Source organism: Sphingomonas sp. YR710 (assembly GCF_900101455.1).
Taxonomy (GTDB): domain Bacteria; phylum Pseudomonadota; class Alphaproteobacteria; order Sphingomonadales; family Sphingomonadaceae; genus Rhizorhabdus.
In genome coordinates this window covers 1-229979 of sequence record NZ_FMZJ01000004.1, presented here as the reverse complement: position 1 = coordinate 229979, position 229979 = coordinate 1, and the positions used below count along the sequence as shown (strand labels likewise).

The 229979-nt window shown below is 62.2% G+C and carries 204 protein-coding genes and 2 tRNA genes (1 of these 206 running past the window's edge); 114 read left to right on the top strand and 92 right to left on the bottom strand.

The window, feature by feature from the left end; translation table 11 throughout:
• The 3 genes from BLS13_RS07170 to BLS13_RS07160 form a co-directional block, all read left to right on the top strand.
• On the top strand, positions 1-363 hold the 3' portion of the coding sequence (locus BLS13_RS07170) for an LLM class F420-dependent oxidoreductase (protein WP_093450945.1). Its footprint begins 519 nt before the window's first position; only the last 363 of its 882 coding nucleotides appear in the window; its start codon lies beyond the left edge, outside the window; it ends in the stop codon at positions 361-363.
• A gap of 136 nt (positions 364-499) precedes the next feature.
• Entirely contained in the window at positions 500-1264 is a 765-nt protein-coding gene (locus BLS13_RS07165) for an SDR family NAD(P)-dependent oxidoreductase (RefSeq protein ID WP_176943472.1), read from the top strand.
• Positions 1264-1611, top strand: coding sequence for a nuclear transport factor 2 family protein (locus BLS13_RS07160; protein WP_093450942.1), 348 nt, complete (start codon positions 1264-1266; stop codon positions 1609-1611). Before BLS13_RS07165 ends, BLS13_RS07160 begins: the two co-directional genes overlap by 1 nt.
• A gap of 133 nt (positions 1612-1744) precedes the next feature.
• On the opposite strand, the gene BLS13_RS07155 is transcribed toward BLS13_RS07160, so the two are convergent.
• From BLS13_RS07155 to BLS13_RS07140, 4 genes are all read right to left on the bottom strand, one after another.
• Entirely contained in the window at positions 1745-1999 is a 255-nt protein-coding gene (locus tag BLS13_RS07155; protein ID WP_093450941.1) for a hypothetical protein, read from the bottom strand.
• Positions 2000-2104: 105 nt separating this feature from the next.
• Positions 2105-2653, bottom strand: a complete 549-nt coding sequence (locus tag BLS13_RS07150; protein WP_093451040.1) for an NADPH-dependent FMN reductase — start codon at positions 2651-2653, stop codon at positions 2105-2107.
• A gap of 40 nt (positions 2654-2693) precedes the next feature.
• A complete protein-coding gene (locus BLS13_RS07145) occupies positions 2694-4235 on the bottom strand; it encodes an amidase (RefSeq protein ID WP_256325748.1) in 1542 nt (513 codons plus the stop codon).
• A 107-nt stretch (positions 4236-4342) separates the two neighbouring features.
• Complete coding sequence (locus tag BLS13_RS07140; protein ID WP_093450939.1) at positions 4343-4522, bottom strand: hypothetical protein; 180 nt, start codon at positions 4520-4522, stop codon at positions 4343-4345.
• A gap of 170 nt (positions 4523-4692) precedes the next feature.
• Here BLS13_RS07140 and BLS13_RS07135 point away from each other — a divergent pair, with 170 nt between their 5' ends.
• The 12 genes from BLS13_RS07135 to queE all read left to right on the top strand — a co-directional run bounded on the left by BLS13_RS07135 (position 4693) and on the right by queE (position 15439).
• Entirely contained in the window at positions 4693-5175 is a 483-nt protein-coding gene (locus BLS13_RS07135) for a GNAT family N-acetyltransferase (protein WP_093450938.1), read from the top strand.
• A gap of 33 nt (positions 5176-5208) precedes the next feature.
• Positions 5209-5763, top strand: coding sequence for a DUF4337 domain-containing protein (locus BLS13_RS07130; RefSeq protein ID WP_093450937.1), 555 nt, complete (start codon positions 5209-5211; stop codon positions 5761-5763).
• A gap of 52 nt (positions 5764-5815) precedes the next feature.
• Positions 5816-7135 (top strand): thymidine phosphorylase, encoded by a 1320-nt coding sequence (deoA, locus tag BLS13_RS07125; protein WP_093450935.1) that lies wholly within the window; start codon positions 5816-5818, stop codon positions 7133-7135.
• A 162-nt stretch (positions 7136-7297) separates the two neighbouring features.
• Positions 7298-8038 carry a pyrimidine utilization protein B gene (gene rutB, locus BLS13_RS07120; RefSeq protein WP_093450933.1) on the top strand — a complete coding sequence of 247 codons (741 nt, stop codon included), beginning with the start codon at positions 7298-7300 and terminating at the stop codon, positions 8036-8038.
• A gap of 2 nt (positions 8039-8040) precedes the next feature.
• Positions 8041-8427, top strand: coding sequence for a pyrimidine utilization protein C (gene rutC, locus BLS13_RS07115; RefSeq protein WP_093450931.1), 387 nt, complete (start codon positions 8041-8043; stop codon positions 8425-8427).
• A 3-nt stretch (positions 8428-8430) separates the two neighbouring features.
• Entirely contained in the window at positions 8431-9234 is an 804-nt protein-coding gene (gene rutD / locus BLS13_RS07110; RefSeq protein ID WP_093450929.1) for a pyrimidine utilization protein D, read from the top strand.
• Position 9235: 1 nt separating this feature from the next.
• On the top strand, positions 9236-10300 hold the full coding sequence (gene rutA, locus BLS13_RS07105; RefSeq protein WP_093450927.1) for a pyrimidine utilization protein A: 1065 nt from the start codon (positions 9236-9238) through the stop codon (positions 10298-10300).
• A gap of 377 nt (positions 10301-10677) precedes the next feature.
• Positions 10678-11820, top strand: coding sequence for a glycosyltransferase family 2 protein (locus tag BLS13_RS07100; RefSeq protein WP_093450926.1), 1143 nt, complete (start codon positions 10678-10680; stop codon positions 11818-11820).
• A gap of 55 nt (positions 11821-11875) precedes the next feature.
• Entirely contained in the window at positions 11876-13339 is a 1464-nt protein-coding gene (locus tag BLS13_RS07095) for an ArnT family glycosyltransferase (protein WP_176943471.1), read from the top strand.
• A 152-nt stretch (positions 13340-13491) separates the two neighbouring features.
• Positions 13492-13926, top strand: a complete 435-nt coding sequence (locus BLS13_RS07090) for a DUF3617 domain-containing protein (RefSeq protein ID WP_093450923.1) — start codon at positions 13492-13494, stop codon at positions 13924-13926.
• 185 nt (positions 13927-14111) lie between these two features.
• Positions 14112-14810, top strand: a complete 699-nt coding sequence (gene queC, locus BLS13_RS07085; protein ID WP_093450922.1) for a 7-cyano-7-deazaguanine synthase QueC — start codon at positions 14112-14114, stop codon at positions 14808-14810.
• Entirely contained in the window at positions 14810-15439 is a 630-nt protein-coding gene (gene queE / locus BLS13_RS07080; RefSeq protein ID WP_093450921.1) for a 7-carboxy-7-deazaguanine synthase, read from the top strand. The genes queC and queE overlap by 1 nt, the downstream gene beginning before the upstream one ends.
• Before the next feature lie 49 nt (positions 15440-15488).
• On the opposite strand, the gene argC is transcribed toward queE, so the two are convergent.
• From argC to serS, 8 genes are all read right to left on the bottom strand, one after another.
• Positions 15489-16430: an N-acetyl-gamma-glutamyl-phosphate reductase gene (argC, locus tag BLS13_RS07075; protein WP_093450920.1), complete on the bottom strand. Its 942-nt coding sequence runs from the start codon at positions 16428-16430 to the stop codon at positions 15489-15491.
• Positions 16427-17308: a C40 family peptidase gene (locus tag BLS13_RS07070; RefSeq protein ID WP_256325747.1), complete on the bottom strand. Its 882-nt coding sequence runs from the start codon at positions 17306-17308 to the stop codon at positions 16427-16429. Before BLS13_RS07070 ends, argC begins: the two co-directional genes overlap by 4 nt.
• Positions 17309-17318: 10 nt before the next feature.
• The gene (locus BLS13_RS07065; protein WP_256325746.1) at positions 17319-17648 is read right to left on the bottom strand and encodes a MarR family winged helix-turn-helix transcriptional regulator; all 330 of its coding nucleotides are present in this window, start codon (positions 17646-17648) and stop codon (positions 17319-17321) included.
• 124 nt (positions 17649-17772) lie between these two features.
• Positions 17773-19161, bottom strand: a complete 1389-nt coding sequence (locus BLS13_RS07060; protein ID WP_093450917.1) for a leucyl aminopeptidase family protein — start codon at positions 19159-19161, stop codon at positions 17773-17775.
• Positions 19162-19173: 12 nt separating this feature from the next.
• Entirely contained in the window at positions 19174-20505 is a 1332-nt protein-coding gene (gene rimO / locus BLS13_RS07055; RefSeq protein ID WP_093450915.1) for a 30S ribosomal protein S12 methylthiotransferase RimO, read from the bottom strand.
• Positions 20506-20598: 93 nt separating this feature from the next.
• Entirely contained in the window at positions 20599-21726 is a 1128-nt protein-coding gene (locus BLS13_RS07050; protein WP_093450914.1) for a M23 family metallopeptidase, read from the bottom strand.
• Positions 21727-21789: 63 nt separating this feature from the next.
• Positions 21790-22554: a 5'/3'-nucleotidase SurE gene (gene surE / locus BLS13_RS07045; RefSeq protein ID WP_093450912.1), complete on the bottom strand. Its 765-nt coding sequence runs from the start codon at positions 22552-22554 to the stop codon at positions 21790-21792.
• Position 22555: 1 nt separating this feature from the next.
• Complete coding sequence (gene serS / locus BLS13_RS07040) at positions 22556-23830, bottom strand: serine--tRNA ligase (RefSeq protein ID WP_093450911.1); 1275 nt, start codon at positions 23828-23830, stop codon at positions 22556-22558.
• Between the two features lie 164 nt (positions 23831-23994).
• On the opposite strand from serS, the gene BLS13_RS07035 reads away from it, so the two are divergent.
• The 3 genes from BLS13_RS07035 (at position 23995) to BLS13_RS07025 (ending at position 25755) form a co-directional block, all read left to right on the top strand.
• The gene (locus tag BLS13_RS07035) at positions 23995-24543 is read left to right on the top strand and encodes a hypothetical protein (RefSeq protein WP_143011898.1); all 549 of its coding nucleotides are present in this window, start codon (positions 23995-23997) and stop codon (positions 24541-24543) included.
• Positions 24544-24776: 233 nt separating this feature from the next.
• Complete coding sequence (dksA, locus tag BLS13_RS07030; protein ID WP_093450908.1) at positions 24777-25244, top strand: RNA polymerase-binding protein DksA; 468 nt, start codon at positions 24777-24779, stop codon at positions 25242-25244.
• Positions 25245-25365: 121 nt separating this feature from the next.
• On the top strand, positions 25366-25755 hold the full coding sequence (locus tag BLS13_RS07025; RefSeq protein WP_093451037.1) for a PilZ domain-containing protein: 390 nt from the start codon (positions 25366-25368) through the stop codon (positions 25753-25755).
• Between the two features lie 53 nt (positions 25756-25808).
• On the opposite strand, the gene BLS13_RS07020 is transcribed toward BLS13_RS07025, so the two are convergent.
• Positions 25809-25964, bottom strand: a complete 156-nt coding sequence (locus tag BLS13_RS07020) for a DUF465 domain-containing protein (protein ID WP_081912084.1) — start codon at positions 25962-25964, stop codon at positions 25809-25811.
• A gap of 220 nt (positions 25965-26184) precedes the next feature.
• Here BLS13_RS07020 and BLS13_RS07015 point away from each other — a divergent pair, with 220 nt between their 5' ends.
• On the top strand, positions 26185-26382 hold the full coding sequence (locus tag BLS13_RS07015) for a YdcH family protein (RefSeq protein ID WP_037527582.1): 198 nt from the start codon (positions 26185-26187) through the stop codon (positions 26380-26382).
• 108 nt (positions 26383-26490) lie between these two features.
• Here BLS13_RS07015 and BLS13_RS07010 read toward each other — a convergent pair whose 3' ends face one another.
• A complete protein-coding gene (locus tag BLS13_RS07010) occupies positions 26491-26958 on the bottom strand; it encodes an Hsp20 family protein (protein WP_093451035.1) in 468 nt (155 codons plus the stop codon).
• A 206-nt stretch (positions 26959-27164) separates the two neighbouring features.
• On the opposite strand from BLS13_RS07010, the gene BLS13_RS07005 reads away from it, so the two are divergent.
• The 5 genes from BLS13_RS07005 (at position 27165) to BLS13_RS06985 (ending at position 32066) form a co-directional block, all read left to right on the top strand.
• Positions 27165-28754, top strand: coding sequence for an MFS transporter (locus BLS13_RS07005; protein ID WP_093450906.1), 1590 nt, complete (start codon positions 27165-27167; stop codon positions 28752-28754).
• A 27-nt stretch (positions 28755-28781) separates the two neighbouring features.
• Positions 28782-29846: an alanine racemase gene (alr, locus tag BLS13_RS07000; protein ID WP_093450905.1), complete on the top strand. Its 1065-nt coding sequence runs from the start codon at positions 28782-28784 to the stop codon at positions 29844-29846.
• Positions 29847-30641, top strand: a complete 795-nt coding sequence (locus BLS13_RS06995; protein WP_093450903.1) for an MlaE family ABC transporter permease — start codon at positions 29847-29849, stop codon at positions 30639-30641.
• The gene (locus BLS13_RS06990; protein ID WP_093450902.1) at positions 30641-31399 is read left to right on the top strand and encodes an ABC transporter ATP-binding protein; all 759 of its coding nucleotides are present in this window, start codon (positions 30641-30643) and stop codon (positions 31397-31399) included. Before BLS13_RS06995 ends, BLS13_RS06990 begins: the two co-directional genes overlap by 1 nt.
• Positions 31400-31529: 130 nt before the next feature.
• Positions 31530-32066 carry a peroxiredoxin gene (locus BLS13_RS06985; protein WP_093450900.1) on the top strand — a complete coding sequence of 179 codons (537 nt, stop codon included), beginning with the start codon at positions 31530-31532 and terminating at the stop codon, positions 32064-32066.
• A 138-nt stretch (positions 32067-32204) separates the two neighbouring features.
• Here BLS13_RS06985 and BLS13_RS06980 read toward each other — a convergent pair whose 3' ends face one another.
• Together BLS13_RS06980 and BLS13_RS06975 are read right to left on the bottom strand one after the other, a co-directional pair.
• Positions 32205-33377 (bottom strand): acetyl-CoA C-acetyltransferase, encoded by a 1173-nt coding sequence (locus BLS13_RS06980; RefSeq protein ID WP_093450899.1) that lies wholly within the window; start codon positions 33375-33377, stop codon positions 32205-32207.
• 80 nt (positions 33378-33457) lie between these two features.
• Positions 33458-34450 carry an alpha/beta fold hydrolase gene (locus BLS13_RS06975; protein WP_176943470.1) on the bottom strand — a complete coding sequence of 331 codons (993 nt, stop codon included), beginning with the start codon at positions 34448-34450 and terminating at the stop codon, positions 33458-33460.
• Positions 34451-34544: 94 nt separating this feature from the next.
• Here BLS13_RS06975 and phaR point away from each other — a divergent pair, with 94 nt between their 5' ends.
• Positions 34545-35150, top strand: coding sequence for a polyhydroxyalkanoate synthesis repressor PhaR (gene phaR, locus BLS13_RS06970; protein ID WP_093450897.1), 606 nt, complete (start codon positions 34545-34547; stop codon positions 35148-35150).
• A gap of 71 nt (positions 35151-35221) precedes the next feature.
• Positions 35222-35389 (top strand): hypothetical protein, encoded by a 168-nt coding sequence (locus tag BLS13_RS20640; protein ID WP_176943469.1) that lies wholly within the window; start codon positions 35222-35224, stop codon positions 35387-35389.
• A 6-nt stretch (positions 35390-35395) separates the two neighbouring features.
• On the opposite strand, the gene BLS13_RS06960 is transcribed toward BLS13_RS20640, so the two are convergent.
• Positions 35396-36943 (bottom strand): TadA family conjugal transfer-associated ATPase, encoded by a 1548-nt coding sequence (locus BLS13_RS06960; RefSeq protein WP_176943468.1) that lies wholly within the window; start codon positions 36941-36943, stop codon positions 35396-35398.
• A 101-nt stretch (positions 36944-37044) separates the two neighbouring features.
• Here BLS13_RS06960 and BLS13_RS06955 point away from each other — a divergent pair, with 101 nt between their 5' ends.
• Entirely contained in the window at positions 37045-37974 is a 930-nt protein-coding gene (locus BLS13_RS06955) for a DMT family transporter (RefSeq protein ID WP_093450894.1), read from the top strand.
• Positions 37975-38038: 64 nt separating this feature from the next.
• On the opposite strand, the gene BLS13_RS06950 is transcribed toward BLS13_RS06955, so the two are convergent.
• From BLS13_RS06950 to BLS13_RS06920, 7 genes are all read right to left on the bottom strand, one after another.
• The gene (locus tag BLS13_RS06950; protein WP_037527600.1) at positions 38039-38302 is read right to left on the bottom strand and encodes an ATP synthase F1 subunit epsilon; all 264 of its coding nucleotides are present in this window, start codon (positions 38300-38302) and stop codon (positions 38039-38041) included.
• A 2-nt stretch (positions 38303-38304) separates the two neighbouring features.
• Complete coding sequence (locus BLS13_RS06945; protein WP_093450892.1) at positions 38305-38493, bottom strand: glutathione S-transferase; 189 nt, start codon at positions 38491-38493, stop codon at positions 38305-38307.
• A complete protein-coding gene (atpD, locus tag BLS13_RS06940; RefSeq protein WP_037527606.1) occupies positions 38493-39947 on the bottom strand; it encodes a F0F1 ATP synthase subunit beta in 1455 nt (484 codons plus the stop codon). Before atpD ends, BLS13_RS06945 begins: the two co-directional genes overlap by 1 nt.
• Before the next feature lie 27 nt (positions 39948-39974).
• Entirely contained in the window at positions 39975-40859 is an 885-nt protein-coding gene (locus tag BLS13_RS06935; protein WP_093450890.1) for a F0F1 ATP synthase subunit gamma, read from the bottom strand.
• A gap of 54 nt (positions 40860-40913) precedes the next feature.
• On the bottom strand, positions 40914-42443 hold the full coding sequence (gene atpA / locus BLS13_RS06930; RefSeq protein WP_093450888.1) for a F0F1 ATP synthase subunit alpha: 1530 nt from the start codon (positions 42441-42443) through the stop codon (positions 40914-40916).
• Between the two features lie 2 nt (positions 42444-42445).
• A complete protein-coding gene (locus tag BLS13_RS06925; protein ID WP_037527611.1) occupies positions 42446-43000 on the bottom strand; it encodes a F0F1 ATP synthase subunit delta in 555 nt (184 codons plus the stop codon).
• A gap of 174 nt (positions 43001-43174) precedes the next feature.
• Positions 43175-45142 carry a lytic transglycosylase domain-containing protein gene (locus tag BLS13_RS06920; protein WP_256325745.1) on the bottom strand — a complete coding sequence of 656 codons (1968 nt, stop codon included), beginning with the start codon at positions 45140-45142 and terminating at the stop codon, positions 43175-43177.
• Between the two features lie 151 nt (positions 45143-45293).
• On the opposite strand from BLS13_RS06920, the gene dapA reads away from it, so the two are divergent.
• The 9 genes from dapA (at position 45294) to alaS (ending at position 56575) form a co-directional block, all read left to right on the top strand.
• On the top strand, positions 45294-46169 hold the full coding sequence (gene dapA, locus BLS13_RS06915) for a 4-hydroxy-tetrahydrodipicolinate synthase (protein WP_093450886.1): 876 nt from the start codon (positions 45294-45296) through the stop codon (positions 46167-46169).
• A complete protein-coding gene (smpB, locus tag BLS13_RS06910; protein WP_093450885.1) occupies positions 46169-46651 on the top strand; it encodes an SsrA-binding protein SmpB in 483 nt (160 codons plus the stop codon). Before dapA ends, smpB begins: the two co-directional genes overlap by 1 nt.
• Positions 46648-47214, top strand: coding sequence for a DUF2062 domain-containing protein (locus BLS13_RS06905; RefSeq protein ID WP_093450883.1), 567 nt, complete (start codon positions 46648-46650; stop codon positions 47212-47214). Before smpB ends, BLS13_RS06905 begins: the two co-directional genes overlap by 4 nt.
• A gap of 57 nt (positions 47215-47271) precedes the next feature.
• Entirely contained in the window at positions 47272-49311 is a 2040-nt protein-coding gene (locus BLS13_RS06900; protein ID WP_093450881.1) for a M13 family metallopeptidase, read from the top strand.
• Between the two features lie 57 nt (positions 49312-49368).
• Positions 49369-51783, top strand: coding sequence for a hybrid sensor histidine kinase/response regulator (locus BLS13_RS06895; RefSeq protein ID WP_093450879.1), 2415 nt, complete (start codon positions 49369-49371; stop codon positions 51781-51783).
• A 109-nt stretch (positions 51784-51892) separates the two neighbouring features.
• Positions 51893-52966: a recombinase RecA gene (recA, locus tag BLS13_RS06890; RefSeq protein ID WP_037527621.1), complete on the top strand. Its 1074-nt coding sequence runs from the start codon at positions 51893-51895 to the stop codon at positions 52964-52966.
• Positions 52966-53313, top strand: coding sequence for a VOC family protein (locus BLS13_RS06885; RefSeq protein ID WP_093450878.1), 348 nt, complete (start codon positions 52966-52968; stop codon positions 53311-53313). The genes recA and BLS13_RS06885 overlap by 1 nt, the downstream gene beginning before the upstream one ends.
• Before the next feature lies 1 nt (position 53314).
• A complete protein-coding gene (locus tag BLS13_RS06880) occupies positions 53315-53857 on the top strand; it encodes a DUF4019 domain-containing protein (RefSeq protein WP_093450876.1) in 543 nt (180 codons plus the stop codon).
• Positions 53858-53929: 72 nt separating this feature from the next.
• Positions 53930-56575, top strand: coding sequence for an alanine--tRNA ligase (alaS, locus tag BLS13_RS06875; RefSeq protein ID WP_093450874.1), 2646 nt, complete (start codon positions 53930-53932; stop codon positions 56573-56575).
• 76 nt (positions 56576-56651) lie between these two features.
• Here alaS and BLS13_RS06870 read toward each other — a convergent pair whose 3' ends face one another.
• Together BLS13_RS06870 and BLS13_RS06865 are read right to left on the bottom strand one after the other, a co-directional pair.
• Positions 56652-58439, bottom strand: a complete 1788-nt coding sequence (locus BLS13_RS06870; RefSeq protein ID WP_093450872.1) for a cation:proton antiporter domain-containing protein — start codon at positions 58437-58439, stop codon at positions 56652-56654.
• Positions 58440-58609: 170 nt separating this feature from the next.
• A complete protein-coding gene (locus tag BLS13_RS06865; protein WP_093450870.1) occupies positions 58610-59830 on the bottom strand; it encodes an NADP-dependent isocitrate dehydrogenase in 1221 nt (406 codons plus the stop codon).
• A gap of 165 nt (positions 59831-59995) precedes the next feature.
• On the opposite strand from BLS13_RS06865, the gene BLS13_RS06860 reads away from it, so the two are divergent.
• Together BLS13_RS06860 and BLS13_RS06855 are read left to right on the top strand one after the other, a co-directional pair.
• Complete coding sequence (locus tag BLS13_RS06860) at positions 59996-60730, top strand: phosphatidylserine decarboxylase (RefSeq protein ID WP_093450868.1); 735 nt, start codon at positions 59996-59998, stop codon at positions 60728-60730.
• A complete protein-coding gene (locus BLS13_RS06855; protein WP_093451029.1) occupies positions 60730-61518 on the top strand; it encodes a CDP-alcohol phosphatidyltransferase family protein in 789 nt (262 codons plus the stop codon). The genes BLS13_RS06860 and BLS13_RS06855 overlap by 1 nt, the downstream gene beginning before the upstream one ends.
• Here the strand turns inward: BLS13_RS06855 and BLS13_RS06850 are convergent.
• Complete coding sequence (locus BLS13_RS06850) at positions 61466-61699, bottom strand: hypothetical protein (RefSeq protein WP_093450866.1); 234 nt, start codon at positions 61697-61699, stop codon at positions 61466-61468. The genes BLS13_RS06855 and BLS13_RS06850 overlap by 53 nt on opposite strands.
• Positions 61700-61940: 241 nt before the next feature.
• On the opposite strand from BLS13_RS06850, the gene rpsB reads away from it, so the two are divergent.
• From rpsB to fabZ, 11 genes are all read left to right on the top strand, one after another.
• Positions 61941-62693 (top strand): 30S ribosomal protein S2, encoded by a 753-nt coding sequence (gene rpsB / locus BLS13_RS06845; RefSeq protein ID WP_093450865.1) that lies wholly within the window; start codon positions 61941-61943, stop codon positions 62691-62693.
• Between the two features lie 94 nt (positions 62694-62787).
• A complete protein-coding gene (tsf, locus tag BLS13_RS06840) occupies positions 62788-63720 on the top strand; it encodes a translation elongation factor Ts (RefSeq protein WP_093450863.1) in 933 nt (310 codons plus the stop codon).
• Positions 63721-63860: 140 nt separating this feature from the next.
• A complete protein-coding gene (gene pyrH / locus BLS13_RS06835) occupies positions 63861-64574 on the top strand; it encodes a UMP kinase (protein WP_093450862.1) in 714 nt (237 codons plus the stop codon).
• Positions 64575-64587: 13 nt separating this feature from the next.
• On the top strand, positions 64588-65145 hold the full coding sequence (frr, locus tag BLS13_RS06830) for a ribosome recycling factor (protein WP_093450860.1): 558 nt from the start codon (positions 64588-64590) through the stop codon (positions 65143-65145).
• A complete protein-coding gene (locus BLS13_RS06825; protein ID WP_093450859.1) occupies positions 65142-65888 on the top strand; it encodes an isoprenyl transferase in 747 nt (248 codons plus the stop codon). The genes frr and BLS13_RS06825 overlap by 4 nt, the downstream gene beginning before the upstream one ends.
• Before the next feature lie 7 nt (positions 65889-65895).
• Positions 65896-66705 (top strand): phosphatidate cytidylyltransferase, encoded by an 810-nt coding sequence (locus BLS13_RS06820; RefSeq protein ID WP_093451028.1) that lies wholly within the window; start codon positions 65896-65898, stop codon positions 66703-66705.
• Positions 66692-67855 (top strand): 1-deoxy-D-xylulose-5-phosphate reductoisomerase, encoded by a 1164-nt coding sequence (locus BLS13_RS06815; protein WP_093450858.1) that lies wholly within the window; start codon positions 66692-66694, stop codon positions 67853-67855. The genes BLS13_RS06820 and BLS13_RS06815 overlap by 14 nt, the downstream gene beginning before the upstream one ends.
• The gene (locus tag BLS13_RS06810) at positions 67852-68985 is read left to right on the top strand and encodes a M50 family metallopeptidase (RefSeq protein WP_093450857.1); all 1134 of its coding nucleotides are present in this window, start codon (positions 67852-67854) and stop codon (positions 68983-68985) included. Before BLS13_RS06815 ends, BLS13_RS06810 begins: the two co-directional genes overlap by 4 nt.
• 124 nt (positions 68986-69109) lie before the next feature.
• Positions 69110-71698 (top strand): outer membrane protein assembly factor BamA, encoded by a 2589-nt coding sequence (gene bamA / locus BLS13_RS06805; protein ID WP_093451026.1) that lies wholly within the window; start codon positions 69110-69112, stop codon positions 71696-71698.
• Positions 71698-72342 (top strand): OmpH family outer membrane protein, encoded by a 645-nt coding sequence (locus BLS13_RS06800; protein ID WP_093450856.1) that lies wholly within the window; start codon positions 71698-71700, stop codon positions 72340-72342. Before bamA ends, BLS13_RS06800 begins: the two co-directional genes overlap by 1 nt.
• Positions 72343-72355: 13 nt before the next feature.
• Entirely contained in the window at positions 72356-72826 is a 471-nt protein-coding gene (gene fabZ / locus BLS13_RS06795; RefSeq protein WP_037527681.1) for a 3-hydroxyacyl-ACP dehydratase FabZ, read from the top strand.
• A 168-nt stretch (positions 72827-72994) separates the two neighbouring features.
• On the opposite strand, the gene BLS13_RS06790 is transcribed toward fabZ, so the two are convergent.
• The 9 genes from BLS13_RS06790 to BLS13_RS06750 all read right to left on the bottom strand — a co-directional run bounded on the left by BLS13_RS06790 (position 72995) and on the right by BLS13_RS06750 (position 80291).
• A tRNA-Arg gene (locus BLS13_RS06790) sits at positions 72995-73071 on the bottom strand.
• A gap of 86 nt (positions 73072-73157) precedes the next feature.
• Positions 73158-73553 carry a hypothetical protein gene (locus tag BLS13_RS06785; RefSeq protein WP_256325744.1) on the bottom strand — a complete coding sequence of 132 codons (396 nt, stop codon included), beginning with the start codon at positions 73551-73553 and terminating at the stop codon, positions 73158-73160.
• Between the two features lie 15 nt (positions 73554-73568).
• Complete coding sequence (gene nth / locus BLS13_RS06780) at positions 73569-74231, bottom strand: endonuclease III (RefSeq protein WP_093450853.1); 663 nt, start codon at positions 74229-74231, stop codon at positions 73569-73571.
• Positions 74232-74235: 4 nt separating this feature from the next.
• On the bottom strand, positions 74236-74991 hold the full coding sequence (gene dapB, locus BLS13_RS06775) for a 4-hydroxy-tetrahydrodipicolinate reductase (RefSeq protein ID WP_093450852.1): 756 nt from the start codon (positions 74989-74991) through the stop codon (positions 74236-74238).
• A gap of 66 nt (positions 74992-75057) precedes the next feature.
• Complete coding sequence (locus BLS13_RS06770; RefSeq protein WP_093450851.1) at positions 75058-76455, bottom strand: M20/M25/M40 family metallo-hydrolase; 1398 nt, start codon at positions 76453-76455, stop codon at positions 75058-75060.
• A gap of 58 nt (positions 76456-76513) precedes the next feature.
• A complete protein-coding gene (locus BLS13_RS06765) occupies positions 76514-78058 on the bottom strand; it encodes a phospholipase D-like domain-containing protein (protein WP_093451025.1) in 1545 nt (514 codons plus the stop codon).
• A gap of 299 nt (positions 78059-78357) precedes the next feature.
• Entirely contained in the window at positions 78358-78528 is a 171-nt protein-coding gene (locus BLS13_RS06760; RefSeq protein WP_371128189.1) for a CsbD family protein, read from the bottom strand.
• Positions 78529-78640: 112 nt separating this feature from the next.
• Positions 78641-79432 carry a response regulator gene (locus BLS13_RS06755; protein ID WP_093451024.1) on the bottom strand — a complete coding sequence of 264 codons (792 nt, stop codon included), beginning with the start codon at positions 79430-79432 and terminating at the stop codon, positions 78641-78643.
• A gap of 115 nt (positions 79433-79547) precedes the next feature.
• Entirely contained in the window at positions 79548-80291 is a 744-nt protein-coding gene (locus BLS13_RS06750) for a Crp/Fnr family transcriptional regulator (protein ID WP_093450848.1), read from the bottom strand.
• 160 nt (positions 80292-80451) lie between these two features.
• Here BLS13_RS06750 and BLS13_RS06745 point away from each other — a divergent pair, with 160 nt between their 5' ends.
• A complete protein-coding gene (locus BLS13_RS06745) occupies positions 80452-81588 on the top strand; it encodes a sensor histidine kinase (RefSeq protein WP_218123244.1) in 1137 nt (378 codons plus the stop codon).
• Here BLS13_RS06745 and BLS13_RS06740 read toward each other — a convergent pair.
• Both BLS13_RS06740 and BLS13_RS06735 read right to left on the bottom strand, forming a co-directional pair.
• Positions 81542-81979 (bottom strand): response regulator, encoded by a 438-nt coding sequence (locus BLS13_RS06740; protein ID WP_093450846.1) that lies wholly within the window; start codon positions 81977-81979, stop codon positions 81542-81544. The two genes, BLS13_RS06745 and BLS13_RS06740, sit on opposite strands and share 47 nt — an antisense overlap.
• An 87-nt stretch (positions 81980-82066) precedes the next feature.
• Positions 82067-82954 carry a LysR family transcriptional regulator gene (locus BLS13_RS06735; RefSeq protein WP_256325743.1) on the bottom strand — a complete coding sequence of 296 codons (888 nt, stop codon included), beginning with the start codon at positions 82952-82954 and terminating at the stop codon, positions 82067-82069.
• A 92-nt stretch (positions 82955-83046) separates the two neighbouring features.
• Between BLS13_RS06735 and BLS13_RS06730 the strand changes: the two genes are divergently transcribed.
• The 5 genes from BLS13_RS06730 (at position 83047) to mmsB (ending at position 88583) form a co-directional block, all read left to right on the top strand.
• Positions 83047-84555, top strand: coding sequence for a CoA-acylating methylmalonate-semialdehyde dehydrogenase (locus BLS13_RS06730; protein ID WP_176943466.1), 1509 nt, complete (start codon positions 83047-83049; stop codon positions 84553-84555).
• 162 nt (positions 84556-84717) lie between these two features.
• Entirely contained in the window at positions 84718-85857 is a 1140-nt protein-coding gene (locus tag BLS13_RS06725) for an acyl-CoA dehydrogenase family protein (RefSeq protein ID WP_093450843.1), read from the top strand.
• A complete protein-coding gene (locus tag BLS13_RS06720; protein WP_093450842.1) occupies positions 85854-86906 on the top strand; it encodes an enoyl-CoA hydratase/isomerase family protein in 1053 nt (350 codons plus the stop codon). Before BLS13_RS06725 ends, BLS13_RS06720 begins: the two co-directional genes overlap by 4 nt.
• Before the next feature lie 11 nt (positions 86907-86917).
• Positions 86918-87691: an enoyl-CoA hydratase-related protein gene (locus tag BLS13_RS06715; protein WP_093451021.1), complete on the top strand. Its 774-nt coding sequence runs from the start codon at positions 86918-86920 to the stop codon at positions 87689-87691.
• A gap of 1 nt (position 87692) precedes the next feature.
• Complete coding sequence (mmsB, locus tag BLS13_RS06710; RefSeq protein WP_093450840.1) at positions 87693-88583, top strand: 3-hydroxyisobutyrate dehydrogenase; 891 nt, start codon at positions 87693-87695, stop codon at positions 88581-88583.
• 154 nt (positions 88584-88737) lie between these two features.
• On the opposite strand, the gene BLS13_RS06705 is transcribed toward mmsB, so the two are convergent.
• Positions 88738-90513, bottom strand: coding sequence for an ABC transporter transmembrane domain-containing protein (locus BLS13_RS06705; RefSeq protein WP_093450839.1), 1776 nt, complete (start codon positions 90511-90513; stop codon positions 88738-88740).
• A gap of 181 nt (positions 90514-90694) precedes the next feature.
• On the opposite strand from BLS13_RS06705, the gene BLS13_RS06700 reads away from it, so the two are divergent.
• The 3 genes from BLS13_RS06700 to dgcA are packed head-to-tail and all read left to right on the top strand — an operon-like array spanning position 90695 to position 94480.
• Positions 90695-91915: a polyhydroxyalkanoate depolymerase gene (locus BLS13_RS06700; RefSeq protein WP_093450837.1), complete on the top strand. Its 1221-nt coding sequence runs from the start codon at positions 90695-90697 to the stop codon at positions 91913-91915.
• Positions 91905-93497, top strand: a complete 1593-nt coding sequence (locus BLS13_RS06695; protein ID WP_256325742.1) for a tetratricopeptide repeat protein — start codon at positions 91905-91907, stop codon at positions 93495-93497. The genes BLS13_RS06700 and BLS13_RS06695 overlap by 11 nt, the downstream gene beginning before the upstream one ends.
• Positions 93494-94480 (top strand): N-acetyl-D-Glu racemase DgcA, encoded by a 987-nt coding sequence (dgcA, locus tag BLS13_RS06690; RefSeq protein ID WP_093451019.1) that lies wholly within the window; start codon positions 93494-93496, stop codon positions 94478-94480. The genes BLS13_RS06695 and dgcA overlap by 4 nt, the downstream gene beginning before the upstream one ends.
• Before the next feature lie 21 nt (positions 94481-94501).
• On the opposite strand, the gene BLS13_RS06685 is transcribed toward dgcA, so the two are convergent.
• Genes BLS13_RS06685 through BLS13_RS20635 form a run of 3 tightly spaced genes read right to left on the bottom strand, consistent with a single transcriptional unit; the run spans position 94502 to position 97231 of the window.
• Positions 94502-95662, bottom strand: coding sequence for a mechanosensitive ion channel family protein (locus BLS13_RS06685; RefSeq protein ID WP_093450836.1), 1161 nt, complete (start codon positions 95660-95662; stop codon positions 94502-94504).
• 14 nt (positions 95663-95676) lie between these two features.
• Positions 95677-97101, bottom strand: coding sequence for a DUF5935 domain-containing protein (locus tag BLS13_RS06680; protein WP_093451018.1), 1425 nt, complete (start codon positions 97099-97101; stop codon positions 95677-95679).
• Entirely contained in the window at positions 97094-97231 is a 138-nt protein-coding gene (locus BLS13_RS20635) for a hypothetical protein (protein WP_156083820.1), read from the bottom strand. The genes BLS13_RS06680 and BLS13_RS20635 overlap by 8 nt, the downstream gene beginning before the upstream one ends.
• A gap of 205 nt (positions 97232-97436) precedes the next feature.
• On the opposite strand from BLS13_RS20635, the gene BLS13_RS06675 reads away from it, so the two are divergent.
• The 6 genes from BLS13_RS06675 (at position 97437) to BLS13_RS06650 (ending at position 108114) form a co-directional block, all read left to right on the top strand.
• Positions 97437-98510, top strand: coding sequence for an acyltransferase family protein (locus BLS13_RS06675; protein ID WP_093450834.1), 1074 nt, complete (start codon positions 97437-97439; stop codon positions 98508-98510).
• Positions 98511-98568: 58 nt separating this feature from the next.
• Complete coding sequence (locus tag BLS13_RS06670) at positions 98569-99783, top strand: TIGR04063 family PEP-CTERM/XrtA system glycosyltransferase (RefSeq protein WP_093450832.1); 1215 nt, start codon at positions 98569-98571, stop codon at positions 99781-99783.
• A 55-nt stretch (positions 99784-99838) separates the two neighbouring features.
• A complete protein-coding gene (locus BLS13_RS06665) occupies positions 99839-101224 on the top strand; it encodes a hypothetical protein (protein ID WP_143011897.1) in 1386 nt (461 codons plus the stop codon).
• A 246-nt stretch (positions 101225-101470) separates the two neighbouring features.
• A complete protein-coding gene (locus BLS13_RS20975) occupies positions 101471-101833 on the top strand; it encodes a hypothetical protein (protein WP_256325741.1) in 363 nt (120 codons plus the stop codon).
• Between the two features lie 171 nt (positions 101834-102004).
• Positions 102005-103945 (top strand): autotransporter assembly complex protein TamA, encoded by a 1941-nt coding sequence (locus BLS13_RS06655; RefSeq protein ID WP_256325740.1) that lies wholly within the window; start codon positions 102005-102007, stop codon positions 103943-103945.
• Positions 103945-108114 (top strand): translocation/assembly module TamB domain-containing protein, encoded by a 4170-nt coding sequence (locus BLS13_RS06650; RefSeq protein WP_093450828.1) that lies wholly within the window; start codon positions 103945-103947, stop codon positions 108112-108114. The genes BLS13_RS06655 and BLS13_RS06650 overlap by 1 nt, the downstream gene beginning before the upstream one ends.
• 30 nt (positions 108115-108144) lie before the next feature.
• Here the strand turns inward: BLS13_RS06650 and BLS13_RS06645 are convergent, their stop codons facing one another.
• The 4 genes from BLS13_RS06645 to map all read right to left on the bottom strand — a co-directional run bounded on the left by BLS13_RS06645 (position 108145) and on the right by map (position 112355).
• The gene (locus BLS13_RS06645) at positions 108145-109401 is read right to left on the bottom strand and encodes a multidrug effflux MFS transporter (RefSeq protein ID WP_256325739.1); all 1257 of its coding nucleotides are present in this window, start codon (positions 109399-109401) and stop codon (positions 108145-108147) included.
• Between the two features lie 143 nt (positions 109402-109544).
• Positions 109545-110957, bottom strand: a complete 1413-nt coding sequence (gene glnA / locus BLS13_RS06640; RefSeq protein ID WP_093450826.1) for a type I glutamate--ammonia ligase — start codon at positions 110955-110957, stop codon at positions 109545-109547.
• Between the two features lie 75 nt (positions 110958-111032).
• The gene (locus tag BLS13_RS06635) at positions 111033-111371 is read right to left on the bottom strand and encodes a P-II family nitrogen regulator (RefSeq protein ID WP_037526047.1); all 339 of its coding nucleotides are present in this window, start codon (positions 111369-111371) and stop codon (positions 111033-111035) included.
• Between the two features lie 159 nt (positions 111372-111530).
• On the bottom strand, positions 111531-112355 hold the full coding sequence (gene map, locus BLS13_RS06630; protein ID WP_371128186.1) for a type I methionyl aminopeptidase: 825 nt from the start codon (positions 112353-112355) through the stop codon (positions 111531-111533).
• 63 nt (positions 112356-112418) lie between these two features.
• On the opposite strand from map, the gene BLS13_RS06625 reads away from it, so the two are divergent.
• A complete protein-coding gene (locus tag BLS13_RS06625; RefSeq protein ID WP_093450823.1) occupies positions 112419-113177 on the top strand; it encodes a competence/damage-inducible protein A in 759 nt (252 codons plus the stop codon).
• Between the two features lie 2 nt (positions 113178-113179).
• On the opposite strand, the gene BLS13_RS06620 is transcribed toward BLS13_RS06625, so the two are convergent.
• Positions 113180-114409: a TCR/Tet family MFS transporter gene (locus tag BLS13_RS06620; RefSeq protein WP_093450822.1), complete on the bottom strand. Its 1230-nt coding sequence runs from the start codon at positions 114407-114409 to the stop codon at positions 113180-113182.
• Positions 114410-114555: 146 nt separating this feature from the next.
• Here BLS13_RS06620 and BLS13_RS06615 point away from each other — a divergent pair, with 146 nt between their 5' ends.
• Both BLS13_RS06615 and BLS13_RS06610 read left to right on the top strand, forming a co-directional pair.
• Positions 114556-114966: a DUF2177 family protein gene (locus tag BLS13_RS06615; RefSeq protein ID WP_093450821.1), complete on the top strand. Its 411-nt coding sequence runs from the start codon at positions 114556-114558 to the stop codon at positions 114964-114966.
• A gap of 5 nt (positions 114967-114971) precedes the next feature.
• A complete protein-coding gene (locus tag BLS13_RS06610) occupies positions 114972-115346 on the top strand; it encodes a GFA family protein (protein WP_093450819.1) in 375 nt (124 codons plus the stop codon).
• A 224-nt stretch (positions 115347-115570) separates the two neighbouring features.
• Here the strand turns inward: BLS13_RS06610 and BLS13_RS06605 are convergent, their stop codons facing one another.
• Positions 115571-116596 carry an SAM-dependent methyltransferase gene (locus tag BLS13_RS06605; protein ID WP_093450818.1) on the bottom strand — a complete coding sequence of 342 codons (1026 nt, stop codon included), beginning with the start codon at positions 116594-116596 and terminating at the stop codon, positions 115571-115573.
• A complete protein-coding gene (locus BLS13_RS06600; RefSeq protein ID WP_093450816.1) occupies positions 116596-117399 on the bottom strand; it encodes a DUF1295 domain-containing protein in 804 nt (267 codons plus the stop codon). The genes BLS13_RS06605 and BLS13_RS06600 overlap by 1 nt, the downstream gene beginning before the upstream one ends.
• Before the next feature lie 231 nt (positions 117400-117630).
• Between BLS13_RS06600 and BLS13_RS06595 the strand changes: the two genes are divergently transcribed.
• The 3 genes from BLS13_RS06595 to BLS13_RS06585 all read left to right on the top strand — a co-directional run bounded on the left by BLS13_RS06595 (position 117631) and on the right by BLS13_RS06585 (position 120421).
• Positions 117631-118986, top strand: a complete 1356-nt coding sequence (locus BLS13_RS06595; protein WP_093450814.1) for an NAD(P)/FAD-dependent oxidoreductase — start codon at positions 117631-117633, stop codon at positions 118984-118986.
• A 185-nt stretch (positions 118987-119171) separates the two neighbouring features.
• Positions 119172-119957 carry a DUF1365 domain-containing protein gene (locus tag BLS13_RS06590; RefSeq protein WP_093450812.1) on the top strand — a complete coding sequence of 262 codons (786 nt, stop codon included), beginning with the start codon at positions 119172-119174 and terminating at the stop codon, positions 119955-119957.
• Entirely contained in the window at positions 119954-120421 is a 468-nt protein-coding gene (locus BLS13_RS06585) for a GreA/GreB family elongation factor (RefSeq protein ID WP_093450810.1), read from the top strand. The genes BLS13_RS06590 and BLS13_RS06585 overlap by 4 nt, the downstream gene beginning before the upstream one ends.
• On the opposite strand, the gene BLS13_RS06580 is transcribed toward BLS13_RS06585, so the two are convergent.
• The 4 genes from BLS13_RS06580 to BLS13_RS06565 form a co-directional block, all read right to left on the bottom strand.
• On the bottom strand, positions 120415-120873 hold the full coding sequence (locus tag BLS13_RS06580) for a MaoC family dehydratase (protein ID WP_093450809.1): 459 nt from the start codon (positions 120871-120873) through the stop codon (positions 120415-120417). The two genes, BLS13_RS06585 and BLS13_RS06580, sit on opposite strands and share 7 nt — an antisense overlap.
• Entirely contained in the window at positions 120873-121973 is a 1101-nt protein-coding gene (gene ychF / locus BLS13_RS06575) for a redox-regulated ATPase YchF (RefSeq protein WP_093450807.1), read from the bottom strand. The genes BLS13_RS06580 and ychF overlap by 1 nt, the downstream gene beginning before the upstream one ends.
• Before the next feature lie 135 nt (positions 121974-122108).
• The gene (locus BLS13_RS06570; RefSeq protein ID WP_143011896.1) at positions 122109-122741 is read right to left on the bottom strand and encodes a hypothetical protein; all 633 of its coding nucleotides are present in this window, start codon (positions 122739-122741) and stop codon (positions 122109-122111) included.
• Positions 122742-123068: 327 nt separating this feature from the next.
• Positions 123069-124289: a CoA transferase gene (locus BLS13_RS06565; RefSeq protein ID WP_093450804.1), complete on the bottom strand. Its 1221-nt coding sequence runs from the start codon at positions 124287-124289 to the stop codon at positions 123069-123071.
• A gap of 295 nt (positions 124290-124584) precedes the next feature.
• Between BLS13_RS06565 and BLS13_RS06560 the strand changes: the two genes are divergently transcribed.
• From BLS13_RS06560 to BLS13_RS06550, 3 genes are all read left to right on the top strand, one after another.
• The gene (locus BLS13_RS06560) at positions 124585-126282 is read left to right on the top strand and encodes an acyl-CoA dehydrogenase family protein (RefSeq protein WP_093451015.1); all 1698 of its coding nucleotides are present in this window, start codon (positions 124585-124587) and stop codon (positions 126280-126282) included.
• 84 nt (positions 126283-126366) lie between these two features.
• Positions 126367-127650 carry a UDP-N-acetylglucosamine 1-carboxyvinyltransferase gene (gene murA, locus BLS13_RS06555; RefSeq protein ID WP_093450803.1) on the top strand — a complete coding sequence of 428 codons (1284 nt, stop codon included), beginning with the start codon at positions 126367-126369 and terminating at the stop codon, positions 127648-127650.
• A gap of 4 nt (positions 127651-127654) precedes the next feature.
• Positions 127655-129004: a 2-oxoadipate dioxygenase/decarboxylase HglS gene (locus BLS13_RS06550; RefSeq protein ID WP_093451014.1), complete on the top strand. Its 1350-nt coding sequence runs from the start codon at positions 127655-127657 to the stop codon at positions 129002-129004.
• Here the strand turns inward: BLS13_RS06550 and BLS13_RS06545 are convergent.
• Entirely contained in the window at positions 129001-130578 is a 1578-nt protein-coding gene (locus BLS13_RS06545) for a tetratricopeptide repeat protein (protein WP_143011895.1), read from the bottom strand. The two genes, BLS13_RS06550 and BLS13_RS06545, sit on opposite strands and share 4 nt — an antisense overlap.
• Positions 130579-131211: 633 nt before the next feature.
• On the opposite strand from BLS13_RS06545, the gene BLS13_RS06540 reads away from it, so the two are divergent.
• From BLS13_RS06540 to ilvD, 3 genes are all read left to right on the top strand, one after another.
• Entirely contained in the window at positions 131212-131784 is a 573-nt protein-coding gene (locus BLS13_RS06540) for an SOS response-associated peptidase (protein WP_093450800.1), read from the top strand.
• Between the two features lie 145 nt (positions 131785-131929).
• Positions 131930-135052 carry an autotransporter outer membrane beta-barrel domain-containing protein gene (locus BLS13_RS06535; RefSeq protein WP_093450798.1) on the top strand — a complete coding sequence of 1041 codons (3123 nt, stop codon included), beginning with the start codon at positions 131930-131932 and terminating at the stop codon, positions 135050-135052.
• A 99-nt stretch (positions 135053-135151) separates the two neighbouring features.
• Entirely contained in the window at positions 135152-136999 is a 1848-nt protein-coding gene (gene ilvD, locus BLS13_RS06530; protein WP_093450797.1) for a dihydroxy-acid dehydratase, read from the top strand.
• Positions 137000-137150: 151 nt separating this feature from the next.
• Here the strand turns inward: ilvD and pth are convergent, their stop codons facing one another.
• From pth to BLS13_RS06515, 3 genes are all read right to left on the bottom strand, one after another.
• Positions 137151-137720: an aminoacyl-tRNA hydrolase gene (gene pth, locus BLS13_RS06525; RefSeq protein WP_093451012.1), complete on the bottom strand. Its 570-nt coding sequence runs from the start codon at positions 137718-137720 to the stop codon at positions 137151-137153.
• A gap of 68 nt (positions 137721-137788) precedes the next feature.
• On the bottom strand, positions 137789-138415 hold the full coding sequence (locus BLS13_RS06520; protein WP_093451011.1) for a 50S ribosomal protein L25/general stress protein Ctc: 627 nt from the start codon (positions 138413-138415) through the stop codon (positions 137789-137791).
• A gap of 259 nt (positions 138416-138674) precedes the next feature.
• Entirely contained in the window at positions 138675-139535 is an 861-nt protein-coding gene (locus BLS13_RS06515; RefSeq protein ID WP_093450795.1) for a TraB/GumN family protein, read from the bottom strand.
• 119 nt (positions 139536-139654) lie between these two features.
• On the opposite strand from BLS13_RS06515, the gene BLS13_RS06510 reads away from it, so the two are divergent.
• The 5 genes from BLS13_RS06510 to BLS13_RS06490 all read left to right on the top strand — a co-directional run bounded on the left by BLS13_RS06510 (position 139655) and on the right by BLS13_RS06490 (position 147746).
• The gene (locus BLS13_RS06510; protein WP_093451010.1) at positions 139655-140530 is read left to right on the top strand and encodes a glycine--tRNA ligase subunit alpha; all 876 of its coding nucleotides are present in this window, start codon (positions 139655-139657) and stop codon (positions 140528-140530) included.
• 144 nt (positions 140531-140674) lie between these two features.
• Positions 140675-142882, top strand: a complete 2208-nt coding sequence (gene glyS, locus BLS13_RS06505) for a glycine--tRNA ligase subunit beta (protein WP_093450794.1) — start codon at positions 140675-140677, stop codon at positions 142880-142882.
• Positions 142883-142938: 56 nt separating this feature from the next.
• Positions 142939-145608, top strand: a complete 2670-nt coding sequence (gene ppdK / locus BLS13_RS06500) for a pyruvate, phosphate dikinase (RefSeq protein WP_093450792.1) — start codon at positions 142939-142941, stop codon at positions 145606-145608.
• A gap of 201 nt (positions 145609-145809) precedes the next feature.
• Entirely contained in the window at positions 145810-147408 is a 1599-nt protein-coding gene (locus BLS13_RS06495; RefSeq protein ID WP_093450791.1) for a DNA polymerase III subunit gamma/tau, read from the top strand.
• On the top strand, positions 147405-147746 hold the full coding sequence (locus tag BLS13_RS06490; protein ID WP_093450789.1) for a YbaB/EbfC family nucleoid-associated protein: 342 nt from the start codon (positions 147405-147407) through the stop codon (positions 147744-147746). Before BLS13_RS06495 ends, BLS13_RS06490 begins: the two co-directional genes overlap by 4 nt.
• 2 nt (positions 147747-147748) lie before the next feature.
• Here the strand turns inward: BLS13_RS06490 and mtgA are convergent, their stop codons facing one another.
• Together mtgA and BLS13_RS06480 are read right to left on the bottom strand one after the other, a co-directional pair.
• Entirely contained in the window at positions 147749-148444 is a 696-nt protein-coding gene (gene mtgA / locus BLS13_RS06485; protein WP_093450787.1) for a monofunctional biosynthetic peptidoglycan transglycosylase, read from the bottom strand.
• Between the two features lie 10 nt (positions 148445-148454).
• Positions 148455-149954, bottom strand: a complete 1500-nt coding sequence (locus BLS13_RS06480; protein ID WP_093450786.1) for a hypothetical protein — start codon at positions 149952-149954, stop codon at positions 148455-148457.
• Positions 149955-150108: 154 nt separating this feature from the next.
• On the opposite strand from BLS13_RS06480, the gene BLS13_RS06475 reads away from it, so the two are divergent.
• Positions 150109-150915 (top strand): transporter, encoded by an 807-nt coding sequence (locus BLS13_RS06475; protein WP_093450784.1) that lies wholly within the window; start codon positions 150109-150111, stop codon positions 150913-150915.
• A gap of 114 nt (positions 150916-151029) precedes the next feature.
• Positions 151030-151671 carry an RBBP9/YdeN family alpha/beta hydrolase gene (locus tag BLS13_RS06470; protein WP_093450782.1) on the top strand — a complete coding sequence of 214 codons (642 nt, stop codon included), beginning with the start codon at positions 151030-151032 and terminating at the stop codon, positions 151669-151671.
• Between the two features lie 9 nt (positions 151672-151680).
• Here the strand turns inward: BLS13_RS06470 and BLS13_RS06465 are convergent, their stop codons facing one another.
• Positions 151681-152118 carry an RrF2 family transcriptional regulator gene (locus BLS13_RS06465; RefSeq protein ID WP_037526098.1) on the bottom strand — a complete coding sequence of 146 codons (438 nt, stop codon included), beginning with the start codon at positions 152116-152118 and terminating at the stop codon, positions 151681-151683.
• A gap of 408 nt (positions 152119-152526) precedes the next feature.
• Here BLS13_RS06465 and BLS13_RS06460 point away from each other — a divergent pair, with 408 nt between their 5' ends.
• The 4 genes from BLS13_RS06460 to rarD all read left to right on the top strand — a co-directional run bounded on the left by BLS13_RS06460 (position 152527) and on the right by rarD (position 158334).
• A complete protein-coding gene (locus BLS13_RS06460) occupies positions 152527-154908 on the top strand; it encodes a TonB-dependent receptor (RefSeq protein ID WP_093450780.1) in 2382 nt (793 codons plus the stop codon).
• A gap of 9 nt (positions 154909-154917) precedes the next feature.
• Positions 154918-156306 (top strand): MFS transporter, encoded by a 1389-nt coding sequence (locus tag BLS13_RS06455; protein ID WP_093450779.1) that lies wholly within the window; start codon positions 154918-154920, stop codon positions 156304-156306.
• Between the two features lie 28 nt (positions 156307-156334).
• The gene (locus BLS13_RS06450; RefSeq protein ID WP_093450777.1) at positions 156335-157261 is read left to right on the top strand and encodes a TauD/TfdA dioxygenase family protein; all 927 of its coding nucleotides are present in this window, start codon (positions 156335-156337) and stop codon (positions 157259-157261) included.
• 179 nt (positions 157262-157440) lie between these two features.
• Complete coding sequence (gene rarD / locus BLS13_RS06445; protein WP_256325738.1) at positions 157441-158334, top strand: EamA family transporter RarD; 894 nt, start codon at positions 157441-157443, stop codon at positions 158332-158334.
• On the opposite strand, the gene BLS13_RS06440 is transcribed toward rarD, so the two are convergent.
• Both BLS13_RS06440 and BLS13_RS06435 read right to left on the bottom strand, forming a co-directional pair.
• Positions 158329-158880 (bottom strand): GNAT family N-acetyltransferase, encoded by a 552-nt coding sequence (locus tag BLS13_RS06440; protein ID WP_093450774.1) that lies wholly within the window; start codon positions 158878-158880, stop codon positions 158329-158331. The two genes, rarD and BLS13_RS06440, sit on opposite strands and share 6 nt — an antisense overlap.
• A 181-nt stretch (positions 158881-159061) precedes the next feature.
• On the bottom strand, positions 159062-159868 hold the full coding sequence (locus BLS13_RS06435; protein ID WP_093450772.1) for a hypothetical protein: 807 nt from the start codon (positions 159866-159868) through the stop codon (positions 159062-159064).
• A 347-nt stretch (positions 159869-160215) separates the two neighbouring features.
• On the opposite strand from BLS13_RS06435, the gene BLS13_RS06430 reads away from it, so the two are divergent.
• The 4 genes from BLS13_RS06430 (at position 160216) to BLS13_RS06415 (ending at position 163607) form a co-directional block, all read left to right on the top strand.
• Positions 160216-161214: an MBL fold metallo-hydrolase gene (locus BLS13_RS06430; RefSeq protein ID WP_093450771.1), complete on the top strand. Its 999-nt coding sequence runs from the start codon at positions 160216-160218 to the stop codon at positions 161212-161214.
• Between the two features lie 65 nt (positions 161215-161279).
• Positions 161280-161876, top strand: coding sequence for a peptidylprolyl isomerase (locus BLS13_RS06425; RefSeq protein ID WP_093450769.1), 597 nt, complete (start codon positions 161280-161282; stop codon positions 161874-161876).
• Positions 161877-161957: 81 nt separating this feature from the next.
• Positions 161958-162545 carry an ABC transporter substrate-binding protein gene (locus tag BLS13_RS06420; protein WP_093450768.1) on the top strand — a complete coding sequence of 196 codons (588 nt, stop codon included), beginning with the start codon at positions 161958-161960 and terminating at the stop codon, positions 162543-162545.
• Between the two features lie 126 nt (positions 162546-162671).
• Positions 162672-163607 (top strand): DUF808 domain-containing protein, encoded by a 936-nt coding sequence (locus BLS13_RS06415; protein ID WP_093450766.1) that lies wholly within the window; start codon positions 162672-162674, stop codon positions 163605-163607.
• A 14-nt stretch (positions 163608-163621) separates the two neighbouring features.
• Here BLS13_RS06415 and BLS13_RS06410 read toward each other — a convergent pair whose 3' ends face one another.
• A complete protein-coding gene (locus BLS13_RS06410; RefSeq protein WP_093450765.1) occupies positions 163622-163939 on the bottom strand; it encodes a PilZ domain-containing protein in 318 nt (105 codons plus the stop codon).
• Between the two features lie 79 nt (positions 163940-164018).
• On the bottom strand, positions 164019-165053 hold the full coding sequence (locus BLS13_RS06405) for an SPOR domain-containing protein (protein WP_093450763.1): 1035 nt from the start codon (positions 165051-165053) through the stop codon (positions 164019-164021).
• Positions 165054-165223: 170 nt separating this feature from the next.
• Here BLS13_RS06405 and BLS13_RS06400 point away from each other — a divergent pair, with 170 nt between their 5' ends.
• Positions 165224-166423, top strand: a complete 1200-nt coding sequence (locus tag BLS13_RS06400) for an SPOR domain-containing protein (protein ID WP_176943465.1) — start codon at positions 165224-165226, stop codon at positions 166421-166423.
• On the opposite strand, the gene BLS13_RS06395 is transcribed toward BLS13_RS06400, so the two are convergent.
• The 4 genes from BLS13_RS06395 to BLS13_RS06380 all read right to left on the bottom strand — a co-directional run bounded on the left by BLS13_RS06395 (position 166420) and on the right by BLS13_RS06380 (position 170350).
• Positions 166420-167649: a dihydroorotase gene (locus BLS13_RS06395; protein WP_093450760.1), complete on the bottom strand. Its 1230-nt coding sequence runs from the start codon at positions 167647-167649 to the stop codon at positions 166420-166422. The genes BLS13_RS06400 and BLS13_RS06395 overlap by 4 nt on opposite strands.
• Entirely contained in the window at positions 167646-168611 is a 966-nt protein-coding gene (locus BLS13_RS06390; protein ID WP_093450759.1) for an aspartate carbamoyltransferase catalytic subunit, read from the bottom strand. Before BLS13_RS06390 ends, BLS13_RS06395 begins: the two co-directional genes overlap by 4 nt.
• Positions 168612-168827: 216 nt before the next feature.
• Complete coding sequence (gene ruvX, locus BLS13_RS06385) at positions 168828-169283, bottom strand: Holliday junction resolvase RuvX (RefSeq protein WP_093450757.1); 456 nt, start codon at positions 169281-169283, stop codon at positions 168828-168830.
• A complete protein-coding gene (locus BLS13_RS06380; RefSeq protein WP_256325737.1) occupies positions 169280-170350 on the bottom strand; it encodes a DUF3089 domain-containing protein in 1071 nt (356 codons plus the stop codon). Before BLS13_RS06380 ends, ruvX begins: the two co-directional genes overlap by 4 nt.
• Positions 170351-170552: 202 nt before the next feature.
• Between BLS13_RS06380 and gatC the strand changes: the two genes are divergently transcribed.
• The 6 genes from gatC (at position 170553) to tig (ending at position 179068) form a co-directional block, all read left to right on the top strand.
• Positions 170553-170840: an Asp-tRNA(Asn)/Glu-tRNA(Gln) amidotransferase subunit GatC gene (gene gatC, locus BLS13_RS06375; RefSeq protein WP_037526085.1), complete on the top strand. Its 288-nt coding sequence runs from the start codon at positions 170553-170555 to the stop codon at positions 170838-170840.
• On the top strand, positions 170840-172318 hold the full coding sequence (gene gatA / locus BLS13_RS06370) for an Asp-tRNA(Asn)/Glu-tRNA(Gln) amidotransferase subunit GatA (protein ID WP_093450754.1): 1479 nt from the start codon (positions 170840-170842) through the stop codon (positions 172316-172318). The genes gatC and gatA overlap by 1 nt, the downstream gene beginning before the upstream one ends.
• Position 172319: 1 nt before the next feature.
• The gene (gatB, locus tag BLS13_RS06365) at positions 172320-173801 is read left to right on the top strand and encodes an Asp-tRNA(Asn)/Glu-tRNA(Gln) amidotransferase subunit GatB (protein WP_093450752.1); all 1482 of its coding nucleotides are present in this window, start codon (positions 172320-172322) and stop codon (positions 173799-173801) included.
• Between the two features lie 247 nt (positions 173802-174048).
• The gene (locus BLS13_RS06360) at positions 174049-177201 is read left to right on the top strand and encodes a hypothetical protein (RefSeq protein WP_093450751.1); all 3153 of its coding nucleotides are present in this window, start codon (positions 174049-174051) and stop codon (positions 177199-177201) included.
• A gap of 84 nt (positions 177202-177285) precedes the next feature.
• Positions 177286-177370: transfer RNA gene (locus BLS13_RS06355), tRNA-Leu, on the top strand.
• A 69-nt stretch (positions 177371-177439) separates the two neighbouring features.
• The gene (gene tig, locus BLS13_RS06350) at positions 177440-179068 is read left to right on the top strand and encodes a trigger factor (RefSeq protein ID WP_093450750.1); all 1629 of its coding nucleotides are present in this window, start codon (positions 177440-177442) and stop codon (positions 179066-179068) included.
• Positions 179069-179148: 80 nt separating this feature from the next.
• Here tig and BLS13_RS06345 read toward each other — a convergent pair whose 3' ends face one another.
• Entirely contained in the window at positions 179149-180504 is a 1356-nt protein-coding gene (locus tag BLS13_RS06345; protein ID WP_093450748.1) for a hypothetical protein, read from the bottom strand.
• Between the two features lie 210 nt (positions 180505-180714).
• Here BLS13_RS06345 and BLS13_RS06340 point away from each other — a divergent pair, with 210 nt between their 5' ends.
• From BLS13_RS06340 to BLS13_RS06320, 5 genes are all read left to right on the top strand, one after another.
• Positions 180715-181359: an ATP-dependent Clp protease proteolytic subunit gene (locus BLS13_RS06340; protein ID WP_037525988.1), complete on the top strand. Its 645-nt coding sequence runs from the start codon at positions 180715-180717 to the stop codon at positions 181357-181359.
• 104 nt (positions 181360-181463) lie between these two features.
• Positions 181464-182735, top strand: coding sequence for an ATP-dependent Clp protease ATP-binding subunit ClpX (clpX, locus tag BLS13_RS06335; RefSeq protein ID WP_093450747.1), 1272 nt, complete (start codon positions 181464-181466; stop codon positions 182733-182735).
• Positions 182736-182960: 225 nt separating this feature from the next.
• On the top strand, positions 182961-183548 hold the full coding sequence (locus tag BLS13_RS06330; protein ID WP_093450745.1) for an RNA polymerase sigma factor: 588 nt from the start codon (positions 182961-182963) through the stop codon (positions 183546-183548).
• Positions 183478-184494, top strand: coding sequence for a FecR family protein (locus BLS13_RS06325; protein WP_256325736.1), 1017 nt, complete (start codon positions 183478-183480; stop codon positions 184492-184494). The genes BLS13_RS06330 and BLS13_RS06325 overlap by 71 nt, the downstream gene beginning before the upstream one ends.
• Positions 184484-185032, top strand: coding sequence for a GNAT family N-acetyltransferase (locus tag BLS13_RS06320; RefSeq protein WP_093450744.1), 549 nt, complete (start codon positions 184484-184486; stop codon positions 185030-185032). Before BLS13_RS06325 ends, BLS13_RS06320 begins: the two co-directional genes overlap by 11 nt.
• A 50-nt stretch (positions 185033-185082) precedes the next feature.
• Here the strand turns inward: BLS13_RS06320 and BLS13_RS06315 are convergent, their stop codons facing one another.
• Complete coding sequence (locus BLS13_RS06315; protein ID WP_176943463.1) at positions 185083-187362, bottom strand: TonB-dependent receptor; 2280 nt, start codon at positions 187360-187362, stop codon at positions 185083-185085.
• 527 nt (positions 187363-187889) lie between these two features.
• Positions 187890-189020 carry an OpgC domain-containing protein gene (opgC, locus tag BLS13_RS06310; RefSeq protein WP_256325735.1) on the bottom strand — a complete coding sequence of 377 codons (1131 nt, stop codon included), beginning with the start codon at positions 189018-189020 and terminating at the stop codon, positions 187890-187892.
• Positions 189021-189156: 136 nt separating this feature from the next.
• On the opposite strand from opgC, the gene lon reads away from it, so the two are divergent.
• On the top strand, positions 189157-191562 hold the full coding sequence (gene lon / locus BLS13_RS06305; RefSeq protein ID WP_093450739.1) for an endopeptidase La: 2406 nt from the start codon (positions 189157-189159) through the stop codon (positions 191560-191562).
• 39 nt (positions 191563-191601) lie between these two features.
• Here lon and BLS13_RS06300 read toward each other — a convergent pair whose 3' ends face one another.
• The 8 genes from BLS13_RS06300 to BLS13_RS06265 all read right to left on the bottom strand — a co-directional run bounded on the left by BLS13_RS06300 (position 191602) and on the right by BLS13_RS06265 (position 197383).
• Positions 191602-192087, bottom strand: a complete 486-nt coding sequence (locus BLS13_RS06300; protein WP_093450737.1) for a GreA/GreB family elongation factor — start codon at positions 192085-192087, stop codon at positions 191602-191604.
• Positions 192084-192887, bottom strand: coding sequence for a TrmH family RNA methyltransferase (locus BLS13_RS06295; RefSeq protein WP_093450736.1), 804 nt, complete (start codon positions 192885-192887; stop codon positions 192084-192086). Before BLS13_RS06295 ends, BLS13_RS06300 begins: the two co-directional genes overlap by 4 nt.
• Positions 192888-193022: 135 nt before the next feature.
• On the bottom strand, positions 193023-193292 hold the full coding sequence (locus BLS13_RS06290) for an HPr family phosphocarrier protein (protein ID WP_371128188.1): 270 nt from the start codon (positions 193290-193292) through the stop codon (positions 193023-193025).
• A gap of 2 nt (positions 193293-193294) precedes the next feature.
• Entirely contained in the window at positions 193295-193702 is a 408-nt protein-coding gene (locus BLS13_RS06285) for a PTS sugar transporter subunit IIA (RefSeq protein ID WP_093450732.1), read from the bottom strand.
• Between the two features lie 4 nt (positions 193703-193706).
• A complete protein-coding gene (gene rapZ / locus BLS13_RS06280) occupies positions 193707-194642 on the bottom strand; it encodes an RNase adapter RapZ (protein ID WP_256325751.1) in 936 nt (311 codons plus the stop codon).
• Positions 194643-194647: 5 nt separating this feature from the next.
• The gene (locus tag BLS13_RS06275) at positions 194648-195109 is read right to left on the bottom strand and encodes an HPr kinase/phosphorylase (RefSeq protein ID WP_093450730.1); all 462 of its coding nucleotides are present in this window, start codon (positions 195107-195109) and stop codon (positions 194648-194650) included.
• A complete protein-coding gene (locus BLS13_RS06270) occupies positions 195106-196689 on the bottom strand; it encodes a sensor histidine kinase (RefSeq protein ID WP_256325734.1) in 1584 nt (527 codons plus the stop codon). Before BLS13_RS06270 ends, BLS13_RS06275 begins: the two co-directional genes overlap by 4 nt.
• The gene (locus BLS13_RS06265) at positions 196676-197383 is read right to left on the bottom strand and encodes a response regulator transcription factor (protein ID WP_037525970.1); all 708 of its coding nucleotides are present in this window, start codon (positions 197381-197383) and stop codon (positions 196676-196678) included. The genes BLS13_RS06270 and BLS13_RS06265 overlap by 14 nt, the downstream gene beginning before the upstream one ends.
• A 266-nt stretch (positions 197384-197649) precedes the next feature.
• Between BLS13_RS06265 and BLS13_RS06260 the strand changes: the two genes are divergently transcribed.
• The 6 genes from BLS13_RS06260 (at position 197650) to BLS13_RS06235 (ending at position 204405) form a co-directional block, all read left to right on the top strand.
• Positions 197650-199248 (top strand): phosphoenolpyruvate carboxykinase, encoded by a 1599-nt coding sequence (locus BLS13_RS06260; RefSeq protein WP_093450728.1) that lies wholly within the window; start codon positions 197650-197652, stop codon positions 199246-199248.
• Between the two features lie 83 nt (positions 199249-199331).
• Complete coding sequence (locus BLS13_RS06255; protein WP_093450726.1) at positions 199332-199787, top strand: hypothetical protein; 456 nt, start codon at positions 199332-199334, stop codon at positions 199785-199787.
• 184 nt (positions 199788-199971) lie between these two features.
• The gene (locus tag BLS13_RS06250) at positions 199972-200985 is read left to right on the top strand and encodes a GGDEF domain-containing protein (protein WP_256325733.1); all 1014 of its coding nucleotides are present in this window, start codon (positions 199972-199974) and stop codon (positions 200983-200985) included.
• Between the two features lie 142 nt (positions 200986-201127).
• Positions 201128-202585 carry an IMP dehydrogenase gene (guaB, locus tag BLS13_RS06245; protein ID WP_093450724.1) on the top strand — a complete coding sequence of 486 codons (1458 nt, stop codon included), beginning with the start codon at positions 201128-201130 and terminating at the stop codon, positions 202583-202585.
• A 75-nt stretch (positions 202586-202660) separates the two neighbouring features.
• The gene (locus tag BLS13_RS06240; protein ID WP_093450722.1) at positions 202661-203845 is read left to right on the top strand and encodes an RsmB/NOP family class I SAM-dependent RNA methyltransferase; all 1185 of its coding nucleotides are present in this window, start codon (positions 202661-202663) and stop codon (positions 203843-203845) included.
• Between the two features lie 32 nt (positions 203846-203877).
• Positions 203878-204405: a tetratricopeptide repeat protein gene (locus BLS13_RS06235; RefSeq protein WP_093450721.1), complete on the top strand. Its 528-nt coding sequence runs from the start codon at positions 203878-203880 to the stop codon at positions 204403-204405.
• A gap of 17 nt (positions 204406-204422) precedes the next feature.
• Here the strand turns inward: BLS13_RS06235 and rsmA are convergent, their stop codons facing one another.
• From rsmA to BLS13_RS06215, 4 genes are all read right to left on the bottom strand, one after another.
• A complete protein-coding gene (rsmA, locus tag BLS13_RS06230) occupies positions 204423-205253 on the bottom strand; it encodes a 16S rRNA (adenine(1518)-N(6)/adenine(1519)-N(6))-dimethyltransferase RsmA (RefSeq protein WP_256325732.1) in 831 nt (276 codons plus the stop codon).
• 17 nt (positions 205254-205270) lie between these two features.
• Entirely contained in the window at positions 205271-206308 is a 1038-nt protein-coding gene (pdxA, locus tag BLS13_RS06225; RefSeq protein WP_371128185.1) for a 4-hydroxythreonine-4-phosphate dehydrogenase PdxA, read from the bottom strand.
• Positions 206286-207587, bottom strand: coding sequence for a peptidylprolyl isomerase (locus tag BLS13_RS06220; protein WP_093451004.1), 1302 nt, complete (start codon positions 207585-207587; stop codon positions 206286-206288). Before BLS13_RS06220 ends, pdxA begins: the two co-directional genes overlap by 23 nt.
• 117 nt (positions 207588-207704) lie before the next feature.
• Positions 207705-209891 (bottom strand): LPS-assembly protein LptD, encoded by a 2187-nt coding sequence (locus BLS13_RS06215; protein ID WP_176943478.1) that lies wholly within the window; start codon positions 209889-209891, stop codon positions 207705-207707.
• A 269-nt stretch (positions 209892-210160) separates the two neighbouring features.
• Here BLS13_RS06215 and BLS13_RS06210 point away from each other — a divergent pair, with 269 nt between their 5' ends.
• Genes BLS13_RS06210 through BLS13_RS06200 form a run of 3 tightly spaced genes read left to right on the top strand, consistent with a single transcriptional unit; the run spans position 210161 to position 213386 of the window.
• Complete coding sequence (locus tag BLS13_RS06210; protein WP_093450718.1) at positions 210161-211624, top strand: leucyl aminopeptidase; 1464 nt, start codon at positions 210161-210163, stop codon at positions 211622-211624.
• Between the two features lie 29 nt (positions 211625-211653).
• Positions 211654-212094 (top strand): DNA polymerase III subunit chi, encoded by a 441-nt coding sequence (locus BLS13_RS06205; RefSeq protein ID WP_093450717.1) that lies wholly within the window; start codon positions 211654-211656, stop codon positions 212092-212094.
• A gap of 44 nt (positions 212095-212138) precedes the next feature.
• The gene (locus tag BLS13_RS06200) at positions 212139-213386 is read left to right on the top strand and encodes a threonine synthase (RefSeq protein WP_093450715.1); all 1248 of its coding nucleotides are present in this window, start codon (positions 212139-212141) and stop codon (positions 213384-213386) included.
• A 30-nt stretch (positions 213387-213416) separates the two neighbouring features.
• On the opposite strand, the gene BLS13_RS06195 is transcribed toward BLS13_RS06200, so the two are convergent.
• Entirely contained in the window at positions 213417-215177 is a 1761-nt protein-coding gene (locus BLS13_RS06195) for a transglycosylase domain-containing protein (protein ID WP_143011893.1), read from the bottom strand.
• A 283-nt stretch (positions 215178-215460) separates the two neighbouring features.
• Here BLS13_RS06195 and BLS13_RS06185 point away from each other — a divergent pair, with 283 nt between their 5' ends.
• Positions 215461-216036, top strand: coding sequence for a DNA-3-methyladenine glycosylase I (locus tag BLS13_RS06185; protein ID WP_093450709.1), 576 nt, complete (start codon positions 215461-215463; stop codon positions 216034-216036).
• A gap of 48 nt (positions 216037-216084) precedes the next feature.
• Here BLS13_RS06185 and BLS13_RS06180 read toward each other — a convergent pair whose 3' ends face one another.
• The 8 genes from BLS13_RS06180 to BLS13_RS20630 form a co-directional block, all read right to left on the bottom strand.
• Positions 216085-216597, bottom strand: coding sequence for a nuclear transport factor 2 family protein (locus tag BLS13_RS06180; protein ID WP_093450708.1), 513 nt, complete (start codon positions 216595-216597; stop codon positions 216085-216087).
• 164 nt (positions 216598-216761) lie between these two features.
• Positions 216762-219014, bottom strand: a complete 2253-nt coding sequence (locus tag BLS13_RS06175) for a bifunctional diguanylate cyclase/phosphodiesterase (protein WP_093450706.1) — start codon at positions 219012-219014, stop codon at positions 216762-216764.
• A gap of 314 nt (positions 219015-219328) precedes the next feature.
• Positions 219329-220363 carry an alcohol dehydrogenase AdhP gene (adhP, locus tag BLS13_RS06170; protein ID WP_093451002.1) on the bottom strand — a complete coding sequence of 345 codons (1035 nt, stop codon included), beginning with the start codon at positions 220361-220363 and terminating at the stop codon, positions 219329-219331.
• A gap of 267 nt (positions 220364-220630) precedes the next feature.
• A complete protein-coding gene (locus BLS13_RS06165; RefSeq protein ID WP_093450705.1) occupies positions 220631-222316 on the bottom strand; it encodes a ShlB/FhaC/HecB family hemolysin secretion/activation protein in 1686 nt (561 codons plus the stop codon).
• Positions 222313-224280 (bottom strand): adenylate/guanylate cyclase domain-containing protein, encoded by a 1968-nt coding sequence (locus tag BLS13_RS06160; RefSeq protein WP_093450703.1) that lies wholly within the window; start codon positions 224278-224280, stop codon positions 222313-222315. The genes BLS13_RS06165 and BLS13_RS06160 overlap by 4 nt, the downstream gene beginning before the upstream one ends.
• A complete protein-coding gene (locus tag BLS13_RS06155) occupies positions 224277-225080 on the bottom strand; it encodes a hypothetical protein (RefSeq protein ID WP_093450701.1) in 804 nt (267 codons plus the stop codon). The genes BLS13_RS06160 and BLS13_RS06155 overlap by 4 nt, the downstream gene beginning before the upstream one ends.
• A 2-nt stretch (positions 225081-225082) precedes the next feature.
• Positions 225083-228076 carry a CHAT domain-containing protein gene (locus BLS13_RS06150; protein WP_143011892.1) on the bottom strand — a complete coding sequence of 998 codons (2994 nt, stop codon included), beginning with the start codon at positions 228074-228076 and terminating at the stop codon, positions 225083-225085.
• Between the two features lie 85 nt (positions 228077-228161).
• A partial coding sequence (locus BLS13_RS20630) for a YDG domain-containing protein (RefSeq protein WP_256325731.1) occupies positions 228162-229979 on the bottom strand: 1818 nt, incomplete at its 5' end.

Here is a 229979-nt window from a genome sequence, read left to right as displayed (position 1 = left end):
CCGCGCCCGTCGATCCTGATCGGTGGCGGCGGGGAAAAGAAGACGCTGCGACTTGTCGCGCAATATGGGGATGCGTGCAATTTCTACGTCCCGCCCGAGGGCGTAGCGCACAAGCTGGACGTGTTGCGCGGACATTGCGATGCAGTGGGGCGCGATATCCGTGAGATCGAGATCACCGCCATCCTCAACGTCGCGTCGGACTGGACAGTGGACGACATGGTGCGCGGGGCGGAGGCCTATGCAGCGGTGGGGGTGTCGACGGTTGTGGCCTCGGGCCTGGGTGGCGATCCCGTCGCGCGGCTGGAGGAGTTGTTCGGCCCCGCGGTAGAACGGCTGCGAGGCGTCCGACCCCAAATGCTTTGACCCGCCGGATGATATAGCCCCGCCAAGGGGCTTCAATCCGGCGTCGGCTTGCGTGACGGTTTCACGCTGTTAGCACTCGCTAGAATGATGACGGTCGGAAAAAGCCGGCCGGTTGCCCAAAATGAGAGGACGTCGAATGGACACCGCTTTGTCAGGTCAGGTCGCGCTCGTGACGGGAAGCGCATCGGGAATAGGCCGGGCCACCGCGCTCATGCTGGCTGCGGCCGGCGCACGTATCGCCCTTGTCGACCGGGATGCGGCGGGGCTCGCGGCCGTGGCGATCGACATTGGACCAGACGCCAGGACGTTCGAAGCCGATCTTGGCAACGGCGGGAGTCTGCCGGGGCTCGTCAGTTCGGTGCTGGAGGCGTTCGGCCGCATCGACATCCTCGTCAACAGCGCGGGGATCACCGGGACCAGTGCCACCCAACCGCAAAGCACCACCGATTTCACCGATGCGCAACTGGATACGATCCTGGCCATCAATTTGCGCGCGCCGTTGATCCTTGTCCGCGAGGTCGGCCGGCACATGGTTGCGCGCGGGGGCGGAGGCCGCATCGTCAACGTCAGTTCCAGCGCCGCCTTCCGGGCGACCACCTCGCCGCCCATCTACGCGGCATCCAAGGCGGGCCTCAACGCACTCACCCGCACGGCTGCGGCGGATCTCGGCCCGCACGGCGTCAACGTCAATTCAGTCGCACCGGGACCGACCCGCACGTCCATGCTCGCCGATGTCGACCAGTATCTGGAGGAGATGGTCAAGAGCGGGCCGCTCGCCAATCTGACGCAGAAAGTCTCCGAGGCCGAGGATGTTGCCGCGGTCATCCGCTTCCTCTGCCTGCCCGACAGTCGCCAGATGACGGGTCAGGTTCTCCATACCAGCGCGGGGCTTGTCGTCTGATGGCCGCCCTGGATCCACATTTGCAGGGCGCCGATCGCGTCCGCGAGGTTTTTGCCCGCGTGTGCAGGGGCGATGCCGCCGGCGTCGCCAACCTCTACTCGGCGGACGGCACGATCCGCTTTACCGGCGGCGAAGTGCAGGGGCGCGTCGCGATCAGGGGCTTCTATCAAGCCGCCATCGACAATCTGAACCCGCAGCCGCGTGTCGAAGACATCCTGGAAAAGGCGGGCCGCTATGTGGCGATCGTCGATGTCCCCAATGACAAGGGGCGAACGCGGGCTGCCGACCTGTTCGAATTGGGGGAGGAGGGTATCCTACAACTCGACATCTTCAGCATGGAACTGTGACGGCGGCGAGGCCGGCGGGCTGCCCCCTGCTACCAGCGCAAGTCATTCCCCTGATCGGTAGGCGGACCGCCGCTCCTGCCTGAACCGGCCATCGATAATAGTGGCAGCGCACAATCATCGCTCGGCTCGTGACTTATGAGTCCTGAGCGTCAGTGCCGCCAACCTTCTCCGCAGATATGACTGCTAACGAATCTCCGGTTTTCGCGAGCAAGTTTCGCCGTGCGCGGCACAGGGCGATCAATTCGCGCGACAGGCCGCGGCCGCTCAAATGTTGATCGACGGCGTCGAGATTTTCGCGTTTGAGCTGTTTGCGGATTTCGGTGAGGCTGGTGCAAGGGCCTTGGCGCGCGAGCTGATAGGCGCGTTCAATCGTCGAAATTCGGTCCATTCGATTCTTGCCCCTGCCGATGGTCGCCGTCCGCTGATCGCGGTCAATGTGATCAAGACGTCACGGGGCAGGCTTTTCCCCATCATCGACGGAGGCATTCTTGGTTCAAGCGATCGTGGCGATGAAATCGGCCAGAAACCGTCGGAGGCGATCGGCAATGGCGGAGTCGGTCAGGTTACCCTCGCCGTCAAACGCCTTGCCTGCCCCGGGCACCATTAGCCGCCCGCCGGTCCATAGGCGCGCGCCCAGCGTCCTGAGCACGGGCAACCAGTCATTCTGCGCCAGGATCGTGCCGAAGCCGCCCGGCGAGGCCCCGATGATCGCGAACGGCTTCGCGCCGAACACGCGGGCAGCATCTGCCGGCGGGCGCGATGCCCAGTCGATCGCGTTTTTGAACACGCCGGGTATGCCATTATTATATTCGGGCGTCGCGAGCAGAATACCATCGGCGGCGGCCATCGCATCCTTTAGCGCCGAAACGGCGGGCGGAATGCCATCCCGTTCCTCGATATCGCCATTGTAGAGCGGAATGTCGGCGATCGATGCGATCGTGAGGCTGGAGCCAGAGGGCATCGCCATTGCCGCCGTCCGGAGCAGGCCGCTATTGTAGGAATGGCGACGCAAGCTGCCGGAAATACCGATGATATGGGCCATGTTGATCTCCAGTTGCCGATCGATCGCGTGTGTGGGTGCATTATGCCGGTCCAATGGCTTTGCGGTAAGCCGGCGGTCGTCGTTTATGCGTACGCTGTTCATAAGCAAAACCGAACGCCAACAGCCGCGCTTCCGACCAGGCCGGGCCGATAAAGGACAGGCCGACGGGCAGCCCCTTCACCAGGCCCATCGGTACAGTGAGATGCGGATAGCCGGCGATGGCCGCGAGGCCACCCGCGCCGCCGCCGCCAAAATGATCGCCATCGATCAGATCGATCTTCCACGCAGGGCCCGTGGTGGGCGCGACGAGCGCGTCGAGCCGATCGTGCGCCAGCATCAGATCGATGCCGTTCGGGCCGGCGGCGGCCTTCGCCGTCGCGAGAGCGCCGGTATAGGCATCATCAGCGGTGCCGCCCGTGGCTTCGGCTTTTTCGAACTGGTCCTGCCCGAACCAGCGAAGTTCACTATCGGCATGCGCCCGGTTGAAGGCTATCAACTCGGCCAATGTCCGCGTCTTTACCGCCGATGGCGTCGTGGCGAGATAGACGTTGAGATCGGCCCTGAACTCATGGGCCAGAACCGTGCCTTCGGCTGACTTGGCGAGCCTGCTGTCGAAGGTGGAGATTTCCACGATCGTGGCGCCGGCGGCGCGCATCTGCTCAAGGGCTTCGGCGAACAGCCCGTCCACTTCCGGGTTGAAGCCGGCGGCGAAACGCATCACGCCGATCCGCTTTCCCGACAAGGCCTGCAGATCGAGCGCCGTGACATAATCGGTGCGATGGCGATCGGCGTCGATGGTCGCCGGATCGGCAGGATCGCTGCCGGCAATGGCGTACAGCAGGATCGCTGCGTCACGCACGTTGCGTGCCATCGGACCAGGCGTATCCTGGCTGTGCGAGATCGGAACGACGTGTGTTCGCGAAACCAGGCCGACGGTTGGTTTGAGACCGACGAGGCCGTTCATCGCCGAAGGGCAGGTGATCGATCCGTCGGTTTCGGTGCCGATCGCCGCCGCAGCCAGACTGGCCGCCGTCGCCGCACCGCTGCCTGCGCTCGACCCACAGGCGCTGCGATCAAGCGCATAGGGATTGCGGGTGAATCCGCCGACCGCGCTCCAGCCGCTCGTCGAGCGAGTCGACCGAAAATTTGCCCATTCGGACAGGTTCGTCTTACCCAGGATGATCGCGCCGGCCGCACGCAACCGGGCCACCAGCGGGGCGTCACGCAGCGTCATATTGGCTGCGAGCGCGAGCGATCCGGCGGTGGTCGGCATCGGATCGCGGCTTTCGATATTGTCCTTGAGCAGGATCGGTATGCCGTAGAGAGGCCCGTGTGCGCCTCCAGATCGGCGTTCGGCATCGCGCGCATCGGCATCGGCAAGCGCATGGGGATTGATCGCGATCAGGGCGTTGATGCGCGGACCATGCTTGTCGAGTTGGGCGATCCGGGCGAGATAGGCTTCCACAAGTTCGCGCGAGTTCGTCCGGTGGCTTGCCAGATCAGCCTGCAACGCAACGATTGATCGTTCGGCTATCGGATAGCGGGTCGAGCGCGCCCTGGCTGGGAAGGCGAATACCATCATCAGTATAGCGATAGATAAACAGCGTGTGACGCGCATCGTACCTCCCGATCTCGACGATCGAGAGTGCCCTCTGGCTTTCGCCATGACCAGTCACAAAGCCCGAAAATCTATCGTTCACGCTCGATATATCGCATTACGCGATCTAACTGTAGAACTGCGTCGTCATCATCCCGGCGAACGGCATCCTTGATCAACATCATGACATGGTCGAGTGCTCTGGCTCCGTGCTGGCGGATCATTTCGCCAGCCAGATCGACCAATTCGCGATCATCCTGATGTTCGACCATAGCGGTCCTTTGCTGCATGGCGATGGGCAACGGCGATGACGGTTGTGATCCCTATTGAGCCAATAAAGTCGGAACGATCGTGAACGCAGCCTGTATCGGCGCCGGTTGCCGGTTGCGGTGATCATGGGCCGATCGTACGATCGTCGCTTCATTCGCGATGCAGGCCATAGATGAGAATTTCGCTTTTTCGCGCAGACTATCGGAATGCTGATCATGGTGCTGCGATCGTTGCGCTGCTCGATGCTTATGCACGGGATCCGATGGGCGGCGGGCAGCCCTTGCCGCACGCCGCACGGGATGGGTTGATTGCCGCGCTCTCCGTTTTCCCGACGGCCTTCACGGTGCTGGCGATGGCGGATGAACAACCCGCGGGCCTCGCTAATTGTTTCGATGGATTCTCGACATTTGCCTGCAAACCCTTGGTCAACATCCATGATGTGGTCGTTGCGCCGCAGTTTCGCGGACAGGGGATTGCCAGACGATTGTTCGCCGAGATCGAGGTCGTCGCGCGCGAGAAAGGCTGCTGCAAGATGACGCTCGAGGTTCTGAGCGGCAATAAGCCGGCTTTGGGCCTCTATCGATCTCTGGGCTTTGGCGATTATGTGCTCGATCCGGCGCAGGGAAAAGCCGTCTTCTGGCAAAAGAGCCTTTGATCCGAATCCGCGAAAGCGGCTATTGATGCGGGCATGAGCGAAGCAATCGAGGCCCCTGAGGGCAATAACCGGCTTCTCAACCGGTTTGTCGCAACCACCGTCGTCGTCCTCAGCGTCGCGATGGCGATCAGCAACATCAAGGACGGCAACATCGTTCAGACCATGCAGGCCGATCAGGCGAGCAAGGTCGATTTGTGGAACGAATATCAGGCCGCCAAGATCAAGGGGCATGATCAGAAGATCGCCGCGATCCTGCTCACGCAGAACAAGAATGCCGAGGCACAAGCCGCGGCGGCGGATGCCGATCGGGAGGCGAAGCGTTACGCAAAGGAAGCGACCGATCTGAAGACGCAGGCGCTGGCCGCGCAAAGCGATTATGATGTGCAGGGTCGCCGCGACGACCAGTTCGATCTGGGCGAAGGCTTCATGTCGATCGCGCTGGCGGTGGCCGCGATTTCGGCGCTCGTCGAGAGTTTCTGGCTGCTGGGCGGGGCCTGGATCGCGGCGGGGCTAGGCCTGACCTTTACGGTTGCGGGTTTTGCGGAACTCTCGATCCATCCGGACGCTTTGGTAAACTTCCTGACGTGACGTAGTCACACGCTGCCGTCAGGCTGGTTTCCTTTGCGGGAGTGTCCGGATCATGCTGGATATCATCACCCGGAAGCGCGATGGCCGGCGCATGAGCGACGCGGATATACGGCGGTTTGTGAAGGGCCTTACGGATGGCTCGCTGCCCCGCGAGCAGGTGGCCGCGCTGGCCATGGCGATTTATCTGCGATCGATGGACAGCCATGAAACCGCCGCGCTGACGGCAGGCATGGCGCGCTCGGGGCAAATTATCGACTGGTCAACCTATGCGCTCGACGGCCCGGTGCTCGACAAGCATTCGACAGGCGGGGTCGGCGACAAGGTCAGCCTGGTGCTCGCCCCGATCGTCGCGGCATGCGGCGGTTATGTGCCGATGGTTTCGGGACGTGGCCTTGGCCATACCGGCGGGACGCTGGATAAGCTTGGTAGCATCCCAGGCTATCAGCCATGGCCGGGCGTCGAAAGGCTTCAGGCTGTCGTGGCCGATGTGGGCTGCGCGATCGTCGGCCAGACGCGCGATCTCGCGCCGGCTGATCGTGCATTATATGCGATCCGCGACATGACCGCGACGATTGAGTCCACGCCGCTGATCATAGCGTCGATCCTATCGAAGAAGATGGCCGCCAGCCTGGACGGACTGGTGCTGGATGTGAAGACGGGAGCGGGTGCGTTCATGATGGCCGAGGACGATGCGAGCGCATTGGCCGAGGCCATTGTCGCCACCGCCGGCGAAATGGGTTTGCCGGCCCGCGCCTTGATCACCGGAATGGACGCATCATTGGGTGGAACAGTGGGAAATGCGCTCGAAGTGGCAGAAGCCATCAGCTATCTGACCGGCGGCGAACGTTCGCCCCGCCTTCACGAGGTCGTGGCTGCGCTGGCGGTAGAGATGCTGATGCTGGGTGGTATCGAAGGCGACGTCGCGATGGCTGCCGCCCGGGTCGAGCGGGCGCTCTCCAGCGGGGCCGCCGCCGAGCGTTTCGCGCGCATGGTCCATGCGCTCGGTGGTCCGGCGGACCTGATCAAGCGCCGGGACTGGCATCTGCGCCGGGCGGCAGTTTTCCGCCCGGTTCCAGCCGAGCGATCGGGCTATCTTGCGGCGGTCGACGCGCGGGCGATCGGCATCGCTGTGATGGGCCTTGGCGGCGGCCGCGGGCGGATCGATCATCCGCTCGATGTCAGCGTCGGCTTCAGCCATGTGGTTCCGCTTGGCGGGCAGGTCGAGGCGGGAGAGCCGATGGCGATGGTACATGCCGCCAGCGAGGACGAGGCCGATCGCGCGATTGCCGCCTACCGCGCGGCCTGTGCGATCGATAGCCGCAGCCACCTCGGCAGGCCGATGATCCGCGCCATCATCGGGCGGGTGGCATGACGGCCGGCACGCCGCCCAGCCTGCCGTTCGACGCCGCCTGCCGGCCTCGTTGTTGCAATACGGTGTTATACGTAGCGCCCTGATTTACCACAATTTATCGTCTTGCATAGTTTTGCCCGACTGATCATGTTCGCAACTGCAGCACAAGCAGAAGGGCGGTTTATGTCGGGGGCCGGCGTCGTCGATCGTGATATTGCCGATGGCCCGCGCGTCGTCACGCTTCCCGCGCGGCCGGAGCCGATCCGGGTGTCGGCGGATGATACCGCAGTCGTCGTGATCGACATGCAAAATGCCTATGCGTCACCGGGCGGCTATCTCGATCTGGCGGGCTTCGATATCTCGGGCGCGGCCAGGGTGATCGAACAGACGGCGATCGTGCTCGACGTTGCGCGTGCGGCCGGCCTGCCGGTCATCTTCTTCCAGAATGGCTGGGATGCCGATTATGTCGAGGCGGGCGGTCGCGGATCGCCAAACTTCCACAAGTCGAACGCGCTGAAGACGATGCGAGCCCGCCCGGAATTGCACGGCAAGTTGTTGGCGCGGGGCGGCTGGGATTATGAACTGGTCTCTGCGCTTGCGCCGCGCCCGGGCGACATCCGGCTGCACAAGACCCGCTATTCGGGCTTCTTCAATTCCCAACTCGACAGTGTTTTGCGGGCTCGCGGCGTCCGCAACATCGTGTTCGTCGGGATCGCCACCAATGTCTGCGTCGAATCGACGCTGCGCGATGGATTCTTCCTCGAATATTTCGGCATCATGCTCGAAGATGCGACGCATCAGGCCGGGCCGGAATTCGTCCAGGCGGCCACAATTTATAATGTCGAGAAATTTTTCGGATGGGTTTCGACAGTGGCGGATTTCTGCGGTAGTTTCGGCCAGATCGAACCGGTCAGGGAGCCTTGACGATGCCGATGACACCGATCAACCCTTCAGCCTTTCCAGCCCCGATCGCGCCTTATTCGGCGGGAACGCGCGCCGATAACGTCATCTATGTCTCAGGTACGCTGGCATTGGGGGAGGGCGGTGTGGTTCTTCACGTCGGCGATGCCGCGGCGCAGACCCGCCATATATTGGAGGTGATCCGCACCGTCATCGAGGTGGCGGGCGGCAATCTGGCCGATGTCGCCTTCAATCATATCTTCCTGAAGGATTGGGCCGATTATCCGGCGATGAATGCGGTCTATGCCGAATATTTCCCAGGCGCCAAGCCGGCGCGCTTTTGTATCCAGTGTGGACTCGTAAAGCCCGACTGCTTGGTGGAAATCGCCAGCGTCGCGCATCTGGCGGGGTGAGTGATGAAGATCGGGGGGCTTTACTGCGAAGAGCGGGGCGCCACAGACGGTGAGCCCATCATCCTTTCGGCGGGGCTCGGCGGTTCGGGGGATTATTGGACGCCCAATCTCGCCGCTTTATGCGCCGAATATAGGGTCATTCTCTACGATCATCGCGGCACCGGGCGCAGCGATCGTGTGCTTCCGGATCCGATGACAGTGGAGACGATGGCTGACGATCTGATCACGCTGATGGACGGGCTGGCAATCGAGAATGCCCATATCATGGGGCATGCTGCCGGGGGCCTCGCCGGGTTGATGCTCGCGCTGCGGGCACCGCAACGACTTCGCAAATTGGTCGTCGTCAACGGGTGGGCCAGGGCCGACCCGCAATTCCTGCGATGCTTCGAGACAAGACTGGCACTGCTGCGCAACAGTGGCCCGCTGGCCTATATCCATGCGCAGCCGATCTTCCTCTATCCGGCCGAATGGATATCCGAACATAGCGCCAGGCTCACTTCTGAGGAGGATGGGCATCTCGCGGCTTTTCCCGGCGCCGAGACGATGGAGCGTCGGATTGCGGCGCTAAGCGCATTCGATATCGACGCCAGGCTGGGCGACATTGCCGTGCCCACGCTGGCGATTGCGGCGATGGACGACATGCTCGTGCCCTGGACGTGCTCGGCCCGGCTCGCCGAGGGCATTTCCGGCGCCACGCTGATGACGATGCCATGGGGTGCGCATTCGTGTAACGTCACGGTGCCGGACATCTTCAACCGCAACGTCCTGGCCTGGCTGAGTGAGGGCGTACAGCCCGGAAAGGCGTGACATGCAGGTCGGCGTTTTCGTTCCCATCGGCAATAATGGCTGGCTGATCTCGGAAAATTCGCCGCAATATATGCCCAGCTTCGATCTCAACAAGACGATCGCGCAGAAGGCGGAGGCCTATGGGCTGGATTTCCTGCTGTCGATGATCAAGCTGCGAGGGTTCGGCGGAAAGACCGAATTCTGGGAATATAATCTCGAAAGCTTCACCCTGATGGCAGGGCTGGCCGCCGTCACCGAGAAGATCAAGATCTACGCAACCTGCCCGACGCTGATCATTCCGCCGGCATTCGCGGCGCGCATGGCATCGACGATCGATTCGATCAGTCACGGCCGTTTCGGGATCAACCTGATCACAGGTTGGCAAAAACCCGAATATTCCCAGATGGGTCTTTGGCCCGGCGAGGATCATTTTCGTAATCGTTACAAGATGTTGTCGGAGTATGCCGAGATCCTCCGCGAATTATGGGCGAAGGGCGTGTCCGATTATAAGGGCGACTATTACCAGATGGACGACTGCCGCGTCCGCCCGGTTCCGACCGGCGATATGAAGATAATCTGTGCGGGGTCGTCTGACGAGGGCCTCGCTTTCTCCGCGAAATATGCGGATTATGCCTTCTGTCTTGGCAAGGGCGTGAACACGCCGACAGCATTCGCCTTCAACAATGATCGGCTGGCGGCGGCGACCGCAAAGACCGGTCGCGATGTGTCGGTCTTTGTGCTGATCATGATTATAGCGGATGAAACCGACGAAGCGGCAATGGCGAAGTGGATGCATTATCGCGACGGAGTCGATGAGGCCGCGGTGGCGTGGCTCGGCGAGCAGGGGGCGGCGGACAAGACGTCGAGCACCACCAATGTCCGCCAGCTCGCCGATCGGGAATCGGCGGTGAATCTCAACATGGGCACATTGGTGGGTTCCTATGCGAGCATTGCCCATATGCTCGACGAGATGGCGACAGTGCCTGGCACTGGCGGCGTGCTGCTGACCTTCGATGATTTTGTCGAAGGCGTTGAGACGTTTGGCACGCGAATACAGCCCCTTATGCAATCGCGGCGTTCTGGCTGACAGTTCCAGCCGCCTCTAAGACAGCCTCAACTCTCACGGCGGCATTTTTTCATCGATGATGCGGAAAGCGTGTGGCCATTCCGTTCCGGTGGCGTCTCTTCTACATGAATGAGAAGCGTCTTCGCCCTGTCGGGAGTGCATCGTTGTGCACCTTATCCATGTCATGTTCAGTTACGCCGTGTCACCCGGGGTTAGGCGATCGTTACATGGTTGAAATAGGGGCGATATAATCGGCGTCTAGCCTGGGTTTTGCGATGCGGCGATGGGCCTGGGCGGATGACGGAAATAAGGGCCTTGCGCGCTCTTCTCGGACGCAAAGTTAGATTGCCGACGTTTAACAGTTTGTATGCGTGTCATCATGAGAACAAGGCTACCGCATGAAGAATGTCATAGTGTTCCCGGCAACCCGCGCGATCCCGGCGGCGGCGGAGGGGAGCGATACGACCGACCTCGCGGTTGTCATCCCGACCTATAATGAACATGATAATGTCGAAACGCTGATTGCCGCGCTCGATACTGCGCTGGGCGGTATCCGATATGAGCTGATCTTCGTCGATGATTGGTCGCAGGACGGTACGGCCGATCTGGTGCGATCGATCGCGCGCACACGAAGCGATATCCGATGCATCAGTCGATTTGGGCGGCGCGGCCTTTCCTCGGCGGTGATCGAAGGCATGTTGTCGACGAGTGCGGATATCGTTGCCGTGATCGATGCCGATATGCAGCATGACGAAAGCCGGCTCGGTGCAATGTTCGATCTTGTGATGCGCGGGGAGGCCGACGTCGCTGTGGGATCGCGTTATCGCGAAGGCGGCGGTTGCGGCGAATGGAGCGCGCGGCGCGTGCAGATCAGCCGGGCCGCGACGCGGCTCGCCCAGCTCGCGTTACCGAATCCGATCACCGACCCGATGAGCGGCTTTTTCGTGATCCGCCGCGATATTGTCGTCGAGCTCGCACCCCGGCTCTCGCAAAAGGGCTTCAAGATCCTGCTGGACTTGCTGATGTCCGCGCCGAAGCCTCTGCGTGTCAGCGAGGTCTCATATGTGTTCCGTACGCGCGAGGCTGGCGTCAGCAAGCTGAGCACGGCGGTAATGTTTACATGTCTGATCATGCTGCTGAAGAAGGCCGTCGGGCGGTGGATTCCGATGCGCCTCGCGGCATTTCTGACGGTTGGTTTGCTCGGCCTGGGCGTGCATCTTGGTGTTCTACGCCTGGCGCTGCTCGCAGGATGGTCTTTCACGGTCGCTCAGGCGATGGCCGTCACCGTCGCGATCGCATTCAACTTCTCGCTCAACAATGCGTTCACATATAGGGACCGGCGACTGAAAGGCTTTCGGATTCTCGCTGGCCTGGCAAGCTTTTATGCCGTTTGCGCGGTCGGCGCCGCGGCGAATGTCGGTATGGGTAGCCTGGTTTATGCTGCCGGCCATCGCTGGTGGCTCGCTGGTGCGGCCGGAGCAGTGGCTGGCTCGATCTGGAATTTCGCGATGTCATCATGGTTCACCTGGCGGCGCAGATAATACGCATCGCGCCGCCGCCTGCGAGACGGGATCGATGAACCTTATTGCAAGAGGCGTGGAACGCCGACGTTGGATGATCGTCGCGCTGATCCTGCTGATAGCCGCTTTCGCGATTCGCGTCGTGCAATTCGGCAATCCGATGATTCAGGTGGATGAGAATTTCTATCTGCTCGTCGGCGATCGGATGTGGCGTGGCGCATTGCCCTATGTCGACATCTGGGATCGCAAGCCGATCGGCCTGTTCCTGATCTATGCGGCGATCCGCCTGCTGGGCGGTGAGGGCATCCTGCAATATCAGATTGTGGCGACGCTGTTCGCCGCGGGCACCGCTTTCGTGATCGCTCGGATCGCCGTGCGTATGGCGGGCATAGCCGCTGCGACCGTGGCTGGAGTCCTCTATATCCTGCTCATCGGCCTGGTCGGTGGATCGGGCGGGCAGGCGCCGGTTTTCTACAATCTTCTGGTCGCTGGTGCCGGTTTGCTGACGCTCAAGGCGTTCGAGACGGACGATCCCGCCCGTATCCGTCGCCTTGGCTGCCTCACGATGCTGCTGCTCGGGTTGGCACTCCAGATCAAATATACCGTGCTGTTCGAAGGCATCTTCTTTGGCCTCGCGCTGGTGTGGCTGTCCTGGCGCGCCTGCTGTCGGATCGGCCGGCCTGCCGCAGATGCCCTGCTTTGGATCAGCATTGCCTTGCTCCCGACCGCGCTGGCGCTGGCTTATTATGCGGCGCGCGGCCATGCCGGCACGTTCATCTATGCCAACTTCCTGTCGATCGGGGAGCGATCGAGCGACCCGCAATCGGAAGTGATGAAACGCCTGGGCCATGCCTGGATGTCGATCCATCTGCCGATGATCGCCGTCCTGCTGGCTGCTTTGCTCGAGCCTTGGCGGGCGTTTGCCCGCGGGGCGACGACCTTCGGCTTTGCGATCGCATGGCTGGGCGCCGCGATTTTCGGCTATCTGATCTTCGGCAGCTATTTCGATCATTATGTGCTGCCGCTGTTCGTGCCGATGGCGGTCGCATTCGCTCCCTTATTCTCCTACCGCCGAAAACATATCGGCAAGTTTGCGGCTGGATTCCTGCTGCTGAGCGGCGGGATTGCCTATCAGCTGACCGCTCACGGCCTGCAAAAGAAGCGCGGCAATCGACAGGTTGCCGAGGCCGTAGCGAACGTCATCAGACCACGGCTTACCAATTGCCTCTATGTTTTTGATGGGGATTCAATCTTCTATTATCTGACAAACAGTTGCCTTCCCGGTCGCTACCCCTTTCCCGCACATCTCAATCTGCTGCGCGAATCGCGAGCCATCGGCATCGATCCGGTCGCCGAGGTCCGGCGGATCATGGAAGAACAACCCAGCGTGATCGTCGATCATCTTCCGCATGACGAGGATCTCAACCCGGCCGCGCTGGCGATCGTCGACGCTGAACTGAACCGATCCTACCGGCTGGCCGCGCGTTTCCCGCTCAAATCGACGGCGATCCTGGTCTATGAGCGGCGCAAGGATCGCTGACAAATTTTCGCGCTGCTGTGACCGAACAGCGTGAGGGCGTGCAAATGCCATTGTATCTGACGGCGCGACTCGTTGCTTGATCGAAAATGATTCGCGGGGTTCGGCCCGCATGTTCACACGATCGTGAGACAAGATGGGGTAGGGCGTCCGGAATGATGAACATGTACAAGTGGATTGCGGGCATAAACCTGGCGCTGGTGGCACCGATCATGGTTTCTCCGGCGGTTTCGGCCCAATTGCCGCAAACAACTTTCCTTGCCTTGCGGCCACTCGAAACGGGATTGTGGCAGTTCGACTCGCCCGGCCGCTCGCCACAGCAACTCTGCCTTGTCGATCCCGCAATATTGTTCCAGCTCGCCCATAATGGCCCGGCCTGCCGCCGATTCGTCATCGCCAATGCGGCGGATGAGGCCACCGTTCATTATAGCTGCGGTGCGGCTGGGTGGGGGCGGACGACCATCCGTGTCGAGACGCCGAGGCTTGTCCAGATATCCACGCAGGGGATCAAGCAACGCACGCCGTTCGCCTTCAAGGGCGCAGGGCGCCACGTTGGCGATTGCCAATCGGATTCGTCCATTCGGAAATGATTATACGGTGCGGTTAATGCTTTGTTTAGACCATCGCCCCTATAGATGAGTCGTGCTCTCCCCTTTGAGCACGCTTTCCTCCCTTAGCGGGCCTCAAGGCCCTACTTGGGCCGCCTTCCGAACGAGGCGGCCCATTTTTTTTGGGCGGGTTTTACGCACGCTCAAAATCGCCTAGTGGCTGGTTCATGGCACAGCAGGGTGATGATAGCCGGCGGCGCGCGATCGTGCTGCTTTCAGGCGGGCTCGATTCGATGGTTTCGGGTGGGCTCGCGCGCGAGCAGGGTTTTGCCCTGTCGGCGCTGACGATCAATTATAACCAGCGGCACCATATCGAATTGCAGGCGGCCGCGCGCGTGGCGGCGGCGCTCGGCGTCGATCGGCACGTGACTTTGCCGATCGATCTGACGGCGTTTGGCGGCTCGGCGCTCACGGCCGATATCGAGGTTCCAAAAGGTGGCGTCGAGCCGGGAATTCCGGTCACTTACGTCCCGGCGCGCAACACGATCTTCCTGTCGCTGGCGCTCGGCATGGCCGAAGCGAGCGGCGCGCGCGATATCTTCCTGGGGATCAACGCACTCGATTATTCGGGTTATCCCGATTGCCGCCCCGAATTCATCGAGGCGTTTGCGCGCATGGCCGACCTGGCGACCAAAGCCGGCGTGGAGGGCGATCGCTTCATCTTCCACGCGCCGTTGCTCCACATGACCAAGGCCGACATCGCCCGCGAGGCGGATCGGCTCGGGCTCGATGCGGGCATGAGCTGGTCCTGCTACGATCCGACGCCGGCGGGCGAGCATTGCGGTTTGTGCGACAGCTGCCGCCTGCGATCCAAGGGCTTCGCCGAGGCGGGCCTGCGCGATCCCACGATCTACGCGGCGCACTGATGGGTAGCTACGCCGTCAAGGAGATGTTCCTCACCTTGCAGGGGGAGGGGATGCAGGTGGGGCGCCGCGCCGTGTTCCTGCGGTTTGCCGGCTGCAACCTGTGGAGCGGGCGCGAGCAGGACCGTGAGCAGGCGATCTGCCGTTTTTGCGATACCGATTTCGTCGGGATCGATGGCGACAATGGCGGCCGTTATGCCGATGCGCCGACGCTGGCCGCCAAAGCGAAGGCGTTGTGGGCGAGCGCCGCGCGTCCCTTCGTCGTGATGACGGGCGGTGAGCCGCTGCTGCAGGTCGATGCCGATCTGATCGCCGCGCTCAAGGCTGAAGGGTTCGAGATCGCAGTAGAAACCAACGGCACGCAGATCGCGCCGGAGGGCATTGACTGGATCTGCGTCAGCCCCAAGGCCGGTACCGAGATCGTTCAGCGCAGCGGTGCGGAGCTCAAACTGGTCTGGCCGCAGCCGATCGATCCACATTCGATGGAAGACTGGGACTTCGATCATTTTCTGCTGCAGCCGATGGATGGCCCGGGTCTGGCCGAGGCGCGCGATGCCGCCATCGCCTTCGTCCTCGAAAATCCGTGCTGGCGGCTGTCGACGCAGACCCACAAGGTGGTGGGGATTCGGTGATCCGCGCCGTCACCCTCTCCCCGCTTGCGGGAGAAGGCATAAGTTGTTCCTACAGCCGCAGTCCTTCGGTCTCGTTCAGCCCCAGCGCGATGTTGAGGTTCTGCACAGCGGCACCCGCGGCGCCCTTGCCGAGATTGTCGAGCGCCGCGATCAGCCGGGCCTGCCCTGCCTTTTCGTCGCCATAGACGTAGAGTTCGAGCCGATCGGTCCCTGCAGCCTGCTCGATTGTCAGGAAGGACGGATTCTCGCGCTGCACGCGGACCACGTCGCTGCCCGTATAGGCTTCGGCCAGTACGTCGCGGATAGCCGCGAGCGAAGGCGTTCCCGTCAGCAGGTGCAGGTGCAGCGGTACTTCCACCAGCATCCCGCGATAGGTGCGGGTGACCGAAGGCAGGAAGATCGGTGGATGGATCAGCCCGGCATGCGCCCGCATCTCGGGGACATGCTTATGACCGAGACCGAGCGCATAAGCGCGGAAGGCGGTGTCGGTCGCATCGGGGTTGGTGGCATCCTCAAAGGCCTGGATCATCGATTTGCCGCCGCCCGAATAGCCCGACACGGCGTTGACCGAGACCGCGGTATCGGCAGGCAGGAGCCCGGCGCGCACAAGCGGCCGGATCAGCGCCAAAAACCCGGTCGGATAGCAGCCGGGGTTCGAGATCCTTTTCGCGAGCGCCAGTGCATCGCGCGCGCCGGGCTCGACTTCGGCAAAGCCATAGGCCCAGGCCGGATCGGTCCGGTGCGCGGTCGAGGCATCGATCACCCGCACGTCAGGATTGTCGATCAGCGAGACGGCCTCGCGCGCAGCATCGTCGGGCAGGCACAGGATGACAGCATCGGCGCTGTTCAGCGCATCGGCGCGCGCGGATGCGTCCTTGCGGTGCGCATCCGCGATGGTGAGCAATTCGATGTCGCTGCGATCGGACAGCCGATCGCGAATTTCCAGGCCGGTGGTGCCGGCGGCACCGTCGATGAAGACCTTCGCGGTCATAAGCTTATTCTCCGCCTGGCCAGAATCGGCCGGTCGTGATTGGGAGCAAGCCGGGCGACGACATCGGATAATGGTTCGATCACAACGGCCATCCAATGCGCATTGGCATGGATCAGCCGCATCTCGTCGACCATCAGCCCGACATGGCCCGGAAAATGGATGATGTCTCCTCGTCGGAGCGCAACCTCCGCAGGCAGATCCTCGCAGGGAAAGGCGCGCTGCTGATCGGTGTCGCGGGGCAGGGTGATGCCGGCGGCGGCCATAGCGACCTGCACCAGCCCCGAGCAGTCGATTCCGCGCTCGCCGCGGCCGCCCCACAGATAGGGCATGCCGAGAAACAGTTCGGCGATAGCGACAGGATCGGCGGTGCACGCATGAGCCGGAAGGACATGACGATGGTGGATATAGCCGCCTTCGATCGCGAAAAACGAACCTTCCGCGCAGGAGGCAACGCGCGCGCCGAACGGCAGGGAGCCCCGCAGCGCCGACTTGATCGATGGCTCGCTAAAAATAAGCGCCTCGCGAACCGCCACAACGTGGGTCGCGACCGTCGGCGCATCCAGCAGATTCGCTTCGACATAGCCGACATAATGATCGCTGACGGAATAACCCCAGGCCCATCCTGCTGCCAGATCCAGCACTGCAAATTGCTCACCGGATAATAATTGGGATACCGCCTCAGCTCGCGGGTCCGCAGCGTTACGCATCATCGCGGATGGGGCACGGCACTGGCGGAGCATCGGCGCGGCATAATGCGGCGCGAACAATGTGCCGGCTAACGCCACGTCGGCAATATCCCTCCGATAGGCATGGGTGCGCCTATCGAGAATCTGCGTCGTCCCATCCAGATGGAAAGTCGCGACGTGGCTGTCGGCCACGTCGGCAGATTCAGCCTCGGTCCTGCTGCAGATCGATGGACTTTCCAAAGACATTCAGAAATTCTGCCCCTTTGTCCGTCTTGGCGACGAAGATATTGCGTCGATCATTATCATCACGTTCGCGGCGCAGATAGCCGAGCGAACCCAAAGTGTTCAAGGCGCGCGTGATGACCGGCTTTGAAACGTTCAGCTGATTGGCCAAGCCCCGCACGGTATGCGGACCGGGCGTGATATAGGTGATCAGCATCAGCGCCATTTGCCGGTTGGTGAGGTCCGGCTGCCCCGAACGCACATAGGAAACCAGTGCTCGCATCCATTGGGGCAACGCATTGTCAATCATAAGCGGGCCCTTTCGCCTTCTGTGAACGGTTGGGAGGATGCAACCTCCCGTCCACAAACACGCGCCAGGTGATTTCGTTTCATGCCCGCATCACTTTTTTTGAGGTGCGAGCGATGTTTTTCCCTTATTCTGCGGCGAGCCGACGTCGGAGCAGTTCATGGACGGCGCGCAGGCCCAGCGCGTCGCCGCCTTTCGGGCGTCCGGGCTTCGGCGAAGGCCGCCAGGCGTACGTGTCGAGGTGAAGCCACGGCGTGCCATCGGGCACGAATTTCTGCAGGAACAAGGCGGCGGTGGTGGCTCCGGCCATGCCGCCTTCGCCGGAATTGTTGATATCGGCCACTGTCGATTTGAGCATGTCGGCATAGTCGGACCAGAGCGGCATGCGCCACAGCGGATCGCTGATGTCGCGCGATGCCGACAGCAACTGATCGGCCAGCACATCGTCATTGCTGAACATCGCGGGCAGATCGGGCCCCAGCGCGGTCCGTGCGGCGCCGGTGAGCGTCGCGAAGTCGACGATCAGCGACGGCGCATCCTCGCCCGCCCGCGTCAGCGCATCTCCCAGCACCAGCCGGCCCTCGGCATCGGTATTGCCGATCTCGACGGTGATGCCCTTCCGGCTCTGCAAGACATCTCCCGGCCGGAAGGCATTGCCGGCAACGGCGTTTTCGACCGCCGGAATCAGGAGGTGCATCCGGCAGGGCAGCTTCGCCCGCATCACCAGCGACGCCAGCGCCAGCGCATGCGCCGCACCGCCCATGTCCTTCTTCATCAGCAGCATCGCCGATGGTGGCTTCAGATCGAGGCCGCCCGAGTCGAAGCAGACGCCCTTACCGACGATCGCGATGCGCGGGTGGCGCGGGTCGCCCCATTCGATCTCGATCAGCCGGGGGGCGTGGGTGCGGGCTGCCGCCCGCCCGACAGCGGCGATCATCGGATAGCCCTGCGCCAGTTCGTCGCCGGTGGTGATCCGCAGGTTTGCCCCATGGCGCTTCGCTACAGCCTCGGCGGCGTTGGCGAGTTCGGCGGGCCCCATGTCGGCGGCGGGCGTATCGACGAGATCGCGTACCAGCGCGACCGCCTCGGCAAGCGCGATCTGCTCGTCGATCCGCGCAACCTCACTGGTGAGCAGGACACGCTGCGGGATTGGGTCGGCTTTGGCGAGATAGCGATCGAAGCGATGGTGCGTGAGCAGCCAGCCCAATGTGGCTGCACCCGGCGCGCCGTCGCCGACCCGATATGTCCCCTGGGGCAGGCGTGCGGCGATGGCCGCCAGCGACCATGGGCCGGGTTCGATCGCCGCGCCGATGATGGCCGACCACTCGCCATCCTTGCGGCCGGGTATGATCAGCAGTTCGCCGGGTTTTGCGGCAAAACGAGCAGCCACGGCGAGCGTGCGGACTTGCGCCGGCTGCTGGCTGAACCATCCGTCATAGTCGGATGCCGGCAAAGGGGTGATCGGATGGGCGGGCTGGCCGCGATCGGCCTGGAGCAGGGCAGCAAAATCGGTCATCGGCCGGCCTTATCAGGCGCGCTGGACGCCGAACAGATCATGATCGTCGGCATCCTCGATTTCGACCGTGATAATGTCGCCCGGCTGCAGCCCTTCGGCATCGCGCAGATGGACCTCGCCGTCGATTTCGGGCGCGTCGGCCTTCGATCGCCCGCTGGCTCCACCTTCGTCGTCGACGACGTCGATGATGACGTCGAGCGTGCGGCCGATCTTCGCCTGCAGCTTGGCCGCCGAGATTGCCGCGGTCCGCTCCATGATGCGGGCGTAGCGTTCTTCCTTCACCTCTTCGGGGACGTGATTTTCAAGCGCATTGGCCGCGGCACCTTGCACGGGTTCGAACCGGAACGCGCCGACCCGATCGAGCTGGGCTTCGTCGAGCCAGTCGAGCAGATATTGGAAATCCTGCTCGGTTTCGCCGGGAAATCCGACGACGAACGAGGATCGCACCGCGATATCGGGGCAGATCTTCCGCCAGGATTTCAGGCGATCGAGCACCTTCGCCTCATTGGCGGGCCGCTTCATCGCCTTGAGCACCTTGGGCGCGGCATGCTGAAAGGGAATGTCGAGATAAGGCAGCACCAGCCCGTCGGCCATCAGCGGGATCACCTGATCGACGTGCGGATAGGGATAGACATAATGGAGCCGCACCCAGGCGCCGAGCTTGCCCAGTTCGCGGGCGAGATCGGTCATGTGCGCGCGGACCTCGCCGCCCTTCCACGGCTTGGTTTCGTGGCGCGTATCGACCCCATAGGCTGAGGTATCCTGGCTGATGACCAGCAATTCCTTCGTGCCGGCGGCGATCAGTTTCTCGGCTTCGCGTAGGATCGCATCGGGCCGGCGGCTGACAAGATCGCCGCGGATCGAGGGGATGATGCAGAAGGAGCAGCGATGATTGCAGCCTTCCGAGATCTTCAGATAGCTGTAATGGCGCGGCGTAAGCTTGAGCCCCGCTTCGGGCACCAGATCGACATACGGTGAGGGCGGCACGGGCGCCGCCTCGTGCACCGCGCCGACGACCGCTTCATATTGATGCGCGCCGGTGATCGCGAGCACATTGGGGAAGCGGGCGCGGATCTTGTCGGCCTCGTCGCCCATGCAGCCGGTGACGATCACGCGGCCGTTCTCCGCGATAGCCTCGCCGATCGCCTCGAGGCTTTCCTCTTTGGCGCTGTCGAGAAAGCCGCAGGTGTTGACGAGCACGATGTCCGCACCCGCATAGTCTTGCGACAGGCCATAGCCGTCCGACCGCAGCTTGGTGAGGATGCGTTCGCTGTCGACCAGGTTTTTCGGACAGCCGAGCGAAACCATGCCGACTTTCGGCGGGGAGGGGAGTGTGATTGCCATGGGAGCGGGCGCCATAATCCTTTTCGGCGCGAAAATCGAGGGGCGTGTTTGCGGCAATGAAACTCCCCTCCCTGCAGGGAGGGGAGGCTATCCTCAGCTCCGGCTTGGCAGATAGCTCAGCGGATTGACCGGCTTGCGGCCGTTGCGGATCTCGAAGTGGAGTTGCGGTTCGCCGGTATAGGGATTGGCGCCGCTGCGCGCGATCATCTGGCCGCGCTTGACCTTCTGGCCGCGCGTGACGGCCAGGCTGTCGGCATAGCCATAAGCGCTGATCCAGCCGTCGCCATGCCGTACCAGCACCAGCGTGCCATAAGCCGGAATCTCCGATCCCACATAGGCCACGACGCCGTCCGCGGCCGCGGCGATCGTGCTGCCGCGCTGGACGCCGATATTGACACCGTCATTCTGCTGACCCCCAGCGTATTTGCCGAAGCCGCGCAGGATCGGGCCGCGCACTGGCCAGTCGAAGCGGCCAGCAAATTCCGTGGGTTCAGCGACCGGAGTCGTCGGCGGCAGGATGCGCGCGGGGCTGACTGTGGGCGGGGCCGGCTTTGCCTTGGTGGCGAGCGCCGGCTCGCTGCCGGTGATCAGATCCTCGATATCCAGCCGAAATGCGGCTTCGCGTTGCGAGTGAGTCATCGTCGCGACCTCGACCTTGCTCGGCACCAGCAGCCTTTGCCCCTCGCGCAACACATAGGGTTCAGTGAGTTCGTTGAGGGCGGCGATTCGCTGCCATTCGACGCCATAAGCGCGGGAGATCGCGATGCCGGTCTCGCCCTTGCCGACGCGATGGTAGCGGCCGGCTGGGATTTTGAGCTTCTGGCCGATGACGATCTTGAAAGGTGTCGCGATCGCATTGGCGCGCGCGATCGCCTCGGAGCCGGCGCCGGTCCTTTCGGAAATGCGCCGAAGAGAGTCGCCCGCTTTCACGACATAGATCGAAGCGGGGACATCGACCGCGGATGGTTCGACCTTTCGGATCTGCCAGGCGGGTGGCTCGGTTTTTGCGGGGGCGATTGCGGAAAGTGGTGGGGTCGGTGGCGAAACCGGGGCGCTATCGATCGGTGACTGATTGGCGAACAGCGCTGTGTTGCGGTTGGACGAAGGGACGGCGGCCGTGACGACGGGCCTCGCTTCGACCTTTGGCTGCGCCGGAATGCAGGCGACGACCAACAGCAGCGATGGCAGCAGGAGGAGCGAATGCGGAAAGACGCGCGGCATGAGCGACTGTTAGCAGCCCCCGCAGATCATGCCAGTGCGTTTGGCCGTTCTTGCGGCCAATGCCTAACGATAGATCTTGTCGAGCCCTGCCATCGATGGTTGATGGGTCAGGTTGCAATGCAGGGGTGTGACCGTCACATAACCATCCGCGCTGGCTTCGAGATCGGTGCGATGCCCCGGGGTCTGGGGCGCTCTGCCGAGGTTCAGCCAGTAATAATCGAAGCCGCGCAGATCGGTCCGCCGATCGAGCCGGGCGGCGGCATAATCACGCAGGCCCTGCTCGGCCACGCGGATGCCCCGTACCTGATCCGTCGCGATCGCGGGGAAGTTGATGTTCATCACGGTCCGCGGTGCCCAGGGCGCATCGATCAGGGGCCGCAGCACCCGCTCGCCCCATTGTTCCGCGACATCGAAAGGCACGTCGTTGCCGGCGCCTTCGCGTCGATAGACCTGGCTCATGGCGACCGAGCGGATTCCGGCCATCGCCCCTTCCATCGCCGCCGCCACGGTACCCGAATAGGTGACATCCTCGGCCAGATTCGCGCCGCGATTGACGCCGGACAGGATCAGGTCCGGCGGATTGTCCTTCATGACATGCGCCAGCGCCATCATCACCGCATCAGTCGGCGTGCCGGTTACCGCGAATTTCTTCTCGCCAAAGGCGTGGAGGCGGATCGGCCTTGTCAGCGTCAGCGAACGGCCGGCGCCCGACTGCTCCTCGATCGGTGCGACGATCGTGATGTCGTCGGAAAAGGCGCGGGCGATCGTCTCCAGCACGGCGAGGCCGGGCGCATGGATGCCGTCGTCATTGCTGAGCAGGATGCGCATATCAGGGGCGCAGTTCGGTGATGCCGCCCATATAGGGGATCAGCGCATCGGGGATCTGCACCGATCCGTCGGCCCGCTGATAATTTTCGAGCACCGCCACCAATGTCCGCCCGACCGCGAGCCCCGATCCGTTGAGCGTATGGACGAACCGCGTGCCCTTCGCTTCGCCGGCGGGGCGGTAACGCGCATTCATGCGCCGCGCCTGGAAGTCGCCGCAGTTCGAAATGCTGCTGATCTCGCGATAGCGCTGCTGCCCCGGCAGCCAGACTTCGAGATCGAAAGTCTTGCGGGCGGTGAAGCCCATGTCGCCGGTGCACAGCAGCATCCGGCGATAGGGCAGGCCCAGCTCTTCGAGAATCGCCTCCGCCGCCGCCAGCATTTCGGCATGGACGGCATCCGATTGCTCGGGCGAGGCGATCGCGACCAGCTCGACCTTGTCGAACTGATGCTGGCGAATCAGTCCGCGCGTGTCGCGCCCCGCCGCGCCGGCCTCGGAGCGGAAGCAGGGGGTGAGCGCCGTCATCCGCAGCGGGAGCTCAGCCTCGGCCAGGATCTTCTCGCGCACCATGTTGGTCAGGCTGACTTCGGCGGTGGGGATCAGCCAGCGGCCGTCGGTCGTGCGGAACAGATCTTCGGCGAATTTCGGCAACTGTCCGGTGCCGAACACCGCTTCGTCGCGGACGAGCAAAGGCGGCATCATCTCGGTGAAGCCGCGCGCGGCCTGACGGTCGAGCATGAACGCGCCGAGCGCCCGGTTCAGCCGCGCCATGCCGCCCTTCAGCACGGCGAAGCGCGCGCCGGAAATCGCGACGGCGCTTTCGAAATCGAGCCCCAGCGCAGGCGCGAAATCGGGATGCTCCCTTGCTGCGAAGTCGAACGTCGGCGGCGTGCCCCAGCGGGTCACCTCGACATTGCCGGCCTCGTCGGTGCCGGCCGGCACGTCGTTGGCCGGCAGGTTCGGGATCGCGGCCAACATCGCGTCAAGTTCAGCGACGATCGCGGCTTCGTCCGATTCGAGCGCGGGCATGCGTTCCTTGATCGCGGCGACTTCCGCCATCAGGCTGGCGGCGGTTTCCTCGTCGCGCTTCGCCTTGGCCTGACCGATCGCCTTCGAGGCGTCGTTGCGGCGCGTTTGCGCGGTCTGCAATTCGGTGGCAACGGCGCGGCGACGTTCGTCCAGAGCGAGCAAAGCGTCGGCACAGCCGGCCACATTGCGGCGGGCGAGCGCCGCATCGAAGGCCTTCGGGTTTTCGCGGATCATCCGGATATCATGCATGTGCCGCCTATGAAGCGATGGCGGCGGCGGTGCAACATTCTTGGCGGTGCCGCGGTTCGCCGGTTGACCGCAACTCTGCCACCCTCCGTCGCGGGGGCCTCGTTTCGAGGGAACCGGATGGCGACTCCGATGGTCCCTTTCGGGCAATCATCAAGGAGTTGACCGTGAAATTACATTTTGGCCTTATCGTCGGCGCGCTCGTCGCCACCCCTTTGGCGAGTCCGCTGATGGCGCAAGACGCGGCCGCGCCGGCCGCAACTACGGCCCCAGCAGCCAATGTGACAGCGGGCGCGGCCGTGATGGATACAAAGGGCGGCATGGTCGGGACGGTTGCATCGGTCACCGGAAATTTGGCGGTGGTGGATACCGGCGTCGTCAAGGCCAGCATGCCGACCTCATCCTTCGCGCAGTCCGATAAGGGGTTGGTCATCGCGATGACGAAAACCGAGCTGGAAGCTGCGGCCAAGAATGCGGCGCAGGGCAACGCCAGCGAAGTGGCCGCGCTGCTCAAGCCCGGTGCGGATGTGACCGATTCGAACGGCGGGGCTGTCGGCAAGATCGAGGCTGTCGATGCCAGCACGGCGGTTGTTGCCGCATCGTCGAGCAAATTCCGCCTTCCCAAGACGGCTTTCGCCAAGGGGCCTAACGGGTTGATGATCGGTATGACGCTTGCCCAGCTCGAGGCCGCGGCAAAAGCGAGTGGCCCCAGCTGAAACCCTGGTTGCTGAATAGCAAGGCTTAAAAGCCTGTATCCGTAACGACTGGATTGTTACGGATACAGGCTGAATTTCATGACATTTCGGTGAGAAAGTTGATTGCGCGAGATAGTCGCAAACGACACGTTCTGCGCTTGTATAGGCTCCGGCGGCTGGTTATAGCCGCGACGGGCGACGATTGGGCACAGCCAGTTGCGAGGCACCCGATGTCGTTAGAGGCGGAGATTGGGATGGCATCGTCGCTGAGTGGCGTATTCGACAATAATGATCGGGCAAATGTGACGACCACGGTCTCTTCGGATGATTATCGTCCCTCTGCGGACGAGCCCTTCATGAACGATCGGCAATTAACCTATTTCAAAAACAAGTTGCTCGATTGGAAAGAGTCGATCCTTCGGGAGTCTGCGGGAACGCTCCAGCAATTGCAGGTCGATTCGCTGCGTGAGCCTGACCTGACCGATCGCGCATCGAGCGAAACCGACTGGTCGATCGAGCTTCGTACCCGCGATCGCCAGCGCAAGCTGATTTCGAAGATCGACGCCGCGCTTCGCCGTATCGAAGAAGGCGAATATGGCTATTGCGAAGTGACGGGCGAACCGATTTCGCTGGGGCGGCTCGAAGCCCGGCCAATCGCGACGATGACCGTGGAGGCGCAGGAGCGCCACGAGCGTAACGAAAAGGTGTCGCGCGAGGAATAGTCCTGTCGGGCTTTTCTCCAAGATTGCGCCTTAACCGATTTTCCAGCATTTTCTGATCAATTGCCGCCCTGGATTGATCGACGTCGGGATTGCCCCGTTCGATCGCCGATTGGGGACAATGATGATCGAAGATGCGCGCGAGACGCTACCAAAGGATCCAGGCAAGCGCCGGCGCCCCCGCGATAGCATGCTGCTCATGGGAACGATCGAGGGCTGCGGGGATGTGGCCCGGCAGCGTCAGCCGATTCGCATCCGCAATCTGTCGCCGACGGGGTTGATGGCCGATTCCCAAGTCGAATATGATACCGGCTGCCTCGTCGAGGTGGAGTTTCGCGGTGTCGGAAAGGTTTCCGGCGAAGTTGTGTGGGTTCGCCAGAATCGAATGGGTATTACCTTTACGGCGCCGATAGACCCCAAGCTTGCACGCGTGCCGCAAATAACAGCAACGCCGCGCGAGTTGCGACAGATTGAGAAGAATATGCGTCGGCCGGGTCTGCAAAGCCTGGATTGAGGATCGGTCGATCCTCAATCCCTGAGCGTTGCCGACAGTCGAGTCGCGTCCGATTAAATTCGGGCTAGGGCTTCTTTCAACTTGAGCTTCTGTTTCTTCAGCTGGTTGATCAGCACATCATCTGGTGCTGGTCGTCGGGATTCCGCCGTGATGCGAGCTTCGATACCGGCATGCTTGGCGAGCATTGCGGAAGAATGAGCATTCACCATACAGGATGTCTCCTTTCATCTCCGACTGGGGAGAAGAGTAGATCACGATTCGGCGTTGCTGTCTCGTTCAAAAGCGAGGTTAAGCCCGTCCTCAACACGATTCGCCGTGACAGCCCGGCAACCATTTTTCGGACCATCCATCATGCAGTTTCTACGGGCTTGAGCGCAGTAGGTTTTTTCCCGTAGGGAATAGACCATAGCAGGTTCCAGGAGACGCTCGTTGGATAGCGAAGTGATTGCGCGACGGATTGAACTGCTTCGCCAGGAACATCGCGATCTTGATATGGCGACCGAAGCGTTGCTGGGTGCGCCGGCGATCGATCAGATGCAGGTTGCCCGACTCAAAAAGCGCAAGCTCCGGCTCAAGGATGAGATCGCCTTGCTGGAGGATCTGTTGATTCCGGATATCATTGCCTGACACCAAGCAAAAAGCCGGACCCCGAAGGGCCCGGCTTCTGCCGTGCGATACCGGTGAGGATCAAACCCACCCGTCATTCCAGCGAAAGCTGGAATCGCCCTTCTTCGTTCAAGCGGCTTTGGCGGCCGAAAGATCGATCAGCGGCGCGCGCTCCTCGCCGTCGATCGCGATGCGCCGGGGCTTCTTGTGCTCCGGAATTTCGCGGACCAGTTCGACGTTGAGCAGGCCATTTTCATATCCGGCCTTCGTCACCTTGATGGTGTCGGCCAGCTGGAAACGGCGTTCGAACGCGCGCTTGGCGATGCCGCGATGGATGAACTGCGGCTCTGCGCCCGCTTCGGCTTCGGCGGCACGGCCGACGATCACCAGCACATTGTCCTGCACGGTAACCTCGATTTCCTCGCGGCTGAAACCGGCCAGCGCCATCTGGATCCGGTAGCTGTCGCCGCCGGTTTTCTCGATATTATAGGGGGGATAGGCGTCGGCCTCGCCGCGGGTCGCGAAATCGACGAGCCGGTTGAGATTTTCGAATCCGATCGAGGACCGGAGGAGGGGGGAGAAATCAACTGCACGCATAGGTTCAAACTCCTTGTAGGAAGCGATTTTGACCATGTGGCCCACGGCCTTGCCGTCGGACCCGCCGATCCGCCCCGATTGGCGACGCATCGACGAAGCATCAGATAGGAAGGTCGTTTTCGGCTTCAAGGGGCTCGCCGCACCGCCCTTGTGTCGCGGCGGCCGGTGCCATAATCGCTGGGGCGGCAACAATCTTGGGGGCGGGCATGGCGGTGGTACAGGCAGTGATCGATCCGAAACGCGATCGGCTCGTGATCTTCGCATCGACGCTCGGCACCGTCTTCGAATGGTATGATTTCTTCGTCTATGGGACGCTCGCCAATATCGTCGCGGGCCATTTCTTTCCGTCGGACAATCCGGCCGTCAGCTTCCTGATCTTCCTCGCCAGCTTTGGCGTCGGCTTCGGGATGCGGCCGCTTGGCGCGCTATTGTTCGGTGTGCTCGGCGACAAGCTGGGCCGTAAATATACGTTCCTTGTCACCATCGCGATGATGGGCGTTGCGACAGCGGCGGTCGGCGCGCTGCCGACCTATGAGAGTATCGGCGTCGCGGCACCTATTCTGCTGGTCGCCTGCCGCGTGCTGCAGGGGCTCGCGCTCGGCGGCGAATATGGCGGGGCGGCGATCTATGTCGCCGAACATGCGCCGCGCCACCGCCGCGGATATTATACCAGCTTCATTCAGGCCGGCGTGATCGGCGGGTTCCTGCTCAGCCTGATGGTTGTACTGGTATCGAACCTGTTCGTCGACGAGGCGGCGTTCAAGGCGTGGGGCTGGCGCATCCCGTTCCTGTTTTCGCTATTGTTGCTCGCTATATCGCTGTGGGTGCGGCTCAAGCTCAAGGAAAGCCCGGTCTTCAAGGCGATGAAGGACGCCGGCGAGACCGCGAAGAACCCGCTGAAGGAGAGTTTCGGCAGCTGGGCGAAGATCCGCCTGCTGCTCGTCGCCTTGTTTGGGATCGCGGCCGGCCTCACTGTGATCTGGTACACGGCGCAGTTTCAGGCGCTCTATTTCCTCCAGAACGCGCTACGGATCGAGGATACGCCGGCGCGGCTGATCGTGGGCGCGGGGGCGGTTTGCAGCCTGTTCTGGTTCGTGCTGTTCGGCTGGCTGTCGGACAAGGTCGGCCGCAAGAAGCCGATCGTGATCGGCTATGCGCTGACGATCATTCTGCTGTTTCCGCTGTTCCATCTGATGGCGCAGGCCGCCAATCCGGGGCTGGCCGATGCGATGGTGCGCGCACCTGTCGTCGTTACGGGCAGCGACTGCAGCTATGATCCGTTCGCGACCAAGGGGCAGGTGACGGCGTGCGGCCGGGTTCTCGATGCCTTGTCGAAGAAAGGTGTGGCCTATAGCAAGATCGCCGGCGAGCCCGGTGCTGCACCGATCGTCGAGATCGGCGGCAAGGTCGTCGACAGCAGCAACGCCGCGGCGCTTGACGCCGGCCTGAAGGCTGCTGGCTATGATCTGGCGAAGATCACGCCGTCACTTGGTAGCGCCCTGAAAATCGTGTTGGCGATCGTCGCCATCGGCTTCCTGTCGGGCATGACCTACGGCCCGGTTGCCGCCTTGCTCGTCGAGTTGTTCCCCGCGCGCGCGCGCTATACCTCGATGTCGGTTCCCTACCATATCGGCACCGGCTATTTCGGCGGATTTCTGCCATTCATTAGCCAGTTCATGGTCGCCAAGACCGGCGATCCGTTCGCGGGCCTGTGGTACACGATCGGCGTCGTCGCGCTCGCTTTGGTGGTGACGCTGGTGGGCCTCCCCGAAACTTCGGGTAAGGAACTGGATTAGACGGTCAAGCGCGGCTATCGCGCTGCTGTGACCCAACCCACATTTCCTCCCGTCGAAGCTCCGCTGCGCCTGATTCTCGATGGGGCCGCGCTTGTCGACAATTGGCGCTGGCTGCACGATCGGGGCGGAGGCGCTGCTTGTGGTGCCGCGGTCAAGGCCGATGGTTACGGGATCGGCGCAGGCAATGTCGTGCGGCGCCTCCACCGCGCTGGCTGCCGCGACTTCTTCGTGGCGACCTGGGCCGAAGCGGTGGCACTCGGCCATCCCGGCGACGGGGCGAGCTTGTCGGTGCTGCACGGCGTGCGGCCCGCCGACATGGCGACAGCGGTGGCATCCCATGCCCGCCCGACCTTGAACAGCGCCGGAATGGTGGCGCGCTGGAAGGCTGCCGCGCCGGCTCGGCCGTGCGACGTCATGATCGATACCGGCATGAACCGGCTCGGCCTGACGCCGGCAGAAGCCGTTTCGGGGCTGCTGGACGGGCTGGCAATCGATACGCTGATGAGCCATCTCGCCTGCGCCGATACGCCGGAAAGCCCGATGAACCTTGTCCAGCGCAACGCTTTCGCACAGGTTGCTGCACAGGTACCGGCGCGACGCTACAGCCTGGCTAATTCGGCGGGAATCTGTCTGGGCACCGATTTCGCTTTCGATCTCACCCGGCCAGGGCTCGGGCTTTACGGCGGGGAGCCGGGGCCGGCGGCGGCGGGGCGGATCCGGCAGGTCGTGCGGATCGAGGCCGAGGTGCTTCAGGTTCGATCGGTCGAGGCGGGGCAAACGATCGGCTACGGCGCGACCTTCACTGCCCAAGCCTCGACGCGCGCTGCGATCCTCAATCTTGGCTATGCCGATGGCTATCTGCGCGGATTTGCGGGCAGGGGCTCGGCGCGCGCGGGTTCGGACCGTTTCGCGCTGGCGGGGCGCGTCTCGATGGATCTGATTGCCGTCGATATAGGGGCGGCAGATATCGGCGAAGGCGACTGGCTCGAGGTCGATTATCGGTTGCCCGAAGCGGCCATTCGATCGGGCCTGTCGCAATATGAGTTGCTGACCGGGCTCGGCACCCGCTATCAGCGCCACTGGACTGAGTAGGTGACCGTGGTTCTGAAGGCATTTATCGCTATCTTCGCTCCGATCGGGCGCGTGCTGGTCGCAGCAATGGCCGCTATCGGCCGTGTCGGCATATTCGCTTGGACGACGATTTCCCGCGCGGTGCGCCCGCCATATTATCCGGCGCGTTTCTTCGAGCAACTGATGCAGATCGGCTGGTTCTCGCTGCCTGTCGTGGGCATGACGGCAATCTTCAGCGGGGCTGCGCTGGCCCAGCAGACCTTTACCGCCGGCTCGCGCTTCAATGCGACCTCTACCGTGCCGGCGATCGTTGTGCTCGGCATGGTCCGCGAACTGGGCCCGGTGCTGGTCGGCCTGATGGTCGCCGGGCGGGTATCGTCGGCAATGGCCGCCGAACTCGGCACGATGCGCGTAACCGAACAGCTTGATGCGCTCAGCACTCTGCGCACCGATCCCTATCGCTACCTCATCGCACCGCGCCTGCTGGCGGCGTTGATCGCGGTGCCTTTGCTGGTGCTCATCGCCAATGCGATCGGCATTTTCGGCGGCTATTTCGTCGCAGTCTACAAGCTTCACTTCAACGCGATCGGTTATCTGGCCACCAGCCGCAAGTTCCTGACCGAGACCGATCTGCAAATGGCGTTGGTGAAATCAGCGTTCTTCGGTTTCTTCATTGCGCTGATGGGTTGCTACCATGGCTTCAACACGCAGGGCGGGGCGGCGGGCGTCGGCCGCGCGACCACTGACGCGGTGGTCTCTGCCTTCATCATGATCCTGCTGTCGAACATGATCATCACCTTGATGGCGTTTGGTTGATGGTGACGCAGCACAAGATCGTCCTTGAAGATGTAGCCAAGGCGTTCGGAACGAACGCCGTGCTGGACGGCGTCAATCTCGAGATCGAGCGCGGTGAATCGATGGCGATCATCGGCCAGTCTGGCAGCGGCAAATCGGTGATGCTCAAATGCATTCTCGGCTTGATCAGGCCCGGCCGGGGGGCGATCAAGGTTGACGGCGAGAATATCACCGATCTGTCGGCGCGCGAATTCGAACGGGTTCGGGCCAAGTTCGGCATGCTTTTCCAGGGAAGCGCCCTGTTCGATTCGCTGCCGATCTGGCGCAACGTGACATTCGCCTTGACGCAGGGGCGATCGCGCGATCAGGCGAAGATGCGCAAGATCGCCGAGGAAAATCTCGAGCGGGTCGGGCTTGATGCCAAAGTGCTGAACCTGCGTCCCAACGAACTTTCGGGGGGCATGCAGAAGCGCGTCGCGCTGGCGCGCGCTATCGCGCCGCGGCCCGAAATCATCTTTTTCGACGAACCGACCACTGGACTCGATCCCATCCGCGCCGACGTGATCAACGATCTGATCGTCGAACTGGTCGAGGATCTGGGCGTGACCGCGCTGACGATCACGCATGACATGGCATCGGCCCGCAAGATCGCGCACCGGGTGGCGATGCTCTATCAGGGTAAGATCATCTGGCGCGGACCGCGCGATCGGCTTTATGATTCAGGCAACCCTTATGTCGATCAGTTCGTTCAGGGCCGCGCCGACGGACCGATCCGGTGATTTTCGAATCAGCCGATGATTCACCGGTTTTGAAATCGCTTGGATCGATCACTGAGAGTTTTCTTTCTCATTGGATCGATCACAGCGCATCCGGCATACCGTGTCCATCGATCAACGAGGAGCTGAGATTATGCTGGGACGTACCGTACCGAATGTGACCCTGAAGACCCGTGTGCGGGACGAAACCGTCGCCGGACCCAACCCTTTCCGCTGGCAGGATGTGCATACCGGCGAGCTGTTCGCGGGCAAGCGCAGCGTCGTCTTCTCACTCCCGGGCGCGTTTACGCCGACCTGTTCGACCGAGCAGTGCCCGGCCTATGAGCGCCTCTACGAGGATCTGAAGGCGGCCGGTGCCGACGAAGTCTATTGCCTGTCGGTCAACGACGCGTTCGTGATGTTCCAGTGGGCGAAGAATCTGGGCATTACCAAGATCAAGATGCTCCCCGACGGATCGGGCGCTTTCACCCGGCGCATGGGCATGCTGATCAACAAAGATCATCTGGGCTTTGGCGAACGCAGCTGGCGCTATTCGATGGTCGTCGATGACGGCAAGATCGTCGCCTGGTTCGAAGAGCCCGGCATCAACGACGAAGGCGCCGACGAGGATCCTTATGGCGTCAGCGCGCCCGAGCCGATCCTCGAATGGCTGAAAGCTAACCCGAAATAAAATTCCTCCCAGGAACGGGGAGGGGGACCGCCCGAAGATCGGTGGAGGGGGCGGTGGCGCAGCCTCCGCTGACGCTGCCCCCTCCACCATCCTTCGGATGGTCCCCTTCCCCGAGCAATCTCGGGGAAGGGTTTTACTTTACCGTTCGATGCACATGGCGATGCCCATGCCGCCGCCGATGCAGAGCGTGACGAGGCCCTTCTTCGCATCGCGCTTGGCCATTTCGTAGATCAACGTGGTGAGGACGCGGGCGCCCGATGCGCCGATCGGATGGCCGATCGCGATCGCGCCGCCATTGACGTTGACGATATCGCCGTTCCAGCCGAGTTCCTTCCCGACAGCGAGCGCCTGCGCGGCAAACGCTTCATTGGCCTCGATCAGGTCGAGATCGGCCAAGGTCCAGCCGGCTTTCTCCAGCGCGAGCCGCGAGGCAGGGGCAGGGCCGATACCCATGATCGCGGGATCCACTCCGCAGGTCGCCCAACTGGCGATCCGGCCCAGCACGGGGGTGCCGCGCGCCGCCGCATCCTCAGCCGACATCAGCACCAACGCCGCGCCGCCATCGTTGACGCCGCTCGCATTGGCCGCGGTGACGGTGCCGTCCTTCTTGAAGGCGGGCTTCAGGCCGGCCATCGCCTCGATCGTCGCACCATCGCGAATATATTCGTCATCGCTGACGACGATGTCGCCCTTGCGACCTTTGACGGTGACGGGGGCGATCTCGTCCCTGAACCGACCCGCGGCGCGCGCCGCCGATGCCTTGTTCTGGCTGGCGACCGCAAAGCTATCCTGATCGGCGCGCGTGATCTGATACTTCTCGGCCAGATTTTCGGCGGTGATCCCCATATGATAGCTGTTGAAGGCATCGGTGAGACCGTCGAAGACCATCGTATCGACCAGCGAGACATGGCCCATCTTCGTCCCGCCGCGCAGGCTCTGCGCATGCTGCGACATCGACATGCTTTCCTGGCCGCCGGCCACCACGATGCGGGCGTCTCCGCAGCGGATCGCCTGTGCCGCCAGTGCAACCGCCCGCAGGCCGGACCCGCAGACCTGATTGATGCCGAAGGCAGTCGCCTCCTTGGGAATGCCGGCGGCGATCGCGGCCTGGCGGGCGGGATTCTGGCCCTGGCCAGCCGTCAGCACCTGCCCGAGAATTGCTTCATTGACGTCGTCCGGCGAAACCCCTGCCTGGGCCAGCGCCGCGACAATCGCCGTGCGGCCCAGTTCATGGGCGGGGACCGAACCCAGCGCACCCAGGAAGCTACCAACAGGGGTGCGTTTGGCGCCAGTGATAACGATATCGGACATGGGGCTTGCTCCGGCAATGTTGCATGAGCGAGGCAGGCGACAATCCTGATTCGCTCGGTCCTATTTTCGGCTCGCCCCTATCAGTTATTCCGCACCTGCGAAACCCAATCGAACAGCATCTGCCAGAGTGATTCGGGCGCGCGGGAGCCGACGACCATGCCCACATGGCCTTGGGCCAGCTCTATGCGTTCGCCGCCATTCCATCCCGATTCAGCTGGAGTGATGCGATCTGTGGTCGACAGGATGTTGAGAATCGGAATCGATAGCGCGGCAGGATCGATGATCCGCCCGTCGATCTGCCAGCGGCCTTCACCGGAGGCATTGCCGATCATCAGATCTTCGAACAGTTCGCGTCCTGCGGCAAAGGTCAGCGGCGGCCCGCCATTCGCCCAGTCCTCCACGGCGATATAGTTGAGCCCGGCGATGTTCGTGGGATCCTTGGTGGCAAACTCTTCGAATTTGCGGACGGTGCGCGCCGAATCGATCCGCCAGAACAATTGTTGCAGCAGTTCGGCGGGCACCAGTCCCATCGATTCCGCAACCGGCGCCGCAGCATTCCATAGCTGACGTATGCCCTCCCGCGTTTGCGAAGAAAATCCGCGATAGTCCCATGGTGCTGCAACAAGAATGAGCCCCGACGGGCGGCGAATCGTCGCCGCGGCCATCGCCATCGCGCCGCCCAGGCAATAGCCGGCCAGTGCGGCGTCCGGGCCCACTGTGTCGATGAGCGGCAGCAGATAGGTTTCCACATGGCCAATAATCGAAAGATCATGTTCATCGGGCAGTGGCGTGCCCCAGTCTATCAGATGTGGTTGCAGGCCCTGATCGGCCAGCCATTGCATCATCGAATTTTCCAGCGTCAGATCGAGCACCTCGGGCCCGTTGATCAGCGAGGGTACGAAAATCACCGGGCGCCCGCCCCCGCCATAGCGTCGCAATGTGGCCCGTCCGACATTGGCGACGATCTCGCCTCGCACGTGCTGATGTGGCCGCAGCGCTTTTTGATAAGCCTTCAGGCCAGCCAATGCGGCCTTTTGTCGTGCAGGGTCGTCCGCGGTTTCGCTGCGCAGCATATCGAGAAACAATGGGAGGGGGCGCGGCCTGTGTTGCGGTGCGGAAGAGTTTGATGCTATAGTGCCGCGACTAACGCAGGATGGATGGGGACAGATGGCGAAATCTTCGGACGGATCGGGTACGGTCATAATCAAGAAATACGCCAATCGCCGTCTCTATAACACCGAATCCTCAAGTTATATCACCCTTGATCATCTGGCCACGATGACGCGCGAGGGCCGCGACTTCAAGGTGATCGACGCGAAGAGCGAAGAGGACATCACCCACAACGTCCTGACGCAGATCATCATGGAGGAGGAGAATCGCGGCCAGACGATGTTGCCCGTCAGCTTCCTGCGCCAGTTGATCTCACTTTATGGCGATTCGATGCAATCGATGGTCCCGCAATATCTCGAAGCATCGATGGATGCTTTCCGGCGCAATCAGGCGCAGTTTCGCGAAGCCATGGAAGGTGCCTTTGCCGGTGGGCCCTTCGCCGAACTGGCGAAGCGCAATATGGCGATGTTCGAAGCGGCCGCCACTGCACTCAAGACGAGCCCATTGGGCAGTGTAATACCGGGAATGCCAGGCATGCCTGGTATGCCGGGCATGGGGGCGAAGCCCGCTCCGGCGCCCGAACCCGCAAAGACATCCAGTGAAGTCGAGGCGCTGAAGGCGCAGCTTGCCGCGATGCAGGAACAGATCGACAAGCTCAAATAGGCTTGATTCGCGATATTCGGTTTGCCGGGATATTTCAGGGACAGCGAATGCCATCGACATACGCGGTTGGCATGTTCATTTTCCTCGGACTGGCGGGTATCGCCTCGATTGGGGAAAGACTGCGTATCCGCCGGCGAAGATCGGCCGAACAGGTCGGCTTGATGCCCTGGGCCCCGATTTTGATATTCAGCCTGCTGCTGGCTTCTGTCTTCGCCGGATTGTGGCTGCGCGAAAACTGATAGCGGTTACAGGCACGCATCCAGCAGCGGTTGATCGAAACCGAACTGCCGCGCCTTTTCGAGCGTGTAAGGGCGCAGGCCGGCGGGCGTGTATTCACCGATGATCTTGCCTTCGCTGTCTTCGGCGTGGAATTCGAACTTGAACAATTCCTGGGTGATGATCACGGGGCCTTCCATGCCGATTACTTCGGTAATGCTCGTCACCCGCCGCGATCCGTCGCGCAGCCGCTTCACCTGAACGATGATATCGAGCGAGTCGGCGATCTGGCGGCTGATCGCTTCCTTCGGCACTTTTATGTCCGACATCATCACCATATTCTCCATGCGCGCCAATGCCTCGCGCGGCGAGTTGGAGTGGAGCGTGCACATCGATCCGTCATGGCCGGTGTTCATCGCGGCGAGCATGTCGAAACATTCGGAGCCGCGAATTTCGCCGAGGATGATCCGATCCGGCCGCATGCGCAGCGCGTTGACGACAAGATCGCGAATGCTGATCGCGCCCTGGCCTTCGAGGTTGGCGGGCCGGGTTTCGAGCGGTAGCCAATGGGGCTGCTGCAGGCGAAGTTCGGCGGCATCCTCGATCGTGATCACGCGCTCGCCAGGATCGATCATCTTCGACAGTGCGTTGAGCATCGTCGTCTTGCCCGAGCCGGTACCGCCCGAAATGACGATGTTGAAGCGGCTTGCCCCGGCGATCTTGAGGAAGGTCGCCATCCGGTCGCTCATCGATCCGCTACGGGCCATGATGTCGAGCGTGATCGGCTTGGATGAGAATTTGCGGATCGAGATCGCGGTGCCGCGCAGCGAGAGCGGCGGCACGATCACGTTGACGCGGCTACCATCGGCAAGGCGGGCGTCGGCCAGCGGCGTCGTCTGATCGACGCGGCGGCCGACCTTGGACACGATCCGCTGCGCGATCTGGAACAGATGCTCCTCGTCACGAAAGGTGATCGATGCGAGTTCGAGCTTGCCCTTGCGTTCGATATAGGTCTGATCAGGGCCGTTCACCATGATATCGGTGACGAGTGGATCGCCGAGCAACTCCTCGAGCGGGCCGAGCCCGAGCAGTTCGTCGACCAGTACCTTTTCGAGCGCGAACTGTTCGCGCCGGTTGAGCGTGATCCGCAGTTCGGCCAGCACTTCGCCGATGATCGGGCGAAATTCTTCGGCCAGTTCGTCCTTCGACAGGGTCGCGGCGGCTTCGGGGTCGACGCGCTCGAGCAGGCGCGGGAGCACCTGTTCCTTGATCTTGTGGATCGAGGCCTCGAAGCCCTCGTGCCGCGAACGCCCGGCCTCGCCCGATTCGGCTTCGCGATTGGCAAGGCGGGTGAGGGCGTCGACATGCGAGGCCGAACGCACCGGCGCGCCGATCTCTGTTATCGGTTCGTCGAGCGAGGGAATGCCGGCAAATGGGTCAGCCGCCGAAAAAATGCTCTCATCGATCGGCGGAAACTGCTGCCCGCCCATGGCGGGACTACCCTGCATCGGCCGCGCGACGCCGAATGCGGGCCGCGCCCCATTGGTCATCGATCCACGCTTGCCGAATGCACTCATACTGAAAATCCCGTAGCGGCCCGAACCGCAGCACCGCTATGGGATGTCTAGTGCGCAAGCTTTGACAAGCTCTTAACCTCACGCATCGACGATGGAGCCCGATGACCCAATCCGCCGGCCGTTCCGAGGTCGTCGCAATGGCGATCGCGCTCGCGGGCTATGCGATCTTCTCGATCGGCGATGCGCTTGTGCGATCGATGGCGGGTGCGTGGCCGGGTTCGGCGATCGCGCTGCTGCGTTACGCCATCGGCGCGGCGATGCTGGGCGGGCTATTGCTCGCAAGGGAAAGGCGCACGGCGTTTAGCTGCCCGTTGCCGCTGGTGCAGGTGGGGCGCGGGGCGGCGATCGCGTTGGCGACCACCTGCTTTTTCACCACGCTTGGCTTCATGCCGCTCGCCGATGCCACGGCGATCCAGTTCACGTCGCCGATGTGGGTTGCGCTGCTATCGGCCGTCCTGTTTGGCGAGAGGATCGGATGGCGCCGGGCGCTGCTGATCCTCATCGCCTTTGGCGGTGTGTTGGTGATCCTGCGCCCTGATCTGGTCCGTCTCGGCCCGGTCGCTGCGTTACCGTTGCTGGCGGCTTTGTTCATGGCGATGCTGATCATGCTCAATCGGCGCGCGGCCGGTGCCACGTCGATCCTGCAGAGCCAGTTCCTGATCGCCTTTATCGCGACCCTGATCCTGCTGCCGGTGACGATCATCGGCCATCTCAGCGGAGCGGCGCGGTTCGCCATGGCGTGGCCGGCGCCTTTGGTCGTCCTTAAATGCGCCGGCGTGGCGGTAACCGGCACGATCGGCCATCTTCTGCTCTTCGTGGCGACGACGCGCGCGTCCGCGACCGCGGTAGCGCCGATGACCTATGTGCAGATATTGGTGGCGATCGCGATTGGCTGGGCCGCCTTCGGCACGCGGCCGGATGCGGCGATGCTGGCGGGCAGCGGGCTCGTGATCGCCGCCGGGTTGATCCTCTTCCGGATCAGCCGCCGCGCCGCGCAGGATGTCGGCGAAAGTGGAAGCACACCCGAATAGGCCGAAAAAAAAAAGCCCGGTCACGCTGGCGCGTGCCGGGCGATTCGTCACCGGTGGAAGGCGATCAGAGCTCGGTGGCTTCCTCGGCCAATACCGTCAGGCCCTTTTCATTCACTTCGGCGAAACCGCCTTCGACATGAATGCGGGACACGACCGTATTCGGCCCCGAATAGATCGAAAGTTCGCCGGTCCGAATGACCGACATGAAGGGGGCATGTCCAGCGAGCACGCCGAAATCGCCCTCGGTGCCGGGCACGACCACCATATAGGCCGATTCCGAACGGAGCAGCTTTTCCGGCGTGACGAGTTCGAAATGAAGGTCTGCCATGGTCAATCCTGTTTGCTGCCGATGAGCTGATCGAACGTTCGCGTCGCGGTTTCGAACTTGTCACGGCAGCCGCTGTTACAGAAGCCGACGACCTGGCCTCGATAGAGTGTCAACGAGTCTTCCGAGATCGGTTTTCCCGACCAGGGGCAGTTCTCGTTGACCGCGTCCTCGAGGCGCAGGCCTTGAGCCATTACGCCGCTTCGGCGGCCAGTTTCGCTGCCTTGGCAACGACTTCGTCGATGCCGCCGACCATGTAGAAAGCCGATTCGGGCAGGTGATCATATTCGCCGTCGACGACCGCCTTGAACGATTTCACGGTGTCTTCGATCGCTACGAACTTGCCGGGGATGCCGGTGAACACTTCGGCGACGTGGAACGGCTGGCTCAGGAACTTCTGGATCTTGCGCGCGCGCTGCACAGTCAGCTTATCTTCTTCCGAAAGCTCGTCCATGCCCAGGATGGCGATGATGTCCTGCAGCGACTTGTACTTCTGCAGCGTTTCCTGGACCGCACGGGCCGTTTCGTAATGTTCCTGGCCGACGATGCGCGGCTCGAGCATGCGGCTGGTGGAGTCGAGCGGATCGACGGCCGGGTAGATGCCCAGCTCCGAAATCGCGCGGTTGAGGTTGGTCGTGGCGTCCAAGTGGGCGAAGGATGTGGCCGGCGCCGGATCGGTCAAATCGTCGGCAGGCACGTAGATCGCCTGCACCGAGGTGATCGAACCCTTGTTCGTCGAGGTGATGCGCTCCTGCAGCGCGCCCATGTCGGTCGACAGGGTCGGCTGATAGCCCACCGCCGAAGGAATGCGGCCGAGCAGAGCCGACACTTCCGAACCCGCCTGGGTGAAGCGGAAGATGTTGTCGACGAAGAACAGAACGTCCTGGCCTTCGACGTCGCGGAAATATTCGGCGATCGTCAGGCCCGAGAGCGCGACGCGGGCGCGGGCGCCCGGCGGCTCGTTCATCTGGCCGAACACCAAAGCGACCTTCGAACCTTCGGGGGTCGGGTTGCCGTCGGCATCCTTGGCGATAACGCCGGCATCGAGGAACTCGTGATAGAGATCATTGCCTTCGCGGGTGCGCTCGCCAACACCGGCGAACACCGAGGTGCCGCCATGGCCCTTCGCGATGTTGTTGATCAGTTCCTGGATGAGCACGGTCTTGCCCACGCCGGCGCCGCCGAACAGGCCGATCTTGCCGCCCTTCGCATAAGGCGCGAGCAGATCGATCACCTTGATGCCGGTGACGAGGATGCTGGCCTCGGTCGACTGATCGATGAAGAGCGGCGCGTCGGCATGGATCGGCGCGGTGGTCGCGGCATTGACCGGGCCACGCTCGTCGATCGGCTCACCGATCACGTTAAGGATGCGGCCGAGCGTCATCGGGCCGACGGGCACGCGGATCTGCGAGCCGGTGTCCTTGACTTCCTGGCCGCGGGTCAGGCCCTCGGTCGAGTCCATCGCGATCGTGCGAACGGTGCTTTCGCCGAGATGCTGAGCGACTTCGAGAACGAGGCGGTTGCCGTTGTTGCTCGTTTCGAGCGCGTTCAAAATCGCCGGCAGTTCGCCATCGAAGCTGACGTCGACGACGGCGCCGATGACCTGCGAGATGCGGCCGACACTGTTGGTGGTGGGGGCGGTAGCCATGGTTTCTTCCTTGCCTGCCTGTGTTCGTTAAAGCGCTTCGGCGCCAGCGATGATTTCAATGAGTTCGGTCGTAATCGCGGCCTGACGGGTGCGATTATAGAGCACCGTCAGCTTGTTGATCATTTCACCGGCGTTGCGGGTCGCATTATCCATCGCGGTCATGCGGCTGCCCTGTTCGGACGCCGCATTTTCCAGCATCGCACGGAACAGCTGCACCGCCACGTTGCGCGGCAGCAAAGCCGCCAGGATCGACTCCTCGTCGGGTTCATATTCGACGGCAGCCGAAGCGACATTGCTCTGTGCTGCCGGTGCGGCGTTCAGCGGCACCGGGATGATCTGGATCTCCTTCGGCTCCTGCACGAGCGCCGAGTGGAAATGCGAGAAGAAGAGATGGGCAACGTCGAACTCGCCCGCTTCGTAACGCGCGATCAGCTCGTTCGAAACCTCATGCGCATCGTGAAAGCCGACATTCTTGATGTGCGACTGATCGACCTGATGGATGATCTTGCCGGGGAACAGTCGCGAGATGACCGCGCGGCCCTTCTTGCCGATCAGGTAGAACTTCACCGTCTTGCCCTGCGCGATCAGCTCATCGGCGGTCTTGCGTGCGGCACGGACAATGTTCGTATTGAACGCACCGGCCAGGCCGCGCTCCGACGTCGCAACGACGAGGAGGTGGACCTGATCCTTACCGGTGCCGGCGATCAGCTTCGGCGACTGCGGTCCGACCGTAACCTTGGATGCCAGGCTGGACATCACCGCGGTCAGCCGTTCGGCATAAGGCCGGCCGGCTTCGGCCGCGGCCTGCGCACGGCGCAGCTTCGCCGCGGCGACCATCTTCATCGCCTTGGTGATCTTCTGGGTCGACTTCACCGAGGTGATGCGGACCTTGAGGGCTTTCAAACTCGCCATCGGTTTCCCTTGTCAGTCATCCGCCCCGAAAGGGGCGGGATGACGATCCCCCTGTTACGCGAAGGTTTTCACGAAGGCTGCGAGCACATCCTTCAGCGCCTGCGTGCTTTCTGCGGACAGGTCCTTGGAGTCGCGGATCGCCTTCAGGATGTCGCCATTGTTGGCGCGCAGATCGGACAGGAAGGTTTCTTCGAAGCGGTTCACGTCCTTGGTGGGGATGGTATCGAGATAGCCGTTCACGCCGGCGAAGATCGATGCGACCTGCTCTTCGAACGGCAGCGGCGCGAACTGCTTCTGCTTCAGGAGCTCGGTCAGGCGCGCACCGCGGTTGAGGAGCTTCTGCGTCGAGGCGTCCAGATCCGAACCGAACTGCGCGAACGCGGCCATTTCGCGATACTGGGCGAGCTCGAGCTTGATCGAGCCGGCGACCTTCTTCATCGCCTTGGTCTGCGCGGCGGAGCCGACGCGCGACACCGAAAGACCGACGTTGATCGCCGGGCGGACGCCCTGATAGAAGAGATCGGTTTCGAGGAAGATCTGACCGTCGGTGATCGAGATCACGTTGGTCGGAATATAGGCCGACACGTCGCCGGCCTGGGTTTCGATGATCGGCAGCGCGGTCAGCGAGCCATTGCCATTGGCATCGTTGAGCTTGGCAGCGCGCTCGAGCAGGCGCGAATGGAGATAGAAGACGTCGCCGGGATAGGCTTCGCGGCCCGGCGGGCGGCGCAGCAGCAGCGACATCTGGCGATAGGCGACCGCCTGCTTCGAAAGATCGTCATAAACGATCAGGGCGTGCATGCCGTTGTCGCGGAAATATTCGCCCATCGTCACGCCGGTATAGGGCGCGAGATACTGAAGCGGGGCGGGATCCGAAGCGGTCGCGGCGACGACGATCGAATATTCCATCGCGCCATTTTCTTCGAGCGTGCGCACGAGCTGCGCGACGGTCGAGCGCTTCTGGCCGATCGCGACATAGACACAATAGAGCTTCTTGCTCTCGTCGGTGCCGGCATTCGCCTTCTTCTGGTTGATGAAGGTGTCGATCGCGACGGCGGACTTGCCGGTCTGGCGATCGCCGATGATCAGTTCGCGCTGGCCGCGGCCGACGGGAACGAGCGCGTCGAGCGCCTTGAGGCCGGTCTGCACTGGCTCATGGACCGATTTGCGTGGGATGATGCCGGGCGCCTTGACCTCGACGCGGCTGCGCTGCGTCGTCAGGATCGGGCCCTTGCCATCGATCGGGTTGCCGAGACCATCGACCACGCGGCCGAGCAGTTCCTTGCCGATCGGCACGTCGACGATCGTGCCGGTGCGCTTGACGACGTCGCCTTCCTTGATCTGGCTGTCCGATCCGAAGATCACGACGCCGACATTGTCGGCTTCGAGGTTCAGGGCCATGCCCTTGATGCCGTTCGAGAATTCGACCATCTCACCGGCCTGGACATTGTCGAGGCCGTGGATGCGGGCGATACCGTCGCCGACGCTGAGCACCTGGCCCACTTCGGAGACTTGCGCTTCGGTGCCGAAGCTGGCGATCTGGTCGCGGATGACCTTGGAGATTTCTGCGGCGCGGATATCCATGTTCAGCCTTTCATCGCAATCGCGAGGGAGTTCAGTTTGGAGCGGATGGAGCCATCGATCTGACGGCTGCCGACCTTGACAATCAGCCCTCCGAGGATCGCGGGATCGACATTGAGATCGACTGCGACCTCCCGGCCAAGCTGGGTTTTGAGTTTTGCCTTCAGCGCATCGATCTGGTCGGCGCTCAAGGGATGGGCGGAGGTGACGCTCGCGGTGACTTCACCGCGATATTGCGCCGCAAGTGCCGAGAAGGCGCGGATGATCGCGCCGATCTGGAACAGACGGCCATTCTGGGCGAGGACGCCGAGGAATTTGGTGGTGATCGGATCAAGATCGAGCATTGGCGCGATCAGCGCCACCGTCTTTTTCGCCTCGTCGCGGCCGACCAGCGGGCTGGTCGTCATGCGGCGAAAGTCGTCCGATTCGACCAGGGCCTGTTTCAAGGTCGCAAGGCTCGACGAAACGGCTTCGATCGCCTTTTCGTCACGGGCCAAGCCGAACAGCGCCGTCGCATAACGGCCGCTGAGGCTAGCCTGAATACCGCCGGAAGTCTCCACGCGCGCTCGATCCCCCAAATGGATTTAACCCCCAAGCGAAAAAGGGGGCGTCAGAGACGTCCCCGCTTGGGTTGCGGGCCGGTTAGCAGGGGAGGTCCGATGATGCAAGGCAGATGGAGACAGGAATTTCGGTCTATAGTCGCACCGATATTCTTTAATCCCGGAACGACAAAATCAGCCGGGACTGACCTTGCCGAGATAGGTCGACAAACGATTGTGCGGGGCATTGCGCGTTCGGGACGGGTTGAGCAGGTCATATACGACGGCATTCTCCAGCACGCGCTGCACATAGCCACGCGTTTCGGTGAACGGAATCGCCTCGATCCATCGCACAATGTCGGCGCCAGGCAGGCGAGGGTCGCCGTTGGCGCGGATGAACTTGTTCACATTGCCCTGTCCCGCATTGTAGCTGGCGATCGCCAGCACGTAGTTGCCGCCATAATAGGTCAGCAGCCGATCGAAGAAGGCCGATCCCAGCATGACATTATAGCCGACATCGCCAAGCCGTCCGGCGTCGAACGGCAGGCCGAGCTTTTCCGCCTGTTCGCGCGCCGTGGCCGGCATCAGTTGCATCAGCCCGCGCGCGCCTGTGCGGCTCGTCGCCTGCCGGTCGAACTGGCTTTCCTGCCGCGAGATCGCGTGGATCATCGTCCAGTGGCTTTCCATCGCGGGTGGGACCGGCACTTCGGGGAAACCGATGCGCACCGGATCGACCGTCCCGCTGGTGCGGGCCGCGCGGGAGACCATCACCCCCAGATCCGGGCGGTTGATCGACTGTGAGAGTTCGCCGGCCAGGATGTGATCGGTGTCGGTTTTGGCATTCTGAGCGATCAGGCGGAGGAAAATGGTCTGGTCCTGCCATTGCCCCGTGCGACCGAGCAACCGGGCGACGCGCACGACCTCGCTCGCCTCGAACGAAGCGCGATCGGCGGGCGATACGATATTCTTTGGCGATTCGGCGGGGATCGCAAGATCGCGATTCAGCCGCTCGTTCGAAAGCTGGCCATAAAATTGGTCGACGTGGATCGCTGCCTGGCCGAAATAGCTTTGCGCCCAATCGGGGCGCGATGCCTGTTCGGCCGCGCGCCCCGCCCAATACCAGCCTTTGGTCTGGCTCTGAGGGCTTTGAGCCGCACGGGCGTAGCGATCGAACATCGTCATCGCGTCGGCCGGCCGGTGGAGCTTTTCGAGCGCGACGGTGCCCGCCAGCCACATCAGGCTGGTATAGTCATCGCGTTCGTCGAAACTGCGGTTGCGTATTTGGGTGCCGGGCGGGAAGGTCGCCTCGGCATGGCGGGCGATATCGAACGCCAGATCGTTCTGGCCATCGGCGGCGGCGGCCTGCGCGAAGCTCAAAAGCGTGTTGAGCCAGTTGGCGGGATCGAAGGGCAGGGCTGAAAGATCGCGCGACTGCGCCAGCCAGATGCGGGCGCCCGCGCTGTTGGCATGATCGCGCATCCAGCGGGCGCGGTCGAGCATGTAGCCCGGATCATGGTTGACGGCATCGCCCGCGGCAGACGCCTTGACGGCGGCATCGGGATCGTTCCGGATCAGGGCGAGTCGGGCATCGAATAACGGGCGTCTGGCCGGTGAGGTATTGGCGATCTGCCGACTGGCGGCCGCCGCCGAACGGTCCCACAACAGCCGTTCCATACGCTTGTCGTGATCCGCCGGGGTCAACTGGCTGGCGAAGCGGGCCATCAGCCGCGTCTCGTCGTCGGGGGTGAGCCCCTTCATCGTCCAGGCCGCGATCGCAGCCGTGCGGGCTTCGCTGTTCCGCCCGGTCGAGGAGAGCGCCTCGGCATAGCGCGCCTGCCCGGTGCCGGTTTGCGGAGGAAAGCGGGTGAAGAACATCACCACGTCGCGCGGGCTGTAACTGTTGGGATCGATCCGGCGCTCGGCGGCCTTGCGCATCGCCAGTTCGCCCGGCCAGCCGGGGTGCGCCGTCAGGAAGGTCGCATAATCCTGGAACGGCAGCAGATCGTTGCCGCGCAGCCGCCGCCATTCGTTGATCGACGCCTGCAGGCTTGCCTCGTTCCACCCGGAAAAGCCCGGCGCGACAGGGTCTGCCCGCGGCGTAAGCTGCTCGGGCGATGCCATCAGCGCGAGCGCCGCGGTGGAGATGAGGAGAAGCCCCGGCATAAAAAGACGGTGCGCGCGGCTGGACATCGCGGCCCGTGCAAACCTATGGGGCGCAGCGCGCCTGCGCGTCGCTTGGAGCTGGCCGGGCATTCTGCTGTTGATCATGGCTCTATTATGGCGCGTCCTGCGTTCAAGGTGAAGGGAGAGCAAGATGTTTCGTGGTTCGATACCTGCCCTTGTGACGCCGTTTCGCGACGGAACGTTCGACGAGGCGCAGTTTCGCGCTTTGGTGGACTGGCAAATCACCGAAGGATCGAGCGCGCTCGTCCCCTGCGGTACGACCGGCGAGAGCGCGACGATGTCGATCGAGGAGCATAATCATGTCGTGCGGGTCTGCATCGAGCAAGCCGCGGGCCGGGTGCCGGTGATCGCCGGTTGCGGATCGAACGATACCAAGGTTGCACTCGAACATATGCATCATGCCAAAGCCGCGGGCGCGGCGGCGGCGCTGGTGGTGCTGCCTTATTATAACCGGCCGAATCAGGACGGCATTTTGCTCCACTATCGTTATCTCGCCGAGCATTGCGACCTGCCGATCGTGGTTTACAACGTGCCCGCGCGCACCGTGACCGACATCAGCGTCGACACGCTGGCGCAGCTCGCCCTTCTGCCTTCGATCATCGGCATCAAGGATGCGAGCGGCAAGGTGGAGCGAGTGGCGGCGCAGCGGCTCGCCTGCGGCAGCGATTTTTGCCAGCTTTCGGGCAATGACGACATGGCCCTGGGCTTCATGGCGATGGGCGGCGTGGGGTGCATTTCGGTGACCGCCAATGTCGCGCCGCGCCTGTGCGCCTTATTTCAGACGGCCTGTGCCGAAGGACGCTGGGCCGATGCGCTGCTGCTGCAGGACAAGCTCTTCCCGCTGCATGCGGCTTTGTTCACCGATGCATCGCCCGGTCCGATCAAATATGCGATGGCGCGTGTGGTACCCGGTTTCCCCGCCGATCTGCGCATGCCGATGACTCCGCCGTCGCAGGCGAGCCGTGATGCTGTCGATGCCGCTCTGGTGCATGCCGGGCTGATCTGATGGTTCGCCCGCGCCCCGCCGAATTCGAAAAGACGAAGATCGTCGCCGAAAACCGGCGGGCGCGGTACGAATATTTCCTCGAGGATTTCTTCGAGGCTGGGATCGCGCTCACCGGCACCGAGGTGAAGTCGCTGCGTTTCGGCGAAGGGTCGATCGCGGAGAGCTATGCCGAGGTGAAGGGCGAACAGGTTTCGCTGATCAACGCGAATATCCCCGAGTTCAGCCATGGCAACCGCTTCAACCATGAGCCGAAGCGGCCGCGCAAATTGCTGCTCCACGCGCGCCAGATCGAGAAGATGCGGCATGCCGTGACACGCGACGGCATGACGTTGATCCCGCTTTCGATCTACTTCAATGCACAGGGGCGCGCCAAAGTCGAACTGGCGCTCGCCAAGGGCAAGAAGCTCCACGACAAGCGCGATACCGAAAAGGCCCGCGACTGGAAGCGCGAGCAGGGTCGGCTGATGCGCGACCGGGGATGACGACCCGGCTCGGCGACTGGTGGCGCCGCAACGCGCCGACCCGCGAATCAATCGAGCGGATCGGCTGGCTGCGCCCGGTCGCGCACAGGATCCTCGAACCGAGTCTGTGGCGCTTCACCCGCCGATCCGTGCCGCGCGGCGTGGCACTGGGCATCATCGTCGGCATCTTCCTGATGATCCCCGGCATCCAGATGGGGGGCGCGGCCCTGTTGGCCTTGCCATGCCGCGCCAATGTTCCGGTTGCGGTGGTGATGACATTTCTCAGCAATCCGATCACCACGCCGTTCATCCTCTATTCGTCGATCCTGGTCGGCAGCCGCTTCATGGGCGCTGCCGTAGATGCCGGGACGATGGCGCGGATGATCGATGAGGGGGCGGCGCTTGGCGAATGGGGGAACTGGCTGGCGTCGACGGCGGCGCCCTCGCTGGTTCTGGGGCTGTTCGTGATTGCTACGATCGCCGCCTCGATCGGCTATCTGCTGGCCGGCCTGGTCTGGCGCGTCCGGATCGGGCGCAAATGGGCGCAGCGCACCCGCGATCGCGTGATCACCCCGGGGGCTTGATCGCTGGCGCAGGGATGGTATCCCAGCGTCATAGTCAGATCATACACCGAGGTTTTCATGAAGAAATTTCTTATCGCCCTCGGGGCGAGCACCATGCTCGTCTCCACGACATCAGCGCTGCTCATCGGCGGCACGGCGGTGCAGGCGGCCACGGTGAAGCCGCAATATGGCACGTTCGGTTTCGACGAGAGCGGTATGGATCGCAGCGTTGCCCCAGGTGACGACTTTTATGCATATGCCAATGGCGCCTGGGCAAAAAACACGCCGATCCCGCCGGATCGCTCGAATTTCGGCATGTTCACCGTGCTCGACGAACTCTCGACGTCGCGCAGCCGCGCGATTCTGGATGAACTGGCGAAATCTCCCGGCACCAAGGCCGGTGATTTCTATGCAAGCTTCATGGATGAAAAGGCGGTCGATGCGGCGGGCATCGCGCCGCTGAAACCCGCGATTGCAGGCATCAAGGCCGTGACGAGCAAGGCCGCGCTCGCGTCCAAATTTGCCGAACTTCGCAAGGAAGGCGTGAACAGCCCGTTCATCGTGTATGTCGGGCAGGACGACAAATATCCCGAACAATATATCGTCAGTGCCGCCCAGGGCGGCCTCGGCATGCCCGACCGTGATTATTATCTGAAGACCGACGCGAAGATTGTGGAGACCAGGGCCGCCTATCAGGCCTTCGTCGCCAAGCTGCTCGATCTCGCCGGCGAGCCCGATGCGGCCGCCCGCGCAGCCGCGATCGTCGGGTTCGAGACCGAACTGGCCAAGGTCCACTGGACCCGCATCGATTCGCGCGACAGCGACAAGACCTACAACAAATGGACCCGCGCCGATTTCGACAAGACCGCGCCTGGCTTCGACTGGGACGCCTTCCTGAAGGCCGCCGGCGTCGATGGCCAGAAGAGCTATCTGGTCGCGCAGCCGAGTGCGTTCACCGGCACCGCCAGGGTGCTGGCCGATACGCCGCTGCCGGTGCTCAAGGATTATCTGCTGGTCAACACGATCAACGCTTATGCACCTTATCTGTCCAAGCCGTTCGTCGATGCCGACTTTGCATTCAACCAGACGACCTTGTCCGGCACGCCCCAAAATTCGGCGCGGTGGAAGCGTGGCGTGAACCTGGTCAAGGACAATATTGGCGAGGACCTCGGCAAAGCCTATGTCGATCGCTATTTTACGCCGGAGACGAAGGCCGCCGCCGACGCGCTGGTGAAGAACGTCATCGCGGCGATGGGCGCGCGGCTCAATAAGCTCGAATGGATGGCGCCGGAAACCAAGGCCAAGGCGCTCGAGAAGCTGGCCGCTTTCACGCCGAAGATCGGGTATCCTACCAAATGGCGCGATTATTCGGCGCTGGAGATCAAGCGCGGCGATCTGGTGGGGAATGTCCGGCGCGCCAACATCTTCGAGTGGCAGCGTGGGCTCAACAAGCTCGGCAAGCCCCTCGATCGCAGCGAGTGGTTCATGACGCCGATGGAAATCAACGCTTATGCCAATCCGGTGATGAATGAGATCGTCTTTCCGGCCGCCATCCTGCAACCACCTTTCTTCGATCCCAATGCCGATCCGGCGGTGAACTATGGCGGCATCGGCGCGGTGATCGGCCACGAACTCAGCCACCATTTCGACGATCAGGGCCGCAAATATGATATGCACGGCGCGCTGGTCGACTGGTGGACACCCGAGGACGTCAAGCGCTTCACGGCGCTGACCGACAAGGTGGTCAAGCAATATGACGGCTATGAGCCGCTGCCCGGCATGCATGTTCAGGGCGCGCTGACGCTGGGCGAGAATATGGCGGATCTGGCGGGTCTGACGGTAGCCTATGATGCCTACAAGATGTCTCTGGGCGGGAAAGAGGCACCGGTGATCGACGGCATGACCGGAGATCAGCGTTTCTATCTCGGTTGGGCGCAGGTGTGGCGGCGCAATTATCGCGAGGCGAACCTGCGGCAGCGGTTGCTGACCGATCCGCACTCGCCATCGATCGAGCGCGTGTCGATCGTCCGTAATATGGATCCGTTCTACAAGGCCTATGATCCCAAGGCTGGTAGCAAGCTCTATCTGGCGCCGGCCGATCGCATCAGGGTCTGGTAAAAACCGCCTCGGCTATTGCCGGCTTGACGGACCGGAGCGGTGGGGAACAGATGGGCCATGGCCACTTATTTCTCCGCCGCTCCGCTTTCCCGGGAGCCTTCGCGACCGATCCTCAATGCCGCGCTGATTGCGCTCGGGCTGCTGTCGGCAGCCGGTATGGCGATGTTGATCGCGGTCGCGACGCACATGCCGCTGCTGGCCTTCATATTCCTTGCAGGCTTTGCCTCGGTCATGGGGCTGATGGCGCTGCTGGGCCTGTTTCGGTCGCGGGTGGATTCCCTGCCGGAGCGCCAGATCGATTGGAATCTGGTGTTGGGTGCGGTTGAAGATGCCACGGCACTGGTGGCGATCACCGATGTTCATGGCGGGCTGGTCTGCGCCAATCGGCAGTTCGAACGCTGGTTTGGCGGGTTGCCGACGCCGCCGGCATTGCCTCTGCCGCCTGAAACGGTGCAGCGGATCGCCGCAGCCGGACGCGCAGCCCGGCGGGACGGCGGCGCGGCAGTCGATGGCCTGCGGTCCGAGCGGGGGAAAATCGACGTCATCGTGCGCCGTGCCGGCGAAAATCAGGGGCATTTGATCTGGCGTTTTCGCGAGGCGGCGCAAGGCGACGGCCTTTCGGACGCGTTGCGGCTGATCTCTGGCGAAAGCGGTCAGCGATTTGGCACTGCCGGTGTGATGGTCGCGCTTGTCGATGTGGCGGGGCGCGGGCTTGGCGCCAATAGCGTCTTTCTACAGCGTGCGTTGGGGGCTGCCGATGCGACGGCCGAAGGCTGGTCTTTCGCCCAGCTGCTATCGACGCAGGACGAGGTCATCCGGTTTGCCCGCGAAGGCGAGCTGGGTAATCCCCTACGGGTGATTCAGATCGCGCTCGAGGATCGGGATGAGAGCGCCGGGGCCATGCTCTTCCTGATCGTGGACGAGGATCGCGACATCGGGTTGCGGAGCGAACGGCAGGCGCTGGCGACGATTCATTTGCACGGTTTGCTCGGCATGCTGCCGCTCGGTCTGGCGCTCGCCGAACGGGATGGACGGGTGTTGTTCATGAACGATCCCTTCATCCGCGCTGCCGGACTCACTCCGGATGCGACGATCGTCTATCCGAGCGATCTCGTCGTCGAAGACGAAAAGGCGATGGTTTCGGATGCCGTGCGACGGCTGGCGTCGGGCCGGGGCAAATCGAGCGATCTGGCGGTGCGGCTCAAGGAACGCCCGGAGGAGAGCGTCACCTTGACGCTGGCCGCCGCAAAGGGCCTGGGCGAAGCGGCGGTGTTGCTCAGCCTCAAGGACAATAGTGAGGAGACCCGCCTGCGGCGGCAGGTGGCGCAGGCAATGAAGATGCAGGCGGTTGGCCAGTTGGCGGGTGGCGTCGCGCACGATTTCAACAATATCCTGACTGCGATCATCGGCCATTGCGATCTGATGGCGATGCGGCACATGCCGGGAGACAGCGACTATGACGACATCCAGCAGATCAAGCATAATTCGAACCGGGCGGCAGCGCTGACCCGTCAGCTGCTGGCCTTTTCGCGGCAGCAGACATTGCGACCGCAAATATTGCAGCTGCCCGATGTCATATCGGAAATTTCCAATCTTCTAAAACGGTTGCTTGGCGAAACCGTCACGCTCAACGTATCGCATGGCCGTAATCTCGGAACCGTCCGCGCCGATCCGGGGCAACTCGAGCAGGTGATCGTCAATCTGGCGGTCAACGCCCGCGATGCCATGCCCGATGGCGGGACATTGACGATCCAGACTTATGCCATGTCGATCGCCGATGTGCGGCGGTTGAATATCGAAATCATGCCGATGATCGAATATACGGCGCTGAAGATATCGGACACCGGCTGCGGCATACCGCCGGAAGTCATCACCAAGATATTCGAGCCGTTCTTCACAACCAAGGAGGTTGGCAAGGGCACGGGGCTTGGCCTTTCGACCGTCTATGGCATCGTCAAGCAGACCGAGGGCTTCATTTTTGCCGAATCCGAAATTGGCAAGGGCACCAGCTTCGTGATCTACCTGCCCGTCCATGAGGCGACCGATCATGCGCCCGTCGCCGTCAGGATCGCCAAGGAAGCGAGCACCGAATTGTGGGGCACGGGCACGATTCTGCTCGTCGAGGATGAAGCGATGGTCCGGGCGGTCGCTGAACGCGCGCTCACCCGCCAGGGCTATACGGTGCTGACCGCGACCAATGGCGACGAAGGGCTGGAGATATTGGAAGGCGACACGCAGGTCGATCTGGTGATTTCCGACGTCGTGATGCCGGCGATGGACGGCCCAACGATGGCGCGGCTTGCCAGGAAAGTCCGCCCCGATCTCCCGATCATTTTCATGTCGGGCTATGCCGAGGAGCAACTGCGCCGCTCGATCGATATCGATCGAATCGGCTTCCTGCCCAAGCCCTTCTCGGTGCAGCAGATATGTTCCGCCGCGAAGGATGTCCTGGCGGAGACCGTAAAGCACTGAAAATCCGTGTAGAGTTTCGATATGTTCCGCTCTTGTTCTTATGGAACGATTGGGGTACAAACAACGCATTGAACATATCGGACGCGCTATCTACGAGGGAGCTGAACGAATGTCGGCACAGTTGAAACTGATAGGATCTCCCAAGGACGTGGCAAATCTAGACAGGCAAAAGGCGCTCGATGCCGCGCTGGCGCAGATCGATCGGGCGTTCGGCAAGGGCTCCGCGATGAAGCTCGGGTCGCGCGAGACGATGCAGGTGGAAGCCGTGTCGAGCGGATCGCTGGGGCTCGATATCGCCCTTGGTATCGGTGGCTTGCCGCGCGGGCGCGTCGTCGAGATCTTCGGACCGGAAAGTTCAGGCAAGACCACCCTGGCGCTCCATGCGATCGCCGAGGCGCAGAAAGCCGGCGGCACTGCGGCGTTCATCGATGCCGAACATGCGCTCGACCCGGCTTATGCCAGGAAATTGGGCGTCGACATCAACGAACTGATCATCTCGCAACCCGATACCGGCGAGCAGGCGCTGGAGATTACCGATACGCTGGTGCGCTCCAACGCGATCGACGTACTCGTGATAGACTCGGTGGCGGCATTGGTGCCGCGGGCCGAGATCGAGGGCGAGATGGGTGACAGCCATGTCGGCCTGCAGGCGCGGCTGATGAGCCAGGCGTTGCGCAAAATCACCGGTTCGATCAGCCGCTCGCGTTGCTTGGTGATTTTCATCAACCAGATTCGCATGAAGATCGGCGTGATGTATGGTTCGCCGGAGACGACAACCGGCGGCAATGCGCTGAAATTCTATGCCTCGGTCCGCCTCGACATCCGCCGCACCGGCCAGATCAAGGATCGCGACGATATCGTCGGTAATGCCACGCGCGTGAAAGTGGTCAAGAACAAGGTCGCGCCGCCATTCAAGCAGGTCGAGTTTGACATCATGTATGGCGAGGGCATTTCGAAGGTCGGCGAATTGCTCGATCTGGGGGTGAAGGCGGGTATCGTCGAAAAGTCGGGTGCCTGGTTCAGCTATGATTCGATCCGGCTCGGGCAGGGGCGCGAAAATTCGAAGACCTATTTGCGCGAAAATCCTGAAATGGCCGCAAAACTCGAACAGGCAATTCGCGATAATGCCGCCGGTGTCGCCGATACGATGATGACCGGCCCCGAACCCGACGACGATCTGTGATGAACGCGCGGCTAAATTATGTCGAGCTGCCGGCTGGCCAGGTTGCTACCAGCCGGTCCTTCTTCCAGCAGGCGTTTGGCTGGTCGTTGACCGAATTCGGGCCCGATTATGCGGCGACAATGGGCAATGGCTGCGATCTCGGCCTGCATGGCGACCTGTCCGATGCCGCGACCGCGCCGTTGGCGGTGATCGAGGTCGATGATCTCGATGCCGCGCTCGCTGCTGTTGAAGCGGCGGGCGGCATCATCGTAAGACCGATCTTTGCTTTCCCGGGCGGCCGACGGTTTCATTTTCGCGAACCATCTGGCAACGAGCTCGCCGTCTATATAAACGAACCGGAAGCCTGAGATGAAGGTTGGCCGGTGCCTGTCGTGGATGTCGGCCGGTGTCCTGCTGTTGGGGGTGGCGGCGGGCGCCGCGCCAGCCGCGAAGCCGGTGGCCGAAACGTCGCGCAGCGATCCGGCGGCGCGCCCGCTCATCGATGCCACGAAGGCCTATCTGAAGGACAAGCAGGCACGGCGTTACGATCGTGCTTATGCGATGATCGCCAGCAGCATGCGGTCCTATCTGACCGCGGAGTTGTTTCGGGATACCGCCGAGCGGTTTCTGACCAATGCCGGCAAGCCCGGTGATGTCCAGCTTACCGGTTTTACTTGGTATCGCGATCCGCCCGACGCGCCCGAACCCGGCCTCTATGCAGCCGTTGATTTCACGGCGCATTTTGCGAATCTCGAACTGATGTGCGGCTATCTGATGTGGCATCAGGTCGCGGACGGACAGTTCAGGATCGTCCGCGAGGAACAGAATTTCATTGATCGTCAGGCGGCTGGGCAGATGGTGCCCGAACAGCGCGACAAACTGCCGAGGCTGTTCGGATGCGTATCGCGATGACTGCAGCCTGAATGGCGCTTATGGCGATGACATGATCTTCCATATCGCTGCAGTCTCGCCTAAGCGACAGACATGACATCGACTAACGACATTCGCCGCTCCTTCCTCGATCATTTCGCCGGTGAAGGGCATGCGCTCGTCCCGTCTGCGCCGCTTGTGCCGCACAATGATCCGACCTTGATGTTCGTGAACGCGGGCATGGTGCCGTTCAAGAACGTCTTCACCGGGCTCGAATCGAGGCCGTATTCCACAGCGACTTCGTCGCAGAAATGCGTGCGGGCCGGCGGCAAGCACAATGATCTCGACAATGTCGGCTATACGGCGCGGCATCACACCTTTTTCGAGATGCTGGGCAATTTCTCGTTCGGCGATTATTTCAAGGAACGGGCGATCAGCCTGGCCTGGAACTTGATCACGGGCACCTGGGGCATCTCACCCGACAGACTCACCGTCACCGTCTATCATACCGATGACGAGGCGTTCGGGCTGTGGCGCAAGATCGGCATGCCCGAAAGCCGGATCATCCGCATCCCGACCTCGGACAATTTCTGGTCGATGGGCGATACGGGTCCGTGCGGCCCTTGTTCGGAAATCTTCTACGATCATGGCGACCATATTCCCGGCGGCCCTCCGGGCAGCCCCGATGAGGATGGTGATCGTTTCGTCGAGATCTGGAACCTCGTCTTCATGCAATATGAGCAGGTCGACAAGGCAACCCGCATCGATTTGCCGCGCCCGTCGATCGACACCGGTATGGGGCTCGAGCGCATCGCCGCCGTCCTGCAGGGCGTCCATGACAATTATGATACCGATACGTTCCGTGCGCTGATCGGGGCGTCTGGCGAACTGACGAAAACCGAAACCACCGGCGCGAATAAGGCATCGCACCGTGTGATAGCCGATCATCTGCGCGCGAGCGGTTTTCTGGTCGCCGATGGCGTGCTGCCGGCCAATGAAGGGCGCGGCTATGTGCTGCGCCGGATCATGCGCCGTGCGATGCGCCATGCGCATCTGCTGGGCGCGGCCGATCCGCTGATGTATCGGCTCGTCCCCGCGCTCGTTGCCGAAATGGGAGTCGCCTATCCCGAGCTCGTCCGCGCGCAGCCGCTGATTGAGGAAACGTTGAAGCTCGAGGAAACTCGTTTCCGTCAGACACTCGCCAACGGCCTGCGCCTGCTCGATGAAGCGACGGGTTCGATGGCGAAGGGCGACGTGCTGCCCGGTGCGGTCGCGTTCAAGCTCTACGATACATTCGGCTTCCCTTATGACCTGACCGAGGATGCGCTGCGGGCGCAGGATCTTGGTGTCGATCGTGCCGGCTTCGACGCTGCCATGGCCGAACAAAAGGCCGCCGCGCGCGCCGCATGGAAGGGGTCGGGCGAAAAGACGTCGGATGAAGTGTGGTTCGATATCGCCGAGGAACACGGTAGTACCGAATTCACCGGCTATCTTAGCGAACAGGGCGACGGCCAGGTGCTGGCGATCGTCAAGGGCGGCCAGCGCGTCGATAGCGCCTCCGAAGGCGACGAGGTGATGCTCGTCCTGAACCAGACGCCCTTTTACGGTGAAAGCGGCGGCCAGAATGGCGATGCCGGCACGATCACCGGCGATAACGGGCTATCGATCGATGTGACTGACACGTCCAAGCCGCTCGGCCGTATTCACGCCCATCATGCGATCATTCGCGCGGGCAGCGTGAGGCCCGGCGACGCGCTCCATCTGGTGGTCGACAAGGATCGGCGCGCGCGCACCCGTGCCAATCACAGCGCGACCCACCTGCTCCACGCCGCGCTTCGCCACCGGCTCGGTGGCCATGTCACCCAGAAGGGGAGCATGGTCTCGGCCGATCGGCTACGTTTCGATTTCGCGCAACCCCGACCGTTGACGGCGGAGGATATCGCGGTGGTCGAGGCGGAGGTGAACCTCCACATTCGCGAAAATGAGGAGGTCAGCACCCGCCTGATGACACCACAGGATGCTATCGAAGCCGGTGCGATGGCGCTGTTCGGCGAAAAATATGGCGACGAGGTTCGCGTGCTCTCGATGGGCCGCGCCGATGATGCAAGCTATTCGGTCGAACTGTGCGGGGGCACCCATGTGTCGGCGCTCGGCGACATCGCCTTGTTCAAGATCGTTTCCGAAAGCGCGGTTGCCAGCGGCGTGCGGCGGATCGAGGCTGTTACTGGGGAAGCCGCCCGCTTGTGGCTGACGGCGCGCGAAGACCGGCTGAAAGAAGCAGCTGCTGCGCTGAAGACCTCACCTGACGAAGTGCCGGCACGTGTTGCGGTGCTGGTCGAGGATCGTCGTAGGCTCGAACGCGAACTGGCCGAGGCCAGAAAGGCACTGGCGCTGGGTGGCGGCGGCGCGAAGGCGGATGCCGCGGGCCCCGAAGATATCGGCGGCGTAAACTTTCTGGCCCAGATCCTTGAAGGCTTCGATCCCAAGGGGTTGCGCGGCGTTGTTGATGAAACAAAAGCAAGGATCGGATCGGGCGTTGCCATGGTGTTGGCCGTCAACGAAGGCCGCGCGAGCGTGGCGATCGGCGTCACCGACGATCTGATGCAGCGTTTCAGTGCGGTCGATCTCGTTAAGCGCGCGGTTGCGACTCTGGGCGGGCAGGGCGGCGGAGGCCGGCCTGATATGGCGCAGGGCGGCGGCCCCGATGGCAGCAAGGCGACAGAGGCTGTGGCTGTGGTTCGCGAGGCGCTGGCGTCATAGCGCCCATTGCAATCACTCATCATCATGCTGAAATAGTTCAGCATGATGATGAAGGTGTATCTATATCTATCTGATTTTACACGTCATTATTGCCATCCGCAAGCTGGACGCGCCGTATCCTCGGCTCGCGGTCGAGATTGCCCATCTCCATGATTTTTGCACGCAGTTCGGCGCGTTTTTCATGGATCGATGCGATCACCGGTCCCATCGCCACGCCCAGATCGACGAGCACGGCTTCGGACAGTTGTAGCGATGATTCGAGCGTTTCAGGCACGGCGTCGGTAACGCCGGCGAGGTAAAGTTCGGCGGCATGATTCGGGTCGCGTGCGCGCGCCACGATCGTCAGATCCGGATGCAGCGAGCGCACGCGCCGTGCCATCCGGACGAGCAGTACCGGATCGTCCATCGTCAGGATGAGGGCGCTCGCTTTGTCGAGCGTGAGATGTTCGATCATCCCGGGTCGAGAAATATCGCCGAACATCGCATGGTAGCCGCGTTGGCGGGCATGGGCGATCACATCGATATCGGCATCGATCGCCAGATAGGGCCGATTATGGGCCTGCAGCATCTGCGCGACGAGCCGGCCAACGCGTCCAAATCCGACGATGATCGCCTGCGGTTTACCGGCCACGGTGTCCGGCATGTCTTCCAGCGCCGCTTCCGATCGGCTCGCGACCTTGCGGGCCAGATCATGGCCGATTCGGGCGAGCAGGGGGGTGATGGTGAGGCCGATCGCGGTCACGACCTGCCAGAAGGCGGCCGTCTGCATGTCGATCAGCCGTGCCTGTGCAGCCACGCCGAGCACGATCAGCGTGGTTTCGGACGGAGAGGCCATCAGCAAGCCGGTTTCGGCGGCCACGGCCGGCTGCGCGCCAGAAAAGCGCAGCATTCCGGCCGTGATTACCGCTTTGACCAGTACAACGCCGATCACCGCCATGATCAGATTATGCCAATTGGCGATGATCATCGCGAGATCGAGTGACATGCCCACGGTGATCAGGAACACGCCAAGCGCGAGGCCAGTGAATGGCGCGGTGACGATTTCGACCTCGGCATGGTAATCGGTTTCGGCGATCAGGATGCCGGCGAGCAGCGCACCTACGATCGGCGACAGTCCGGCGGTGGCGGTCGCCACGCTGGCGAGGATTACGACGAGCAAGCTCGCCGACAGGAACAGTTCGGGCTTCTTTGCCCGCGATGCTTGCGCGAACAAGCGCGGCAATAGCAGCCGACCGCCGACCATCATGACCGCGATCGTGACCGCGCCGAAGCCGATGGTTCGGGCGAGGCCGTCCCAGCCGGCATTGTCGCCATAAGGGGCGAGCGCGCCGAGCACGAAGATGATCGGGACCAGCGCGAGATCCTCGAACAGCAGCATCGCAAAAGCATGCCGGCCTACGGCGCCGGTGGTGCCGACCATCGGGAGGACAAGCGCGGTGGAGGATAGCGCCAGCGCGAGGCCGAGGCCCAGCGCGCCGCCCCAGGTTTCACCGATCAGGAACAGCCCGCCGCCAATTGCGGCGGCCGAGAAGAAAAGTTCCGATGATCCCAGCCCGAACACGGTGGCACGCATCGCCCAGAGCCGCCGGAACGAAAGTTCGAGACCGATGGAGAACAGCAGCAGGACGATCCCGAATTCGGCGAATGGCTCGATAGCGTGGGGGTTGCTGATCGTGACATAATACAGCCATGGGAATCGATCGACGAGCATGCCGAGCGCGTTCGGGCCGACGAGCGCACCGACCAGAATGAAGCCGATGACCGGGGTGATCCGAAACCGGGTGAATGCGGGAATGACGAGACCGGCCGCAGCAAGAATCACCAGCGTGTCGGAAAAGCCCGTCGAACCAAGGGAAAGTGCCATTGGCGGATAGTGGCCGCAGACGTAGCAAATTGCTACCCGCGATGGCACGAGTCGGCGGTAAGTGGCGGATGATGTAGGAAATTGGGTTGTGCGCCGGCCGGAAAGGCGCGGCCCTCAGCGGCCGTCCGGGCGGCAAAGGCGGCCGGGCCCGAAGGCCCAGCCGTGATCGATCAGGCCCAGCTTGCCATTTCATTTTCAAGGTTGACGCGAACCGTCTCGAAGAATTGCTCGGTGGTCATCCACGGCTGATCGGGGCCGATCAGGATTGCAAGATCCTTGGTCATGCCGCCCTGTTCGACGGTCTGGATGCAGATCCGCTCAAGCGTGTCGGCGAACTTCACAACATCGGGGGTGTCGTCGAACTTGCCGCGGAACTTGAGGCCCTGGGTCCAGGCAAAAATCGAAGCGATCGGATTGGTCGAGGTCGCCTTGCCCTGCTCGTGCATGCGATAGTGGCGGGTGACCGTGCCGTGCGCGGCTTCAGCCTCGATGACCTTGCCGTCGGGCGACATCAGCACCGACGTCATCAGCCCCAGCGAACCGAAGCCCTGTGCAACCGTGTCGGATTGGACATCGCCGTCATAATTCTTGCAGGCCCAGACGAATTTACCGCTCCACTTGAGCGCGCTGGCGACCATATCATCGATCAGGCGATGCTCGTAAACGATGCCAGCGGCCTTGAACTTGTCGGCGAAATCGGCGTCGAACACCTCTTGGAACAGATCCTTGAAGCGGCCGTCATAAGCCTTGAGGATCGTGTTCTTGGTCGACAGATAGAGTGGCCATTTGCGATCAAGCGCATAGTTCATGCTGGCCTTGGCGAAATCGCGGATCGAATCGTCGAGATTGTACATTGCCAGCGCCACGCCGGACGAAGGATAGGTGAACACCTCCTCGTCGATCACCTGACCGTCATCGCCTTCCCAGACGAGGCGCAGCTTGCCGGGACCGGGCACCTTGAAATCGGTCGCGCGATACTGATCACCGAACGCATGACGACCGACGACGATGGGATCGGTCCAGCCCGGCACCAGCCGGGGGACATTCTTGATGACGATCGGTTCGCGGAATACGACGCCGCCCAGGATGTTGCGGATCGTGCCGTTGGGCGACTTCCACATCTTCTTGAGCTTGAATTCCTCGACACGGGCTTCGTCGGGGGTGATCGTCGCGCACTTCACGCCAACGCCATACTTTTGGATCGCCTTGGCGGAATCAATGGTGATCTGATCGCTGGTCTCGTCGCGCTTTTCGACGCTCAGGTCATAATATTCGAGATCGATGTCGAGATAGGGAAGGATAAGCCGTTCACGGATCCACTGCCAGATGATCCGCGTCATTTCGTCGCCGTCAATTTCGACGAGTGGGGTCTTAACCTTGATCTTCGCCATGTCTCTCATTCTCCGGGGAGGGGAAATTTGCTTGGTCCCTATTGCAGCCTCGCGCCGCAATCAACCGTTCCGGTGGTGCATTGCAACGAATATCAGCTGCCGGGGCGCATGTTGGAATTGGCGCGGACGATTGTCACTCGGGCATGTCCGCCTTAGGATGGCGCTATGACATCTCCCAACACTCCGGATCTCGGTTCCACCTCCGTCAAGTGGCGCTGGCCCAGCGTTCACCCAGAAGGCCGCAAGTTCGTATTGATCGCTGCGGTTATCACACTGATTTTCGCGCTCGTGGCCTGGGAGACACTTGCCTGGCCGATGGCTGGGATTACGGTTTGGGTTGCAGCCTTCTTCCGCGATCCAATCCGCACCGCGCCCTTGGGAGACGGGCTGGTCATCGCGCCAGCAGACGGACTGATCACGATGATCGTTACCGTCCCGCCGCCCAAGGAAATGGCCGGTGAAGACGGGCTGGGCGATGGCCCGATGACCCGCGTTTCGATTTTCATGAGCGTGTTCGACGTCCACATCAATCGCGCGCCGATTGCCGGCACGATCAAGCGCATCGCCTATATTGCGGGAAAATTCCTCAACGCCGATCTCGACAAGGCCAGCGAGGAAAATGAACGGCAGCATATATTGGTGGAAGCGACCGATGGCACACGCATCGGTTTCACCCAGATCGCAGGGTTGGTAGCGCGCCGAATCGTGCCGTTCGTAACGGTCGGAGAGACGGTCGGCCTCGGCCAGCGGGTTGGCCTGATTCGCTTCGGCAGTCGGGTCGATGTTTTCCTGCCTGCCGGTACGGGCCATCGCGTAACCGTCGGCCAGCGCACGATCGCTGGCGAAACGGTCATCGCGAAGCTTGGCGAGGGCGAACGGACGGTTGGTACGGCGCAATGATGCGACCGCGCCGCGAGAATATAAGGCGGGGCATTCCGGCGCGTGCTGTTGCACCGAATGCCGTAACGGTACTGGCGCTCTGCTCTGGTCTTACCGGCGTTCGCTTCGCGATCGGCGGGGATTGGGAAAAGGCGTTGATCGCGATTCTCGTCGCCGGGATTCTGGACGGGCTCGACGGGCGGATCGCGCGGCTACTCAAGGGGGAGAGCCGGTTTGGCGCCGAACTCGATTCGCTGTCGGACGTGATTGCGTTCGGCGTTTCTCCCGCCATCATCATGTTCCTGTGGTCGCTCCAATACCTTCCGCGCTTCGGTTGGATTTTCGCTTTGGGCTATGCCGTCTGCGCGGCGCTACGGCTTGCCCGCTTCAACGCGACGCTCGACAAGGTCGAGTCGCCGCGCAAATCGGCCGGGTTTCTGACCGGCGTCCCGGCGCCCACCGGGGCGGGCCTGATGCTCGTGCCCGTTGCGATGTGGCTGTGGACCGATTTCACGCTGTTTCGCGAGCCGCTCTTCATTTGTGGCTGGGCGGCGATGTGCGGTTTCCTGATGATATCCGATCTGGCGACCTATAGCTGGTCGTCACTGCATATCGCGCGCGCCTGGCGCCTGCCGGCGCTGGCCTTCGTGGCGTTAGCAGGTGGTGCTCTGGTGACCGAGCCCTGGCCCACGCTGGGCCTGTTGATGCTTTTCTATCTGTCCACGATCCCGTTCAGCGTCATGTCGTACGCGCGATTCAGGCGGCGGCGCGCTGTGACAGAGCCATCTGTCCCGACAGAGGCTGCCTGACGACGCGCACGATCCGTATCGGCCTGCGCTCGCCTTCTGGGCGGATGGGCGGGGCCGGCAGCGGATCGACGCCGAGCGCGCGCATGATCAAGGGCAGATCGGCCCGGATGGTGGTGATAATGGCACCGATTGACACGACCAGCACGGTGGAAAACAGCGCGAAGGAAAGAACATGAAGCATCGTCTTCGTCCTTTATTCTGTCGTCCGTCCCCCTCGTTCCGGCCTGTCCTGACGGGAGCCAAAGCGCCTGAAACGGCTTGTTGTTCCCAATGTTCATGATTTGTTCCTGTTCGTCAAGCCTTGATTTCGCACGGCAGGTCGCATAAGAGCGCGCCCATTCCACATGTGGGGCATCCATACCGGTGCCGGGTTTCCCGGTTCCCGCCCCACAGAGGTTCAAACCGGGTAAGGAGAAAATCCTATGGCGGCTCCCACCGTCTCCATGCAGGCGTTGCTCGACGCCGGCGCACATTTCGGCCACCAGACGCACCGCTGGAATCCGAAGATGAAGCCGTATCTGTTCGGCGATCGCAACGGCGTTCACATCATTGATCTTTCGCAGACCGTGCCGCTTTTCGCGCGCGCGCTCGATTTCGTCGCGCAGACCGTCGCCCATGGCGGCAAGGTTCTGCTCGTCGGCACCAAGCGCCAGGCGCAGGAGCCGATCGCTGAGGCTGCCCGCCGTTCGGGCCAGCATTATGTCAACCATCGCTGGCTGGGCGGCATGCTCACCAACTGGAAGACGATCTCGGGCTCGATCAAGCGCTTCAAGCAGCTCGAAGAGCAGCTTTCGGGCGACACGCACGGCCTCACCAAGAAGGAGGTGCTGCAGCTCACCCGTGAGCGCGACAAGTTCGAATTGTCGCTGGGCGGCATTCGCGACATGGGCGGCATTCCGGACGTGATGTTCGTGATCGACGCCAACAAGGAAGAGCTGGCGATCAAGGAAGCCAATACGCTCGGTATTCCGGTCGTCGCGATCCTCGATTCGAACGTCAGCCCGGACGGTATCGCTTTCCCGATTCCGGCCAATGATGACGCAGCCCGCGCAATTCGCCTTTATTGCGATGCGATCGCCGAAGCCGCCACCCGCGGCGGCAATGACAGCCGGGTCGTCCGTGGCGAAGATTTCGGCGCTGCCGTCGAGCCGCCGGTGGAAGAAGCGCTGGCCTGATCGGCCGCACAGCCGTCATCTGACGGCTTTATACACACGGAAGGGGTGGCGGAGACGTCACCCCTTGCCGCATGAATGTGAGAAAGGACAAGATATGGCGGACATCACCGCTGCTGCCGTCAAGGATCTGCGCGAGCGCTCGGGCGCCGGCATGATGGACTGCAAGAAGGCGCTCACCGAAAATGGTGGCGACATGGAAGCCGCGATCGACTGGCTGCGCACCAAGGGCCTCGCCACCGCCGCCAAGAAGTCCGGCCGCACGGCTGCCGAAGGTCTCGTCGGCGTTGCCGTTGAGGGCCTGAAGGGCGCCGCCGTCGAAGTGAATTCGGAAACCGATTTCGTCGCGAAGAACGAGCAGTTCCAGGATTTCGTCCGTACCGTTTCGGCCCTCGCTTTGTCCACGGGCAGCGAGATCGCCGAATTGGCGGCGGCCGGCTATCCGGGTGGCGGCACTGTCATCGAGAAGTTGACCTCGAACATTGCCACGATCGGCGAGAATCAGGCGCTGCGTCGTGCAAAGGTCGTAGAAGTGAGCCAGGGCGCGGTCGTGCCTTATGTCCACAACGCCGCGGCCCCGGGCCTCGGCAAGATCGGCGTGCTCGTTGCGCTTGAAGGCGATGCGCCGGCTGACGCGATGACTGCGCTCGGCAAGCAGTTGGCGATGCACATCGCGGCCGCTTTCCCGCAGGCGCTGAACGAAGCCGATCTCGATCCTGAGCTGATCGAGCGCGAGCGCGCGATCGCCACCGAGAAGGCCGCCGAATCGGGCAAGCCCGCCAACATCATCGAGAAGATGGTCGAGGGCTCGGTCGCAAAATTCCGCAAGGAGAATGCGCTGCTCAGCCAGGTGTTCGTGATCGACAACAAGACTCCGATCGCCCAGGTCGTGGCTGCTGCTGCCAAGGCGGCCGGTGGTTCGATCGTGCTGAAGGACTATGTTCGCTTCCAGCTCGGCGAAGGCATCGAGAAGGCGACGAGCGACTTCGCAGCGGAAGTCGCGGCGGCAGCGGGCACCGTCAAGGCCTGAACGCGCCAATAGCGGCCCGCTTCCCGGTTTTCCAACCGGTGAGGCGGGCCGTTTTTCATGCCCGCTTGGCAGGCACGAAAGCCGCCACTAAGGTGCCGCGCCAGCCCTCCCGACAGCAGACCAAGAGGACCGCCTCGCTTATGTCACGCCCGCGCTTCAATCGTATCCTGCTGAAGCTGTCCGGCGAAGTGCTGATGGGAAGCGGACAATTCGGCATCGATCCCGACACGGTGGCCCGCGTTGCCAAGGAAATTGCCGGCGTCGCCAAAGAGCATGAGCTATGCCTCGTCGTGGGCGGCGGCAATATTTTCCGGGGGCTGGCGGCCGCGGCCAAAGGCTTTGATCGCACGAGCGCCGATTATATGGGCATGCTCGCGACCGTCATGAACGCGCTTGCCGTCCAGAATGCGCTCGAACAGATCGGTGTCGATACGCGCGTGCAGTCGGCCATCCCGATGAACACGGTGTGCGAGCCCTTCATCCGTCGCCGCGCCGAGCGCCACATGGAAAAGAAGCGGATCGTCATCTTCGCGGCGGGCACCGGCAATCCCTATTTCACCACCGACAGTGCCGCGGCGCTGCGGGCGGCCGAGATGGGCTGCGATGCCCTGTTCAAGGGCACGTCGGTCGACGGTGTTTACGATGCCGATCCGAAAAAGGTTCCGACCGCCACGCGTTATGACAGCGTAACCTTCAACCGGGTGCTGTCTGATGACCTGAAGGTGATGGACGCGAGCGCGATCGCGTTGTGCCGCGACAATGATATTCCGATCGTCGTTTTCAACATTCGCGAGGAGGGCAATCTGGCTCGGGTGCTCGCGGGTGAAGGCATCGCCACGGTCGTGCAAAATTGAGGAGAAAACGATAATGGCCGCATTCAACAAGTCCGATCTCGAGCGCCGCATGGCTGGCGCGGTCGAATCGCTCAAGAGCGATCTCGTCGGATTGCGGACGGGCCGTGCATCGGTCAATCTGCTCGATCCGGTGACGGTTGAGGTATATGGTGCGCATATGCCGCTGAACCAGATCGCGACCGTGACCGCGCCCGAGCCCCGCATGCTCTCGGTGCAGGTGTGGGACCGTTCCAACGTCGGCCCTGCCGACAAGGCGATCCGATCGGCGGGGCTCGGCCTCAATCCGATCATGGATGGTCAGACGTTGCGCCTGCCGATCCCCGATCTGACCGAGGAGCGCCGCAAGGAGCTCGCCAAGCTGGCCAGCCAATATGCCGAAAAGGCGCGCGTTGCAGTTCGCAACGTCCGCCGTGATGGTATGGACTCGCTGAAGGTCGACGAAAAGAAGGGCGAGATCAGCGAGGATGAGCGGAAGCGTCGCGAAACCGAGGTTCAGAAGTTGACGGACGCCACTATCGCCGAAATCGATTCGGCAGCCACGGCGAAGGAAAAGGAAATCCTGAACAAGTGACGGGCCTTTCGGCCAGCTCTGCCGCTAATGCCGTGGATAGCACGGGGGTAGGGCCACGCCATGTGGCGATCATCATGGATGGCAATGGCCGTTGGGCCAAAAGGCGCTTTCTGCCCCGGGTTGCCGGACATCGGGCCGGCGCCGAGGCCGTTCGCAAAACCGTGCGGGCTGCAGCCGACATGGGGCTGCAGGTTCTGACGCTTTATGCTTTTTCGTCGGAGAATTGGCGGCGGACGCCCGGCGAGGTATCCGATCTGATGGGTCTGTTGCGGCATTATCTGCGCAACGAGATCGAAGATTTGCATCGTAATGGAGTTCGGCTGACATCCATTGGTGATATCAATGGCTTGGATCAGGATCTTGTGGTGCTGATTGAGGAAGGTATTCGCAAGACTGCCGGCAATAGCCGCCTCAATTTCGTGCTGGCGCTCAATTATGGTTCGCAGGATGAGATGGTGCGCGCGGTTCGGGATATCGCTCGCGCCGTCGCAGACGGGCGCCTCGCGCCGGATGAGATCGATGTCGACGCGATCGAATCGCGGCTCGATACCAACGGCCTGCCACCGCTCGATCTGCTAATCCGGACATCGGGCGAGAAGCGCCTTTCGAATTTCCTCCTCTGGCAGGCGGCTTATGCCGAATTGCTGTTCGTCGACACATTATGGCCGGATTTCGACGGCGAGAAGCTGGCTGCCGCGATCGCCGACTTTGGCGCGCGGGAACGCCGCTTCGGCGGTCGCTGACCCGAAAATGGCCGCCAACTCCGAACTGCGCACGCGCGTCATTTCGGGCGTGATCATGGCAATTGTCGCGCTCGGCGCATTGGCGCTGGGCGGCCTCGCCTTCTGGGCGCTGATATCGTTGCTCGCTTTGGCGATGATGTTCGAGTGGGCGAGCATGATGAAGGCGGCGCGCTGGAAACTGGTGTTGGCCTTGCTGCTGGTCGCGGCGATGCAGGCTTATGCCTTGCTGTTCGTCGACCATGGCTATTTTGCGAGCTGGCAAAGGCTGCTTGCCGTTCAGGCGGTCGATCTGGCCGGCACATGTGCGATCCTGCTGGCGGTGGTCACCTTCAGCGCACGTTTGGGTGGGGGGCTGCTGTACGTGGTGCTCCCTGCATTGTCTTTGATCTATCTGCGGCAGCAGGATCAGGGGCTGTGGCTCGCGCTTTGGACGCTTGTGATCGTCTGGGCGACCGATATCGGCGCCTATTTTGCCGGGCGGGCGATCGGCGGACCAAAGCTCGCGCCCCGGCTAAGCCCCAACAAGACTTGGGCGGGGCTGATCGGTGGCATGATCGCGGCCCAGCTGATCGGCGGTGCACTGGGATGGATGGTTCAGCTGCCGCACATCTTCTGGCTGCTAGGTGCGCCGCTTGCGGTAGCGGCGCAGGGCGGCGATCTTTTCGAAAGCTGGCTGAAACGGCGATCCGGGGTCAAGGACAGCGGCAAATTGCTGCCCGGACATGGTGGCGCGCTGGATCGACTGGACGGGGTGGTACCTGTCGCCATATTGGTGGCGGCAGGGGTGGCGACGGGAATGCTTTATGCACCAGCGTAAGATCAGCATATTGGGGGCAACCGGATCGATCGGTACATCGACGCTCGATCTGGTCGAGCGCAATCCGCAGGAATTCCGTGTCGAGGCGCTGACGGCGCAACGCGATGTCAAAGGGCTTGCGGCCGCAGCCCGAAGAACCGGTGCGGCTTTCGCGGCCATTGGCGACGAGGCCCTCTATGGCAAGCTTCGCGACGCGTTGGCCGGAACCTCCACGCAGGTTGGCGCGGGGCAGGGGGCGATCATGGAGGCCGCCGGCCGCCCTGCCGACTGGACGATGGCGGCGATTGTCGGCATCGCCGGGCTGAAGCCCGTGATGGCGGCGCTCGAAACCGGCGGCGTGGTGGCCTTTGCGAACAAGGAATCGCTCGTCTCTGCCGGCGATTTGATGACAGACGCTGCGCGCCGGTACGCCGCGACGATCCTGCCGGTCGATTCGGAGCATAATGCGATCTTTCAGTGCTTCGACGCCGCTGCGCCCGAGCGGATCCGCAAAGTCACACTGACCGCCAGCGGCGGTCCGTTTCGCGACTGGTCGCTCGAGGCGATGCGCAGCGTCACGCCGGCGCAGGCAGTGAAGCATCCGAACTGGTCCATGGGCGCGAAAATTTCGGTCGATTCGGCAACGTTGATGAACAAAGGGCTCGAATTGATCGAGGCCTTTCACCTGTTCCCGCTTCGGGCCGACCAGTTCGACGCGATCGTCCACCCGCAATCGGTGGTACACGCGCTCGTCGAATATATTGACGGATCTGTAATTGCCCAGCTCGGCACACCCGATATGCGCACGCCGATCGCGCACTGCCTGGCTTGGCCGGCGCGGATGCCCACGCCGTGCAAGCCGCTGGATCTGGCGGCCCTCAGCCGGCTCGAGTTTCAGGCGCCCGATCTTGAACGTTTTCCGGCGCTGGCGCTGGCGCATGAAGCGCTTGCGGCAGGCGGTGCACGGCCGGCCGTGCTCAACGCCGCGAATGAAGTAGCGGTGGCGGCCTTCCTCGAAGGGCGGATCGGTTTCCTCGATATCGCGGCCACGGTGCGCAAGGCTCTCGATCGGTGCGATCCGGCGCGCCCCGCATGTCTTGACGACGTCTTCGCGATCGATGCCGAAGCCCGCGCGACGGCGAAAGCGGTGATTGAGCTTGAGACTGTATGATAGATCAACCCGGTATCCTATTTACTATTCTTGCTTTTCTGTTGGTCATAGGGCCGCTGATCTTTCTCCATGAGCTGGGGCATTACGCGGTCGGGCGCATGTGCGGCGTCAAGGCCGATGCTTTTTCGATCGGTTTCGGGCGGGAAATTATCGGCTATACCGACGTTCGGGGCACCCGCTGGAAACTTGGGTGGTTACCGATGGGCGGCTATGTAAAATTCGCTGGCGACATGAATCCGGCCAGCCAGCCCACCGCCGAATGGTTGGCGCTACCCGCGCATGAGCGGGCGCGGACATTCCCGGCAAAGGCTTTGTGGCAGCGCTTCCTGATTGTGCTCGCCGGGCCAATCACCAATTTCATTGTCGCAATCCTGATCTTCATGGCCTTCTTCGCGGCTTATGGGCAACCGCGCACGCCGCCAATCGTGGCGGGGTTAGTCGAAAAGTCGGCCGCCGTTGCGGCGGGGCTCCACATCGGTGATCGGATTACCGCAGTCGCCGGCCGGCCTGTCGAGACCTTCGACGAATTGGCCGACATCGTTCGTTTTCGCCCCGATGAATCCTTGCGTATCGATTATCTGCGCGCAGGCCGGCCGGAGAACCTGACGCTGACAACGCACGCGGATGTCGAGCGCGATCGGTTCGGCAACGAATTCCGGAAAGGCGCGATCGGCATCATATCGGGCGAACAGATCATCGCGCCGGTTCCGCTGATCGATCTGCCGGCGGCTGCCACGAAGCAGACGATCGGGATCGTCCGCACGATGATCGATACACTGGGGCAGATTATCAGCGGGCGCCGTTCTGTGAAAGAACTTGGCGGGCCGCTGAAGATCGCGCAAGTCTCTGGGCAACAAGCAACTCTCGGCTGGAAAAACGCCGTGCTGTTGATGGCGCTCATTTCGATTAATCTGGGATTCATCAACCTGTTGCCAATCCCCATGCTCGATGGGGGGCATCTTGCTTTCTACTTGTTCGAGGGCGTTGCCCGAAGGCCAGTGCCGGAAAGGGCGATCGAATGGGCATTCCGGTCCGGTTTGGCGGTATTATTGTCTTTCATGATATTCGTAACGCTTAACGATCTTCTCTCCTTCCATGCGTGGGAGCGGCTTGCCGGGTTGATCGGTTGAGCATGATCGGGCAGTGCATGCGCACGGCGGTACCGTTTCCGCGATCTGGAGACGGCGTCGGCATTTTTAGAGAAGGCGGGGACGCGTGACGGCGACGACGACGAATTTTCATCAGGCGCGGTTCATGCCGCTGCTTCTCGTCGGAACGATGCTGGGCGGAATTGCCCAGCCGGTCCTTGCCCAGGATGTTGGGGCTCCCAAGCCTGCAGCGGCCGTGCCGCCTGCCGGGGCCGTGCCATCCGCTCCGGTCGTGGCGCCCGGTTCCGGCATCATCAAGACGGTGGGTGTATCGGGCTCCCAGCGCCTCGAGTCCGATACCGTGCGATCATATGTCAAGTTGCGCGCGGGCGAACCTTATACCCGCGAACAGCTCGATCAGGCGCTGAAGGATCTCTACGCGACCGAATTGTTCGCCGACGTGCAGATTCGCGACGATGGCACCGGAAACCTTACGATCCAGGTCCGCGAAAATCCGGTGATCAACCGGATCGTGCTGGAGGGTAACAAGCGGATCAAGGCCGAGAAGATCAATCCCGAGATCAAGCTCGCCGCCCGCCAGATCTTCACACGATCGAAGGTGCGCGCCGATGTCGCGCGGATCATCGAACTGTATCGCCGCCAGGGCCGGTTCGCGGCCAGTGTCGAGCCCAAGATGGTGCTGCTCGATCAGAACCGGGTCGACATCATCTTCGAGATTCACGAAGGCGACAAATCCAAGGTCCGCAAGATCAACATCATCGGCAACACAAAGTTTTCCGATGGCCGCCTGCGCGGTGAAATGGCGACCAAGCAGACGGGCATCACCAAGATTTTTTCGTCGGGCACCAGCTACGATCCCGATCGCATGTCGTACGACCAGCAGAAGATGCGCCAGTTCTACCTGACCAACGGCTATGCCGATTTCCGTGTGGTTTCCGCGGTTGCCGAGCTGACGCCGGACAAGAAGGACTTCATCATCACCTATGTGGTGGAGGAAGGCGATCGCTACAAATTCGGCGATGTCGATCTCGAAAGCGAGATCCGCGACATCAAGGCGAAGGATTTTAAAAATCTGCTGCCGATGAAGAAGGGGCAGTGGTACAATGCGAAGATGGTGGAGGACACCGTCGACTCCATCACCAACGCGACCGGCCTGTTCGGCTTCACCCCCGATGTCCGTCCCGATTTCAATCGCGATAAGGACGCGAAGACGATGGGTGTCGTCTTCAAGATCAATCAGGCGCCGCGCGTCTATGTCGAACGCGTCGATATCAACGGCAATACCCACACCAAGGACAAGGTGATCCGCCGCGAATTCCGCCTGTCCGAAGGCGATGCGTTCAACAGCTTCAAGGTCAAGCGCTCGCGCGATCGCATCCAGTCGCTCGGCTTTTTCCAGGAGAAGTTCGAGGTCGAACAGAAACCCGGCTCGGCGCCCGATCGCGTCGTGCTGGAGGCCAATGTCGAAGAGAAGTCGACGGGTGAATTGCAGGTTTCGGCCGGCTATTCGAGCCTTGAGAAGTTCATCGTCGATCTGTCGATCAAGGAACGAAACTTCATGGGCAAGGGCCAGGAGATACGTTCGAGCGTCAGCTATTCGACTTATTCGAAGTCGGTCGAACTCGGCTTCACCGAGCCCTATCTGTTCGATCGCAACATCGCCGTTGGTTTCGATCTGTTCCGCCGCGATTACAATTCGTTCAACCTGAACAGCAATAATCAACGCAATACCACCTATCAGCAGACGACCACCGGCTTCCAGATCCGCGCCGGCGTGCCGCTGACCGAGTTCATCACGCTCGCGATGCGTTATGGGCTGAGTTACGATGACGTTTCGCTTGATAAGGCGACGTTTTACACTAGCGGTGTTTGCGATTCGGACAAAGCTGGTCGTTATCTGTGCGACGCGATCGGTAAGCGACTGACCTCATCGGTCGGCTATTCGCTGGTGTTCGATAATCTTAACAATCGACTGCGACCGACGCGCGGCCAGCGTGTCGTATTCAGCCAAGATTTTGCAGGGCTCGGCGGCGATGTCCGCTATGTCAAGACCACTTTCGACGCCGATAAATATTGGGGCCTGGGATCCGGCTTTGTCCTCTCGGCAGGGCTTGAAGGAGGATATATCAAGGGATTGGGCCAAGACATCCGTCTTACCGATCGCTTCTTCCTCGGCGAACCACAGATGCGTGGCTTCGACATTCGCGGCGTCGGGCCCCGCGTGGTCCGAACCTATCTTGATACGACGACGGGTGCCGATACATCGAGCACAACCGATGATGCTCTCGGCGGTAACGCATATTATAAGGGACGTCTCGAACTCGAACTGCCTTTGGGCAATGGCGCGCGTGAATTGGGGCTTCGGCCTTCCATCTTCATGGACGCCGGCTCGGTATTTAGCATTCGTCGGCCTGCCACGAATAGCGTTGGACTGAACCAGCAGGCCACGGACGCTAACGGCGCTTTGCTATGGCAGGACACGGACGCCAGCGGCGTGACTACTATAACATCGGCATCACAGCCGGCCACCGGATCGACGCGAGTAATTTATCCTAAGACACCGTTCCGCGAGGACTATTTCTCCAGCAGCGCCAAGCCACGCCTGTCTGTTGGTTTCGGCGTAAACTGGAATTCACCATTCGGCCCGTTCCGGATTGATATCGCCAAGGCCCTGCTCAAGCAGAAGGGCGACGACACCAAATTGTTCACGTTCAATGTAGGGACCCAATTCTGATGAAATTCTTGCTCAAGGTTGCGGCGCTTGCCGCCGGCGTTGCCGTAGCGCCGATCTTCATGGCTCAGGCTGCGGCTCCCGCCGCGGCGCCTGCCGCCGAAGCGCCGGCCGCTTCGATCGCCGTACTCGATATCGACGGCGCGGTTCTGCAGTCGGCAGCCTATAAAGCGGCCGTCGGGCAGATCCAGACAAGCTACAAGACGCAGATTGCGGCCGTGCAGGCGCGTCAGGCGGCGCTCCAGGCCGAGTTGAAGCCGCTCGCGACCGAAATCGAGGGGCTGCAGCGCACGCCCACGACGCCGCGCGCCACGCTCGAAGCCAAGGCCGGCGCTTATCAGCAGAAGGTGCAGGGTGCGCAGGCCGAGCTGCAGCGGATGGCGGCTCCTTATGAGCGCGCCGCCGCTTTTGCGCGCGAGCAGGTCGGCGACAAGCTGGAGCCCGCCGTCAAGGGTGCCATGACGGCCCGCAAGGTGAACATCGTGCTGAAGCCTGAAGCGATCAGCGCGGTCCAGGGTGGTTTCGATCTGACCCCGGACGTCATTACCCAGCTCAACGCGCTGGTGCCCAGCGTGTCGATCACGCCGCCGGCCAACTGGCAGCCGGGCCAGCCGCGCGCCGATGCCGCGGCACCTGCCGGACGCTGATCGCTTGAGCGATATGGCGGCTGAAAAGACCGTACTTGGCCCGCTGGATATCCGGCGGGTCATGGCGGCGATTCCGCATCGTTATCCGATGCTGCTCGTCGATCGGGTTCTCGAACTCGTGATCGACGAGCGGATTTCGGCGATCAAGGCGGTGACGATCAACGAGCCGTTCTTCAACGGCCATTTTCCCGGGCGCCCGATCATGCCGGGCGTATTGATCGTCGAGGCGTTGGCGCAGGCGGCGGGTGTGCTCGCGGTCGAATCGCTCGGGCTGGCCGGTAGCGGCAAGCTCGTCTATTTCATGTCGATCGACGATGTGAAGTTTCGTACACCCGTCGAGCCCGGCGTGCTGTTGCGGCTCGATGTCGCCTTTGTCCAGAAGCGCGCGAGCGTCTGCAAGTTCGAGGGCAAGGCCTATCTTGGCGACAAGCTCGCCGCGCAGGCCAATTTTACTGCGATGATCGCCGATCCGCCCAAGGATTGACGAAACCGAAGAGGTCGCGCTGGCAGTTGCGCGCGACCTCTCCAAAAGAATTCGGCCTGATCACGATGCGAACGGGCAGTACCGTGCGCGCGATGAGCGACGAGGCGAATGACGTTCGCCATAATGCCTCATGCGCGGTGATCCGCCGCGAGAGAAGTCATTGAAAATTGGTGCACCCGACACGATTCGAACGTGTGGCCTCTGCCTTCGGAGGGCAGCGCTCTATCCAGCTGAGCTACGGGTGCAGCACAGGCCGTGCGCTTAGCAAAGGCTATCCGCGGGTGCCAGTGCAAAAGCGCATGCTCGCGCAGATTGCATGCGGGACGGCCGACTAACGCGGCGCGCCGGTGATCGGCTGGAACTTGCCGAGCCCGCAGGATGCGCCGCGGGTCAGGCCAGGCCCGGTGAGGACGGTGATGATGTCAACCGAGCAAAGCTGCTGCAGCGACGTCTTGAACGCGAATCGTTCTTCGGAGCCCAGTTGGGGGCAGCTTTGCGGGAGGCGATTGCGATACACTCTGCGATTGCTGGCATAGAAATCGATCGTCTGATCGTCGCGCACACGCGAGTCCTGAACCGATTGCAGCGGCAGGCAATCGACCGGCTTGCCGACGGATTTGATCCGGGCTTCTTCCTCCGGCTTGAGCGGCCGGGCGATGGCGTCGGTTGCGATCAATGTCACCAAAGCGAGCGATGCTGCGAATATCATTCGGGATGCACGTGCCATGATAGGTTCCTCTTCCTAGCTTGCCCGCTTCTCTTTGCCACGAGGGCTCTGCGTCTTCGGTTTGAAGGCACACAGATCGGCCACCGGGCAGCGCCAGCATTCTGGCGTGCGGGCTTTGCAAATATAGCGGCCGTGCAAGATTAGCCAATGATGCGCGTGGCTCCGGAAGGGCGCCGGCGTCACCTTTTCCAGCCCGAGCTCGACGGCGAGCACATTCTTGCCCTTCGCCAATCCGGTTCGATTGGCGACCCGAAAAATATGGGTATCGACCGCTATCGTCTCCGCGCCGAAGGCCACGTTCATCACGACGTTGGCGGTCTTGCGGCCGACGCCGGGCAGCTTTTCGAGCGCATCGCGATCGGCCGGGACTTCGCCTTCATGCTCGTCAATCAGCATTTGCGATAGTGCGATGACGTTCTTCGCCTTGGTGTTGAACAGACCGATCGTCTTGATATGCTGTTTGAGGCCATCCTCCCCCAGCGCGACCATCGCCTGCGGCGTCTGCACCTCCTGGAACAGCCTTTTGGTGGCTTTATTGACCCCGATGTCGGTGGCCTGCGCCGAGAGCGCGACCGCGACGAGCAGCGTGAAGGGGTTCACATATTGCAGTTCGGTTTCGGGCGCCGGGTCGGTCTCGGCCAGTCGGCGGTAAAATTCGAAAACATCCGCCCTTTTCATTGTCTCAAAGCCCCAGCACGTCGGCCATCGTGTAGCGGCCGGCCGGGCGGCCAGCGAGCCAGAGCGCCGCCTTCACCGCGCCGCGCGCGAAGATCGATCGATTGTCGGCGCGATGGCCAAGTTCGATCCGCTCCTGGTCGGTCGCGAAGATCACCTGATGGTCGCCAGCAACCGATCCGCCGCGCAGCGAGGCATAGCCGATCGTTCCCTCCTCGCGGGGCTTGTCATTGCCATGGCCGATCCGATCGAAGCGGCTCAGCTGCTGCAGCGTTGATCCACGGCCTTCGGCGGCCGACGCGCCGAGCAGCAAGGCTGTACCCGACGGGGCATCGACCTTGTGGCGGTGATGCATCTCGACGATCTCGATGTCCCACTCGCTGCCGAGCCTTGCCGCCGCTTCGCGTACCAGATGGCACAACAGGTTGACGCCCAGCGACGTATTCGCCGCCTGAAGCACAGCGATTTCAAGCGCGGCTTCGTCGATCATCGCATGGTGTTCGGGCGTCAGGCCTGTGGTGCCGATCACGATCGGCCTGGCGGCGGCACGGGCGGCGGCAAGGTGGCCGGAGAGCGTCGTCGGTACGGAGAAATCGACGAGCACGTCGCAGCCCGTCGCCAACGCCATGGCGTCGGCATACGGCCCACAAACGGCGCCTTTGCTGTTTATGCCTCCGGCGACTTCAATGCCATCGGCCGCGGCGACATCGGTGATGGCAATGCCCATGCGGCCGCTCGCACCCAGAATCCCGATCGTCGTCATATACTCATTCCATAGCTGCCAGCGCGCTCCATGGGGGAGCGGGCAGGGGCATGCAAGGTCGAGTCGTCATTTCGAAAGATCGGTCAGCAGGCTGTGCCACAGCAGAAGCGCCGGATCGATGCTGGCGATTGGCGCACGTTCGTTGAGCCCATGACTGAAATCGTCCTCGGGTTTCAGAAACATGCCACCGACCCCGTAGCTCGGCACGCCGACCGCGCGGAAATACAGGCTGTCGGTCGCGCCCGCCGACATTTGCGGCACGATCGGTAATCCGGGATGGCTGAGATCGATCCCTTTCCGGATCGCCTTGAGCAGATCGGGGCGGAGCGGAGAGCCGTCGCTGGCCAAAGGCTGTCCCAGGGTGGTGATCGTGGCTTTGGGATTGGCGATGACATTGCGCAGCGTGGCCTTGACGCTATCGACCGAAACGCCGGGGAATATCCGGCAATTGACCGAGACACTGGCCTTTTGCGGCAGCGCGTTGAGCGCATGCCCACCCGACAACATCGTTGCGACGCAGGTCGTACCGATTTGCCCGATATATTCGGGATCGGCGGAAAGCGTCGCGATGGCGCTCTTGTCGGTGGGATCGTCGGCGAAGCGCAGCATGGCGGCGCCCAGCGCCCCGCCGACCTGCGGCCCGGTGGCGCGGAAGAAGGCGCGGGTCAGGTCGCTCGCCTGCGTCGGAAAGGTGTAGGCGGCGATCCGATCGATCGCCTGCGCAAGATCATAGATTGCGTTGGTGCCGTTGGGCCGGCTGCTATGCCCGCCGGGGTTGGTCACGCTGATCTCGAAATCGGCATAGCTTTTCTCGGCCGCCTGAAATTCATAGGCGATCGCCTTGCCGTCTGGCCCGAGCAGGCCGCCGCCGGCGTCGGCGTTGAGCAGGATTTCGGCATCGCCATATTTCTTCGCGAGCGCGATCGTGGTCGCCATTTCGGTTTCTTCGTCGCCGGAAAGCAGCACGATGATGTCGTGCGCTGGGTGGAAGCCTTCGCGCTTCAACTGGAGCAAGGTGCTGATCATCACTGCATCGCCGAATTTCATGTCGAGCGCGCCGCGTCCGTACAGATAACCATTCTCCTCGATCGGCGTGAACGGATCGCGGGTCCAATCCGATGCGCGCGCCTCGACCACATCCATATGGCCCGACAGCAGGATCGGCTTGCCCTTGCTGCTGCCACGGTAGCGGGCGACGAGCGTAGCCGTGTCACCCATTGGCTCGACGATCACGTCCTCGGAGGCAAAGCCGCCCTTGCGGAGCCGATCGGCGATATCGTTTGCCATGTCGATCGTCCTGCCACGGCCCTGGACGGTCGGGATCGCAATGAACGCCTTCCACAAGGCGAGGGTCTCGGCATGCTGTGCCGCGGCGATCGTCGGGCGGCCCGTGGCGGGGGCGGCAAGCGGGATGGCCAGGGCTATGGCGCATGCCAGGATTGAGCGGCTGATCTGTTGGCGCATGGCAATCCTCGTGTCACGATTCCGAATGGATCGAGACTGTCGCTCAGCGCCCCCGCCGTCAATCGCGGTGGAGCAGGTGGCGGAGCCTTTTGCGCCAGCGCCCGCGATTGCGTTCGCGCCGCCGTCGCCGCCGTTCACGCATCCGTTCGAAAAGGTTTCGGGTGCTGCGGCGAAGGAATCCGCGAAACAGCCCCCGATTGGACAAGGGCTCGAAGCGCTCGTCGACCGACTCCGGATCGAGCAATTCGCTCGCCCCGAGCGCGAGCGTCGTCCCGTCAAGTGGCGCCGGCTCGAATGGCACTAGCGTCTTGCCGCGCCCCCGCAGCGTTTCTACCGTCGCGATCAGCGAATGGGTGTGGTCAAACGCTTCGGTCACGGTCTGCCGCGCCACGCCGAGATGTTCGGCCAACAGGGTTTCGCGCAAGTTGCGTATCGCCGGGTCGGGGTCTTCGCTATCGCCGCCGGCCAGCGCCAGATCGCACTCGCTGTCGAGCCCCATCGAGCGGTTGTTCATGTTCGAAGATCCGATCTGAAGCGCGCAATCGTCGACGATCATTAGCTTCGCGTGGACGTAGATTGCGGTGCCGCTGCGCGTCACCGGCGTATAAATCTGGAATTTGTCGTATGTATCGGCTTCGATCAGCGCAAACATCAGTTCAGCGCGTGCGCTCCCCATCGCTTTTTCCTGCAACCAGCCGTCGGCGGAGAAGGGGTTGACGATGACGATCTCGGGCCCATCGGCGGCGCCAAGCCGTTCTGCCAGCGCTTCCGCGATGCGCCGCGATGCGAAATATTGATTGTCGGCATAGATGAACCGCTTTGCGCGCCCGATCAGGTCGACATACAGCGCCTCGATTTCGCGCGCTTCGCGGACGCCCGATGTCTTGGGGACCGTCCGGGATATTGCTATCCGGCGATCTTCGGCCAGCGGAATCAACCGATCGAGCCAGATTTCCCTATGCTGTGTGGGCGCGGCGAGGTGGCGGCGCGTCGCGCGATGCCAGCGTTCGCGCGCAAGCTCACCTAGCGCCGCCGCCGCCGGACCTTCGACGGCGGCGATCGTGTCGTGCCATGGCGCGTAGGGCTTTCCGTTCGGTTTGATCCGGCGCGGATCTTCATCCCGGTGCTCGGGTGTATCCCAGCGATCCGAGGTCATGTCGATGCCGCCGCAAAAGGCGATGCTGTCGTCGATCACCACGATCTTCTGGTGATGGGTGGCCCCGATGGGGTGGTTGCTGTCGAACCGGATGTCGATGCGCCGCGCGACGCGCCATCGGACCAGCGTCCAGATCGCCGATCCGCGCAGCAGCATCTTGAAAGCGCCCATATTCCAGATCAGCAGGTTGATCTTTAGCCCCGGCCGTTCCCGGGCCAGCCAGGGAATGAACTCGGCCAGACAATTGGGACTGTCGCCGGCGGGTTCTTCCGGATCAAGTAAGATCCGGGGATCGACGTCCCATCCGACAATGACGATCTGCTCGCGTGCCCGCAGCATCGCATCGCGCACGACCCTGAAATATTCGGCAGCATCGATGATGACGGCGACGCGGTCCGCCTGCTCGATCTTCCAGCAATTGTGTCCGGGAACGAAAAGATCCTCCATCACATCATCCCGGCCGGCATGCAGCATCCTCGACTTTATCGCGTGATATGGACCCCAACGTATATTTGATAGCTTCGTTGCCGCGATCGTTCAAATCGAACTCGGGGGCCGCGTTCTCGTGAAACTGTACATCGCTTCAGCGTGGACCAATGCGTGCGCCCGCGATCGCATCGACGCCCTGTTTGGGGAGGACGTTCGTGAGTGCCAAGTTCTATGATCAACGAACGCGGCCCGAATTGCGCGCATAAAGATGGGCCGCCCTCACGAAGAGGACGGCCCATATTGTGGCGATTTTCGTTTCAGATGCGATTGATCGCACCCTTTACGTCGCCTTTGGCTTTCTGCAGGTCGCCCTTGGCTTCCTGTCGATCACCGTCTGCGGTAATATCAGGGCGGTTGGTCGCTTCGCCGATCGCGCGCTTCGCCTTGCCTGCCGCCTCGTTTGCGAGGCCTTTGGCTTTATCTATCATTTCACCCACGGCGTGTTCCTTTCGGCAATTTGGAATGAGGCCCTTTGTGAAGGGTGATTAATAAACGATTGTTTTTATTATATGTTCCGTATGTAGTCGTTAGCTCATGAAATCAGGCTGGGATGGTTTTCCGGTCGAAAAACAGGGCCTGGCTGATCGCTGCCTTGACCGAAGATCTCTGAAATGGCTTCGTGATCAGGAAGGCCGGCTCCGGGCGATCCCCAGTCAATAGCCGTTCAGGAAAGGCCGTAATGAAGATCACAGGGACAGCGAATTCATTCAGAATGTCCTTCACGGCATCGATGCCGGAACTGTCATCGGCCAACTGAATGTCGGCGAGCACCAGGGTCGGTCGATGTGCCACCGCTGCTTCGACCGCCTCGCTATGTGTCGTCGCGATCGCCGAGACATCGTGGCCCAGATCCCTAACGAGCGATTCGAGGTCCATCGCGATCAGCGGTTCATCCTCGATAATCAAGACCTTGGCGAGCGTCTGCCGCTCAATCTCTGCGAGTGCGTCAGCGGCAAGCTGATCGACTTCCTCACGAGAAATGCCCATTAGATAGCCAGCATCCTCGGCCGTAAAGCCTTCCATGGCAGTCAACAGAAGGGCCTGGCGCGAATTCGGTGCCATTTTGGCCAGCCGCAGCCTGGCAACCGATTCGACCCCGCTGCCAGATGTTTCGCTATGCTGCTCGATAGACGAACCGTTCCAAATATCGAGAAAGGCGCGGTAGAGGCCAAGGCGGGGATCGATATCACGAGGAAAACCATTTGGAGCGGTCACGATCGCCTCAAGCGTGGATCGGACAAGTTGGTCGCCGCAAGACTGGCTGCCTGTCAGAGCGCGGGCATAGCGCCGCAAAAATGGGAGGTGGGGCGCCAATTCCTGACCAAGTGACACGAGCTGCATAATCCTCTGGCTTCATCGCGCGATCCCAGATCGAACGGCATATTCAGTGCGCTCAACGCGGCATGCCGGCTTATAGTTGCACCTTTGCCACGCCCGGCTGGTCCGATCACGTTATCGGAAATTCTGCTTCGTTCGGATAGACACCAGCCAGCACCTCTTCAAAATGGTGCCGAATGCGATCGTTGCACCCGCACGCGATCGACCGTAGCCCCTCCACATCCACAATCGCGATCCGCCGCCGTCGTGATGTCAGGATCCCCTTCAGCCCGAACTGGCGGAGCGAACGGTTGATGAAGCTGCGTCCCACACCTAGCATTTCACCGAGTTGTTCCTGAGTGATGCTGATATCGTTGCGGCCTGTCCTGTCTCGGGTGGCGAGGAGCCAGCGGGCGAGGCGCTGCGCGATGGTGTGCGTGGCGTTACACGCCGCCGACTGGAACAACTGAGCGACCAGGCAATCGGAATAACGGGCAAAACAATTGGCGATCATCATCGATCGGCTTTTCGCCGCGGACAGCGTCTCCAGGTGCATGCGCAGAAAGCTGCCGCCGAACTGGACATGGGCCCGGGCGAATGCCGGAAGTCGGCCGTTCGAGACGATGCCGCCGATCGCGCCTTCGGAACCTATCAGCGCGGTATCGACGACATGGCTGTCGTCTGCGGCGACCACGAAGGATGCGGCGGCTGCATCGCACGGGAACCATACATGCGTGACGTTAGTGCCGGCTTCCTGAAGAATGCGTCCGGCCGTGCATTCATGCAGCGATAGTCCCGGCACCAATATTTCGAGATCTTTCTGGCGCAGGGTCGCCAGCAGGCGGTTGCGTGCAGCGGTTTTGACGTCGATCATAATGTGCTCCGTTCGGGGGAGCGGGAACGCGCATTTCGCAGTTCCGTTCACTGCGCGACACTTCGGGCGCGAAAAAAAGTGCACGGCCGGAACGAAGTGCGACGGATAAACGGTCCATCCCGCGCATAGGAACATGCCGCGCCGCCGAGGGTTGGACAGGATGAAGCCGGTGCTTGCACATGCCGGACATGAACTGAACCGGTCGACAATCTCCGGGGAATGGAGTGGCGTGAGCGAGGTTCCCGAACAAGCCCGCAAAGAATCCGGTTTCGGCCGTCGGCGCCGTGGCCGCTTGGCGAGACCTGAATTCACGATGGAGCACCTCGATCGTGTGGCCGATGCCGTACCGCATATGTTGTGGTCAGCTAGAATCGACGGTTTGCACGATTACCACAATTCGCGCTGGTATGAATTCACGGGATCGAAGATCGGCGTGGCGGATGGTGATGGCTGGATCGATTTGATCCATGAAGATGATCGCCTCCATGCCCGAGAGACTTGGCAGCACGCCATATATGCCGGTGAGCCCTATGAAGCCGAATATCGATTGGTCCATCATCAGGACCGACATCGTTGGGTCGTGTCCCGCGCCATGCCGATCCGTGATCCGGATGGAGCCATCTTGCGCTGGTTCGGGACGTGCACCGATATCGACGATCAACGTCGCGCCATCGAAGATCGCGAGGCCGTGACGCAGGAATTGAGCCACCGCATCAAGAACATCTTTTCGGTGATCGCGGGATTAGTGGGCCTATCCTCCCGCGGCCGTCCGGAACTCGTTGAACCGCTGGCGGATCTGCGCGATCGCGTTCTCGCTTTGGGGCGAGCGCATGATTTCGTACGTCCGCGCCACGCGCAATCGCAGGGAGGATACAGGCACACAAGCCTTCATGGCCTGCTCAAGGAGTTGTTCCATCCCTATCATGATCGTCGTGGAGCCCGGATTGTGATCGACGGCGAAGATACCGATATCGATGATCGTTCGGCAACGCCGCTCGCACTCATCTTTCATGAACTGGCGACCAACGCGGTCAAATATGGTGCCTTGGCGGCGATCGACGGCAGCGTGGGGCTCCACATTCGTCGGGAAGGGAATGAGTGGCGAATGGAATGGAACGAAACGGGCGGTCAGGCGGCCGATGCACCCGCGCATGAGGGATTTGGTACGAAGCTTATTCGTCTCAGTGTGGAACGGCAGCTCGGTGGCGCAATTTCGCGGAATTGGAATCGACAGGGCTTCCGTGCCGATATCAGGATTCCCGTCGACGTGATGACTCGTTCAGGTAAAGGGGCATGAAGGTGCCACCGTCATCCCTGCTGGTAGAGCGAAAGCTGCGTTCGGCCTGCGTTGCAGCATGCTGAACCGATGAGATTATAGCATCAGCCCGGAACGGCTTGTTGACGACTTCGAGGGCCAGATCTTCGAACTCCCCGATCTGGGCAGGGTTTGCAGTCACGAATATGATACTGATACCATATTGGCGAGCGAGGGTCCGGGCGATCGCGGGACCGGTCGGCCCATCGCGGAGGTTTACGTCGACCAGCGCGACATCGCTGACGCTGGCAAAGGCGAGCGCCGACGCCTGATCGGCGGCGATGCCGCTTACGGCAAACCCCGAAGACATGAGGATGTTTTCGAGGTCCAGAGCCACGAAAATTTCGTCCTCGACGATCAGTACACGTGCCATCTCAAATCCAGCGCTACAGAAACAAATCGTTTATCCCGATCAGAACGTGGCGGAAGGCGTTGCGGTTCCCCGAAATACCGCGGATTTTCAATCCCCCAGCAGCCAGTCGCGACGCTGCTGGACGAGCGCAGACAGCCATTGAACGAACACGCCGTTGCGCGGCAGATGGCGTGTGTCCTGATGCGTTACCAGCCAGAAGGACCGCATGATCCGCACCGCCGGCAGGATTCTCACCAGCAAAGGATCGCGATCGCCGATGAAGCAGGGGAGGACGCCCACGCCGGCGCCGGCCGCGATCAGCCGATATTGGGCATTGATGCTCGATGATCTTAGCCTGGGTTCGATACCCGGAAGAACTTCGTCCATATAGCGCAGTTCGGGCGAATATAGCAGGTCGGGAATGTAGCCGACCAGAACATGTCGCCGCAGATCGACCGGCTCGGTCAGCGGAGCGGCCGCGGCGAGATAGTGGCGCGAGGCGTAAACCCGCAGCGTATAATCGGTCAGCTTCTTGGTGATCAGCGGTCCGCGTTGCGGCCGGCCGAGCAAAATGCCGACATCGGCCTCGCGGCGGGACGGATCGAGAAAGCCGCTGTTCGCCGCAAGGTCGATCGAAACGCCGGGATAGGCCGCCGCGAACTGCCCGAGATGATGGGCGACCAGCCAGGTGCCGAAGCCTTCCGACGCGCTGATCCGGAGCCGGCCGCGCACCTGATCGCCATCGTCACCGGAATCCCCGCCGATCGCATTGGCCGAACGCTCGATCGCTTCGACCTGAATGAGCAGCTTGCGGCCGGATTCGGTAAGGCTGTGGCCGTCGCGGCTCTGTTCGAACAAGGTCTGGCCCAAGGCTTCCTCAAGCCTGCGGATGCGCCGCCCGACGGTCGTCGCATCAACGCCGAGCTGCCGTGCGGCTGAGGCAAGCAGGCCCGTTCGGGCGACGCCCAGAAAAAATTGAAGGTCATCCCAGCGCATGGCCTGCATTATTGCAGGTTAGATCTGCACCGCCAAGGGCTTGCGTGGGCGGCGGCGGAAAGCCAAGAGGCGCTGCAAGAATGGAGATCGATATGGCCACTGCAATCCGCGAAATTTCCCATTATCTTGCCGGCGGCGCCCAGGCCCCCGCGAGCCGCTTCAGCGACGTGTTCGATCCGAACAATGGCGAAGTGCAGGCCCGGGTAGGGCTCGGCACGCCTGCCGATCTCGACAAGGCGGTGGCGCTCGCACAGGCGGCGCAGCCGGCATGGGCAGCGACCAATCCGCAGCGCCGGGCGCGCGTGATGTTCCGCTTCAAGGAGCTGATCGAGGCGAACATGGAAGAGCTGGCGCACATGCTCTCTGCCGAGCATGGCAAGGTGATCGCGGATTCCAAGGGCGACATTCAGCGCGGCCTCGAGGTTATCGAATTCGCCTGCGGCATCCCGCATGTCCTGAAGGGCGAATTGACGCAGGGCGCGGGCCCCGGCATTGACGTTTATAGCATGCGCCAGGCGCTCGGCATCGTCGCTGGGATCACGCCGTTCAACTTCCCGGGCATGATCCCGATGTGGATGTTCGGGATGGCGATCGCGGTCGGCAATGCCTTCATCCTCAAGCCGTCGGAGCGCGATCCTTCCGTGCCGATCCGGCTGGCCGAGCTGATGACCGAAGCCGGCCTTCCCGACGGCATCCTGCAGGTTGTGCAGGGCGACAAGGAAATGGTCGACGCGATCCTCGATCATCCCGAGATCAAGGCGGTCAGCTTTGTCGGCTCGTCCGATATCGCGCATTATGTCTATCAGCGCGGCGTTGCCGCCGGCAAGCGCGTCCAGGCGATGGGCGGCGCCAAGAACCATGGCATCGTCATGCCCGACGCCGATATGGATCAGGTCGTCAACGATCTGTGCGGCGCGGCCTTCGGTTCGGCGGGCGAGCGTTGCATGGCGCTGCCGGTGGTCGTTCCGGTGGGCCAGGACACCGCCGATCGTTTGCGCGAAATGCTGATTCCCGCGATCCAGGCGCTGCGTGTCGGCATCTCGACCGACAAGGAGGCGCATTACGGGCCGGTCGTCACCGCCGCGCACAAGGCGAAGGTCGAAAATTATATCCAGATGGGTGTGGACGAGGGCGCGGAACTCGTCATCGACGGCCGTGGTTTCAACCTGCAGGGGCATGAGAAGGGCTTCTTCGTTGGACCGACCCTGTTCGACAAGGTCACGACGACGATGCGGACCTATCAGGAGGAAATCTTCGGGCCCGTCCTCCAGATCGTCCGCGCGAAGGATTTCGAGGAGGCACTCGCGCTTCCCAGCCAGCATCAATATGGCAACGGCGTCGCGATCTTCACGCGCAACGGCCACGCTGCGCGCGAGTTCGCCCAGCGCGTGAACGTCGGCATGGTCGGCATCAACGTGCCGATCCCGGTGCCTGTCGCCTATCACTCGTTCGGCGGCTGGAAGCGTTCGGGCTTCGGCGATCACAACCAGTACGGCATGGAAGGCCTGCGCTTCTGGACCAAGGTCAAGACGGTGACGCAGCGCTGGCCCGACGGCGGCGGCACCGGCGAAAGCGCGTTCATCATCCCGACAATGTCGTAATGTCGTAAGGGGGCGGAGAAGGACGGCAATACAGTCGCAGCCTTATTCCGTCCCAAAACCCCGCCTGAATAAGCGGGGCTTTTGCGGTAACCTCGTCTATTGCAAGATGCGCCCGTTCAAGGGAGTGCTTGAGGTGAGGACCGCCATAAGCAGGGGCACGGCATGAGCCAGTTCGATCTCACCGACGAGCAGCGCGCCATTCAGGAAATGGCGCAGAAGTTCACCGCCGACGCTATCACGCCGTTCGCGGCCGAATGGGACGAAACTCACCATTTTCCGCGCGATGTCGTCAAGGCGGCGGCGGATCTCGGTTTCGGTGGCATCTATGTTTCCGAAAATGGCGGCGGGATCGGCCTGGGCCGCCTTGAGTCCGCGTTGATCATGGAAGCGATGGCCTATGGCTGTCCGTCGACCTCCGCCTTCATTTCGATCCACAACATGTCGGCATGGATGATCGACAGCTTCGGCAGCGCCGAGGCGCGCGACAAATATCTCCCGCAGCTCATCGCCTGCGATCTGATCGCCAGCTATTGCCTGACCGAGCCGAGCGCCGGATCGGACGCTGCAAGTTTGCGCACCAAAGCGGTGCGCGATGGCGATGATTATGTGGTCACTGGATCGAAAGCCTTCATTTCGGGCGGCGGGGCCAACGACCTCTATGTGACGATGGTTCGCACCGGTGTCGACGGGCCCAAGGGCATTTCGTGCCTCGTGATCGAGAAGGACATGCCGGGCGTCAGCTTCGGCGGGCAGGAGAAGAAGCTCGGCTGGCATTCCCAGCCCACGGCGCAGGTCAATTTCGACGGCGTACGTGTGCCCGTCGCCAATCGCATCGGCGCGGAGGGCGAAGGCTTCAAGATCGCCATGGCGGGGCTCGATGGCGGTCGGCTCAATATCGGTGCCTGCTCGCTGGGCGGCGCGCAGCGCGCGCTGGACGAGGCGGTCCGCTACACGAAGGAGCGGCGCCAGTTCGGCCAGGCGATCGCCGACTTTCAGGCGACGCAGTTCACCCTGGCCGATATGGAAACCGAATTGCAGGCTGCGCGCATGCTGCTCTACACGGCGGCGGTGAAGGTCACCGAAGGCGCGCCGGACAAGACGCGCTTCGCGGCGATGGCCAAGAGGTTCGCGACCGATACGGGGTGGTCGGTGGTCGATCGCGCGCTTCAGTTGTTCGGCGGCTACGGCTATCTACAGGACTATCCGATCGAGAAATTGCTGCGCGATCTGCGGGTTCACCGGATCCTCGAAGGCACCAATGAAGTCATGCGGATGATCATCGGACGGGATATCGTGAAATGAGCGACGAGCTTCTGATTTCGGTCGAAGGGCGCGTTGGCCGCATCCGGCTCAATCGCCCGAAGACGATCCACGCGCTTACCCACACTATGTGCACGATGATGATCGCCGCACTTTCGGAATGGGCGGAGGATGCGTCGATCGATGCGGTGCTGATCGATCATGCCGAGGGCCGGGGATTCTGCGCGGGCGGCGACATCCGAACGATTGCCGAAAGCGCCGCGACCGATGGCGTGGCGGCCTGCGCCTTCTTCCATGAGGAATATCGGCTCAACCATCAGCTGTTCACTTATGCCAAGCCGCTGGTGGCGTTCATGGACGGCATCACGATGGGCGGTGGCGTCGGCATATCGCAGCCCTGCCGCTACCGGATCGTCACCGAACGTACGAACTATGCGATGCCGGAGACCGGGATCGGCCTGTTTACCGATGTTGGCGGCGGGCGCTATCTTTCGCGTTTGCCCGGGCGGCTGGGCCAATATGTCGGGCTGACGGGCGCGCGGCTCAATGGTGCGGAATGCAGGGCACTGGGCCTCGGCACCGATTATGTCGCGAGCGAGCATGTCGACGCGCTCAAGGCCGACATCATCGGCAATCCCGCCGCGATCGATTCCGCTCTGCGCAGCGCGGCAGCGATGCTGCCGGCTGCGCCAATCCTCGACGCGCAGCCGCAGATCGACAGGCTGTTCGCATCCGATCGCTATGAGGATATCCTCGCGGCGCTGGCCGCAGACAAGAGTGAATGGGCGGACACGCAGCTCAAAATCCTTTCCGGGAAATCGCCGATGTCCTGCAAGATCGTGCTCCGGTTGCTCGCCGAGGCGGCGGGCATCGACGATTTCGCTGACGAGATGCGGATGGAATATGCGGTGGTGAGCCATGTGATGGGGCAGCCCGATATCGTCGAAGGCGTCCGCGCACTGATCGTCGACAAGGACAATGCCCCACGCTGGAACCCGGCGACCCCCGAGGCGACCGACACCGCCATGATCGATGCGATATTCGCTCCGCTCCCGCAGGGAGAGGCTTGGACCCCGCTGCCAATTGCATGAAGGAAACGCCCGTGAGCTATGAAACGCTGCTTGTCGAAAAGCATGATGCGGTCACGCTGATCCGTTTGAACCGCCCGCAGGCGCTCAATGCGCTCAATTCGCAGGTTCTGACCGATCTGATCGCAGCCTTTGGTGCGTTTGATGCCGATCCCAATCAGCGCTGCGCTGTGCTGACCGGCAGTGAAAAGGCGTTCGCGGCGGGTGCCGACATCAAGGAGATGCAGCCCAAGGGCTTTGCCGAGATGTTCGGCGAGAATTATTTCGCCGGGTTCGAACGTGTCACGGCAACCCGCAAGCCGTGGATCGCGGCGGTGGCCGGGTTCGCTTTGGGCGGCGGCTGCGAACTGGCGATGATGGCCGATATCATGATCGTCGCCGATAACGCCAAATTCGGCCAGCCCGAGATCAAGCTCGGCGTTGCGCCAGGCATGGGTGGATCGCAGCGGCTGACGCGTGCGGTCGGCAAGTCGAAGGCGATGGACATGTGCCTGACAGGGCGGATGATGGACGCCGTCGAGGCCGAGAAGGCCAATCTCTGTTCGAAGATCGTGCCGCTCGCCGACCTCGAGGCCGAAGCGCTCAAGATGGCCAAGGCGATCGCCGGGATGGCGCCGCTGGCGGCGATCGCGAACAAGGAAATGATCAACACGGCGTTCGAATCGACGCTTGGCCAGGGATTGCTGTTCGAGCGCCGGCTGTTCGGCGGCCTCTGCGCGACGGCTGACAAGGGTGAGGGGATGACGGCATTTGTAGAAAAGCGCCCCGGCAACTGGACAGGAAAATAAGATGGCGACGATAGGATTCGTAGGGCTTGGCAATATGGGCGGCGGGATGGCCGCGAACCTTGCCAAGGCCGGTCATGACGTGCGGGCGTTCGATCTGGCGCAGGCCGCGCTTGATCGGGCGAAGGCCGCCGGCTGCTTGCCGGTGAGTTCGGCCGCAGAAGCCGCAGCCGATGCTGAGTTCATCGTGACGATGCTGCCCGCCGGCACGCACGTCCGCGCGGTTTATGAGAGCGAGATTTTTGCGGCGGCCCCCGCGACGGCGCTGCTGCTCGATTGCTCGACGATCGATGTCGCCAGCGCGAAGGCGGTCGGCGGGGCGGCTTCGGCAAAGGGGCTGGCTATGGTCGATGCGCCCGTATCCGGTGGCATCGCGGCGGCCAATGCCGGTACCTTGACCTTCATGGTGGGCGGCAGTGCCGAGCATTTTGCCCGCGCCGAACCGATCCTGTCGCAAATGGGCAAGGCTGTGATCCATGCCGGGCCGATCGGATCGGGCCAGGCAGCCAAAATCGCCAACAACATGCTGTTGGGGGCGACGATGGTCGCAACCTGCGAAGCGTTCGTGCTGGCCCAGAAGCTCGGCCTAGACCCACAGACCTTCTTCGATATTTCATCGAAGGCATCAGGCCAGAGCTGGTCGATGACCAGCTATTGCCCGGTGCCCGGTGTCGGCCCGGAAACCCCCGCCGACCGCGATTATGAAGGCGGGTTTGCGACCGCGCTGATGCTCAAGGATCTGAAGCTTGCGGTCGAGGCCGCGCAGGGCGTCGGCGCCAGCGTACCGATGGGCGGCCATGCGGAGTCGCTCTATCAGGCGTTCGCCAATCTGGGTGCCGGCGGCAAGGATTTCTCGGCGATCATCAAGCTGCTCGACGGCAGCTATAAGGCGTGATCGAATGGCGGCGTTTTTTATCGTCATGCTGAACTTGTTTCAGCATCCACCGAGTAACAAGCGAAGCCTCTCTTGTTGAAAAGTGGATCCTGAAACAAGTTCAGGATGACATGAAAAAAATATGTGCCAGAATCGGCATTTTCAACTCAGCCTTCTACGCCGCCATATCGCTGAACTGCAGCCGGGCGAGCCGGGCATAGAGGCCTTCATGCGCGCTCAGGCTCGCATGATTGCCCTGCTCGACGATCCGGCCCTTGTCCATCACGATGATCCGATCGGCCGCGCGCACGGTGGCGAGGCGGTGGGCGATCACGATGGTGGTGCGGCCCTTCATCAGGCGGTGAAGCGCGTCCTGCACGAGACGTTCGGATTCGGCGTCCAGTGCCGATGTTGCTTCGTCGAGCAGCAGGATGGGCGCATCCCGAAGCAGGGCGCGGGCGATAGCGACTCGCTGGCGCTGGCCGCCCGAAAGCCGTGCACCGCTCTCCCCCAGAAAACTGTCGAGCCCTCCCGGCAAAGCGCGCAGGAATTCGGCGGCGTTGGCGGCTTCGGCAGCAGACCATATCGCCTCATCATCGGCGTCCCAGCGACCATAGCGCAGATTGTCGCGGGCCGAAGCGCCGAAGATCACCGTTTCCTGCGGCACGATCGCCAGCCGGCGGCGAATTTCGGCCGGGTCGGCGTCGGGAAGCGCAACGCCGTCGAGCCGCAAAGCGCCGCCTTCCGGATCATAAAAGCGCTGTGCGAGCTGGAGCAGGGTTGATTTGCCGGCGCCGGATGGTCCGACGACCGCGACCATTTCACCCGGTTCGATCGACAACGAGAAATCGTCGAGCGCCTTGACGTCCTGACGGGTCGGATAACGAAAGGTGACATGATCGAAAGTCAGCCGGCCGACCGGGGGCAGCGGTAACGGCGTTGCATGCGCCGGTGCGGCGATATCGGGCTGCTCGGTCAGGAGCTCGGCAAGCCGCCCGGCGGCGCCGGCGGCACGGACGATATCGCCATAAACTTCGCTCAAAGCGCCGAAGGCCCCGGCGACCAGGCCGCCGGTCAGGATGAACGCGGCGATCGCGCCGCCGCTGATGCGGCCGGCGGCAACGTCGTTCGCACCCTGCCACATCACCATCGTGATCGATCCGAACATCAGCAGCATGACGATTGCGGTCATCACGGCGCGCACGATGATCCGGCGCTTCGACGTGGCGAAGGCGCTGCCCACGGCGCCACCGAACCGCTCCGCCTCGCGCTGTTCCTGTCCGAATGCCTGGACGATCTTCATCGCGCCGAGCACTTCCGCGATCATCGCACCGAGATCGGCAATGCGATCCTGGCTGCTACGCGACAGGCCCCGCAGGCGGCGGCCCATAAGGATGATCGGCAGCATGATGAGCGGAATGCCGAGCAGCAACATGGCCGCGAGCTTCGGGGTAACCGCGAACAAATAGATGATGCCGCCAATGGCGAGAAAGAGGTTGCGAAGCGCAACCGACACGGTGGTTCCCACCACCTGCTCGATCACCGACGTATCGGCGGTAAGCCGGGAGGCGATTTCGGAGGGCCTGTTCTCTTCGAAGAAGCGGGGTGCCAGGCGCAGGAGGTTCGCTTGCACGGCGATCCGGATGTCCGCCACAACCCGCTCGCCGAGCCAGGACACGAAATAGAAGCGTATTGCCGTCGCGATCGCCATGATCAGGACGGTCAGCAGGAGACCGCGGAAATAGGGGGCCACGTTGCCGCCGGACGCGATGAATCCCTTGTCGATGACCAGCCGGAAGCCCGCTGGTATGGCGAGCGTGGCACTGGCGGCGACGATCAGTGCGATGATGGCGCCTACGATCTGGCCCGGATAGCGCCGTGCAAAATGCCAGACCATGGCAAGGTCGCCGATCTTGCGGACGGGAACGGCGGTCGTTTCGGTTTCTGTCATGGCCAAGCGCCTAGCAATTTGTCGGGGCGGGCTCAATCGATGCTGTGCGACCGTGCTAAACGCTATCGTAATATCGCGGTGCAATGCCCACATTGACGATCGAGAACGATTGCGGCGCCGCATTGCGCGGATCGTCGATTTGGACGTAAAGCGCGAAGGCTGGCGCTTGTCGGAGATGTGAATGCTGTACGATGCGTATGAGTTTCAACGGGGGCTGCTGTCGGCGGCTAGCGCTTGGGCGAATATCGGCGCCGGATGGCTCCAGAATCCGCTGAATCCGATGTCGTACAGCAGCATGGCGCCGATGATGTCGTCGGGCCTCGACGTGTTCGCCCATGCATCGGCATCGCGCGGAAAACCAGATTTCGGTTTCACCGAAGTGGTGGTCGATGGACGGACCGTGCCGGTGACCGAGGAAATCATCATGCGCAAGCCCTTCGGGCAGCTGAAGCGCTTCCGTCGCAAGGGCATTTCCGGTCAGCCAAAATTGCTGATCGTCGCGCCGATGTCCGGCCATTATGCGACCTTGTTACGCGGCACCGTCGCGCGGATGATGCAGAGTTGTGACGTCTATATCACCGATTGGCGTGACGCGCGGCAGGTGCCGCTCGACCAGGGACATTTCGATCTCGACGATTATGTCGACTATTTGATTGCCTTTCTCGAGAAGATCGGCCCGGGCACGCATATGCTGGCGGTGTGCCAGCCTTCGGTGCCGGCTTATGCGGCCGCGGCGGTGATGTCCGCCGACGGCAATCCCTGCCGCCCGGCGACGCTGACGATGATGGGCGGGCCGATCGATACGCGCGAAGCCCCCACCGCGGTCAACACGGTCGCGACCCAGCGCCCGCATAGCTGGTTCGAACAGAATGTGATCCATCGGGTGCCCGCTTTCTATCCGGGATCCGGGCGCCGGGTCTATCCGGGCTTCCTGCAATTGACCGGCTTCATGGCGATGAACCTGGGCAATCATCTTGTCAGCCACTGGAGCATGTTCAAGCATCTGGTCGTCGGCGATGATGAAAGCGCCGATGCGACCAAGGCGTTTTACGACGAATATCGTTCGGTGTGCGATATGGCGGCCGAATTCTACCTTCAGACGATCGAAGTCGTCTTCCAGAAGCATCTGCTGCCGAAAGGCGAGATGATGCATCGCGGGCGCAATGTGGACCCGGCGGCGATCACCGACATCGGGCTGCTCGCAATCGAAGGAGAGAATGACGACATTTCGGGGCTGGGCCAGACAAAGGCGGCTTTGAAGATTGCCACCAGATTGCCGGCCAAGCACAAGAAATATCTCATGGCCGAAAGCGTTGGCCATTATGGCATCTTCAATGGTCGCCGCTGGCGTGATGTGATTGCGCCGCAGGTCGAAGCATGGATCGCGCAGCATGCCGGTTAGGTCCGGCGCCTTTTGCTCATTTGGCCGCTCCGTCCTGAAGCGGGTTCTTGTTGCGCGTTGGTTCACTGCTACGGCACTGGCGCTATCGGTGCCGCTCCCGCTTGCTGCGCAGATGCCATCGACCGGGAATGCGGTTCCCGCCGATGATCTGAAGCGCGCGCTTGCGGCCGCGCAGCGGGCGATTGCCGGGCAGGACTGCCATGCCGCTCTGGTCGCGCTCGACCCCCTGGTTCCGCGGCTTGGCGACGATCTCACCCGGGCGATCGTTCAGCGGCTGCGCCTGATGTGTCTCGGCGTCGACGGGCGCGCCGCGGACATTCCGGCCGTGCAGCGTGAGCTGGCGAAATCGATGCCGCGCGACGGGCTGGTGCAGGCCTTCGGCATATTGGTGGCAGCCGATGAAGGCCGCTTCGTCGATGCCGCAAAGCAGATCACCACATTGGCCACGTCATCACCGCAGAGCCTGGAAATACTGACCGGCGCTTCGGTGCGCGCCATTTCGGTCCGCCTGACCGAGCAGCATGCCTATCAGGCGCGCGCCGACATGCTCGTCGCGTTGGCGCAGGCCGATTGGCAACCTGCCGACTTTCCTGAGTTGCGGCTCAATTTTGCCCAGGGAGCGATCGAAGCTCTGCTGGGTAACGGCAAGGTCGATGATGCGGCCGCATTGCTCGATCGGATCGATCAGCCTGAGATGCTGACAAGCATGGCGATCGAACGCCATTATGCGCCGCTCTGGCCTGCCATCGAACGCAAGCTTGGGCCGCAGAGCGGCGCGACCGTTGATCGCTTTGCTCGGGACAGGCTCGGCTTCTTCGCGAACAATCCTGATTCTGAAGCCGCACTTCGCGATGCCACGAATGCGATGTTGCTGCTCGGGCGTTATAACGACGTCGTCGATATGACCGACGGAGTAACCATCCATGCCGGCATCAGCCGGGATGCGGTCCGTATCTTGCTCTACCGTGCGCGGGCCTTCGCGGCGTTGAAGCGCGATGATGATGCGGTCAATCTCTTCAACGGTTTCATGGCGCTCGACCTGAGCCAGATGCCGGAAGCGACGCCGGCGTTCGTCAACTTTGCCGAGTTTCTCGACGAGATCGGTCGCGAAGATGAGGCGCTGGCGACCGCGCGTATCGCCTTGGACAAGGCCAGCGGCATGTTGACCGATTTCGGCAAGCGTTGGCTTGATCGCACCGAGGTGTGCGCGTTATCGGCGCTGGGACGTATCGACGAGGCAAACATCGCCGTCGATCGGCTGAAGGCATTGTCAGGCCAGAATCAAGCCGCCACGATCGAGGCGCTGTTATGCGCCAAGCGCGATGCGGAGGCTTCCCAGATTGCGCTGAAAGCCTTTGATGACGGCGATGTGTCGAGCAATCTCATCGTGCAGTTTCAGCCCCCCAATTCGACATGGGCGCCAGCGCCCTCGCGTCTGCGCAATTTGTGGCTGGCCTTCCTGAACCGCCCCGAGATCAAGGCGGCGTTTGAACGCAAGGGCAGGATCCTGCCGCAGCCGTTGTGGCCGGCGACCGATCCTCGCGCCATACCGCGACGCGCCAGCAGTTCGTCGTTGACCTGATGCGTTCGTTGTCGGCGCGAATCGAGACCTGGCCGGTGGCCGGGGCGTTCACGATAGCACGCGGCGCAAAGACGCATGTCGACCTTGTGGTTGTCGAGATCCGTGAGGAGGGATGCGTCGGGCGGGGCGAAGGTACCGCGATCTATTACCATGGCGAAAGCGCCGAGAGCGTTTTGACACAGGCGATGTCCGTCGCGGCATCGGTTGCCGATGGTGCCGAACGCGCCGACCTGTTGCAGTTGTTGCCGCGAGGCGCCGCGCGCAATGCGGTGGATTGCGCGTTGTGGGATCTGGAGGCAAAGCTCGAACGGCGTCCAGTGTGGGCATTGGCAGGGCTCAGACGCCTCGCCCCGGTGCAGTCCGCCTTCACCATATCGCTTGCCGATCCCGGAACGATGGAGGCGGATGCGCGCGCTGCCGCCGATACATATCCCCTTTTGAAGCTCAAATTGGCCGGGGCGGGGGATGTCGAGCGTGTGGCGGCCGTCCGTCGCGGCGCGCCGCGGGCGCGGCTGATCGTCGACGCGAACGAAAGCTGGACCGATCGGGACGTCGTGGCCGAGGCGGCGGCCTTGCTGCCGTTCGGCGTCGAACTGATCGAACAACCGGTGCGGGCCGGTTGCGACGACCTGCTCGACAACGTCGATTCACCCATTCCGCTGTGCGCGGATGAGAGCTGCCAGGACCGGACCGATCTGGCACGCTGTGCCGGTCGCTATGCCGCGATCAATATCAAACTCGATAAGGCCGGCGGCCTCACCGAGGCGCTGGCATTGGCTTCTAGCGCCCACGCGATGAAGCTCGATCTCATGGTGGGTTGCATGCTCTCGACGTCGCTGGGAATCGCCCCCGCCATGCTAGTGGCGCAGACAGCAAAATGGGTCGATATCGATGGCCCGCTATTGCTCGCCCGCGATCGCGAGTGCTCCGTTTCGTTTGAGCGCGGCGTTGCGCTGCCACCCGATGCCGGATTGTGGGGCTAAAACGCGGGTATATCCGCGCGTTCAAGTTTTTGCGATCGGTTCCGCATATGGCATGACCATGTGACCGTCGGGTGCCGCCGTGAACGTCGTTTGGGTTGGATAAGCGAACTGGATGCCTTCGCGCGCGAACGTCTCCAATATCGTGATGCAGATACCGTTACGGATTCGGAATACCACATTGGGATCATCCGACATGACATCGAACTGCAGTTCATAATCGAGAGTCGACGCCCCGAATCCCGTCATGCCGCACCGAACCAGATGGCTGCTCTCTGCCGCCGCAACGATGGCGCCGACAATATCGGGTATTTTCCGGCAAACCTCCGGGGGTGTCTGATAGGCGAGGCCGAATGAGAGGATCGATCGTCGGCGGGCAAGGCGGGCAAGGTTATGCAATTCCTTGTTGAGCAGATTGGCATTGGAGATCACGACCTCTTCGCCGGTCAGCGCCCGCACGCGCGTAGTCTTGAGGCCGATGGATTCAACGGTTCCCGATGTCTGATCCCATCGAACCGCATCACCCCGGCGAAACGGCTTGTCGAAGATGATCGAAAGCGCTGCAAACAGATCTGAAAAGATGCCCTGCGCCGCCAGGCCGATAGCGATACCGCCGACGCCGAGGCCGGCGACCAGACCCGTGATGTTGACGCCGAGATTGTCGAGGATCAGCAGCACGGCGATCGCGAAGCAGACGACCGTCACCAGCAGCCGGATGATCCCCACCGCGCTGCCCAGCGTGGACAAGGAATCATCATCGCCGGCGCGATATTCGACGATGCCGATAATCAGTTCGCGCACCCAGACCGCGGCCTGCACCGCCGTCGCCACCGTGAACAGGAAACGGACGGTGGCGGCCAGCGCTCCCGGCGGTGCCGCATAGCTGCTGACGATCTCGGCCGAAAGCGTCAGAATGAAGAACATGCTGGTGCGCGCGATCGCCTGGCCGATAATCGTCGGCCAATGCCCGGTCGAACGATCCGGCCGGCATAGTCGCATCCCGAAGGCGCGTATGCCGTAGAGGATTGCGGCGATGATCGTGCCGAAGATCATGGCGACGCCGATGGTCAGATAATGCTCGGTTATCCAGACTGCGGTTTGATCGAAGAGTCGCCCCAGATCGGCCGGCGATCGCAGCAGGGGAGGAGTGCCAATGTTCACGAAAATTTCCGTCTTACCGATCATGATGGTGTCTGCATTCAGCGAGATGGCGATTGTTTGAAACCCTTGATCTGCTTGGCTGGTTCGGCCGGTGAAGCCGGCAGCTCGGAGTCATGGAATTCATCGGGATCCTGCCCATGCCGCTTGCGGAACGGGTTCCATACGCGCTTCTTCACATAGTGTTGAACATAGCGGTCGAAACCGATCTCGACCGCGACGACCTGATAGATGAAGGGCTGAAACGCGATGCCCACAAATGAAGCGCCTAACAGGTAGATCAGGTGACCATGCTGCAAGGCCGCTGCAAGATGCGGCACCCATTCGTTTTCTCCTTCCGTCTTGCGGTAGGTTCGTCGGATACTTTCCATTCGGATCAGACCACCCAGATGGATCATCAGGAAGAGAACGAGCCCGGGATAACCCTGTTCGCCGAGCATTTCGAAATAGCTGTTGTGAAATGCCCGACCGGCGTCATAGCCCACGGCCCGCATGATCGTTCCATCGGGGGCGGTATAAGAGAGATCGATTGTTATCTTGTTGGCCAGATAGACGTTGAAACCGCCGCCGAATGGATGATCGGCGGCATAACCGATCGTCCACTTCCATACTGCCAGGCGCGTCGCCGCCGAAGCATCGCCCTTATAGCCCTTGATGGTGTCCATCCGGGCCGAATAGCTCTTCGGTAGAAACGGAATCGAGACAAGCGCGATGCTGGCCATGATTCCCAGATAGAGCATACGGCGCTTGGCGGCGCGCAGTTCGAGGACGGCCAACAAGGCTATGCAGAGCAATCCGGTGCGTGTCTGCGTACCGATCGGGATCAACAGGCAGGCGAAGGCCAGCGAGTAGCAATAGATTCGTGAGACGATATTGGGTTTAACGATTGTCGAATATTTCGCCATGAACAGGATCAGCGGGATGATGGCGATCGAGAAGGCGGATATCGTACTGCCTTCATACATGCCGCTGTTGTTCGCGACCATCAGGTTCAGCGTGCCATAACCGCCGCCGCCCGCCAGCGTCTTGATGCCGCCTACCACCACGATCGATGACACCGACAGCAGCATGAACGCCAGCACGGTTTCGATCCGCAGCCTGGTGTAGAGTGTCATCGGCAGGAAGATGGCGAATACCAATGCCTTCCAGACCCACGACCATTTATCCGCGGCTTCGATCGGGAAATCCGCGGTTGTCGTTGTATAGGCGCACAAAGCGAGAAGCAGGATCAGCAGGATCTGCCGGGGGCTGGGCTTCGCCTGGACTTTGTCGTCGTTGAGCACCCATCCGCCGAAGGACAGAATGAAGAAGATCAGCGAGATCGGGATCGAATTTAGCAGATAGTAGGAGATGCGCTGCGGCGAAACGATATCGATATAGATATAGCCGCAGATGAACAGGAAGGGCCGCCGCAGACCGAGCAACGCGATAAGCGCGATGAACCCGATCAGGAATAGATCACGCACGCGGGCCAACCGTCTTGAATCGTCGACCGTATGGTGTCGGCTCGGAATTCAGATCCGGATTGTTCATCACCTTGAAGATCACGAACAACATCAGGAAGTGCGAGAGCAGCAACGATAATGTGTCGATCATGGGATGAAATTCCGGAACGAAACAGGTTGACAAGCGAATCACTATCGTGCGCCTTGAATGGGCACATGACCGATATCGATATCCCCGATCCCGTCCGTCCGATCCATAGCGGATGTCGATTTCATACACCGTCAATGTCTCGTGCAGGAAACGAATTATTCGGGTGGGAAGCCGCAGTCTGTGCGCTGCCCTCTCCACGCCGATAATGCAAATCGGGACGGAACTCCGCGCGCTGACATCGATCCGTGGCATCGCGGCCTGGTATGTGGTTCTCTATCATATTCGCCTGTCCGCGGCGCCATCGCTGCCGCCTGCACTCGTCGGCTTTTTGGCAAGGGGGTATCTGGCGGTCGATTTCTTCTTCATCCTGTCAGGCTTCGTCATCTGGCTCAATTATGCTGGCCAGCTCCGCGAGCAGGGGATCAGCGGTGTGCCGCGGTTCCTGTGGCGGCGCCTCGCGCGGATCTATCCGCTGCACCTGTTCATGCTGCTTTGGGCAGTGGGTTTCCTTCTATTATGCTGGGGGCTGGGCAAGGCCGGGCCGGACGATTATCCGGTTGGCGAATTGCCGCTTCATCTGTTGCTGGCCCAGAATTGGGGTTTTACCAGTGCGTTGAGCTGGAATCATCCGGCGTGGTCGATCAGTTGCGAGTGGGCCGCCTATCTGTTCTTTCCCATCATTGTCGTCGCCGTCCGCTGGGAAAAATGGCCCGCAATCGCGCTGGTCACGGCTCTGTGCGTTCTGCTGGCATCAATGTACGCCCTGTCGATGGCGTTCGGGCTGACGTCGCTGGGCGCGGATATTCCGCATTTCGGCCTGCCGCGATGCATTCTCGAATTCAGTGCGGGCACGATCCTGAGCGCGCTGTGGCTGCGTTGGCGCTCGAATGAACGATTGCCGGCCCTGATATGTGTACTGATCGCTGCGGGCGGGCTTATCCTTTATTTGACGGCAGGGGCCGAACCGCTCAGCATCTTCATGGCTTTCGCCGCGCTCACCCTGTTTCTGGCGCTGTCGTCGGGCTGGAGGCGCAACCCGCTCAACGGCGATCTGATCCACTGGCTTGGCACGGTGAGCTACGCGACCTATCTGGTGCACAGCATCTTGTTCAAGATGTTCAAATTGCTGTTCGTCGATAATCCCGACGATATTGCCTTGCCATTGCTGGCCGTTTACCTGGCGCTGACCCTGTTCATGTCGTTTGCACTGTATAATATCATCGAGCGGCCGGCGCAGCGTTGGATGAATCGGAGGGTGTCCGCGGGCCGCGGCAACTGACGGAACAGCGCCGAAACGGGTTGACAAGTCGCACCCGATCGTGCGCCTTCGCACCTGCATGAAAATCCTTCATATCCTCGACCATAGCCTGCCGATTCACAGCGGATATACATTTCGCACCCGCGCAATCATGAAGGCGCAGATCGAGATGGGCTGGGAGGTTCGGGGGGTCACCGGGCCTCGTTACAACCTCCCCAGCCCGGATCCGGACGCGCAGGATGGACTGATCTTTCGGCGAACGCCGGCCATCAAACCGGCGCGGGCGCCGATCGGTGAAATTCGTGAGGTCGCGGCCCTGTCCCGCCGTGCGGCGGCGGTGGCCGCAGAATGGAAGCCTGACCTGCTGCACGCCCACTCGCCGGCGTTAAACGGCATCGCCGGGCTGCGTGCAGCGAAAGCGCTGGGTCTGCCGCTTCTCTATGAGATACGGGCTTTCTGGGAAGATGCTGCCGTCGGCAACGGCACGGGCCGCGAAGGCTCGCTGATGTATCGCCTGACCCGGACTTTGGAAAACTACGTCGTCGCGCGCGCCGATGCGGTGGCGGTAATCTGCGAAGGATTGCGGAGCGATCTGATCGGTCGGGGTGTCGCCCCGGACAAGATCATGGTGTCGCCGAATGGCGTCGATCTCGAACTGTTTGGCGATCCGCCGCCACCCGACGAGGCGCTTCGTGCGCAATTGGGCCTAGCAGGCTGCGACGTGATCGGCTTCATTGGATCCTTTTACGACTATGAGGGGCTGGATGATCTGATCGCCGCGATGCCATTGCTGGTTGCGCGGCGTCCGAATGCGGCCCTGCTGCTGGTCGGTGGCGGCCCAATGGAAGATGCGCTGCGGAAGCAGTCGTCGGCGTCACCGGCAGCTGCGAGCATTCATTTCGTTGGCCGGGTTCCGCATCACGAGGTTGAACGTTATTACAGCCTGATCGACGTGCTGGCCTATCCGCGAAAATTGATGCGGCTCACCGATCTGGTGACGCCACTCAAACCACTTGAAGCCATGGCGCAGCGGCGGCTCGTGGCCGCGTCGAATGTGGGGGGGCATCGCGAACTCATCGAGGATGGGGTAACGGGCACCCTGTTTCCACCAGACGATCCGCCGGCAATGGCCAAAGCGCTTGGCGATCTACTCGACGATCGATCGGGCTGGGACCAGCGCCGCGCGGATGGTCGCATCTTTGTCGAACGGGAGCGCAACTGGGCCGTGAATGTGTCACGGTATCAGCCTATATATGAACAACTCGCTCGGAGGCGTGCCTATCCGGCGGGCTGACGGAATCGAGCGGCACGAGTGACGGCGTTTTGACAGGTGTAGCATGGGCGTATTGATGGTTCGCAAAGAGATGAACAGGCATACCAGCCTGCTGATGGGGATCGCGCTGGCGATTCTCATCGGTGCGGCTGCGGCCTTTCTTGTTCTTGCTCTACCGCAGCATGCTCTCGAAAAACTGACTACGATAAGCGGCCTTTCGCGCGTCATGGTCCAGGCCGAACCGCCCATTTCACAAGATGACCGCAGCTTGTTGGCCGTATTGGCCGGCATTGCAACCGCCGGCCTCGGCTGGGTGGGGATCGACTGGTTGCTGTTCGGTCGGGTCGGCATGTCGGCTATCATTCGTCAACGCGAAGATGATTATGAGGAAGAAGGCGAGGGGTATCGCCCTGCCGATCCACTCGATCTGATCAAGCACGTACCGCGAACGATCACCGAGGTTGGTCCACCTGTCAATCCGAACGACCCTCGTCGCCCACTGTCTGCCCGCAACGATATTGGCGACCCGCCGAAGTCCGGCGCCTGGCCGCCGGCACCGGTTCCATTCGATATCGCGGTCGATCAGTTCCTGCCGCCAATCGATCGGTTATTGTCCGATGTCGAACGTCCGGCGCCGAGTGGGCCGGCAATCCCTCCCATTACGGGCGTGACCCCGGATGCGCTCGACCTGGTGCTTCCTGTGTCGCCGGCTGCTCCGAGGGCGACCACTGCATCGCGGCCTGCATCGCCGCTGGCCGATCTGCCCGGATGGGTACCCCCTCCGCAGCCCTTGCAACAGCCTCCACAGCAATTTCGGGGTGAGCCGATCATACCGCAACCCTTCACGGATGTTGCGATATCGAACGGTTTGGGAATTCGACCCATGACATCGCGGCCACAAGAGCCGGCGCCCGATCAACTATCCACGGCGTTTCCAGCGCCGGAATTCATTTCGCCGCCAGTCGTGTCTCCGCTTGCCGTGCCATCAGTGCAGCAGGCTCAGCCATCCACGCCAGCAGCGAAGCCGTCGACGACGCAATCGGTCGCGATGCCGAGAGAGCGGCTCGATAGCGCGCCGTTGGGCGACTTACTGATGCGCCTTGAGGAAGGGATGCGCCGCCGCCGGCCGACGACACCGCCGCCCGTCCGCGAGATACAAAAGCAATTGGCTGCGTTCGAAGCCCCGCAGCATGTTCCGCCACCGCCGCCCGCGGCTCCGTTGCCGCAGGCCATGGCGCCGTCCCCGCCGCCGCCGTCATTTGCCGCGCCGCTCATGCCGCATCCGGTGCACGCTGAGGCGACGACCTGGCAACCGGAACCCGGATCTCCCACGGCACATCAGCCTGCGCATAGTACCGTTCCGGTTGCTGCGGACGCGTCCGCGCTTCTGGATGGCGATGGGTTGCTCGATCAGCCGCTACACCTCGCGCTGGGTGTGTTGCGAAATCTCGTCCGGCGCTAGGGCCTCATCGCCGACGGTCGTAAAGGAATATCGCGATCGTGATGACGGTGCCCGAGACTGCACCGATTACCGTGCCTAGTGATGGCTGACCGAGCCGGGCGCCGATTACTGCCCCCACGAGGATTGTCGCTGCGATGATTGCGCCGCCGGCGCGGGATGCTTTGCCCGTCTGAAACATGGCGTGTCATGGCACGAGATCGTCGCGTCTTCCAGATGATTTGCTTACCGGCAGGCTTGGCGGCCCAAATGTACCGACTGTCCCGCATCGGGATGATTGTCCCGATCGGGGACCTGGTGAACCTTTTGTCCACCATCGAAGGCCTTGAGTTTAGGTATGTCGAATATCTTGGCATGAACATTGGGTATTTGGGAGAAGAGTTTGAAAAGGGGCGAGATTTGGAAGAGCTATTCTATATTGCCAATGTTGCCAGTATCGAGATCGCGACCGATCTGATGGCGACGCTGGGCGAGACGGCCGCCGCCGAAGCGGCATCGCGGGCGCGCCATTATCGTACTCTGGGCAATGCCGTCCGCTTTTGCGAATGGCGTCAAATCGAAAGGATCGTTTCTGTTTTGAGCCAGCCGATATCATTTGGAACGGTGCATTAGGCGGGTAGCACTCGGATAAGATAATGAATGCCAGGCCGGCTCGAGCATGGCCGGTTCGGCGGACAGCCGGTTCTATCCGACGTTTGGATGAAACGGGTACTGGCGAGAGGCGCAGCCCGGCGCTACTGTCGTCCGATGTTTGCCGGTCGGGCGTCTGGCGCCAAGTCCCTTATGATGTTCGCCATTTGGGGTGCCTCGCCTTTATGTGCCCAATCGCCTGCGAACGATCCGGGGCCGTCGTTCGATCCATCGTCGGAAATGGCGCCAATGCCCGGCTTTGGCGTGGATTGGCCGACGGCACCTGATTTTGCCGCGCCGGCCGCCGCTCCGCAGATGCCAGCGGTTTCCGCGGCGGCGGTTCGGGACAGCCAGGCCGAACAACATTATCAGATCCAGATCGACGGGCTTACGGGCGTCGATGGGTTGTCATCCGCGAGTGAGGGAAGCGTACGGGCGCGGTTCAAGTCGTTGTCTGCGCTCGAGGAAGGGAAGGGCACCGGCAATACGGCGCAGATCGATCGTCGCGCGCGCGCCGACGAAAAGCTTCTGGGCGATCTGATGCGTGCGGCAGGCTATTATGATGCGTCGACGTCGACGCATATCGAACAGATCGAGCCTGGGCGATTGCGCGTCACGCTTTCGGTTGAACCGGGGACATTATATACCTTCTCCGTTGTCGATCTGCCGGGAATTGAATCCGCTGAAGAGAAGGCCGCCGGATTGCACCGCGCCTTCGGCGTCGCAGTCGGTCAGGCGGTGGATTCTGACCGGATCGCGGCAGGGCAGACGGCCTTACGGAATTTGTTGGGCCGCGAAGGATTCGTCTTTGCCAAGGTAGGCGATCCGAAAATCGTCGTCGATCACGAAACCCATAAAGCCACGTTGACGATGGCGGTCGATCCTGCGGGCCTGCGCAAATTTGGCCAGATTCGGATCAGCGGCGATCGCCTTTTCAGCATCCGTCATCTGGGCCGAATCGCACGCTTTCATCCCGGTGACACCTATGATGCCGCGCGTATCGAGGATTTCCGCCGCGCGCTGATCCAGACCGGGCTGGTTTCGTCGGTGACCATCAAGCCGGTGCAGACGTCGGTCGGCGACATCGTCGATATTGACGTGAAGCTCGAAAAGGCGCCGCCGCGTACGATTGCGGGTGCGATCGGTTACGGCACCGGCGAAGGCTATCGGATCGAGGCGAGTTGGCAGCATCGGAATCTGATCCAGCCTGAGGGGGCGGTGACATTTCGCGGCGTGCTGGGCACGCAGGAGCAGTCGGCTGGCGCGATCCTGCGGCGGAGCAACTATAAGGCGCGGGATCGGGTGCTGACAGGGCAGGTCCTGTTCAGCCATTTGAAGGAGGACGCATTCAACGCCCGCAGCATCACTTTGGCGGCTGGGCTTGAGCGCCAAAAGACGATCATCTGGCAAAAGAAATGGACATGGTCCTATGGCGGCGAATTTGTCGCGTCGAAGGAGGACGATACCGTCAAGGCCACGGGGGCACCGCGCAGCCGCCGCTACCTGATCGCTGCGTTGCCGACGAGCCTGTCGTACGACGGCTCAAATGACCTGTTGAATCCCTCTCGCGGATTTCGTCTGGCCGGCCGCGTGTCACCGGAGGCCTCGCTGCAGGGCGGTGCGTTCGGCTATGTGAAGGCGCAAATCGACGGAAGCGGCTATATGCCAATATCCGACCGGATCGTGGTGGCGGGCAGGTTGCGGTTCGGTTCGATTGTCGGCGCCAATGTCGAGCGTATCGCGCCCACGCGCCGCTTCTATGCGGGCGGCGGCGGATCGGTGCGTGGTTATGCCTATCAAGCAATCGGCCCCGTCGACATCAATGGCGATCCCGCCGGCGGCCGCAGCCTCGCAGAATTTTCGATCGAAGGCCGAATTCGCTTTGGCGATTTTGGCGTCGTGCCGTTTCTCGACGGCGGCAATCTCTACACGTCGAAATTCCCGACATTCAATTATTTGCGATACGGCGCCGGCATGGGTGTGCGTTATTATACGAGTTTTGGGCCGATCCGTGTCGACGTCGGAACACCTCTGAACCCGAGATCAGGCGACTCCCGGATCGCGGTGTATGTCTCGCTGGGGCAGGCGTTCTGATGACGGAATCTGCGCCCCGCAGCAGCGCGCAGCGCTATGCGCGCATCGCGCTGCGCTGGTTGACGACGCTCATTGTGGGTTTGCTGGCGCTCGTGGCGGTGGCGGTCTGGGTGATTGATACGGCACCGGGGCACAGGCTTATCATCGACAGGATTGCCGCATTGACGCCTTCGTCCGGGCTACGGATCAAGATTGGCCGGATCGACGGATCGATCTGGAACAGGGCAACGATCCGGGACCTTCGGCTATACGATACACGCGGTCTGTTCCTTGAAGCGCCCGAGATCGACCTGAGCTGGAAACCCGGATCCTGGCTGACCAACCGACTTGATCTCCGAAACGTCCAGTCGGATCTGGTGATCCTGCACAGGCTGCCGGCTTTGCGGCCTTCGGGCAAAAACGGGCCACTTCTGCCGGGTTTCGACATTCATGTCGGCCGGCTGCAAATTGCCAAACTCTGGATCGGTGCGATCGTGTCGGGACAGGCTCGCGCAGCCCATATCGATGCGTCGGCGGACGTTCGGCGCGGCCGCGTGCTGCTGAAACTGAGTGGGGACAGCAGCGCAGGCGATCGGCTCAAGATGCTGCTTGATTCGGAACCGGATCGCAATCGTTTCGATCTGGATGCAAAGATCATCGGCCCCGCCAATGGCGTGCTGGCCGGCATCGCCCGACTGAAGCGACCCATTAACGGGGTCATTTCCGGGGATGGCACTTGGGCGACATGGAAGGGGCGGGCGACACTCGACATCGGCGATATTCGACTGGTGGAGCTCAATCTTGCCGTTGATCGCGGCAAATATCGGTTGGGTGGGCAACTGGCACCGACCAGCCTGCTCAGTGGAAAGCTCCAGCGATTGACTGCGCCGGCCATCCGGGTCGACGGTGCCGCGACTCTGATCGATCGCCGGCTGGATGGCAAAATTGCGCTGCGGACGCCGGAATTGGAACTGGTCGGCACCGGTATGCTCGATCTCGCACAAAATGCGTTCGATGGCGTAGTGATCGACGGCCGCCTGCTTAAACCGCCGGCCTTGTTCCCGAATATGGCCGGTTCCAATGTTCGCGTGCACGCGACACTTGGCGGAGCCTTTAGCGCGGCCGGCTTCACCTATGCGCTGACGGCGGACCATGTCGCGTTCGATACGACCGGGTTCGACATTGTTCGCGCCGAAGGCAAAGGAGTGTTTGGTACGTCGCCGGTCCGCTTGCCGATTCGCCTGACGGCGCGCCGCGTCACCGGTGTGGGGGATGTGGCCGGCGGTATTTTGGCAAATCTGAAGATCAACGGGATACTCAGGGCAACATCCAAGACCGTCACGGGAGATGATCTGGCGCTGTCATCCGATCGACTTGGTGGCAAGCTCGCGCTGAAACTCGATTTGGTGACGGGACAATATGATATCGCCTTGTCCGGCAAGATGGAGCGCTATCTGATCCCAGGACTTGGCATCGTCGACGTCAATTCCGAGCTGAAGGTGATGCCCGGTGCGGGCGGCCATGGCACGCAGGTGGTCGGGCGAGGTCGGGCGTGGATCAGGCGTTTTGACAACGCTTTCCTCCGATCATTAGCCGGCGGGCTCCCACAGATCGATACAGCGCTGCGCCGGGGACCGGACGGAATATTGTATTTCGACAAGCTGGTTCTGACGGGCCCTTCGATCCGCATCGTTGGGAACGGGATGCGGCGCCACGACGGCACCTTCTATTTTCAGGGGAGCGGAACGCAGCGGGAATATGGCTCGCTCCAACTGAAGCTCGATGGCCGCATCGAGCGACCCAAGATCGATCTGATGCTGGCTTCGCCCGTGCAGGCGCTGGGTCTCAACACTGTGCGCGTCGGGCTCAACCCCACGCCCCGCGGGTTCGACTATGTCGCGGCGGGCGGATCGATCATCGGGGCATTTTCGAGTGCGGGTGCGATCGTACTTCCGCCCGGACAGCCCGCCACGATCGCGGTCGATACGGTGGCTGTCTCGGGCATGAAGGGCGCTGGTAGCCTGCGATCGGAACAGGGTGGCTTTACGGGGCGTATCGATCTTGCTGCCGGTTCGGTTTCAGGGCCGTTGACGTTCAGTGCGCGCGACGGACATCAGCTGATCGAAGCGCATCTGCAGGCGTTGCGGGCGAATTTCGCTACAGTGGTGCCGATTTCAGTTGGCCGTGGCCGGTTCGATGGCACGATCATGCTCGATCCTGCCGGGATCACCATGAATGCAAAGATCTCCGTGCTGGGGGCAAGTCGCGGCACGATCAACCTGGCACGTGGTCGCGCGGATATTGCGATGACGCAAGGGCAGGGGACAATCGCCACCGACCTATCCGGCTCGCGCGGCCAGGGTTTTCAGGTCAGAACGGTTTCCCGCATCACTTCTAACAGCATCGTGACGACAGGCCAGGGCATGATCGACCGGAGGCCGATCAGCATCAACGGCGATGCGACGCTGACACGGGATGGCGATGCCTGGCGCCTCGAGCCCACGAGAATCGAATTCAGCGGTGGCCGGGCCGAGCTGTCCGGTCGTTTTGGTGGCGCTGCCAATGACGTGCGGGCGAGCGTGCAGGGCATGCCTTTGTCGGTGCTCGATATGTTCTACCCGCAACTGGGACTGGCAGGGAGTGCTACGGGAAATCTCGACTATCACCTCCAACGCGGTGCCCGAATCCCGACAGGACAGGCCAATCTCAAGATACAGGGCCTGTCACGGTCTGGGTTGGTGCTATCGTCCAGACCGGCCGATGTTGCCGTTGCGGCCATACTCACCGAGAATGCGGCGGCCGCCCGGGCGATCGTCTCGAGCGGCGGAAAGGTGATCGGCCGGGCGCAGGCGCGGATTGCGAACCTGCCGCCGGGCGGAGACCTTGCCGATCGTATCGATGCGGGCACCCTTTTCGCACAGTTGCGATACGACGGCCCCGCGGAGACGATCTGGCGGTTGATCGGTATCGAAACCATCGATCTGTCCGGGCCTGTTGCGATCGGCGCTGACATTTCCGGGAGTGTGTCCAGGCCGACGATCCGTGGTTCGGTTCGTACCGCTCAGGCCCGACTCGAAAGTGCGGTGACCGGAACCGTCATCTCCAACATTGTCGCGACGGGCCAGTTCGATGGATCGCGGCTCGTAATCGGCAGTCTCGCTGGCCAGACGCGTGGCGATGGACATATCAGTGGCCGTGCAACGTTCGATTTTGCAGGAGGGCGCGGTCTTGGCATGGATGTCGCGATCGACGCCCAAAATGCGCAATTGCTGAACCGGGACGATATCGGCGCGACGATCACCGGCCCGATGACGATGAAATCCGATGGCAGTGGCGGGACCATCGCCGGAGACGTCCGGCTGATCCGCAGCCGTTTTCGCCTCGGCCGGGCGGCCGCTGCCCAGGCTATCCCCCAGTTCAACGTCAGCGAAATCAATAGATCTGACGTCGATCCGGCTGCTACCCGCGTTCGCGCGCCATGGCGCATGAACATAAAGGCTGATGCCCGCAACCAGCTTGCGGTCACCGGACTTGGTCTCGACAGCGAATGGCGGGCCAGGCTGGTGCTCGGTGGGACGATTGAAAATCCGTCAATCCAGGGTCGGGCCGATCTTATCCGCGGCGGATATCAGTTTGCCGGTCGGCGCTTCGATCTCGAGCGCGGTTCTATCCGATTTCTGGGGGAAACACCTCCCGATCCAGTGCTCGATATCGTCGCCAACGCCAATATCAACGGCGTCAGCGCCGCGATCACGGTGACGGGAACCGGCCAGCGGCCCGACATAAGTTTCACAAGTACCCCGGCCCTGCCTGAAGACGAGCTGTTATCGCGCTTGCTATTCGGGACCTCAATCACAAACCTGTCGGCGCCCGAAGCGCTGCAATTGGCGGCGGCGGTTGCCTCGCTGCGCGGCAATGGAACCGGGCTTGACCCCATAAACGCGGTCCGGCGCGCGGCAGGGCTCGATCGGCTCCGCATACTTCCCGCCGATCCGACGACGGGGCAGGGGACCGCGGTGGCCGTCGGCAAATATATCGGTCGTCGAACCTTTGTCGAACTGGTCAGCGACGGGCAGGGTTATTCGGCGACCAATGTCGAGTTCCAAATCACGCGATGGCTGTCGCTGCTGTCCACCATATCGACAATCGGACGGCAGAGCGCGAGCGTGAAAATATCGAAGGATTACTGATCCATGCGCACGAAGATGTTCCGATTCGGATTATGCGATATCCGCCGGCCGGACATGATGGGCACGAAATAACCGGCCTCGTTCCGTCACGAAAACAATCGCCAGGGCGACACAGGCGTTGGCGGCAAAACCAAGCACGAGTGGCAATGTCGTGCCGTTGAAGCTCTGCCCGATCAGCAGCCCAATGCCTGCCCCGCCCAATGTCGATACAAAACCCTGAACGGACGCCGCCGAACCTGCAATTTCGCTCATTTCCTCCATTGCCATGGCGCCAAAATTTGAGCCCGTGAGACCGAAGAAGAACATGGTGAGCGTCTGCAGCGTGCAAAATGCCACCAGCGTGTCTTTCCCGGCGACAATGATCAGCACATGTGCGGTGGCGGTGGCGATGACTCCGAGAAGCGCCGTATGCGAAACACGGCGTGATCCAAAGCGCTCCACGATCCGTGAGTTGATCAACGAGGCGAGTGCCATGCTGCCCGCAATCCCGGCAAACACGATCGGAAAGAGCTTCGGCCGACCAAAGACGTCGGCGAAGATTTGCTGAGAACTGTTCAGAAAGCCCATCATGGCGCCGAACATGCACGACATTGCGAGCGTATAGCCCCGCGAATAGCGATTGGTGATCGTCAACGCGAGCGCCTCGCCTATCGACTTCAGCCGCACCGGCCTGCGACGGGCAGCTTCCAGCGTTTCCGGCAGGCGCATCGCCGCCCATATCGCGATCGAAAAGGCGAAGATGCCAAGACCGTAGAATATCCAGTGCCAAGGTGCGACCAGCATGATCGCCTGGCCTATGCTTGGCGCCATTACCGGCACCGAAAGGAAAACCATGAAGATCAGCGACGTCACACGCGCCATTCGGCGGCCGGAATAGCAGTCACGGACGATCGACACGGAAAGCACCCGCGTTGAAGCCGCGCCGAGCCCCTGGATGAATCGCGCGGCGAGCAGGACCGGGAAACTGCTGGCCTGCGCTGCGGCAAAGCACATTCCGGCGTAGACGACCATCGCCGAGATCAAGACCCGGCGGCGACCGAAATGATCGGCGATCGGGCCGAAGAACAATTGCGCGATGCCAAAGCCTGCTGCGTAGAACGCCACGATCCACTGCTGGTGATTCTCGATCGTAACCCCCAAATCCGCGGCTATTGCCGGAAGCGCCGGCAGCATCGTGTCGATCCCCAGCGCATTGACCGCCATCAGAGCCGCCATCATCGCCACGAATTCGCGAAACGAAATTCCTGGATGGGGCAGGCGGGTAGGATTTTCGGCGGGCGCGGTCACGAACTATTCCCAGATTTTCAGTATTATGCTGCGGTGCGATAGGGAGCGGGCGCCAGCTTGGCAAGCATTGGCACCGCTTAAACAGCAGAAGGGCTCCGGAGCCGAAACTCCGAAGCCCTTCATAATAGCTGATTTGAGAACAATCAGCCCGAATAGTACATGTCGAACTCGACGGGGGACGGCGTCATTTCCCAACGGGCGACATCTTCCCACTTGAGCTCCATATAGGCTTCGATCTGGTCCTCGGTGAATACGCCACCACGGAGCAGGAACTCATGATCGGCCGCCAGTGAGTTGAGCGCCTCGCGAAGCGAGCCGCACACCGTCGGAACCAGCGAAAGCTCTTCCGGCGGAAGATCATAGAGGTTCTTGTCCATCGCCTCGCCTGGATGGATCTTGTTCTGGATGCCGTCGAGACCCGCCATCAGCAGCGCCGCGCACGACAGATATGGATTGGCGAGAGGATCGGGGAAACGGAACTCGACGCGCTTGCCCTTTTCACCAGCACCATAAGGAATGCGGCACGAAGCCGAACGGTTACGCGCTGAATAAGCGAGCAGCACGGGGGCTTCGTAACCCGGCACCAGCCGCTTGTAGCTGTTGGTGGTCGGATTGGTGAAGGCATTGAGCGCCTTGGCATGCTTGATCACGCCACCGATATAATAAAGGCAGGTATCCGAAAGGCCGGCATAGCCATTGCCTGCGAACGTGTTCTTGCCGTTATTCCAGATCGACATGTGGGTGTGCATGCCCGAACCATTGTCGGCCTTGATCGGCTTCGGCATGAAGGTTGCGGTCTTGCCATAGGCATGGGCGACCATCTTCACGACATATTTGTAAACCTGGATGCGATCGCAGGTCTCGACCAGCTTGCCGAAGGTCAGGCCCAGTTCGTGCTGGCCACCGGCGACTTCGTGGTGATGCTTGTCCATGGGCAGGCCCATTTCGATCATCGTCGACACCATTTCGGCACGGATATCGACGGTCGTGTCGACCGGGCCGACCGGGAAATAGCCGCCCTTGGCGCGTGGGCGGTGGCCCATGTTACCACCTTCGAGCGCCTTGCCGGTGTTGGTCGGCAACTCGACGTCGTCGAGCTTGTAGTAGCTCGAGCTGTAGGTCGTATCGAACTGCACGTCGTCGAACATGAAGAATTCGGGTTCGGGGCCGATATAGACCGTGTCACCGATACCGATCTCCTTAAGATAGGTTTCGGCGCGCTTCGCTGTCGAGCGCGGGTCGCGAGCATAGAGCGATCCGTCGAGCGGCTCGACGATGTCGCAGACCAGGATCAGCATCGGCGTTGCCGAGAAGGGATCGACGTAAACCGCGTCCAGATCGGGGCGCAGGATCATGTCCGATTCGTTGATCGCCTTCCAGCCTTCGATCGACGAGCCATCGAACATCAGGCCGACTTCGAGCGAATCCTCGTCGATCACGCCCGAGCACATCGTCAAGTGATGCCAAATGCCCTTAGGGTCGGTGAAGCGGACATCGACCCACTCGATCTCCTTGTCTTTGATCATTTTCAGAATGTCAGCGGCTTTGTTCGCCATATGCTTTGCCTTCCCCGTGAGAAAACTGGTTGGATTAAGCGTCGTTGCGCTCTTGCCTGTCCTTGCGCGGCGCGATCAGATCGCGTCGGCATCCCTCTCCCCCGTCCGAATCCGGACGGCCCCTTCAACCGGAATGATGAAGATCTTGCCGTCGCCGATCCGCCCCGTCTGGGCGGCCGCGGTGATCGCCTCGACCACGCGATCCGCGAGACTGTCGTCGACGACGACCTCAAGCTTCACCTTGGGCAGGAAATCCACGACATATTCTGCGCCCCGATAGAGCTCCGTGTGGCCCTTCTGGCGCCCGAAACCCTTCGCTTCGGTGACAGTGATTCCGGAAACGCCGATCTCGTGAAGGGCCTCCTTCACTTCATCAAGCTTGAAGGGCTTGATGATAGCCTCGATCTTTTTCATCTGCGCTCCCTCCCCGGTCGCTGCGTGGTACGGCTTCTCATTAAGCGTGGCAGCATGCGAGTCGCAAGGATGCTGCAGTGCAGAGCAACGATAATCTGTTGCCCTGCCATATTAAGCGGCAAATATCGCAATTATGCTGAAAAAATCAGCAGTTATTGCTCACAGATAGGGCGGCTTATGTAGGCCTTTGGGACTCAGAGTGAATATCTCGCAGCCGGCTTCCGTGATGCCTATCGAATGTTCGAACTGAGCCGAGAGCGAACGGTCGCGCGTTACGGCTGTCCAGCCATCGTCGAGCATCTTCACGTCGGGACGGCCGATGTTGATCATGGGCTCGATCGTGAACAGCATGCCGGGGCGGAGTTCAGGCCCGGAGCCGGGCCGGCCGGCGTGGACGACCTCCGGTGCATCGTGGAACAGGCGCCCGACGCCATGGCCGCAGAAATCGCGTACAACCCCGTAGCGGTGTCGCTCGGCGTGGCTCTGGATCGCATGGCCGATATCGCCGAGCCGTTTGCCGGGCTTAGCTTGTTCGATGCCCAGCATCAGGCATTCATAGGTGACGTCGACCAGACGGCGCGCTTTGATCGGCACATCGCCCACCAGGAACATCCGGCTGCTGTCACCATGCCAGCCGTCGAGCAACGGCGTTACGTCGATATTGACGATATCGCCGTCCTTGAGCGTCTTCGATCCGGGGATCCCATGGCACACGACATGATTGACGCTGATGCAGCAGCTATGGGTGTAGCCGCGATAGTTCAGCGTTGCCGGCACGGCACCCGCTGCGATCGTGATGTCATAAATCATCCGATCGAGTTCGGCCGTTTCGACACCCGGAACGACGTGGGGGACAAGCGCGTCGAGGGTTTCGGCGGCGAGGCGCCCCGCCGCACGCATGCCGGCAAAGGCTTCAGGGCCATGAAGCTTGATCGCTCCGGTACGGGAGGCTGCGGTATCGTCCGCTGTCACATATGTTGTCATGCCGCACATATAATAAGTTTTCGAGCGCTTTGCGAGCGCTCCGCGCCGCGCTATGGCCGACGCATGGAATCGGAACGCATCTGGACCGCCGCCTTGCTGGTCATCGGCGACGAAATTTTATCAGGCCGAACCCAGGATCGCAATATTGCGCAGGTCGCGACCTGGCTCAACGTGCAGGGCATCAGGTTGGCCGAAGTTCGCGTGGTTGCCGACGATATGGCTGCAATCGGCGAGGCCGTCCGAACATTGAAGGCGCGCAACGATTATCTGTTCACCACGGGCGGAATTGGGCCAACCCATGACGATATCACTGTCGACGCCATAGCCGCGGCGCTCGATGTGGGTGTGGTCATTCATCCCAAGGCGCGGGCCGTGCTGGAAGAATATTACGCGACACGCGGCGGGATAACCGAAACACGGCTCCGCATGGCGCGGGTGCCCGACGGGGCTGAACTGATCGAGAATCGTATGTCGGGCGCTCCCGGAATTCGCGCAGGCAATATCTTCATCCTGGCCGGTGTGCCCCATATCGCCGCGCTCATGCTCGATGCCCTGACAGGCAAGCTTCCTGGGGGGCGACCGGTACTGTCGCGCACGATTGGCTGCTGGGTGGCCGAAAGTGAGGTCGCGGACCTGTTGCGTAGGACCGAGGCTGCTCATGCCGGCTGCCAGATCGGCAGTTATCCGTTCTTCCGCGAGGGGAGGGTCGGTGCGAATTTCGTCATCCGGTCTACTGATATCGCGATCATCGATGCGTGTATCGATTCGCTGGTCCGCGATCTGGCCGTGACGGGATTGGACCCGGTGCTCGACGGAATTTGAGTCTAGAAGGCTCGCGTTTTCGCGCGTTGATGGGTGACCGCCAGCGCGGCGAGGGCGGCGATGCCAAATCCGCTCGCTATCAGGAAGGCTGCGCCGGGGAAACGGACCGGTGCATCGATGGCGGTAAAGGTCGCCAGCACGGGGTTGAACAGCAACGGCGCTGCGATCGATCCGATCGCGTTGAGACTGCCGATAAAGCCTTGCATCTCGCCCTGCGCGTCCGCCGGGGCCCGCTTCGACATCAGTGCGGTAAGCGAAGGTTGCACGAGGCCCTGCAGCGCCGATATGCCCAAGATCGGGAAGGCCAGCGCGGCGCTATGATTGAATGCCAGGATCGCATAGACAGTGGCGGCGGTGCCAATGCCCAGCATTGCTGCGCGCCGTTCCCCGACCGCCTTGACGACGCGGCCCAGCACCGTTCCTTGCACGATCACCATCGACACGCCGACAAAGGCCAAAGAGGCGCCGATCATGCTGCTCGACCAGCCATATTGGGCGATCGAGAAATAGGACCAGGTCGCCGGATAGATCATGCTGGCGACGTTCCAGAGCAGCAATATGCCCGCCAGCCCCAACAGGCCCGGCATGTGCCGCACCGACAGGAGTGCCCCGACCGGATTAGCCCGCGCCAGATCGAACACGCGCCGGTTGGCCGGGGCCAGGGTCTCGGGAAACACCAACAGGCCGAACAGAAAATTGCATCCGCATAGCGCCGCCGCCGCATAGAATGGCGCGCGCGGGCTGATCTCGCCGAGGAAGCCGCCCGCGGCCGGGCCGATAATGAAGCCGATGCCGAACGCCGCGCCGACGAGCCCGAAGCGCTTCGCGCGCTCCTCCGGTGCGGAGATGTCCGCAAGCGCAGCGGTTGCCGGGCCGAACGAGGCGCCGAAGATGCCCGCCACCAGCCGGCCGGCAAACAACCATCCCACGCTGGGTGCAAAACCGAGCACCAGATAATCGACGGCAAAGCCGCTCAGCGCGAGCAACAGCACCGGCCGACGCCCAAACCGATCGCCGAGATTGCCGACCAGCGGCCCGCAGACGAACTGGGTTATCGCATAGACCGCGGCCAGCCAGCCGCCGATCCGGGTCGCGGTGGCGAGATCGACATGGCCGAGTTGCATAACCAGCTTGGGCAGTACCGGAATGATGATGCCGAAGCCGATCGCGTCGATCAGGATGGTCAGCACGATGAAGATCACGGCGCTTTTGGGATTGGGTGATGCGGTCATCTGTCTTCCGGTGGCGGTCGTCGAGGCCGCAGAGCCGCGGCGGGGCGTTGATCGCTGCCTTCGCCGACAAAGACAAGGGATAAGGCGTGACCTTCCCCGCCGCGTCGTCCATGATGGGCACGAAACGAAGTCGAGAGGAGAAAACGATGGCGCGTTACGTGACAGCCTATTTCATGACCGTCATCGTGGTGGCGGCACTGGATTCTATCTGGCTCACCCAGATGGGGCCGACGGTGTACCAGGCGATCGAGCCGCTGCGGTTACCCAATCACGGGCTTCGGATCGTTCCGGCCATTCTGTTCTACGTCATCTATATTGTCGGTGTGGTCTATTTCTCTGTCGCGCCTGCCTTTAAGTCGGGCCGGTGGCAAACTGCGCTGGTGAACGGTGCCGTGCTCGGCTTTTGTGCTTATGCGACCTATGATCTCACCAACCAGGCGACGCTCAGCGTGTGGAGCAACCGGATCACGATCATGGATATGGCATGGGGCACAGTGCTGTCAGCGGTCGGCGGAACCGGCGGTTATCTGATCACCAGCGCGATTTTTCGGCGGTAAGATCGATGATCGTCACCGGCGGCTGCCATTGCGGATTGGTGCAGTTCGAGGCTGAGGTTCCGGAAGGGCCGGTCGACATTCTCGACTGCAATTGTTCGATATGCTCGATGACGGGCTATCTCCACCTGATCGTGCCGGAGACGAAGTTCCGCCTGATCGAAGGCCAGCGCGACACGACCACGTACCGCTTCGGCAGCGGCAAGGCGCGCCACATCTTCTGCACCCAATGCGGCATCAAGAGCTTCTATCGCCCGCGTTCGCATCCGGATGGCATCAGCATCAACCTGCGCTGCCTGGACCAAGGACATGGCCTCGACGTGCGGATCGTACCGTTCGACGGGCGCGATTGGGAGAAGGGCAAGGCGGGGCTCGCAAAATAAGCCCTCGCCCCCTCTAGGGGGAGCATCGCCAAGGGGCCGGGTGCGGAGTGCCCCCGGCATCCCGCAGATCGTGCCCGGGGGCACGATCGACCCGGCCTCTTGGCGATGCTAGTTGGGAGAGGGGCCCGTGCGGAAGAGGTTCGCGACGAAATCTCCAGCACTGCCCCCTCTCCCTGTCAATGCGTTCGGACATCCCTCTCCCCGCAAGCAAGGGCGAGGGAGTTTTACGCCGCCGGCTTCAGCCGGTAATGGCTCACCGCCCACGGCTTGCCATCGTCAAAACCAAACAGCCCTGCGGTCGCCAGGAAGAATAGCCGCCAGCGCCGTTCCCACAGCTTCGCGTCCTTGCCGTAGGTCTTCTCCAGGATCGGCCTGACCGCGCCGATATTGCGGTCCAACCGGTCGAGCCAATCGAAGGCGGTGCGGGCATAGTTCTTGCCGTTCCAGCGCCATTCCTCGTCCACCGTGAACAGATTCGGGAAGTGGCGGATCAGGCCGTGGCTCGGCATGATTCCGCCCGTGAAAAAATGCTGGGCGATCCAGTCGGACTTGTCCGAATGGTCGAAGCGGTAGCTTGCGCGATCGTGGGTGAAGATATGGATGAACAGAAAGCCATCAGGTTTCAACCACCCGCGTACCCGCGTCAGCAATTCTTCCCAGTTCGACATATGTTCAAACATCTCGACCGAGACGACCCGATCGAAGGTGTTGCCTGGCTCGAAGTCGTTCATGTCGCAGGTGATGACGGTGAGGTTGCCGAGGCCCTGCGCCGCCGCCAGTTTCTGGATATGATGGCGCTGCGAATGCGAGTTTGAGACGGCGGTGATCCGGGCATTGGGGAAACGCGCCGCCATATAGAGGCTGAGCGATCCCCAGCCGCAGCCAAGCTCCAATATCTCCTGTCCGTCAGCAAGCTGCGCATGTTCGGCGGTTGCCGCTAGCGCTGCGTCTTCGGCTTCAGCGATCGTCGTCTCGGGCGTCGCGTAGAGGCAGCAGCTATATTTGCGGCGCGGCCCCAGGCAGATATCGAAAAACGCCGGCGGCACTTCATAATGCTGCGCGTTCGCGTCTTCGGTATGGATGGCGATCGGATAGGCGCCCATCGTCGCTGCGAACGCGGCCTCGACGTTGGGCAGTTTCTCCAGCTTGCGCTGGGTGCGGCTGCATAGGAATTGGATGCCGGCAAGGGTCACGGCGTCGGGCAAAGGGAGCCGCTCGACGGCATTGGTGGCGGCAGCAATCAGGTCCATCAATTCTTCCTGGGTGGGAGGGGGAAAAAGGCGCTGGTGCGCGCCATGTAAAAGCGGAACGCATCGCCGCGGGATCGCAGCATATGCGCCTCGAGCGGGGGGATCCCGGAGGCATAGACAAGCAGCCAGTACATCATGACCGGGCCGATCAGCGCCAGCCAGCCCTGCCACCAGGCGCCCGAAGGATCGATCGCAATGATCGGATAGGCGACCCAGCCTAGCCACTCGAAGAAGTAATTGGGGTGACGCGACCATGACCAGAGACCGACGTCGCAGACCTTGCCATGATTGGCTTTGTCGGCGGTGAAGGTGCGCAACTGGCGGTCTGCGACCCCTTCGCCGACCACGGAAACGATCAGGATGATCAAGCCGGCGATATCGGCGGCGGAAGGCGAGACGCCGGGCCGCTGCGCGGCTGCGAAGACGCTGACGACGAGGCCGAGGCCGCAAAGTGCCTGGATCTGCAGGAACAGGAACAGCCGGAACTGGAAATGCTTGCCCCATTGTTTGCGCAGATCGGCATAGCGCGGATCCTCATATTTCGCCGCGAAGGTCCGGGTCATGATGTGATGACCAAGCCTGACCGACCAGAAGGTGACCATCACGGTCACCAGCATCTGCCGGGCGAGCGGAGCGCTGCTCATGGGCAGCAATGCGGCCATCACGCCCCCGAAGCCGATCGCGAAGGACCAGAACACGTCCGCCCAGCCCGATTGGTGGGTTCGCTTCTGAACCGCCCAGGCAATCGACATCATCGCCACCAGAATGATCGCGGACCACAGGATCGTATGAATCGCCGACATTGGATGGCCTCCCCCCAGAGTATGTGGCCGTTCCTAGCCTGTACGGAGGAAGAGGCCAATCTGTTGCGTACCGGTTTGATCCACGACAAATTTTCGCTCCACGAATTCGCTTTATGGAAAGGAGCGGGGGTATTAGCAGGCCATCGGGGCAATATTGCAACCGCAGGCTGTTGGCGCTCGTATCTGGGACCAGCGCCTTATCGGTAAGGCATATCGCGATTAGCGGGGGGAATGATGGTCCAGGGACGGGCAAGCGGGCAGCGTATTGCCATCATCGGGAGCGGCGTCACGGGGCTCTCGGCGGCATGGCTACTCGCCAAGAGCAATGATGTCGTCCTGTATGAGGCCGAGGATCGCCCCGGCGGGCATAGCCGCACGATCGACGTGCCGATGGGCGACGGAACGACCCTGGGCGTCGATACCGGCTTCATCGTCTTCAACGATCGCACCTATCCCAATCTGATCGCTATGCTGGAGCATCTGGGCGCCCCCGCGCGCGTGACCGATATGAGTTTTGCTGTGTCGCTCGACGACGGCAAGCTTGAATATGCCGCTGGCGACCGAATTTGGCAGTTGTTTGCCCAGCCCTCCAATCTGTTTTCGGCGCGCTTCTGGTCGATGCTGCGCAACCTGGTGCGCTTCTATCGCGAGGCGGCGGCCGGGATCGGCGGCTTTGGCGACATGACCTTGGGCCAAATGCTCGAGCAGGGCCGGTATGGCGATGCATTTCGCGACGATCACCTGCTGCCGATGGCGGCGGCGATCTGGTCGGCGCCGGCGCAACTGCTGCTCGACTACCCGGCCGAGGCGTTCGTGCGCTTCTGCGACAATCACGGTCTGCTCAATCTCGGCAGCCGCCCGAAATGGCGCACGGTGATCGGCGGGAGCCGGACCTACGTCGACAAATTGCTCGCCGATTTTGCAGGGGAACTGCGCCTTGGAACACCGGTGGCGCATATCGAACGCAAGGCTGGCCGGGTGACGATCACCGACAAGGCGGGGCATGTGGATCAATTCGATCAGGTGGTGATCGCCTCTCACGGCAATCAGGCGCTGGCAATGCTCGGCGATCCGAGCCCGCAGGAAAGCGAACTGCTCAGTGCGTTCCGCTACAGCACCAATATCGGTGTGCTTCATGACGATCCTGCCTTGATGCCGAAGCGGCGGGCCTTGTGGGGGGCGTGGAACTATTTCGGCCGCCGCCATGCCAATGATGCGACCGGCGATCTGTGCGTGAGCTATTGGATGAACCGGCTGCAGGGTTTCGCGACCAAGCGCCCGCTGATCGTTACGCTCAACCCCAATCGCGCAATCGGCGCTGGCCATGAGATCAATCGCGCGACTTTCGAGCATCCCATTTTCGACAGGGCCGCGCTCAACGCCCAGCGCGACATCTGGGCGATCCAGGGCATGCGCAACACCTGGTACTGCGGCGCGCATCTGGGGGCAGGGTTCCATGAGGACGGCTTGCAGGCCGGGCTTGCCGTCGCCGAGATGTTGGGCGCCCGGCGGCCCTGGACGGTCGCCCAACCGAACGGTCGCCTGTCGATGGAGCTAGCACCGGCATCGTTGGGTGTGGCGGCGTGATAGGTTTACGACCTTCTAATTCCTCCCCGAGCTTGCTCGGGGAGGGGGACCGCCGAAGGCGGTGGAGGGGCAATCCCGAACTCTCATCCTCGACATCTTCGCGTGCTCGAATGTCGCGCATCCCCCTCCACCACCCTGCGGGCGGTCCCCCTCCCCGAGCAATCTCGGGGAGGGATTGAGATATTATGTCCTGGCAATCGGCCATCTATCCCGGCACCGTGTTCCATCAGCGGTTCCGCCCGCGCGTGCATCGGCTGCACTACCGCATTTTCCAATGCCTGTTCGACCTGGACGAAATCGATGCTCTGGCGGCCGGGCAGCGCCTGTTCTCGCGCAACCGGTTCAATCTCTTCTCTTTCCATGACAAGGATTTCGGCGATCGATCGGGAACGCCGCTGCGTCCGCAGATCGAGGCGTTGATGCGCCGGGCGGGGCGGGAACCGGATGGCGGCCCGATCCGTTTGCTGACGATGCCGCGTATGCTGGGTCATGTCTTCAATCCGATTTCGGTGTGGTTCTGCCACCGGATGGACGGATCGCTGTCGACGATCGTCTATGAAGTGACCAATACCTTCAAGGAACGACACAGCTATGTGATCCCGGTGCCCGATGGCGCGGCGGCGACGATCAGGCAATCGTGTGACAAATGCTTCTATGTTTCGCCTTTCATGGACATCGACATGCGTTATGATTTCACCGTCGACCCACCGGGCGAGCGCACGAAAGTGGTCGTGGCGGGCGGCGATGCGCACGGTCCGCTGATCGTCGCGGCTTTTTCGGGAAACCGTCAGCCATTCAGCGACGGCAATCTGCTGAAGGCGTTTCTTAAGCACCCGCTCCTGACGTTCAAGGTGGTCGCCGGCATTCATGTCGAGGCGCTGTGGCTGTTCCTGAAGCGTGTCGGCGTCCGGCGGCATGTTGCGACCGCAGGGGATGGCGTGTCGATCGTCGTTCGCGCCGAACCCGCATGAGTGTCGCCTTCCGGCGCGAGAGCGACGAGGAACATCTCGAACCGAAGTTCGAACTGCCGATCCCGGCGGGGCCCAATCTGGTTACCCCGCACGGCGCGGCGTTGATCGCGGAAAAGCTGACTGCGCTCGAAGCGGACGTCACTGCCGAAACCGGCGAGGAGGCGTTGAAGGAGCTCAAGCGCGACCTGCGCTACTGGCGAACCCGGCATGCGACGGCACAGATCGTCCCTCCCGCCGATGGCACGGTGGGGGCTTTCGGGACGCGTGTGACCTATCGGTTGAACGATAGCGCACCAATAGCCGTCGAGATCGTCGGCGATGACGAAGCCGACCCGAAGGTGCGGCGCATCGCCTTTTCCTCGCCATTGGCCCGGGCGATGATCGGCGTGGAGCCGGGCGAGTTCGTGGATTTCGCGGGTAAGCCTGATGCGATCGAACTGCTAAAGGTCGAACCGCTCTATTGAGATTGAGCCGGTCGCCGCGGCTGCAGATTGGCGGCTTTCTGCCGCATGACGGGCTCGCCATGCTGGTTGAAGGCCGTGATCGTGAAATAGACCGATCCGATGTCCGGGCGCGATCGGGATGGGCGGACGTCGGTAACCTCGCTTTTGACCGATAATGTATCGCCCGGATAGACAGGCTTCAGCCAGCGTATCTCGTCCATGCCGGGCGAGCCGAGCGAGAAATGGCCATCCTCGGTGGCGTGATCGACGAGCATGCGCATCACCATGGAGCAGGTGTGCCAACCGCTCGCCGCCAGCCGGCCGAAGATCGGGTTGGCAGCGGCCGCTTCGTCGTTCAGATGGAAGGGCTGGGGATCATAGCGCGTGGCGAAGTCGAGCACCTCTTCGCGCGTGACCTGATAGGCGCCGAAGCGCTCGATCTGGCCGACCTGATAATCCTCGAGCCAGCGCATTACACGTTGAAGCGGAACAGCATGATGTCGCCATCATGCACCAGATATTCCTTGCCCTCGGAGCGCAGCTTGCCGGCTTCGCGCGCCGCGGCTTCGCCGCCGAGCGTTACATAATCCGTATAGGCCATCGTCTCGGCGCGGATGAAACCGCGTTCGAAATCGGTGTGGATCACGCCGGCCGCGTTCGGCGCTTTTGCGCCCTTTTCCACGGTCCAGGCACGGGCTTCCTTCGGGCCGACGGTGAAGAAGGTGATGAGGTCGAGCAGTTCGTAGCCCGCACGGATCACGCGGGCGAGGCCGGTTTCGGCCAGCCCGAGATCGGACAGGAATTCGGCGCGATCGGCGGGATCGAGCGTGACGATCTCTGCCTCGATCGCGGCGGAGACAACGACAGCCTTGGCGCCTTCGGCGGCCGCGCGTTCGAACACTTTTGCGGATAGCGCATTGCCCTCTGCGGCCGAACCCTCGTCGACATTGCAGACATAAAGCACGGGCTTCGAGGTCAGCAATTGCGCCTGGGTGAAGATGCGCAGTTCGTCCTCATCGGCCGGCTTGGTGAGCCGGGCGGGCTTGCCTTCGCGCAGCAGCGCCAGCGCCTGGCCGAGCACCGATGCCGCGGCCTTGGCTTCCTTGTCGCCCTGCGCCGCCTTCTTCTGGAAGGCCGGGACGCGCTTTTCGAGGCTTTCAAGATCCGACAGCATCAACTCGGTTTCGACCGTTTCCGCATCGGCGATCGGATCGATCTTATTCTCGACATGGGTGATATCGTCATCGATGAAGCAGCGAAGCACATGGACGATCGCATCGACCTCGCGGATATTGGCGAGGAACTGGTTGCCGAGCCCTTCGCCCTTCGATGCGCCGCGCACGAGCCCGGCAATGTCGACGAAGGCAAGCTGGGTTTCGACGATCTTCGCCGATCCGCCGATCCGCGCGATTTCGTGAAGGCGCGGATCCGGCACCGCGACCTGCCCGACATTGGGTTCAATCGTGCAGAACGGATAATTGGCCGCCTGCGCCGCCGCTGTTTCGGTGAGTGCATTGAACAGGGTCGATTTGCCGACGTTCGGCAGCCCGACGATACCACAGCGAAAACCCATCTAGCCCGTGCCTTCGATCGTTGGAGAGCCGGCGCGGGGCCGGCGATCATGCGGCGCCCGATAGCGGGTCCGCGCGCCAAAGGCTAGAGAGGGAAGGACGACGGGGTGCGGTTGGCTCACCCCGTCGCAAAGCCATCAGATGATCGGCTGGTTGGCACGAGCTGTCGGCGCGTCGGTCGGCTTATAGACGACCGGCTTCACCGGCACCGGTGCATGCGCGGCAACAGGCGGTAAGGCCGCAGCTTTCGGACCCGGAGCATTCATCGCTGTGCAGTCACCCGAGCTGCTGTTGATAACTTTCGGTTGCTGGCCTTCGCCCATCGACGTGACCTGGACGCTCTGCGTGCAGGTGCCTGCGTCGCTGCTCGTCGACACCATCGTGTAATGGAAGGTGCCCGCAGGCATGTTCGCCAACGCGGCAGGTGTCACGCTGCTGCCCGCTGTCGGCTGCTGCGTGGCCATGGCGGCGGCCTGTCGCAGCATCGCCTCGCTCTGGCGGCTCATCTCGGACGAAATCCGCTCCATCTCGGCGAAAGGCGAGTCGGGGCCGAATGCCGACGCGAAAAAGTCGGCCGGCAGTATCGGCCCCGCGGCCGGCGCCAGTACGATTTGCGGGGCGACATCGCCGCTATAATGGATCTGCTCGATCGATCCGTCGGGCAGGGCCACCGATAGAACGTGCATCTTGGCTTCACGAGCCGCAAGTGCGCCACCTGCCAGCACGACCGACGCCAGGCCGGCCAACAGGGCGGTTTTCATAGGACGCATCAAAAACCTCCATTCGGTTGAACAGACGCCTGCTGGCGTATCAGATCGAATCTGAACGCCAGACTAATGAGGGCGGGTTTTCACCCATGGGCGCCAAGATCAGGGATATCCGATTGAGATAGCGTATTTTATTGAGCTTATGTCTTTCCTTTGTCGTCGTCCCCGCGAAAGCAGGGGACCAATGGACAGCGGCGCCTACTGATTCCAGCGTGCCGTCACCGTAGGCTCCCGCTTTCGCGGGAATGAGGATTGGGGGTATGGCGCCGCATGCTATTCAACAGACTGCATAATTTCTTATCTTAGCGCCTATGGGATTCTCGGCTTGCTTCATTGATCCGCGCCGGCGACCAGGCCGGCATCATGGAGCCGACCAATCGCGCCGCTGTCCAGGCCGAGTATTTGGGCGAGAATTTCGTCGGTATGCTGGCCAAGGCGCGGCGCGATGGCGACATCACCCCGAGATTCCCCGGCCAGGGTCGCGGTCGGGCCGGGGACCGGGTAGGTGAGCCCGCTCGGCTGTGTGGCCATTTGGAATACGGGGTTGGCGGTGAACAGGCGCGGATCGGTGGTCACGGCCTCATGCAGCGATTGATATTGGCTCCAGGTCACGCCGCCGGCGTCAAAGGCGGGCTGCAACTCTGCGGAGGTTCGCTTCGCGAACGCGGCTTCGAACACGGGGAACAATCGGGCACGGTGCGTAAAGCGCGCGCCCTCATCCTCGGCGAAGGGCATGCCGAGTTCGGCTTCGATCTGAGCCACCTGTTCGGTGATAGCGAGCGTTTTGAGCAGCCCCATCCATTGACGAGACGTGATGGCGACGACCATTAACCTCTTGCCATCGGCGCACAGGAAATCGCGGCCGAACGCGCCGAAAAGATCGTTGCCGCTTCGCGGGCGATCGCCATTGGCCAGGACTTCGGCAACCTGGCCGGTATGGCCAAGGCAGGTTGCGGCGATATCGGAAAGCGGCAACAATATTTCCGCGCCCTCACCCGTCCTCTGGCGGCGGTTGAGAGCGGATACCAGCGCGAACGCTGCATAAGCGCCGCCGAACAGGTCCCAAGCCGGCAGAACATGGTTAACGGGACCCTCGCTGTCGGCCGGTCCTGTCATCATCGGCACGCCCACAGCGGCGTTGACGGTGAAGTCGAGCGCCGGCGATCCGTCGGCCCAGCCCATGATCCGCAAGGTGATGATGTCAGATCGTAGCGCGCTCAACGCCGCATGGGACAGAAAGCTGCGGGTCGGATAATTGGTCAGAAACAGTCCGGCCTGCTCGCCCGGCGCCGTCGCGATGGCGAGCGCGAGTTCCTGTCCCTCTGGTGACGCAAGGTTGATCGCGATCGACCTCTTACCCTTGTTCATGCCCTCCCAATAGAGGCTGTCGCCATTGGGGGCGAGCGGCCAACGGTTGAAGTCGGGGCCGCCGCCGATCCGGTCAAAGCGGATCACGTCCGCGCCCATCAGCGCCATGTGCATTCCGCAGGACGGTCCGGCAATGAACGCTGCGCCTTCAACGACGCGGAGGCCTTTAAGAAGTCCGTACATGATCTTTTCCTTTATTGGCGCTCAGTTGGGCCCGACCGGCGCATATTTCGGGTTTCCGTGCTCCCGCCGCGCCTGAAGGCGGGTTTCAGGAAAACTGGCCTTGCAAGGCTCGATCATGGCGGAATCCGCAGAAGGAATGATAAGGCCTTCAGGTTCGTCCTCCGCGCGAAGCTTGTCCAATAGAGTTTAGACCGCACGCCTATGTCGTTTCGACTCGACCGGGCCATTGTGCACGGCGGCCGATGCGCGGCATGGAGGGGCGAAGATCCGGCAGGGACAGGAGCAGGAAATGACGATGGCCGCACGTCCGTCACACGACGACCCCGCCGAGGGCTTGATCCTGCCGGGATTGACCGATCTGTTGCGCGCCGCAGCAGATGCCGCGCAGGCGTTCGTCGCCGGCGCTCTGCCGGCCGTCAAGGCCCGGATTTCCGGCGCCGACGGTAAACCGGATCGCGAGCGCGCCGATGCCGAACAGCACATCGTCCATGGCTTTGGCTGGTACGCGTCCTACGCCGAATTGCTACGCGAAGTCGCCGGCTGGGCGATCAGACTCGATGGCGAGGGCGCGTTCGGCGAGATCGAAGCGCTGCTCGCGCAATTGCTATTCGCCGAATATGGCGCGCAATTGCGGGGCGGTGTGCCCATGAACCAGGGCGAGGTGATCCGCCCGCGCGAACTGACGGCCGATGCGGCGGCGCTCGATCATCTCCATAGCCACGCGATCGAAACATTGATCCGTACCGGCGGCACGCAGGCGGTCAAGACGGCGATCGTCGGTCATCTCGCCGATGCACGCGGCCGGGCGATCCTCGAACATGCCGGGCTCGACGACATGTTCGATATGGTGCGCGATCAGTTCTTCGCCTTCGCCAACGAAAAGGTGGCGCCGTTCGCGCACGAATGGCATCTCGCCGACGAACTGATCCCGATGCCGCTTGTCGAGGAACTCGGCGCGATGGGTGTGTTCGGCATGACCATTCCCGAGGAATTTGGCGGGCTGGGCATGGGCAAGACCGCGATGTGCGTGGTGTCGGAAGAATTGTCGCGCGCGTGGATCGGTGTCGGTTCGCTTGCCACCCGCTCGGAAATCGCCGCCGAACTGATCCTCACCGGCGGCACAGCCGAGCAGAAGGCGCATTGGCTGCCCAGGATCGCGAGTGCCGAATTGCTGCCGACCGCGGTGTTTACCGAGCCGGACACCGGCTCAGACCTCGGATCGCTGCGGACCCGCGCCACCCGTGACGGCGATGTGTACCGCGTCCAGGGCAACAAGACCTGGATCACCCACGCCGCCCGCGCCGACGTGATGACCCTGCTGGTGCGCACCGATCCGGCGACGAAGGATTATCGCGGTCTGTCGATGCTGCTCGCGCCCAAGCCGCGCGGCAGCGAGGCCGACCCGTTCCCGGCCGATGGCATGTCCGGCGGCGAGATCAAGGTGATCGGCTATCGCGGCATGAAGGAATATGAAATCGGCTTCGACGATTTCACCGTGCCGACCGCCAATGTCCTCGGTGGCGTCGAAGGGCAGGGCTTCAAGCAATTGATGGCGACCTTCGAAAGCGCGCGTATCCAGACGGCCGCGCGCGCGATCGGCGTCGCGCAGGCTGCGATCGACATCGGCCTGGGCTATGCGCTCGATCGCAGGCAGTTCGGCCGGCCGATCGTCGAATTCCCGCGCATCGCCAACAAGCTGGCGATGATGGCGGCCGAACTGATGGGCGTGCGCCAACTCACGTACTTTGCGGCACGTCGCAAGGATGAGGGCAAACGCTGCGATCTCGAAGCCGGAATGGCCAAGCTGATCGCGGCGCGGGCGGCCTGGGCGGCGGCGGACAATGCGCTGCAAATCCATGGCGGCAACGGCTTTGCGTGTGAATATGTCGCGAGCCGGCTGCTGGCGGATGCGCGTATCCTCAACATTTTCGAGGGCGCGGGGGAGATCCAGGCGCAGGTTATCGCCCGGCGGCTGCTCGACGAGGCCAACTGAGCTGGGCGTGCTGGTGAACGGGTTCGCGCTGGTGGACCGATTCTAGCCGCTTGCGCCGCGCGTATGACGCGATAAACGCCGTGCATGGATCGCATCATCATTCGCGGCGGCAATCGCCTTCAGGGTCGTCTCGCAATTTCGGGGGCGAAGAACGCGGCTCTCACCCTGCTGCCATGTTCATTGCTGACCGATGAACCGTTGACGCTCACCAATTTGCCGCGGCTCGCCGATGTCGACAGTTTCGGCCATCTGCTCAACGAACTCGGCGTTTCGACCACGGTCAAGCGCGGCAGCAATGGCGAGATCGGCCGCGACATGACGATGAAGGCGAAAGTTATCGCCTCCACCGTCGCGCCCTATGACATCGTCCGCAAGATGCGCGCATCGATCCTCGTGCTGGGGCCGTTGCTGGCGCGGGCGGGGGAAGCGAAGGTCTCGCTCCCCGGCGGCTGCGCGATCGGCAACCGCCCGATCGACCTGCACCTCAAGGCGCTCGAGGCGCTCGGGGCCGAGATCGAGCTGGCGGCGGGCTATGTGAAGGCGACGGCGCCCGCCGGCGGGCTGCGCGGCGGGCGGATCGGCTTCCCGGTCGTTTCGGTCGGCGCCACCGAAAATGCGCTGATGGCCGCGGTGCTCGCCCGCGGCGAAACCGTTCTGGAAAATGCCGCGCGCGAACCCGAAATCACCGATCTCGCGCGCTGTCTGGTCGCGATGGGCGCGAAGATCGAGGGTATCGGCACCGAACGGCTGACGATCGAAGGTGTCGATCGGCTCCATGGCGCCCGCTATCAGGTGATGTCGGACCGGATCGAGGCGGGAAGCTATGCCTGCGCCGCGGCGATCACCGGGGGCGATGTCGAATTGCTCGGCGCGCGGATCGAGGACATGGAGGCGATTATATCGGGCCTCCGCACCGCCGGCGTCACCGTCACCGAAACCGGCGAAGGGCTCCGCATCATCGCCGATGGAAAACTGGGACCGCTCACGCTGTCGACCGCGCCATTCCCGGCATTCCCTACCGATATGCAGGCACAATTCATGTCGATGCTGGCATTGGCCGACGGGGCGAGCGTGCTGACCGAGACGATCTTTGAAAATCGCTACATGCACGTGCCCGAGCTTGCGCGCATGGGCGCCGATATCCAGGTCCATGGCCGCACCGCCGTGGTGCGTGGCGTCGATCATCTGATCGGGGCCGAGGTGATGGCGACCGATCTGCGCGCCTCGATGAGCCTCATTCTTGCCGGCCTTGCCGCGAGAGGCGAAACCAAGGTGCACCGCGTCTATCATCTCGATCGCGGATATGAGCGGCTCGAAGAGAAATTGTCGGCGATCGGCGCCGACATCGAGCGTGTCGGCAACGACTGATCCGATGCCGCGGTCCTTCATCGATCCCGATGACATCAGGACGCGATTTTCCCGGGCGATGTCCGACATGTATCGCGCCGAGGTGCCGCAATATGGGACATTGCTGGCGCTCGTCGACCGCGTGAACCGCGAGACGCTCGCGCGCGATCCTGCGCTTGCTGCACGACTCGATCGCACCGGCGAATGTGCGAGGCTTTCGGACGAACGGCATGGTGCGATCCGCCTCGGCACCCCGCAGGAACTCGCGCTGATCGCGCGGGCCTTCGCCATCATGAACATGGTGGCGGTGGGCTATTATGATCTGGCGGCGGCGGGAATCCCCGTGCATTCGACAGCATTTCGCCCCGTGGATGAAGCGGCGTTGCGGCGGAACCCGTTTCGCGTGTTCACCTCGCTGCTGCGGCTCGAGTTAATCGAGGATCCGGAGCTGCGCGCCGAGGCGGCGGGGATTCTCGACAAGCGACAAATCTTCACCGATGGCCTGCTCCTCCTGATCGCGAAGGCCGAGCGCGAAGGCGGCCTCGACGATGCGGATGCCACGTCCTTCGTCGGCGAATTGCTCGAGACGTTTCGCTGGCATGCGCAGGCTACGGTCGATGAGCCGACCTATGGCCGGCTGTTGGACGCCCACCGGCTGATCGCCGATATTGTGAGCTTCAAGGGGCCGCACATCAATCATCTGACCCCGCGCACGATCGATATCGATGCGGTCCAGGCCGCGATGCCAGGTGAAGGTATCGTCCCGAAGGAGGTGATCGAAGGACCGCCTCGCCGAAATTGCCCGGTGCTGCTGCGGCAAACCAGCTTCAAGGCGCTGGATGAGGCGATTGCTTTTCCGACGGGCGATGGCGGCTTCGTTAAAGGCCGTCATACCGCGCGGTTCGGAGAGGTGGAGCAGCGCGGCGTAGCACTGACGGCGAAGGGCAGGGCGCTCTATGATGCCCTGCTGGCCGAGCAGTTCAAGGATGCAGGCGCCGACGCTTTCGCGCGCTTCCCCGATGACTGGACGCAGCTGCGACGCGAAGGGCTGGCCTTCTTCCGATATAGCGTCATCGAAAATGGCGACGGCGCGTGCAATTCCGGGGCTGTCGCGGACACGCTCGATGCGGCGATTGCGGCAGGACAGGTGACGGCCGACCCGATCATTTACGAAGATTTCCTGCCGGTCAGCGCTGCCGGGATCTTCCGCTCCAATCTCGGTGACGGTGCGCCGTCGCCCTATCGTGCGAATGCGGATCGCACAGCGTTCGAAGCGGCGCTTGGTGCACCGGTGAAGGACGAAATCGGCCTTTATGCAGCATTGGAAGCGGCATCGCGCGATCAGGTTTGCCGACAATTGGGCGTAATAGCTTAAACGATAAGTTCCAATCGCCTGAGCGCCGCTATGGCGTTGGTCCGGGCGCGGGCGGTGATTGCCATATTCTCGAAATAGGGCGCCGGATTGCGCGCGACGAGGGGTGCCGTCGTCGATAGCTGGGCCCATGCGCGCCTTGCATTGTCGCGGTCACCGATCATGGCATAGCCGGCAGCGCTCATCAGATAGAAGCGCGGTTGATGACCGATAACCGGCGGAGTCATGTGCATCAATGCCTCGCGTGCCATCGCACGATCCGCGCGATCGATGGCGACCAGCAGCAATCGCCCGTAAAATCGCCCTTCGGGCCGGTCATCAAGCGTGATCGCGCGGCGGATCAGGCCTTCCGCGCGAGGATCGCCACAGTTCAGCAAGGCTGTCCCTGCGTCCGCCAGCAAGGCCGGGTCGAACGGATCGAGTTGCGTTGCGCGCAGCGCATCGTTGATCGCGCGCGGGCAAGCACCGTGTCGCACCGCGACATCGGCCTGTGCCAGATTGGCCCATGGGTTCAGCGGATCCGTGCCGGTCGCCATCTCGGCGTGCCGCTGGGCGTCGGTCAATCGCTTGTTGCGGTCCGCGGCGCTCAGCGATGGAAGCGCCATCTGCGACAGCGCAAGTTCGGCAGCGGCTGCCTGGAGGCCGGCATCGTCGGGATTTTCGGCCAGATGGGTTGCGACACATTTCTCAGCAGCTGCGCGCTCACCATCCAGATGCTCACGCCGCATCTGGTGATAACGCAGAAGACAGGAATATGCTGAATCGCCCGTAGTGCTGCGATCCGCCGATTCCTGCATGGCAACGATTCCATCGACCCGTCCGATCGCCGCGATCACGGGCGCGAGCCGGTTCGCAATCCCGATGCTGTCCGGTCCCGGTGGAAGGTCGATTGCACTGGTCCACACGATGTGATCGGGGCTGAGCCGCCAAAGCCGTAAAAACAGGTGTGGGCGGATCCCGGGTACGAGCGCCGCCGTAAGCCGATATTGCGCCGTTGAACGCGCCTGCTGTTCCCGCTCGGTTTGCCGAGCCACTCTGACCTCGAACATGGCGCTGCGACGCAATCCGTCGAGCAGGGATCCCTGCACCATATTGCGAAGCCCTTGTTCGTCACTTCCCACGGGCCGTGCATTGAGCTCGAGCATAGGCCGGGCGGGCATGGTCGGGCGCAACCTCGTGAGCGCAATCATGCCAAGCGCCGCCGCCCCGATGAGAGCGAGCATCAACATCGCCACCGCTCCAATCCGGAAAGCCGCAAGACGATCGAATTCCGGTCTCTTCGTTGAACCTGCCAGCGGCTCTGGGGCTGCAGCTTGCCCGCCGCCGCACTCGCCTATCGCGACCCGGTATCGCCCGGTGGGGATGACGATTCCCTGGCCATCGACGGTTGGGCTATGGCTGTAATGCAGCGCCAGCATTCGCCGCAATCGCCCGACCTGCACCCGGGGATAGCTATCGGTATGGGCATCATAATCGGGCGCGCGGCCCAACCCGTCGACCGCGACCGAATAGGCTTTCAACTGATCGCCGCGGCCCGCAATCGTCTCCTCGACCAGATATTGCAGCAGGCGTTTCATGATTGGCGCCCGTGCGAAATCCGGGCCGTTGAGAATCGAACGTAGTTCGCTGTCCATGCGCGCCGCGCGTGCTGCATCAACTCCGGCCGAAACCGAACCATCGTCCGAAAATATCCGCCGACCGTCCAACCTGGGCTGTCCCATGCGCAATTTCTTAGAATAGCCCGAGAATGATGAGCGGTCACGGTGTTTTCGGGCGGCTCCGAGCAGAGATGTAACGGTAACAGAGACGTCATGAAACTGGTCGTTTTGAAAATGCGCCACCACGTGCCGCGCAGCAGCCGGCCCGATCGGCTGCCGCTTCGTCACCGTAATCGGTTCGCGCTACCCCCCAACGGCGCGGCCCGTGGGCGCCGGAGGCCAGGATCGGGCCGGTTGCACAATGGCCCCCACCGTCGTGCGATCGGCCCTTTCTCTGTCTGCCGGTGACAATCGCCGGATCAGCATGTGATCTTTGATCCGTGCGATGCATTGGCTTGGGCATCCGCGCCCGACGGGGCTGCGGCGATCAAATGACATCACCATAGACAGCGGCGGGGACCGTCGCCATTTAGTCGTAGTTCTCATGCCAGCCATCGGGCGAGGCAGGCAGTGGACGTTGATTGCCTGGCGGAGGCTGGGCAGGGAGAATGGATGAATCGCTATCGTATCGACGCCAGCCAAGCCGAACTGAGATTGAAGTTCGGCATTGTCGTTGTACGGGAGCCCGATCCCGCGATCGAAAGCGAAGTCACTCCGAAATCGCCGGCCTACGTCATCCGCAATTATGGCGGCCTGATTCTTGATACCATGTCATGGGGCTTTCAGCCGGCAACACGCAATCGGTCGGTTGTTCATGAGGGCAATTTGCTTTCGCCTGCGTGGCGGGCTGCCATCGAGCGTCCCGATCGTCGCTGTCTGGTGCCAGCGACATCCTATTGCGAAATGACCGCAAAGGCCGGCGCAGATGGCCAGCGCCAGAAGAAATGGGTGAGCCTTCCCGGGCATCCGATTTTTGCTTTTGCCGGCGTGTGGAGCTCCTTTCTGGAAGGGCGTGGGTTCGCTTTGCTCACCACCACCGCCAACGCGCTGCTGTCTCCGCTCCAGCCTTCGTCCATGCCGGTGATCCTGCATGAGCAGGACTATGACACATGGCTTACCGGCACTCCGGAAGAGGTTTCGATCCTGATCCAGCCTTATTCATCGAAGGAAATGGCGATCGAATAGCGGCTTGATATGGGCGGGCATTCGACGAAAAATGCCCGTTATTCCGTATATTTCGTTAATCTGACAGCCGTTATCGCTTTTGAAATCTCCTGCAATGTCCTGCGTGCATGGAGCCGCCCTCGGCATGTGAAGAGGGGGGGCGACGATGACGAAGCGGCAATGCGGAACAAGCGGTCACGATCTCGCAAAGGCGGTGTTTGCCGGCACGTTCAGTTTTCTGGCCTTGTGCACGGCCGGGCGGGCAAGCGCGGATTCGCTCGACGTGACCACGGCCACGACCGCGCCCGTAACCACCGCTGCGGCGAGCGGCGGCAGCGCCGGCGCGATCACGGTGGAATCGGCGGGCTCGATCATCGTGACGGACACGCAGCCTGCGATCACCATCAACTCCTCCAACGCCGTGACGAATGGCGGTACGATCGGATCGAGTGCCGCGACCGGCGCGACCGCGCTGCTGATAGATGGGACATCGCCGATCACGGCCAGCTTGACCAATAACGGGGTCATTTCGATTACAGGGACCGACGGCTCGGGCAATTATGGCATCCGCCTGATGAACGGCCCGGTCAGCGGTACGATCGGTGCGGGCAGCACATCGAGTATCAGCGTGCTCGGCACTGGCGCTTATGGCGTTTCGATCGAAAGCGCCTTTGCCGGCGATATCACCTTGAACTCGGTCAGCGTCGCCGGCGCCTCGTCGACCGCGGTCTCGCTGACGGCTTCGCTGACGGGTAATCTCCGCCTGACGGGAAGCAGCAGCGCGACGGCCAGCGGCGACACCGGCATCGCTCTGGCGGGCGATATCAGCGGCTCGGTGGTCAATGCCGGGGCGATCACGGTGGGCTTGGCATCGACCACGACCACCAACAGCAGCGGTACGACGGTCGCCGCGCCCGGCGTCGGCGGGGTTGCCGGGATCTCGATCTCCGGAAATGTCGGTGGCGGCTTCGTCAACGACCTGTTCTACACCGATTCGAGCGGGAATGTGGTTGCGAACGCCAGTGCAACCTCATCGGATACCGAGACGATCGGTACGATCATCGGCTATGCCGGCACACCGGCGGTGGTGATTGCGCCGTCCGCAAGCACGCCGCGCAATATCAGCTTGTCGGCCTACGGCACCGCCGGCACCGACGACGGCTATGGTTTCATCAATCGCGGCACCATCACGTCGCAGGGGAACAATGTCGGCACCGCAGCGACGGCGGTCGGGATCAGCGGCACCACCGTTGACGGCACATTGTACACCACGACGCTGGTCGGCGGCCTGACCAACCAGTCGACCGGCCATATCACCGCGTCGACGACCGCCGCGACGGCGATCGCAATCGACCTCGGTGCGGGAGCTATCGTCCCGACAATCGCCAATGCGGGGGCGATTCAGGCCAGCGATGCCGCAGGTACTACCGCCCTGGCGGCGTTCGGCATTCGGGTGGGCACGGGTGCCGAGTTGGACAGCATCACCAATAGCGGGACAATCCTCGCCAAATCGGCCGCCACGGGCATTGCGGGCTATGGTATTCTCGACGAGTCGGGCTTGCTGACGACGATCACCAACAGCGGCACCATCACTGCGCAGGCGCTGACCAGCGGCGCTGCGGCACGGGCGATCGACCTGTCGGCGGGAACGACCGCGCAGACCGTGACGAACAGCGGCACCATCGCCGGAGACATCCTTTTCGGCTCGGGCGGCGGCAGCTATATTTCGAATTCGGGCAGTTTCAGCGGCACATTGGCTTTTGGCACCGGCACCGATCTGCTCCAGCTTTCGGGGACGACGGCGTTCGCCAATCCGGTCACCGTTGCCTCGGGCGGTGCGCTCGCGGTGGGATTGTCGGGCTCGAGCAGCCTGCAATTCAGCGGCACCGCGCCGAGCCTGGCCTCGCTGGCGCTTGCCGATCAGTCGGTGCTGATCCTCAATGTCAGCAATACGGCCTCGGCCCTGCAGGTGAGTGGAGCCGCATCGTTCACGGGCCAGAGCATGATCAAGCTCAACATCGAGCAGCCGGGAAGCCGCACCTTCACGATCCTCACGGCCGGCGGCGGCATCAGCACCGATCATGCGGCGAGCCTGCTCGGCAGCACCTCCACGCCCTATCTCTATACGCTGCAAAGCTTCACCGTTGGCGCGAATGACATTGAGGTCACGCTGCATCAGCGAACGGCGAACGAAGCCGGGTTCGTGGCCAATGTCGCACCGCTCTACGACAATGCATTGATCTCGATGGCGGAAGGGGGCGCTGCGTTCACGGCGATCGGCAGCCTGCCCGATCAGGCCAGCGTGCTCGCCGCGTTCCGCCAGATCGCGCCGCCCAGCTATGGCACGGCGCTGGCGCGCATCGCCGAAGGGCTGCAATCGACGGGCTTCGGCGCCATTGCCGCGCGCATGCACGGGCTGGTTTCGGAAGCGCCGGAGGAAATTGCCGAGGGCAATCGCCTGGGCATCTGGGCGCAGCAGGGCGTCGAATTCCTGCACCACCGCGATGCGCAGGATGATCCGGGCTTTTCCAGCAACGCCTATCATCTCAATTTCGGCCTTGATTATCGCCTGGGCCGGGATTTCATCATCGGCTCGGCGGTCAACTTCTCGTGGACCGACGTCAATTCGGACGGTTCGATCGGTACCGACGGCAAGCCGCTGAAAACCAACACCCAGCTGTTCGATCTTTATGCGAGCTGGGCCCATGGGCCGTTCTATTTGCAGGCGATCGGATCGGTCGGGCATGACAATTATCGATCGCGCCGGACGATCACGATCGGAAGCTATTCGGCGGATCAGAGCGCGCGCTGGTCGGGCTATCGGGTGGCGGGCGATCTGATCGCGGGCGCCCGGTTCCGCTTCGGCCGCTTCTCGATCGAGCCCTCGGATTCGCTGACCTATATGCGGCTCCACCAAAACGGCTATACCGAAAGCGGCACGGGCGTGCTCGATCTCGTCGTCGATCCGCAACGGATCACGAGCATGACCAACACCGGCAAGCTCAGCGTCAATTATGAATGGCCAATGTTTGGCGGCGCGCTGTCGCTGAGCGGGCGGGGTGCCTATGTCTCGCGGCTGAAGCGCGATGTCGGCGCGCTCGATGCCAGCTTCGCGGGGGGCGATAGTTTCGCGCTCGTCTCGGCCCCGCTCGGCCGCTCGGCAACGCAGGAGGGCGCCACGATCGGCTACCACTTCGAGAATTTCCTGATCGCGGTCAGCAGCGATCGCCGGCAGGAAGCGGGCTTCAGCGACACGTCGGTTTCGGCGATGCTCCGGATCAGCTTCTGAACAACAGGCGTATTTGGCCGGGGTAAAGCAGAATCCTGCTGCATATTGCGGGCACAAGGTCTAATCGGCCAGCCTCCAGTCCAGCAGATCGGAAAGACCATGCCTGCCTATCGTTCCCGTACCACCACCCACGGCCGCAATATGGCCGGCGCCCGCGGCCTGTGGCGCGCGACGGGGATGAAGGATTCGGATTTCGGCAAGCCGATCATCGCGGTCGTCAACAGCTTCACCCAGTTCGTGCCGGGCCATGTCCATCTCAAGGATCTGGGCCAGCTGGTCGCGCGCGAGATCGAGGCGGTCGGCGGCGTTGCCAAGGAATTCAACACGATCGCCGTCGATGACGGGATCGCGATGGGCCATGGCGGGATGCTCTATTCGCTGCCGAGCCGCGATCTGATCGCCGACAGCGTCGAATATATGTGCAACGCGCATTGCGCCGACGCGATGGTCTGCATCTCCAATTGCGACAAGATCACGCCGGGCATGCTGATGGCGGCGCTCCGTCTCAACATCCCGGTGGTGTTCGTCTCGGGCGGGCCGATGGAGGCCGGCAAGGTCGTGCTCAAGGGCAAGACGGTCGCGCTCGATCTGGTCGATGCGATGGTGGCGGCGGCCGACGAGAGCTATACCGATGCCGAGGTGGAGACGATCGAGCGTTCGGCGTGCCCCACCTGCGGCTCCTGCTCGGGGATGTTCACCGCCAATTCGATGAACTGCCTGACCGAAGCACTCGGGCTGTCGCTGCCGGGCAACGGATCGGTGCTCGCCACCCATTCGGATCGCGAGCGGCTGTTTCGCGAGGCGGGGCATGTGATCGTCGATCTCGCCAAGCGCTGGTACGAGCAGGACGATGCGACCGCGCTTCCCCGCAACATCGCGACCTTCACAGCGTTCGAAAATGCGATGAGCCTCGATATCGCGATGGGCGGATCGACGAACACCGTGCTCCACCTGCTCGCCGCCGCGCATGAGGGCGAGGTCGATTTTACGATGGCCGATATCGATCGGCTGTCCCGCCGCGTGCCCTGTCTTTGCAAGGTCGCGCCGGCCAAGTCCGACGTGCATATGGAGGATGTCCACCGGGCCGGCGGCATCATGGGCATATTGGGCGAACTTGCGCGGGCCGGGCTGATCGATACGTCGCAGCCGACCGTCCACGCGCCGACGCTCGGCCAGGCGCTGGCGCGCTGGGACGTGATGCAGACGCAGAGCGATGACGTGCGCCTGTTCTACAAGGCGGCGCCCGGGGGCGTGCCGACGCAGACCGCGTTCAGCCAGTCGGAGCGCTGGGAATCGCTCGACGAGGACCGCGTCGGCGGCGTCATCCGTTCGGCCGAGCACCCGTTCAGCAAGGATGGCGGTCTGGCGGTCCTCTACGGCAACATCGCGCCCGAAGGCTGCATCGTGAAGACGGCCGGCGTGGATGACAGCATCCTGATCTTCTCCGGAACCGCGCGGGTCTATGAGAGCCAGGATGCGTCGGTGGCAGGCATTCTCGGCAATCAGGTGGTCGCCGGCGACGTCGTGGTGATCCGCTATGAAGGGCCGAAGGGCGGGCCGGGCATGCAGGAAATGCTGTATCCGACCAGCTATCTGAAATCGAAGGGGATGGGCAAGCAGTGCGCCTTGCTCACCGACGGGCGCTTTTCGGGCGGCACCTCGGGCCTGTCGATCGGCCATGTCTCGCCCGAAGCCGCCGAGGGCGGACTGATCGCGCTGATCGAGACGGGCGACCGGATCGAGATCAACATCCCGAACCGCACGATCCATCTGGCGGTCGACGATGCCATGATCGCGGCGCGGCGCGCGGCGATGGAAGATCGCGGCAAGGCCGCGTGGAAGCCGTTCGGGCGCAAGCGCGAGGTGTCGACGGCGCTACGGGCCTATGCGGCGCTGACGACCAACGCGGCGCGCGGCGCGGTGCGCATGGTGCCGGAAGCGGACTAAAATCCTCCCCCGCCAGGGGGAGGTGGCAGCGCGAAGCGCTGACGGAAGGGGCGGGCGGCGGAAGACCTGCGTGGGCGAGCAAGCTGTCGCGGTCGCTTTCCGCCCCCTCCGTCGCCTTCGGCGCCACCTCCCCCTGGCGGGGGAGGATCGGTCACTTCTGCAGCCTTAGCGCGATTTCGCTCATGAAGCGCGGATCGTCGCCGGTCGCGAGCCAGGGCGCGGCGGCACCGATCGCACCCAGCATGTCCGCGAGATCGTCGAGTTCGGATTTGACGTAATTGCCGAGCACATAGCCGAGCACGCGATCCTTGTGTCCCGGATGGCCGATGCCGATCCGGACGCGGCGGAAGGCATTGCCGATATGGGCCTCGGTCGACCGCAGGCCATTATGGCCGGCGGTGCCGCCTCCGGTCTTCACCTTCACGCGGAAGGGATCGAGATCGAGTTCGTCGTGGAAAACGGTGACATCACCCACCTCGCTTTTGTAGAAACGCAGGGCCTCGCCGATCGCGCGACCGCTTTCGTTCATGAAGGTAGCGGGCTTGAGCAGCAATATGCGCTGCGTGCCGATCCGTCCGGTCGCGGACCAGCCCTGGAACTGTTTCTTCCACGGATCGAAATTGTGGAGTTCGGCGATGATGTCCACCGCCATGAAACCGACATTGTGCCGGTTCATCGCATATTGCGCGCCGGGATTTCCGAGACCGACCCAGATCTGCATCGTCATCGTTCAACCGGCAAAGGAATGCCGCCCCGGCCGTTTCCGGTCCGGGGCGGAATTCGACAGGGTCAGCCCTCGGCGCTGTCCGCGGCCGGAGCTTCTTCGTCGGCACCACCTTCGGCGCTCTTCAGCGCCGACGGAGCAACGATCGTGGCGAGCGTGACGTCGCCGGTATCGGCAGCCTTCGCACCCTTGGGCAGGGTGATCTGCGCGAGGTGGATCGAATCGCCGACATCGAGGCCCTTCAGCGAAACCTTGATGTCATCGGGGATTTCCGCCGCATCGCAGACGAGGCCCAGATCATGGACGACGACATTGAGCACGCCGCCGCGCTTGATGCCGGGCGACAATTCTTCATCGACGAAGTGCACGGGCACATTGACGGTGACGGTCGAATGCTCGCCGATGCGCAGGAAATCTGCGTGCAGCGGGCGATCGGTCACGGGATGGAACTGAACGTCCTTGGGCAAAGCGCGGATCTTCTTGCCGTCGAGATCGAGCATTACCACGCTATTGAAGAAATGCCCGGTGTGGAGCAACTTCATCAGCGCCTTTTCCTCGAGGTGGATCGCAGCGGGATCCTGCTTGTTGCCGTAGATAACGGCGGGGACGCGGCCTTCGCGACGCATGGCCCGGGAGGCTCCCTTGCCAGCCCGATCGCGCGCTTCGGCCGACAGGTCGAGCACTTCGCTCATATCATGTCTCCAGTTCGCATTGAGTTTCATCAAACCCGCCATGCCTCCAGGGATGACCATGACGGGATGGGCGCGCATACAGGCGAGGGGGGCAAAAGGCAACACTATCTCGCCCCTCCCTCTTTAGGGAGGGTGAGGGGAAGGGGTGGGTCGCGAGCATAGCGAGCGTCGGCGCTGGAACCGAGTGCGCCCTTGGCAGCATCGACTGCCGCGGTCGCTACCCACTCCAGCCCCTCCTGAAAGGGAGGGACGAATTTCGCTATTGCACCCGTTCGACCTTCACGCCGGCGCTCTCCAGCATCTTCTGCACGGACATTGGCCCAGCCAGATGCCCGGCGCCGACCGCGACCAGCACAGTGCCCGGCCGATCGAGCCGCGCCTTGAGCCATTTCGCCCAGTTTGCATTGCGCTCCTTGAGCAGCACGTCGCGCAGATGCGGGCTCAGATCCTCGTCGTCGGCGACAACCTGGGCCAGCGCCTTTTCGTCCCCGCTCGACCAGGCGGCGATCATCTTGGCATAGTCGGTCTTCGCGTCACCTGATCCGTCGACGAGGCCGGTCAGCAATTCGCGCTGATCGGCCTCGGACAAGGCCGCGAAATAGCCGAGCTGCTGCGACGTGGTCTCGAGTCCCTCGATCCTTTTGGTCGCGGTGGTGAAGCGCTTGTCGAGTGTCTGTTCGACGCCGCTGCCGCGATCGACGCCCAGATCGCGCATCATCGCACCCATCATCATGAAGGCGGCCTGCCAGGTCGGCATCTGATCGAGCTGGTTCGCGCCGAGCCCCGCCTTCGCGATCATCGCGGCCAGCGGTGCCCGGCTCTTTTCGGGGACGCGCTGCAGGATCGGCGGCAAGGTTGGATCGGGCGAGGGAAACAGCCGCGCGATCGCCTGCGGATCTTTGTCGATCAACGTTTCGATCACCAGAGTGTCGGCGGACGCAAAGGCTTTTTCGAGCGTGGGTCCCTGCCATTTATAGCCCGGCGGGAGCGCATGGATCGTCCCGAACAGATAGATGGTCGTGTTATCGTGCGCAATCTTCCACAAAGCCGGCGCGGCAAGCGCGGGTTGGGCGGAGAGGATGGCAAGCAGGATGGCGAGGGCACGGCGCAGGAATCTCATGCCGTTCAGTGTAGGATCGGCGCGCGCATATTATAAGGGGCCGGCCCGATTGCTTGACCCGCTTGAGACCATGCCGCAAAGGGCGGGCGACTTTCCACCAGCCTTTGAAGGGCAGTAAATTGGCCGACAAGCCGCTCTCGTTCCAACGCCTGATCCTGACGCTCCACGATTATTGGGCCAATCAGGGGTGCGTGATCCTGCAGCCTTATGATGTCGAGATGGGCGCGGGTACCTTCCACCCGGCGACGACCTTGCGTGCGCTCGGCCCGAAACCGTGGAAAGCGGCCTATGTCCAGCCGTCGCGCCGCCCGACCGATGGCCGCTATGGCGAAAATCCGAACCGGCTCGGCCATTATTATCAATATCAGGTGATATTGAAGCCATCGCCCGCAAACCTGCAGGAGCTCTATCTCGGCAGCCTCGCGAAGATCGGCATCGATCCGCTCGCGCACGATATCCGCTTCGTCGAGGATGATTGGGAAAGTCCGACGTTGGGCGCCTGGGGACTGGGCTGGGAGGTCTGGTGCGACGGAATGGAGGTAAGCCAGTTCACCTATTTCCAGCAGGTCGGCGGCTTCGATTGCAAGCCGGTGTCCGGCGAGCTGACCTATGGGCTCGAACGGCTGGCCACCTATATCCAGGGCATCGACAACGTCTATGATCTCGCGTTCAACGATGATGGCGTGAGCTATGGTGACGTCTTTCTCGAAAATGAGCGCCAGTTCAGCGCCTATAATTTCGAGGCGGCGAACACCGAGACTCTGTTCCGCTGGTTCCGCGATGCGGCCGAGGAGTGCAAGGCGTTGCTCGATCGCGACACGCCGCTCCCACTGCCGGCTTATGACCAGGCGATCAAGGCGAGCCATATCTTCAATACGTTGCAGGCGCGCGGCGTGATCTCGGTCGCCGAGCGGCAGGCCTATATCGGCCGGGTGCGCGAACTGACCAAAGGCGCTTGTGCCGCCTGGATGACGCATAACGGGTGGGAGGCATGAGGATGATTTTTGCAATTCCTCCCCGGAACGGGGAGGGGGACCATGCGCAGCATGGTGGAGGGGCGCCGCGCAGCGGCGTCTTCGCCGCCGCCCCCTCCACCGCTCTGCGAGCGGTCCCCCTCCCCGTTCCGGGGAGGAATTTCCATGACTGATTTCCTGCTCGAACTCCTCTCCGAGGAAATTCCGGCCCGCATGCAGGAGAAAGCGAGCGCCGATCTGGCGCGGCTGTTCACCGAGGAGCTGGCGAAGGCCGGGCTCAAGGCCGACGCGCTTGTCTCTTATGTCACGCCGCGCCGGCTTGCCTTGATCGCGCGCGGTCTGCCGCTGGAGACGGCGGCGGTGTCGGAGGAGATCAAGGGCCCGCGGTCTTCGGCGCCCCCGCAGGCACTCGAAGGCTTCCTGCGCAAGACCGGCCTTGCACGCGAGCAACTCGTCGATCGCGACGGCGTGCTGTTCGCTGTGATCGAAAAGCCGGGCCGCGCGACCGCCGATGTGCTTGCCGAGGCGATCCCCGCGATCATCCGCGCTTTTCCCTGGCCGAAATCGATGCGCTGGGGCACCGCGTCATCGTCCACAGCCTCGTTGCGCTGGGTACGCCCGCTGCAGGGGATCGTGGCGTTGCTCGGCGACGATGTCGTGCAGCTGGAGATCGACGGCATCGTCAGCCGCTCGGCGACGGTCGGCCACCGATTCCATCATGCGGGGCCGATCACGATCGGCAACGCCGACGACTATGCGGCCAAGCTGCGGGCCTGCCATGTGATCGTGGACGCCGATGAGCGCCGCCGGATCATCCGCGAGGGTGCGGCGGCTGTCGCGGCGACGGCGGGCCTGACGGTGGTGCCCGACGAAGGGCTGGTCGCGGAGAATGCCGGGCTGACCGAATGGCCGGTGCCGTTGCTCGGCAGCTTCGACCCCGCGTTCCTCGCGGTGCCGCGCGAGGTGATCCAGCTTACCATGCGCACCAACCAGAAATACTTCGCCTGCACGGATGGTGAGGGGAGGCTCGCGCCGAACTTCATCTGCACCGCGAATATCGTCGCCAGCGATGGCGGGACGGCGATCGTTGCGGGCAACCGCAAGGTGCTGGCGGCGCGGCTGTCCGATGCGAAATTCTTCTGGGAGCAGGACCTGAAGGTTCCACTCGCGGAGAGCGCGAAGAAGCTCGATCAGATCGTGTTTCACGAGAAGCTCGGCACGGTCGCCGACAAGGTCGATCGGGTGGCGAAGCTGGCGCGGTGGCTGGTCGAAGAAGGGATCATAAAGCCCTCTCCCCTGCGGGGAGAGGGTTGGGTGAGGGGGAGCGAGGCGCAGCCGAGCGTCCAACCTCATGGTTCGGAAACCCTCACCCAACCCTCTCCCGAACGGGAGAGGGTTTTACTGGCCGATCAGGCCGAACAGGCCGCGCGCCTCTGCAAGGCGGATCTCGTCACCGGCATGGTCGGCGAATTCCCCGAGCTTCAGGGCATCATGGGCGGCTATTATGCGCGGGCAGAAGGGCTGCCAGACGCCGTCGCCGACGCGATCCGCGATCATTACAAGCCGGTCGGGCAGGGCGATGACGTGCCGACCGCGCCGGTGACGGTGGCGGTGAGTTTGGCGGATAAGCTGGATAGCCTGAAGCAGTTCTTCGCAATCGGTGAGACGCCGACCGGATCGAAGGATCCCTTCGCGCTTCGTCGTTCCGCGCTCGGCGTGATCCGGCTGCTCACCGACAACGGCCTGCGCTTTGCGATCCCTGCCGACCTGCTCGATTTTTTCGCCGATCGCCTCAAGGTTCAACAACGTGAAGCTGGCATTCGCCATGACCTTATCGATGCCGTTTTCGCGCTGGGCGGTGAGGATGACCTCGTTCGCCTGCTCGCGCGGGTAAAGGCACTACAGGCGTTCGTTACGAGCGAAGACGGTGTGAACCTGCTCGCCGGCTACAAGCGCGCGGCGAATATCCTGAAGAAGGAAGAGCGTGCTGCTCCCTCGCCCCCTTTAGGGGGAGAGGGTCGGGGAGAGGGGGCCGCGCTGGAGGCTCTGTCGCGAACCTCTTCCCCACTGCCCCCTCTCCCAACCCTCTCCCCCGCAAGCGGGGGCGAGGGCTATATGTTCGAACCCGCCGAAGCCGCGCTCATCGCCGCGCTCGAATCTGCCGAACCCCGCGCCACCGCCGCCATCGCAGCCGAAGACTTCGCCGGCGCCATGACCGCGCTCGCCACGCTCCGCGGGCCGATCGACGCGTTCTTCACCGACGTCACCGTGAACGACGTTAACCCTGAAAAAAGGTTAACCCGTCTCGCCATTCTTGAAAAAATTCGTGCTGCAGTGCACAAGGTGGCTGACTTCTCGAAAATAGAAGGTTGATTCGATTGCCAAGCCTCCAAAAAGGGGGCGGGCCGTGCAGGGGAAAGTGACGCGTGATGACAACCCGTTATGTCTATCGTTTCGGCGGTGGTGTTTCCGATGGCGGCAAGGGAGATCGCAATCTCCTGGGCGGCAAAGGTGCCAATCTGGCGGAGATGGCGTCGATCGGCCTGCCGGTTCCCCCGGGCTTCACCATCTCGACCGAGATGTGCGCGCGTTATTATGACGAGGGGCAGATATTCCCCGATAGCCTGCGCAAGGAAGTGGCCGACGGGCTCGCCCATATCGAGGCGATCACCAACAAGAAGTTCGGCGTCGCCGCCGATCCCCTGCTGGTCTCGGTCCGCTCGGGCGCGCGCGCTTCGATGCCGGGTATGATGGATACGGTGCTCAATCTCGGCCTCAACGACGAGACCGTCGTCGGGCTCGCAAAGATTTCGGGTGACGCGCGCTTCGCGTGGGACAGCTATCGCCGCTTCATCCAGATGTATTCGGATGTCGTCCTCGAACTCGATCATAGCGCTTTCGAAGAAGCACTTGAAATCGCCAAGGAAGATAAAGGCTATTATCTCGATACCGAGATGGGCGCCGAAGACTGGCAGGGGCTGGTCGCGCGCTACAAGGCGATCGTCGAGGAGCTGTGGGACAAGCCGTTTCCGCAGGACGTGCACGAGCAGCTGTGGGGCGCGATCGGCGCGGTGTTCGGTTCGTGGCAGTCGGAGCGGGCGAAGGTCTATCGCCGGCTCAACGATATTCCCGGCGAATGGGGCACGGCGGTTAACGTGCAGGCGATGGTGTTCGGCAATATGGGCGACACGTCGGCCACCGGCGTCGCGTTCACGCGCGATCCGGCCAAGGGCGACCGGGCTTATTATGGCGAATTCCTGATCAATGCGCAGGGCGAGGATGTCGTTGCCGGCATCCGCACCCCGCAATATCTGACGAAGACCGCGCGCGAGGCCGCCGGCGCCAAGCCCGCGTCGATGGAAGAGGCGCTGCCGCAGGTCTATGGCCAGCTCGCCAAGGTGTTCGATCTGCTCGAAACCCATTATCGCGACATGCAGGACATCGAATTCACGGTCCAGCAGGGCAAGCTCTGGATGCTTCAGACGCGTTCGGGCAAGCGCACCGCCAAGGCCGCGCTCAAGATCGCGGTCGATATGGCGAGCGAAGGGCTGATCACCGAGGAGGAAGCCGTCGCGCGCGTCGATCCGTCGGCGCTCGATCAGCTGCTCCACCCGACACTCGATCCGAAGGCGCATCGCGATGTGATCGCCAAGGGCCTGCCGGCGTCGCCCGGTGCGGCCTCCGGCCTCGTCGTGTTCGATGCTGACACGGCGGAAAAGCGCGCCGAACTCGGCGATCATGTGATCCTGGTGCGGACCGAGACGAGCCCCGAGGACATTCACGGCATGCACGCCGCCAAGGGCATTCTCACTGCACGGGGCGGCATGACCAGCCACGCCGCAGTGGTGGCGCGGGGCATGGGCCGGCCATGCGTTTCGGGCGTCGGTAATCTCGCAATCGACGCCAAGGCGAAGATGTTCCGTGTCGCGGGCCGCGAAGTGCGCGAAGGCGATGTCATCACGATCGATGGATCGACCGGCGAAGTGATGCTCGGCGCGGTGCCGACGGTGCAGCCCGAACTGGCCGGCGATTTCGGCACGTTGATGGTATGGGCCGACAAGGTTCGCCGTCTCAAGGTCCGCGCCAACGCCGAAACCCCGCTCGATTGCAAGACCGCGCGGATCTTCGGCGCCGAGGGTGTCGGCCTATGCCGTACCGAACATATGTTCTTCGATGCAGCCCGTATCACATTGGTTCGCCAGATGATTTTGGCGGAGGATGAAAAGGGCCGCCGGGTTGCGCTCGAAAAGTTGCTGCCCGAGCAGCGCGCCGATTTCACCGAGATCTTCGAAATCATGGCGGGCCTCCCGGTTACGATCCGCCTGCTCGATCCACCGCTGCACGAATTCCTGCCGCATGAGGAAGAAGAGTTTGCCGAGGTCGCGCATGCGACCGGCATCGGCGTCGAGGCGCTCAAGCGCCGCGCGGCCGAGCTGCACGAGTTCAACCCGATGCTCGGCCATCGCGGCTGCCGGCTCGGCGTCACCTATCCCGAAATCTACGAGATGCAGGCGCGCGCGATTTTCGAAGCCGCGGTCGACGTCGCCAATAAGAGCGGTGCCGCGCCGATCCCCGAGGTGATGGTGCCTTTGGTCGCCACCCGCCGCGAACTCGAGCTGATGAAGATCGTGATCGACAAGGCGGCCAAGGCGGTGTTCGCCGAAAAGGGCCGTTCGGTCGAATATCTGGTCGGGACGATGATCGAATTGCCGCGCGCGGCGTTGAAGGCGGGCGAGATTGCCGAAGTCGGCGAATTCTTCTCGTTCGGCACCAACGATCTGACCCAGACCACGCTCGGCGTCTCGCGCGACGATGCGAGCCGTTTCCTGACGACCTATGTCGACAAGGGCATCTACGCGAAGGATCCGTTCGTCAGCCTCGATATCGAAGGCGTCGGCGAACTGCTCCACATCGCCACCGATCGTGGCCGCAAGACGCGCCCGGACATCAAGCTCGGCATTTGCGGCGAGCATGGCGGCGATCCCGCATCGATCGCTTTCTGCGAGAGCATCGGGCTCGATTATGTGTCGGCATCGCCATATCGCGTGCCGATCGCCCGGCTGGCGGCGGCGCAGGCGGCGCTGGCGGCGCGGAAGTAAGCCACTTTCCCCTCCCTGCAAGGGAGGGGATCGAGGGGTGGGTCGCGAGCATAGCGAGCGTCCCGTACGTCCGGCGAAATATGACCTCAGCGGCATCGAGCCGCTTCAGTCATTACCCACCCCCTAGCCCCTCCCTTGCAGGGAGGGGAGTTGGTGAGGAAGACCTTCGACAATTACGGACCCAGCCACTAGACTCCCCCCATGTCCGAATCCACGCAACCCTACCGCGTCCTCGCGCGCAAATATCGGCCGCAGAACTTCGCCGAGCTGATCGGCCAGGACGCGATGGTGACGACGCTCGCCAACGCGATCAAACGCGGGCGGCTCGCGCATGCATTCCTGCTCACCGGGGTCCGCGGGGTCGGCAAGACGTCGACAGCGCGGCTGATCGCCAAGGCGCTCAATTGCATCGGGCCGGACGGGCAGGGCGGCCCGACGATCGATCCGTGCGGCGTGTGCGAACCATGCCGGGCGATCGCCGAGGGGCGGCACATCGATGTCGTCGAAATGGACGCTGCCAGCCATACCGGCATCGATGATATCCGTGAGATCATCGAAGCGGTGCGCTATTCGTCGGTATCGGCGCGCTACAAGATCTATATCATCGACGAAGTCCATATGCTCTCCAAGGCCGCGTTCAACGGCCTGCTGAAGACGCTCGAGGAGCCACCGGCGCATGTGAAGTTCCTGTTCGCCACCACCGAGGTGAACAAGGTGCCGATCACCGTGCTGTCGCGCTGCCAGCGTTTCGATCTGCGCCGCATTCCGGCCGACAAGCTCGCCGCCCATTTCGCATCGGTGGTCGCCGCCGAACAGGTCGAAGCCGAGCCCGAGGCGCTGGCGCTGATCGCGCGCGCGGCCGAAGGATCGGCGCGCGATGGCCTGTCCATCCTCGATCAGGCGATCGCCCACGGATCGGGCATCGTCGAGGCGCAGCAGGTGCGTGACATGCTGGGCCTGTCCGATCGCGGCGCGATCCGGCGGCTGTTCGGCGATCTGCTTGCCGGCGATGCGAAGGCTGTGCTCGACGGTGTTCGCGGGCAGCATGATCTGGGGGTCGAGCCGGCATCGCTGTTCCACGGTCTGCTCGAAACCTGCCACGGCGTGACCCGCGCGAAGGTGGCCACCGTCGACGATCCTGCCTTGTCGGTCGAGGAGCGCGAGGCCTTTGCCGAATGGGCCGCCAAGCTCGGCTTCGCGCCGCTGCACCGGCTGTGGCAATTGCTGCTCAAGGGACATGGCGAGGTGCAATCGGCGGCGATGCCGATCGAGGCCGCCGAAATGGCGCTGCTCCGCATCGTCCATGCCAGCCAGTTGCCGGATCCGGGCGAACTCGCACGCAAGCTGGCGGCCGGTGAATTCGCCATGGCGGGGGCGCCTCCGGCCCCGGCGGCACCGAGCGAAAGCCAGGCCCCGCTGCTCGCCTTGCCGGCGGATACGCGCGCCGTCCATGATCTGCTGGCGACCCGGCATCCCTTGCTGTCCCAGCAGTTCCACGATTATGCCGGCGTGATCCGGTTGAACGGCGCTGATCTGGCGATCGCACCGCATCCGCGCCTGCCCGCGACATTCGTCGCCGACCTGTCGGCGGCCCTCCGCGACCTGACCGGGCAGCGCTGGACGATCAGCCTCACCGAGGGCGAAGCGGAACTGACGCTGCTGGCGGTTGAAAAAGCGAATGAGGAATCGGCGCGCGCAGCGGTATTGGCGATGCCGATCATTCGCGCGGCACTGGAGGCCTTCCCCGAGGCCGAACTGATCGACTACAGCGTTGCCGAAATACGGAGTCTCGCATCATGAAAAGCCTCGACGAAATGATCGCTGCCGCGCAGAACGCGGCCCAGACGATCCAGACCCAGATGGAGCAGGCGCAGGCCACGCTCGACAAGCTCGAGGTGGAAGGCGTCTCGGGCGGAGGCCTTGTTACGATTCGCGCCACCGCCAAGGGCCGGATCATCGGCGTCAACATCGACGAATCGCTGCTTCAGCCTTCCGAAAAGCAGATGCTCGAGGATCTGATCGCAGCCGCGCTCAACGATGCGCGCAGCAAGGCGGATAGCGTCTCCAATGCGGAGATGAGCAAGATGACGCAGGGCCTGCCACTGCCGGCCGGGTTCAAGCTGCCGTTCGGTAACTGAACCTAACGCAGGCAGCCGTCATAACCGCTGCGCTGGACGATCGCGATCCGGCGCTGGATACGATCGCCATAACGGCGGGTGAAGCCCGTCGGGGCCACCGCGCCGCGCTTCTTCGGCAGGGGGAGGATGGCCGCGATCCGGGCGGCTTCGACGGCGTTCAGATGCGAGGCATCATGATGGAAGTAGCGCATCGCGCCCGCATTGGCGCCATAAGTGCCGATGCCGGTCTCCGCGATGTTGAGATACACTTCCATGATCCGGTGCTTTGACCAGAGCAGTTCGATCAGGACGGTGAACCAGGCCTCCAGGGCTTTGCGAAGATAACCGCCATTCTGCCACAGGAAGGCGTTCTTGGCAGTCTGCTGGCTGATCGTCGATCCACCCCGGATCCGGCGTTCGCCTTCCATGTTACTTTGAAGAGCCTTCTGTATCGCGTTGAAATCAAATCCATGATGCGTACAGAAATTGCCATCTTCGGCGGCGATCGCGGCGCGTGCCATCGATCGGTCCATGCGATCGAGACTCATCCAGTCCTTCGTGATACCGCGTCCGTCGACCGCGTTGGCGAGCATCGTGATCGTGATCGGCGGTGGGACGAACCGGTAGATCGCGACCCATAGGACCGATCCGACGACGAAGATGATGAGCGCGCGACCGATCCAGTGCAGGAGGCGGCGGGGAAGCGAAGTTTTGGCCATATCGTCCGGTTTATTGCCGATCGGAACGGACGATCAAACCGGTTTCGCTCCGCAGCACGGTCAATTTCGTATTTTCGAGGCCATGGAGCCGGGCTGCGGACAATATGCGCGATGGCGCGAGGTTGATCGAAGGTGGCACCTGCTCGATCCACAGCAGCGTCGGGCAGTCGCCGCTCACGGCCTGCACCCCACCTGAAACCCCGATCATGCGCGGCGTGAAGCCCCGGCTTGCGCCAAGCCCGCGGTAGCCGCGCGCATATATGGGGTCATCGCGACGCGCCGTTTTGAAAGCGATGCCGTCGCGCAATACCCAGCCACTCGCGGCATAAACCGTCGTCGTGGGGCATAGGGCGACGGTCCTGCCGATTTGCTTGGCATTGGCCTGCCAGCGGCGCTCCGGTCCGTGGGCCACGAACGGTATCAGCACCACAGCGACTGCGATTGCGGCGAACAGAATGAAGAGCCTGCGTTCATGAGCGAGCCTTGCCGCCAGTGCCGCGAGGGCGCCACATATTAGAACAGGAAGGCCCGCCAGATAAGATTCGGCGATCACCGGTTTTTCGGCATTGATCTCGAACAGCAGGAACAACGCCACGGCAAGCGCGCCCAATATCATTCCGGCAAAGGCGCTGTCGCGTTTCGTCCAATCGTCCCGCACCCATTTCAGGGCAACGAAGGGAAGGGGATTATGGAGCAATGCCACCAGGATCAGCCCCGCGATGACTGCGGCGGCCGATGCGGCCTCTCCTTCGTACCAGCTATGATCGATCTCCAATGCCCAGACGCGGGCCTGCAGATAGGCGCAGGCCAAGGTCAGGAGCCCGGAGATCAGAACCGCCATGCTGAGTAGTTTGGCCCACCGACGGAACCCCTTGGCCATCGCGCAAAGGATGATCGCGAGGCTGAGTACGACACCGAGCATGCCCCCCACATATTGGAGCATGATCGACCCTGCCGATGCCATTATGGCGATCGGGATGATATCGCGATCCACGCGTCGCCGCAGATCGCCGTCAGACATCGCGATATGACGGCCGATCTGCACCAGCATCGTCAGTGCGGCGACCTGCCAATAATCGGCATTGTAATTGCCGAAGGCCAGGGCTGTCGCAGGGACCGAGAGGACGAGCAACAGCAGGGCGGCATGAAATGCGGTTTCGCCCGATATCCGCGAAGACAATCGCGATCCCGCCATGATCATCAACACTAAGGGCGGTATATTGCTCAACAGGCGGGCCGCCGGGACAGACGTCACGCCGATGGTGGTCAGCAGGGTCGCCCACAGGCTGAAAAGGGGAGGATGGGTGTCATGCAGCCAGCCGCGCACGATCAGCGGCCCAAAGCCCCCATAAGCCGCCCGGTCGGCCAGCTCCACCGTCCAATATTCGGCGAGCGAGGAACCGCGCAGCAACGCATTCGCGATCAGCGCCAGCGCAATGAAGGCCAGGGCTGTCGCGGTTATCGCCCTGATCGAACTCGTAGCCTCCCGCGCGGCGGCATCCCCTGTCATAATCTTACGCTAGCAGGGCTCGGCTATCGTGTCAGCCCGTAAGGATATCGTAAGTTTGGCCGCCGATGTAGGCGGCCGTTGGACTGGCGGGCGCTATTGCACTCACGTCCCGGTTGTCGCAGTTTCCGTTGGGAATGCTTTTGGGGAGGAATCGATGCCAGGATGGCGTGTAGCGGCGGTGACGCTGGCGGCGATGTCCACTCCCGGCGTCGCGGCGCAGTTGCGCGATTATTGCCCCGATCGGCCGGGCCTGGCGACACCCAGCTGTATCGTCGATCAGGGACATGTTTCGATCGAGGTGGGGCTGGTCGACTGGACGACCGACAAGAGCACCGATACGCGCAGCGATCAGATCATCGCCGGTGATGCCCTGGCCAGGCTCGGGATCGGGCCGACCACCGAGGTTCAGCTTGGCTGGACCAGCTATGGACGATTGCGGAAGCGTGACAGGACGACCGGAGCGGTGACCGTCCAGCAGCGGACCGGCGATGTTTCGCTGGCCATTCGTCAGAATTTGCGAAATCCCGACGGTTCGGGCTTTTCGATAGCGGTCATGCCGACGGCGACGGTTCCCGTCGGACGATCCCCGATCGGGGCGGGCGACTGGAGCGCCGGGCTGCGCCTGCCGACTTCGATCGCGCTCAACGATCGTTTTTCGATCGGGTTGACCCCTGAGATTGACGCCGCGGTCGATGCCGATGGCAGCGGCCGGCACCTCGCTTTTGGCTCGGTGGCGGGCGTGGCGATGAAAATCAGCAAGGCCGTGTCGGCCACGTTCGAATATTCGGCCTTTCGCGATCGCGATCCGGACCCGACCGTGCGATCGACCCAGCAACTCGCCAGCCTGTCGATCAGTTGGCAGCCCGGGGACAATGTCCAGTTCGATCTCGGTTCGGTGGCTGGCCTAAACCGCGATGCGCCGGATATGGAAGTCTATTTCGGCCTGTCCAGACGCTTCTAAACCTCCCCCGCTTCACGGTGGGAAAGTTCAGCTTGCCGGTGGGGCAGCCAAAATTTATATTCTCTATTGAATTAGTAGAATATACGTGCGCTTACCCCTGTGAGGAGAAGCGCCATGGCGGGATCGAGCCATATTCATCCGAACTGTCTCACCGTTCCGGGCCTGTACGGTTCGGGCCCCGATCACTGGCAGAGCCGATGGGAGCGACGAGGGGACGTTCATCGCGTCGATCTTGGCGCGTGGGACAATCCCCATCGCAGCCATTGGATCACCAAACTCGATCTTGCGATCGCTTATGAGCGGGAGCCGGTAATTCTGGTCGCGCACAGCCTCGGCTGCCTGGCTGTGGCCTGGTGGTGCGCTTTGGCCTCGGCCGATCGCCGTGGTCAGGTGGCGGGCGCATTGCTGGTGGCGCCGCCCGACGTCGAACTTCCCGATGCCCACCCGATCCTGCGGCGCTTTGCACCGGCCCCGCGCACGACTTTCCCATTTCCGGCGATCGTGGTGGCCAGCACCGACGATCCTTATAGTGCGATCGGGCGCGCTTATGCTTTTGCGGCGCAATGGGGTGCCGATTTCCGCGACATCGGGGCGCTCGGGCACATCAATGCCGATAGCGGCCTCGGTGAATGGCCGGAGGGGCAGGCGATGCTGGCGGAACTCGGTGCGGCTCCGCCCGATGACGCGAGACGATCCGCATCCCATCTGATCGCCGGACGTCGGCACTGCGCCGGCGGGACGTATCGCGCAAAATAGCCCGGATCGTCAGGCGGGCGGTGCATCCTGCGCTTGTCCGATCGCGGCGGCCTGCGCGAGCGAGGTTCGATCGAGGATCGCGCTCACTTCTTCGCGCACCTCGGCCATCACCTTGCGGATCGCGCAGGTCGCTTCATCGGTGCAATCGTCGCAGCGGCGGTAGAACGCCTTGCTGGCGCACGGAACGAGGGCGAGCGGGCCGTCGGTCGCGCGGATGATATCCCCGAACATGATCTCTTTCGCAGGGCGGGCCAATATATAACCGCCAAATTTGCCGCGCAGGCTGGTGACCAGATTGGCGCGGCGCAGATCGGACATGATCGCTTCCAGGAACTTGCGCGGAATATTTTCGGCCTCGGCAATCGCGATGACCTGCCCGGGTTTGTTACCCGACCGCGCGAGATAGGTCAGTGCCTTCAGAGCATAACGGCCGCGTTGGGAAAGCACGTTCGGGATTTGCCTTTTTCGTTCCGGCCTATCGCCTATCGCATCACTGGCATCGATCAAAGGCCAGATTGCCCGACCCAAACCAAAACTATAATTGACCATATTAATCATATCGGCAAAGTATGAATTAACAGATGGGGACGGTCATCGCCATCGCAAGGGCTACCTTGTCATTACGATCCGCGGCTTTTGAAGGGAAGCAGCTTGCTCCGCGTCAACAACGGCTAAAGCGCACGTTCGTCCGGCAAAATCCGGCGTCGTGTTCCCGCAACGTGTGAAGGGAAAGCGATGCGACAGTACGATCATAAGCGTCGGCCTTAGGCCGGAAGTCTTTTCAAAAACGACAATTTGGCCGTGCGGTTGCCGTGCGGAAGGGCGCGCCGGGTCTGGTCGCGCCAAGGGGACATCATGCATTTCAGCGATACAGCATATTTTCGTTCGACGGCTTCTGTTTTCACGCTCGCATTGCTGGCGCTGACGGCACCGGCTTATGGGGAGCCGTCCGTCACGGCGCCGCTGGTGCTGGCAGATGCGACGGATGACGGATCGGACACCGATATCATCGTCAGCGCCCGGCGCCGGGACGAACGGGCGCAGGACGTGCCGATCGCGCTCAGCGTCGTCGGTCAGGAAACGTTGGAGAAGACGGGCAATTATACGCTTGGGCAAATTCAGCAACTTGTGCCGAGCATACAGATATTCAGCTTCAATCCGCGCAACACCAATATCAATATTCGCGGGCTCGGCAGCAATGTCGCGCTGACCAATGACGGGCTCGAGAACGGTGTCGGCGTCTATATCGACAATGTCTATTATGGGCGGGTCGGCCAGACGCAATTCGATCTGGTCGATCTCGATCATGTCGAGGTGCTGCGCGGACCGCAAGGCACCTTGTTCGGCAAGAATACGACTGCCGGCGCGATCAATATCAGCAGCCGGGTACCGGCCTTTCAGCCCGAGTTTTCGGGCGAGGCGACCATCGGCAACCATGGCGCCTATCAATTGCGCGGATCGCTGTCGGCACCGATCATCAGCGACATCGCGGCTTTCCGGCTGAGTATCGCCGAGACCCGTCGCGACGGCTTCATCGACGATGTCCGCACCGGTCAGAAAGCGCATGATTACGACAATTTCTCGGTCCGCGGGCAATTGCTGGTCAAGCCGGCCACGGATGTTCAGATCCGGCTTATCGGCGATTTTGCCCGGCAAAAGGCGCATTGCTGCATCCAGTTGCCCGTCGGCGTGTTCACCAGCTACGCCAATGGCGCGCCTGTCCCGAACAATTTCTACGATCGCATCGCCCGTGCCGGCTATGCCGCACTGCCGATCGATCCGTTCGCCCGCAAGACGGACGCGGATTCCCATTTTCAAGCAAATATGAAGTCCTACGGCCTGTCGGGCGAATTCGACTGGGATCTGGGAGGCGCCGCGCTGACATCGATCAGTGCCTATCGCTGGTGGGATTGGAATCCGGCTAATGACAGCGACGCGCTGGGGTTGCCGATCTTCACGATCAACCAGCAGGCGAACCGGCAGCGTCAGTTCAGCCAGGAATTGCGGATCGGCTCTACAGGCAAGCGTAAGATCGATTATGTGATCGGTGCCTATTATTTCTGGCAAATCGTGCGCGGCTATGGCGACAACGCTTATGGTGCGGCGGCGCCAGACTGGTATCGGCCGCCATCATCGCCGTTGCCGCTTGCGACCTGGAATGCGGCGCTCAACGGGTTTCGCGCGCAATCGACGTCGACACCCGAAACCCGGAGCTATGCGGTCTTCGGCCAGAGCACGTGGCATATCAGCGAGGCGCTGAGCCTGACGACAGGCCTGCGCTTCACCCACGAGGCGAAATCGGGCGATTTTCGGCAGGCCCAGGTTGGCGGGCTCGACATCAGCGCCTTTGCTGGCGCGCAAGCGATACGCGACAGTTTCAATCCGGTGCTGGCCTACAGCGCTGGACGGGCGGACAACAGCCTATCGGGTCTGGTCAGCCTGGCCTATAAAATAGTACCAGATGTGCTTGTATATACGAGCTATTCGCGCGGCAATAAATCGGGTGGTATCAACCTGAGCAGCTTCCCGCTCGGCGTGGTCGTGCCGACCAGCGTTCAGCCGGAACGGGTCAATAGCTACGAGGTGGGACTGAAAAGCCAGTTCCTCGATCGGAGGCTGACCGTAAATGCCGCCGGCTTCTGGACCGACGTTAAGGATTTCCAGAGCGCAATTACGACGCTCACCAATCTTGGTACATATCTACAGTATATTCAGAATGTTGGCGCCGTCCGTTCGCGCGGCTTCGAGCTGGATGCGCAGGCGCAGCCGAATGACCGGATCAGCCTCACCGCATCGCTGGCCTATACGGACAATGTCTATCGCAGCTATCGTGATGCGCCGGCCCCGGTCGAAAGCGCCAATCTGGGCGCGGCCACCGATCTCACCGGCCGGCAGATCGCCGGCGCCCCCAAATTCACCTACACTCTCGCGGCCGATGTCGCGCAGCCACTCGGCATCGATGCGCTGTGGATCTACGGCCATGCCGATTTCGCGCATCGATCGGGCTTCTTCACCCAGGTCACCAACTCGGCTTATTCGCGCGTGCCGGGCTATGGCCTGGCCAATGCCCGCATCGGCCTGCGCACCGACGACAGCCGCTGGGATCTGTCGCTGTGGGTGCGGAATCTGTTCGACAAACAGTATTTTCAGACGCTGTCGCCCGCCAATACCGGGCTGATCACGGGGCTCGTCGGCGATCCCCGCACCTTCGGCGTCACCCTTCGTACCAAGCTGTGAGGTGCTGATATGGCGACGACGTTCGTTCACGATCTCGGCCGTACCAGGCCGGTTCCTGCTCCGGCAAACGGTCTCCCTGGCGGTCGGCTGCTCGCCTTCTCGGCGATTTCCCTGCCGATCTACGCGGCCGCGATGCCGCTCAACGTCTATCTTCCGGCTATCTATGCCCAGCATTATGGTGTGCCGATCGGCGTACTCGGGCTGATCTTCCTGATCGAGAAATTGTGGGGAGCGCTGGCAGACCCGATCGTCGGGGCGCTCTGCGATCGCACGCGCAGCCGGTTTGGTCGCCGACGCATCTGGATCGCGGCGGGAGCAATCGTCACCGGGCTTTCGGCGCTTCCATTGTTCTTTCCCGTGTTCGGCGTGACGCCGATCCTGCTCGGTTTCACGTTGTTCGGCTTCTATCTGGGCTGGTCGATGATCCAGATCCCATTCCTGGCCTGGTCAGGAGAGATTTCGAACGACTATCATGAGCGAACCCGGGTCGCGACCTACCAGACGGTTGTGGGGTCGGCGGCGTTGCTGCTCATCCTGATCCTGCCGACGATTATCGATCAGCTTCGTCCCGGCGATGCCGCACTGAAGCTTGCCTCGATGGGTGGCCTGCTGGTGCTGTCGCTGGCCGTCGGGGCGGTGTTGACCCTGAGCGCCTTCCCCGAGCCTGCCGTTCCGCAAGAAGGCGGACGACGGCTGTCGCTGGGTCGCACGATCCGGCTGGTGGCGGGCAACCGGCTCCTGCTCCGCGTGCTGGGATCGGACTTTGCCGTGTCGGTCGGGCAGAATATCCGCGGCGTGCTGTTCGTCTTTTTCGTGAGCGCCTATATGGGCGCGCCACAATGGGCGAGTGGGCTGTTCCTGCTGCAATTCGTGTTCGGGATCGCGGCCGGGCCGATATGGATGCAGATCGGTCGGCGCCTCGGCAAGCATCGCACGGCGGTTTTGGGCGAACTCGTCCAGGTTCTGATCAATCTCGGGCTGCTGCTGATTGGTGCGCATGATCTGCCGCTGCTGCTCATACTGACAATCGCGCAGGGCTTCGCTCAAGGGTCGGGCAATCTGATGCTGCGGGCGATGGTGGCTGATGTCGCCGATCAGCATCGGCTCGATACCGGTGAGGATCGCGCAGCGCTCTTCTATTCGGTGTTCAGCATTTCGATCAAGGCGGCGATGGCCGCGGCCGTCGGGATCGCGCTACCACTGGTTGCCTGGCTCGGCTTCGATCCTGCCTCCACTCATAACAGCTCGGCGGCGTTGAATGGCTTGTTGCTGGTCTTCGCCCTGGGCCCGGCGATCGCCCATCTGATTTCGGCGGCGCTGATCCACGGCTTCCCGATCGATGCCAATGCACATGCCGAAATCCGCCGTGCACTTGCCGCCCGCGAACCACGGCTTTGACAATCATCACCAAGCAAGGAGAACGACCATGACTGCCCTCAATCAACGCTTCGTCAACGCCCATGAGGCCGAAAGTCCGCTCGACATCGTGCCTGTCGCTGGCCGGATCGGCGCCCAGATCCGCGGTATTTCGCTGTCGGCCGATCTGGATGATGCAATCCTCGCGGCGATCCGCGACGCGCTTGTCCGCCACAAGGTTATCTTTTTCCGAAACCAGGAGGGGTTCGACGATGCTGGGCAGGAGGCCTTCGCGGCCCGGCTTGGCACGCCGGTCCCCCATCCTACGGTGCCGGTCGCCGAGGGTTCGCGCTATCTGCTCGAACTCGACTCGAAGGAGGGTTATGCCGCATCGAGTTGGCACACCGATGTTACCTTCGTGCCCGACTATCCCGAAGCGTCGATCCTGCGCGCGATCGAGGTGCCCGAGGCGGGCGGGGATACGTTGTGGGCGAACACAGCTACTGCCTATGAGGAGTTGCCCGATGCGCTGAAGGCGCTGGTCGACAATCTTCGCGCGATCCACACCAATGCCTATGACTATGCAGCCGTGTTTGCGAACGCATCGCGCGAGCAGTTCGAGAAGCATCGCCAGGTTTTCGCGTCGACGGTCTATGAGACCGAACATCCCGTTGTCCGCGTCCATCCGGTGACGGGTGAGCGCAGCCTGCTCGTCGGCCATTTCGTCAAGCAGTTCGTCGGGCTGAACGGCGCGGATTCGGATCGGCTGCTCAGCATCTTGCAGGATCATGTCACCAAGCCCGAAAACACGGTGCGCTGGCGCTGGCAGCCGGGCGATGTCGCCATCTGGGACAATCGCGCTACCCAGCACCGTGCCGTCGCCGATTTCGGGCCGCAACGCCGTAACCTGCGCCGCGTAACGATCGCCGGCACCGTGCCGGTGGGCGTCGACGGCCAGCCGAGCCGCGCGCTCAAGCCGGAGCCCTTGAGCGCCTGATTTTCCCGGGATACCCCGTTTCCCGCCGGGGTATCCCGCATCAGCTCTTCGGCCCGGAAGGGGTGTCTTCACAGCCCATCAGCTCCTCGATCTGTCGACCATGCGGATGCCGGCCCTTGCCGATCGTCATATGATCGACAATCAGGATCGGCGAGCAACTGTGAAGGCATCCATTCGGAATGAACCGCCAAACATCCGCCCGTGCGGGCATCATGATGGCGGTGGGCGCCTATCTGCTGTGGGGCGGGGCGATGCCCGTGTTCCTGAAGCTGCTGCGGCCGATGCCGCCCGTCGACATTCTGTGCAATCGGATCCTCTGGTCCTTGCTGCTGCTGGCGCTGCTGGCATGGCCCATGCGGCGCATCGCAGCGATCTGGGGGGCGGTCCGCAATGCGCGGCTGATGGCGATGTTGTCGGCCTCGGCAGTCCTGATCGCGGCGAATTGGCTGATTTATGTCAGTGCCGTCAATGGCGGCCATGTCGTGCAGGCCAGCCTGGGCTATTTTATCAATCCGCTGGTCAACGTCTTGCTCGGCGTGATTTTTCTGCGCGAGCGCATGTCGCGCCCGGCGGGTATCGCCATATTGCTGGCCACCATTGGCGTGGCCGGGCTGGCGATCTGGCAGCATGCGCTGCCGCTGCTGTCGCTGGCCCTTGCGGTGACGTTCGGGCTCTACGGCCTCGTTCGCAAGATGGCGCCGATCGATGCGTTCGAAGGGCTGCTCTTGGAAACTGCCTTATTGTCGCCTGTCGCCGCGGGCTGGCTGATCTGGAACGGCAGCGGGATGTCGCCGGCCGGTCCATCGCTGGGCCTGCTTTCGCTGAGCGGCGTAATCACGACGGCACCTTTGCTGATGTTTGCCGGCGCGGCCAAGCGGTTGCGTTATGCCGATCTCGGCCTGTTGCAATATATCGCGCCGACGATGCAATTATTGCTGGGCGTCTTCGCTTATGGCGAGCCGCTGCTGCCCATTCACCTCTTCACCTTCGGTTGTATCTGGAGCGGTCTGGCGATCTACGCAATCAGCAGCTGGCGCGCTGCCCGGATGATGGCAATTCCCGAACGATCATAACGTCGCTTCTACGATCACCAGCGTGGAATCCTCGGGGAAGGGACGGGCGGTAAACCCCATTTCGCGCTCCAACTCGATCGCGGCGTGGTTCTCTCGGCTTTCGATCGACTGCAGCATTTTCACCCCATGGGCGCGCGCATACCGGGCGATATGTTCGAGAAGAACCCAGCCAATTCCGCGATTTTTATAGTCAGAATCGATGGAGATTGCGACTTCGGCAGTCTTCATGTCGGCGTCGGCGGCCAGCATGGCGCTTGCGATCATGCGGTCGGCCGGTAAATCGATCGCAACAAAGCTTTCCGCATGCTGGTGATCGACGTGCGTCAGCGCTGCCAATTGGGTGTCGCCCACCTTGCGCGTGCTGCTGAGGAAGCGGAAGCGCAGGTCATCTGGGCTGACATGATCGAACAGGCCGGCCAAAGTGGCCTCGTCGCCGGGTTGGGCCGGGCGCACGTAGAAGCCGTAGCCGGTTCGCGTCGTGAGATGGGCGCTCCAATCGCGCAGGGGCGCCGAATCCTTGGGGCAATCGATGGCGATAGCGGTCATGCCGTCCTCCGTGCGTGGGCTGCGGGTTTGGCCATGGTGATGTGGCAATGCAGCGCGCGCGGACATTCGTAAACATACCGATGCGTACGGAGGCGGCGGTATGGATATCACCGCAACGAGCGACATCCCGCCACGCGCAATCTGCGCGGCGGGATGTCGTGCGAGGGGTTAGGCTAGACATTCAGCTTTGAAATGACGTTCGTAACCCGGGGCGCGACGGCCATCTCACCTTGGTGACGACATGGTCCGTCCTGCGGTTGGCGGCCGGGATTTCGGTTCGGGCAACCTGCGAATTGACGGGCCTATCGAGTTGCACTTCTGCCGCCATGCGCTCGCGCTGGTCAAAGAAGCTCGCAATTTTCAACCGCTTCTTCAGCGATAGCGACGGATTATCCGGTGTCGGCCCGCGATATGCAGCCTGCACATGGCGGCCGAAACGCGAGATATCGAAACCGGTCGGCAGGGTGGTCGCAGGAACGGCTGACGGCGGGGCCGCGCTATCCGCGGCAGCATAAGCCGGCATGGTGCTCGCATTTGTGGGCGGGCTTGCGACCGGCACGATCGCGGCTTCGTTGAGATCGTTGAGATCCTCCTGATTCCGCTTACGGCGGGTCATTGCGAATGCGCCGCCGGCCAGGGCCAGGAAGCAAGCGCCAGCTAGGCCGGCGATCGGCAGCGTTTCGTCGCTCGGCGACTTCTGCACGATTGCCTGTGGTGGAGCCTTAGGCACCGACTGTACGATGGGCGGCGCGACTGCAACTGCCGCTGGTGGCGCAACTTTTTGCACGTCCGCTTGTACCGGGGTCGGCCGCACGACAGGATGGGTCGAAGGGGGAGCCGCCGCGAGTTTGGTCGCAGTCGCGCGTGCGGGTTTGGCGGTCGCGGCCGGCTGTGCCGTGTCCGTGGACTCTGCTTTGATTTCGGTCGCGACCTTTTCCAGCGTGCTGTTGGCACTTGCGAGCGGCGAAACCGTGGCGGACCCGGTCATAACAGAAGGTGCAGGTGCGGTCGCTGTCGTGACACTGGGCGTAGCAGGCGGTGGTATCACCAGAACGGGTGCCGATGCATCGGCTGGGGGCGCGTCAATGCTCTGCGCAAACAGCGGGGTGGCGGAAAGGGCGAGAACCGCAGCTGCTGCGGTCATGCCCTGGCGGAGCGGGGAATATTCATATCTCATGCGCAACCAACCCCAGAGCGCATCGATCGGGTCCGTCTGTTCCGGCGGAATGCGCTTCTGGTGCGGTGAATTGAAGGGTTTCGTCGAAAATACCGTGACAGCATTGCGCGAAGCCCTGACGCTGCGCCGATTGCGTTGTGCGGGGCAGGAAGGTTGTCATGGCATGGTGGCGGATATTCAGCTTCGTCTTGGCGATGGGGTCTGGCGCGATCGCGAGCGTCGCTGCGAAACCAGTGCCGCCGGTACCAGTTCTGGTCGCCAAGGGCGTCTGGACAGTCTCCGGTGGTATCACTCCGGATCGCCAGCCAGATGGCAATAGCGTCATATTTGACGCGCCTGGTGGTCTGATCGTGTTCGATACTGGCCGGCACGTCTGGCATCGCAACGCCATTCTCGCGCTGGCCCGTGAGGAGGGCAAGCCGATTGCGGCGATCATCAACAGCCACTGGCATCTTGATCATGTCAGCGGCAATCCAGCGCTGCGGGCGGCGTTTCCCCATCTGCGGGTCTATGCAAGCGCGGCGATTGACGGCGCTCTCGCGGGTTTTCTGCCAGACAGTGTGCGCCAGTCGGAACCCTATCTGAACGATCCCGCGCTGCCTGCGGCAACGCGCGACGATATTCGCGCCGACATGGCAACGATCGCCAACGGCCCGGCCTTGCGGCCCGACATGACGGTCATCGGATCGCATTCGCTGCGGATCGCCGGGAGGCAGCTGATGGTAAGACTTGCGGCCAACGCCGCTACCGCAGGCGATGTTTGGCTTTACGATGGCAAGACAAGGATCGTGGTAACCGGCGATCTTGTCACGTTGCCGGCGCCCTTTCTCGATACGGCCTGCCCCGAAGGCTGGCAACGGGCGCTCGCGCGCATAACCGCCACGCCGTTTCGTACGCTGATCCCGGGGCATGGCCCGCCGATGACTCCGCCGCAGTTCGCGCTGTACAGGCACAGCTTCGATGCGTTCATTGCCTGCGTCGGATCGTCCGAACCAAAGACGGTCTGCGCCGCTGCCTGGACCGAGCAGGTAAGGCCGTTACTTGGCGACGATCCGGTAGATGGCAAAAGAGCACAGGGGATGGCGACATATTATGTCGAGATGCTTCGCGCCAATCGTGGGCGCAGCAAATATTGCGCCGCGCCTGCCCACCACTGACATAGCAGCGTTGACTGATGTAAGGGTGCCTCCCCAAGCCGCGAAAATAGACTAGGCTTAGTCCCATGATTGCTCGATTCGCCGCGTTTGCATTGCTCGCCACGGTCTCCTTTCCGGCTTTTGCGGCCGCACCACCGCCGCCTGCCAAGGTGCGTGTCGACCTGCAGACGAGCAAGGGCGTCATTCACGTTGAGCTGGACGGCAAGCGTGCGCCGATAACAACGGCCAATTTCCTGCGATATGTCGATGAAAAACGCTTCGACGGCACCACCTTCTATCGTGCGTCGCGCGCAGGAGGCGCCGGCCTCATTCAAGGCGGGATCAATCATTCCTATCGCCGGATGTTGCCATCGATCGCTCATGAGCCCACCAGCAAGACCGGGATCAGGCATGTTAACGGTACCATTTCAATGGCTCGTGATGCGCCGGGGTCGGCAACCGGCGATTTCTTCATCACAGTCGGTGCGAATTCTTATCTCGACGCGACCAAAGGCACCTCTGACGAGGCCCAGGGTTTTGCGGCGTTCGGGCATGTGATCGGTGGCATGGATGTGGTGCGTAAGATCTTGTCGGCGCCGACCGACAAGGGCGGGGCGGGGCCGATGAAGGGGCAGATGATCCGGGCGCCGATCCAGATTATCACGGCACGCCGCGCCAAATGATGATCCAACCGGCGGTGCCCGTTCAGCAAGCGTTCTGCCAGCAGGACAGATGAGCGACGTCTTTTTGAGGAGATTTCTACCGTGAAGGCGTATCAGCTTGCTGTTCCTGCTCTTGTCGCAATTGCCGTGCCGGCCATCGTACATGCACAAGCGATCGACCCGACGGCGCGCATCGCATTGTACAATGATGCCATTATCGGCGTAATGAAGTCGAAGGGTGGACTGGCGGCGCGGACCGACAAGTTCGAACCGATCGTGCGTGAATATTATGATATGCCAACGATTGCCCAGCTTGTCGTTGGTCCCAAATGGGCGACGAGTTCGGCTGTTGATCGCGAGGCGGCGATCGCTGCGCTGATTCACCATTCGGCGACATCGCTTGCTCGCAATTTTTCGTCTTATAGCGGCGAGAAATTCGTGATCGATCCGGCGGTGATCAGCCGTGGGGCCAGCAAGGTAGTGCGGGTGACGATCATATCGGCGGATGGCAAGAATGTGCTGCTCTATCAAATGCGTCAGGGGCCCACCGGCTGGAAGATCGTCGACGTTGTCTCGGGCGGAGTAAGCCAATTGGCCGTTCAGCGTGCCGACGTGGCGGGGGCTGTGGCGACAGGTGGAGCTGCGGGGCTCGCCAGGCAGCTCGCAAAGCTTGATAATGCTCTTAAATAAGCAACTGTAAGATAAGATTTTGCATTCGTTTATTATTCGGCCTGCAATGTAACGGCCGAAAGATCGTCTGCGCTTTTTTGGGTTTCGATCTGACGGGCCTGAACGGTCTGAGAAAAGGATATTTTGATGGCATCCGGGTTGGCCGCGCTGTTGGACGATGTTGCAGGTATTGCCCGGGTTGCGGCCGCTTCGCTCGATGACGTCGCAGCCGCGGCCGGCAAGGCGAGCGCAAAGGCCGCCGGCGTGGTGATCGACGATACCGCCGTCAGTCCGCGTTATGTCGTTGGCTTCACTCCGGATCGAGAATTGCCGATCATCGCACGCATTGCGATCGGATCATTGCGCAATAAACTGTTACTGCTCTTGCCTGCCGCGCTCGCGCTGAGCGCGCTCGCGCCATGGGCGATCACCCCGCTGCTTATGCTGGGTGGTGCCTACCTCTGCTTCGAAGGTGCTGAAAAGGTCCTGGAACTCCTGTTCCATCACGAGCAGCATGACGACACGGGGCCATCGGTGGACGATCCTGCGCATCTGGAGCGGGCCAAGATCAAGGGCGCTATCCGAACTGACTTGATTCTGTCGGCCGAGATCATGGCGATTGCGCTTGCTGAAGTGGCTACCGCGCCACTGTTGACGCAGGCCGCCGCGCTCGCGACAGTCGGCGTGCTCGTGACGGTTGGCGTTTATGGCGTGGTGGCGTTGATCGTGAAGATGGACGACGTTGGCCTGCACCTGGCGGGCAGAGCGAGCCGCGCGGCACAGGCGATGGGGCGGGGGCTGGTCAAGGCGATGCCGCCGCTGCTGACGGGGTTGGCAGGGGTTGGTACGGCCGCGATGATGTGGGTCGGCGGTGGTATTTTAGTTCATGGCCTTGATCATTTCGGGTTCGGCCAAATTTCCGATGTGCTCCACCATGTTGCCGACATTGTCGGTCGCGGCGCACCGATCGGCCGCGCGGTAGCTGAATGGTTCGTTATAGCGATCGGCTCGGCGATTGTAGGACTGGTAGTGGGGAGCGCGATCGCGACCGTCATTGCCAGGGTCAAGCGGCCGGCAGCCTGACGAGGAACGGATAATCAATCGGCGCGGGTCATATCCGAAACGATTGCACCCAGGGCAAAGGCTACGGCGCGCTCGTCGCCAGGAAAGCCTAGTTGGATCCCGTCTTCGGTATGGCCGGTGACGAAGCCTGTGATCACGCCGGCTTCGGGGTGTCGCAATTCGACCCGCGATCCCAGGGCCGGGGGCTGATCGGTTTCGAGTCGGGCGCCGCTTCCAGAAATGCTCCGAAGTCCGACAAGGGTCGGGCGATCAGCCGCCGTGAGGATGCAGAGCCTTTGCCTGCGCCAGCGACTCGCCATGCGCAGGGTACCCTTGCTGATCTGGCTTGCCATTCACACTCTCACCCGAACATTGAATGCAGCCGCTATAATTACCAAGCGCAAAAATAGCGTTAAGGACGAGCAGGCAGGTTCACGGAGCTACGGGGAAGCAGGCAGATCCGCCTGCCTTTACGGTGGCGCACGCCTGATCGGCTGTGGCATGCGATGCCAATGGCCCGGCCTGGAGGCGCGTGAAGGTGCCGGCTGTCACATAGCTGGGTGAGAGCGATTTTATCGACGCTGCGGATCCCGAAATCCGGGCCCAGGCGGCTTTGGCGGCGGCCTCAGAGGAGAAGGCGCCAAGCTGAATCCTCCAACTCCCGCCCGGAGCCGGAGTGATGACCGGTTGGGATCTTACCGGTGCCGGCTTGACCGCAGGAGCAACGACGGCCGGGGGCTTTGTGGCCGGTGCAGGAGCCAATATCGCGGGCGGCGGAGCACTTGGCTGCGACGGTGGTACGTTGACCTGGCCGATTGGTGCCGGAGTGTTGGAAGCCACATGCGGCGCGACGCTCGAACGCATCGTCAGGGGGCTCGATCCGGTGCCGGTATCGACCATTGAGAGTTTTTCGGTTCGTTCCATCTCGCGCGCCAGCGAAAGCCCGGCCTGGCGTTGATTCTCGGGAATGAGCAGATCCATCTGTGCCAGGCTGGTACTGGCCGCACCTACACCGGCCGCCTTGGCACGCGTCATCAACGCATATGCGCGTGCCCAATCCTTCGGTAGCGAATCGCCGTTGAAATAGGCCGTGCCGACAACATATTGCGCGCGCGGCTCGCCATGGTCGGCGGCTTTCTTCAGCCAGGTCATGGCCTCGTCGCGCTGCCCGGACTGGAACAGCGTCAGTCCGAGCACCGCCTGGGCCTGTTCGTGGTTCGCCATTGCGGCCTTGCGATACCAGTCCATCGCAATCGCCTGATCGGCGGCAACGCCACGGCCGAGCTTATAGGCCTGGCCCATATTGAACTGGGCGTCAGCGTCGCCATTCTGCGCAGGAATTCGCCATTCGCCAACGGCCTTCGGATAATCGCCGGCAAGCCACGCATCGACGCCTTCCTTGACACCGGCAAGTGCCGGCGCGGCGATGGTGGCCAGCAGGCCGCAGCCGATCAATAAAGCTCTCATCCCCGGAAAATCCCGTTTTCATACCCTGATTGGGCCGAGTGATAGCGCCTTTGGACCACTATCGCGACATCTGTTTATGCGATGTCAGTGGGCGCCTTAACCAATCATTAGCCATGATTGTGGCAGGCGCTTGGCTGGCGGGGCGCGGGCGTCCGGCTCGGGGATGCGCAATGCGGAAACTGGTTGGATTGGCGCTTACGGGGTTGATGGTTGCGGCCACGCTGTGCGGCTGTTCTACCGCACCATCGCCTCGTCCCAGCCTCGGTCAAGCTGCGCCGCGCCGCATTCCCATCGCCGCATCGGCACCGTCGGCCATTTCCTCCGTGTCGCAGGCTGAACGGGCGGTCGCAGCGGCGCCGCTGGATTCTGGTGCGCGCTATCGGCTTGGCCGCGCCTATTTATCCGCAGGGCGTTTTGTTTCGGCGGGATCGGCCTTTTCCGATACGCTTACGCTCGATCCGGCGCATGGGCAGGCCGGTGTCATGGCGGCCGTGGCGATGCTTCAGCAGGGACGCGACGAGGACGCCCGTTCGCTGCTCGCCAGGGTCCGAAGCTGCGCTCCGGCTGCAGACCTCGGCCTTGCGCTCGCTCTGGCCGGGCAGGTTGATGAGGCGCAGTCGGTGCTCGAAGCGGCGGCGAGGCAGGCTGGGGCTGACGCACGGACTAAGTTGAATCTGGCGTTTGTCTATGCCCTGCAAGGCCACTGGAACGATGCTGTGGCAACGGCATCGCAGGATATACCGGCCGATCAGTTGCCCGGTCGCCTTCACCATTGGGCGAAAATCGCCCAGGCTGTGCCGCATTCAGCCGATCGGGTGACGGCTATGCTGGGGATTGTCCCGCAGGTCGATCCCGGGCAGCCCGTTGCACTCGCTTTGGCGTTGCCGGCTTCGGCAGGTTCGGCGCAAACGGCCGAGGCGGTCGCCGTCACTCCGGCCGTCGCAGCGGGGACTACTCCCGTCATCGCGATCGTTGCCGCTGAGGCGTCGCCCCCATCACCGTCGGCCAAAGCGCTCGATCCGAGGCCAAAAGCGCTCGCGGGCATTCCGAAGGTGCGCATCGGCGGGCGCTATGTCGTTCAGATCGGCGCCTATCACTCTTCCCGGCAGACCCAGCTGGCTTGGTCGCGCATCAGCGGCAGGAACGTGTTTCTGACAAATTATGTCCCGGCGGAAGCCGACGTGCCTTTGGCCCAATCCAATACGACGTTGCACCGATTGTCGATTGGCGGCTTTGCCTCGCAGCGCGCTGCGATACGGTTGTGTCGGCTGATCAAAAGCCGGGGCGGGGATTGCTTCGTGCGCGGATCGTCTGGCGACCGCCCGCTGGAATGGGCGTCGCGCGGAGGCGAACGGAACCCCGCTGCCTAGCCGACCGGCACACCGCCCTTGATCGTGCGGAGCACCTTGCCTTGTACGGGCAGGCCATCGAACGGCGTATTGCCCGCGCCGCCCACCATCCGATCGGATTCGATCCGCCAGGGCAGATCGGGATCGAACAGGATCAGATCGGCCTCGTCGCCCACCGCCAGCGCGCCGCCCGGCACGCCGAGGAGCCGAGCCGGTACCGTCGACAATTTGCCGATCAGGCCAGGCAGGTCGATCGCACCGTCGCGCACGAGCACCAGCGCCAGGGTCAGCAAGGTTTCCGCGCCCGACATGCCGGCTTCCGCATCCGCATAGGGCAGGCGCTTGGCCTCCGGCCCCTGCGGATCGTGGCTCGAGCAGATCAGGTCGATCGTGCCGTCGGCGATCGCGGCGATCGCCGCCTTGCGATCATCCTCGCAGCGGAGCGGGGGCGACAGCCTCGCGAAGGTACGAAAACCGCCGATCGCGATGTCGGACAGCAGCAGATGGGCGGGGCTGATACCACAGGTGACCGCTACGCCGCGCTTTTTGGCGGAACGCACCAGATCGAACGATGCCGCGGTGGTGAGCTGGCGGAAGTGCAGCCGTGCCCCGGTTTCTTCGGCGAGGGCCAGATCGCGTGCGACCGCCATCGCCTCGGCCACCGCGGGCGCCGAGGCGAGCCCAAGCCGGGTCGCCATCTCGCCATCGGTGGCAACGGCATTGTCGGTCAGGCCATTGTCCTCGGCATGGACGATGACGAGCATGTCGAGCGCGCGCGCATAGCTGAGCAACCGGTACATCACGCCGCTGTCGGCGATCCAGCGCCGCCCGGTCGCGATCGCGCAGGCCCCGGCCGCCTTCATCAGCCCGATTTCGGCGAGATCGCTGCCCGCGAGCCCCGTTGTGGCGGCCGCGATAGGATGGATCCAGACATCGGGCTTGCCGGCCGCCGCCGCGCGTTGGACCAGCGCGGCATGATCGAGCGGTGGCGATTGATCGGGCATCAAGGCGGCGCGGGTGATGCCGCCGGCGGCAAAGGCCGGCATGTCGATCGCGAAGCTGCCCAGATCGACCAGACCCGGCCCGACAAAAGCGCGCCTGGCGTCGATCGTCTCGCAACCGGCGGGAATGTCGAATGCGCCGACGGCAGCGATGTGGCGATCGCGGATCAGCACGCCGCCTTCGGTGACGATCCCGGCGACCGGATCAACGAGCCGGGCGTTCATTATGGCGAGCGGTGCGGTCATGCCCAGCCCTCGATCCCGCGGCGGCCGCGTGTCAGCACGTCGAGGCAAGCCATGCGCACGGCTACCCCCATTTCGACCTGTTCGGTGATGGCCGATCGTGTCGGATGATCGGCCACGCTGCTCGTGATCTCCACGCCCCGGTTCATCGGCCCCGGATGCATCACCAGCGCATCGGGCGCGGTGCGCTCCAGCCGCTCGGGTGTGAGCCCGTACAAGGCATGATATTCGCGCGGGGAGGGCAGATAACCGCCCGCCATCCGCTCATTCTGCAGCCTGAGCATCATCACCACATCGGCGCCGTCGAGCCCGGCATCGAAATCGGTGAATGGGATCACCCCCATCCGCTCGATCGCCGCCGGCATCAGCGTGGGCGGCGCGACGACGCGGACTTCGGCGCCGAGCGCCGTCAGCGCGAGGATGTTGGAACGCGCGACCCGGCTGTGCAGCACATCGCCGCAGATCGCGACGGTCAGCCCGCCGATCCGGCCCATCCGTCGTCTGATCGTCAGCGCGTCGAGCAGCGCCTGGGTAGGATGCTCGTGCCGCCCGTCGCCGGCGTTGAGGACGGGGCAGTCGACCTTGTCCGCGATCAGCTGCACCGCGCCCGAACTCTGATGCCGGATCACGATCACGTCGGCACGCATCGCGTTCAAGGTAACCGCGGTATCGATCAGCGTTTCGCCCTTCTTCACACTCGATTGCGCAGCGTGCATGTTGACGACATCGGCGCCGAGCCGCTTGCCGGCAATCTCGAACGACAGCAGGGTGCGCGTGCTGTTTTCGAAGAAGGCGTTGATCAGGGTAAGGCCCGTCAGCCGATCGTCATGTTTGACGGCGGATGCGCGGTTGAGCGTGATCCATTGTTCGGCTTCATCGAGCAGGAACAGGATCTCGTGCGGCTGCAGGCCAAAGATGCCGGTCAGATCGCGGTGCGGAAAGGGTGATGAGAGTCGTTCGGACATTAAAGCTGCGTCATAGGCGCGGCAGGGGCGAAGCTCAAGCGGCTGTCACCCGCTCAAGCATCCTTCGATATAATCCACCGACCGGGAAACGACCCTTCAGTGGTGGGGGGGGGGGGGGCTCGCGCCGGTCAAAAGCACCGCGAGACAGGCCCCCTCCGTCCTTTTTTGTCATTCACGAATCCCGGCACTCGGGAAATTCATCGCTATCAAGGTGGCTTAAATCATCCCGTCGATCGCGCCTTGAAGGATATATGCGGCCGCCAGCTTATCCACCAATTCCGCCCGCCGTGCGCGGCTCGCATCGGCCGCGAGAAGGGTACGGGTCACCGCCGCGGTGGACCAACGTTCGTCCCACAGAAGGATCGGCAGGCCGAGCGCGTCAAGATTGCGGGAGAAGGCGCGAACCGATTGGGTGCGGGGACTGTCGGTGCCGTCGAGGTTCAGCGGGAGGCCGACGACGACTCCCCTGATCGATTGGGCGGCGAAGAGATCCCGCATCTTAGCGGTATCGACCGTGAATTTCACACGCGCGATCGTCTCCGCGGGGCTCGCGATCGTCCAGCCGGCGTCGCAGATCGCGATGCCGATCGTCTTCGTGCCGACGTCCAGGCCGGCGAGGCGGCCCCGATCCGGCAGGCTTGCGCGAAAATCGGGGGCGGCGCTGTAGATCATCGCTTGAGGAAGCTCGCAGTGCGCGCCGCCGCGTCGGCACGGAGATTCGCCCAGAACAGGGCGTAATCGAACACATGATAATTGTTGCCGGGCATCACGTAGCGATCATAGCCCAAGGGCGGCTGTCCGATCATCAGCAGGCCGCTCTTGTCGCAGCGCGCGGGAACGGCAGAGGGCTTCAGATCGGCGCCCATGAAATCGGAGCGTGGGTACAGTGCACCAAGATTTGCCGATGGAAGGGCCGCGGTGTCGCGTGCGCCGGTGAGCGGGTTCACGCAGAGCATCTGGGTGCCCTTGCGAGGCTTACCGGTCAGGCCGGTGCCATCATCGAACAATTCATGAATCAGGCGCGGATCGGCGGGTTCGGCAAAGCTCTGCCACGAAATAATGCAATTGGGTTCGCCCGGACTGGAGCAGGCGGGCAGACCCATCGCCGGAATGTCGGCCTCGATCGAGATCGGCCAACCGACCAGATAAGCGGCGACGATCCTGTTGGCGATCGGCGTGCCGGCTATCCGCTCATGCATCAGCCGGATCAGGTGCAGTGTGCCCTGGCTATGGCCAGCCAGCAGAATCGGCCGCGAAGCCGGGATCTGGGCCAGGAAGGCCTCGAATGCGCGGAGCACATCCTGATAGGCGAAATCGATCGCGCGTTGGCCCTCGGGGCCCTTCGTCAGGAAAGCACCCAGCGTGGCCTGGCGATAGCGTGGCGCCCAAACCGCACCGACGCTGTTGAAGGCGCTGGCCTGGCTCGACGCGAAGACGCGCAACCAGCGGCGCGAATCGCTATCGTCGATCGGCGCGTTCCAGTTGCTCTTGCTGAAGTAGGTGGTGGGGGAGACATAGAAGACCGCGACCTCGGGCTGCCCCGCACGCGGATGTCCGTCCGGCGTCCAGCGCGAAGGATCGTCCGACAGATCGGGCCGCGACAGCCATCCCCCGGGGCTCATATAATCGGGCGCCGTTGTCGCGGGGGCCGGTTTGAAGGCGGTGCCCGGTACGAAGGCGAGGCGCATCAACTGATCCTGGAACAGATTCCAGCCGATCCCTGCAGCCAATGTCAGCATGATCAATCCCGCTATTATGTAGAGAAAACGGCGAGCCAGCAATGTGGGAACTCCGATTGTGCAGTGCAACATATTCGTTAGCCGGAGCAAGTGCGTAGCCCGCAATCGTGATGGCGTCCAATCATGGAGGACAGACGGTTAAAATCCCTTTGCCCGGCGGCGAAGCTTGAAGCGCGGTGCCGCCAATGCTAGCGGCACGGCCATGTCAGTCGATGCCGCAACCGTCCGCAAGATCGCCAGCCTCGCGCGCATCGCCGTTACCGACGGCGATGTCGAGGCGATGGTCCCCGAACTCAACAATATCCTTGGCTGGATCGAGCAATTGAGCGAGGTCGACACCGATGGTGTCGCGCCGCTCGCCGCCGTCATTCCCAACCATCAGCGCCTGCGCGACGATGTGGTGACCGATGGCAATGTTCGCGACAAGGTGCTCGCCAACGCTCCGCAGGCCGAACATGGCTTCTTCGCCGTGCCCAAGGTGATCGAATAATGGCTGATATTACCGATCTGGGCATCGCCGGGCTGCGCGACGGTTTTCGGGCCGGCGAATTTTCGGCACGCGAAGTCGCCGATGCGTTCAACGGCGCGGTCGCGGCGGGCAGGGTACTCAACGCCTTCATCGCCGAGACCCCCGACCATGCGATCGCGGCCGCCGAAGTCGCCGATCGCGCGCGGGCATCGGGCGAATTGCGGCCTTTGTCCGGCGTGCCTCTGGGCATCAAGGATCTGTTCTGCACCGCCGGCTACCAGACGACCGCCGCCAGCCACATGCTCGAAGGCTTCGTGCCGCAATATGAATCGACGGTGACCGCGCAATTGTTCGCGGCCGGCGCAGGCATGCTCGGCAAGCTCAACATGGATCAGTTCGCGATGGGATCGTCGAACGAGACCAGCGCGTTCGGCAATGTCATCTCGCCCTGGCGGGTGGCAGGCGGCAATGCGCCGCTGGCGCCGGGCGGTTCCTCGGGCGGCTCCTCGGCAGCGATTTCGGCGCGGCTCGTGCCGGCGGCCACCGGCACCGATACCGGCGGCTCGATCCGCCAGCCCGCGGCTTTCACCGGCATTTCGGGGATCAAGCCGACTTATGGCCGCTGCTCGCGCTTCGGCATCGTTGCCTTCGCCTCGTCTCTCGATCAGGCGGGCGCGATGGCGCATGACGTGCGCGACTGCGCGATCCTGCTCGAGGCGATGTCCGGTTTCGATCCGAAGGATTCGACCTCGCTTGATGTCTCCGTGCCCAAATGGGAATCAGGATTATCGAGCGATCTCAAGGGCAAGAAGATCGGTATTCCCAGGGAGTATCGGGTTGATGGCATGCCGGCGGAGATCGATGCGCTGTGGCAGAAGGGGATCGATTGCCTGCGCGACGCCGGCGCCGAGATCGTCGAGGTGTCGCTGCCGCATACCCATCATGCACTGGCGACCTATTATATCATCGCGCCGGCCGAAGCTTCGTCGAACCTCGCGCGCTATGATGGCGTGCGCTATGGTCTCCGCGAGTTGCCCGATGGTGCGAACCTGCAGGACATGTACGCCGCCACCCGCGCCGCCGGTTTCGGCGCTGAGGTCAAGCGCCGCATCCTGATCGGCACCTATGTGCTGTCGGCGGGCTTTTACGATGCTTATTATAACAAGGCCCAGAAGGTTCGAGCGCTGATCGCGCGCGATTTCGAAGACGCGTTCAGGCAGGTCGACGTGCTGCTGACGCCGACCGCGCCATCGGCGGCGTTCGCGCTCGGCGAAAAGAGCGCCGATCCGCTCGAAATGTATCTCAACGACGTGTTCACGGTGCCCGCCAGCATGGCCGGCCTACCGGCGATGTCGGTGCCGGGCGGGCTGGACTCGCGTGGGCTGCCGCTCGGCCTGCAGATCATCGGCCGGCCGCTCGACGAGCAGGGTGTTCTCAATGCGGGCCTCGCGATCGAGGAACGGGCGGGCTTCACGGCGCGGCCGGAAAAATGGTGGTAAGATGAGCAGCTATCGTATCCAGGGCGCTACGGGCGAGTGGGAGGTCGTGATCGGGCTGGAGGTCCACGCCCAGATCACCTCGAAGGCCAAGCTGTTCTCGGGCGCTTCGGCGACGTTTGGCGCCGAGCCCAACAGCAATGTCTCGCTGGTCGACGCGGCGATGCCCGGCATGCTGCCGGTGCCGAACCGCGAATGCATCCGCCAGGCGGTCAAGACCGGCATGGCGCTGGGCGCGCAGATCAACCGTTACTCGCGGTTCGATCGGAAGAACTATTTCTACGCCGATTTGCCGCAGGGCTATCAGATTTCGCAGCTCTATCACCCGATCGTGGGCGAGGGGGCGCTGATCATCGATGCCGATGAGAAGACCGGCATCGCCGAACCGAAGACGATCGGTATCGAGCGGCTCCATGTCGAGCAGGATGCCGGCAAGCTGATGCACGATCAGCACCCAACCCGATCCTATGTCGACCTCAATCGATCCGGCGTGGCGCTGATGGAGATCGTATCAAAGCCGGAGATGCGCTCTCCTGCTGAAGCAGGGGCTTATCTGAGAAAGCTTAGATCAATTCTGCGATATGTTGGCAGTTGCGACGGCAATATGGAAGAAGGATCCATGCGCGCCGACGTCAACGTTTCGGTGCGCAAGCCCGGTGATCCGTTCGGAACCCGTACCGAGACCAAGAACGTCAACTCGATCCGTTTCGTGATGGCCACGATCGAGACCGAGGCCAATCGCCAGGTCGACGTGATCGAGGCCGGTGGCCGGATCGTGCAGGAAACGCGGCTCTACGATCCTGATCGCAACGAGACGCGATCGATGCGGTCGAAGGAGGATGCGCACGATTATCGCTATTTCCCCGACCCGGATCTGCTCCCGCTCGAACTCGATGATGCGTTTCTGGCCGGTTGCGAGAGCGAGTTGCCCGAACTGCCCGATGCCAAGCGCGCCCGTTATGCGACGCTCGGTGTGCCAGCCTATAACGCGGCGGTGATCACGGCTGACGTCGAGACCGCACGCTGGTTTGAAGCGCTGGTGGAGGCCACCGGGAAGCCTGCGGTCGAAATTGCAAGAACGGCATCCAACTGGTTGATTTCCGATCTGTTCGGAGCGCTCAACCGACTCGGAAAGTCGATCGTCGATAGTCCGGTCAGCGCAGCGCAAGGTGCTGAGTTGCTGGCGCTTGTCGCCGACGGAACGCTGTCCGGCACGCTCGGCAAGCAGGTGTTCGAGATCATGTTGGAAACTGGGGACGGCCCGGCCAAGATCGTCGACGAACGCGGCTTGAAGCAGACCAGCGACACCGGCGCGATCGATGCGGCGATTGCCGAGATCATGGCCGCCAATGCCGACAAGGTTGCCGAATATCGCGGCGGCAAGGACAAATTGTTCGGCTTCTTCGTCGGCCAGACGATGAAGGCGATGGCCGGCAAGGCGAACCCTGGTGTCGTCAACGAACGGCTGAAAGCTGCGCTCGACTGAGAGGCAAGGGCGCTACCCATGACAAATCCTCCTCGGAACGGGGAGGGGGACCATCCGCAGGATGGTGGAGGGGCTTGCGGAACCGTCGGAATGCCCCTCCGTCAGCGCTTCCCGCTGCCACCTCCCCGAGCAAGCTCAGGGAGGAATAGGGCTGAATGATCGCTTGATTTCTCATTGGCTCCGAAGGATATTTTTCCTTTCGGGGGGGGGGGCGTTGCCGATTGGGCAGCGCGGGGAGGATTTCGGCATGATCTATGGCGACCCCGGAACGATTTTCTCGCTCGGCATCTATACGAACAGCAGCGTCGACAATTTCACCTTGTCGATTCCGTCCGGCCTGATCCTGGCCCGGCAGACGAACACACCGACGGCGCAGTCTTTCGCCGGCGATTTCAACTTCTCCGGTGCTACCGGTGTCGTCAGCCTGTCGGCCGGCCTGGCTTCGCCGGTGTCTCTGTCGGTCCTGGCCAATGATGGCGCGCCGACTTCCTTCGCTGGAGGCGTGCTGACCCTCAATTTCAATAGCTACCTCCGCTCGACCCCGGTCGGGCTCGATTTCGGCACCACTTCCGACCCGGGCACGACGGAAACGCCCCGTCGGCTGCGCTTTTCGTTTCGCGGCACGACTCCTGCCGGCAGCGCGATCCTGATGGAAATGTTCGCCTGGAACCGGGGGCGGATGTATTTGAACGGGCATTGGGACAGCGGGCGGCTCGAAGTCGGCATCATGCGTGGCGATCAGCTCCAATCTTTTCTCAGCAGCGGCCGGCGCACCGTCGGGACCGAGCAATTGCTCGAGGTCGAATATGTGGACAATATTGGTGGTCCGGGTGGGGCGCTGACCTTCTACATCGATGGCCAGAATGCCGGCGGCCCGTTCACGACGACGATCAAGCCGCGCATTCCCGCCGACGTAAGCATCTATGTCAATGCATCGCTCGATAATGCCAGCAATTCGGTGAACGGATTGCAGGTGCGCGAACTCATGATCAGCTATGACGGTCTGGTCAATCAGGTCAGCTATACGCCGGTATCGAGCGGGTCGATCAGCCGCGGCGATCTCGAGGCCCTGGTCGTCGATGCCCGTTCGGTGACGGCGCCGCAACCGCCCATGACCCTGTCCTATCAGGCCGATGGCGGGACGGTGACGACGCTCGATGTCACCATCGGTCCGCTGACCGTGCCGGCGGGCCAGGCCTATAAGGCAGTATTGTTCGACTGGTCGGGCGGGAGTGGCGTGCGTCATCCCAACGAACTGGTGATGACCCGCATCGTTGCCCAAAATTGCTGTTTTCAGGACAGCAAGCTCTATGGCGCGCAGTCGCCGTGGATCGAGTGCCTGCCGCAGGGGCCCGTGCCCAATATCGCCGGCATCAATTATTATTGCGAGGCGGTCCGGACTGACGATTATGTGCAGTTCCAGTTTGGCTATGACTGGGACACGGCCACAATGCCGGCGAACCCGTTCGGCGATCCCAGCGGCAAGCACAGCTATATGGTGCCGCACAAATGGCTGATCTACGACAGTGCCAACACCTTGCTGGCGACGATCGAGACGCCGGATCGCAAGCCGTTGAACGGTGACGACAAGCCGGCGCTGTTTTCGGGGAGCTATGACGGCCGGGGCTGTGCGATCACCAGCACCACCGACAAATGGTATCCGCATGGCACTGTTCGGGCGGGGATCATCTGGCGCAACCACGATCCCGTCCAGCATGACGCAACGACGATCAAGGCGACGGTGCCGCTGCTCGATCTGACCGTGCCTTATGGCAGCCATACCGATTTCTCGGTCAATGGCTTCGATCTGCGCATCTATGCGGGTGGCGCCGGCAATGACGGGCAGGCGAACGGCTTCGGCAATACGCGCATGATGAACTGGGATCAGTCCGATTATGCGACGATGCTGACCAAGGTGAACGTCACCAGCGATCCGTATAAGGCATCGCTATATTCCGCCAATTCGCTGACCGCCAATGCGGCGACATGGCTGCGTTACACACCGTTCAACGTACAGGGCCGATCGCCCGTCACCGGCCCGGGGGGCTTGCGCGACGATCGGCAAATCATGCCCGAAATGGTCGTGAATTTCGCCAATACCGCGGATATCCTGCGCGTGCGCCCGCATGATCGCCGCCCCTATCGCGATATCAGCCTGGCTGTGCTGACCGGCTATGTCTCCGATCCGATCCATTGCTTCGAGCAGGGACGCAACGTGCCGTTGTTCAAGGGCAATGCCCGCCGGCCGATCGTGATGCGCAACCATTATTATGGGCAGGGCAATATGAATGTGCCCGAGACCCAGGCGTATTATGTGCAGGGCGGGCGGCTGAGCGATCTGGCCACCAATGTCAGCCCGCTGCGCGTCAACGCGCCATATGCCGGCGATACGCCCACCACGCCCTATTTCGGCACCGCCCAGATCGACAAATCGCATGCCCACCAGTTTCCGGGCTGGGGCAGCATATTGTTCAAGACGCCGGAATTCGCCTTTCTCGGGCACAAGTTCTGGGACCAGAACCGGCTCTACACGAACAATGTCATCGGCGACGATTATGCGGGGCTCTGGAGCATTCGTGACGGTGCCTGGGCGTTCATGCACACTGCGCTGGCATGGAAGACAGCAAGTGCCAATTCTACCCGCCTGTATAGCCGCGCCGAGGTGATGGATTTCATCGTCTATGACTTCGAATATTTCTACAACAAGCATTATGCGGCGACACCGGGCTTCCTCAACCCGCCGACCAATGTGATCGTCAACGGCAATATCAGCGACGTCCTGGCCTGCTACGCCGCCGCGCCGCTGTTCGGCGTATGTACGCCGAGCGGCGTGGAGGTGAACCAGCAGGATTTCCAGATCGGCTACTGGCTGACCGCGCTGGCCGCGGCGGAGAAGCTGGGTTTCAACGCGGCGCTGCGGCAGGCATCGGCGAAAGCGAGCGCAGTGCTGGATTGGATGATCGCCATGCACCGCAAGCGTGTCATCGGACGCCTCGTAACTGTGCCCAACCTGAACCCCTCGAATGGCATCCCTTACGTGACGATGATCTGGTCGCAGGCCCAGATTCTGGCCGCGAATGGCAATGTTGCCGCCCTGCCGCAGACCTATGCGGCGCTCGCCGCCGCTGCGGGGCAAAGCACCGATTGGGACACATATGTGTTCGAAGGGCAGACGTTGAGCCGCGACGGACAGGCGATGGACCAGCTTCTCGCCGCCCCCTCGATGTTGCGATACATGCTCAATCAGACGGGCAGCGACATCAACGCGGCCCAGACCACCGCCACCAATCGCCGCAATGCGAAGAAGGCCTCCGAACTCGCCAAGGGCGTGGATGCCGGCAGCGGATGGTTCTGGTATTTGCAGGCATCGCACAATCCGGCGAAATCGGTGCAATCGTGATCAATTCATGGGAAACTACATCGGGCGCGCCCTTGCCCTTCCTCCACACCCTGTTATAGAGCCCGCCGACCGACGGTCCTGTTTGCGGGCGTGGCGGAACTGGTAGACGCGCCAGATTTAGGTTCTGGTATCGCAAGATGTGGGGGTTCGAGTCCCTTCGCCCGCACCAGCTTCGCCATTATGCGCGCGGAGCGGGCCGCCAAAGTGATTCTTGGATAGATAGAGGTTGGTGAGACCCATGCAGACTGTCGAAACGCTCAATGAGGGCCTCAAGCGCGCTTACACGCTGACGATCCCCGCCAACGATGTCGCCGCGCGCGTCGATGCCGAGATCAAGGCGGTCGCGCCGCAGATCAAGATGCCCGGTTTCCGCCCCGGCAAGGTGCCGGTAAACCTCGTCCGCAAGATGCACGGCCCCGCGATCGAGCAGGACGCGCTCAACAAGGCGGTGCAGGAAGGCGTGCAGCTGCTGCTCGTCGAGCAGAAGCTGCGTCCGGCCATGCAGCCTTCGATCGAACTCGATGAAGGTTATGAATCGGGCAAGGATGTCGCGCTCAAGGTTGAGCTCGAAGTGCTGCCCGATGTGCCGGCACCGGCGATCGACGCCCTCACGCTCGAGCGTCTGACCGTCGAAGCCCCCGAGTCAGAGGTCGACAGCGCGATGTTGCGCATCGCCGGCCAGCAGAAGAGCTATGACGACGCGATGGAAGGCCATCCCGCGGTCGAGGGCGATCTGGTGATCCTCGACTTCGTCGGCAAGTCCGATGGCGTCGCCTTCGAGGGCGGCACCGGCGAAGGCATGTCGGTCGAAATCGGCTCCGGCCGTCTGATCCCCGGCTTTGAGGATCAGCTGATCGGGATCAAGAAAGGCGAGGAGCGTCAGCTCAAGGTTACCTTCCCGGCCGATTATGGCGAGAAATCGCTGGCCGGAAAGGATGCGACCTTCGACGTGACCGCCACCGACGTGCGCGTCCCCAAGGAAGCCGTCGCCGACGAGGAATTCGCCAAGTCGCTCGGCCTCGAAAGCCTCGAGCAGCTGCGCGGGCTGATCAAGGGTCAGCTCGAGCAGGAGCTCAACGGCCTCACCCGCACCCATATGAAGCGCAAGCTGCTCGATCAGCTCGCCGCGTCGCACGACTTTCCGGTGCCGCCGTCGATGGTCGAGGCCGAGTTCAGCCAGATCTGGGCGCAGCTTGAGCATGAAGCCGGGCAGGAAGCCGATCCCGAGGCCGCCCGCGCCGAGATGGAGAGTGACCGGGACGATTATCACAAGATCGCCGAGCGCCGCGTTCGCCTTGGCCTGCTGCTCTCCGAGATCGGGCGGCAGAACGGCGTAGAGGTCAGCCAGCAGGAAATGGGGCGGCTCGTGGCGCAGGCAGCCCAGCAATATAATCCCAAGGATCGCGACCGGTTTGTCCAGTATGTTCAGCAGGATCCGATGGCAGCCGCTCAGCTGCGCGCCCCGCTCTATGAGGACAAGGTCGTGGATTTCCTGTTCGGCAAGGCAGAAATCACCGATCGTGCGGTGAGCCGCGAGGAGCTGGAAGCTGCGATCGAGGCCGATGACGACAATCTTGGCAAGGGCCATGTCCATGGGCCGGATTGCGGCCACGACCACGGGCACGATCATGGCCATGTGCACGGCCCCGACTGCGATCACGGACATGACCATGCGGAAGCAGCGGCCAAGCCGAAAAAGGCTGCACCGAAGAAGGTGAAGGCTGAAGAACCCGCGACCGAAACGGTGACGGAAGACGCGGCCCCCGCGAAAAAGGCGAAGAAGGCCAAGGCCGAAGTTGCCGATGCAGCCGAAGGCGAAGCCTCGCCGGCGCCGAAGAAAGCCGCAAAGAAGGTCGCCGCCGACTAACAGTGCGCCATCGTTACAAAGTGGGCCCGTGGCGAGATGTCGCTGCGGGCCTTTTTGTTCGATGAGGCGGGCGTCGGCGGTCAGCCCGCTTGCGGGCGATCCCGCGGGAGCAAAGCGATCGCATACAGGCCAAAGCCGCTGGCGATCGTCCAGGTGAACATGCGGTCCATGAACCAGGCGTGGACGATCATATGCTCGCGGAACACCGCGATCCAAAGCAGGATCACGGCGTTGGACAGCAGCAGCAAGCGGGCGCGGGTGCGGGCGTCACGATCTCCGCGTTTATGCAACCGCGTAGCGCCCCATGCGCCGGCTCCGATCGCCAGAGCGATCATCAGCCCGTTCATCAGCAGCAAGCCCGTGCCCAGCGAATCGAATCCTTTGACGATCGCCTTGGCAAAGCGGATCGGCCCCAGATCTTCGGCCACGGCACCGGGGACACCGAGCCGCACGCCCAGATAATGAAGTGATTCCCAAAGCGATTCGAGCCCGAACACCCATATTGCCAGCAGGATCTTCAACAGGATGCAGGTGGTCACCGCCGCACAGAAAGCCGTCAATGCTTCGATGACGCAGGCCTGCGTATCGGCTTCGACGTCGCTGCGCAGCGCGAACGGAAGACCCCCGACGATCAGCGCGAGGCCGAGCGGGATGCCGCCGGTCAGGAATTCGAACGCCATCGTCGCGGCCCCGAAAAGGCCAGCACTGACGATGGCGGTGCTGCGTCCGATGCCACCGCGAAGTGACGCCAGTGCCAGAAACAGCATATAGGCGAGCAGCACGAAGTCCGATGGGGCATGTCCGAGCGACTGCCCATAGGATTCAAGCCCAAACCAGCGGGAGAATGCCAGGAACGCGATCAGCCAGAACAGATGCTGTACGCGCCGCGCGCCGCCGCGCGCGAGACCGATCATTGCCGCGGCGAGGCCGGCTGTCACCACGATGGTGATCAGTCCGAAATAGAGATGCCTGATGGCTGCAACCGAAAGATGCGGGAGCAGGTAGCGCGCCAGCATTGTCTGGCCATGAATGTAGCGGTGATAATATTGCAGCCGGGGTGCGAGTGGCTGTCCGTCGACCACCCGGCGCAGATCGCGGCACATCCCGAGCGAATTGCCGTTGTCAAAGGGCCATTGGAGCGGGCTCACCATCATCTGCGCGGGGGTGCCGCGCTGATCGATGCTCATGTCCAGGATCAGGCAATCGTTGAACTGATGGCGGCCGATGTCGGTGTTGCCCGGCAGCCAGTCGACATCCTGCAGCGTGCCCGCGGCGAAAGCATCGCGGATCGCCTGCCGTGCGGTGGGCAGATTGCGATCGAGGCTGGCATAGTTGAGGGCGCAGAAGGCCGAGAACAACGCCGCTGCGACCAGGACGCCGATCAGCGCGGCACCGGCCGCGTTTCGGGCGACGCGGTGAAGATATTGTCTTTGCATAGCCGGTTGATCCCCCATTTCAGGGGGTGTGGCAAGGATCGCCTACGCAACGATTCACCCGGGGGCGGCCCATCGGTGAAGAGGAAAATGGCCGCATCTATGCGGCGTGCTGGGGAAGTCGCCGTGTCGCATCGCCATCCCCCCTTGAACTCGTGCCAGCAAAGGCCGATGTTGGGTTCGTGATTAGAGGGCACAAGGACCATATTTCCCATGCAAAATCCGTTTGAGACTGGCCGGTTCACCGATGGGCTGGTGCCGATCGTCATCGAACAGTCGACCCGCGGCGAACGTAGTTTCGACATTTTTTCGCGTTTGTTGCGCGAGCGGATCATCTTCGTCACCGGGCAGGTCGAAGATCATATGGCGTCGCTGATCACCGCCCAGTTGTTGTTCCTGGAATCGGAAAATCCGAAGAAGGACATCTTCATGTATATCAATTCGCCGGGCGGCGTGGTGACGGCGGGCCTCGCGATCCACGATACGATGCAATATATCCGCCCGCGTGTCGGCACGGTGTGCATCGGGCAGGCGGCCTCCATGGGTAGCTTCCTGCTCGCGGCGGGTGAACCCGGCATGCGGGTGGCGCTGACCAACAGCCGCATCATGATCCATCAGCCTTCGGGCGGCGCGCAAGGTATGGCGTCCGATATCGAGATCCAGGCCAAAGAAATCTTGCGCATGCGGCATCGGCTGAATTCGCTTTACGCAAAATATACCGGCAAGACGTTAGAAGCGATCGAGACCGCGATGGACCGTGACAAGTTCCTCGAGGCTGATGAAGCGAAGGAATTCGGGATCATCGACGAAGTGTTCGACAAGCGGCCGAGCCCCGCTGATGAGGCTATGGCGGCTTGATCTTTCTCCGCCGCCGCGATGGATTTGCCATTGCGGCAGCGGAGAAGCGGGGTTTAGGATGTCCCATACCGAAACGGCCGACGTATGGCCCATAGGATGAGTTTATGACGAAACTGACCGGCGGCGACTCCAAGAGCACGCTCTATTGCTCCTTCTGCGGGAAATCGCAGCATGAGGTTCGCAAGCTTATCGCCGGACCGACTGTGTTCATCTGCGATGAATGCGTCGAACTGTGCAACGACATCATCCGTGAAGAGACCAAGGGCGCACTCGTCAGCAAGAAGGATGGTGGCGTCCCCACGCCGCTGGAAATCTGCAACGTCCTCGACGATTATGTGATCGGCCAGTTCAAGGCCAAGCGCGTGCTGTCGGTGGCGGTTCACAACCACTACAAGCGGCTCAACCACGGTGCCAAGGGCGCCGACGTCGAGCTGGCCAAGTCGAACATCCTGCTCGTTGGCCCTACCGGTTGCGGCAAGACGCTTCTCGCGCAGACCCTCGCGCGCATCCTCGACGTGCCGTTCACGATGGCCGATGCCACGACGCTCACCGAGGCAGGCTATGTCGGTGAGGATGTCGAGAACATCATCCTCAAGCTGCTCCAGGCATCGGATTACAATGTCGAGCGGGCGCAGCGTGGCATCGTCTATATCGACGAGATCGACAAGATCAGCCGCAAGGCCGACAACCCCTCGATCACGCGCGACGTATCGGGCGAGGGCGTGCAGCAGGCTCTGCTCAAGTTGATGGAAGGCACCACCGCCAGCGTTCCTCCGCAGGGTGGCCGCAAGCATCCGCAGCAGGAATTTTTGCAGGTCGACACGACGAACATCCTGTTCATCTGCGGCGGCGCCTTTGCGGGGCTGGAAAAGATCATCGGTGATCGCCTGCAGGGCAAGTCGATCGGCTTCGGCGCATTCGTCGCGGGGCCTGATGAGCGTCGTACCGGCGAAACCCTGCAGCAGTGCGAGCCCGAGGATCTGCTGAAATTCGGCCTGATCCCCGAATTCGTCGGCCGTCTGCCGGTGATCGCGACGCTGATGGATCTCGACGAGCCGGCTTTGGTCAAGATTCTCGGCGAACCGAAGAATGCCCTGGTCAAGCAGTATCAGAAGCTGTTCGAGATGGAGGGCGTCAAGCTCGGTTTCACGGACGATGCGCTGGTGGCAATTGCGCGCCGCGCGATCACCCGCAAGACCGGCGCGCGCGGCCTTCGCTCGATCCTCGAAGGCATGCTACTCGACACGATGTTCGATCTGCCGTCGATGGATGGCGTCGACGAGATCATGATCGACAAGGATGTCGTTGAGGGCCGCAAGGATCCGGTGCGCGTCTTTGCGAAGAAGGCCAAGGAGAAGGCGGGCGACGCCGCCTGATCGGCTTCAGACGACAGAAGATGGAAACAGGCCGCGCGGGCAACCGCGTGGCCTTTTTCATATCACAGCGTCACGTCGCATGCTGAACCAAAATCGGGTCCACGGCGCCGATCCTGCATCAAACCGCGAAAAGCTTGGTGAACATGGCTGGACAGCCGATCATAAAAATGATCTGTTTCGGATATAAGTCATCGGAGGGGATGTTGCACGGCAGGGGGTACTGCAGTGAACGATCTCGCCCAACGACTTTCCTGGTTCAAGTCCAGCATCCTTCCACATCAGGGCGCTTTGCGGGCACGGCTTCGGCGCATGCTGTCGGCAGATGCCGATCTTGACGATATCGTTTCGGAGAGTCTCGCGCGCGCTTATGCTGCCGATGACTGGGCGCGTATATCCAACGGTAAGCATTATCTGTTCCGCATCGCGCGCAATATCCTGATCGATGATGCGCGGCGTAACGCCGTGGTTTCATTCGATTATGTCGCTGATATCGAGAGCCTGCAGGTCGATTGTTCCACCGAGATGGGTTTGAGTGCCCGCGATGAATTGCGGCACGTCCAGCACGCGATCGATGGCTTGCCTCCACAATGCCGTCGTGTATTTCTCCGCCGCCGTGTCCACGAACTTTCGCTCGGGGAGATAGCGGGAGAGATGGGCTTGTCCGTCTCTACGGTAGAGAAGCATCTCGCCAAGGCGGTCATGCTTCTGGCAAAGGCTATGTCGGAGATCGAGGAGTGCAGCTTTGAGCGCGAAAGACGAGGCTCAGAGCGATCGGCTGACGCTGGTCGAGGAGGCGGCATCTCGCTTCGCTAGGCTCCATAGCGACGCCTCCGCAGTCGAACGCGATGCTATAGCGGCCTGGATCGCTAGCGACCCGCGCCATGCTGTGGCATTTGCCCGACTCGAAGCCGCCTGGGAAGCGGCCGAACGGCTCAAGGGCATGCCGCGTGGTTTCGACACGGAAGCGCCGGATAATATCGATCTCGCGGGTTCCGAAGAGCCGGTCGCGACCGAGTTTGGACGCCGTCGGTTGCTCGCCGGCGGTCTGGCGGCAGCGGCGGTTGCTACCTTGTCCGCGCCGATTATCTACTCGCTGCTCAAGGAGCATAGTCGCTACGTTACGCGAAGAGGCGAGCGAAAGACGGTAGCCCTGCCCGATGGATCAACGTTGGTTCTCAACACCGCATCGCAAGTCTCGGTGGCATTCGACAAAGGGCAGCGCTTAATTCGCCTGTTCGAGGGCGAGGCATTGTTCGACGTCGCGCATGATCCAAGCCGGCCGTTCGTCGTAGCTGTCAACTCGACCCGTTTTCGTGCGATTGGCACCGCGTTCAACATCCGCCTGCGCAGGGACATCGTCGAACTGACCGTGACCGATGGTATCGTGGGGGTGCGTGACGGGGATCATGGCGACACCGGCGATCATGGCGCGCAGGTCGTGGCAGGGCGGGGGGCCGTCGTGCGCAAGGGGACGATCGCGGTCACGCCGCTCGATCGCGGATCGCTCGATCAGCGCGTGGCATGGCGCGACGGTGTGATCGCGCTCGATGGCGATACGATTGAACAGGCCGTCGACGAGTTCAATCGCTATCGCGACCATCCGATGGTGATTGGCGATCCGCGGATCGGATCTTTGCGCGTGGGCGGTCGATTCGAAGTCCGCGAGTCGGAGCGCTTCCTGGCGGCGCTCCAGCGGAGCTTCCCGATCCGTGCTCTGCCCGGGGCCGATCAGTCGATCCTGCTGGTCTATGACGAATGAGGTTGTGGTCGTGCTGAACCATCGCCTTGCAACGCTGAACGATATCGATGCGATTGGCGCGGTTATGGATTTGGCGATCGGGCAGCTTCAGCAGGGCTTTCTGACCCCGGCCGAAATTGAAGCGAGCCGCGCGCATATGGGCCTGGACAGCCAGTTGATCCGGGACGAGACCTATTTCCTGGTCGAACTTGACGGAAGGGTGGCCGGCTGTGGTGGCTGGAGCGCGCGCGCAACCCTGTTCGGCGGCGACGCGAGTGGCGGTCGCGACGCAGCGATGCTTGATCCCGCACGGGATCCGGCACGAATCCGCGCCATGTACACGCATCCCGATTTTGTTCGCCGCGGGGTAGGGCGGTACATAATCGGCCTGTGCGAAGCAGCGGCAAGGGCGGCGGGTTTTCGCAGGGCCGAAATGGCCGCCACCATGGCCGGCGTTCCGCTCTATCAGGTGTGTGGTTACTCGGTCATCGAGCCGTTCGAGGCGGTGGCGCCCGGCGGCATCCCGGTTCCGCTTATCCGCATGGGCAAGGCATTGTGAGCCAGCCCCCGGCAGCGTGAACGGATCGGCCACCCTGCGGGCAAACAGGATCATTTGGACATATTGGGCCCGAAGCGCAGCCTGACGCGCATGCCATACATGCGGGGATCGCCGAGTTGGCGCCCGTCGAAACCGAATGAACCGAACAGCCCGTTGACGGTGATCACATTGACCTGGCCGGTGACATTGGTTGCGAACACCGCAAGGTCGATCGGCTTATTCATGACATTGTGCCAGTCGAGATTCAGGTCGAGCTGCCTCACTGGCGTCGAACGCAGCGGCGTGACCGAGGCGGCCTGAATCTGATAGGAGGTTTGATAGCGATAGCTCGCCCCCATATCGACCTTACCGGTCGATGCCGGGAGAGGGAGCGTTACCGTGCCGCCGATATTGGCCGACCATTTCGGCGAATAAGGCAGTTCGCCGCCGACATCGGCCGTCGGGATGACGACATAGCCGGGCAAGCTCACGGCTTGGCGTGAGATCAGCTTCGTCTTCAGATAATTCGCAGCCCCATCCAGCCGGAAAATCCGACCGAATAGTAGCGAAGCGTTCATTTCCGCGCCATAGATCCGCGATTTGCCCGCGTTGAAGATCGACGTTCGGTTCGATCCCAGCGTACCGGGCAACGGCTGTAGCGCGAACTGGAGCTGCTGTTTGGACAACCGGTTATAATAGCCGGCAATATTGAAGATGCCCGAAACCGTTCCGGCAAACTCGGTCTTGGCACCCAGTTCATAGGCATCGACCGACTCAGGCTCGAAGGTCTGCGCCAGCGGGGCGGCGAACGGGTTGGCTGCGCCCTGGCGATAGCCGCGTGACCAGGTTCCATAGACCATCAGCCTTTTGATCGGCTTATAGGCCGCGTTGAGGGTCCAGGTAGGCTTCGTCGACGACGTGCTCGATTCGACGCGGCAGCCGGGCACCGCGAAGCCGGCCTCGCAAATGACGGGCCCCGCAGCATTAAATGCCCCATTTGTCGGAAATAGCCGCAGCTGTGCGACGGACACGCCCCGCGACCGATCATAGGTATAGCGGATGCCTGCGGTCAGCTTGAGCGTGTCGGTGAGGGCGTAGGTGCCCTGCGAATAGGCCGCCATGTTGATATATTTGACCGAGCCTTTGGCCATGTTCACGGAGGTGGGCGCGGCGGCAGAACTGCGGCATCGATAATCGTCGGCGGTTTCGACGGCCAGGCTGAGGCAAACCGCGCCGTTTGATGGCCCGACGCTGCCGACCAGCGCGTCCGGCGTGCTGATTTCGTAGTAAAGACCTGCCTGCCAGTTCAGCTTGCCGCCGATCGCCACTCCCTGAAGCTGCAGCTCATCGACAAGATTGTTCTGGCTGTTGGTATATCCGCCCTGCGGGTTGAATGAGACCGACGTGTAGATGATAGTACCCGGACCAGCGGAAAAATTGCTGCCGAAGATGGCGGCCCGCAAGCCCTGCCTGATCTGCGAATAAGACATATTGTTCTTGATCGTCACGCCGCGCGACACACGAAAGGTCGTTTGATTTATGACCTGCCAGAATCTCGTCCGCGATCGGGGATTGGGCAGGTTGATTTCGACCTGATAGGGATCGTTGCCAGCTTGCAGTCGTGCGACTTGCGCGGCGGCGAGCCGGCCCAGGCCGAGCGCCGGATTGGCGTTGAAGACCTGGAACGCTGCTGGCTGATGATCCGAGAATGAATAAATGCCGACCGTATAATTCTCGATATCCGGGGTAAGATCGATATCAAGGCTCGCCCGCGCGGCCGTATAATCGACATCGGCATAGGTCCGGGGCCCGATTCCGGAGACATTGTGCAGATAGCCGTCGCGCTGCATCTTATCGACACCCAGACGCAGTCGCACATCCGAAGAAACCGGGACGTTGACGATGCTCTGGATCCGCAGCATCCCGAAATTGCCATATGTACCCTCGATATAGCCTTCGAAGTTTCGGGTGGGCTTGCGAGGGGCGAACAGGACGGCTCCGCCCGTCGTGTTGCGTCCGAACAGGGTGCCTTGCGGCCCTTTCAGGACCTGCACATTTTGCAGATCGAAGAGGTAGGCCGGTCCGGCACCATCACCGCCCGAAAGGCTGGCGCCGCCACCGCGCGGCGCCACGACATCCGCGAAATAGGTTCCGACAGAAGCTGACGTCCTTAACTCCTGCGTGAAACCGCGAATCGAAAACGTCGACATTTCGGGCGAATATCGTTGGGTCGCCGTCAGGCCGGGGATATATTTCGCAAGCGAGTCGGCGCTCGCGATATTCGCCTGGAGCAATTTGTCCGAACTCAGCACACCGACCGATATCGGTACATCCTGCAGGCGCTCTTCCATACGCCGCGCAGTGACAACGATTGCCGCGCTCTCACTTTCGGCGGAAGCGGACGATGCCGTTTGAGCGCATGCCTGGCTGCTCGTTGACAGTGGAATCAGGCCTGCGGTTGTGCATAAAAGAAGGCGCCAAAAGCGCCGGCTCAAAACCATCATGCTCTCTCCGGTAGTCACTGTTTGGTTCAGTGCGGAAATTGAAAATATCAAATGCATTTCATAAATATTGGCAAATTATCGCACCGATGGTATCAAATTTGGAGAACCTCTATCCAGAAATAGCAAATCTACCATCTAATTAACAACCTTCTTGCTCCAGCAGATTGGCGCATACTTGCTATACGGTACATAATGACCGTTTAGTCACGAGAAATCACCAAAAAAGGTAGGTGGGCCGGAAAGCGCGTTCCGTGGTGTGATCGACGCACACAGAGTTCATCGGACAATGGTCAAGTGGCAATATCAATCGCGGCTGTCGCTGAAGGGAATGCCGGGCACGCATTCCCGAGGGCAATGAGCCGAGGCCTGGCCCGTCAATCCTCGGCGGAGCGTGTTCGCCAGCGGCGATAAGCGTTGGCAAACAAGCCGAGCACGATCACCGATGTAATACACAGGGCGATATAGGCCGCATGGCTGTGCAAATATTCGATCCATATGAAGCCCGCCGCATAACTGATCGCGACGCAGGCAACGAAGGTCTGTAGCGAATTCGATCCGATGATCGCGCATTGGCGAAATATCCAGAGCCGTTGCAGCCGCGGCCACATCCAGAACAAGCTCATCACCGCCCAGCTCACCGATAAAGCATGTCCGGCCCGAACCGGACCGACACGAACCTTGCTTTGATACATCACCGAAAAATCATACCAGTCCTGCGCGAGATAGAGCCAGGTGAAGGCCGCGAAGATGATCCAGGGCAGCAGCAGCAAGTACCAGTTACCCTGTGTTTTGCGCCGCAGACCATCTAGCAACCGGTATCGCCCCGCCGCCATCGCAACGAAAAACAACGCCTGCCACGATGCCGGATTGAAATTCCAGCCCCAGTCACCGAGCGGCGATCCCCCCGGAATATTGAAACCGGGATTTTGATGAGCGTACCAGTATAAGGCGATCGACAGCAGCACGGCGACGATTGCCTGCGCCCGCAGCATGATCGCGAACAGCGGCGCCATCGCCAGCAGCACGATATATGTGACGAGGATCTCGAGGCAATAAGGCTGGATATAGAGGATCAGGAACTGGCCGAACGTCGTTGGCCCGCCGGTGAAAAAATAGCGGTAGAAGCTCAATCGTGCCATATCGGGCGAAACCCAGCACATTGGCAGCAAGACCAGGAACAAGGCCAGATTATAGGCATATAGCTTGCCTGCCCGCACCCACACCTTACTGGCGAAGGCCGGAATCGGCGGATCTTTGGCGGCGCTAAAATAGACGGCACCAACAAGATACCCGGATACGAGAAAGAAGATTTCGGCGGCGCTGGAGAAGCCCCATAGCGTCAGCGTCGGAAATTGCCGGCCGACCATGCCCATTCGATCGGTGAAACCGGTGATATGGTTGATCGTAATCGTGATGAGCGCGAAGCCGCGCAGGATATCGATGGTTTGATCTCGCGGGGCCACCAACGGGGCCGCATCGGAAAAGCTCGGATTTTCGACGGTCACCGGCGCGCCCATACAGCAGAGCCGGGAAAATTCAACGCGGATACGGTTAATGATATAGCGTTCATTGATCCTGAACCCCTGTCACCCATATAGAGCAGGTAGCGATGGGGATCGGTACCCCATCATCGGAGATTGCATGACTGAACAGCTTCCTGTGTTGCCGTTGCGCGATATCGTGGTTTTTCCGCACATGATCGTTCCCCTGTTCGTGGGGCGCGAGAAGTCGGTTGCCGCGCTTGAGAGCGCGATGACAGGTGACAAGTCTATTTTCCTCGTCGCGCAGCTCGATCCTGCTGAAGATGACCCCGATCGCGATGCACTCTATGATGTCGGCGTTGTGGCAACGGTGCTGCAGCTGCTGAAACTGCCCGACGGCACCGTACGGGTGCTCGTTGAAGGCGGTCAGCGGGCGCGGCTTGGCGAATTCAACGCATCGGGAACACATTTGACGTCCACGGTCGATCTGATCGAGGATGTCAATGTCGACAATCCCGAAGCCTCGGCGCTGATGCGTTCGGTAGTCGATCAGTTCGAAAATTATGCGCGCCTCAACAAGAAGTTGCCGGCCGAGACCTCTGTCCAGCTCGGGCAGATCGAGGAAGCCTCGAAGCTTGCCGACGCGGTGGCCGCCAATATCACGATCAAGGTCGCCGACAAGCAATCCTTGCTTGTCGAACTCGATCCGATGAAGCGCCTGGAGATGACGTTCGCCTTCATGGAGGGTGAACTGGGTGTCCTGCAGGTTGAAAAGAAGATTCGCAGCCGCGTGAAGCGGCAGATGGAAAAGACACAGCGCGAATATTATCTGAACGAGCAATTGAAGGCCATCCAGCGCGAACTGGGCAATGGCGACAGCGAGGAAGGGGGGGATGAGCTTGCCGAACTCGCATCCAAGATCGCTACGCTCAAACTGTCGAAGGAAGCGCGTGCCAAGGCCAGTGCCGAGCTGAAGAAGTTGCGCGGGATGGCGCCGATGTCCGCCGAGGCGACCGTCGTGCGTAATTATCTCGACGTGCTGCTGGGCCTGCCATGGGGCAAGAAATCGAAGCTCAAGAAGGATATCGCCGCGGCGCAGGCCGTGCTCGATGCCGATCATTTCGGGCTGGAGAAGGTCAAGGACCGGATCGTCGAATATCTGGCGGTGCAGGCGCGCACCAACAAGCTGAAGGGGCCGATCCTGTGCCTCGTCGGGCCTCCCGGCGTCGGCAAGACCTCGCTCGGACGCTCGATCGCCAAGGCGACCGGCCGTGAGTTCGTGCGCCAGTCGCTCGGCGGCGTGCGCGACGAGGCCGAAATTCGCGGCCATCGCCGAACCTATATCGGCTCGCTGCCGGGCAAGATCGTGTCGAACCTCAAGAAGGCCGGCACTTCGAATCCGTTGTTCTTGCTCGACGAGATTGACAAGCTCGGCCAGGATTTCCGCGGCGATCCGGCGTCGGCGCTGCTCGAGGTGCTCGATCCCGAGCAGAACAACAAGTTCCAGGATCATTATCTGGAGATCGACATCGATCTGTCCGACGTCATGTTTGTGACGACGGCCAACAGCCTCAATCTGCCACAGCCACTGCTCGACCGCATGGAGATCATCCGGCTCGAAGGCTATACCGAGGATGAAAAGGTCGAGATCGCCAAGTCGCATCTGCTGCAGAAGCAGATCGATGCGCACGGCCTGAAGCCCAGCGAGTTTGAGCTGACCGACGGCGGTCTGCGCGATCTGATCCGATATTATACGCGCGAGGCCGGTGTCCGCACGCTCGAGCGTGAGATCGCAAAGCTTGCGCGCAAGGCGCTGCGCCGGATCCTTGAAGGCAAGGACACGTCGATCGTCGTTAGCCCGGACAATCTTGCCGACTTCGCCGGCGTGCGGAAATTCCGCTACGGTGTTGGCGAGGAAGAGGATCAGATCGGTGCTGTGACCGGGCTGGCGTGGACCGAGGTGGGCGGCGAGCTGCTGACGATCGAGGCCGTGACGGTGCCTGGTAAGGGTGCGGTCAGCACGACCGGCAAGCTCGGCGACGTGATGAAAGAATCGGTGCAGGCGGCCTTCAGCTTCGTGAAGGCGCGCGCGCCGGGGTACGGAATCAAGCCGAGCCTGATCGCGCGCAAGGATATTCATATCCATTTGCCCGAAGGAGCCGTGCCGAAGGATGGCCCATCGGCCGGAATCGGTATCGTTACGTGCATCGTTTCGACTTTGACGGGCATTCCGGTCCGCCGCGAAGTGGCGATGACCGGCGAGGTGACCTTGCGCGGTCGGGTCCTGCCGATCGGCGGGCTAAAGGAGAAGTTGCTGGCGGCTCTCCGCGGTGGAATCACCACCGTGCTAATCCCGAAAGACAATGAAAAGGACCTTGTCGAACTCCCTGCGAATATTAAGGAAAATCTCAAGATTATTCCTGTGTCGCATGTCGATGAAGTGCTGAAGCTCGCTTTATCCGGCCCGATCGCGCCCATCGAATGGACCGAGGCGGACGATCTGGCGACACAACCCATCGCGCCGCCAATCGCTGCGACCGAAGGCAGCGTGCCGATCCGGCATTGAAACGCTAAATCCTCCCCGAGGTCACTCGGGGAGGATTTCTCAAATTTCTGGGTAGGTTATTGAGAGAACCTCAAGTTCTTTCTCACCTACCGGCAACTGGACGCGCCGCAGGTCTCCGACGGCGGCGCCGCGCAGGGCAAAGGCGAGCGGGGAGCGCCATCCGATATGGCCCGTACCGGCGTCGGTCTCGTCGTCGCCGACCAGAGTCACCGTCCGTTCGACATCATTTTCGTCGACGACAACGACCGTTGCCCCGAAATAGACTTTAGAACGATCGACCTGCTGCGATGGATCGATCACCTTCGCGCTTTTCATCCGCTTGGACAGAAAGGCCAGTTCGCGATCGATCTCCCGGAGTTTCTTGCGGCCGTAGATATAGTCGCCATTTTCGGAGCGGTCGCCATTGCCCGCAGCCCAACTGATAACCTCGACCAACGCGGGGCGATCGATCGAGAAGAGCTGCTCGTAGCGTTGGCGCATGGCGGTGAAACCGGCAGGGCTGATATAATTCGGCCGATCGGTCATCGCGCGCGCCGCTGATTGAGCACCTCATAGGCGATCACAGCGGTGGCGACCGCGACGTTGAGGCTGTCGGCGCTCCCGAGCATCGGCATCTTCACCAGCAAGTCGCATTCGGCCTCATAGGCCGCCGGCAGGCCCTGTGCCTCATTGCCGACGAGCAGGAAGGTGGGAGCGGCGTAGCGCGGCGCCTGATAATCGTGTGTCGCCTTCAGGCTGGTGCCGACGAGCTGCCCCGGCCCGGTTCGCAGCCAAAGCAGGAACTCCTCCCAGCGGGCGGTCGCGATGCGCTGCGTGAACAAAGCGCCCATCGTCGCCCGTACGGCCTCCACGGAAAAGGGATCGACACAATCGTCGACAAGGATCAGGCCACCGCCGCCGACGGCATCACCTGTTCTGAGGATCGTGCCCAGATTGCCGGGATCGCGCAGCGATTGGGCGACGATCCAGATGTCGGAGGCGCTCCTATCGATCCGGGCGAGCGACGTATCAAACTCGCGATACACGCCGATCACCGTCTGCGGATTATCCTTGCCCGACAATTTCGACAGGATATCGCGATCGGTCTCGATCGCCTCGCCGCCCTTGGCCTCCACAGCATCGACCAAACGCTGCGTCAGCGGATGCGCGGCCGATTCTTTCGCGAAGAAGATGTATTCGGGCAGGATATCGCAATCCGCCGCTTCGGTGAGGATGCGCAGCCCTTCCGCAAGAAACAGGCCTTCCTCGCGACGATGGCGCTTTTCGCGAAGCGCACGCACCCGCTTGATCAGCGGATTGGAAAAGGCGGTGATCTGGCGGGGCAGGGCAAGGGTTCCGGTTGGGTTGAGAGCCGAGCCATAGCTGCATTGCTCATCATGCTGAACTGGATTCAGCGTCCGTTGCCGCGAACTATGATCCGCGTGCTCTGAGGCGCCAGAACGACAAAAGTAATTGGTCGCTCAATCCTCGCCGAACTTGCCTTCGACCAGTTCGGCCAGCACGGTGATCGCCTTTTCGGCACCATCGCCGGTTGCCGAGATGATCACGCTATCGCCCTTGGCGGCACCCAGCATCATCAACCCCATGATCGACGTGCCGGCGACCTTTGAACCATCCTTCTCGACTTCGATATTGGCGCTTTGCGCGCTGGCCAGGGTCACGAACTTAGCGCTCGCACGCGCATGCAGGCCGCGGATATTGGTGATCTGGACTTCCCGCTGGAAGAGCATCGTCATGCAGCAGCCTCTCCTAAGACTTCAGATGCGACCGATATATATTTCCGGCCGGCATCGCGCGCAGCCGCAACTGCAGCCTTGATCTTCATCATCTTACGCGCGCCTTCAAGCCGAATCAGCATGGGCAGGTTGATGCCTGCGATGACTTCGATACGCCCCGGTTCCATCAGCGAGATCGCCAGATTGGATGGCGTTCCGCCGAACAGGTCGGTCAGCAGGATCACGCCGGAGCCGCTGTCCACGGCCTGCACCGCGCGCGCGATATCCGTGCGGCGGCTCTCCATATCGTCGTCGGGGCCGATACAGATCGCCTCGATCGCCGTCTGCGGACCAACCACATGTTCCATCGCCGTCACGAATTCGGCAGCCAGGCGGCCATGTGTAACAAGCACCAATCCGATCATCTTACTACCCGACCATCCCTCGTGATCCCACGCCCGGCACGATGCTCTCCTCCGCGCCCGAAATCTCCAGTGTCAGATCGCGATGTTGGAGCGTGGGCGAAAAACCAGCGTCGCGCAACCGTCCAGCGAGCCATTCTGCAATGTGAACCGAACGATGTTTGCCCCCGGTACATCCGATTGCGATCGTAACATAGCTTTTCCCTTCGCCTTCATAGCGGGGTAGCAGCAAAAGGATAAGATCTTCGATACGTCGCCGGGCCTCGGCGTAGATGGGGTCCGCAGCGATATAGTCACCGACATCCGGATCGAGGCCGGTTTTGGGCCGCAGTAACGGATCCCAGTGCGGATTGCGCAGGAAGCGCATGTCGAACATCAGATCCGCATCGCGGGGCACGCCGCGCGAAAAGGCGAACGACATCACGGTCAGCATCGTCCCATGCTGGCCCGAGTCGCCGAAGCGCAATCGCAGCAAGGCCTGCAGATCGTTGGTGGTCCGGCCCGTGGTTTCGATCAGATGATCGGCGGCCTCACGCAGCGGGGCCAACAACTCGCGTTCATGCGTGATGCCATCCTCAATCGGGCGATCCAATGCCAGCGGGTGCAGGCTGCGTGTTGCCGAATAGCGGCGTGCGATCTCCACGCCGCTACAATCGAGGAACAGGATGCCCGCGTCGCGGCCCTCGCCGTCGCGCAGGCTCCGAACCCTGCGCACGACCAGATCGCAGTCGAAATCGCGAGTCCGGCTGTCGATGCCAATCGCCAGCGGCCGATTGCTGTCGGTCGCCCCCTCCGGCGGCGCGGCGGCGAGCAACTGATCGAGCAGCGACAGCGGCAAATTGTCGACCGTTTCCCAGCCCATATCCTCGAACGTCTTCAACGCTGTCAATTTGCCGGCGCCAGACATGCCGGTCACGAACAGGATTTTCTGCGGGCCCTTCAGTTCGGTCACTGCGCCGTTACCTCCAGGCCGCGAAGTCGCAGCGCAGCTTCGGCCTTGAGCGGAGCGGATGCTTCGAACGGTGCAAGGGGCAGGGTGGGGATCTCGACACCCTCGAGCCTGATTATAGCCATTTGGTCGGCAGGCATGCGGTCCGCCTGCTGATCCAGCATCAGCATGAGCGCAACCGGCGCGGCCTTGGCGCACGCCAGATCGACCAATCCGATACCGCGGATCTCGATCTTTCCGGCTATTTGGGGCGGTGCCGCCGCGAACAATATGCCGCCACGATTTTCAAGCATGGTATAATCATCGCTGACCAACAGCGCCCCGCGGTCGATCAGCCGCAGCGCCAGATCGGATTTTCCACTGCCCGATCGTCCGGAGAGCAGGAGCGCGCGACCGTCGATCACCACGCTCGTGGCATGGATCGGGTTGCGATGCTCATCCTGATGTTGATCTTCTGTCATCGACTGGCCACGGGCAGGCGGATCACGAATTTGGCGCCGGACGGGGCATTGTCGCGATCCTGAACCTCAATGGTGCCATTATGGCCCTCTACGATCGCCTTGGCGATAGCCAGGCCGAGCCCGCTATGGCGTCCGAATTGCTCGGTTTCCGGCCGGACGCTGTGAAAGCGGTTGAATATCGCCTCGCGCGCCTCGGCGGGAACGCCGGGCCCTTCATCCTCGACCCGGATCAGCACATCTTCTCCATCACGGGTGGCAGCGACCTGAACCAGTCCGCCTTTTGGCGAAAAGGATATGGCGTTTTCGACAAGGTTTTCGACCACGCGGGTCAGGCGTGATCCATCGCCGAATACGACTGCGGTTCCGCGATGCGGTCTGGCAAAGGCAACCCGGACGTCGCCGTTGCGGTTGCGGACTTCGCGGGAAGACACCAACCCTTCGATCATCACGCCGAGATCGATCGTCTCGAACCGTGCGCGAGCGAGTTCTGCATCAACGCGCGATGCTTCCGAAATATCGGTGATCAGCCGATCGAGCCGGGCGACATCATCCTGAATCACGTCGATCAATTGCTGCTGCAGCGCCGGATCCTTTACCAACGCCAGCGCGTCGACCGCCGACCGCAGGGACGCCAGCGGGTTTTTCAGTTCATGGGTGACATCAGCAGCGAAGGCCTCGGTAGCGTCAATACGCTGCCGGATGGCCATGCTCATGTCGGACAATGCACGGGCGAGCGTGCCAATCTCGTCGCGGCGGGAGGGCAGGCGCGGCACCTGCACTTCCCGGGCGCGGCCGAGCCGAACCCGGTGCGCGGCCAGCGCGAGCCGGCGCAGCGGCCGAACGATCGTACGCGCCAGGAACAGCGAAAGCAGCACGGAGAGCACAACGACGATAAGCAGGACGATCCCCAGGCGTAGCCTTTCGGCGCGTACGATGCGGGTAATGTCGCGCTGGTTTTCAGTCGAGAGCAGCACCTGGCTGCGGTCCGGGCGCGAGCCAGGAATCGGTATGGCGGCAATGATCACCGGCGTACGATCGGGAGCACGCTTCACGGAGGTAATGATATTGTGCGTTTCGATCGCGCCCCGCGCTTCGGGCCATTCTCGCAATTCATCATTGCGTGGTTCGGCAAAATCTTTGGGACGGTCGGCGCCGACCACGCGATCTATGACCCGGTCCAGGAACCGAGCCACGCGCTTCTGCCAATCTTCCATCGTCGGATCGCGCAACTCATATGTCGGGCCAGTGATGGCCCAGCTATCGAGTTGAGGACGGCCGTTATCGGTTGCTGAACCGTAATCGAAGATGCGCAGGCGCGTCCCGGTCGCCATGCCGACCTTGGCGATCAGCGGGCCGCGTCCGCCATCCGGCGCGGCAGCTATGGCTTCGGCAATCAGTCGTGTCTGTGACGCTGTTTCCTCCACGCGCGCATCGACGAGCTGTGAACGAAAACTCTCGAGATAAAAAAAGCCGCCCGCCAACATCGCCAAGGCTATGATGTTGACCGCCAGAATGCGTGTCGTCAGCGAGCCGCCCGCGGCCCAGCCGCGAAACGTCGTTCCGTCGTCACTCCTCAGCAAACCGGTATCCTACGCCGTAAAGGGTCTCGATCGCCTTGAAGTCATTGTCGACCTGCCGGAACTTGCGGCGCAGGCGCTTGATATGACTGTCGATCGTGCGATCGTCGACATAGACATCGTCCTGGTAAGCGGTGTCCATTAACTGGTCGCGCGATTTGACGAAGCCCGGACGCTGGGCAAGGGCCTCCAAGATCAGGAATTCCGTTACCGTCAATGTGACGTCCTGGCCGTTCCATTGCACACGATGTCGTGCCGGATCCATCTCCAGCCGCCCGCGAACGATGCGCTCGGCGGGGGGGCTATCGGCAGCAGGCTCTCCGCCCGCCCGCAATTCGGTGCGGCGCAGGATCGCGCGAATCCGGGCGATAAGAAGCCGTTGCGAGAAGGGTTTGGTGATATAATCATCGGCGCCGAGCGCGAGGCCGAGCGCTTCGTCGAGTTCATCATCCTTGGACGTCAGGAAGATCGTCGGCACGGCGCTTTTCTCACGGAGCCGGCGGAGCAGTTCCATGCCATCCATCCGCGGCATCTTGATATCGAGCACGGCGAGGTCCGGCGGATTGTCCAGCAGCGCCTTGAGTGCCGTTTCACCATCCGAATAGATTCGGACCGTAAACCCTTCGGATTGCAGCGCGATCGATACAGAGGTGAGGATATTACGATCGTCATCGACGAGCGCTATGGAAGCCGACATGGGACCGGATGGCCTCCCTGAGGTTTATCTGGCCCGAGATCGTGCCCGAGAACGACGTGTCCGAAAGTTGCGGATGCAGTCTTAGCGCACAGGCAAAGGGCATTCAACCGTCTCCAACGATCGCTTTACGATCCGGGCCTTTGCAATTATGCGCACGTGAAGAGTGAAGGAATCGGTCGGATGCGGCATCGTCAGACTGGCGCGCAGACCGATCAGAAGCAGGGAACGGCCGTTCAGGCCACTTTCCCGACCACAGGAGATTATTCGTGCCCGAGTTAACCCCCGCATTTGGCCTTGATCAGCAGGGCATCGCCGTTGGCGCCAAGCTGTTCTGGAATCTCGGCACTGCGCCGCTCGTGGAGCATGCGCTGGCCCGCGGGGAAGGCCAGTTGGCTAAGGATGGCCCGCTGGTCGTGAAGACCGGCGCACATACGGGTCGTTCGGCGAATGACAAATTTATCGTTCGCGATGCCGAAACCGAGTCCACAGTATGGTGGGGCAAGACCAACAAGGGCATGACGCCCGAGCATTTCGCTGCCCTGAAGGCGGACTTCCTGACCCACCTTGGCACGAAGGACAGCTTGTTCGTTCAGGATTTGTTTGGCGGGTCGCAGCCGACGCACCGCGTCAACGTGCGCGTGATCAACGAGCTCGCCTGGCACAATCTGTTCATCCGCACCTTGCTCGTGCGTCCGGGTGCCGAAGAGCTGGCCGCCTTCATCCCCGAATATACGATCATCGACCTTCCGACCTTCAAAGCCGACCCCGTTCGTCACGGCACCCGCGGGGAGACCGTCATCGCAGTCAATCTCAGCGAGAAGCTTATTCTGATCGGCGGCACCAAATATGCCGGCGAGATGAAGAAGTCAGTGTTCGGCATTCTCAACTACAAGCTCCCGGCAGCAGGCGTGATGCCGATGCACTGTTCGGCCAATATCGGCCCCAACGGCGACACCGCGGTCTTCTTCGGCCTGTCGGGCACCGGCAAGACGACCCTGTCGGCCGATGCCAGCCGTACCTTGATCGGCGACGACGAGCATGGTTGGTCGGACGAAGCGGTCTTCAATTTTGAAGGCGGCTGTTATGCGAAAATGATCCGCCTCTCGCCCGAGGCCGAGCCTGAGATTTTTGCGACGACCAAGCGTTTCGGCACCGTGCTCGAAAACGTTGTGATGGACGAAACCAGCCGCGAACTCGACTTCGATGACGCGACCCTGGCCGAGAACAGCCGCGGCTCCTACCCGATCGAGTTCATCCCGAATGCCTCGAAGGACAATCTGGGCCCAGTTCCCAAGAACATGATCTTCCTGACGGCGGATGCTTATGGGGTGTTGCCGCCGATCGCGAAGCTAACCCCCGATCAGGCAATGTACCACTTCCTCTCGGGCTATACCGCGCGTGTCGCCGGCACCGAGATCGGCGTTACCGAGCCCGATGCGACCTTCTCGACCTGCTTCGGTGCGCCGTTCATGCCGCGCCACCCGTCGGTTTACGGGAATCTGCTCAAGTCGCGCATCGCCAAGGGCGGTGTCGATTGCTGGCTCGTCAACACCGGCTGGACCGGCGGGCAATATGGCGTCGGTAGCCGGATGCCGATCAAGGCCACCCGTGCTTTGCTCAATGCAGCGCTCGATGGCAGCCTGAACAACGCAGAATTCCGCACCGATCCGAATTTCGGCTTCAAGGTGCCGGTTGCGGTTGCCGGCGTGGACAGCAAGATCCTCAATCCGCGCGAAACCTGGCCCGATGCGGCTGCCTATGACGAGACAGCCGCCAAGCTCGTCGGCCGCTTCATCGCCAATTTCGAGCAATTCGAAGAACATGTCGACGAGGGCGTCCGCCAGGCTGCCCCCAAGGCTGCCTGATCGCCGAACCACAGACCGTAAGGTCGCAAGAAAGGCGTTCCGGTTGAGGCCGGGGCGCCTTTCTTGCGTATCAAGGAATAGAAATGGTCCACATTCCCAGATTGTTTGACAGTAAAGCCTCCGTCGATCGGGTTGCGCTCGGATTGATCGACCGCAGCCTGCCGAAAGCCGAATGGACTCATGAGGCGCATCTTGGCGCTTGTCTCTGGATCGTCACGCAACGCCCGGACATCGATCCCGAACACGATCTGCGGGGCATCATCGGCGGCTACAATGAGTCCGTCGGCGGCGTGAATGACGATCATGGCGGCTATCATGACACGATCACCCGTTGCTTCATTGTCGGCGTGCGCAACTGGCTGGCGCGCACCGATGCACGGATCCTGCTCGACAGGGTCAATGGGCTGCTCGCAGCCGATGAGGGGCAGCGCGATTGGCCGCTCAGATTCTATAGCAAAAGCAGGCTGTTTTCGGTCGAAGCGCGGCGCAATTTCGTCGAGCCGGATAAAGCGCCTTTTCCGATGCCGGCTGCGCCGTAACTTTCGGCTCGATACATACTAAATTTTAAAGGTTTGCGGCGTTAATGCGGGCATGTACGAAGGTCATTCCCCCAAGAGAGATGAATCTGCGGCTGCCGCAGATCGGAGAGGCTGGGCACGGCTCGGCGCCATATTCGGCAAAACGGACGGGGATGACCCGGCCGGAAATGGTGGGGCGGCGCTTGTGCCTGGCGAGACGCGCACGGTCGATCTGTTCGATCGCATCGGTGGATTTCTAAGGGCGAACCGGCTCGATCCGACGCCGGTAAACTACGATCTCGCCTATCAATATTTTTGCTCGGACGATCCGGTGGTGCTCGCGGCGGTCGATGCCGCCATTGCGCGCGACGGCATGCTGCGGGCAGAGATCGCCCAGGAAATTGCCGACTCGACCACGAATCAGGTTTCGACCGAGCTCGTCGACCAGTTGATCGAGCGCGCCCACGAAAGCATGACCCTCGCCGCCGGTTTGGTCACGCAGTCGACGGCCGATGCCAGGGCCTATGGCAACGCCCTCGAAAAGGGCGCAGCAGCCTTCGATGCTGGCGCCGAGCCTTCAAGCCGGGCGATCGGTCTGTTGGTCGAACTTACGCGCACCATGATCGGTAAGACCCAGGACGCCGAACGACGCTTGCAGGAAATGGGCACCCAGATGGTGTCGCTGAAGGACAATCTGGCAGAGGCGCAGGCGACAGCGGAAACGGATCCGCTCACCGGTCTGGCCAATCGCCGCGCATTCCAGACGAGGCTGAACGCGGCTTTGGAGCAGGCTTTGGCAGAGGATTACCCCCTGACTGTCGCCTTTTGCGACATCGATCACTTCAAAGCGATCAATGACAATTTCGGCCATGATACCGGTGATCGCATTCTGCGCCTTGTCGCCGATGCTCTGTCCGAAGGCGCCGGCGAGGACACTTGTGTAGGCCGCTATGGCGGCGAGGAATTCCTGATTCTATTCGATGGGATCATGGCGCGCCGGGCGGCCATGCGCGTCGACGATATACGCGATGATCTGCAGAACCGGGCGCTCGTATCCCGCACCACCGGCGAATCGCTGGGCACCGTCACCTTCTCGGCGGGCGTCGCGCAGCTCAGGGAAGGTGAGGATGTCGCGGAAATGCTGCGCCGCGCGGATGAGGCACTGTATAAAGCCAAAGGCAGCGGAAGAAACCGCGTGATCATTCACGGCGAGGAGTGAGAGTCTGGCTGGAAATGCGCAAGCAGGCGCATTCTTTTTCGGCCGCGCATAATCACGCAGGATGCACGGTGGGACTGGCGGTAGCGGGCGAGGCGACATATATGGCCTCGAATCCTTTCCTCTACCCACGGATTCGCACCTCATGGATATCAGCCTCGGCCTAACTTTCGACGACGTGCTCCTGCGGCCCGGCGAATCGGATGTGTTGCCGAGTCAGGCCGATACGCGAACCTTCGTCACCAAAGCGATCGCGTTGAACATCCCGATCCTGTCATCGGCGATGGACACCGTGACCGAGGCCGACATGGCGATCGTGATGGCGCAGCTCGGCGGCATCGGCGTGCTGCATCGCAACCTCACGGTCGAAGAACAGGCTGACGCAGTCCGCGCCGTAAAGCGCTATGAATCGGGCATGGTGGTCAATCCGATCACGATGGCACCCACTCAGACCTTGGCGGATGCCCGCGCGTTGATGACGCGTCACCGCATCTCGGGCATCCCGGTCGTTGAGAACGACGGCAAGCTCGTCGGTATCCTTACCAATCGTGATGTGCGCTTCGCGGAAAACCCTGGTCAGCCGGTCCATGAGCTGATGACGAAGCAGAATCTGGCGGTGGCGCCCGCCGGCGTATCCTCCGAGGATGCGCGTCGCCTGCTGCATTCGCGGCGGATCGAGAAATTGCTGGTCGTTGACGAGCATTATCGCTGCGTCGGCCTGATCACTGTCAAGGACATGGAAAAAGCGGTCAATTATCCGTCGGCCACCAAGGACGCCACGGGTCGCCTGCGTGTCGCAGCCGCGACCACGGTCGGAGACAAGGGGTTTGAACGGACCGAGGCCCTGATCGACGCCGAATGCGATCTGATCGTGATCGACACCGCGCATGGCCACAATCGCGAGGTCGCGCGTGCGGTTGAGCGGGTCAAGCGGCTCTCCAATTCGGTTCAGGTGATCGCCGGCAACGTCGCCACCGCCGAGGCCACCCGTGCGCTGATCGATGCCGGTGCCGATGGGGTCAAGGTCGGGATTGGTCCGGGTTCGATCTGCACGACAAGGGTCGTGGCGGGCGTCGGCGTACCGCAACTGACCGCGGTGATGGAGTCGGCGGCCGAGGCCGCCAAGTCCGGCATCCCCGTGATCGCCGATGGTGGGTTGCGAACGTCGGGCGACCTCGCCAAGGCGCTGGCTGCTGGGGCAGGGTGCGTAATGATCGGATCGCTGCTGGCGGGCACCGAGGAGGCGCCGGGCGAGACCTTCCTGTACCAGGGCCGTTCGTACAAGGCCTATCGCGGCATGGGGTCGGTCGGCGCAATGGCGCGCGGTTCGGCAGACCGCTATTTTCAGCAGGATATCAAGGACCAGATGAAGCTGGTGCCCGAAGGCATTGAGGGGCAGGTGCCCTATAAGGGCACGGCGCGCGATGTGATCCATCAGCTCGTCGGTGGCGTGAAAGCCGCGATGGGCTATACCGGCGCTCATACGATCCCGGATCTGCAGCAGCGCGCGCGATTTGTGCGGATCACCAATGCCGGGCTGCAGGAAAGCCATGTCCACGATGTCGCCATCACGCGCGAAGCGCCAAACTATCCGACGCGCTAGGCATAAGGCCGGTCCGTTTGGCCGGCGCGCGAAGACCATTTGCTCGTCAGCGCGCGGGTCGACCGGAGAAGATTTATGACGCCGTCCGCACGCGCACAGGCCGCAATTGAATTGCTGGATGAGATTATTGGTGCCGCGCGCGACGGCGGTGCCGCCGCCGATACGCTGATCGCGCGCTATTTCAAAACGCGCCGTTACGCCGGCTCGAAGGATCGCCGGGCGGTGCGCGAACTGGTTTATCGAGCGATCCGGCGCTCCGGCGATCGGCCGCAAAGCGGTCGTGCCGCACTGATCGGCGTGGCGCGACAGGACGCCGAGGTCGCCAAACTGTTCGATGGCAGCCCGCATGGCCCGATGGCGATCGACAAGTCCGAGAAGCACGCGCGGGGTGGCGCCCTGCCGGCATGGCTTGCGTCGAAGTTGAACGATAAGTTCGATGCCGATGCGCAGGCAGCATTGCTCGATCGTGCACCGCTTGACGTCCGGGTCAACCGGCGGAAGGCCGATCGAGTGACGGTGATCGCGCTGATCCCGGACGCCGTGCCGACGCCGCACGCGCCATCCGGTATTCGCCTGCCCGAGGGAACGGCAATTGAGGGACTGGAGGCCTGGAATGACGGCCTGATCGAGATCCAGGATGAAGGCAGCCAGCTTATTGCCCAGGCATGCCGCGTGCGGCCGGGAATGACCGTGCTTGACTTGTGCGCTGGCGCCGGCGGCAAGACGCTCGCACTTGGCGACGATATGGGCGACGAGGGGCGGCTGATCGCCAGCGATACTGATCGTGCGCGGTTATCGCGGCTCAGCCCCAGGGCCGCGCGCGCTGGACTCGGTTCGATCGAGACCCGGCTGCTCGATCCGGGCCGCGAGGGCAATGTGCTCGGTGATCTCAGCGAGGCCTGCGACGTCGTGCTGGTTGATGCGCCCTGCTCGGGCACGGGTACCTGGCGGCGCAACCCGGAAGCGCGCTGGCGCCTGAATCCCGAACGCCTCGCGCGACTGACTGCGCTGCAGGCGCAGGTGCTTGATGTCGCTGCGCCTTTGGTGAAGCCCGGCGGCGCGCTGGTATATGCGGTCTGCTCGGTGCTGGATGAGGAGGGGGCCGGTCAGGTCGCATCGTTCCTCGAACGGACTACGGGTTTCCGCGCCGAAAAGGATTTGTTCACGCCCGGCCGATATCATGGCCCTGGCAAGCTGCTGAGCCCCGGAAATGATGGAACGGACGGATTTTTCGTCGCTAGGCTAGTCCGTGCATGCTAAGAGAGCATCGTGCGTATGTGTTGGAGATATTGATGCGGTTCTCGCCGATGACGCTTGCTTTGTCGTTGACCCTGCTGACCGTTTCGAGCGGCGTGAACGGGCAACGCACCGATGACCAGATTAATCCGAAGTCGCTGGCGCTGCTGACCGAAGGGCAAAACCAGCTCAAGGCGGGCAATTTTGTCGCTGCCAATGACGCATTGGAAACCGCTTTGGCGGTCGATCCGCGCAACCGGGCGGCCTTTATCGCACTCGGCCGGGTTGCCCAGGCGCAGGCGCTGCCGGGCAAGGCGATCAGGCTCTATTTCGAGGCGCTCTCGCTGGAACCCAATGACGTAACGGCATTGTCCGCCCAGGGCGAAGCGATGGTCCAGCGTGGCGCCGTCGAGCGTGCACGCGCCAATCTCGTGCGGGTACGGGCATTATGCAAAAGCGAATGTGCGCCTGCGACGCAACTCGCCGCCGCGATCGCCAAAGGTCCGCCACCCGCCATTGTTGCTGTGCAGAACAATGATAAAGCTCCGCCCAAAGGACAGGAAAAAAGCAGCACTAATCAGTAGTTTGGACTGTAAACCTCTCATTTTGACGAAGCTGAGTTCCGCTCGAGCAACTGGCCGAGCGCTACAAATTCATCGACCGACAAGGTTTCTGCGCGGCGGTCTGCCGCGATCCCCGCTTGGCTGAGCAGGTCGACCGCGCCTTGCACCGATTTCAGGCTCTGCCGCAACATCTTGCGCCGCTGACCGAATGCCGCCGCCGTCAACATTTCGATCGTTGCGATCGACACATTGGCCGGTTGGGTCGCCGGCGTGACATGGACGATCGCCGACATCACTTTCGGCGGTGGTACGAAGGCCGACCGGTGCACGTTCATCGCGATCACAGGCCTGGCGCGCCATTGGGCAAGTACCGACAAGCGCCCATAAGCGGCGCTGTTCGGCTCCGCCACGATCCGCTCGGCAACCTCGCGCTGGAACATCAGCGTCAGCGTCCGCCACCAGGGTAGCCATTCGGCCAACGTCGTCCAGCGTACGAACAGCGCTGTGCCGACATTATAGGGCAGGTTCGAGACGATATGGGCGCCGGTTCCCGCTTCCTTACGCTCGTCCACCTTCATCGCATCGGCCGACAGCAGGCGCAGCCGACCACCCGAGGCCTGGTTCAATTCGTCCAGCGCGGGAAGGCAGCGATCGTCTCGCTCCACGGCAACGACCTGCGCCCCGGCCTTGAGCAGGGCGCGGGTCAGTCCACCGGGCCCGGGCCCGACTTCATAAACCGTCTGATCGTTCAGATCGCCGGGAACGCGGGCAATCCGGTCGAGCAATTGCCCGTCGAGCAGGAAGTTCTGCCCCAACGCCTTGTTCGCGCTGAGCCCATACCGCGCGATCACGTCGCGCAGCGGCGGCATCCCATCCATCCCCGTAATCATGGGCAGAGCAGGCGATTCCGTGCCGCCGTGCCCGCCAGCGCGATCGCCGCGATCATCGCGCCGGGATGCGCCAGATTCTTGCCGGCAATTCCGAAGGCGGTGCCATGATCGGGCGCCGTGCGGACAATCGGCAGGCCCAAGGTCATATTGACGCCCTCATCAAAATGCAGTGTCTTCAACGGGATGAGTGCCTGATCATGATAAAGGCACAAAGCGCAATCATATTGCTCGCGTGCCCGGGGATGAAACATCGTATCGGCCGCTAGCGGCCCGACGATATCGATGCCCTCACTCTGCAGGATCTCGACCGCGGGTATGATCAGGTCGATCTCCTCGCGGCCGATTGCTCCGCTTTCGCCGGCATGAGGATTGAACCCGGCAATCGCGAGCCGCGGACGCTCGATCGCGAAATTCTTTACTAGGCCGCGTTCGGTAGCACGGGCCTTAGCCAGGATGAGATCGATCGTGAGAAAATCGGATACGTCGCGCAGCGGCATATGTGTTGTGATCGGAACGCAACGAAGCGTTGGCCCAGCGAGCAGCATCACCGCGTTACTTGATGCAATACCGCAGCGCTCAGCGATGAATTCAGTCTGGCCAGGATGCGTGAATCCGATCGCGTAGAGTTGCACCTTGGCGACGGGCGCGGTGACAAGGCCACCGACCATCGCCGAACGGGCCAGCCCGGCCGCCATTTCGAGCGAATCGAGCGAACAGCGCGCGCCGCTCAGATCGGGTTGGCCGGGCACGATCGGGCCGGTGTCTTCGATCTGGATGATCGGTAGGGCGTCGTCGAAGCACCCGATCGCATCGTCTGGTGAATAGATGCGCCGGATCGGTCCATCCCAGATCACTTCGATAGAGCGCCTGTCGCCCACCGCAAAAAACGGCATCAAGTCATGTTCGCGGCGAAGGTTCCAGGCCTTGGCAACGATCTCCGGCCCAATACCGGCAGGATCGCCCAGGGCGACGGCGAGCGGACTTATGCCCATCGGGATCCAGTGCGGTGCATCATCGATATTCGATGACAGCATCGCGCCGCAAATCGCGCAGATAACGTCGCGCACGGCGATTCACGCGATCTTCTTCGATCTGGGACTGGATCTGATCGAAAGATGGCCCTGAGGCTGCCTGTGGATCGTCGCGTCCGCACAGAACGAGTGATCGGACGCCATCGCTCAGAGACCCGAACGGACGCGTCGCCTGACCAATTTGGAGGCTCAACATCATATCCTGCAATGGCGCCGGTAGATCGCGAACCTTGATCGAATCATTGTCGACCACATCGGCGCCCAGAGCGTGGGCGGCCTCTGCGACCTTGCCGCAACCCTGGATCGCCGCCATGGCTTTGGCGAAACTCTCAACCTGAGGCGTAGCCTGCTCCTGGGTCAGCCCCTTGGGAAAAACCAGGCTCACCTGTTTGAGCGACAGAACGGCGTCGCGCGCGTCGGCGGTCAACACCTGGCGCTTGTCGACGAGGACGATGATCGAATAGCCACCGGATACCGCGATCGGCGGGCTGATCTGTCCGCTGCTCATCTGCTGGGCATTGGTGGCAAGCTGCTCGGGTAATTGTTCGGCACGCACCCAGCCGAGATCACCGCCAACAGCGGCCGTCGAGGCTTCGGAAAACTGCCGCGCATATGCCGCGAACGAGCCACCCTTGCGCAACTGATCGATGATCCTGTTCGCGTTCGCTTGCGCCTCCGGCATCGATTCCGGCGTGGCCGAGAGGAAGATCTCGCCGATGCGATATTCCGTCGCGCCCTTCGCCGCGTTGAGCCGGTTCATGATCGCCCGGACTTCTTCCTCGCTCACGTTGATGAAGGGTTCGACCTTGCGGCTGAGTACGCGCCGCCACGAAACCTCGCCCTGAATCTGCCGTTTCAGCGACGTCTCAGATGAACCCTGAGACGTCAGATATTTTGCGAATTCTTTCGGACTCTTCTTGAAGTTTCCTGCCACGCGCTGGAATGTCTGGTCGATCTCGGCATCGCTGATATCGATCTTTTGCGCGGCGGCTTCCTGGATCTGGAGGGTCTCGTCAATCAGGTTGCGCAGCACCTGCAGGCGCAACCGCTCCTTTTCGTCATCAGGAACTTTGCCGCCGTTGGCCGCGACGACGAGCGCCAGCCGTTGATCAACATCGGTTGCCGTGATGATCGAACCATTCACGATCGCCGTCGCCTTGCGGACGTTGGGATCGGACTGCCCGAAGATGGTGAGGTCTTTCGGCAGATCGAGCTGGTTATTGGGATTTTCATCGTCCGGAACGGTCTGCGAAAGGATCGGCGCGGCGATCGTTACGGCCATCGCCGCGACTGCCGTCAACAGCCATTTGCCATTGTTCTTGGTATTCACATTCACCGTATTCGGATCCTCAATCCCAGAGCATGCGGGGGCATTCGCATGGGTCAACTGAACCTACGCTTAGCGGCCCAAATTCTTGAGCGCCAGCCGCAACAGGAAAGTGTTGCCGCTCCTGGCATCGCCGGTCGTCTGATAATCCCGGCGCCAGGTGACACCCAACTGGATACAATCGTCGTCATAAAGCAGCCCGATCCTGTGCCGTACCGGCTGAAATCCATCGGCAATTGACAGCGGATCTTCGCTCTTGCCGGTCAGATCGATCACGGTCGATCCATATAGGGACCAATATCGCGCAAATTGGATGCGCCCGCCCAGGCGCACTTCCTCACGATCGCGAAGATCCTCAATGCTTGTATCGATATCGCGATTCAGGCGAAAATAGCCGACGGTAAGATAGGTCTTCCGGCTACCGACCGTAGCATCGATTTCGTTGCGGCGGATCGCCAGATTATCCTTGTCGAGCCGGAAACGGTGGGTCAATTCGAGAAACCGACCATATTGGATAGTGGTCCTGCCGACAATGTCCGATAATCGATCGGCCAGGCCGGTACCGACAGGCAACAGCGATGGCTTGCTCGAAAGGCGGTAGCTCTGGCCGATCTGGGTATTGACGGCAACGCCCGGCACGTCGACCGCCCATTCGAGCCCGTACGTGATACGGCTGCCATCTTCCCAGCGGTCATAACCCGAGAAGCGGTTGAGCGCGAACAGGTTCGAATCTTCGAGATCGATCGAGCGCGAATCCTCGTTCGGTATGCTCAGGTTGCGAGTTTTCGGCGAAGCGACGATTTGCACGCGCGGGGTGACACGCTGAGATCCCCTGAGAAAACCACCGATGAACGGCCAGCGCATATCGGCGGCGATCGCAACGATGCCGCGGCTCTGCCAACCGGCGTTGCCGCGATAACTGACTGTCGCTGTGTCGGCTATTGAATCGGTATGATAGACATCGGCGCGCCCGTAGCCAGTGAAAGTCAATTCCTGGCCGAGCGGCGTGTAGTGCCGCAGATCCCACTCGATCGCGGTAAAAGCACGTTGCGTATCCTGCCCGGCGGTTCGGATCAGGTTGAGGCTGTTGGCCTGGACCTGCACGATGCCCCCCAACAACGGGTCCGTCAGGCGAAGGCGATAGTCGATTGCGGGTAAGGCAAATGCCTGTTGCCCTTGCACGTCGCCGCTTCGCAGGGTTTGCACAGCCCAGCCCGCGATTGACAAATAGCTGTCGCTGTTGATCCGTTCTGCCTTGAGTTGACTGCGCAGGCGGTCGTCGTTGGAAATGTCGTAACGGAGCATGAAGGTGCGATCGGTGGCGGCCCGGATCGATCCGCTAATCGTCCAGTCCGGACCGAACTGAAACCGCCCGTTGGCGTCGATATAGCCGCGAATATTCTTGTCGCCACTCGCCGCCGTAACGCCCGTCGTGGTCGGGACGACCTTTGAACCATATGTGACAGTACCGGTGGCCTGCCATGCGCCGTTATCGGATAGTTGCCGATATTGGGCGGACAGCGTCGGCAGAACCTTGCTGAAGATGCTGGGAGTGAGCGTCAGATCGCGATTGGGTGCCAGCTTGAAATAATAAGGCAGCGCGAACTTGAAGCCGTTCGTATGGTTGTAGCGGACATCGGCCAGTAGCAGTCCGGAACCGCCGCCAGTGCCGTCGGGATGCGACAATCCCGGCAACCAGATGAGCGGCGCACCGAACATGCTGATCCGCGCGCCTTCGTAGCTGATTCGATGCTTTGCCGGATCATGAACCACGCGGTTAGCGCTGATTTTCCAGATCGGATCCTTCGGGCAGCCGTGGCTGTCGACAACAGCGCACGGCGTATAGGCTGCGGTCGTTAACGTCGAGATGCCGTTCACACGCGTGCCATGAACCGCGGCGAGCCGGCCGCCGTCATTGAGCACCAGCAACAGGTTTTCCACGACACCGTCGCGTAATGAATCGGTCAGCTCGACCGAATCGCCATACACCGTGTCATTGCCGGAATTGACGACCGCGACATTGCCTGTCGCTCGGACTACGCCTGTCTTCTGGTTCCATTCGACCCGATCAGCCCGCAGCCGATCACCCTGTCGCGCCATGCGGACATTGCCGGTGGCCGTGACGATTTCGCCATTGTCGTCATAAGACAATGTATCGGCGGCGAAGGTCACCTCTTCCTCGTTGGCCGGCAGGGGGGCATCCCCCAATGACGGCCGGCCGACAGCAGGATCAAGCAGATTCTGTGCATAGATCGGCATCGCTGCGGTCAGCGAAAGTGGCAATGAGGCCAGCAGGGTTAAAAATCGCTTGTTCACATAACCCCATGATGTGGCCGTCGACGCCGCGCTGCCTATCGCATCCAAGCGGCGGGGCTGCAATCCTCATGGAGGCTGGCATTCGAAAAGGCGCACCAGGATCGAGACGATAGCGAATTTCGTGACCGAAACCTGTGCATACGATCAAGGCCTTTTGCAACTGACGCAACTCGCGCCTAGATGGGACGGAGCCACCACGGAGACCCCTCTTAATGCGTATCAGTTTCGCACCCAATCGCCCGACCGGAAGCCAAAGCCTTGTTATCCCGATAGCGCCGGGCACGATCGGGGGTGCGGCACTGAATGTTCTGCCATCAGCCACCCAGGAAGTTGCGCGGCGCGCGGCGCTCGGCCATCGTTTCGATGGCGAGACCGGAGCTGTTGTCGAACTGTTTGGCGAGGCCGATGGGATCAGGCGGGTCCTGCTCGTCGGCATCGGCGCGAAGGCAGATTATGAACGCGCCGGGGCGGCCATTGTCGCACGGCTGTTGACGTCGGGCGAGGTAAGCGCCGTCATCGACCTGTCGAGCGTGGGCGCTGCAGCCGATTCCGCCGCCGCTGCACTGGCGTTTGGCGCTATGTTGCGCAGCTGGCGCCACGATACCTATCGTACCAAGCTGGATGCGAAGCAGCGGCCCTCGCTGGCCGATATCGTGCTTGTGGGAACCAGCCCCAAAGCGGAAGCCGCATGGGAGGCACGCAAAGCGGTGGCCGAGGGGGTCATGTTCGCGCGTGAGCTTGTCGCCGAGCCTTCGAACATCCTCTATCCGGAAAGCTTCGTCGAGCGCTGCCTTGCCCTCAAGGATATCGGAATCGCGATCGATATTCTGGACGGTGCGGCCATGTCGGCGCTCGGCATGGGGGCGCTTATGGGCGTCGCGCAAGGATCCGCCCGCGAGCCACGGATGCTTGTCATGCGCTGGGATGGAACCGGAGGCACGGCGGAGCCGATTGCCTTCGTCGGCAAGGGCGTGACGTTCGATACTGGCGGTATCTCGCTGAAGCCGCCGGGCGGAATGGAAGACATGAAGTGGGACATGGGCGGGGCCGCCGCGGTTGCCGGCACGATGAAGGCCCTCGCGCTGCGTAATGCCAAGGCCCATGTCATCGGCGTCTGTGGCCTCGTTGAGAATATGCCGGACGGGAAAGCGCAGCGGCCAGGCGATATCGTCACATCGATGTCGGGGCAGACGATCGAAGTGATCAACACCGATGCCGAGGGCAGGCTGGTGCTGTGTGATGCGCTTACCTGGGTGCAGCGAAGCTGGAAGCCCAAGACCATCATCGATCTGGCGACCCTGACCGGTGCGATGATCGTGGCGCTCGGCCATGAATATGGCGGTCTGTTCAGCAATGACGACGAACTGGCCACGCAACTGACAGCCGCCGGAGCCGAGACCGGTGATAAGGTGTGGCGGATGCCGCTTGCCGACAGTTTCGATAAGCTGATCGATTCCCCGATTGCGGACATGAAGAATGTCGGACCGCGCGACGGCGGATCGATTACGGCCGCGCAATTCATCAAGCGCTTCATCGAAGATGGCGTGCGCTGGGCGCACCTCGATATTGCCGGCATGGTGTGGGCATCGAAGCCCGGCGCAACCTGGGACAAGGGCGCGACCGGCTATGGCGTCCGCCTGCTCGATCGCTTCATCGCCGATAATTTCGAAGCCTGACGACACCAGGACTGGAGGCGGGGCCCCGCGTGCAGGTCGATTTCTATCATCTCACGCGCGTGCCCATCGATCGCGTGCTGCCGCGCATCGCCGAAAAGGTGCTGGCGGGCGGCGCACGGTTGCTGATCGTCGCCGGGGAGATTGGGCTCGCCGAGCGGATCGATCAGGCGTTATGGGCTTATAGCGCGGATAGTTTCCTCGCCCATGCTCGTGCCGGCGGTGAGAATGATTCTGGTCAGCCGATATTGATTGCCACGGATGTGGTGCCCGCAAACGGTGCGCGGAACGTCGCGCTGGCCGACGGCAATTGGCGTGACACCGTGCTCGAATTCGATCGCGCGTTCCACTTCTTTGATGAAGACAATATCGTCGCGGCGCGCGCAGCCTGGCGATCGCTTTCCGCGCGCGAAGGCATCGAACCGCGTTATTGGCGGCAGGACGACGCCGGTAAATGGGAACGTGTGGCCTGAATGGCGCCGCTTTGGCACCCGGGCATGGGGAGAAGATGACTGCGATGAATGCTCACGCCAATATCGGCCGCTTTCCAGAGCGACAGACCTTCGTGTCGCATCTCGAATGCTCGCTGACGGGCAAGGTTTATGCCGCTGATACGATACACGGCCTTTCGGAGGCCGGCCGTCCGTTGCTCGTGCGTTACGATCTCGATGCGGCCGGCAAGGTTTTCGACAGGGCCGCTCTGCGTGATCGCCCGCGGGATTTGTGGCGCTATCGCGAACTGCTGCCGGTGCGGCGTGCCGATAATATCATCAGTCTGGGCGAACAGGAGACGCCGATCATCGCGCTGCCGACGACGGGGCGACGGATCGGTGTTGCCGAACTGATGGTGAAGGATGAGGGGCGGCTGCCCACGGGATCGTTCAAGGCACGCGGGCTGGTGATGGCATTGTCTATGGCGAAGGAGCTTGGCATCCGCCAGGTGGCAATGCCGACCAACGGCAATGCCGGTGCAGCGGCGGCGGCCTATGCGAGCCGGGCAGGGATCGAGGCCATCATCTTCTGCCCCGACGATACGCCCGAGATCAACGTGCGCGAGATCGCCGCACAGGGCGCGCGAGTCTATCGGGTCAACGGGCTGATCGACGAATGCGGCGCACTGGTGGCAGCCGGCGCAAAGGCCAATGGCTGGTTCGATCTGTCGACGCTGAAGGAGCCCTACCGGATCGAAGGAAAGAAGACGATGGGCCTCGAACTGGCCGAGCAGTTCGACTGGTGCCTGCCGGATGCGATCTTCTATCCGACCGGCGGCGGTACCGGGCTGATCGGCATGTGGAAGGCGTTCGACGAACTCGAGCAGCTTGGCTTCATCGGCCCGGAGCGGCCGAAAATGTTCGCGGTGCAGGCCGATGGCTGTGCCCCCATCGTCAAGGCATTCGATGCTGGCGAGCGCCATGCAGAACGCTGGGAAGGTGCCCACACGATCGCATCGGGCATCCGGGTACCCAAAGCGGTCGGCGATTTCCTGATCCTCGATGCCGTCCGCGCAAGCGGGGGGCGGGCCGTGGCCGTATCGGACGACGCCATTATTGCAGCGGTCGATCGGGTCGGGCGCGAGGAAGGGCTGTTATTGTGCCCGGAAGGCGGCGCGACCGTAGCTGCGGCCGAAGCGGCTTTACGCGCGGGCGATGTGCAACCCCACGATCGGATTCTGCTCTTCAATTGTGCGACGGGACTTAAATACCCGATGCCGGATCGATCAGGCCGAATCGACCTGCAAGGCGCGATCGACTACGCTTCACTATAGGACGGGAACCTTGGCGATCAGGCCGTACGCCTAACGGTTTGGATCGTTTTCCGAATCATAGCGCGGATCGTCTCCTTCATCGCGATACGGACCTTCAGGTCGATAGGGACCATCCTCATCAAGAGCCGCGCCCGCGCGTGAAAGCAGCGGATCGATTATATCGGGCAACGTGGGATGATCGCCGGCGCGCGGGAGCGGGTGAATTGGCGCACCGCCCATGAAATCATGCCATATCGCGGCGGGCAGCTTGCCGCCGCTCAGTCCGGGCACTGGGCGATTATCGTCGCGCCCGACCCAGACGCCGACCACAAGATCACCGGCAAAACCGATGAAGAAACCGTCGCGATTGTCCTGCGTCGTTCCGGTCTTTCCGAATGTCGGTTGCGAAAGGGCCGCCATTCGCCCGGTGCCGATATTCGCCGCCTGCCAGAGCATGTCGAGCATGGGCTCCCATTCCCGCTGACGATCGAATTGCCGGGGACTATCCGGCGGGATCGGTATGCCATGAGGCTTGACCGGATAGGCTCCGCGCGCGACCGCTGCGTAGGCCGATGTCAATTCCATCAGGGTCATCGTCCCGGCGCCGAGGGAAAGGCTCGGCGAGTCAGGCAGCGGGGAGGTCACGCCAAGTTCTCGGGCCATCGCAATCACCTTGTCCCGCCCTACGCCTTCGCCGATACGCACTGCCGCCACGTTGCTTGAGACCGCGAAGGCATCGCGCAGCGAGATTGGCCCGCGATATTGACCATCGGCATTTGTGGGCCGCCAGCCGCCAACGTCGAGGGGGAGGTCATCGACGATATCGTCGGTACGCGCGCCGCCACGCAGGGCCGCCAGATACACGAAAAGCTTGAACGTTGATCCGGACTGCCTATTGGCCCGAATGGCCCGGTTAAAACTGCTTGCCTGATAGTTGCGCCCGCCCACCATCGCGACGACCGTGCCATCCGGGCGCATCGCGATGAGCGCCACCTGCGCCGCGCCGAGGGCCGCACGCGCGATGGCGGCATTGGCGCGATTTTGCAGCACGGGATCGAGCGTCGTCTTCAGAGTTCCGCTTTTTGGGTGGTCGGGCTGTGCGCCGATCACCCAGTCGGCAAAGTAGCTGCCTTCAGTCGCTTTATCGTGCCCTTCTCGAAGATGGAGGTGAGGTGTTGCGGCGGCTTCAGTTCTTGTGATGAAGCCGGCGTCGGCCATGGCAGTCATTACCGTCCGCGCCCGTGCCTGCGCTGCGGCCAAATCGTTGGTCGGCGCCAGCCGGGACGGCGCCTTGACCAATCCGGCGAGCAACGCTGCCTGATCGAGTGTAAGATCCTGCGGCCGCCGATCGAAATAACGCCGCGCAGCGGATGTGATCCCATAGGCACCGCTACCGAAATAGGCCGTCGACAAATAGCGCGACAAAATCTCGTTCTTGCTCAGCCATAACTCGATCCACGGTGCGAGCATCAACTCGCGGAGCTTGCGCCCGACCGTGCGATCGTCGTTGAGGAAGGTGAACTTGGCATATTGCTGCGTGATGGTAGAGCCGCCTTCGACGACATGACCTGCTCGGATATTGTGCCATTCGGCACGTGCTATGCCGCGCGGGTCTATCCCGAAATGCGAATAGAAACGGCGGTCTTCGATTGCCAGGAATGCCTGCCTGACATGAAGGGGGAGGTTGCTTGCGTCGACAGGGTCACCATTGATCCCGCCGACTCTGGAGATCGGTGACCCGTCCGACGCAACCAGCAAGAGCCCGCTCCCGCTCATATTATCGTGCAGCCGCCATGGTGGCGCGACGATCATCAGCCAAAGCACAATGAGCCCGAAAATCGCGCCTCCGAGTACGATGGCGAGCCTCAGCCCTTCGCCTCTCGCCGGCTGCGCAGGCTTGATCGACGAGGACGGAACGATGGTGCTGATATCCTATACCCTTAGTATGAGCCGAGGCACCAACGTAGCGATGCCTATTTGGTTCACGCTGGAAATCCCTCCACTCTAAACGCTGCGGGCCGGGGCCGAATTGATAATGCGATCGATTAGGAATCGAAGTGATATGGCTGCAAGGCGGGGCAGCAGAGGAGCCAATATGTCCGGACGATGCGGATGGGCGGGAAGTGATCCGCTATACGTTGCTTATCATGACGAAGAATGGGGCGTGCCTGAATGGGACAGCCGAGCGCTTTGGGAAAAACTGATGCTCGATGGCTTTCAGGCCGGGCTCGCGTGGATCACGATCTTGCGGAAACGGGATGCGTTCCGCACGGCCTTTGCCGGGTTCCAACCCGAACGCATTACCCGCTTTGGCGAATCTGATATCGCGCGGCTGATGGCCGATCCCGGCATCGTTCGTTCGCGGGCAAAGATCGAGGCGGTCGTCGGCAATGCGCGCGCCTATCTGGATATGCGGGACAAGGGAGAGGATTTCGCAGGCACTATATGGTCGATCTCGGGCGGGATCCCCATTGTAAACCACTGGAAGACTCTGGCGGAAGTGCCCACGCAGACACCGTTATCCGTGGAGATATGCAAAGTGCTGAAAGCCCGCGGCTTCAAATTTGTGGGCCCGACGATCGTCTATGCGTGGATGCAGGCATGCGGCATCGTGAACGATCATGTTACGACGTGTTATCGCCACAGTCAGCTAGGCGAGGGGCCCCGGTGAAGCTCCAGGATGGCAGGCAACATCTGCGGTAAATTCTTTTCGATCGGATCACCCGTTGCCGGGGCGATTCAGGCCCACGTAAGACGGGTCGCTACGATCGCGTCGCCCATCCGCTTTCGTCACGTCGATGCCGATAACGGGATCGACGCGCTGCCAGTCGAGCACCATCTTGCGCCGAGCAATACGCCATTTTCCATCGATACGCTCCATCCGATCGATGTATCGCACGGCAGCGATGAGATCGCGCGTATTGCCGTTTTCGTCGACAGGCCAACGATGGCTGGCGACGAGATAATGCTCCGCCCAGGCCGCGTCGCCATCGAGTTCGACGAGCTGGTTGCCGGTGTTGTGCGTTGTCGCAATGAAGTTAGCTGACATCGACATGGCATGCGCCATATACTCGTCCAGGTTCCAGACGCCGTGGCCATAGTCTGCAATGGCATGTTCGTGGAAGCAGGCTCGTAGCGCTTCGTAATCCACGCGATCGCACGCGCGGCAATAACGAATTTGGACCTCTTTGATGGCCGCTTCAGCGAGCAATTCATCGATCGTTGTGGTCATAGCGCTCCTCCCAATAGCCCTTGCTTCGCTTCCCGAAGTGAGGAAGCGCCAAGGCCTTTATCTGCGACACCGTGCATTGAGCATGCGGCCTTTGGCGAGGTAATCGAATAGAGGAATTCAAAGCAATGATTTACCTCGTCCCCCGAAGACGAAGCCTGCGTGTTTCAGGCGGCGGTGGCGAGCCCGGTGGTCGGCCGACACTGCTCGGTCGAAACGATGCGGTTGAGGCTTGTTCTGCGCTTCTTGTATAGCTGGTCGATCCCGCTTCCGGCAATCGGACGGCTGAACAGATAGCCTTGCACATCCGAGCAGCCAGCAGCGGTCAAAGAATCGAGCTGATCCGATGTTTCGACGCCTTCTGCGATCACCGCGAGCTTCAGTGCGCGCGCCAGCTTGACGATCGCGCTGACAACCGCCTCGGCTTCGGCATCAACGCCGAGATTGGCAATGAACGAACGATCGATCTTGATCTTGCTGATGGGATAGCGCTGCAGATAGCTCAGGCTGGAATAGCCCGTGCCGAAATCGTCGAGCGTGAGCGAAAAGCCCAAATTGCGCAATTGCCGCAGGCTGTGTTGCGTGTCGGGATCGTCGCGCAGCAAGACTCCCTCGGTCAGCTCGAGTTCGAACCTGCGCGGATCGACCTTCATCTCCTCCACCAGTTCGCCGATGGTAGCCACGAAGTCCTTCATGCGTATCTGGTTCGCCGAAACGTTGACCGCCACCTTCAGATTCGGCCAACGGCGACTGTCGGCAAAAGCGCGCCGGAGCGTGAACAGTCCGAGCGCCATGATCAGGCTGCTTTGCTCGGCGATCGGGACGAAAAAGGCGGGGGAGATTTCGCCGCGAGTGGGGTGTTGCCAGCGAACCAGCGCCTCTACGCCGGTCATCAAGCCACGCCCGTTGACCTGGGGTTGATACACCATCTGCAGTTCGTCCCTGGCCAGGGCGTCGCGCAGATCGGCCTCGAGCGAGCGGCGGGTCTTCACGGCTGCATCCATCTCCTCCTCGAAGAAGCAGAAATGTCCTTTCGCCTCACGCTTGCTGCGATAGAGCGCAAGATCGGCCTGACGTAGCAGCTCGCCGGCATCGACATCGGCATTCTGGGTAATGGAAATTCCAACCGAACAGCCGACGAAGACGCGACCTGCGCTGAGGTTGAAAGGCTCTGCCATTACCTGACACAGGCGTGCGGCAAGCGTCGCGGCCGAGGCGGAAGACGCATCGCTCTGGACGATGGCGAATTCGTCGCCGGATAGCCGGGCAAATGTTTCCGATGATCGGCACTGCTGGGCCATGCGGTGCGCTGCGGCCTGAATCAGTTCGTCGCCGACATTATGGCCGAACGTATCGTTGATCTCCTTGAAACGATCGAGATCGATGCAATGAACCGCAAGCGGGCGGCCGTTGCGCTTCATCTGATCGAGGGCGTGGCCAAGCCGGTCGAAGAACAATGTGCGGTTCGGAAGCCCGGTGAGCGCATCATGATAGGCCATGTGCGCGGCGCGTGCCTCACTGGCGATCAATCCCTGCGCCATGCGCCGGCTGCGGCGATATAGAATGCCAACGAACACCGCCAGGAAAGCGACAATGTTCACGATCGGCAAGGCAATCTGGTCGAGCAGCTTCCGCCCCGGATTTTCCGGAGACCATTCGAGTGTGGCGACATAATCGCCGTGAATATCGATCAGCGGAGCATGCGCCAGAGGCTTTTCGAACATCTTGTTTCCCCGATGGACGTGGACATTCCGCAGCAGGAAGCGATCCGCGAAGGCCTTGAGGAAATCATCATCGATATACATCGCGGTCAGGGCGATCGGCGCGCGATCGCCGCGCGGCCGGGCTGTACCAAAGTCCGGTTCGATCAGAGTCGCAACGACAACGGCTAGTTGCCCATGGACCCGGCCGATTGTGCTCGACTGAATAGGTTTTGCGAGCACGCCGTTCGGCGGTGGAACGGCAGGAAGCCTGCCTCGCTTCTTTTCCTGTGCGCGGACCTTGCCGATCAGCGAACGAGCATAAGCCGCGTAAGGTGCAATGCGGCCATTCGGTACCACCGTTCCGCCGCTGGCCGCGAAGATCGGCGAATCCCGGCCGTCCAGAACGAACACGTCGTCAAAACCGCTCGTCTTGTTCAGATAGGTGCCGATATTATCGGTGGCCCAATGGAGATCGAAGCTGTTGTCGAGATGGCGAACGGCATCGTCCCATACGAGCTGGGGAAGGACCGAACTGGCAATCTCGTCAACCCGCCCGGCGATGCCATTATTGACGATCGATTCCTCACGCTGCTTCGCTGCGATGTCGAATTCACCGACCAGAGCGATACCGACCGCGACCAGCAAGCCGATGACGAAAATCGCTAAAACGGCAAGTGGCCAGAAGAAATTTGCCCCGAGATCCTTTCCCTGCCGCATCGTCCGATCGCATCACCTTTATGGACTTTTTGAAGGATGACGATGACGAAACAGTGCCACTATCCTTCAGTCGGCCTTCGGTCTTAATGCGCAAGTACGGCCAAAAAACTAAAGCTTGTGGTTAACGGAACGTCAGATCCGGCTGCCGCGCAGCGCTGATAGATCTTCTCCCAGTTGAAATATCTGTCGGTGGTACAGAGGTTGACCCGCTGCGCGGCGCACACGAGTGCCGCAGCCGCCAATCAACCTCGCTGGGTTCGGGCACTCAGCATTCGGAACCCGGGTTAACCATTTTTAGCGCGATCGATCGGGCCTTAACTGGCCTTTTCGAAGTCGATGACGATGCGGCCCTCGATTTCGCCGCGATGCATGCGATCGAAGATGTCGTTGATATTCTCCAGCGTATCGGTTGCGACTGTGGCGCGAACCTTGCCGTCAGCTGCAAAATCGAGCGCTTCCTGCAGATCGAGCCGGGTGCCGACGATCGATCCGCGAATGGTGATGCCGTTCAGCACTGTATCGAAGATCGACAAGGGAAAATCGCCCGGCGGCAGGCCATTGAGCGACACGGTGCCGCCCCGGCGCACCATCCCCATGGCCTGCTGAAACGCGATCGGGCTGACAGCCGTGACGAGCACGCCCTGGGCGCCGCCTATCTCCTTCTTGATGAAGGCCGCCGGGTCGGTGTTGCGCGCGTTGACGGTCAACGCTGCACCAAGTTCGGTGGCAAGCCTGAGCTTCGCGTCGTCGATGTCGACTGCAACCACATTGAGCCCCATCGCCTTGGCGTATTGGACTGCCATATGCCCCAGCCCGCCTATCCCCGAGATCGCAACCCAGTCGCCTGGCTTCGTGTCGGTGACCTTGAGGCCCTTATAAACCGTCACGCCCGCGCACAGCACCGGCGCGATTTCGACAAAGCCGACATGAGCGGGCAGGTGGCCGACATAATTTGGGTCGGCGATCACATATTCGGCGAAGCTGCCATTGACCGAGTAGCCGGTGTTCTGTTGCTCATCGCACAACGTCTCCCAGCCACCCAGGCAATGCACGCAATGGCCGCAGGCGGTATAAAGCCAAGGAACGCCGACGCGGTCCCCTTCCTTCACATTGGTCACGCCGGCACCGACCGCGACGACATGACCCACGCCCTCATGGCCCGGAATGAAGGGCGGATTGGGTTTGACTGGCCAGTCGCCCTCAGCGGCGTGCAAATCGGTGTGACATACGCCCGTCGCCGCAATCTTGACGAGGATCTGACCTGGGCCGGGCATGCGCACCGCCACTTCCTCGATGGCGAGCGGCTTGCCGAATTCGCGAACGACCGCGGCCTTCATTGTCTTTTCCATGGTCATGTCTCTCTATCTGCCGAAGGGGATCGAAATCGGTTCGCCGCGTCGGGCGGCCGTCCGTCGATGAGCTCCCGTGGCCCGCCACGATGCGGCACCATCCCGGCGACCTTGATGGCCGTTCGGCGCGGTCCTCCCTATGCGGATTGTTACTTAGAAATGTTCCGGATGCGGGCCCAGAATACCACGCGGGGCGCTCGGCGCTCCGAGGTGTGGTCTTTCACACCGTCGCGTCCGACGAAAATCATCCGCTTTTGATCGGCGATTCTAGAAGAACAATGACAGCGTCACGTTGAAGCGAGGTGCGTGCCCCGAACTGCCGCCCATGGTGCGCCGGGCGTCTGCAAGCTGCATGTCCATAAGCGCATGGCCATATAGGATCGCGCGGACCCCGAAGCCTGCGGAACTGATATGGTCGGTGATCTTGGGGCTTGGCCCGGCGGCAAGCATTGTCGTCCGCGCCCAATCGCCAAAACCGTAAAGCACGGCGCTGTCGGCCAATTTTCCGAAATTCAAAGGCGCGCGATACTGCGCCTCGCCCAGCAATCCCAAGCCGCGGTCCCCGGCGACGACCGAAGGATCGTAACCACGCCCGAGCTGTGGTCCGCCAAAGGATATCAACTCGCCGGACAGGAGCCGATCCGCGGTATATTGTCCCTGAACGTTGAATTGTAAGCTCAGGCGCGGGGCGAGGCCCTGGGTCCGCTGGAGGCTGTAGGTCAGCTTCGTGAAGCCCGGCCTGAACCCCTGCACCGACGCCAGTGGATCCGAGCGCTCGATCGCACCGAACAGGCTCAGCCCGTGCGATACCGCCACGGTAACCGTGGTGGAGCCCTTCAACCAGTCGGCTTGCTGCCAGGTCAGGCCGGCTTGTGCCACCGTCGTGCGATCGTCGATCAGCGGTTGTCCGAGGGCGTCAGTCTTACTGCGGTTCAATGTCACGTCGGTATCGAGATAGACCGAATTGGCACGACTGCGCAGCAACGGCACGCGCAGCCGGCTGTTGATCGAGATCACCCGGCTCCGGATATCCAGCGTAGAAACCGCGCCACCGGGTCTCGCATGAGCCAGCAGCCCGCCCAGCGTGAGAACGGCGCCGCGATGGCCGACCGGCGTAGCATAACGCAGGCTGGCGGATCGGAGCTCGGTGAGTTTGCCTCCGGCGGCCGACAGGTCGATGTCGAGCGCGCCCGGGCGCGCGAACGGCTGGTTCAGGGTTGCGCCGACGCCATAGGAAGTCGGCCCCAGCGTCTCGGATCCGGTATTGCCGAAGCTTGCCCGATAGGCATTCGGGAGTTTCGCAGCGGTCACCAATATCTCCGAACTCCCCGGATCGGCACCCTGCCGCAGCACGCTGTTGGCCGAAAGGCCGGGCGTGTCGTTGATCAGCAGGAGCCGGTCCTCGAGATCGCGAAACTGCGCAGGCCGCTGACCGATCACGGGCTTCAGGAATTTTTCGACGTGGTTGCGCGATGGCTGATTCGGTGCCTCGACGAAGGCGGCGCCGATAAAGCCTTCGAGTACCCGGACTTCGAGCACGCCATTCTTGACCTGTTGGGGCGAGATGAACACCCGCGTCAGGAAGAACCCCTTAGCCCGATACAGGTCCTCCAGCTTCTGCGCCGCCTGCCGGAGGTCATCGAGGACGATCGTTCGCCCCTCAAGGCGGGTGAAGAAAGCTTTGAGCGTGGCGTCCGAGAAATGCGTCGCACCGACGATGCGGATCGATCGGACCGAAAACTCAACCTCGTCGACTGCACGAGGCACCGCCGACCTTTCGGGATTTTGGATCCGGAATTCATAGTCGGCAGGGGGCAATGGCAGCGGCTGCACCCGCTGGCGGGATATGTCGCCCTGTGGCGGCAATATGATCGCGCTCCCCGCCGCGGCGATGGCGGTCTGGCTGGCGGCCCCGGACAGGGCTGCCAGCATCGGCAAGAGGCGGCGGGTCACTTGTCTTCCATCACGACGCGCGTGGAGACGATATGCTTCTTCATTCGGCCGAGGTGGAACTGAACGATCGGATCGTCCGGGAATGCACCACCAAGCTGTTCGAAAGCGGCGACAGACCCGGCATCTTCCGCCTCGAGCAAGGTGTAGGCCTGCGCATAGGCCTGGATCAGTTCGGCGGGGGCGTCATCCGGCACGGGACTGAACAGGCTCGTCGCGGTGAGCTTGCCCTTCAGTACGATGTCACCGATCCGCCGGAATGCCAGCGCGGGGCAGCGCTTCACCACCTCGTCGGTGCAGCAGATGCGCGTTCCGAAATATTTGTTCACGCCTTCGGTGCGGGCGGCGGTGTTGACCGTGTCGCCAAGCGCTGTGAAGTCCATCCGCGATTGCGAACCGAAATTGCCGATCGTCGCTTCGCCGGTGTGGACGCCGATGCGGGTCACGCCGATCGGAATGCCGGCGGCATTGCGCTCCTTGCGAAATTTTTCGGCATAGCTGTCCAGTTCGAGCGCGCAGCGCACCGCCCGTTCGGCATGGTCGGGTTGGGTGATCGGCGCGTTGAAGATCGACATGATGGCGTCGCCGATGAACTTGTCGATCGTTCCTTCATATTTCAGAATGATATCGCACGCGCCGTCGAGATATTCGTTGAGCGTCTTGGACAGGTCTTCGGACGAAAGCCCCTCGGATAATGTCGTGAAGCCTGCGATATCGGTGAAGATGAAGGTCGCCTCGCGCCGACTGCCCGAAATCGATACATAACTTGGATCGGCAATCAGCTGGTTGACGACCGCGGGTGAGACATAGCGCGAAAATGTGCCCTGCACGAATTCGCGCTGCTTGCGCTCGCCCCGACCGATGAAAACGTCCATCATCCAGATCGACAAAGCAAAGCCGATCGTGGCGCTCACCATCGGCAACATCGGCAGGCCGTAGCCATATCCGACCACGCCGCCCGCCCAATAGGCCGCGATCAGCACCGATCCCACCGCGACATTGAAGGCGATGCCGCGCTTGAATAACGACACCAGGACGCCGAGGGCGGCCGCCAGCAACGTGATTCCGAAGGCCGGAATCGCCGCCATGCGCGGCGGTTGCCGGCCTTCGAGGATCTGCGTGACGCCATGCGCCTGAACATAGATTCCCGGCATATTGCCCTGATCGCCGTCGTCGATGATCGCCAGCGGGGTGCGATGCCGATCGGTCATCGACACGATCGCGCCGACCAGCACGATCTTGTCCTTGAAAAAGCTGGCCGGGAGGAAGGGGACGACACTGGCCGAGAATGTCGGAAATGGCGGTGTTTCCGCATCGGGACGACTGCGCCAGGCGATTTCGACCGGCTCCATCGGTCCCTCGCGACCGGCAAGTTCCAGCGCCTTGCGGACAAAACCTGCCGGATGGTGCGGCGTATCTTTGCGCCGGTTCCGAGCAGCGGGCTCACCGCCGGGATTGATCCTGCGCACGGTCTGGTCGAATGGATCGGTGAGAAGATTGGCTTCCGCGCGCTTTTCAACCGGGACGAAGGCATCCAGATAGGCCAGCTGCGTATCATTCACGATCGATGGAGCCGACGTGTAGCTGAAGAATAACGGAGTCTTGATGGTCGCGATCGCGCGCTTGAGCTTGTCGTCCTTGGTCGGCTCGGTCGGCTGATCGACGATGATATCGACGCCGATCACTTTGGCCCCCTTTGTCGACAATTGCCCGATAAGATCGGCGAGGAAACCCCGATCGACCGGAGAACGATAGGGAAAGGCGGCCAGTGTCGTCTCGTCGATCGCCACCACCACGACATCCTTCGACGGCTCCGCCGGAGGCTGCATCGCCGCGATCCGGATATCGGCGGCTTTGTTTTCGAGATTGGTCAGCAGCGACACATAGCGTACCGCGACGAAGGCCAGCAAGGCAGCCGTCAGGGTAATCGCAATGGCGGAAAGCGACAGGCGAAGCGATTTGTTCAAGAGATAGGTCCTTGGTCAGCCTGTTGCGCGGGGCGCTGATTGGGAGTGGCGGCTGTTTTCGTTGGGTCGATGGCCATCGCAGGCGGCTTGAGCATGCCGGCCTCGATCCGGCGCAGATAGGCGTCGACCTGCTGCACGCAGGCGCGCTCCAGCATCCACGAACTGAGGATCATCGGATCCGTCACCTCACGCGGGATCACCTGCAGGCTGATCGCATTCTCCTGGCCTTCCACCTCGATCAGGAACGTGCTGACACCGTCCAGCTTTGACAGGGCTGGTGCCTCCATATGGTCCGTCCCGGCTTTCCAAACGAAATCCGCGCGCCACGACCGATCGATGGGAAAGACCTTGAATGGTTGGGCCGCACTCGCATCTGGCCGCCACCAGACGGGTCGATCACCTTCGCGCACGCAGCGGGGGCCTGGCCGGCTGATATCGACCAGCCATGGGTCGGGGAGGGGAGCCGCATTGGCGCCGGCCCTGATCGCACCGACCGATTTCGCCCTGTCGTTGCGGGTCGAGATTAAAGCGGCGAGCGCGGCCTGCGGATTCTGCAGGGCGGTGCCGGCGCGCATGACCGGGCCATGATAGGTGCCGCGCAGACTGACCGAACGGCCGTCGGGGGCAATCGCCGTGACGCGTTCGCCCTCCTTCAGATCAATAACGCTCTCGCCCTTGATCGCCATGCCGGGTTTGAGCCCGGCCCCGCGCGCGTCGACCACCACGAACTGTGTCGCCGCGGCCGGCGCGATCGTGATCAGCAGCAAGAGCGGGAATATCAGACGAACAGGCGCTTTCATGATCAGTTCCTGACCTCCAATGGCTTGATCGCGCCGTCACCCATGATGACGAAGGCTGCCCAGAAAAAGGGATGCGCGGTTCGGGCGTCGCCGAGCATGTCGAGCTGCGCCTTGCGCAATGCGTCGTCGATTGTGAGATCGGGCGCCGCGCCCATCGCGCCGAACATCGACGACATCAGCCGGGTCGTCGCCGCCGACGGCACCTGCCAGTGGCTTACCACCAGGCTGCGCGCGCCCGCATGAAAGAAGGAGGCGGCCAGGCCGGAAAGCGATTCCCCGCCGAAATTCTTGCCATTGGCCGCCGTATTGCAGGCGGAGAGAACGACCAGATCGGCCTTGATCGACAGCTTGGCAATTTCGCTGGAGTCGAGAAGCCCATCATCATTCGGTGACAGGGCTGGCTGGAGCGGCGGCGTCAGTACCAGCCCGGGCGCCGACTGGCAGCGTAATTCTCCGGGCAACAATCCGTGCGTCGCAAAATAGATGATCCGGTAATCTTCGAGATTCTCGTGGCGCAGCGCGGCTTCATTGGCATCCCGGCCGAGCCGGACGTCCACATTGGTCGACCGCAACGATCGCGCCACGCTGTCGATTTCGGTGGCCGTATCGGGCAGGGAGGCGAGCGATTGCAGCAATTGCGGCGGCGTCACGCCGCCACCGAGGCACGCACCGCTGAACGACGCCATCGCGCTGCGCTGGGCCAGGGCGGATTGCGGCGGCCCCAGCACCGGATTGCCGTAGGCCAGCAACAGCCGAGGTTGGTTGCCGGTCAGCCGGCTCGACCGCAAAGTGACGAACGACCCCGTGGACGGCGCATAAGCGAGCGGCAACTCGCGTACGAGCCAATGGGCCTTGCCATAGTCTCCGGCCCCTGCGGGTTTCGTCACCAGCAGGCCGAACGGCAGGCTCGCCAGCGATCCGGACGGCACGATAACCAATCGGTCAACCTGCCCCAGTTCGTTCTGGATGCCCCCGAACAGATCGCGGTAGAGTTGGTGGGCAGTATCGAGATCGAACTCGCTGACCGAACGACCCTGAATTTCCAGACCGCGCCGCAACCGCGCGACTGCGGACTGCAATTCCGCCGCCCCGGCTGGAACCGGCGCGATGATCACGCCTTCGCGTCGCACCATTTGGACGAAGGAACGATCCCGTCCGATCAGGAACGTGACCAATCCCTCATGCTCCCGCAATCGGCCGCGGACTGCGTCGAGCGTTGGCAAGCTGGTCTCCGCAAGTTGCGTAAAGCCGGGAAAACGGCGCGCAATCTCGGCTTGTACTGTCGTGCGGGCACGGTCGAAGTCCGCAATGTTCTTTGTGAGGGCCTCCTCGGTCTCGGCGCTTCGTTCCTCCATCCGCAGCGATTGTTGGTCGGCCAGCCGGATTCGCGCAGAAGCTTCCTCCTGGCTTACGTCGTCGAGTCGATGCACCAGCTTTGCGAGGTCCGGCGTGTCTGCGGACAGGCGCGCGGACGCCATTGTGATGGTGCGATCGATCAGCGGAACGCGGACCAGTTGAAAGGCATCGAATGCCTCGGCGAAAAGGCCGAGCCGCGCCGCCGGATCATTGATCGTTGCGGCATATTCAACGATCGACGCGGCAAAGGGCGTGAGGTCGTCAGCGGTGAAGGCAATGCTGTCGCGGGGCAGTCGCCGGGCCGCCCTGATGGCTTCGCGATAGGTAATGATCGCGGACGTAAACATCCCTTCAACCTGGTAGGCGCGCGCCAGGGTCGTTCTCACCTTGAGCGTGCCCGGCCCCTCGCCGAAGATCTGCTGCCGCTCCGCAAGCGCGCCTTTCAGATAGGCTTCGGCGGCAGACAGCCGTCCCTGGGCGCTGCTGACTTCGCCAAGGGTCAGAAGAATGTCGGATTTCCACCAACGGGGCTCGCCACTGACCCTGTCGACGATCAGCAAGGCTTCGCCCGCGCTCGCGAAGGCACCGGTAATCTGATCGTTGCGCAGCATCATCGCGGCTTCGAAGTTCAGCGCATGGGCAAGCTCCGCCTCCGCCGTGGCTTCCGTGCCGCCGCCGAGCAGGCTATCGGCAGAACTGTTCCGGGTCGCGATCGATCGCCACGCTTCAGTCGCAGCCTTCGCGAAGCCCAGCGCGGCAGCGAAGTCACCGCGATTGGCTGCAAGGAACCCCTGATAGGCGGTCAGCCTGGCACGGTCCGACGCCCGGACCGATTGTTCGGCGATCGGCGCGGCGCGCCTGAGAAGCGCTTCGGCTTCATCTTCACGCCCCTGATTGCTGACCGAGAGCGCCAGATCGAGGAGGATTTCGTTCGTCGCGACGTCATTTTCGCCGGACAGCCGCGTCTGCAGTTCCAGCGCGGAGCGAAATCCCGATTCCGCGGCCGCATGCTGAAGCTGGCTCGATGCGACGCGCGCGTTCATCAATGACGTTTTGATCGTTTCGAGATCGGTTGCGCTCGCCATGGTCACCGGGCGCGACCACAAGGCTTTGGCCTCAACGGTCAATTGTGACTGCGAGATGCCCTCGCGGGGTGCGTCCATCAGAGCTCGCAGCACAGGATAGGCAGTCGCCGGTGCTTCGACGACCTGCAACAGACTTCCACGAAGGCGCGCCATCACGAGCGTCGGCCCGCCATCGCTTTTCTGCCGGCAAGCCAGAGCCAGTATGGGATTTGCGGTGTTGGAAAGCCGGCGCTCGGCCTCGCAATCCAGGCGCGAACCGATCTCGGCATGAGACTTGCTCGCTGCGAACGCTTTCGACAGCGCGGCCGCTTCATCGCGGGATGACGCTTCGTTGGTTGGAACGATCGTATAAACGACTTTGCCAAACGGCTTGCCGGCACATACGAGATCCGCGTCGGCGGGTATTGTGGCGGCCGGGCGGACGCCCGCCCGGGTCTCGCTCTGGCAAGTTTCACCGGCCAGCGTGGTTGCCGCAATCTTTACTGGCACCGCTGCTTGCGCAATCGCCGCAGCATTGATCAGCATATAGATCAAGACTGCCGAAAGATGACGCAAGACCAATATCCTCTTTGTGTCGGAAGGAGCGACGCCATCCTGTCAGTATGCAAACATGGTTTTTAATGTGTGAACGGGCGCAGCTCTAAAATCCCGAGGCGCCGCTCAGAGAATAGCGAATGTCGATTCCGGCCGCACCTTTGGGACGTGGCGGCAGATCGAAACTGACCGAAATATTCGCGTTGAGTTGCTTGATCATCATGCTCTGCCGCTGCGCCTGGGACGCCGCGGGTCTGGCCTGCTCCGGCGCGGCGGCGCGTAAGATCGGATCTCCGGCATCGGCACTGTCGGCAGGCGTCGGCGGTGGCGTGGTGGGCACCGGCGACGGTGGCGTCGGAGCGACAGGAGTCGCGGCCACGGCAACGACAGCGACGCCGCCGCCTGAACTGCCGGAGCCACTGGACGAAGCTGCGCCACCGCCAGAAGCCGGTGCGGCGGCCGGAGCCGACGGTGCCGCTGCCGTGCCACCCGAACTGGCCGGTGGAGCGGACGAAGCGCTGGATGCGCTCCCGCCACCCGATGCCGCCGGGGCTGCATCTCCGGCCGGAGCGCTGCTGTCGCTCGACGATGAACTGCTACTGCTCGACGAGGCGCCACTATCGTTCGAGGTCGAACTCGAAGAGGAACTGGCCGAGCTGCTGCTCGCGCTCGAAGCCGGCGTGGGAGCAGGGGTGGCTGCCGGTGCAGGCGCCGGCGCGGAAACGCTCGGCGCCGCTGGCGTCGGGACCGAGATCGAAGCAACGGTTGTCACGACCGAGCGGGTGGTTGAGCCGACGATTTCGACCGGCGCCTGCTCTATTGTGAGAGCGCTCCCGTTCCTGGCATCCTGCGCAAAGGTATAATTTGTCGCGCTGAGCCCTCCGCCTGTGATCGCATATATACCTGGAAGACTGTCTGCCGTTGCATCCGATGCGAAAGCCAGCGTTCCCGACGTGGCGCTCGCAAGCCCGTCACCGCCAACGAAGCCGCTGACGGAGCCAGAAAGGGCAGGGTTGCCCTTACCGGCAGACCGCGTTGCCCGATCCGCGACATAGAGAAGCAACGCACGCTTGATCTCGCCGATCGCGCCGGCCGCCGAGGTCGGCAGTAGGTAATTTGCAAGGAGGGTGTTCGACCCGGCCGATAGATCGCTGCTGGCGAGACTGGCGGTAATGGTGATCCCATTGCCGGCGTTGGCGCTGGCAAAGGTGCCGCTGGTCTGCGTGGCGGTGATGGTCTCGCCGTTGATCAGTCCGCTGATCTGATAGTTGGACGACGCTAACGTCGCAGCGCTCGTTCCGTCATAGACGCGCGACACCGCGCCGGTCAGGCTGGCGGTCAGCTGCTTGCGCGTGATCTCGCCGATCGCGCCGGCCGCCGAGGTCGGTAGCGCATAGTTGGCCAGCAGGATGTTCGACCCCGCCGAGAGGTCGCTGCTGGCGAGGCTGGCGGTAATCGTAATCCCGCTGCCGGCATTGGCGCTGGTGAAGGTGCCGCTGGTCTGCGTCGCGGTGATGGTCTCGCCGTCGACCAGTCCGCTGATCTGATAGTTGGACGACGCCAGCGTCGCCGCGGTCGTGCCGTCATAGGTGCGCGACACCGCGCCGGTCAGGCTGGCGGTCAGCTGCTTGCGCGTGATCTCGCCGATGGCGCCGGCCGCCGAGGTCGGCAGCAGGTAGTTGGCGAGCAGGGTGTTCGCGCCAGCCGAGAGGTCGCTGCTGGCGAGGCTGGCGGTGATGCTAATCCCGCTGCCGGCATTGGCGCTGGCAAAGGTCCCGCTGGTCTGGGTCGCGGTGATGGTCTCGCGGTCGACCAGTCCGCCGATCTGGTAGTTGGACGACGCCAGCGTCGCCGCGGTCGTGCCGTCATAGGTGCGCGACACCGCGCCGGTCAGGCTGGCGGTCAGCTGCTTGCGCGTGATCTC

Excerpts from the sequence above, each read along its gene's own strand:
- BLS13_RS07020 (WP_081912084.1), bottom strand. The coding sequence starts at position 25,964 with ATGGTGAATGCTCATTCTTCCGCAATGCTCGCCAAGCATGCCGGTATC.
- BLS13_RS06180 (WP_093450708.1), bottom strand. The coding sequence starts at position 216,597 with ATGACCACAACGATCGATGAATTGCTCGCTGAAGCGGCCATCAAAGAG.
- nth (WP_093450853.1), bottom strand. The coding sequence starts at position 74,231 with ATGAAAAGGGCGGATGTTTTCGAATTTTACCGCCGACTGGCCGAGACC.
- serS (WP_093450911.1), bottom strand. The coding sequence starts at position 23,830 with ATGCATGATATCCGGATGATCCGCGAAAACCCGAAGGCCTTCGATGCG.
- mmsB (WP_093450840.1), top strand. The coding sequence starts at position 87,693 with ATGGCGACGATAGGATTCGTAGGGCTTGGCAATATGGGCGGCGGGATG.
- BLS13_RS06960 (WP_176943468.1), bottom strand. The coding sequence starts at position 36,943 with ATGAGTGCATTCGGCAAGCGTGGATCGATGACCAATGGGGCGCGGCCC.
- BLS13_RS06625 (WP_093450823.1), top strand. The coding sequence starts at position 112,419 with ATGGAATCGGAACGCATCTGGACCGCCGCCTTGCTGGTCATCGGCGAC.
- dapA (WP_093450886.1), top strand. The coding sequence starts at position 45,294 with ATGTTTCGTGGTTCGATACCTGCCCTTGTGACGCCGTTTCGCGACGGA.
- BLS13_RS06565 (WP_093450804.1), bottom strand. The coding sequence starts at position 124,289 with ATGTACGGACTTCTTAAAGGCCTCCGCGTCGTTGAAGGCGCAGCGTTC.
- BLS13_RS06405 (WP_093450763.1), bottom strand. The coding sequence starts at position 165,053 with ATGAGAGCTTTATTGATCGGCTGCGGCCTGCTGGCCACCATCGCCGCG.
- rutA (WP_093450927.1), top strand. The coding sequence starts at position 9,236 with ATGCAGGTCGGCGTTTTCGTTCCCATCGGCAATAATGGCTGGCTGATC.
- BLS13_RS06210 (WP_093450718.1), top strand. The coding sequence starts at position 210,161 with ATGCGTATCAGTTTCGCACCCAATCGCCCGACCGGAAGCCAAAGCCTT.
- BLS13_RS06820 (WP_093451028.1), top strand. The coding sequence starts at position 65,896 with ATGGCCGCCAACTCCGAACTGCGCACGCGCGTCATTTCGGGCGTGATC.
- BLS13_RS06255 (WP_093450726.1), top strand. The coding sequence starts at position 199,332 with ATGGTCCACATTCCCAGATTGTTTGACAGTAAAGCCTCCGTCGATCGG.
- BLS13_RS06745 (WP_218123244.1), top strand. The coding sequence starts at position 80,452 with ATGAAGCCGGTGCTTGCACATGCCGGACATGAACTGAACCGGTCGACA.
- map (WP_371128186.1), bottom strand. The coding sequence starts at position 112,355 with ATGACAACATATGTGACAGCGGACGATACCGCAGCCTCCCGTACCGGA.
- BLS13_RS06770 (WP_093450851.1), bottom strand. The coding sequence starts at position 76,455 with ATGCGCCAACAGATCAGCCGCTCAATCCTGGCATGCGCCATAGCCCTG.
- BLS13_RS06670 (WP_093450832.1), top strand. The coding sequence starts at position 98,569 with ATGAAAATCCTTCATATCCTCGACCATAGCCTGCCGATTCACAGCGGA.
- rutC (WP_093450931.1), top strand. The coding sequence starts at position 8,041 with ATGCCGATGACACCGATCAACCCTTCAGCCTTTCCAGCCCCGATCGCG.
- mtgA (WP_093450787.1), bottom strand. The coding sequence starts at position 148,444 with ATGGCCAAAACTTCGCTTCCCCGCCGCCTCCTGCACTGGATCGGTCGC.
- BLS13_RS20635 (WP_156083820.1), bottom strand. The coding sequence starts at position 97,231 with ATGATCGACACATTATCGTTGCTGCTCTCGCACTTCCTGATGTTGTTC.
- rarD (WP_256325738.1), top strand. The coding sequence starts at position 157,441 with ATGAACCGCCAAACATCCGCCCGTGCGGGCATCATGATGGCGGTGGGC.
- rimO (WP_093450915.1), bottom strand. The coding sequence starts at position 20,505 with ATGGCAATCACACTCCCCTCCCCGCCGAAAGTCGGCATGGTTTCGCTC.
- surE (WP_093450912.1), bottom strand. The coding sequence starts at position 22,554 with ATGCGCATCCTGCTCAGCAATGACGACGGCATCCATGCGCCCGGCCTC.
- BLS13_RS06545 (WP_143011895.1), bottom strand. The coding sequence starts at position 130,578 with ATGAAACGCCTGCTGCAATATCTGGTCGAGGAGACGATTGCGGGCCGC.
- BLS13_RS06765 (WP_093451025.1), bottom strand. The coding sequence starts at position 78,058 with ATGGAGGATCTTTTCGTTCCCGGACACAATTGCTGGAAGATCGAGCAG.
- deoA (WP_093450935.1), top strand. The coding sequence starts at position 5,816 with ATGCTGGATATCATCACCCGGAAGCGCGATGGCCGGCGCATGAGCGAC.
- BLS13_RS20640 (WP_176943469.1), top strand. The coding sequence starts at position 35,222 with ATGTTCATTTTCCTCGGACTGGCGGGTATCGCCTCGATTGGGGAAAGA.
- BLS13_RS06580 (WP_093450809.1), bottom strand. The coding sequence starts at position 120,873 with ATGCGCTGGCTCGAGGATTATCAGGTCGGCCAGATCGAGCGCTTCGGC.
- BLS13_RS07165 (WP_176943472.1), top strand. The coding sequence starts at position 500 with ATGGACACCGCTTTGTCAGGTCAGGTCGCGCTCGTGACGGGAAGCGCA.
- tsf (WP_093450863.1), top strand. The coding sequence starts at position 62,788 with ATGGCGGACATCACCGCTGCTGCCGTCAAGGATCTGCGCGAGCGCTCG.
- atpA (WP_093450888.1), bottom strand. The coding sequence starts at position 42,443 with ATGGATATCCGCGCCGCAGAAATCTCCAAGGTCATCCGCGACCAGATC.
- BLS13_RS06605 (WP_093450818.1), bottom strand. The coding sequence starts at position 116,596 with ATGGACCTGATTGCTGCCGCCACCAATGCCGTCGAGCGGCTCCCTTTG.
- fabZ (WP_037527681.1), top strand. The coding sequence starts at position 72,356 with ATGGCGGCTGAAAAGACCGTACTTGGCCCGCTGGATATCCGGCGGGTC.
- BLS13_RS06705 (WP_093450839.1), bottom strand. The coding sequence starts at position 90,513 with ATGACAGAAACCGAAACGACCGCCGTTCCCGTCCGCAAGATCGGCGAC.
- glnA (WP_093450826.1), bottom strand. The coding sequence starts at position 110,957 with ATGGCGAACAAAGCCGCTGACATTCTGAAAATGATCAAAGACAAGGAG.
- BLS13_RS07050 (WP_093450914.1), bottom strand. The coding sequence starts at position 21,726 with ATGCCGCGCGTCTTTCCGCATTCGCTCCTCCTGCTGCCATCGCTGCTG.
- BLS13_RS06620 (WP_093450822.1), bottom strand. The coding sequence starts at position 114,409 with ATGACCGCATCACCCAATCCCAAAAGCGCCGTGATCTTCATCGTGCTG.
- bamA (WP_093451026.1), top strand. The coding sequence starts at position 69,110 with ATGCCGCTGCTTCTCGTCGGAACGATGCTGGGCGGAATTGCCCAGCCG.
- gatC (WP_037526085.1), top strand. The coding sequence starts at position 170,553 with ATGTCAGTCGATGCCGCAACCGTCCGCAAGATCGCCAGCCTCGCGCGC.
- BLS13_RS06450 (WP_093450777.1), top strand. The coding sequence starts at position 156,335 with ATGACTGCCCTCAATCAACGCTTCGTCAACGCCCATGAGGCCGAAAGT.
- BLS13_RS06475 (WP_093450784.1), top strand. The coding sequence starts at position 150,109 with ATGCCAGGATGGCGTGTAGCGGCGGTGACGCTGGCGGCGATGTCCACT.
- gatA (WP_093450754.1), top strand. The coding sequence starts at position 170,840 with ATGGCTGATATTACCGATCTGGGCATCGCCGGGCTGCGCGACGGTTTT.
- BLS13_RS07090 (WP_093450923.1), top strand. The coding sequence starts at position 13,492 with ATGATGAACATGTACAAGTGGATTGCGGGCATAAACCTGGCGCTGGTG.
- BLS13_RS06990 (WP_093450902.1), top strand. The coding sequence starts at position 30,641 with ATGGTGACGCAGCACAAGATCGTCCTTGAAGATGTAGCCAAGGCGTTC.
- atpD (WP_037527606.1), bottom strand. The coding sequence starts at position 39,947 with ATGGCTACCGCCCCCACCACCAACAGTGTCGGCCGCATCTCGCAGGTC.
- BLS13_RS06615 (WP_093450821.1), top strand. The coding sequence starts at position 114,556 with ATGGCGCGTTACGTGACAGCCTATTTCATGACCGTCATCGTGGTGGCG.
- BLS13_RS07010 (WP_093451035.1), bottom strand. The coding sequence starts at position 26,958 with ATGCGTGCAGTTGATTTCTCCCCCCTCCTCCGGTCCTCGATCGGATTC.
- BLS13_RS06400 (WP_176943465.1), top strand. The coding sequence starts at position 165,224 with ATGCGGAAACTGGTTGGATTGGCGCTTACGGGGTTGATGGTTGCGGCC.
- queC (WP_093450922.1), top strand. The coding sequence starts at position 14,112 with ATGGCACAGCAGGGTGATGATAGCCGGCGGCGCGCGATCGTGCTGCTT.
- gatB (WP_093450752.1), top strand. The coding sequence starts at position 172,320 with ATGAGCAGCTATCGTATCCAGGGCGCTACGGGCGAGTGGGAGGTCGTG.
- BLS13_RS07060 (WP_093450917.1), bottom strand. The coding sequence starts at position 19,161 with ATGACCGATTTTGCTGCCCTGCTCCAGGCCGATCGCGGCCAGCCCGCC.
- BLS13_RS06185 (WP_093450709.1), top strand. The coding sequence starts at position 215,461 with ATGTCCGGACGATGCGGATGGGCGGGAAGTGATCCGCTATACGTTGCT.
- BLS13_RS06315 (WP_176943463.1), bottom strand. The coding sequence starts at position 187,362 with ATGGAAGAGCGCCTGCAGGATGTACCGATATCGGTCGGTGTGCTGAGT.
- BLS13_RS06425 (WP_093450769.1), top strand. The coding sequence starts at position 161,280 with ATGATTGCTCGATTCGCCGCGTTTGCATTGCTCGCCACGGTCTCCTTT.
- BLS13_RS06440 (WP_093450774.1), bottom strand. The coding sequence starts at position 158,880 with ATGACCGCTATCGCCATCGATTGCCCCAAGGATTCGGCGCCCCTGCGC.
- BLS13_RS06275 (WP_093450730.1), bottom strand. The coding sequence starts at position 195,109 with ATGACAGAAGATCAACATCAGGATGAGCATCGCAACCCGATCCATGCC.
- murA (WP_093450803.1), top strand. The coding sequence starts at position 126,367 with ATGGATCGCATCATCATTCGCGGCGGCAATCGCCTTCAGGGTCGTCTC.
- BLS13_RS06215 (WP_176943478.1), bottom strand. The coding sequence starts at position 209,891 with ATGCCGATCTATGCACAGAATCTGCTTGATCCTGCTGTCGGCCGGCCG.
- BLS13_RS06600 (WP_093450816.1), bottom strand. The coding sequence starts at position 117,399 with ATGTCGGCGATTCATACGATCCTGTGGTCCGCGATCATTCTGGTGGCG.
- BLS13_RS06480 (WP_093450786.1), bottom strand. The coding sequence starts at position 149,954 with ATGACAGGGGATGCCGCCGCGCGGGAGGCTACGAGTTCGATCAGGGCG.
- BLS13_RS06220 (WP_093451004.1), bottom strand. The coding sequence starts at position 207,587 with ATGGCCGTAACGATCGCCGCGCCGATCCTTTCGCAGACCGTTCCGGAC.
- alaS (WP_093450874.1), top strand. The coding sequence starts at position 53,930 with ATGACATCGACTAACGACATTCGCCGCTCCTTCCTCGATCATTTCGCC.
- BLS13_RS06740 (WP_093450846.1), bottom strand. The coding sequence starts at position 81,979 with ATGGCACGTGTACTGATCGTCGAGGACGAAATTTTCGTGGCTCTGGAC.
- BLS13_RS06360 (WP_093450751.1), top strand. The coding sequence starts at position 174,049 with ATGATCTATGGCGACCCCGGAACGATTTTCTCGCTCGGCATCTATACG.
- BLS13_RS06610 (WP_093450819.1), top strand. The coding sequence starts at position 114,972 with ATGATCGTCACCGGCGGCTGCCATTGCGGATTGGTGCAGTTCGAGGCT.
- BLS13_RS06285 (WP_093450732.1), bottom strand. The coding sequence starts at position 193,702 with ATGATCGGATTGGTGCTTGTTACACATGGCCGCCTGGCTGCCGAATTC.
- BLS13_RS06945 (WP_093450892.1), bottom strand. The coding sequence starts at position 38,493 with ATGGCTCAAGGCCTGCGCCTCGAGGACGCGGTCAACGAGAACTGCCCC.
- BLS13_RS07140 (WP_093450939.1), bottom strand. The coding sequence starts at position 4,522 with ATGGTCGAACATCAGGATGATCGCGAATTGGTCGATCTGGCTGGCGAA.
- smpB (WP_093450885.1), top strand. The coding sequence starts at position 46,169 with ATGGTTCGCCCGCGCCCCGCCGAATTCGAAAAGACGAAGATCGTCGCC.
- BLS13_RS06700 (WP_093450837.1), top strand. The coding sequence starts at position 90,695 with ATGCTGTACGATGCGTATGAGTTTCAACGGGGGCTGCTGTCGGCGGCT.
- BLS13_RS06955 (WP_093450894.1), top strand. The coding sequence starts at position 37,045 with ATGACCCAATCCGCCGGCCGTTCCGAGGTCGTCGCAATGGCGATCGCG.
- BLS13_RS06540 (WP_093450800.1), top strand. The coding sequence starts at position 131,212 with ATGAATCGCTATCGTATCGACGCCAGCCAAGCCGAACTGAGATTGAAG.
- BLS13_RS06435 (WP_093450772.1), bottom strand. The coding sequence starts at position 159,868 with ATGACCGGGTCCGCCACGGTTTCGCCGCTCGCAAGTGCCAACAGCACG.
- BLS13_RS06560 (WP_093451015.1), top strand. The coding sequence starts at position 124,585 with ATGGCCGCACGTCCGTCACACGACGACCCCGCCGAGGGCTTGATCCTG.
- BLS13_RS06195 (WP_143011893.1), bottom strand. The coding sequence starts at position 215,177 with ATGATCGTCGCGCCACCATGGCGGCTGCACGATAATATGAGCGGGAGC.
- BLS13_RS06455 (WP_093450779.1), top strand. The coding sequence starts at position 154,918 with ATGGCGACGACGTTCGTTCACGATCTCGGCCGTACCAGGCCGGTTCCT.
- BLS13_RS06470 (WP_093450782.1), top strand. The coding sequence starts at position 151,030 with ATGGCGGGATCGAGCCATATTCATCCGAACTGTCTCACCGTTCCGGGC.
- BLS13_RS06430 (WP_093450771.1), top strand. The coding sequence starts at position 160,216 with ATGGCATGGTGGCGGATATTCAGCTTCGTCTTGGCGATGGGGTCTGGC.
- BLS13_RS06590 (WP_093450812.1), top strand. The coding sequence starts at position 119,172 with ATGTCCTGGCAATCGGCCATCTATCCCGGCACCGTGTTCCATCAGCGG.
- BLS13_RS06340 (WP_037525988.1), top strand. The coding sequence starts at position 180,715 with ATGCAAAATCCGTTTGAGACTGGCCGGTTCACCGATGGGCTGGTGCCG.
- BLS13_RS06290 (WP_371128188.1), bottom strand. The coding sequence starts at position 193,292 with ATGCTCTTCCAGCGGGAAGTCCAGATCACCAATATCCGCGGCCTGCAT.
- BLS13_RS07150 (WP_093451040.1), bottom strand. The coding sequence starts at position 2,653 with ATGGCCCATATCATCGGTATTTCCGGCAGCTTGCGTCGCCATTCCTAC.
- BLS13_RS06155 (WP_093450701.1), bottom strand. The coding sequence starts at position 225,080 with ATGAAAGCGCCTGTTCGTCTGATATTCCCGCTCTTGCTGCTGATCACG.
- BLS13_RS06635 (WP_037526047.1), bottom strand. The coding sequence starts at position 111,371 with ATGAAAAAGATCGAGGCTATCATCAAGCCCTTCAAGCTTGATGAAGTG.
- BLS13_RS06685 (WP_093450836.1), bottom strand. The coding sequence starts at position 95,662 with ATGATCGGTAAGACGGAAATTTTCGTGAACATTGGCACTCCTCCCCTG.
- BLS13_RS06750 (WP_093450848.1), bottom strand. The coding sequence starts at position 80,291 with ATGATCGACGTCAAAACCGCTGCACGCAACCGCCTGCTGGCGACCCTG.
- pth (WP_093451012.1), bottom strand. The coding sequence starts at position 137,720 with ATGCAGATCTGGGTCGGTCTCGGAAATCCCGGCGCGCAATATGCGATG.
- BLS13_RS06240 (WP_093450722.1), top strand. The coding sequence starts at position 202,661 with ATGACGCCGTCCGCACGCGCACAGGCCGCAATTGAATTGCTGGATGAG.
- argC (WP_093450920.1), bottom strand. The coding sequence starts at position 16,430 with ATGACCGCGAAGGTCTTCATCGACGGTGCCGCCGGCACCACCGGCCTG.
- BLS13_RS06265 (WP_037525970.1), bottom strand. The coding sequence starts at position 197,383 with ATGTCGGCTTCCATAGCGCTCGTCGATGACGATCGTAATATCCTCACC.
- BLS13_RS06665 (WP_143011897.1), top strand. The coding sequence starts at position 99,839 with ATGGTTCGCAAAGAGATGAACAGGCATACCAGCCTGCTGATGGGGATC.
- BLS13_RS07025 (WP_093451037.1), top strand. The coding sequence starts at position 25,366 with ATGATCGAAGATGCGCGCGAGACGCTACCAAAGGATCCAGGCAAGCGC.
- BLS13_RS06200 (WP_093450715.1), top strand. The coding sequence starts at position 212,139 with ATGAATGCTCACGCCAATATCGGCCGCTTTCCAGAGCGACAGACCTTC.
- frr (WP_093450860.1), top strand. The coding sequence starts at position 64,588 with ATGGCCGCATTCAACAAGTCCGATCTCGAGCGCCGCATGGCTGGCGCG.
- BLS13_RS06800 (WP_093450856.1), top strand. The coding sequence starts at position 71,698 with ATGAAATTCTTGCTCAAGGTTGCGGCGCTTGCCGCCGGCGTTGCCGTA.
- BLS13_RS06395 (WP_093450760.1), bottom strand. The coding sequence starts at position 167,649 with ATGACCGCACCGCTCGCCATAATGAACGCCCGGCTCGTTGATCCGGTC.
- BLS13_RS07155 (WP_093450941.1), bottom strand. The coding sequence starts at position 1,999 with ATGGACCGAATTTCGACGATTGAACGCGCCTATCAGCTCGCGCGCCAA.
- BLS13_RS06300 (WP_093450737.1), bottom strand. The coding sequence starts at position 192,087 with ATGACCGATCGGCCGAATTATATCAGCCCTGCCGGTTTCACCGCCATG.
- adhP (WP_093451002.1), bottom strand. The coding sequence starts at position 220,363 with ATGGAAAAGACAATGAAGGCCGCGGTCGTTCGCGAATTCGGCAAGCCG.
- guaB (WP_093450724.1), top strand. The coding sequence starts at position 201,128 with ATGGATATCAGCCTCGGCCTAACTTTCGACGACGTGCTCCTGCGGCCC.
- BLS13_RS06985 (WP_093450900.1), top strand. The coding sequence starts at position 31,530 with ATGCTGGGACGTACCGTACCGAATGTGACCCTGAAGACCCGTGTGCGG.
- BLS13_RS06980 (WP_093450899.1), bottom strand. The coding sequence starts at position 33,377 with ATGTCCGATATCGTTATCACTGGCGCCAAACGCACCCCTGTTGGTAGC.
- BLS13_RS06860 (WP_093450868.1), top strand. The coding sequence starts at position 59,996 with ATGACATCTCCCAACACTCCGGATCTCGGTTCCACCTCCGTCAAGTGG.
- pyrH (WP_093450862.1), top strand. The coding sequence starts at position 63,861 with ATGTCACGCCCGCGCTTCAATCGTATCCTGCTGAAGCTGTCCGGCGAA.
- BLS13_RS06975 (WP_176943470.1), bottom strand. The coding sequence starts at position 34,450 with ATGCTGCGCAGCGAAACCGCGGACGACCCTGCACGACAAAAGGCCGCA.
- BLS13_RS06905 (WP_093450883.1), top strand. The coding sequence starts at position 46,648 with ATGACGACCCGGCTCGGCGACTGGTGGCGCCGCAACGCGCCGACCCGC.
- BLS13_RS06870 (WP_093450872.1), bottom strand. The coding sequence starts at position 58,439 with ATGGCACTTTCCCTTGGTTCGACGGGCTTTTCCGACACGCTGGTGATT.
- BLS13_RS06655 (WP_256325740.1), top strand. The coding sequence starts at position 102,005 with ATGATGTTCGCCATTTGGGGTGCCTCGCCTTTATGTGCCCAATCGCCT.
- pdxA (WP_371128185.1), bottom strand. The coding sequence starts at position 206,308 with ATGCTGTCATCGAATATCGATGATGCACCGCACTGGATCCCGATGGGC.
- BLS13_RS06490 (WP_093450789.1), top strand. The coding sequence starts at position 147,405 with ATGAAAAGCCTCGACGAAATGATCGCTGCCGCGCAGAACGCGGCCCAG.
- BLS13_RS06695 (WP_256325742.1), top strand. The coding sequence starts at position 91,905 with ATGCCGGTTAGGTCCGGCGCCTTTTGCTCATTTGGCCGCTCCGTCCTG.
- BLS13_RS06520 (WP_093451011.1), bottom strand. The coding sequence starts at position 138,415 with ATGAGCGAAGTGCTCGACCTGTCGGCCGAAGCGCGCGATCGGGCTGGC.
- BLS13_RS06895 (WP_093450879.1), top strand. The coding sequence starts at position 49,369 with ATGGCCACTTATTTCTCCGCCGCTCCGCTTTCCCGGGAGCCTTCGCGA.
- phaR (WP_093450897.1), top strand. The coding sequence starts at position 34,545 with ATGGCGAAATCTTCGGACGGATCGGGTACGGTCATAATCAAGAAATAC.
- BLS13_RS06730 (WP_176943466.1), top strand. The coding sequence starts at position 83,047 with ATGGCCACTGCAATCCGCGAAATTTCCCATTATCTTGCCGGCGGCGCC.
- rpsB (WP_093450865.1), top strand. The coding sequence starts at position 61,941 with ATGGCGGCTCCCACCGTCTCCATGCAGGCGTTGCTCGACGCCGGCGCA.
- BLS13_RS06865 (WP_093450870.1), bottom strand. The coding sequence starts at position 59,830 with ATGGCGAAGATCAAGGTTAAGACCCCACTCGTCGAAATTGACGGCGAC.
- BLS13_RS06175 (WP_093450706.1), bottom strand. The coding sequence starts at position 219,014 with ATGCGGCAGGGAAAGGATCTCGGGGCAAATTTCTTCTGGCCACTTGCC.
- BLS13_RS07160 (WP_093450942.1), top strand. The coding sequence starts at position 1,264 with ATGGCCGCCCTGGATCCACATTTGCAGGGCGCCGATCGCGTCCGCGAG.
- BLS13_RS07135 (WP_093450938.1), top strand. The coding sequence starts at position 4,693 with ATGAGAATTTCGCTTTTTCGCGCAGACTATCGGAATGCTGATCATGGT.
- BLS13_RS06320 (WP_093450744.1), top strand. The coding sequence starts at position 184,484 with ATGACGAATGAGGTTGTGGTCGTGCTGAACCATCGCCTTGCAACGCTG.
- clpX (WP_093450747.1), top strand. The coding sequence starts at position 181,464 with ATGACGAAACTGACCGGCGGCGACTCCAAGAGCACGCTCTATTGCTCC.
- BLS13_RS06935 (WP_093450890.1), bottom strand. The coding sequence starts at position 40,859 with ATGGCGAGTTTGAAAGCCCTCAAGGTCCGCATCACCTCGGTGAAGTCG.
- BLS13_RS06345 (WP_093450748.1), bottom strand. The coding sequence starts at position 180,504 with ATGCAAAGACAATATCTTCACCGCGTCGCCCGAAACGCGGCCGGTGCC.
- dapB (WP_093450852.1), bottom strand. The coding sequence starts at position 74,991 with ATGACGACGATCGGGATTCTGGGTGCGAGCGGCCGCATGGGCATTGCC.
- BLS13_RS06390 (WP_093450759.1), bottom strand. The coding sequence starts at position 168,611 with ATGTCCGAACGACTCTCATCACCCTTTCCGCACCGCGATCTGACCGGC.
- BLS13_RS07100 (WP_093450926.1), top strand. The coding sequence starts at position 10,678 with ATGAAGAATGTCATAGTGTTCCCGGCAACCCGCGCGATCCCGGCGGCG.
- BLS13_RS06880 (WP_093450876.1), top strand. The coding sequence starts at position 53,315 with ATGAAGGTTGGCCGGTGCCTGTCGTGGATGTCGGCCGGTGTCCTGCTG.
- tig (WP_093450750.1), top strand. The coding sequence starts at position 177,440 with ATGCAGACTGTCGAAACGCTCAATGAGGGCCTCAAGCGCGCTTACACG.
- BLS13_RS06725 (WP_093450843.1), top strand. The coding sequence starts at position 84,718 with ATGAGCCAGTTCGATCTCACCGACGAGCAGCGCGCCATTCAGGAAATG.
- BLS13_RS06720 (WP_093450842.1), top strand. The coding sequence starts at position 85,854 with ATGAGCGACGAGCTTCTGATTTCGGTCGAAGGGCGCGTTGGCCGCATC.
- BLS13_RS06815 (WP_093450858.1), top strand. The coding sequence starts at position 66,692 with ATGCACCAGCGTAAGATCAGCATATTGGGGGCAACCGGATCGATCGGT.
- BLS13_RS06885 (WP_093450878.1), top strand. The coding sequence starts at position 52,966 with ATGAACGCGCGGCTAAATTATGTCGAGCTGCCGGCTGGCCAGGTTGCT.
- rutB (WP_093450933.1), top strand. The coding sequence starts at position 7,298 with ATGTCGGGGGCCGGCGTCGTCGATCGTGATATTGCCGATGGCCCGCGC.
- BLS13_RS06460 (WP_093450780.1), top strand. The coding sequence starts at position 152,527 with ATGCATTTCAGCGATACAGCATATTTTCGTTCGACGGCTTCTGTTTTC.
- BLS13_RS06585 (WP_093450810.1), top strand. The coding sequence starts at position 119,954 with ATGAGTGTCGCCTTCCGGCGCGAGAGCGACGAGGAACATCTCGAACCG.
- ruvX (WP_093450757.1), bottom strand. The coding sequence starts at position 169,283 with ATGATCTACAGCGCCGCCCCCGATTTTCGCGCAAGCCTGCCGGATCGG.
- BLS13_RS06855 (WP_093451029.1), top strand. The coding sequence starts at position 60,730 with ATGCGACCGCGCCGCGAGAATATAAGGCGGGGCATTCCGGCGCGTGCT.
- BLS13_RS06785 (WP_256325744.1), bottom strand. The coding sequence starts at position 73,553 with ATGGCACGTGCATCCCGAATGATATTCGCAGCATCGCTCGCTTTGGTG.
- rutD (WP_093450929.1), top strand. The coding sequence starts at position 8,431 with ATGAAGATCGGGGGGCTTTACTGCGAAGAGCGGGGCGCCACAGACGGT.
- BLS13_RS06495 (WP_093450791.1), top strand. The coding sequence starts at position 145,810 with ATGTCCGAATCCACGCAACCCTACCGCGTCCTCGCGCGCAAATATCGG.
- BLS13_RS07005 (WP_093450906.1), top strand. The coding sequence starts at position 27,165 with ATGGCGGTGGTACAGGCAGTGATCGATCCGAAACGCGATCGGCTCGTG.
- BLS13_RS06900 (WP_093450881.1), top strand. The coding sequence starts at position 47,272 with ATGAAGAAATTTCTTATCGCCCTCGGGGCGAGCACCATGCTCGTCTCC.
- recA (WP_037527621.1), top strand. The coding sequence starts at position 51,893 with ATGTCGGCACAGTTGAAACTGATAGGATCTCCCAAGGACGTGGCAAAT.
- BLS13_RS07130 (WP_093450937.1), top strand. The coding sequence starts at position 5,209 with ATGAGCGAAGCAATCGAGGCCCCTGAGGGCAATAACCGGCTTCTCAAC.
- ppdK (WP_093450792.1), top strand. The coding sequence starts at position 142,939 with ATGACAACCCGTTATGTCTATCGTTTCGGCGGTGGTGTTTCCGATGGC.
- ilvD (WP_093450797.1), top strand. The coding sequence starts at position 135,152 with ATGCCTGCCTATCGTTCCCGTACCACCACCCACGGCCGCAATATGGCC.
- BLS13_RS06760 (WP_371128189.1), bottom strand. The coding sequence starts at position 78,528 with ATGATAGATAAAGCCAAAGGCCTCGCAAACGAGGCGGCAGGCAAGGCG.
- BLS13_RS06920 (WP_256325745.1), bottom strand. The coding sequence starts at position 45,142 with ATGCCGGGGCTTCTCCTCATCTCCACCGCGGCGCTCGCGCTGATGGCA.
- BLS13_RS07065 (WP_256325746.1), bottom strand. The coding sequence starts at position 17,648 with ATGATTGACAATGCGTTGCCCCAATGGATGCGAGCACTGGTTTCCTAT.
- BLS13_RS06380 (WP_256325737.1), bottom strand. The coding sequence starts at position 170,350 with ATGCTGACATTGGCTGCAGGGATCGGCTGGAATCTGTTCCAGGATCAG.
- queE (WP_093450921.1), top strand. The coding sequence starts at position 14,810 with ATGGGTAGCTACGCCGTCAAGGAGATGTTCCTCACCTTGCAGGGGGAG.
- BLS13_RS06535 (WP_093450798.1), top strand. The coding sequence starts at position 131,930 with ATGACGAAGCGGCAATGCGGAACAAGCGGTCACGATCTCGCAAAGGCG.
- BLS13_RS07145 (WP_256325748.1), bottom strand. The coding sequence starts at position 4,235 with ATGATGGTATTCGCCTTCCCAGCCAGGGCGCGCTCGACCCGCTATCCG.
- BLS13_RS06235 (WP_093450721.1), top strand. The coding sequence starts at position 203,878 with ATGCGGTTCTCGCCGATGACGCTTGCTTTGTCGTTGACCCTGCTGACC.
- ychF (WP_093450807.1), bottom strand. The coding sequence starts at position 121,973 with ATGGGTTTTCGCTGTGGTATCGTCGGGCTGCCGAACGTCGGCAAATCG.
- glyS (WP_093450794.1), top strand. The coding sequence starts at position 140,675 with ATGACTGATTTCCTGCTCGAACTCCTCTCCGAGGAAATTCCGGCCCGC.
- BLS13_RS06415 (WP_093450766.1), top strand. The coding sequence starts at position 162,672 with ATGGCATCCGGGTTGGCCGCGCTGTTGGACGATGTTGCAGGTATTGCC.
- rsmA (WP_256325732.1), bottom strand. The coding sequence starts at position 205,253 with ATGCCGCCGCTGCGCGACGTGATCGCGCGGTATGGGCTCAGCGCGAAC.
- BLS13_RS06515 (WP_093450795.1), bottom strand. The coding sequence starts at position 139,535 with ATGAGATTCCTGCGCCGTGCCCTCGCCATCCTGCTTGCCATCCTCTCC.
- BLS13_RS06810 (WP_093450857.1), top strand. The coding sequence starts at position 67,852 with ATGATAGATCAACCCGGTATCCTATTTACTATTCTTGCTTTTCTGTTG.
- BLS13_RS06595 (WP_093450814.1), top strand. The coding sequence starts at position 117,631 with ATGATGGTCCAGGGACGGGCAAGCGGGCAGCGTATTGCCATCATCGGG.
- BLS13_RS20975 (WP_256325741.1), top strand. The coding sequence starts at position 101,471 with ATGTACCGACTGTCCCGCATCGGGATGATTGTCCCGATCGGGGACCTG.
- BLS13_RS06950 (WP_037527600.1), bottom strand. The coding sequence starts at position 38,302 with ATGGCAGACCTTCATTTCGAACTCGTCACGCCGGAAAAGCTGCTCCGT.
- BLS13_RS06550 (WP_093451014.1), top strand. The coding sequence starts at position 127,655 with ATGCCGCGGTCCTTCATCGATCCCGATGACATCAGGACGCGATTTTCC.
- BLS13_RS06735 (WP_256325743.1), bottom strand. The coding sequence starts at position 82,954 with ATGCGCTGGGATGACCTTCAATTTTTTCTGGGCGTCGCCCGAACGGGC.
- BLS13_RS06850 (WP_093450866.1), bottom strand. The coding sequence starts at position 61,699 with ATGCTTCATGTTCTTTCCTTCGCGCTGTTTTCCACCGTGCTGGTCGTG.
- lon (WP_093450739.1), top strand. The coding sequence starts at position 189,157 with ATGACTGAACAGCTTCCTGTGTTGCCGTTGCGCGATATCGTGGTTTTT.
- BLS13_RS06410 (WP_093450765.1), bottom strand. The coding sequence starts at position 163,939 with ATGGCAAGCCAGATCAGCAAGGGTACCCTGCGCATGGCGAGTCGCTGG.
- BLS13_RS06650 (WP_093450828.1), top strand. The coding sequence starts at position 103,945 with ATGACGGAATCTGCGCCCCGCAGCAGCGCGCAGCGCTATGCGCGCATC.
- BLS13_RS06675 (WP_093450834.1), top strand. The coding sequence starts at position 97,437 with ATGCAAATCGGGACGGAACTCCGCGCGCTGACATCGATCCGTGGCATC.
- dksA (WP_093450908.1), top strand. The coding sequence starts at position 24,777 with ATGGCATCGTCGCTGAGTGGCGTATTCGACAATAATGATCGGGCAAAT.
- BLS13_RS06570 (WP_143011896.1), bottom strand. The coding sequence starts at position 122,741 with ATGCGTCCTATGAAAACCGCCCTGTTGGCCGGCCTGGCGTCGGTCGTG.